Annotated in this window: 242 protein-coding genes, 2 tRNA genes, 1 other RNA gene, 2 pseudogenes and 2 riboswitches (2 of these 249 cut by a window edge); of the genes and pseudogenes, 205 read left to right on the top strand and 42 right to left on the bottom strand. The window is 39.6% G+C overall.

All coding sequences use genetic code 11. From position 1 onward, the window contains the following. A protein-coding gene (locus KHA97_RS10435) for a Gfo/Idh/MocA family protein (protein WP_213124688.1) crosses the window boundary here: on the bottom strand, positions 1 to 383 show its start. It extends 610 nt beyond the left edge of the window; the window shows 383 of its 993 coding nt (coding positions 1–383); it begins with the start codon at positions 381 to 383; its stop codon lies off the left edge, out of view. A gap of 302 nt (positions 384 to 685) precedes the next feature. Here KHA97_RS10435 and KHA97_RS10430 point away from each other — a divergent pair, with 302 nt between their 5' ends. Together KHA97_RS10430 and KHA97_RS10425 are read left to right on the top strand one after the other, a co-directional pair. Beyond that, the gene (locus tag KHA97_RS10430; RefSeq protein WP_213124687.1) at positions 686 to 1,210 is read left to right on the top strand and encodes a DoxX family protein; all 525 of its coding nucleotides are present in this window, start codon (positions 686 to 688) and stop codon (positions 1,208 to 1,210) included. A 129-nt stretch (positions 1,211 to 1,339) separates the two neighbouring features. Further along, on the top strand, positions 1,340 to 3,454 hold the full coding sequence (locus KHA97_RS10425; protein ID WP_213124686.1) for a sensor domain-containing phosphodiesterase: 2,115 nt from the start codon (positions 1,340 to 1,342) through the stop codon (positions 3,452 to 3,454). Positions 3,455 to 3,758: 304 nt separating this feature from the next. Here KHA97_RS10425 and KHA97_RS10420 read toward each other — a convergent pair whose 3' ends face one another. After that, positions 3,759 to 3,992, bottom strand: coding sequence for a hypothetical protein (locus KHA97_RS10420; protein ID WP_213125824.1), 234 nt, complete (start codon positions 3,990 to 3,992; stop codon positions 3,759 to 3,761). A gap of 302 nt (positions 3,993 to 4,294) precedes the next feature. Between KHA97_RS10420 and KHA97_RS10415 the strand changes: the two genes are divergently transcribed. The 14 genes from KHA97_RS10415 to cccB all read left to right on the top strand — a co-directional run bounded on the left by KHA97_RS10415 (position 4,295) and on the right by cccB (position 19,653). Continuing rightward, positions 4,295 to 4,840 (top strand): hypothetical protein, encoded by a 546-nt coding sequence (locus tag KHA97_RS10415; RefSeq protein ID WP_213124685.1) that lies wholly within the window; start codon positions 4,295 to 4,297, stop codon positions 4,838 to 4,840. Between the two features lie 154 nt (positions 4,841 to 4,994). After that, positions 4,995 to 5,357 (top strand): flagellar protein FlaG, encoded by a 363-nt coding sequence (gene flaG / locus KHA97_RS10410; RefSeq protein WP_213124684.1) that lies wholly within the window; start codon positions 4,995 to 4,997, stop codon positions 5,355 to 5,357. A 26-nt stretch (positions 5,358 to 5,383) separates the two neighbouring features. Then, the gene (fliD, locus tag KHA97_RS10405) at positions 5,384 to 7,528 is read left to right on the top strand and encodes a flagellar filament capping protein FliD (protein WP_213124683.1); all 2,145 of its coding nucleotides are present in this window, start codon (positions 5,384 to 5,386) and stop codon (positions 7,526 to 7,528) included. 57 nt (positions 7,529 to 7,585) lie between these two features. Then, entirely contained in the window at positions 7,586 to 7,990 is a 405-nt protein-coding gene (fliS, locus tag KHA97_RS10400) for a flagellar export chaperone FliS (RefSeq protein WP_213124682.1), read from the top strand. Beyond that, positions 7,987 to 8,337: a flagellar protein FliT gene (locus KHA97_RS10395; protein WP_213124681.1), complete on the top strand. Its 351-nt coding sequence runs from the start codon at positions 7,987 to 7,989 to the stop codon at positions 8,335 to 8,337. Before fliS ends, KHA97_RS10395 begins: the two co-directional genes overlap by 4 nt. Before the next feature lie 111 nt (positions 8,338 to 8,448). Then, a complete protein-coding gene (gene hpf / locus KHA97_RS10390; protein WP_213124680.1) occupies positions 8,449 to 9,003 on the top strand; it encodes a ribosome hibernation-promoting factor, HPF/YfiA family in 555 nt (184 codons plus the stop codon). Between the two features lie 192 nt (positions 9,004 to 9,195). After that, entirely contained in the window at positions 9,196 to 10,806 is a 1,611-nt protein-coding gene (ggt, locus tag KHA97_RS10385) for a gamma-glutamyltransferase (protein ID WP_213124679.1), read from the top strand. 122 nt (positions 10,807 to 10,928) lie between these two features. Then, the gene (ggt, locus tag KHA97_RS10380) at positions 10,929 to 12,542 is read left to right on the top strand and encodes a gamma-glutamyltransferase (protein WP_213124678.1); all 1,614 of its coding nucleotides are present in this window, start codon (positions 10,929 to 10,931) and stop codon (positions 12,540 to 12,542) included. A 222-nt stretch (positions 12,543 to 12,764) separates the two neighbouring features. Beyond that, positions 12,765 to 13,331, top strand: a complete 567-nt coding sequence (locus KHA97_RS10375) for a chromate transporter (protein WP_213124677.1) — start codon at positions 12,765 to 12,767, stop codon at positions 13,329 to 13,331. Further along, positions 13,328 to 13,861, top strand: a complete 534-nt coding sequence (locus tag KHA97_RS10370; RefSeq protein WP_213124676.1) for a chromate transporter — start codon at positions 13,328 to 13,330, stop codon at positions 13,859 to 13,861. The genes KHA97_RS10375 and KHA97_RS10370 overlap by 4 nt, the downstream gene beginning before the upstream one ends. A gap of 191 nt (positions 13,862 to 14,052) precedes the next feature. Further along, positions 14,053 to 16,566 (top strand): preprotein translocase subunit SecA, encoded by a 2,514-nt coding sequence (gene secA, locus KHA97_RS10365; protein WP_213124675.1) that lies wholly within the window; start codon positions 14,053 to 14,055, stop codon positions 16,564 to 16,566. A gap of 148 nt (positions 16,567 to 16,714) precedes the next feature. Further along, positions 16,715 to 17,813, top strand: a protein-coding gene (gene prfB / locus KHA97_RS10360) for a peptide chain release factor 2 (protein WP_213124674.1) whose coding sequence is annotated in 2 segments (ribosomal slippage) — positions 16,715 to 16,786 and positions 16,788 to 17,813 — 1,098 coding nt in all. Because the reading frame shifts where the segments join, the coding sequence is not laid out codon by codon here. 90 nt (positions 17,814 to 17,903) lie between these two features. Continuing rightward, positions 17,904 to 18,827, top strand: coding sequence for a nuclease-related domain-containing protein (locus KHA97_RS10355; RefSeq protein WP_213124673.1), 924 nt, complete (start codon positions 17,904 to 17,906; stop codon positions 18,825 to 18,827). A 490-nt stretch (positions 18,828 to 19,317) separates the two neighbouring features. After that, positions 19,318 to 19,653 carry a cytochrome c551 gene (gene cccB / locus KHA97_RS10350; protein ID WP_213124672.1) on the top strand — a complete coding sequence of 112 codons (336 nt, stop codon included), beginning with the start codon at positions 19,318 to 19,320 and terminating at the stop codon, positions 19,651 to 19,653. 215 nt (positions 19,654 to 19,868) lie between these two features. Here the strand turns inward: cccB and KHA97_RS10345 are convergent, their stop codons facing one another. Continuing rightward, positions 19,869 to 20,108 carry a hypothetical protein gene (locus KHA97_RS10345; protein ID WP_213124671.1) on the bottom strand — a complete coding sequence of 80 codons (240 nt, stop codon included), beginning with the start codon at positions 20,106 to 20,108 and terminating at the stop codon, positions 19,869 to 19,871. A gap of 72 nt (positions 20,109 to 20,180) precedes the next feature. Here KHA97_RS10345 and KHA97_RS10340 point away from each other — a divergent pair, with 72 nt between their 5' ends. From KHA97_RS10340 to KHA97_RS10300, 9 genes are all read left to right on the top strand, one after another. Then, positions 20,181 to 20,663: an Hsp20/alpha crystallin family protein gene (locus KHA97_RS10340; protein ID WP_213124670.1), complete on the top strand. Its 483-nt coding sequence runs from the start codon at positions 20,181 to 20,183 to the stop codon at positions 20,661 to 20,663. Between the two features lie 242 nt (positions 20,664 to 20,905). Beyond that, positions 20,906 to 21,694 (top strand): hypothetical protein, encoded by a 789-nt coding sequence (locus KHA97_RS10335; protein ID WP_213124669.1) that lies wholly within the window; start codon positions 20,906 to 20,908, stop codon positions 21,692 to 21,694. A gap of 380 nt (positions 21,695 to 22,074) precedes the next feature. Beyond that, on the top strand, positions 22,075 to 22,761 hold the full coding sequence (gene ftsE / locus KHA97_RS10330; protein ID WP_213124668.1) for a cell division ATP-binding protein FtsE: 687 nt from the start codon (positions 22,075 to 22,077) through the stop codon (positions 22,759 to 22,761). Beyond that, on the top strand, positions 22,751 to 23,638 hold the full coding sequence (gene ftsX / locus KHA97_RS10325) for a permease-like cell division protein FtsX (protein WP_213124667.1): 888 nt from the start codon (positions 22,751 to 22,753) through the stop codon (positions 23,636 to 23,638). Before ftsE ends, ftsX begins: the two co-directional genes overlap by 11 nt. Positions 23,639 to 23,706: 68 nt before the next feature. After that, complete coding sequence (locus tag KHA97_RS10320; RefSeq protein WP_233713440.1) at positions 23,707 to 25,053, top strand: murein hydrolase activator EnvC family protein; 1,347 nt, start codon at positions 23,707 to 23,709, stop codon at positions 25,051 to 25,053. Between the two features lie 129 nt (positions 25,054 to 25,182). Further along, positions 25,183 to 26,637 (top strand): cardiolipin synthase, encoded by a 1,455-nt coding sequence (gene cls, locus KHA97_RS10315; protein ID WP_213124665.1) that lies wholly within the window; start codon positions 25,183 to 25,185, stop codon positions 26,635 to 26,637. A gap of 23 nt (positions 26,638 to 26,660) precedes the next feature. Then, positions 26,661 to 27,275: a hypothetical protein gene (locus KHA97_RS10310; RefSeq protein ID WP_213124664.1), complete on the top strand. Its 615-nt coding sequence runs from the start codon at positions 26,661 to 26,663 to the stop codon at positions 27,273 to 27,275. After that, a complete protein-coding gene (locus KHA97_RS10305; protein WP_213124663.1) occupies positions 27,268 to 27,864 on the top strand; it encodes a redoxin domain-containing protein in 597 nt (198 codons plus the stop codon). Before KHA97_RS10310 ends, KHA97_RS10305 begins: the two co-directional genes overlap by 8 nt. An 89-nt stretch (positions 27,865 to 27,953) precedes the next feature. Beyond that, a riboswitch (SAM riboswitch) is annotated at positions 27,954 to 28,067 on the top strand. Positions 28,068 to 28,178: 111 nt separating this feature from the next. Further along, positions 28,179 to 29,477 (top strand): O-acetylhomoserine aminocarboxypropyltransferase/cysteine synthase family protein, encoded by a 1,299-nt coding sequence (locus KHA97_RS10300; protein WP_213124662.1) that lies wholly within the window; start codon positions 28,179 to 28,181, stop codon positions 29,475 to 29,477. A 159-nt stretch (positions 29,478 to 29,636) separates the two neighbouring features. On the opposite strand, the gene KHA97_RS10295 is transcribed toward KHA97_RS10300, so the two are convergent. After that, on the bottom strand, positions 29,637 to 31,880 hold the full coding sequence (locus KHA97_RS10295) for an outer membrane protein assembly factor BamB family protein (RefSeq protein ID WP_213124661.1): 2,244 nt from the start codon (positions 31,878 to 31,880) through the stop codon (positions 29,637 to 29,639). Between the two features lie 390 nt (positions 31,881 to 32,270). On the opposite strand from KHA97_RS10295, the gene KHA97_RS10290 reads away from it, so the two are divergent. Next, positions 32,271 to 33,722: a S41 family peptidase gene (locus tag KHA97_RS10290; protein ID WP_213124660.1), complete on the top strand. Its 1,452-nt coding sequence runs from the start codon at positions 32,271 to 32,273 to the stop codon at positions 33,720 to 33,722. Between the two features lie 166 nt (positions 33,723 to 33,888). After that, on the top strand, positions 33,889 to 35,088 hold the full coding sequence (locus KHA97_RS10285) for a PDZ domain-containing protein (protein WP_213124659.1): 1,200 nt from the start codon (positions 33,889 to 33,891) through the stop codon (positions 35,086 to 35,088). Between the two features lie 456 nt (positions 35,089 to 35,544). Here KHA97_RS10285 and KHA97_RS24610 read toward each other — a convergent pair whose 3' ends face one another. Continuing rightward, positions 35,545 to 35,616 (bottom strand): YjcZ family sporulation protein, encoded by a 72-nt coding sequence (locus KHA97_RS24610; protein WP_407658031.1) that lies wholly within the window; start codon positions 35,614 to 35,616, stop codon positions 35,545 to 35,547. A 161-nt stretch (positions 35,617 to 35,777) separates the two neighbouring features. Then, positions 35,778 to 35,861 (bottom strand): YjcZ family sporulation protein, encoded by an 84-nt coding sequence (locus tag KHA97_RS10275; RefSeq protein ID WP_213125733.1) that lies wholly within the window; start codon positions 35,859 to 35,861, stop codon positions 35,778 to 35,780. Positions 35,862 to 36,435: 574 nt separating this feature from the next. On the opposite strand from KHA97_RS10275, the gene KHA97_RS10270 reads away from it, so the two are divergent. Both KHA97_RS10270 and KHA97_RS10265 read left to right on the top strand, forming a co-directional pair. Then, the gene (locus KHA97_RS10270; protein WP_213124657.1) at positions 36,436 to 37,320 is read left to right on the top strand and encodes a cation diffusion facilitator family transporter; all 885 of its coding nucleotides are present in this window, start codon (positions 36,436 to 36,438) and stop codon (positions 37,318 to 37,320) included. Positions 37,321 to 37,388: 68 nt separating this feature from the next. Then, positions 37,389 to 37,607 (top strand): hypothetical protein, encoded by a 219-nt coding sequence (locus KHA97_RS10265; protein WP_213124656.1) that lies wholly within the window; start codon positions 37,389 to 37,391, stop codon positions 37,605 to 37,607. 166 nt (positions 37,608 to 37,773) lie between these two features. Here KHA97_RS10265 and KHA97_RS10260 read toward each other — a convergent pair whose 3' ends face one another. Then, positions 37,774 to 39,204 carry a PQQ-dependent sugar dehydrogenase gene (locus tag KHA97_RS10260; protein WP_213124655.1) on the bottom strand — a complete coding sequence of 477 codons (1,431 nt, stop codon included), beginning with the start codon at positions 39,202 to 39,204 and terminating at the stop codon, positions 37,774 to 37,776. 262 nt (positions 39,205 to 39,466) lie between these two features. Here KHA97_RS10260 and KHA97_RS10255 point away from each other — a divergent pair, with 262 nt between their 5' ends. Together KHA97_RS10255 and KHA97_RS10250 are read left to right on the top strand one after the other, a co-directional pair. Next, entirely contained in the window at positions 39,467 to 39,967 is a 501-nt protein-coding gene (locus KHA97_RS10255) for a hypothetical protein (RefSeq protein ID WP_213124654.1), read from the top strand. Between the two features lie 16 nt (positions 39,968 to 39,983). Then, positions 39,984 to 40,493 (top strand): hypothetical protein, encoded by a 510-nt coding sequence (locus KHA97_RS10250; RefSeq protein WP_213124653.1) that lies wholly within the window; start codon positions 39,984 to 39,986, stop codon positions 40,491 to 40,493. 44 nt (positions 40,494 to 40,537) lie between these two features. Here KHA97_RS10250 and KHA97_RS10245 read toward each other — a convergent pair whose 3' ends face one another. The 4 genes from KHA97_RS10245 to KHA97_RS10230 all read right to left on the bottom strand — a co-directional run bounded on the left by KHA97_RS10245 (position 40,538) and on the right by KHA97_RS10230 (position 46,505). Further along, complete coding sequence (locus KHA97_RS10245) at positions 40,538 to 42,559, bottom strand: S9 family peptidase (protein ID WP_213124652.1); 2,022 nt, start codon at positions 42,557 to 42,559, stop codon at positions 40,538 to 40,540. Between the two features lie 226 nt (positions 42,560 to 42,785). Further along, positions 42,786 to 43,910, bottom strand: coding sequence for a Ger(x)C family spore germination protein (locus KHA97_RS10240; protein ID WP_213124651.1), 1,125 nt, complete (start codon positions 43,908 to 43,910; stop codon positions 42,786 to 42,788). Then, a complete protein-coding gene (locus KHA97_RS10235) occupies positions 43,910 to 45,001 on the bottom strand; it encodes a GerAB/ArcD/ProY family transporter (protein ID WP_213124650.1) in 1,092 nt (363 codons plus the stop codon). The genes KHA97_RS10240 and KHA97_RS10235 overlap by 1 nt, the downstream gene beginning before the upstream one ends. After that, positions 44,991 to 46,505, bottom strand: a complete 1,515-nt coding sequence (locus tag KHA97_RS10230; protein ID WP_233713439.1) for a spore germination protein — start codon at positions 46,503 to 46,505, stop codon at positions 44,991 to 44,993. Before KHA97_RS10230 ends, KHA97_RS10235 begins: the two co-directional genes overlap by 11 nt. A gap of 159 nt (positions 46,506 to 46,664) precedes the next feature. On the opposite strand from KHA97_RS10230, the gene KHA97_RS10225 reads away from it, so the two are divergent. Continuing rightward, a complete protein-coding gene (locus tag KHA97_RS10225; RefSeq protein ID WP_213124649.1) occupies positions 46,665 to 47,336 on the top strand; it encodes a DsbA family protein in 672 nt (223 codons plus the stop codon). After that, positions 47,329 to 47,775, top strand: coding sequence for a disulfide oxidoreductase (locus KHA97_RS10220; protein WP_213124648.1), 447 nt, complete (start codon positions 47,329 to 47,331; stop codon positions 47,773 to 47,775). Before KHA97_RS10225 ends, KHA97_RS10220 begins: the two co-directional genes overlap by 8 nt. A 49-nt stretch (positions 47,776 to 47,824) precedes the next feature. Here KHA97_RS10220 and KHA97_RS10215 read toward each other — a convergent pair whose 3' ends face one another. Continuing rightward, on the bottom strand, positions 47,825 to 48,049 hold the full coding sequence (locus KHA97_RS10215) for a hypothetical protein (protein ID WP_213124647.1): 225 nt from the start codon (positions 48,047 to 48,049) through the stop codon (positions 47,825 to 47,827). A 152-nt stretch (positions 48,050 to 48,201) separates the two neighbouring features. Here KHA97_RS10215 and KHA97_RS10210 point away from each other — a divergent pair, with 152 nt between their 5' ends. The 3 genes from KHA97_RS10210 to KHA97_RS10200 all read left to right on the top strand — a co-directional run bounded on the left by KHA97_RS10210 (position 48,202) and on the right by KHA97_RS10200 (position 51,257). Next, positions 48,202 to 48,543 (top strand): metal-sensitive transcriptional regulator, encoded by a 342-nt coding sequence (locus KHA97_RS10210; protein ID WP_213124646.1) that lies wholly within the window; start codon positions 48,202 to 48,204, stop codon positions 48,541 to 48,543. A 14-nt stretch (positions 48,544 to 48,557) separates the two neighbouring features. Next, a complete protein-coding gene (gene copZ / locus KHA97_RS10205; RefSeq protein ID WP_213124645.1) occupies positions 48,558 to 48,767 on the top strand; it encodes a copper chaperone CopZ in 210 nt (69 codons plus the stop codon). Positions 48,768 to 48,839: 72 nt separating this feature from the next. After that, complete coding sequence (locus KHA97_RS10200) at positions 48,840 to 51,257, top strand: heavy metal translocating P-type ATPase (RefSeq protein ID WP_213124644.1); 2,418 nt, start codon at positions 48,840 to 48,842, stop codon at positions 51,255 to 51,257. A gap of 237 nt (positions 51,258 to 51,494) precedes the next feature. Here the strand turns inward: KHA97_RS10200 and KHA97_RS10195 are convergent, their stop codons facing one another. Next, positions 51,495 to 51,737 (bottom strand): indolepyruvate ferredoxin oxidoreductase subunit alpha, encoded by a 243-nt coding sequence (locus tag KHA97_RS10195; RefSeq protein ID WP_213124643.1) that lies wholly within the window; start codon positions 51,735 to 51,737, stop codon positions 51,495 to 51,497. 293 nt (positions 51,738 to 52,030) lie between these two features. Between KHA97_RS10195 and KHA97_RS10190 the strand changes: the two genes are divergently transcribed. The 28 genes from KHA97_RS10190 to KHA97_RS10055 all read left to right on the top strand — a co-directional run bounded on the left by KHA97_RS10190 (position 52,031) and on the right by KHA97_RS10055 (position 82,949). Beyond that, positions 52,031 to 52,783: a response regulator transcription factor gene (locus KHA97_RS10190; RefSeq protein WP_213124642.1), complete on the top strand. Its 753-nt coding sequence runs from the start codon at positions 52,031 to 52,033 to the stop codon at positions 52,781 to 52,783. Position 52,784: 1 nt separating this feature from the next. Beyond that, entirely contained in the window at positions 52,785 to 54,566 is a 1,782-nt protein-coding gene (pnpS, locus tag KHA97_RS10185; RefSeq protein ID WP_213124641.1) for a two-component system histidine kinase PnpS, read from the top strand. Positions 54,567 to 54,892: 326 nt separating this feature from the next. After that, on the top strand, positions 54,893 to 55,822 hold the full coding sequence (locus KHA97_RS10180) for a phosphate ABC transporter substrate-binding protein (RefSeq protein ID WP_213124640.1): 930 nt from the start codon (positions 54,893 to 54,895) through the stop codon (positions 55,820 to 55,822). Between the two features lie 224 nt (positions 55,823 to 56,046). Further along, on the top strand, positions 56,047 to 56,901 hold the full coding sequence (gene pstC, locus KHA97_RS10175) for a phosphate ABC transporter permease subunit PstC (RefSeq protein WP_213125731.1): 855 nt from the start codon (positions 56,047 to 56,049) through the stop codon (positions 56,899 to 56,901). Further along, positions 56,898 to 57,782 (top strand): phosphate ABC transporter permease PstA, encoded by an 885-nt coding sequence (gene pstA, locus KHA97_RS10170; RefSeq protein WP_213124639.1) that lies wholly within the window; start codon positions 56,898 to 56,900, stop codon positions 57,780 to 57,782. The genes pstC and pstA overlap by 4 nt, the downstream gene beginning before the upstream one ends. A 138-nt stretch (positions 57,783 to 57,920) precedes the next feature. Further along, a complete protein-coding gene (gene pstB / locus KHA97_RS10165) occupies positions 57,921 to 58,685 on the top strand; it encodes a phosphate ABC transporter ATP-binding protein PstB (RefSeq protein WP_233713519.1) in 765 nt (254 codons plus the stop codon). 15 nt (positions 58,686 to 58,700) lie between these two features. Continuing rightward, a complete protein-coding gene (gene pstB / locus KHA97_RS10160; protein WP_213124637.1) occupies positions 58,701 to 59,486 on the top strand; it encodes a phosphate ABC transporter ATP-binding protein PstB in 786 nt (261 codons plus the stop codon). 27 nt (positions 59,487 to 59,513) lie between these two features. Then, positions 59,514 to 60,170 carry a phosphate signaling complex protein PhoU gene (gene phoU / locus KHA97_RS10155; protein WP_213124636.1) on the top strand — a complete coding sequence of 219 codons (657 nt, stop codon included), beginning with the start codon at positions 59,514 to 59,516 and terminating at the stop codon, positions 60,168 to 60,170. A gap of 107 nt (positions 60,171 to 60,277) precedes the next feature. Further along, positions 60,278 to 60,679: a MarR family winged helix-turn-helix transcriptional regulator gene (locus KHA97_RS10150; protein ID WP_213124635.1), complete on the top strand. Its 402-nt coding sequence runs from the start codon at positions 60,278 to 60,280 to the stop codon at positions 60,677 to 60,679. Continuing rightward, the gene (locus KHA97_RS10145; protein ID WP_213124634.1) at positions 60,676 to 61,881 is read left to right on the top strand and encodes an MFS transporter; all 1,206 of its coding nucleotides are present in this window, start codon (positions 60,676 to 60,678) and stop codon (positions 61,879 to 61,881) included. The genes KHA97_RS10150 and KHA97_RS10145 overlap by 4 nt, the downstream gene beginning before the upstream one ends. 539 nt (positions 61,882 to 62,420) lie before the next feature. Then, on the top strand, positions 62,421 to 62,660 hold the full coding sequence (locus tag KHA97_RS10140) for a CsbA family protein (protein ID WP_213124633.1): 240 nt from the start codon (positions 62,421 to 62,423) through the stop codon (positions 62,658 to 62,660). A 195-nt stretch (positions 62,661 to 62,855) separates the two neighbouring features. Then, positions 62,856 to 63,092: a DUF2164 family protein gene (locus KHA97_RS10135; RefSeq protein WP_213125730.1), complete on the top strand. Its 237-nt coding sequence runs from the start codon at positions 62,856 to 62,858 to the stop codon at positions 63,090 to 63,092. Between the two features lie 213 nt (positions 63,093 to 63,305). Continuing rightward, positions 63,306 to 65,285, top strand: coding sequence for an excinuclease ABC subunit UvrB (uvrB, locus tag KHA97_RS10130; protein WP_213124632.1), 1,980 nt, complete (start codon positions 63,306 to 63,308; stop codon positions 65,283 to 65,285). 7 nt (positions 65,286 to 65,292) lie between these two features. After that, positions 65,293 to 68,178: an excinuclease ABC subunit UvrA gene (gene uvrA / locus KHA97_RS10125; protein ID WP_213124631.1), complete on the top strand. Its 2,886-nt coding sequence runs from the start codon at positions 65,293 to 65,295 to the stop codon at positions 68,176 to 68,178. Between the two features lie 193 nt (positions 68,179 to 68,371). Further along, positions 68,372 to 69,532, top strand: coding sequence for a DUF4097 family beta strand repeat-containing protein (locus KHA97_RS10120; RefSeq protein WP_213124630.1), 1,161 nt, complete (start codon positions 68,372 to 68,374; stop codon positions 69,530 to 69,532). Between the two features lie 22 nt (positions 69,533 to 69,554). Beyond that, a complete protein-coding gene (locus tag KHA97_RS10115) occupies positions 69,555 to 69,911 on the top strand; it encodes a phage holin family protein (protein ID WP_213124629.1) in 357 nt (118 codons plus the stop codon). 155 nt (positions 69,912 to 70,066) lie between these two features. Beyond that, complete coding sequence (hprK, locus tag KHA97_RS10110; RefSeq protein ID WP_213124628.1) at positions 70,067 to 71,002, top strand: HPr(Ser) kinase/phosphatase; 936 nt, start codon at positions 70,067 to 70,069, stop codon at positions 71,000 to 71,002. A gap of 43 nt (positions 71,003 to 71,045) precedes the next feature. Continuing rightward, positions 71,046 to 71,855 carry a prolipoprotein diacylglyceryl transferase gene (gene lgt / locus KHA97_RS10105; protein WP_213124627.1) on the top strand — a complete coding sequence of 270 codons (810 nt, stop codon included), beginning with the start codon at positions 71,046 to 71,048 and terminating at the stop codon, positions 71,853 to 71,855. Positions 71,856 to 71,869: 14 nt separating this feature from the next. Next, on the top strand, positions 71,870 to 72,808 hold the full coding sequence (locus KHA97_RS10100; protein ID WP_213124626.1) for a nucleoside recognition domain-containing protein: 939 nt from the start codon (positions 71,870 to 71,872) through the stop codon (positions 72,806 to 72,808). Continuing rightward, positions 72,808 to 73,461 (top strand): pyrophosphatase PpaX, encoded by a 654-nt coding sequence (gene ppaX / locus KHA97_RS10095; RefSeq protein ID WP_213124625.1) that lies wholly within the window; start codon positions 72,808 to 72,810, stop codon positions 73,459 to 73,461. Before KHA97_RS10100 ends, ppaX begins: the two co-directional genes overlap by 1 nt. Continuing rightward, a complete protein-coding gene (locus KHA97_RS10090) occupies positions 73,458 to 74,000 on the top strand; it encodes an acyltransferase (RefSeq protein WP_213124624.1) in 543 nt (180 codons plus the stop codon). Before ppaX ends, KHA97_RS10090 begins: the two co-directional genes overlap by 4 nt. A 974-nt stretch (positions 74,001 to 74,974) precedes the next feature. Further along, complete coding sequence (locus KHA97_RS10085; protein ID WP_213124623.1) at positions 74,975 to 76,486, top strand: tetratricopeptide repeat protein; 1,512 nt, start codon at positions 74,975 to 74,977, stop codon at positions 76,484 to 76,486. 91 nt (positions 76,487 to 76,577) lie between these two features. Next, positions 76,578 to 77,528, top strand: a complete 951-nt coding sequence (gene trxB / locus KHA97_RS10080) for a thioredoxin-disulfide reductase (RefSeq protein ID WP_213124622.1) — start codon at positions 76,578 to 76,580, stop codon at positions 77,526 to 77,528. 535 nt (positions 77,529 to 78,063) lie between these two features. Then, on the top strand, positions 78,064 to 78,960 hold the full coding sequence (rapZ, locus tag KHA97_RS10075; RefSeq protein WP_213124621.1) for an RNase adapter RapZ: 897 nt from the start codon (positions 78,064 to 78,066) through the stop codon (positions 78,958 to 78,960). Beyond that, the gene (locus KHA97_RS10070) at positions 78,957 to 79,925 is read left to right on the top strand and encodes a gluconeogenesis factor YvcK family protein (RefSeq protein WP_213124620.1); all 969 of its coding nucleotides are present in this window, start codon (positions 78,957 to 78,959) and stop codon (positions 79,923 to 79,925) included. Before rapZ ends, KHA97_RS10070 begins: the two co-directional genes overlap by 4 nt. A gap of 35 nt (positions 79,926 to 79,960) precedes the next feature. Continuing rightward, positions 79,961 to 80,896 carry a DNA-binding protein WhiA gene (gene whiA / locus KHA97_RS10065; RefSeq protein WP_213124619.1) on the top strand — a complete coding sequence of 312 codons (936 nt, stop codon included), beginning with the start codon at positions 79,961 to 79,963 and terminating at the stop codon, positions 80,894 to 80,896. Between the two features lie 23 nt (positions 80,897 to 80,919). Beyond that, positions 80,920 to 81,177: an HPr family phosphocarrier protein gene (locus KHA97_RS10060; RefSeq protein WP_213124618.1), complete on the top strand. Its 258-nt coding sequence runs from the start codon at positions 80,920 to 80,922 to the stop codon at positions 81,175 to 81,177. A gap of 53 nt (positions 81,178 to 81,230) precedes the next feature. Then, positions 81,231 to 82,949: an ABC transporter ATP-binding protein gene (locus KHA97_RS10055; RefSeq protein ID WP_213124617.1), complete on the top strand. Its 1,719-nt coding sequence runs from the start codon at positions 81,231 to 81,233 to the stop codon at positions 82,947 to 82,949. A gap of 2 nt (positions 82,950 to 82,951) precedes the next feature. On the opposite strand, the gene KHA97_RS10050 is transcribed toward KHA97_RS10055, so the two are convergent. After that, positions 82,952 to 83,653 carry a hypothetical protein gene (locus tag KHA97_RS10050; RefSeq protein ID WP_213124616.1) on the bottom strand — a complete coding sequence of 234 codons (702 nt, stop codon included), beginning with the start codon at positions 83,651 to 83,653 and terminating at the stop codon, positions 82,952 to 82,954. 124 nt (positions 83,654 to 83,777) lie between these two features. On the opposite strand from KHA97_RS10050, the gene KHA97_RS10045 reads away from it, so the two are divergent. Then, the gene (locus KHA97_RS10045) at positions 83,778 to 83,966 is read left to right on the top strand and encodes a hypothetical protein (RefSeq protein WP_213124615.1); all 189 of its coding nucleotides are present in this window, start codon (positions 83,778 to 83,780) and stop codon (positions 83,964 to 83,966) included. Next, positions 83,939 to 84,709 (top strand): magnesium transporter CorA family protein, encoded by a 771-nt coding sequence (locus KHA97_RS10040; protein ID WP_213124614.1) that lies wholly within the window; start codon positions 83,939 to 83,941, stop codon positions 84,707 to 84,709. Before KHA97_RS10045 ends, KHA97_RS10040 begins: the two co-directional genes overlap by 28 nt. A gap of 184 nt (positions 84,710 to 84,893) precedes the next feature. On the opposite strand, the gene clpP is transcribed toward KHA97_RS10040, so the two are convergent. Next, positions 84,894 to 85,496 (bottom strand): ATP-dependent Clp endopeptidase proteolytic subunit ClpP, encoded by a 603-nt coding sequence (gene clpP / locus KHA97_RS10035; RefSeq protein ID WP_325167467.1) that lies wholly within the window; start codon positions 85,494 to 85,496, stop codon positions 84,894 to 84,896. A gap of 305 nt (positions 85,497 to 85,801) precedes the next feature. Here clpP and KHA97_RS10030 point away from each other — a divergent pair. Together KHA97_RS10030 and KHA97_RS10025 are read left to right on the top strand one after the other, a co-directional pair. After that, positions 85,802 to 85,873: transfer RNA gene (locus KHA97_RS10030), tRNA-Arg, on the top strand. A gap of 169 nt (positions 85,874 to 86,042) precedes the next feature. Then, complete coding sequence (locus KHA97_RS10025) at positions 86,043 to 87,014, top strand: tyrosine-type recombinase/integrase (RefSeq protein ID WP_213124612.1); 972 nt, start codon at positions 86,043 to 86,045, stop codon at positions 87,012 to 87,014. Positions 87,015 to 87,052: 38 nt separating this feature from the next. On the opposite strand, the gene KHA97_RS10020 is transcribed toward KHA97_RS10025, so the two are convergent. Continuing rightward, positions 87,053 to 87,619, bottom strand: a complete 567-nt coding sequence (locus tag KHA97_RS10020) for a hypothetical protein (protein WP_213124611.1) — start codon at positions 87,617 to 87,619, stop codon at positions 87,053 to 87,055. A gap of 187 nt (positions 87,620 to 87,806) precedes the next feature. Between KHA97_RS10020 and KHA97_RS10015 the strand changes: the two genes are divergently transcribed. From KHA97_RS10015 to KHA97_RS09965, 11 genes are all read left to right on the top strand, one after another. Next, entirely contained in the window at positions 87,807 to 88,163 is a 357-nt protein-coding gene (locus KHA97_RS10015) for a hypothetical protein (RefSeq protein ID WP_213124610.1), read from the top strand. Positions 88,164 to 88,408: 245 nt separating this feature from the next. Beyond that, positions 88,409 to 88,750 carry a hypothetical protein gene (locus KHA97_RS10010; RefSeq protein WP_213124609.1) on the top strand — a complete coding sequence of 114 codons (342 nt, stop codon included), beginning with the start codon at positions 88,409 to 88,411 and terminating at the stop codon, positions 88,748 to 88,750. Positions 88,751 to 88,877: 127 nt separating this feature from the next. Further along, entirely contained in the window at positions 88,878 to 89,228 is a 351-nt protein-coding gene (locus KHA97_RS10005; protein WP_213124608.1) for a hypothetical protein, read from the top strand. After that, positions 89,221 to 89,640: a hypothetical protein gene (locus KHA97_RS10000; protein ID WP_233713438.1), complete on the top strand. Its 420-nt coding sequence runs from the start codon at positions 89,221 to 89,223 to the stop codon at positions 89,638 to 89,640. Before KHA97_RS10005 ends, KHA97_RS10000 begins: the two co-directional genes overlap by 8 nt. Before the next feature lie 25 nt (positions 89,641 to 89,665). Further along, positions 89,666 to 89,839 carry a hypothetical protein gene (locus KHA97_RS09995; RefSeq protein WP_213124607.1) on the top strand — a complete coding sequence of 58 codons (174 nt, stop codon included), beginning with the start codon at positions 89,666 to 89,668 and terminating at the stop codon, positions 89,837 to 89,839. Continuing rightward, entirely contained in the window at positions 89,812 to 90,609 is a 798-nt protein-coding gene (locus KHA97_RS24605; protein WP_233713437.1) for a P-loop NTPase family protein, read from the top strand. Before KHA97_RS09995 ends, KHA97_RS24605 begins: the two co-directional genes overlap by 28 nt. A gap of 1 nt (position 90,610) precedes the next feature. Next, entirely contained in the window at positions 90,611 to 91,102 is a 492-nt protein-coding gene (locus KHA97_RS09985) for a hypothetical protein (RefSeq protein WP_213124606.1), read from the top strand. A gap of 26 nt (positions 91,103 to 91,128) precedes the next feature. After that, complete coding sequence (locus KHA97_RS09980; RefSeq protein WP_213124605.1) at positions 91,129 to 91,272, top strand: hypothetical protein; 144 nt, start codon at positions 91,129 to 91,131, stop codon at positions 91,270 to 91,272. A 412-nt stretch (positions 91,273 to 91,684) separates the two neighbouring features. Continuing rightward, positions 91,685 to 92,827, top strand: a complete 1,143-nt coding sequence (locus KHA97_RS09975; protein ID WP_325167437.1) for an AAA family ATPase — start codon at positions 91,685 to 91,687, stop codon at positions 92,825 to 92,827. Positions 92,828 to 92,845: 18 nt separating this feature from the next. Beyond that, positions 92,846 to 93,082 (top strand): hypothetical protein, encoded by a 237-nt coding sequence (locus KHA97_RS09970; protein ID WP_213124603.1) that lies wholly within the window; start codon positions 92,846 to 92,848, stop codon positions 93,080 to 93,082. A gap of 60 nt (positions 93,083 to 93,142) precedes the next feature. Beyond that, positions 93,143 to 94,120 carry a toprim domain-containing protein gene (locus KHA97_RS09965; protein WP_213124602.1) on the top strand — a complete coding sequence of 326 codons (978 nt, stop codon included), beginning with the start codon at positions 93,143 to 93,145 and terminating at the stop codon, positions 94,118 to 94,120. Positions 94,121 to 94,149: 29 nt separating this feature from the next. Here the strand turns inward: KHA97_RS09965 and KHA97_RS09960 are convergent, their stop codons facing one another. Continuing rightward, positions 94,150 to 94,371: a helix-turn-helix transcriptional regulator gene (locus KHA97_RS09960; protein ID WP_213124601.1), complete on the bottom strand. Its 222-nt coding sequence runs from the start codon at positions 94,369 to 94,371 to the stop codon at positions 94,150 to 94,152. A 35-nt stretch (positions 94,372 to 94,406) separates the two neighbouring features. Next, positions 94,407 to 94,604, bottom strand: coding sequence for a helix-turn-helix domain-containing protein (locus KHA97_RS09955; protein WP_213124600.1), 198 nt, complete (start codon positions 94,602 to 94,604; stop codon positions 94,407 to 94,409). Between the two features lie 198 nt (positions 94,605 to 94,802). Here KHA97_RS09955 and KHA97_RS09950 point away from each other — a divergent pair, with 198 nt between their 5' ends. The 31 genes and pseudogenes from KHA97_RS09950 (at position 94,803) to dcm (ending at position 114,163) form a co-directional block, all read left to right on the top strand. Then, on the top strand, positions 94,803 to 95,357 hold the full coding sequence (locus KHA97_RS09950; protein ID WP_213124599.1) for a hypothetical protein: 555 nt from the start codon (positions 94,803 to 94,805) through the stop codon (positions 95,355 to 95,357). 164 nt (positions 95,358 to 95,521) lie between these two features. Beyond that, positions 95,522 to 95,671, top strand: coding sequence for a hypothetical protein (locus tag KHA97_RS09945; RefSeq protein ID WP_213124598.1), 150 nt, complete (start codon positions 95,522 to 95,524; stop codon positions 95,669 to 95,671). Then, on the top strand, positions 95,668 to 96,198 hold the full coding sequence (locus tag KHA97_RS09940; RefSeq protein WP_213124597.1) for a hypothetical protein: 531 nt from the start codon (positions 95,668 to 95,670) through the stop codon (positions 96,196 to 96,198). Before KHA97_RS09945 ends, KHA97_RS09940 begins: the two co-directional genes overlap by 4 nt. 376 nt (positions 96,199 to 96,574) lie before the next feature. Next, positions 96,575 to 97,321 (top strand): hypothetical protein, encoded by a 747-nt coding sequence (locus tag KHA97_RS09935; protein ID WP_213124596.1) that lies wholly within the window; start codon positions 96,575 to 96,577, stop codon positions 97,319 to 97,321. Between the two features lie 16 nt (positions 97,322 to 97,337). Then, positions 97,338 to 97,739 (top strand): group I intron-associated PD-(D/E)XK endonuclease, encoded by a 402-nt coding sequence (locus KHA97_RS24600; RefSeq protein ID WP_213125727.1) that lies wholly within the window; start codon positions 97,338 to 97,340, stop codon positions 97,737 to 97,739. Further along, the gene (locus tag KHA97_RS09925) at positions 97,736 to 98,479 is read left to right on the top strand and encodes a hypothetical protein (RefSeq protein ID WP_213124595.1); all 744 of its coding nucleotides are present in this window, start codon (positions 97,736 to 97,738) and stop codon (positions 98,477 to 98,479) included. The genes KHA97_RS24600 and KHA97_RS09925 overlap by 4 nt, the downstream gene beginning before the upstream one ends. Before the next feature lie 205 nt (positions 98,480 to 98,684). Then, on the top strand, positions 98,685 to 99,104 hold the full coding sequence (locus KHA97_RS09920) for a hypothetical protein (protein WP_213124594.1): 420 nt from the start codon (positions 98,685 to 98,687) through the stop codon (positions 99,102 to 99,104). Between the two features lie 71 nt (positions 99,105 to 99,175). After that, complete coding sequence (locus tag KHA97_RS09915; protein WP_213125726.1) at positions 99,176 to 99,853, top strand: DNA-methyltransferase; 678 nt, start codon at positions 99,176 to 99,178, stop codon at positions 99,851 to 99,853. Continuing rightward, positions 99,846 to 102,047: a DNA polymerase gene (locus KHA97_RS09910; RefSeq protein WP_233713436.1), complete on the top strand. Its 2,202-nt coding sequence runs from the start codon at positions 99,846 to 99,848 to the stop codon at positions 102,045 to 102,047. The genes KHA97_RS09915 and KHA97_RS09910 overlap by 8 nt, the downstream gene beginning before the upstream one ends. Next, the gene (locus KHA97_RS09905; RefSeq protein WP_213124593.1) at positions 102,022 to 102,507 is read left to right on the top strand and encodes an HNH endonuclease; all 486 of its coding nucleotides are present in this window, start codon (positions 102,022 to 102,024) and stop codon (positions 102,505 to 102,507) included. Before KHA97_RS09910 ends, KHA97_RS09905 begins: the two co-directional genes overlap by 26 nt. Beyond that, positions 102,507 to 102,698 (top strand): hypothetical protein, encoded by a 192-nt coding sequence (locus KHA97_RS09900; RefSeq protein ID WP_213124592.1) that lies wholly within the window; start codon positions 102,507 to 102,509, stop codon positions 102,696 to 102,698. The genes KHA97_RS09905 and KHA97_RS09900 overlap by 1 nt, the downstream gene beginning before the upstream one ends. Continuing rightward, the gene (locus KHA97_RS09895; RefSeq protein ID WP_213124591.1) at positions 102,695 to 102,883 is read left to right on the top strand and encodes a hypothetical protein; all 189 of its coding nucleotides are present in this window, start codon (positions 102,695 to 102,697) and stop codon (positions 102,881 to 102,883) included. The genes KHA97_RS09900 and KHA97_RS09895 overlap by 4 nt, the downstream gene beginning before the upstream one ends. 53 nt (positions 102,884 to 102,936) lie before the next feature. Beyond that, on the top strand, positions 102,937 to 103,890 hold the full coding sequence (locus KHA97_RS09890; protein ID WP_213124590.1) for a hypothetical protein: 954 nt from the start codon (positions 102,937 to 102,939) through the stop codon (positions 103,888 to 103,890). Then, positions 103,887 to 104,027 (top strand): hypothetical protein, encoded by a 141-nt coding sequence (locus KHA97_RS09885; protein ID WP_213124589.1) that lies wholly within the window; start codon positions 103,887 to 103,889, stop codon positions 104,025 to 104,027. The genes KHA97_RS09890 and KHA97_RS09885 overlap by 4 nt, the downstream gene beginning before the upstream one ends. Next, positions 104,024 to 104,536 (top strand): crossover junction endodeoxyribonuclease RuvC, encoded by a 513-nt coding sequence (locus KHA97_RS09880; protein WP_213124588.1) that lies wholly within the window; start codon positions 104,024 to 104,026, stop codon positions 104,534 to 104,536. The genes KHA97_RS09885 and KHA97_RS09880 overlap by 4 nt, the downstream gene beginning before the upstream one ends. After that, positions 104,526 to 104,717 carry a hypothetical protein gene (locus KHA97_RS09875; RefSeq protein WP_213124587.1) on the top strand — a complete coding sequence of 64 codons (192 nt, stop codon included), beginning with the start codon at positions 104,526 to 104,528 and terminating at the stop codon, positions 104,715 to 104,717. Before KHA97_RS09880 ends, KHA97_RS09875 begins: the two co-directional genes overlap by 11 nt. Continuing rightward, positions 104,714 to 104,863: a hypothetical protein gene (locus KHA97_RS09870; RefSeq protein ID WP_213124586.1), complete on the top strand. Its 150-nt coding sequence runs from the start codon at positions 104,714 to 104,716 to the stop codon at positions 104,861 to 104,863. The genes KHA97_RS09875 and KHA97_RS09870 overlap by 4 nt, the downstream gene beginning before the upstream one ends. Beyond that, a complete protein-coding gene (locus tag KHA97_RS09865) occupies positions 104,863 to 105,123 on the top strand; it encodes a hypothetical protein (RefSeq protein WP_213124585.1) in 261 nt (86 codons plus the stop codon). Before KHA97_RS09870 ends, KHA97_RS09865 begins: the two co-directional genes overlap by 1 nt. 176 nt (positions 105,124 to 105,299) lie before the next feature. Next, positions 105,300 to 105,599 (top strand): annotated as a pseudogene (locus KHA97_RS24415) (ribonucleoside-triphosphate reductase, adenosylcobalamin-dependent); the annotation flags it as partial. Continuing rightward, entirely contained in the window at positions 105,600 to 106,598 is a 999-nt protein-coding gene (locus tag KHA97_RS09860; RefSeq protein WP_325167476.1) for a glycyl radical enzyme family protein, read from the top strand. It abuts the pseudogene before it with no gap. A 75-nt stretch (positions 106,599 to 106,673) separates the two neighbouring features. Then, a complete protein-coding gene (locus KHA97_RS09855) occupies positions 106,674 to 107,318 on the top strand; it encodes an HNH endonuclease (RefSeq protein WP_233713435.1) in 645 nt (214 codons plus the stop codon). Positions 107,319 to 107,484: 166 nt separating this feature from the next. Beyond that, positions 107,485 to 108,567 (top strand): annotated as a pseudogene (locus KHA97_RS09850) (ribonucleoside-triphosphate reductase, adenosylcobalamin-dependent); the annotation flags it as partial. Between the two features lie 18 nt (positions 108,568 to 108,585). After that, entirely contained in the window at positions 108,586 to 109,326 is a 741-nt protein-coding gene (locus KHA97_RS09845; RefSeq protein WP_213124583.1) for a PhoH family protein, read from the top strand. Continuing rightward, on the top strand, positions 109,323 to 109,511 hold the full coding sequence (locus tag KHA97_RS09840) for a hypothetical protein (RefSeq protein WP_213124582.1): 189 nt from the start codon (positions 109,323 to 109,325) through the stop codon (positions 109,509 to 109,511). Before KHA97_RS09845 ends, KHA97_RS09840 begins: the two co-directional genes overlap by 4 nt. Beyond that, a complete protein-coding gene (locus KHA97_RS09835) occupies positions 109,508 to 109,828 on the top strand; it encodes a hypothetical protein (protein WP_213124581.1) in 321 nt (106 codons plus the stop codon). The genes KHA97_RS09840 and KHA97_RS09835 overlap by 4 nt, the downstream gene beginning before the upstream one ends. After that, a complete protein-coding gene (locus tag KHA97_RS09830; protein ID WP_213124580.1) occupies positions 109,813 to 110,208 on the top strand; it encodes a nucleoside triphosphate pyrophosphohydrolase family protein in 396 nt (131 codons plus the stop codon). Before KHA97_RS09835 ends, KHA97_RS09830 begins: the two co-directional genes overlap by 16 nt. Further along, positions 110,209 to 110,901 (top strand): FAD-dependent thymidylate synthase, encoded by a 693-nt coding sequence (gene thyX / locus KHA97_RS09825; RefSeq protein WP_233713434.1) that lies wholly within the window; start codon positions 110,209 to 110,211, stop codon positions 110,899 to 110,901. 1 nt (position 110,902) lies between these two features. Next, the gene (locus KHA97_RS09820) at positions 110,903 to 111,772 is read left to right on the top strand and encodes a hypothetical protein (protein WP_213125823.1); all 870 of its coding nucleotides are present in this window, start codon (positions 110,903 to 110,905) and stop codon (positions 111,770 to 111,772) included. Continuing rightward, complete coding sequence (locus tag KHA97_RS09815) at positions 111,765 to 112,328, top strand: deoxynucleotide monophosphate kinase family protein (RefSeq protein ID WP_213124579.1); 564 nt, start codon at positions 111,765 to 111,767, stop codon at positions 112,326 to 112,328. Before KHA97_RS09820 ends, KHA97_RS09815 begins: the two co-directional genes overlap by 8 nt. A gap of 1 nt (position 112,329) precedes the next feature. Further along, positions 112,330 to 112,761: an HNH endonuclease signature motif containing protein gene (locus tag KHA97_RS09810; protein ID WP_213124578.1), complete on the top strand. Its 432-nt coding sequence runs from the start codon at positions 112,330 to 112,332 to the stop codon at positions 112,759 to 112,761. Next, positions 112,748 to 114,163, top strand: coding sequence for a DNA (cytosine-5-)-methyltransferase (gene dcm, locus KHA97_RS09805; protein ID WP_233713433.1), 1,416 nt, complete (start codon positions 112,748 to 112,750; stop codon positions 114,161 to 114,163). The genes KHA97_RS09810 and dcm overlap by 14 nt, the downstream gene beginning before the upstream one ends. Before the next feature lie 16 nt (positions 114,164 to 114,179). Here dcm and KHA97_RS09800 read toward each other — a convergent pair whose 3' ends face one another. Next, the gene (locus KHA97_RS09800; protein WP_213124576.1) at positions 114,180 to 114,584 is read right to left on the bottom strand and encodes a hypothetical protein; all 405 of its coding nucleotides are present in this window, start codon (positions 114,582 to 114,584) and stop codon (positions 114,180 to 114,182) included. Between the two features lie 101 nt (positions 114,585 to 114,685). On the opposite strand from KHA97_RS09800, the gene KHA97_RS09795 reads away from it, so the two are divergent. The 37 genes from KHA97_RS09795 (at position 114,686) to KHA97_RS09615 (ending at position 141,399) form a co-directional block, all read left to right on the top strand. Beyond that, a complete protein-coding gene (locus KHA97_RS09795) occupies positions 114,686 to 116,227 on the top strand; it encodes a DUF4942 domain-containing protein (RefSeq protein WP_213124575.1) in 1,542 nt (513 codons plus the stop codon). Positions 116,228 to 116,245: 18 nt separating this feature from the next. Beyond that, positions 116,246 to 116,665: a hypothetical protein gene (locus KHA97_RS09790; RefSeq protein ID WP_213124573.1), complete on the top strand. Its 420-nt coding sequence runs from the start codon at positions 116,246 to 116,248 to the stop codon at positions 116,663 to 116,665. Then, positions 116,662 to 117,318: an RNA polymerase sigma factor gene (locus KHA97_RS23945; protein WP_233713432.1), complete on the top strand. Its 657-nt coding sequence runs from the start codon at positions 116,662 to 116,664 to the stop codon at positions 117,316 to 117,318. Before KHA97_RS09790 ends, KHA97_RS23945 begins: the two co-directional genes overlap by 4 nt. Before the next feature lie 62 nt (positions 117,319 to 117,380). After that, positions 117,381 to 117,704 carry a hypothetical protein gene (locus tag KHA97_RS09780; RefSeq protein WP_213124572.1) on the top strand — a complete coding sequence of 108 codons (324 nt, stop codon included), beginning with the start codon at positions 117,381 to 117,383 and terminating at the stop codon, positions 117,702 to 117,704. Next, positions 117,701 to 117,865, top strand: coding sequence for a hypothetical protein (locus KHA97_RS09775; protein ID WP_213124571.1), 165 nt, complete (start codon positions 117,701 to 117,703; stop codon positions 117,863 to 117,865). Before KHA97_RS09780 ends, KHA97_RS09775 begins: the two co-directional genes overlap by 4 nt. Positions 117,866 to 117,894: 29 nt before the next feature. Continuing rightward, a tRNA-Trp gene (locus tag KHA97_RS09770) sits at positions 117,895 to 117,967 on the top strand. 97 nt (positions 117,968 to 118,064) lie between these two features. Then, positions 118,065 to 118,409: a hypothetical protein gene (locus tag KHA97_RS09765; protein WP_213124570.1), complete on the top strand. Its 345-nt coding sequence runs from the start codon at positions 118,065 to 118,067 to the stop codon at positions 118,407 to 118,409. Further along, the gene (locus KHA97_RS09760) at positions 118,402 to 119,238 is read left to right on the top strand and encodes a hypothetical protein (protein WP_213124568.1); all 837 of its coding nucleotides are present in this window, start codon (positions 118,402 to 118,404) and stop codon (positions 119,236 to 119,238) included. The genes KHA97_RS09765 and KHA97_RS09760 overlap by 8 nt, the downstream gene beginning before the upstream one ends. A gap of 416 nt (positions 119,239 to 119,654) precedes the next feature. Next, positions 119,655 to 120,047, top strand: coding sequence for a phBC6A51 family helix-turn-helix protein (locus tag KHA97_RS09755; protein WP_213124567.1), 393 nt, complete (start codon positions 119,655 to 119,657; stop codon positions 120,045 to 120,047). A gap of 598 nt (positions 120,048 to 120,645) precedes the next feature. Further along, positions 120,646 to 122,412 (top strand): phage terminase large subunit, encoded by a 1,767-nt coding sequence (gene terL, locus KHA97_RS09750; protein WP_233713431.1) that lies wholly within the window; start codon positions 120,646 to 120,648, stop codon positions 122,410 to 122,412. A 21-nt stretch (positions 122,413 to 122,433) separates the two neighbouring features. Then, positions 122,434 to 123,999, top strand: a complete 1,566-nt coding sequence (locus tag KHA97_RS09745; protein ID WP_233713430.1) for a phage portal protein — start codon at positions 122,434 to 122,436, stop codon at positions 123,997 to 123,999. Between the two features lie 58 nt (positions 124,000 to 124,057). Then, positions 124,058 to 124,594 carry a DUF4355 domain-containing protein gene (locus KHA97_RS09740; protein ID WP_213124566.1) on the top strand — a complete coding sequence of 179 codons (537 nt, stop codon included), beginning with the start codon at positions 124,058 to 124,060 and terminating at the stop codon, positions 124,592 to 124,594. A gap of 34 nt (positions 124,595 to 124,628) precedes the next feature. After that, the gene (locus KHA97_RS09735) at positions 124,629 to 125,009 is read left to right on the top strand and encodes a hypothetical protein (RefSeq protein ID WP_213124565.1); all 381 of its coding nucleotides are present in this window, start codon (positions 124,629 to 124,631) and stop codon (positions 125,007 to 125,009) included. A gap of 84 nt (positions 125,010 to 125,093) precedes the next feature. After that, entirely contained in the window at positions 125,094 to 126,107 is a 1,014-nt protein-coding gene (locus tag KHA97_RS09730) for a major capsid protein (protein WP_213124564.1), read from the top strand. Then, positions 126,107 to 126,325, top strand: a complete 219-nt coding sequence (locus KHA97_RS09725; protein ID WP_213124563.1) for a hypothetical protein — start codon at positions 126,107 to 126,109, stop codon at positions 126,323 to 126,325. The genes KHA97_RS09730 and KHA97_RS09725 overlap by 1 nt, the downstream gene beginning before the upstream one ends. 14 nt (positions 126,326 to 126,339) lie before the next feature. Next, positions 126,340 to 126,762, top strand: a complete 423-nt coding sequence (locus KHA97_RS09720; RefSeq protein WP_213124562.1) for a hypothetical protein — start codon at positions 126,340 to 126,342, stop codon at positions 126,760 to 126,762. Next, complete coding sequence (locus KHA97_RS09715; RefSeq protein ID WP_213124561.1) at positions 126,759 to 127,574, top strand: hypothetical protein; 816 nt, start codon at positions 126,759 to 126,761, stop codon at positions 127,572 to 127,574. Before KHA97_RS09720 ends, KHA97_RS09715 begins: the two co-directional genes overlap by 4 nt. Before the next feature lies 1 nt (position 127,575). Continuing rightward, positions 127,576 to 127,971, top strand: coding sequence for a hypothetical protein (locus tag KHA97_RS09710; protein WP_213124560.1), 396 nt, complete (start codon positions 127,576 to 127,578; stop codon positions 127,969 to 127,971). Beyond that, entirely contained in the window at positions 127,968 to 128,318 is a 351-nt protein-coding gene (locus tag KHA97_RS09705) for a hypothetical protein (RefSeq protein ID WP_213124558.1), read from the top strand. The genes KHA97_RS09710 and KHA97_RS09705 overlap by 4 nt, the downstream gene beginning before the upstream one ends. Further along, positions 128,315 to 128,764, top strand: coding sequence for a hypothetical protein (locus KHA97_RS09700; protein WP_213124557.1), 450 nt, complete (start codon positions 128,315 to 128,317; stop codon positions 128,762 to 128,764). Before KHA97_RS09705 ends, KHA97_RS09700 begins: the two co-directional genes overlap by 4 nt. Next, positions 128,764 to 129,207: a phage major tail protein, TP901-1 family gene (locus tag KHA97_RS09695; RefSeq protein WP_213124556.1), complete on the top strand. Its 444-nt coding sequence runs from the start codon at positions 128,764 to 128,766 to the stop codon at positions 129,205 to 129,207. The genes KHA97_RS09700 and KHA97_RS09695 overlap by 1 nt, the downstream gene beginning before the upstream one ends. Before the next feature lie 64 nt (positions 129,208 to 129,271). Then, a complete protein-coding gene (locus KHA97_RS09690) occupies positions 129,272 to 129,637 on the top strand; it encodes a tail assembly chaperone (protein ID WP_213124555.1) in 366 nt (121 codons plus the stop codon). A gap of 44 nt (positions 129,638 to 129,681) precedes the next feature. Further along, positions 129,682 to 129,966, top strand: a complete 285-nt coding sequence (locus KHA97_RS09685) for a hypothetical protein (protein WP_213124554.1) — start codon at positions 129,682 to 129,684, stop codon at positions 129,964 to 129,966. Next, positions 129,959 to 132,034, top strand: a complete 2,076-nt coding sequence (locus KHA97_RS09680; RefSeq protein ID WP_213124553.1) for a tape measure protein — start codon at positions 129,959 to 129,961, stop codon at positions 132,032 to 132,034. Before KHA97_RS09685 ends, KHA97_RS09680 begins: the two co-directional genes overlap by 8 nt. Then, positions 132,031 to 132,909, top strand: a complete 879-nt coding sequence (locus KHA97_RS09675) for a phage tail family protein (RefSeq protein WP_213124552.1) — start codon at positions 132,031 to 132,033, stop codon at positions 132,907 to 132,909. Before KHA97_RS09680 ends, KHA97_RS09675 begins: the two co-directional genes overlap by 4 nt. Before the next feature lie 14 nt (positions 132,910 to 132,923). After that, a complete protein-coding gene (locus tag KHA97_RS09670) occupies positions 132,924 to 133,997 on the top strand; it encodes a hypothetical protein (protein WP_213124551.1) in 1,074 nt (357 codons plus the stop codon). Between the two features lie 2 nt (positions 133,998 to 133,999). After that, positions 134,000 to 135,151 (top strand): hypothetical protein, encoded by a 1,152-nt coding sequence (locus tag KHA97_RS09665; protein WP_213124550.1) that lies wholly within the window; start codon positions 134,000 to 134,002, stop codon positions 135,149 to 135,151. Between the two features lie 11 nt (positions 135,152 to 135,162). After that, on the top strand, positions 135,163 to 135,531 hold the full coding sequence (locus tag KHA97_RS09660) for a hypothetical protein (protein WP_213124549.1): 369 nt from the start codon (positions 135,163 to 135,165) through the stop codon (positions 135,529 to 135,531). Next, positions 135,531 to 135,671: an XkdX family protein gene (locus KHA97_RS09655; RefSeq protein WP_213124548.1), complete on the top strand. Its 141-nt coding sequence runs from the start codon at positions 135,531 to 135,533 to the stop codon at positions 135,669 to 135,671. The genes KHA97_RS09660 and KHA97_RS09655 overlap by 1 nt, the downstream gene beginning before the upstream one ends. A gap of 155 nt (positions 135,672 to 135,826) precedes the next feature. After that, positions 135,827 to 136,957 (top strand): siphovirus ReqiPepy6 Gp37-like family protein, encoded by a 1,131-nt coding sequence (locus tag KHA97_RS09650; RefSeq protein ID WP_213125720.1) that lies wholly within the window; start codon positions 135,827 to 135,829, stop codon positions 136,955 to 136,957. A gap of 96 nt (positions 136,958 to 137,053) precedes the next feature. Continuing rightward, positions 137,054 to 137,356 (top strand): hemolysin XhlA family protein, encoded by a 303-nt coding sequence (locus KHA97_RS09645; protein ID WP_213124547.1) that lies wholly within the window; start codon positions 137,054 to 137,056, stop codon positions 137,354 to 137,356. Positions 137,357 to 137,371: 15 nt separating this feature from the next. After that, entirely contained in the window at positions 137,372 to 137,635 is a 264-nt protein-coding gene (locus tag KHA97_RS09640; RefSeq protein WP_213124546.1) for a phage holin family protein, read from the top strand. A gap of 40 nt (positions 137,636 to 137,675) precedes the next feature. Next, positions 137,676 to 138,161, top strand: a complete 486-nt coding sequence (locus tag KHA97_RS09635; RefSeq protein ID WP_213124545.1) for an HNH endonuclease — start codon at positions 137,676 to 137,678, stop codon at positions 138,159 to 138,161. Next, on the top strand, positions 138,154 to 139,014 hold the full coding sequence (locus KHA97_RS09630) for an N-acetylmuramoyl-L-alanine amidase (RefSeq protein ID WP_213124544.1): 861 nt from the start codon (positions 138,154 to 138,156) through the stop codon (positions 139,012 to 139,014). The genes KHA97_RS09635 and KHA97_RS09630 overlap by 8 nt, the downstream gene beginning before the upstream one ends. Positions 139,015 to 139,048: 34 nt before the next feature. Further along, complete coding sequence (locus KHA97_RS09625; RefSeq protein WP_213124543.1) at positions 139,049 to 139,435, top strand: phage tail fiber protein; 387 nt, start codon at positions 139,049 to 139,051, stop codon at positions 139,433 to 139,435. Next, the gene (locus KHA97_RS09620; protein WP_213124542.1) at positions 139,435 to 139,674 is read left to right on the top strand and encodes a hypothetical protein; all 240 of its coding nucleotides are present in this window, start codon (positions 139,435 to 139,437) and stop codon (positions 139,672 to 139,674) included. Before KHA97_RS09625 ends, KHA97_RS09620 begins: the two co-directional genes overlap by 1 nt. Continuing rightward, a complete protein-coding gene (locus tag KHA97_RS09615; RefSeq protein WP_213124541.1) occupies positions 139,675 to 141,399 on the top strand; it encodes a hypothetical protein in 1,725 nt (574 codons plus the stop codon). A 42-nt stretch (positions 141,400 to 141,441) separates the two neighbouring features. Here the strand turns inward: KHA97_RS09615 and KHA97_RS09610 are convergent, their stop codons facing one another. From KHA97_RS09610 to KHA97_RS09590, 5 genes are all read right to left on the bottom strand, one after another. Next, the gene (locus KHA97_RS09610; RefSeq protein WP_213124540.1) at positions 141,442 to 141,975 is read right to left on the bottom strand and encodes a hypothetical protein; all 534 of its coding nucleotides are present in this window, start codon (positions 141,973 to 141,975) and stop codon (positions 141,442 to 141,444) included. A gap of 49 nt (positions 141,976 to 142,024) precedes the next feature. Further along, complete coding sequence (locus tag KHA97_RS09605) at positions 142,025 to 142,657, bottom strand: replication-relaxation family protein (protein ID WP_213124539.1); 633 nt, start codon at positions 142,655 to 142,657, stop codon at positions 142,025 to 142,027. Then, positions 142,644 to 143,750: an FtsK/SpoIIIE domain-containing protein gene (locus tag KHA97_RS09600; RefSeq protein WP_213124538.1), complete on the bottom strand. Its 1,107-nt coding sequence runs from the start codon at positions 143,748 to 143,750 to the stop codon at positions 142,644 to 142,646. The genes KHA97_RS09605 and KHA97_RS09600 overlap by 14 nt, the downstream gene beginning before the upstream one ends. Next, positions 143,747 to 143,935 (bottom strand): hypothetical protein, encoded by a 189-nt coding sequence (locus tag KHA97_RS09595; RefSeq protein WP_213124537.1) that lies wholly within the window; start codon positions 143,933 to 143,935, stop codon positions 143,747 to 143,749. The genes KHA97_RS09600 and KHA97_RS09595 overlap by 4 nt, the downstream gene beginning before the upstream one ends. Before the next feature lie 200 nt (positions 143,936 to 144,135). Continuing rightward, positions 144,136 to 144,360 carry a helix-turn-helix transcriptional regulator gene (locus tag KHA97_RS09590; RefSeq protein ID WP_213124536.1) on the bottom strand — a complete coding sequence of 75 codons (225 nt, stop codon included), beginning with the start codon at positions 144,358 to 144,360 and terminating at the stop codon, positions 144,136 to 144,138. A 700-nt stretch (positions 144,361 to 145,060) separates the two neighbouring features. Between KHA97_RS09590 and KHA97_RS09585 the strand changes: the two genes are divergently transcribed. The 25 genes from KHA97_RS09585 to KHA97_RS09465 all read left to right on the top strand — a co-directional run bounded on the left by KHA97_RS09585 (position 145,061) and on the right by KHA97_RS09465 (position 172,466). Beyond that, positions 145,061 to 145,201 carry a YrzI family small protein gene (locus tag KHA97_RS09585; RefSeq protein ID WP_213124535.1) on the top strand — a complete coding sequence of 47 codons (141 nt, stop codon included), beginning with the start codon at positions 145,061 to 145,063 and terminating at the stop codon, positions 145,199 to 145,201. A 175-nt stretch (positions 145,202 to 145,376) separates the two neighbouring features. Continuing rightward, positions 145,377 to 145,613, top strand: coding sequence for a glutaredoxin family protein (locus KHA97_RS09580; RefSeq protein WP_213124534.1), 237 nt, complete (start codon positions 145,377 to 145,379; stop codon positions 145,611 to 145,613). 129 nt (positions 145,614 to 145,742) lie between these two features. Further along, positions 145,743 to 146,774: a sugar-binding transcriptional regulator gene (locus tag KHA97_RS09575; protein ID WP_213124533.1), complete on the top strand. Its 1,032-nt coding sequence runs from the start codon at positions 145,743 to 145,745 to the stop codon at positions 146,772 to 146,774. Between the two features lie 89 nt (positions 146,775 to 146,863). Next, positions 146,864 to 147,871, top strand: a complete 1,008-nt coding sequence (gene gap / locus KHA97_RS09570; protein WP_213124532.1) for a type I glyceraldehyde-3-phosphate dehydrogenase — start codon at positions 146,864 to 146,866, stop codon at positions 147,869 to 147,871. 322 nt (positions 147,872 to 148,193) lie between these two features. Then, entirely contained in the window at positions 148,194 to 149,378 is a 1,185-nt protein-coding gene (locus KHA97_RS09565) for a phosphoglycerate kinase (RefSeq protein WP_213124531.1), read from the top strand. A 27-nt stretch (positions 149,379 to 149,405) separates the two neighbouring features. Next, on the top strand, positions 149,406 to 150,161 hold the full coding sequence (gene tpiA / locus KHA97_RS09560; RefSeq protein ID WP_213124530.1) for a triose-phosphate isomerase: 756 nt from the start codon (positions 149,406 to 149,408) through the stop codon (positions 150,159 to 150,161). Next, the gene (gene gpmI, locus KHA97_RS09555) at positions 150,161 to 151,699 is read left to right on the top strand and encodes a 2,3-bisphosphoglycerate-independent phosphoglycerate mutase (protein WP_213124529.1); all 1,539 of its coding nucleotides are present in this window, start codon (positions 150,161 to 150,163) and stop codon (positions 151,697 to 151,699) included. The genes tpiA and gpmI overlap by 1 nt, the downstream gene beginning before the upstream one ends. Before the next feature lie 42 nt (positions 151,700 to 151,741). Continuing rightward, on the top strand, positions 151,742 to 153,031 hold the full coding sequence (gene eno, locus KHA97_RS09550; protein ID WP_213124528.1) for a phosphopyruvate hydratase: 1,290 nt from the start codon (positions 151,742 to 151,744) through the stop codon (positions 153,029 to 153,031). A 120-nt stretch (positions 153,032 to 153,151) separates the two neighbouring features. Then, positions 153,152 to 153,385, top strand: a complete 234-nt coding sequence (gene secG / locus KHA97_RS09545; RefSeq protein WP_213112887.1) for a preprotein translocase subunit SecG — start codon at positions 153,152 to 153,154, stop codon at positions 153,383 to 153,385. A 398-nt stretch (positions 153,386 to 153,783) separates the two neighbouring features. Next, positions 153,784 to 154,530 (top strand): alpha/beta hydrolase, encoded by a 747-nt coding sequence (locus tag KHA97_RS09540; RefSeq protein ID WP_213124527.1) that lies wholly within the window; start codon positions 153,784 to 153,786, stop codon positions 154,528 to 154,530. Between the two features lie 21 nt (positions 154,531 to 154,551). After that, on the top strand, positions 154,552 to 156,876 hold the full coding sequence (rnr, locus tag KHA97_RS09535) for a ribonuclease R (protein ID WP_213124526.1): 2,325 nt from the start codon (positions 154,552 to 154,554) through the stop codon (positions 156,874 to 156,876). Between the two features lie 95 nt (positions 156,877 to 156,971). Next, positions 156,972 to 157,439 carry an SsrA-binding protein SmpB gene (smpB, locus tag KHA97_RS09530; RefSeq protein WP_213124525.1) on the top strand — a complete coding sequence of 156 codons (468 nt, stop codon included), beginning with the start codon at positions 156,972 to 156,974 and terminating at the stop codon, positions 157,437 to 157,439. Positions 157,440 to 157,944: 505 nt separating this feature from the next. Further along, complete coding sequence (locus KHA97_RS09525) at positions 157,945 to 158,808, top strand: ABC transporter permease (protein ID WP_233713514.1); 864 nt, start codon at positions 157,945 to 157,947, stop codon at positions 158,806 to 158,808. Between the two features lie 115 nt (positions 158,809 to 158,923). After that, the gene (locus tag KHA97_RS09520; RefSeq protein ID WP_213124523.1) at positions 158,924 to 159,820 is read left to right on the top strand and encodes a carbohydrate ABC transporter permease; all 897 of its coding nucleotides are present in this window, start codon (positions 158,924 to 158,926) and stop codon (positions 159,818 to 159,820) included. A gap of 57 nt (positions 159,821 to 159,877) precedes the next feature. Beyond that, positions 159,878 to 161,545: an extracellular solute-binding protein gene (locus tag KHA97_RS09515; RefSeq protein ID WP_213124522.1), complete on the top strand. Its 1,668-nt coding sequence runs from the start codon at positions 159,878 to 159,880 to the stop codon at positions 161,543 to 161,545. 403 nt (positions 161,546 to 161,948) lie between these two features. Continuing rightward, positions 161,949 to 163,604 carry an extracellular solute-binding protein gene (locus tag KHA97_RS09510; protein ID WP_213124521.1) on the top strand — a complete coding sequence of 552 codons (1,656 nt, stop codon included), beginning with the start codon at positions 161,949 to 161,951 and terminating at the stop codon, positions 163,602 to 163,604. A 126-nt stretch (positions 163,605 to 163,730) separates the two neighbouring features. Continuing rightward, positions 163,731 to 164,477 carry a YesL family protein gene (locus KHA97_RS09505; RefSeq protein ID WP_213124520.1) on the top strand — a complete coding sequence of 249 codons (747 nt, stop codon included), beginning with the start codon at positions 163,731 to 163,733 and terminating at the stop codon, positions 164,475 to 164,477. A gap of 130 nt (positions 164,478 to 164,607) precedes the next feature. Next, positions 164,608 to 164,973, top strand: a transfer-messenger RNA (tmRNA) gene (ssrA, locus tag KHA97_RS09500). 1,471 nt (positions 164,974 to 166,444) lie between these two features. Continuing rightward, entirely contained in the window at positions 166,445 to 167,209 is a 765-nt protein-coding gene (locus tag KHA97_RS09495) for a helix-turn-helix transcriptional regulator (RefSeq protein ID WP_213124519.1), read from the top strand. A gap of 64 nt (positions 167,210 to 167,273) precedes the next feature. Continuing rightward, positions 167,274 to 167,630 (top strand): VOC family protein, encoded by a 357-nt coding sequence (locus KHA97_RS09490; protein ID WP_213124518.1) that lies wholly within the window; start codon positions 167,274 to 167,276, stop codon positions 167,628 to 167,630. A gap of 1 nt (position 167,631) precedes the next feature. After that, the gene (locus KHA97_RS09485) at positions 167,632 to 168,078 is read left to right on the top strand and encodes an SRPBCC family protein (RefSeq protein WP_213124517.1); all 447 of its coding nucleotides are present in this window, start codon (positions 167,632 to 167,634) and stop codon (positions 168,076 to 168,078) included. Between the two features lie 25 nt (positions 168,079 to 168,103). Beyond that, the gene (locus KHA97_RS09480) at positions 168,104 to 168,499 is read left to right on the top strand and encodes a VOC family protein (protein WP_213124516.1); all 396 of its coding nucleotides are present in this window, start codon (positions 168,104 to 168,106) and stop codon (positions 168,497 to 168,499) included. 545 nt (positions 168,500 to 169,044) lie between these two features. After that, a complete protein-coding gene (locus KHA97_RS09475; RefSeq protein ID WP_213124515.1) occupies positions 169,045 to 170,493 on the top strand; it encodes an ABC transporter substrate-binding protein in 1,449 nt (482 codons plus the stop codon). Between the two features lie 146 nt (positions 170,494 to 170,639). After that, a complete protein-coding gene (locus tag KHA97_RS09470; protein ID WP_213124514.1) occupies positions 170,640 to 171,590 on the top strand; it encodes a carbohydrate ABC transporter permease in 951 nt (316 codons plus the stop codon). A 15-nt stretch (positions 171,591 to 171,605) separates the two neighbouring features. Further along, positions 171,606 to 172,466: a carbohydrate ABC transporter permease gene (locus KHA97_RS09465; RefSeq protein WP_213124513.1), complete on the top strand. Its 861-nt coding sequence runs from the start codon at positions 171,606 to 171,608 to the stop codon at positions 172,464 to 172,466. A gap of 38 nt (positions 172,467 to 172,504) precedes the next feature. Here KHA97_RS09465 and KHA97_RS09460 read toward each other — a convergent pair whose 3' ends face one another. After that, positions 172,505 to 173,737: an MFS transporter gene (locus KHA97_RS09460; RefSeq protein ID WP_213124512.1), complete on the bottom strand. Its 1,233-nt coding sequence runs from the start codon at positions 173,735 to 173,737 to the stop codon at positions 172,505 to 172,507. Positions 173,738 to 173,893: 156 nt separating this feature from the next. Between KHA97_RS09460 and KHA97_RS09455 the strand changes: the two genes are divergently transcribed. From KHA97_RS09455 to KHA97_RS09440, 4 genes are all read left to right on the top strand, one after another. Next, positions 173,894 to 174,997 (top strand): Gfo/Idh/MocA family protein, encoded by a 1,104-nt coding sequence (locus KHA97_RS09455; protein ID WP_213124511.1) that lies wholly within the window; start codon positions 173,894 to 173,896, stop codon positions 174,995 to 174,997. A gap of 289 nt (positions 174,998 to 175,286) precedes the next feature. Next, positions 175,287 to 176,450: an MFS transporter gene (locus KHA97_RS09450; RefSeq protein ID WP_213124510.1), complete on the top strand. Its 1,164-nt coding sequence runs from the start codon at positions 175,287 to 175,289 to the stop codon at positions 176,448 to 176,450. A 62-nt stretch (positions 176,451 to 176,512) separates the two neighbouring features. Continuing rightward, positions 176,513 to 177,859 carry a multi antimicrobial extrusion protein MatE gene (locus KHA97_RS09445; RefSeq protein ID WP_213124509.1) on the top strand — a complete coding sequence of 449 codons (1,347 nt, stop codon included), beginning with the start codon at positions 176,513 to 176,515 and terminating at the stop codon, positions 177,857 to 177,859. 99 nt (positions 177,860 to 177,958) lie between these two features. Continuing rightward, complete coding sequence (locus KHA97_RS09440) at positions 177,959 to 178,975, top strand: Gfo/Idh/MocA family protein (RefSeq protein WP_213124508.1); 1,017 nt, start codon at positions 177,959 to 177,961, stop codon at positions 178,973 to 178,975. A 168-nt stretch (positions 178,976 to 179,143) separates the two neighbouring features. Here the strand turns inward: KHA97_RS09440 and KHA97_RS09435 are convergent, their stop codons facing one another. After that, on the bottom strand, positions 179,144 to 180,037 hold the full coding sequence (locus KHA97_RS09435; protein WP_213124507.1) for an AraC family transcriptional regulator: 894 nt from the start codon (positions 180,035 to 180,037) through the stop codon (positions 179,144 to 179,146). A gap of 142 nt (positions 180,038 to 180,179) precedes the next feature. Between KHA97_RS09435 and melA the strand changes: the two genes are divergently transcribed. Further along, positions 180,180 to 181,478: an alpha-glucosidase/alpha-galactosidase gene (gene melA / locus KHA97_RS09430; RefSeq protein ID WP_213124506.1), complete on the top strand. Its 1,299-nt coding sequence runs from the start codon at positions 180,180 to 180,182 to the stop codon at positions 181,476 to 181,478. 252 nt (positions 181,479 to 181,730) lie between these two features. Here melA and KHA97_RS09425 read toward each other — a convergent pair whose 3' ends face one another. Next, positions 181,731 to 182,363, bottom strand: coding sequence for a YesL family protein (locus KHA97_RS09425; RefSeq protein WP_213124505.1), 633 nt, complete (start codon positions 182,361 to 182,363; stop codon positions 181,731 to 181,733). A gap of 235 nt (positions 182,364 to 182,598) precedes the next feature. Between KHA97_RS09425 and KHA97_RS09420 the strand changes: the two genes are divergently transcribed. The 8 genes from KHA97_RS09420 to KHA97_RS09385 all read left to right on the top strand — a co-directional run bounded on the left by KHA97_RS09420 (position 182,599) and on the right by KHA97_RS09385 (position 191,744). Beyond that, positions 182,599 to 183,588: a LacI family DNA-binding transcriptional regulator gene (locus KHA97_RS09420; RefSeq protein ID WP_213124504.1), complete on the top strand. Its 990-nt coding sequence runs from the start codon at positions 182,599 to 182,601 to the stop codon at positions 183,586 to 183,588. 22 nt (positions 183,589 to 183,610) lie between these two features. After that, the gene (locus tag KHA97_RS09415; protein WP_213124503.1) at positions 183,611 to 184,915 is read left to right on the top strand and encodes an ABC transporter substrate-binding protein; all 1,305 of its coding nucleotides are present in this window, start codon (positions 183,611 to 183,613) and stop codon (positions 184,913 to 184,915) included. Between the two features lie 73 nt (positions 184,916 to 184,988). Beyond that, the gene (locus KHA97_RS09410) at positions 184,989 to 185,858 is read left to right on the top strand and encodes a carbohydrate ABC transporter permease (protein WP_213124502.1); all 870 of its coding nucleotides are present in this window, start codon (positions 184,989 to 184,991) and stop codon (positions 185,856 to 185,858) included. 10 nt (positions 185,859 to 185,868) lie between these two features. Then, positions 185,869 to 186,729 (top strand): carbohydrate ABC transporter permease, encoded by an 861-nt coding sequence (locus KHA97_RS09405; protein ID WP_233713513.1) that lies wholly within the window; start codon positions 185,869 to 185,871, stop codon positions 186,727 to 186,729. Between the two features lie 182 nt (positions 186,730 to 186,911). After that, complete coding sequence (locus KHA97_RS09400) at positions 186,912 to 187,379, top strand: CarD family transcriptional regulator (RefSeq protein ID WP_213124500.1); 468 nt, start codon at positions 186,912 to 186,914, stop codon at positions 187,377 to 187,379. Between the two features lie 118 nt (positions 187,380 to 187,497). Next, positions 187,498 to 189,216, top strand: coding sequence for an ABC transporter ATP-binding protein (locus tag KHA97_RS09395; protein ID WP_213124499.1), 1,719 nt, complete (start codon positions 187,498 to 187,500; stop codon positions 189,214 to 189,216). A gap of 20 nt (positions 189,217 to 189,236) precedes the next feature. Continuing rightward, positions 189,237 to 191,057: an ABC transporter ATP-binding protein gene (locus tag KHA97_RS09390; protein ID WP_213125719.1), complete on the top strand. Its 1,821-nt coding sequence runs from the start codon at positions 189,237 to 189,239 to the stop codon at positions 191,055 to 191,057. A gap of 114 nt (positions 191,058 to 191,171) precedes the next feature. Further along, entirely contained in the window at positions 191,172 to 191,744 is a 573-nt protein-coding gene (locus KHA97_RS09385; RefSeq protein ID WP_213124498.1) for a DUF7010 family protein, read from the top strand. 40 nt (positions 191,745 to 191,784) lie between these two features. Here KHA97_RS09385 and opp4C read toward each other — a convergent pair whose 3' ends face one another. The 6 genes from opp4C to KHA97_RS09355 all read right to left on the bottom strand — a co-directional run bounded on the left by opp4C (position 191,785) and on the right by KHA97_RS09355 (position 198,164). After that, positions 191,785 to 192,684, bottom strand: a complete 900-nt coding sequence (gene opp4C / locus KHA97_RS09380) for an oligopeptide ABC transporter permease (RefSeq protein ID WP_213124497.1) — start codon at positions 192,682 to 192,684, stop codon at positions 191,785 to 191,787. A gap of 13 nt (positions 192,685 to 192,697) precedes the next feature. Then, complete coding sequence (locus tag KHA97_RS09375; RefSeq protein WP_213124496.1) at positions 192,698 to 193,648, bottom strand: ABC transporter permease; 951 nt, start codon at positions 193,646 to 193,648, stop codon at positions 192,698 to 192,700. Positions 193,649 to 193,779: 131 nt separating this feature from the next. Next, complete coding sequence (locus KHA97_RS09370) at positions 193,780 to 195,459, bottom strand: peptide-binding protein (RefSeq protein WP_213124495.1); 1,680 nt, start codon at positions 195,457 to 195,459, stop codon at positions 193,780 to 193,782. Between the two features lie 93 nt (positions 195,460 to 195,552). Continuing rightward, on the bottom strand, positions 195,553 to 196,581 hold the full coding sequence (locus KHA97_RS09365) for an ABC transporter ATP-binding protein (protein ID WP_213124494.1): 1,029 nt from the start codon (positions 196,579 to 196,581) through the stop codon (positions 195,553 to 195,555). Continuing rightward, positions 196,578 to 197,561, bottom strand: coding sequence for an ABC transporter ATP-binding protein (locus KHA97_RS09360; RefSeq protein WP_213124493.1), 984 nt, complete (start codon positions 197,559 to 197,561; stop codon positions 196,578 to 196,580). Before KHA97_RS09360 ends, KHA97_RS09365 begins: the two co-directional genes overlap by 4 nt. Positions 197,562 to 198,017: 456 nt before the next feature. Beyond that, positions 198,018 to 198,164: a lmo0937 family membrane protein gene (locus KHA97_RS09355; protein WP_213124492.1), complete on the bottom strand. Its 147-nt coding sequence runs from the start codon at positions 198,162 to 198,164 to the stop codon at positions 198,018 to 198,020. A 149-nt stretch (positions 198,165 to 198,313) separates the two neighbouring features. Between KHA97_RS09355 and KHA97_RS09350 the strand changes: the two genes are divergently transcribed. Then, entirely contained in the window at positions 198,314 to 198,919 is a 606-nt protein-coding gene (locus tag KHA97_RS09350; RefSeq protein WP_213124491.1) for a spore coat protein, read from the top strand. A 49-nt stretch (positions 198,920 to 198,968) separates the two neighbouring features. Here KHA97_RS09350 and KHA97_RS09345 read toward each other — a convergent pair whose 3' ends face one another. Continuing rightward, positions 198,969 to 199,286, bottom strand: coding sequence for a thioredoxin family protein (locus KHA97_RS09345; protein WP_213124490.1), 318 nt, complete (start codon positions 199,284 to 199,286; stop codon positions 198,969 to 198,971). A gap of 263 nt (positions 199,287 to 199,549) precedes the next feature. Here KHA97_RS09345 and rodA point away from each other — a divergent pair, with 263 nt between their 5' ends. Then, positions 199,550 to 200,740 (top strand): rod shape-determining protein RodA, encoded by a 1,191-nt coding sequence (rodA, locus tag KHA97_RS09340; RefSeq protein ID WP_213124489.1) that lies wholly within the window; start codon positions 199,550 to 199,552, stop codon positions 200,738 to 200,740. 158 nt (positions 200,741 to 200,898) lie between these two features. Here the strand turns inward: rodA and KHA97_RS09335 are convergent, their stop codons facing one another. The 5 genes from KHA97_RS09335 to KHA97_RS09315 all read right to left on the bottom strand — a co-directional run bounded on the left by KHA97_RS09335 (position 200,899) and on the right by KHA97_RS09315 (position 205,712). Next, complete coding sequence (locus tag KHA97_RS09335; RefSeq protein ID WP_213124488.1) at positions 200,899 to 201,960, bottom strand: Ger(x)C family spore germination protein; 1,062 nt, start codon at positions 201,958 to 201,960, stop codon at positions 200,899 to 200,901. Further along, on the bottom strand, positions 201,957 to 203,039 hold the full coding sequence (locus KHA97_RS09330; RefSeq protein WP_213124487.1) for a GerAB/ArcD/ProY family transporter: 1,083 nt from the start codon (positions 203,037 to 203,039) through the stop codon (positions 201,957 to 201,959). Before KHA97_RS09330 ends, KHA97_RS09335 begins: the two co-directional genes overlap by 4 nt. A 19-nt stretch (positions 203,040 to 203,058) precedes the next feature. Beyond that, positions 203,059 to 204,570 carry a spore germination protein gene (locus KHA97_RS09325; RefSeq protein ID WP_233713428.1) on the bottom strand — a complete coding sequence of 504 codons (1,512 nt, stop codon included), beginning with the start codon at positions 204,568 to 204,570 and terminating at the stop codon, positions 203,059 to 203,061. 126 nt (positions 204,571 to 204,696) lie between these two features. After that, a complete protein-coding gene (locus KHA97_RS09320) occupies positions 204,697 to 205,038 on the bottom strand; it encodes a spore coat protein (protein WP_213124486.1) in 342 nt (113 codons plus the stop codon). A gap of 374 nt (positions 205,039 to 205,412) precedes the next feature. After that, complete coding sequence (locus tag KHA97_RS09315; RefSeq protein WP_213124485.1) at positions 205,413 to 205,712, bottom strand: hypothetical protein; 300 nt, start codon at positions 205,710 to 205,712, stop codon at positions 205,413 to 205,415. A 123-nt stretch (positions 205,713 to 205,835) separates the two neighbouring features. Between KHA97_RS09315 and KHA97_RS09310 the strand changes: the two genes are divergently transcribed. From KHA97_RS09310 to sufB, 17 genes are all read left to right on the top strand, one after another. Then, entirely contained in the window at positions 205,836 to 206,753 is a 918-nt protein-coding gene (locus tag KHA97_RS09310) for a proline dehydrogenase family protein (RefSeq protein ID WP_213124484.1), read from the top strand. A 130-nt stretch (positions 206,754 to 206,883) separates the two neighbouring features. Continuing rightward, entirely contained in the window at positions 206,884 to 209,268 is a 2,385-nt protein-coding gene (locus KHA97_RS09305) for a 3-hydroxyacyl-CoA dehydrogenase/enoyl-CoA hydratase family protein (RefSeq protein WP_213124483.1), read from the top strand. Between the two features lie 10 nt (positions 209,269 to 209,278). After that, complete coding sequence (locus KHA97_RS09300) at positions 209,279 to 210,454, top strand: acetyl-CoA C-acetyltransferase (protein WP_213124482.1); 1,176 nt, start codon at positions 209,279 to 209,281, stop codon at positions 210,452 to 210,454. 22 nt (positions 210,455 to 210,476) lie between these two features. Beyond that, positions 210,477 to 212,261: an acyl-CoA dehydrogenase family protein gene (locus tag KHA97_RS09295; protein WP_213124481.1), complete on the top strand. Its 1,785-nt coding sequence runs from the start codon at positions 210,477 to 210,479 to the stop codon at positions 212,259 to 212,261. Between the two features lie 167 nt (positions 212,262 to 212,428). Next, positions 212,429 to 212,788 carry an arsenate reductase family protein gene (locus KHA97_RS09290; protein ID WP_213124480.1) on the top strand — a complete coding sequence of 120 codons (360 nt, stop codon included), beginning with the start codon at positions 212,429 to 212,431 and terminating at the stop codon, positions 212,786 to 212,788. 70 nt (positions 212,789 to 212,858) lie between these two features. Beyond that, a complete protein-coding gene (gene gcvH / locus KHA97_RS09285; protein ID WP_213124479.1) occupies positions 212,859 to 213,242 on the top strand; it encodes a glycine cleavage system protein GcvH in 384 nt (127 codons plus the stop codon). 191 nt (positions 213,243 to 213,433) lie between these two features. After that, positions 213,434 to 214,348 (top strand): nuclease-related domain-containing protein, encoded by a 915-nt coding sequence (locus tag KHA97_RS09280; RefSeq protein ID WP_213124478.1) that lies wholly within the window; start codon positions 213,434 to 213,436, stop codon positions 214,346 to 214,348. A 556-nt stretch (positions 214,349 to 214,904) separates the two neighbouring features. Continuing rightward, positions 214,905 to 215,213 carry a thioredoxin family protein gene (locus tag KHA97_RS09275; RefSeq protein WP_213124477.1) on the top strand — a complete coding sequence of 103 codons (309 nt, stop codon included), beginning with the start codon at positions 214,905 to 214,907 and terminating at the stop codon, positions 215,211 to 215,213. Between the two features lie 122 nt (positions 215,214 to 215,335). Then, positions 215,336 to 215,443: riboswitch (SAM riboswitch) on the top strand. Positions 215,444 to 215,546: 103 nt separating this feature from the next. Continuing rightward, on the top strand, positions 215,547 to 216,686 hold the full coding sequence (solA, locus tag KHA97_RS09270) for an N-methyl-L-tryptophan oxidase (RefSeq protein WP_213124476.1): 1,140 nt from the start codon (positions 215,547 to 215,549) through the stop codon (positions 216,684 to 216,686). Between the two features lie 29 nt (positions 216,687 to 216,715). Next, on the top strand, positions 216,716 to 217,543 hold the full coding sequence (locus tag KHA97_RS09265; RefSeq protein WP_213124475.1) for a MetQ/NlpA family ABC transporter substrate-binding protein: 828 nt from the start codon (positions 216,716 to 216,718) through the stop codon (positions 217,541 to 217,543). Positions 217,544 to 217,658: 115 nt separating this feature from the next. Then, entirely contained in the window at positions 217,659 to 218,687 is a 1,029-nt protein-coding gene (locus KHA97_RS09260; RefSeq protein ID WP_213124474.1) for a methionine ABC transporter ATP-binding protein, read from the top strand. Further along, positions 218,677 to 219,336, top strand: coding sequence for a methionine ABC transporter permease (locus KHA97_RS09255; RefSeq protein WP_213124473.1), 660 nt, complete (start codon positions 218,677 to 218,679; stop codon positions 219,334 to 219,336). Before KHA97_RS09260 ends, KHA97_RS09255 begins: the two co-directional genes overlap by 11 nt. Positions 219,337 to 219,959: 623 nt before the next feature. Further along, a complete protein-coding gene (gene sufC, locus KHA97_RS09250; protein WP_213125717.1) occupies positions 219,960 to 220,745 on the top strand; it encodes a Fe-S cluster assembly ATPase SufC in 786 nt (261 codons plus the stop codon). A gap of 17 nt (positions 220,746 to 220,762) precedes the next feature. Then, positions 220,763 to 222,073, top strand: coding sequence for a Fe-S cluster assembly protein SufD (sufD, locus tag KHA97_RS09245; RefSeq protein WP_213124472.1), 1,311 nt, complete (start codon positions 220,763 to 220,765; stop codon positions 222,071 to 222,073). Further along, the gene (locus KHA97_RS09240; protein WP_213124471.1) at positions 222,073 to 223,302 is read left to right on the top strand and encodes a cysteine desulfurase; all 1,230 of its coding nucleotides are present in this window, start codon (positions 222,073 to 222,075) and stop codon (positions 223,300 to 223,302) included. Before sufD ends, KHA97_RS09240 begins: the two co-directional genes overlap by 1 nt. Further along, positions 223,292 to 223,729, top strand: coding sequence for a Fe-S cluster assembly sulfur transfer protein SufU (gene sufU / locus KHA97_RS09235; RefSeq protein ID WP_213124470.1), 438 nt, complete (start codon positions 223,292 to 223,294; stop codon positions 223,727 to 223,729). The genes KHA97_RS09240 and sufU overlap by 11 nt, the downstream gene beginning before the upstream one ends. A 19-nt stretch (positions 223,730 to 223,748) precedes the next feature. Further along, positions 223,749 to 225,146 (top strand): Fe-S cluster assembly protein SufB, encoded by a 1,398-nt coding sequence (sufB, locus tag KHA97_RS09230; protein ID WP_213124469.1) that lies wholly within the window; start codon positions 223,749 to 223,751, stop codon positions 225,144 to 225,146. A 93-nt stretch (positions 225,147 to 225,239) separates the two neighbouring features. Here the strand turns inward: sufB and KHA97_RS09225 are convergent, their stop codons facing one another. Genes KHA97_RS09225 through KHA97_RS09215 form a run of 3 tightly spaced genes read right to left on the bottom strand, consistent with a single transcriptional unit; the run spans position 225,240 to position 227,874 of the window. Beyond that, positions 225,240 to 226,037, bottom strand: a complete 798-nt coding sequence (locus KHA97_RS09225) for an ABC transporter permease (RefSeq protein ID WP_213124468.1) — start codon at positions 226,035 to 226,037, stop codon at positions 225,240 to 225,242. A gap of 12 nt (positions 226,038 to 226,049) precedes the next feature. Then, on the bottom strand, positions 226,050 to 226,847 hold the full coding sequence (locus tag KHA97_RS09220) for an ABC transporter permease (protein WP_213124467.1): 798 nt from the start codon (positions 226,845 to 226,847) through the stop codon (positions 226,050 to 226,052). Then, positions 226,828 to 227,874 carry an ABC transporter ATP-binding protein gene (locus KHA97_RS09215; protein WP_213124466.1) on the bottom strand — a complete coding sequence of 349 codons (1,047 nt, stop codon included), beginning with the start codon at positions 227,872 to 227,874 and terminating at the stop codon, positions 226,828 to 226,830. The genes KHA97_RS09220 and KHA97_RS09215 overlap by 20 nt, the downstream gene beginning before the upstream one ends. Before the next feature lie 281 nt (positions 227,875 to 228,155). On the opposite strand from KHA97_RS09215, the gene KHA97_RS09210 reads away from it, so the two are divergent. Continuing rightward, positions 228,156 to 230,686 carry the 5' portion of a carbohydrate binding domain-containing protein gene (locus KHA97_RS09210; RefSeq protein ID WP_213124465.1) on the top strand. The gene runs 1,543 nt beyond the window's last position, so 2,531 of the gene's 4,074 nt are visible here — the first part of the coding sequence; it begins with the start codon at positions 228,156 to 228,158; the stop codon falls past the right edge of the window.

Below are 230,686 nucleotides of genomic sequence, written 5' to 3'. Positions count from 1 at the left end.
TACATGAAAGCTTCGGCAAGGACAACGCCAGCTTTTTCGCATGCTTCTACCATTTCTTTTGCTTCATCTTCATCTAGCGCAATCGGTTTTTCACATAAAATATGTTTTCCTGCTTCAGCAGCTTTGATCGTCCATTCCTTATGTAAATGATTCGGTAGAGGGATGTAAACGGCATCAATTTCAGGATCGTTTAATAATTCTTCATAGCTTCCGTACGCTTTAGCAATCCCTAATTCATTAGCAAAACTTTTAGCATTTTCCAAAGATCTGCTTGCTACTGCAACAACTTCGTTTCGTTCTGATTCTTGAATTCCCGGTATGACAGAACGTTTTCCAATACTTGCTGTACTCATTATTCCCCAGCGAACTTTCTTGTCTGACATCTTCTTAAATCGCCTCCTTATAAAAAGTAGTATAGCATAAACAATCATTGCCGCCATTCATTTGTCATCGTTTTTATCCCTTTTTTAAAAAATAAGATTGAAACCAATTATGTCCAATTTTTGAAATGTTGGAAATGTCCGTTGCATTATAATAATATCCATAGTATATTATAAGTGAAAAGAGATAGTGAAATAATTCACAAACTCAATCGCATAATACATTTAGCACTCATAAATTTTTTTAAACTAATATGTGAATAATTTCACAAATTGCTCTTTATCAAATATATGGAGTGAGAAAAATGAAAAAATTATTTGATGATCGAGTCATTGGCATCATATGGGCCGCGTTAAGAATATGGCTCGGGGTACAGTGGCTGCAGGCAGGATGGCACAAAGCATTCGGAGGATTTGATGCAACGGGATTTTTACACGGGGCAATTGCAAAAGCGGGAGGAGAGGCACCGATTGTTCAAGGCTGGTACGCAACATTTCTAGAAAATGTTGCTCTCCCAAATGTAAAATTATTCAACGTATTGATTGCATGGGGTGAAGTATTAGTTGGTATAGGTTTAATAATTGGAGCATTAACAATCCCAGCACTTATTGCAGCAGGATTTATGAATCTCAACTTCCTCATGGCAGGAACAATTGCTACAAACCCAATATTATTACTAGCAGCATTCGTACTCTTGATTGCTTGGAAAGGTGCAACATACTATGCAGTCGACCGATTCTTAATCCCAGCAGTAAAACAAGTTATTCAACATCGAAAAGATAATAGAACGAAGAAAACACCAAATCTACACGTCGGACAAAATGCTTAGTTGCTAGAGGAATCGCTCTCTTAGAAGAGCGATTCTTTTTTATGAAAAAATACATTTATCGCTACAATTCTTCTTATTTCTGCCGATAATTACAATACAAGTATATTCTTAACACAAGGACGTGTTTTAATGGAACTGCATCATGCTCCCTGTATACTGCTTTTTAATAAAGAAAAACAATCCTTTTCGCTCATTCATGATCCAAATAACCTTTTTGAGCAGCATCATTCGTCTTTTTCTACTGAGCTATTAAAAAAGGAGTTTGACAGTGGAAGAGTTCTGGAAATATTGGTTGGTGATTCGACTTTTGAAGTGACATCTACCAATCTTTCTAATAACGAAATCCTTTTTATTCTTTTGCCACATGTTGGGAAAGGATTTTTTGAAGCAGTTGAAATGGAAAAAATGTTAAGGGATCAACAACAAAGACTATTTGAATTAGCAAAAGCCAAAACCATTTCTAAGGCAGAAATCCAATCGATGCTCAGAGAAATATGTGAAACGATTTCAATTTTAATCAACTGTGATCGAGTGGGCATTTGGATTTTTAATGAAGATCAAACCATTCTAACATGTCGAAATTTATATGATAGGCAATCGCATAGGCATCTTTTAGGTGTGGAATTGCATGCTGAACAAATGCCTACATATTTTGAAGAAATAGTAAGAAGTAGATCTCTAGCGGTTACAGACACAGAAACTGATTTGCGTGTAAAGGATTTAAGTGGATATTTCCAGCAAATAGGCGGAGTTAAATCACTATTGGATGTTCCTATAATATTAAGTAAAGGTATAGGCGGAGTGCTATGCTGCGAATCTTTTTCGCAGAAAACGTGGTCGGAGTTAAACCAGACTATAGCAGGCATGCTGGCGGATATGGTCAGTTTCATATTCGAACGGTTAAATAGGATTGAAGTAGAAGGTAAAATGCTGGAGCTTGCTTATATTGATCCTTTGACTGGTCTTTCTAATCACCATGCTTTTCTTGAAGAAGTAAATGAAAAGATGAAAGCATTAAAACCCGGGGAAAAAAGATTGATGGTTTATTTGCAGCTTGACCAGTTTGATAGTATTCAAGACGTGCTTGGTTATAGCAGCGGCGATGAAGTCCTTATGACTACGGCAAAACGTCTACAAGAATCCATTCAATCAAAAGGGCTTGTCTCTAGAATTGGATTCGGTCATTTTGCTTTATTCTTGCCAGCGAATTCAGAAGGTGAAGTTAAATGTGTAAGCATGGAGGAAATTGCAAATAAATTACGTGCGCCTATGTTTATTCAAGGACAGGACGTATATGTTACGCATAGTTATGGAGTAAGTATATATCCTGATCATGGTCAAGATGCAAATAAATGTATTCAAATGGCACAAGTTGCTTTAAATGCTGCAAAGAAAAAGCACGCAAGATCTGTTCAGACGAGATTTACTGAAGATATGATTAATATTATTGAGGATGATCTCCTTGCCGAAATGAACTTGCGTAAAGGGCTTGATTTAAATGAATTTGAGCTTTTTTATCAGCCTAAAATAAACAGTTTTACAGGTGAAATTATTGGGTTCGAAGCGCTAATCAGATGGAATCATCCAGAAAAAGGGCTCATTCCTCCACTCAATTTTATTGGACTTGCGGAATCGACAGGACTCATTATTGCTATAGATGAGTGGGTGATTGAACAAGCATTTATACAACTTGAAAAGTGGAAAGAAGATGGGGAGCAAGATTATACACTTTCAATAAATATTTCCCCGAGGCATTTTTTACATTCTAGATTAAATCAATGTTTGAAAAATTGTCTCGAACAATACAAAATTAATCCACGCCAACTTGTCATTGAAATTACCGAGAATGTGGCGATGGAGGATTTCGATAAAGTCAAAAATAGAATTTCGGAATTGCAACAACTTGGTTTTTCAGTAAGCATCGATGATTTTGGAACTGGCTTTTCTGCATTTCATTATTTGCAACATTTCCCAATCCAAGAAATAAAGATTGATCGTCAATTTATACGGGATATTGCGAATAATGAAGTGAGTAAAGGGATCGCCAAAACGATTATCGACCTTGCGAACTTATTGAAATTGAATGTAGTCAGCGAAGGGGTTGAAACGATTGAACAGTGGAAGACGCTTAAAAAATTGGGCTGTCCACAATTGCAAGGTTTTTATTTTTCAAGACCTATGCCTATAGATGAACTTCAATTATGGCTGAATAAACACGAACAAGGAAGAGTTCCTTTGCATTAATACAAAAAGCCCCTATTTAGGGGCATTTTTGTTAGGAGATGTCTACTTAGTTTTGGAACCCATATTTTTAAATTGATTTTTCAGTTTGTTGCGGGATTTTTCATTTCGAAGTAAATAAGCAGCGCCAAGTGCAAGTGTGGTAAATAGAGCTTTGTTTTTCATAAATGGCATTCTCCTTTAAGTAGATTTCTCATATCTTCTTATTCCCTATTTCTTGCGGAATAAACGAGCACTCGATATTTCCCGGGAAATGTCGAAAAGGGTAAGCCATATTTTTTGTATGACAAGTCTAACTCACGTGATATTAAATGAAAAACGGAAATCCAAATCCGAATGGTGGGAATCCAAATCCAAACCCTGGGAACCCAAACCCAAATGGACGTCCAAAGCCAAATCCAAACGGTCTCCCAAATCCGAATGGTCGACCAAACCCAAACTGGCGATCCCAACTTCCTTCTTGATATTGCTCCATTGGAATATATTGATGATAATGTTCCATAGGAACGTGACCATAACCAATCTGATTATAATTATTCACGTGGCATCCTCATATTTATATATTTGGTAAGCTTCACTGCATCATATGCGGAGGATGGGAGTTTGGAGCAATATGGACAACTAAATGGGCACTTGTCTATAAAATAGAAAGGAGACTGGTTACATTACCAGTCTCCCTGACCCTTTAGGGGGTCTCCACTCCACGGTCCACTTTGCAACCATCAGCATCGTACTTCATAAGGAACCACTCCTTTGATGGAAAAGTGATATATGGAGTTGTACTAATCATTTTCCCGATTTCGTCAAAATAAAACATATTTTTTTAAAAAAGTAGGGATTTAATTGAAAAAAACTTTCTTCATTTCTTTGATTATTGCAATCGTAATGATAGGTTCTCTTACAGCACTGAATTTAGCATTGCCTACTGTATTTGCCATTACGTTTATATTTACTTTTTTAATAATTTTTATGCCACAACTATACTATATGTATTTTTCAAAAGACGTGAACAAAATTGAACGGTTTATGCAGAATAATATAAAACAACCGCTCATCGCTTTGTATTATGGTGTAGCAAATGAAGATGATCAGCTCGTTTCCGAATCAATAGAAAAGGTGTTGAAAAAGTATAAAAAGCCGCACCATAAAGCAATTTTTAAAACAATACATTCTCTGTATAAAAAAGATTTTTCCGAAATTAAAAAGTATGTTAGTGATATCAAACCCCTTCCATACCAATATTATTATGTAGGTGTTAATGCCATTAATGAAAGGAATTTTAGCAAAGCAGAAGAGATTGTAGGGAAAATAGAAATTGCATGTATGAAATATGAATTGAAGGCAGCGCTTGAAAGGGAAAGCGGATGCCACGAAAAAGCGGTATCGTAGGCGGAACGTGCACAAGAAAATGCAAAAGGTCTACAAAAATATATGATTTATAAACATCATATTCGAGAGTTTTCAAGGTGAATTAAACTATTGGTAATCTTTGCCGATATTAAAACTAGATTATGTTCAAACTGGGGCGAAGGGGAGAAGAAGGATGGTAGGACAGGTTGGAGGAGGTTTATCGGTAAATCTAACATTTAAAGAACCTGTAGTAAGCAAGGTGGAAGGAGCAAGTGTTGTCCAAGGACAGCCAACAGAAGTAGATAAGACTCCATCACCTATTGTTTATCCACTTGAACAAGTAGAAAAAGTGGTCAACAGCATGAACGACTTTTTGAAGGCATCTCCGAACACTCACTTAAAGTTTCAGTACCACGATAAACTGAACGAATACTACGTGACAATTGTCGATGAGGTATCACAAGAAGTTGTAAAAGAAATTCCAGCGAAAAGAATGCTAGATATTTTTGCAGCCATGACAGAATATTTAGGACTGATGGTTGATAAAAAAATCTAAACAGCTGGGAAATGGAGGTATAGTAGATGAGAATTGCAGGTCTTGCAAGTGGCATGGACATCGAAAAAATGGTCAAAGATTTAATGCGCGCAGAACGAATGCCACTTGATAAACTAAAACAAAAAAAGCAAATCCTCGAATGGCAGCGCGACGACTTCCGTGCTTTGAACACAAAACTGCTATCATTTCGAGACAAACTATCAAATTTGAAATTGACACCAAACTACCGTGCACGAACAGTAACATCTTCGAATGATGCGTTTGTTTCGGCTACGGTGACGAGTGGGGCCTCGCAGGCTTCGTATTCGATTTCGCAGGTGAAGCAGTTGGCGAGTGCTGCTGTTATGGTTAATTCTGGAGGGATTTCTTCAGGGGAAATTGATCCGGCTAAGAGTCTTAAGAGTCAAGATGGTGTACTGGGTACTTCAATTGTTTGGGATAAAGGTGTAGTTAGTAGCAAGACACTAGATGTAAATAAAGATAGTGTGCCTGATGAAAATGTCACTATTTTAGACCTGAAGCTTAAGGGGGATAAATTAAAGTTAGATATTTTATCTAAAAATGAACCCCCTGAATATAAAGAAAATCCTCAAATTAATGTAAAAGTAAATGGCAAATCATATGAAGTGGTTATGATGGGTGATGTCCAAGAGCTGAATGATAATCAAGTTGCTGTTGATGAAAACGGGAATCTAAAATTCGGAGTAAAACTACCTAAAGATGCCACTGTTAAAGTAGATTATGTGCTTCAGAGTAAAACAGAGAGAATTACTGTTACGGACGATGTTCCATTAAATGTTATTAATCTTGGAAAGCAAGTTAATAAAGAAGATGTAAAAATAAAGGTAACATTGGAAGATGGAACAAAAACATTTAATTTAACAGTTGGTGACCCAGTCCCAAATGCGGATGGTTTCTTTTATCTTATGGAAGGTAACAGAAAGCTGGGTAAAATAATTCCAGCTACAGGAGCTATCCATTTTGATGAAACGGATGATGGTTTTGAAATTGGTGAAGACAGCAAACCAATAGTTGGTGTGCCACCTGGAGCAAAAATTGAAATCAGTTATAAACAAAATTTCTCATCATTTGATATTAATACAGAGACATCGAAAGGCAAAGTTAACGAAAAAATCTTTTTTATCGAAACTGATACACTAAATAGCGTTATACGAAAAGTAAATGACTCCACTGCGGGCGTTACAATGTATTATGATTCTTTTAAAGATCAAGTTACCTTAACTAGAAAAGAAACTGGAAAATTTGGAACTGGGGATCAAATTACAGTCAGTGGACAATTTATAGAAGAAGTCTTGAAATTTGATGAAAAGAGAACATATACCGATGGACAAAACGCAGTTTTCACCATTAATGGTTTAGAAACTCAACGCTCCACCAACACCTTCGAAATGAGCGGAGTCACGTTTACACTTAAACAAACATTCTTGGAAAATGCTGTACAACCTGTCTCTATCTCAATAGGCAACGACACAAATCAAGTATTTGAAAATATAAAAGCGTTTGTTACACAATATAATGAATTAATTGCCGATATCAACGGGAAGTTAAATGAGAATCGATACCGCAGCTATAAGCCGTTAACGGATGATGAGAAGGAAGAATTATCCGAGAAGCAACAGGAAAAGTGGGAAGAGATGGCTAGAAGTGGTCTTCTTAAAGGCGACCCGATACTTTCCAGCGTTTTATCTGCAATGAGATTGGATATGTCCAGTGTCATTGAAACGAATGGGCTGTTTAAACAGCTTGCGAGTATTGGTATTAAAACGACGGCCAATTATATGGAAGGCGGAAAGCTGGAAATTGATGAGGCTAAGCTTAAGGAAGCCTTAGAGAAAGATCCGCAATCCGTTGAAAACTTATTCCGAGGCGACGGAACGACATCTGACCGAGGTGTCGTGCATAAACTATATGACACAGTTGATGCAGCGATGAAAAAGTTGCAGGAAAAAGCAGGGCGTGCCACTTCAACGAATCAACAGTTTACGATTGGTCGTGAATTATTGAGTGTGGGTAAAAGTATTGATAATTTTGAAACAAGATTGAAACTGACTGAGGATCGCTACTGGCGACAATTTACGGCAATGGAAAAAGCGATTCAACGTGCCAATGAACAATCCAATTATTTATGGCAGCAATTCGCGGGAAATTAAAAAAGCTTTATGAGATAATAGTAAGATACAAGTCCTTAACAACAAGGAGTGAATAAAATGGCAAGCGCTAATCCGTACCAGGCTTATCGTACAAACGCTGTAACGACTGCATCTCCTGGTGAACTTACATTGATGCTTTACAATGGTTGTTTAAAATTTATTAATTTGGCGAAAATTGCTATTGAATCAAAGGACATTGAAGTGAAAAATACGAATATCCAGAAGGCCCAAAATATCATTACTGAATTAATGGTTACCTTGAATATGGATATGGACATTTCTAAAAATATGATTGCTCTTTATGACTATGCAAATCGACGTCTAATCGAAGCAAATATCCATAATGATGTAAAAATCCTTCAAGAAGTGGAAGAACTTATTACGGAATTCCGTGATACATGGAAGCAAGCTATTCAAATGAATCGACAATTGCAGCATGCTGTTGGAGGCAGTGGGGTTTGATGAATGCTGTTGAAAAATGCGTGGAAGTCACTGAGGAAATCATAGCACTGGCTAAGTCAGTCTCCATGGATCGCGATGAGGTTATCGGTGAGATTGAGCGTTTGTTAGACCAGCGTTCAGAATGGGTATCTAAAATAATAAAGCCATTTTCTTCTGAAGACCAAATTAATGGAAAAAAACTGATTGCGTTAGATGAGGAAATGACGAATCAATTAATAAAAATCCAGATGGATATTCAACGCGATATGAAAGAATTGGAGCGAAGAAAGCTGTCTGCCGAAAGATACGCCAATCCTTATGCAGCTACGGAACAACTGGACGGAATTTTTTACGATAAAAGAAAATAAAAAATTCGTCAAATTTCACGTTTTCGACAAATAAATTATTCAAAACAGGGAGGATTTTTAAGTTGTATATAGAAGTATATATACATAGCATTTAAAAAGGAGGAGTTATATATGCTGAACTTCCAAATTCGTGGTGAAAACATCGAGGTCACAGAGGCAATTCGTGATCATGTAGAAAAGAAAGTTGGAAAACTTGAGCGTTACTTTAATGAAACTCCTAATGCAAATGTGCATGTAAACTTAAAGGTCTATCCTGATAAAACATCTAAAGTGGAAATTACCATTCTAATTCCACAATTAACGCTTCGTGCAGAAGAAGTAAATAACGATATGTATGCAGCGACAGATTTAATTGTTGATAAACTTGAAAGACAAATCCGTAAACATAAAACGAAAGTAAACCGTAAATTCCGTGAAAAAGGAAATATGAATGAATTTTTCAATACGAGTGTTAACGGAGCGGCAACTAATGAAGAAGATGATGATGAAATGACCATCGTCCGTACAAAACAATTTGACTTAAAGCCAATGGACAGTGAGGAAGCAGTTCTACAAATGAACATGCTTGGACATAGCTTCTTCATCTACACAGATGCCGAAACAAATGGAACAAACATCGTTTACCGTAGAAAAGACGGTAAATATGGATTAATCGAAACAAACTAATAAAGCTTAAAGCTAGCACGCGGTTTTAAAGGCCGCGTGCTTTTATGTATAAAAAATTTTGTGGAAATAATGAAACTATTAAATTAATATTAATCGTAAGGGCTTACAAATAAGGGCGAAAAAGGGGGGCCAGCACAATTATATTAAACTAGGGTATAAAAATAGAAAAAATTTTACTAGGGAGAATTTTATATGAAAACAGATCATCAGTATTATCCTTACTCTTCACAAAGAATGACGGTTCATGGTCAGAAGGGGATGGTGGCCACGACCCAACCGCTAGCGGCTCAAGCGGGTTTGAGAGTGATGCAGCAAGGGGGAAATGCGATTGATGCTGCGATTGCAACGGCAGCTTGTTTAACAGTCGTAGAACCGAATTCTACAAGTATTGGCGGAGATTCCTTTGTGCTTGTTTGGACGAAGGGAGAATTGCATGGACTAAATGCAAGTGGACCTGCTCCAAAAAGCATCTCAATTGATAAGGTAAAAGAGCTTGGACATGACCATATGCCTGGGATTGGAGTCTTGCCAATTACTGTTCCAGGGACGCCTGCTTCGTGGGTGGCGCTGTCGAAACGCTTTGGGAAACTTCCTTTAAAAGAAGTTCTTAAGCCTGCCATCGAGTATGCCCGCGACGGTTTTCCTGTATCGTCGGAAATCGGGAAGTTTTGGGATATTCGTTTTCATGAGTATACTGAGCAATATAAAGGTGAGGAATTTCAGGAATGGTTTAATGTGTATGCACCGAATGGAAGGGCTCCTGAAATCGGGGAGATTTGGAAGTCCCCAGATCACGCTCGTACATTAGAGGCGATTGCTGAAACGGATGGCGAGGCTTTTTACCGCGGCGAACTTGCGGAAAAGATTGCTCAATGTGTAGCGAAGCACAATGGATTTTTAACGAAGGAAGATCTTTCAGAGTATGAACCTGAATGGGTGCAGCCAATCAGTGTCAATTATAGAGGCTACGACATATGGGAAATTCCTCCGAATGGACAAGGGATAGTCGCTTTAATGGCTTTGCAGATTTTGAAAGATTTTGATTTCGTTGCAAAGGATTCCATCGATGCATACCATAAGCAAATTGAAGCGGTAAAATTGGCGTATATGGATGGATTAAAATATATTACCGACCCGAAAAGCATGATAGTGACGGAAAAAGAATTGCTTTCTGAACAATATGCTGCGGTAAGGCGTGCTCTTATAAATGATCAAGCAATCCTTCCTGAAGCGGGAGAACCGGTCCCAGGGGGTACAGTTTATCTGGCAACTGCTGACGGCGAAGGGAATATGGTTTCGTTTATACAAAGTCATGCGGGAGATTTCGGATCTGGTGTAGTTGTTCCTGGTACGGGGATTTGTTTACAAAATAGGGGCAGCGGATTTTCGCTGGATCCAAATCATCATAATGCATTAGAAGGCGGAAAGAAAACATTCCATACGATTATTCCTGGTTTCATTACGAAGGGAAATGAGCCGGTCGGACCTTTTGGCATTATGTGTGGAATGATTCAGCCGCAGGCCCATGTTCAGGTTGTCATGAACTTGGTTGATTTCGTGTTGAATCCGCAAGCCGCATTGGATGCGCCAAGATGGAGATGGATTAAGGAAAAAATCATCGAAGTTGAGCCGCAATTCCCAGATCATATCGCAAAAGCATTAGTCCGAAAAGGACATATCGTTCAACGGGCTGTCGATTCAGGAATGTTTGGCAGAGGCCAAATAATATGTAGGGATCAAGAAACCGGAATTTTGTCTGGTGGAACGGAACCAAGGGCTGACGGCAGTATCGCTGTTTGGTAAAAGTGAATATTTTAAAAATAAGGATAAAAGCGTTTGCTTTTATCCTTATTTCCTTTTCTATTGTATCTTTACATAGTAAAATTAACTTTGTGTCGATAAAAAAGAAAGAAGGCATTTAAAGCATGAATTTAGATCATTTATATCAACCATATACATCACAACGAACGACTGTATTTGCGAAAAATGGAATGGTGGCGACATCACAGCCATTAGCAGCTCAAGCTGGTTTGGATATTTTGAAAAAAGGCGGCAATGCGATTGATGCAGCGATTGCCACGGCAGCAGCACTTACGGTCGTTGAACCGACTTCAAACGGAATCGGCGGAGATGCATTTGCTCTCGTATGGACGAATGGAAAGCTTCACGGATTAAATGCAAGCGGACCTTCTCCAAAATCGATAAGTTTGGAAAAACTTAAATCACTAGGATATGAAAAAATGCCAGCACATGGAGTGATTCCCATTACGGTGCCTGGAGTCCCTTCGGCTTGGGCAGAGCTTTCGAACAAGTTTGGAAAACTATCATTAAATGAAACACTGGAATCGGCTATTCAGTATGCTGAAGAAGGATTTCCATTGACACCAGTTCTAGGAAAGTACTGGAAGCTTGCATATAATCGATTTTTGGATTTGTTTTCTACGAAAGAAGAATTTAAGCCATGGTTCGATACGTTTGCACCAAATGGGAGAGCTCCTGAAATTGGCGAAGTATGGCGTTCACCTGGTCATGCAGCAACATTACGGTCGATCGCTAATACGAACGCGGAGAGTTTTTACAGAGGAGAACTTGCTGAGAAAATGACTTCCTTTGTGGGTAAGCATGGTGGGTTTCTTTCTATGGAGGACTTAGCTACGTATCAAGCAGAATGGGTAGAGCCTGTTTCGGTCAATTATCGTGGCTATGATGTATGGGAAATTCCTCCGAATGGGCAAGGAATAATCACTCTCATGGCCTTAAATATAGCAAAAGGGTTTAATTTTATCGAAAAAGAAAGTGTAGAAACCTACCATAAACAAATAGAAGCAATGAAGCTGGCATTTATGGATGGCAAAGCGTTTATAACGGAACCTGCCCATATGCCGATCAGTTTCGAACATTTATTGTCTGAGGAATATGCGGAAAAGCGCCGACAAGAGATTGGAGTAGAGGCTTTAGAGCCGACCGCAATTGAACTGCCAAAAGGAGGAACTGTCTACTTGGCAACGGCCGATGGTGATGGCAATATGGTTTCTTTCATTCAAAGCAACTATATGGGTTTTGGCTCTGGAATTGTCGTTCCTGATACAGGGATTGCCTTACAAAACCGCGGACATGATTTTTCATTGGATGAAAGTCATCCGAATGCATTGCAACCTGGTAAGAGATGCTACAACACAATTATTCCGGGCTTTTTAACAAAAGACGGCGAGCCGGTCGGGCCTTTTGGAGTGATGGGTGGATATATGCAGCCGCAAGGTCACTTCCAAGTCGTTTCAAATACAATTGATTTCCATTTGAACCCACAAGCTGCACTCGACGCACCGCGCTGGCAATGGATAGAAGGGAAAAAAGTGCTGCTTGAGCCAAATTTCCCACTCCATATTGCACAGGCATTGGCGAGAAAAGGTCATCAAGTCCAATTAGCAGTTGATGGAGGAAGCTTCGGCCGCGGTCAAGCGATCTGGAGAAACAATGAAAATGGCGTTTTAATAGGAGGAACTGAGTCGCGTACGGATGGATCGATTGCGGCTTGGTGAGTTGGGAAAGGTGTTTTCTGAGTGAAAGTGGTACTTGATTTAGAGTAATACTACTTGTTAATTTTTATCCTTTTAATAAGGCTGCACACCTTATTTAAAAGGATTGATAATGATTAATAGGATGAATCTATCCATTAAAGGGTATATGACAAATGTCCGTAGACCTTATTGGGTTCATTGCAAAATTACACGTAGTGCTTCAGACAAAGGCGGTTTTACTTAATGAAACATAAAGATATATTCATAGCTTTTTTTCGATCGGGTATTCTCGGATTTGGAGGGGGGCCATCTGCCATTCCCCTCGTTCACAGAGAAGTTGTCCTCGTCTATAAATGGATGAATGACGAAGAGTTTTCAGATGTTTTAGCTCTTGCCAATGCATTGCCGGGACCGATTAATACAAAGATGGCAGGATACATCGGCTGGAGAGTGGGCGGATTTTGGGGGATGATGAACGCGTTATTCGCGACCGCCATACCTACCGTTATTCTGATGATTTTATTTTTAACTTTACTAGCGGCGCATAAGGATAAGCCTTGGGTGGCTGGCATGTCTAAAGCAGTTCTGCCTGTAGCTGGTGTGATGCTCGGGGTTTTAGCATGGGACTTTTTTATAAAATCAAAGAAATCATTAGGTTGGCTTTGGGGCATAATCCTTATTCTTGTTAGCGTCGTTGCATTAGAAATTCTTCATATCCATCCAGGTATTTTGATTGCTGTTCTTCTTATTGCCGCCCTAGCTTTAGGCAGTAAAAAGAAGGCTAAGCAAAAGGAGGGGGGCCAATTATGATTTACTGGCATATCTTTCTTGCCTTTTTCATTCCAGGAATTCTTGGATATGGGGGAGGGCCGTCCTCTATTCCTTTAATTGAAAATGAAGTTGTGGATAGGTACGGCTGGCTGACAGTTCATGAATTTAGTGAAATGCTGGCACTCGGAAATGCACTGCCTGGTCCGATTGCGACAAAGATGGCAGGATATATAGGCTATCAACAAGCAGGAGTCCTTGGTTCAGTAGTTGCCTTATTTGCAACGGTTGCTCCGTCGATGATTCTCATGATTGCGATGCTCGGAATTTTATTAAAATATAAACATTCAACACAAGTGAAAAAAATGACACAGCTCGTTAGACCTGCTATTGCCGTCCTTCTAGGCATCATGACAGTCAATTTTTTCGTCAACTCAGTTTCAACAGCAGGTTCAGGATATATTCACACAATTATTATTGGGATCGCTAGCTTATTACTACTGGAAAAATGGAAAATCCATCCTGCATATGTCATTGCGGGTGCACTTGTCTATGGAGCCATTTTCTTATAGAGAAATTGAACCTGTCCCTAAGGGGACTGTCCCCATAGGGACAGTCACCCAAAAATACAGTACGCTTGTTGTCATGAAAAGCCGATAGTGATAAGATTAGTAGTCAGGAGTAGTTATTTTAGGCTAGGTTTGTGAAACGTATCCTATCATTATTTTCGCCCGAATTTTATACGTAAGGGAGCGTTCTATATATGGTTGCTTTTTTAAATAAATTATTTGATCTAAATACACGGGAATTAAAACGTCTAGAAAAATTGGCCGATAGTATCCAAGCGTTAGAATCAGAAATGGAAAATAAATCGGATGATGAATTACGCGAAAAAACAGAAGAATTTAAGGAAAGATATCAAAAAGGGGAATCGCTTGAAAGTCTTTTAGTAGAGGCGTTCGCGGTTGTCCGTGAAGGTGCACGTCGTGTGTTGGGTCTTTATCCTTACCCAGTTCAGCTAATGGGGGGAGCTGCTCTTCACGAAGGTAATATTGCAGAAATGAAAACGGGGGAAGGTAAAACCCTTACTGCCACAATGCCCGTTTATTTAAATGCCATCACTGGAAAAGGTGTTCATGTCGTTACAGTAAACGAATATTTAGCGAACCGTGACGCAACTGAAATGGGAGAGTTATATCAATTTTTAGGACTGACTGTTGGGCTCAATTTAAACAGCATGTCCAAAGAAGAAAAACAAGAAGCGTATGCGGCTGATATCACATATGGTACGAACAATGAATTTGGCTTCGACTACCTACGTGATAATATGGTGCTATATGCAGAGCAAAGGGTTCAAAGACCGCTTCACTACGCGGTTATTGACGAAGTAGACTCCATTTTAATTGATGAAGCGAGAACGCCATTAATTATTTCAGGGCAAGCTCAAAAATCTACACAATTGTATATTCAAGCTAATTCATTCGTCAACATGCTGAAAAAAGATGAAGATTATACGTATGATGAAAAAACAAAAGGTGTTCAGCTGACAGAGGAAGGAATTAATAAAGCTGAACGCTCCTTTAAAATCGATAATCTATTCGATATTTCTCACGTAACGTTAAACCATCATATCAACCAAGCTTTAAAAGCTCATGCAAGTATGCACCTTGATGTAGATTATGTCGTCCAAGAAGGCGAAATCGTTATTGTTGACCAATTTACAGGGCGCCTTATGAAGGGACGTCGTTTTAGTGACGGACTCCATCAAGCAATTGAAGCAAAAGAAGGCGTTGAGATTCAAAATGAGTCTATGACGATGGCGACAATCACATTCCAGAACTATTTCCGGATGTATGAAAAACTTGCTGGTATGACTGGGACCGCTAAAACGGAAGAAGAAGAATTCCGGAACATTTATAATATGCGCGTTATTGCGATTCCTACTAATAAACCTATTACGAGGGACGACCGCCCTGATTTAATTTATGCATCGATGGACGGTAAATTCCGTGCAGTCGTTGAAGATATTGCAGAACGTCATAGAAACGGTCAACCTGTGCTTGTTGGTACTGTCGCAATTGAAACATCAGAGTTAATATCTTCTCTTTTACAAAAGAAGGGTGTAAAGCATAATGTATTAAATGCTAAAAATCACGGTCGTGAAGCGGAAATCATTGTGGAAGCTGGGCAAGCTGGCGCTGTCACAATTGCAACTAATATGGCCGGTCGTGGTACCGATATTAAACTCGGTGAAGGCGTAAAAGAATTAGGTGGATTAGCGGTTATAGGAACAGAGCGTCATGAATCGCGAAGGATTGATAATCAGCTAAGAGGACGTTCTGGACGTCAAGGGGATCCAGGTATTACTCAATTTTATTTGTCTATGGAAGACGAATTAATGAGAAGATTCGGATCGGATAATATGAAAAACATGATGCAAAGACTTGGCATGGATGATTCGCAGCCAATTCAAAGCAGAATGGTTTCCAAAGCAGTCGAATCTGCACAGAAACGCGTTGAAGGTAATAACTTTGATGCTCGGAAACAGCTTTTACAATACGATGATGTTTTACGTCAACAACGTGAAATCATTTATCAACAGCGAAATGATGTAATGGAATCAGAAAATCTTCGCGATATTGTAGAAAAAATGATTGTTTCAGTCATTGAGCGTGCAGTTTCTGCACATACTCCTTCACACGAAGAAGAAGAGCAATGGAACTTACAAGGCATCATTGATTATGTAAATGCCAATTTGCTTCCTGAAGGCGATATTACTGCGGAAGATTTGAGAAGAAAAGATCCAGAAGAAATGGTTGACCTTATTTTTGGTAAAGTAAAAATTCGCTATGATCAAAAAGAAGAATTTTTATCACCTGAGCAAATGCGCGAGTTTGAAAAAGTTATTTTACTCCGTTCTGTTGATTCTAAGTGGATTGATCATATCGATGCAATGGAACAGCTTAGACAAGGTATTCATTTACGTGCTTACGGTCAAATTGATCCGCTTAGAGAATATCAAGCTGAAGGTTTTGCGATGTTTGAAAGCATGGTCGTGGCAATCGAGGAAGATACTGCAAAATACGTCATGAAAGCGGAGATTCGCAATAATTTGGAACGTGAAGAAGTGGCAAAAGGCCAAGCCGTGAATCCGAAGGAAGAAGGCGGAGAAGTAAAAAGAAAGCCCGTCCGTAAAGAAGAGAGCATCGGACGTAATGCACCGTGCCCATGTGGAAGCGGGAAGAAATATAAGAATTGTCATGGAAGATTGGCCTAGGTCACTTCCTAAAACTAGAGGAATATGCCCGTCGAATAGCAGTTAACATCGCCGGGCATAGATTCTGTATATCATAAACGTTAATGAGCAAGGCATTTGTGCTTATACTTTGAACAGCAAGAAATCCGAATTTTTGAGGTGGTTGTAAATGGAATTATTTGAAGTAAGAACGGAACTTGAAAAAACAGCTAATCGACTAGCTGATTTTAGGGGGTCTCTTTGACTTAGATGAAAAAGAGACAAGAATAGCCGAACTAGATGAAAGAATGCTGGAACCGGGCTTTTGGGATGACCAGCAAGCGGCTCAAACCGTAATCAACGAGGCGAATAGTTTAAAAGATCTCGTCGGTGAATATAAAGAATTGCTTGAAACACAAGAAAATCTCGAACTGACTCACGAGCTCGTAAAAGAGGAAAATGATCCAGATTTAGAAAAAGAACTGGAATCCGAGTTGCAAGAGTTGATCACACGTTTAAACGATTTTGAACTGCAGCTTTTACTAAGCGAGCCTTATGATAAAAATAATGCCATTCTTGAGCTTCATCCAGGTGCTGGTGGTACAGAATCACAAGATTGGGGCTCCATTCTTTTGCGTATGTATACGCGCTGGGCGGAGAAGAAAGGTTTTAAAGTAGAAACACTTGATTATCTGCCTGGGGACGAAGCGGGAATTAAAAGCGTCACGTTATTAATTAAAGGGCATAATGCATACGGCTATTTGAAGGCAGAAAAAGGGGTTCACCGCCTCGTTAGAATTTCTCCTTTCGATTCATCCGGCCGCAGACATACTTCCTTCGTATCATGCGAAGTTATGCCTGAGTTTACGGATGATATTGAAATAGATATTCGCACTGAGGATTTGAAAATTGATACGTACCGTTCTAGTGGAGCCGGCGGTCAGCACGTTAATACAACCGATTCCGCCGTTCGGATTACACATATTCCAACCGGTACAGTTGTAACGTGTCAAAATGAAAGATCACAAATTAAAAACCGTGAAAAAGCGATGAATATGTTAAAAGCCAAATTGTATCAGCTTGAAATGGAACAAAAAGAAAAACAACTTGCCGAAATCCGAGGCGTCCAAAAGGAAATTGGCTGGGGAAGTCAAATTCGCTCTTACGTTTTCCACCCATATTCTATGGTAAAAGACCACCGTACGAATACAGAGGTTGGAAATGTTCAAGCTGTGACAGACGGAGATATCGATATTTTTATCAATTCATATTTGCGTTCTAGAATATAATGTAATGAAGCAGCCGTAAAGTTCGGCTGCTTTTCTTGTTGGAGCGGGCTTGCTACAATAAGGATAATTACTTTTTAAAGGATGTGGAAAATGATAATCAAAGCGCTAGTTGAAGGTAATGAGCTCAAAGGTTATAGGATGTTATGTAGTAGAAAGTTGTTATCATGTGAGGACAAACAGCAACTTAACAGACTTGAAAAAGGTTATTCTGGGGAAGTGCTTTTTAATGAGAGAGTGGATGGTCTTTCAAAGGAATGGCTTATCCTTAATGATTTACAGCTAGAAAGTAATAACAGTGAATTTCAAATTGATTCCCTAGTAATTTCCCGGAAGCTCCTATTACTGTTTGAAGTGAAAAATTACGAAGGAGATTATTATATAGAAGGTGAAAAATGGTATTACATAAATGGCAACTCTATCCAGAATCCAGTACATCAGTTAGAAAGAACGGAAGCCCTCTTACGTCGCTTACTACAGGACCAAGGCTATAACAACATCCCCATTGAATCTTATGTCATCTTCGTTAATCCTGATCTCCACTTATATAACGCCCCACGAAATCTACCCATCATTTTTCCAAACCAATTAAACCGCTTTTTCGAAAGGCTCAATAAAATTCCATCAAAAACAAATGATTACCATATGAGACTTGCCATGAAACTCCTTTCTCTTCATAAGAATACACCACCAAAATTACCGAATTATAGCTATGAAGAACTACGCAAAGGAGTAATCTGTCCTAATTGTTATTCATATAATTTGGATAGCAAAGGGTTTGTTTTTTTATGTGAAAGTTGTGGCACAATAGAAGAAATGCCTTCAGCGATTTTACGGAGCGTGGATGAATTTGCGTTTCTCTTTCCAGATAGAAAAATTACAACAAGGAGCATTTTTGAATGGTGTGATGGTGTAAAATCTGTAGACACGATTCGAAGAATATTATTAAAAAAATTTAACCTAAAGGGGAACGGAAAAGCTTCTTACTATGAAAGAGAAACTAAAAATTATCAATGAGAGAATCCTTTCTGAATGGTGAATTGAAATTAATACAAGTTAAATACAGGTTTTTCTATAGAACAGTCTTGTCAATTCAATAACTTGATCAATTGATATAAAACCGCCAAACAATACTTTATTCACCGAAAAATCTTGAGTTAGTCATCCTTCTGCCAAGCAACTCAATCAATCGCCGCACAATACCGGAAATATTCACTCTTCTGCTGTGTATTGCTTCCAATCACGGCACAACTCCGGAATTATTCAATCATCTGCCGTAAATGGTACTCATTCACTGCAAAACTTGGAGAAAGTCCAGCAATTTAAGCAATAACTATAGACCAAACAACAATTCACACATTAGCAACAAATCCACAAAACCTTACTACATATGAATTCTGAGTAATTTTTTCCAGTAATAGCGTTGTTTGTGTAGGGTTCAATTTGTTTTAAAAAATCATATTGTTGGTATACTAAAATTAGCTAGGCATGGAAAGGAGTATGAATCTTGAAGAAAAAAGTAATTGGATTATTTATGGGAATTTCGTTGGCTCTGGGCCTTGCTGCTTGTGGTGGCGGCGGAAATAATGCAAATAACAATAATAATAATGGTGGCGCCACTGCAACAAATGATGCAGAAACGATTGTACAGAAGAATTGTACTTCGTGTCATGGTGAGAATCTGGAAGGAAGAAATGGTCCAGAATTGGCCCACATCGGTTCTCAACTTTCAAAAGATGAAATTTTGAAAACAATTCAAGAAGGAAGACCAGGTATGCCAGGTAACTTAATTAAAGGCGATGACGCTGAAAAAGTGGCAACTTGGTTATCTGAGAAGAAATAATGTTAAAAAGGATGCGGTAAAACAATCGCATCCTTTTTCCTTTGCACAAAACATCACTTACTTTAATCCAAGTAATCAAATTGCGCAGCTAAAGTCTCCACCAAATCCTTGACTTTGTTAGTTGTCATTAGCTCCAAGGCTCAATGTTGCTCTGCGATCTAAAGTGCCCACTTTATTAAAAACAACCGGACTAAAAAAACACCACTTCTCACCTACTACCTTAGTAACGGTAATTTTTGAAATGAAGCTGGACTATCGATAAGATCCCGATCATCGACGGCGCTCTTAGTGCCGACAAACCCACAATCATCCCCTATATTTTGTCCCCATCCTTGTGTTTTCTTGTCATAATTATTCCAATCGGCCAACAAGTTTTGTCCTATATTTACTGCAGATGCATTTTCAAAGGAATTAATTTTAATTACATAAATATTAATGTTAATAGCACTAGACAATGGAGTCCACCTCCTCTTAACGAACTATATTCAAAATGCTTGATTTTATGAATCAAAAAGGAGGGATAACCCGTGGATTTTGAACAATTAAAGCAATGGATGGAGCTTGCACAAAAATACCAATCGGGTGATTTTTGGAGCAGTATGATGAATCAATCCTCCTTTGGCCAATTTATGAATGATACGGTGGGTCCTGATCCTTCTAAATCTGAAAATACAGTTCCTCCACAACAGAATCAGAATAAGACTTTTCCAAAAATCGATATTTATATGACGGACACGGAAGTGACTGTAATAGCCGAGCTAGCTGGTTACGAAAAAGAAAACATCCATATTTCCGTTTCGGGAAATAAGCTTTTATTAAAAGGAACGTCAACACCGGTCATTTTTGGCCATGTTGTCCAGCAAGAAAGATATGAAGGGCAATTTCAGAGAATTATTGAACTGCCAGAGCCTACCTATTCTAATCAAATAAAAGCTAAGCTTCATAACGGGCTTTTAACATTATCTTACAAGCGAAAATACTTTCAGGAAGAAAGGGTTCCAATTGATTAATTTTTTTCTAAATGTGTATCCTACCAATCTGAATCTTCAACTTTATACTCGGTGAATTGAAATTATTCCTCCGTCGCCACTATGGTTAACTAAAACCTTCTACCCGATGTTTCTCACATATGTTCGATTGTCATCATAGAACATGCCAATCTGTCGGAGCTGTACATGCTAACAATCAGGTAATTACACCTACATGTTCCTCCTATCTTTTTAGTAAAAAATAAAAAATGTGAGGATAGCAAATGCCTATAAAAGGATTATTCAACCAAAAACTAAATCATGAAAATATATTAGAAAAAATCGCCGAGCTTGAGAAAAAACAGAAAAGATTAAATGCACTTGAAGTGCATATAAAAAGGCTCTTGGCGTTGGAGGAAGAAATTTCTCCTTTGTTAAAATTAAAAGATATACCTCCTCAAAAAGTTCCTGAGAAAAAAACAGTTCGGAAGGAAAAACCCAAAAGTCATCATCGTGAAGAAGCTCTAATTATTGAGAGATCCATAATAAAAAAAGTTTCTCCCTTTATTAAAGCAGTCGAACATATGGACAAACAGTTCCAGGAACTAGAAAAAAATGTCCTGCAGATTCAACAATCACACTTAGAAATCACTAACCGAATCGAAGCAATCGAAAATCAGCTTTCCAGATTGCAGGAGGAAGAAACGAAAACTAAAGAAGAGAAGCACGGGCAGCAGCCGATGGTCATTAAAGAGATTAATATTGATAAATTTTATTTAGATAAGTACGAACAAAATAATAACTTTGCACAATTAGGAATTAAAGATTTAAGCGGTGCTCTTAACATTGGTGCAACATATGGCAGAGAAGTTATGCCTAAAGAACTATCAGACCAGCTAAAAGAGGATATGAAGGAATTTAAAGGGATGAAAAAAGAGTTTGGAAAAGGGGAGGAAGGGGAATCATCCAGCAGTAGCGAGGAAGAATCTTCGAGTAACGAAGAATTTACTTACGAAAATGAAACCTTTACAGAAATTCCGATTGAGGTCATTAATGAAAATGAGGATGAGTGAAAGCAAAGCATGAAGCAATTGTCATGTTTTGCTTTTTTTCTGTTTATTGCTATGGATATCAATACATAGAGCGCGATAGAACTTAATGCCTAGTATTATAAAACTATAAAACTGGTAAAGTTTTGTAGAAAATCGACAAATTTGAAATGAAACTGTAATATAAATATCCCTTAACATATTAATATCAGATGTTATAATAGGTTTGGGTTCAATTTTCGCCAGCAAGCGACAGAACGCATCAGCTTTTTTCGCATACATAAAATTTTGCGAGAAAACAGAAGTAACAACAAATATAGACCATCTTTTTTTTAGTTTTGGCAGTTTCCATATTTAGGACGAAATGGCTATTGGACAAGGTGGTTTAGGAACCGGGTGATAATATGATTGAAATGCAGGATGTAATAAAAAAGTATTCTAATGGCATTGTTGCCGCTAATGGATTGAACATCCGCATTAACCAAGGTGAATTTATATATGTCGTTGGCCCAAGCGGTGCGGGAAAATCTACCTTTATCAAGATGATGTATAGGGAAGAAAAGCCTACATCGGGAAAAATTATCGTAAATGGGATTGATTTAACGAAACTTAAAAATCGACAAGTCCCATATTTGCGTAGAAATATTGGTGTTGTATTCCAGGACTTTAGACTGCTTCCTACACTTACGGTGTTTGAAAATGTAGCCTTTGCTCTTGAAGTTATAGAACAGCGTCCTAAAGATATTAGAAAAAGAGTGATGGACGTTTTATCAATGGTTGGATTAAAACACAAAGTTCGTATGCTTCCAACAGAGCTTTCTGGTGGAGAGCAGCAACGCGTCTCAATTGCGAGATCAATTGTCAATAATCCAAAACTTGTTATTGCGGACGAGCCTACTGGTAACTTAGATCCGGATACTTCATGGGAGATTATGAGTCTATTAAAGGAAATTAACATGAAGGGCACAACGATTATTATGGCAACTCATAATAAAGAGATTGTAAATACAATTAAACATAGAGTTGTTGCAATAGAAAGCGGAAGAATTGTCCGCGATGAACAGCGGGGGGAATACGGATATGAAAGCTAGAACCCTCAGGCGGCATCTTAGAGAAAGCTTCAAAAGTCTCCGCCGAAATGGCTGGATGACGTTTGCCTCAGTAAGTGCTGTTACTGTTACGTTATTATTAGTTGGGGTTTTCTTCGTCATTTTGATGAATATGAATAAATTTGCTACTGATCTTGAAAAAGATGTGGAAATCAGAACTCATGTTGAGCTGACAGCATCTAAAGAAGATGAAGCAAAATTAAAACAAGATCTTGAAAAACTAGATTTAGTGGAATCCGTAAAATTTTCTTCGAAGGAAGATGAACTTAATCATTTAATTCAAACGATGGGGAAAGAATGGAACTTTATTGAAGAACAGGAAAATCCCCTCCACGATGTATTTATCGTAAAAACGAAGAAGCCTGCCGATACACCAATCGTTGCGGCGCAAATTCGTAAAATGGAATTTGTGAATTCCGCCGAATACGGTGAAAAGAAAGTAGAAAATTTGTTCAAAATATTAAAAACAAGTCGAAATGTCGGCTTAGTCCTTATTATTGGGCTATTGTTCACTGCAATGTTTTTAATTTCAAATACGATAAAAATTACGATTTTTGCTAGACGACGTGAAATTGGAATTATGAAACTAGTGGGGGCGACTAATTGGTTTATTCGTTGGCCATTCCTATTCGAAGGAATTTGGCTTGGAATACTAGGTTCCATTATCCCAATTGGGATTGTTGCTACAGGTTACCATTATGCCTATGACTTTATGGCGATGAGAATTCCACGACAATTGGTTCAGCCACTAGATTTTTCACCATTTGTTTATCAAGTGAGCTTACTCATGCTTCTAATCGGAATTATTATTGGCGGATGGGGAAGCTTCATTTCCGTAAGACGATTCTTGAAAGTGTGAAACTATTACCATTGTATAGCAGCTCTAATAGAGAGAGTGAATGCAAGAGGGAGAAAGGGGAACTATTGTTGAAAAGACGTTCGGTACTTTCGATTACGCTAGCAGTTTCTTTAGGGTTTGGTGGAATTTTAACGAATGTAGAAGGTGCTTCTGCTGCTACTCTAAAGGATTTACAAAATGAGCAATCAGATGTCATAAATAAAAGATCTAATATTAATGAGTCCATTGAGAAAAAAGATAACCAAATTTCCGATATCAGTGATCGCCAAAGCCAGCTCGAAGCGGAAATAAAAAAGCTTGAGAGTCAGATTGCTGACACAGATCAAAAGATTACTGAAAAGCAAAAGCAAATTGAAGACACAAAAGCGGAGATAGAGAGACTAAAGAAAGAAATAAATGATTTAAAGATTCGTATTGAAAAAAGAAATGATTTACTTCTTGAGCGTGCAAGAAATATACAACAGAATGGTGGATCCGTTAAGTTTATGGATGTGCTCCTAGGTGCTGAGAGTTTTGGTGACTTTATTGATAGGATTTCTGTTGTTTCAACTCTTGTGAATGCCGATAAGCAAATAATTGAAGAACAAAAGGCTGATCAAGCAAAGCTTGAAGAGAATCAGAAAAAAGTAGAGAAAGAGCTTGCTAGTTTAAATGGAATGCTCAAAGAATTAGAGAATTTAAAAGCAGATTTGAAAAATCAAAATGCTAAAAAAGCTCAACTAAATAAGGAATTAGCTTCTCAGAAGAAGCATCTTGAAAGTGAAAAGATGTCTCTAGAAGAAGAAGCGGAATTACTGAAAGCTCAAGAAGTTGCTCTTCAAAAAGCTATTAAGCTAGAAAAAGATAGAATTGCAGAAGCAGAGCGTAAAGCACGTGAAGAAGCAGCAAGAAAAGCTGAAGAGGAACGCAGGGCGCGAGAAGCTGCTAAGAATAAGAATAGTGGTACAAGCGGTCAAGTAAGTAATAATAATTCTTCTAATAATGCTTCTAACAATGTGTCAAAGCCGCCAGTTTCATCTGGATTATTCTCAAGACCAGCGGTTGGATATATTTCATCTGGTTTTGGAGGTCGTTGGGGTGCCTTCCACGCTGGAGTTGATATTGCAGCGTCAGGAGCTGTTCCGATTGTTGCTGCAGCTGATGGAGTTGTAAGCAGATCTTACAATTCTTCAAGTTATGGTAATGTAGTTTTTGTTGTGCATCATTTAAATGGACAAACATACGAGACCGTCTATGCTCATATGAGAAGTAGAAGTGTCAGCGAAGGACAAGTCGTTTCTAAAGGCCAGCAGTTAGGAGTAATGGGGAATACTGGACATTCATATGGACAGCATCTACATTTTGAACTGCATGTAGGTCTTTGGAATATGTCAAAATCAAATGCTGTTGATCCACGTAGATATATAAGTTTTTAATATTTAAAAATGCCGCATCCATTAGGGTGCGGTTTTTGTATGTTAACAAAGTCCATATAGTACTTTCATATTGGTAAATATGCTAAAATATAGGAAATTGACATAGATTACTGGATGCGAGGGGCTAATATGACGATTTCGTCAATCATGGCGGTTTTGTTAAGTATTTTTCTTCTTTTAAATATTGTTTTGGCTGGTTTTGTTGTATTTCTCGAAAGGCGAGATGCTGGAGCGACATGGGCATGGCTGCTCGTTCTTTTTTTCATTCCCGTCGCAGGCTTTGTTCTTTACTTAATTTTTGGGCAAAACTTAAGCCGAAAAAAGATTTTTGAATGGAAAGATACGAACAAGATTGGGATTATGGAGATTACTAAATATCAAATTGAGTTGCTGCAAAAAGGGGAGTTTGTGTTTAACGATAATAGGACATCCCGATATCAAGATTTGATCTATATGTTACTCGTCAATGATAGGGCGGTACTGACACAAGATAATCATGTTGAAATTTTTACGGACGGCGAACACAAATTTCAATCCTTATCAGATGATATTAAAACCGCGAAGGATCATATACATCTTGTTTATTATATAATTCGTAATGATAGGTTAGGAAAAGAATTACTGGACACTCTCACGAAAAAGGCGAAAGAAGGAGTAGAGGTAAAAGTTTTATATGATGCGATGGGGTCACGGCGTCTTCCGCGGAAATTTTTCCGGCCATTAATTGAAGCTGGAGGGAAAGTTAGTGCCTTTTTTCCAGCTATTTTGCCACATCTGAATTTGCAGGTTAATTACCGAAACCATCGGAAGCTCGCTATTATTGATGGGGAAATTGGTTATGTCGGCGGGTTTAATATAGGAGATGAATATTTAGGATTAAATAAAAGATTTGGTTATTGGCGCGACACTCATTTGAAGATTTGCGGCAAGGCCGTTTATGCGATGCAGACCCGGTTTATTTTAGATTGGAATCAAGCATCTTCTACAACAATTCGTTATGAAGATCGACTTTTTCCAGAGATCGAAGCTATTGGGGAAACGGATGTTCAAATTGTTTCAAGCGGACCAGATTCCGAGTGGGAACAGATTAAATATGGAATATTAAAACTGATTACATCCGCGAAGAAATACATTTATATTCAAACTCCATATTTTATTCCTGATACTAGTGTGCTTGATGCCATAAAAATCGCCGCACTCTCCGGAGTCGATGTTCGACTGATGATACCAAATAAACCAGATCACGCATTTGTTTACTGGGCAACCTTGTCAAACGTTGGTGAATTACTGAAGACGGGAGCAAAAGTATACATATACGAAAATGGATTTATTCATGCGAAAACGATGGTGGCAGACGGTAAAATTGCGACAGTCGGAACAGCAAACATCGATGTCCGCAGTTTTCGACTTAATTTTGAAGTCAATGCTTTTTTATATGATGAAATTTTAGTAAGGAAACTAGTAGATATTTATTATGATGATATGGAGCATTCTAGAGAATTGACTTTAGAAGAATATCAAAATCGACCGCTATTTATTCGGTTTAAAGAATCTCTTTCACGGCTGCTATCGCCAATATTGTAAATTTAGAAGTGAGTTGAATCAGTTTGACCTGGTATACGATTGGAACATTATCTTTCCCAGCCACTTGGATCTCGATATTAGCTGGATTTTTAGTGACAGGATTATTTTTATCTATACGAAAAATGAAAGAAACTTCTAATTGGTTTGGAAATGTCGCATTTATTTTTATTTTAACCTGGAAGTTAAGTGTTATCTTTTTTCAGTTCGAAATGGTTTTATCAAATCCGCTGTCTATTCTTTATTTTAACGGAGGATTAAAAGGATATTGGCTCGGAGTAATAGCTTCTATTGTTTATACATATTTTTATGTAAAAAAAAATAATGTAAGAATAGAAGAGTTTGTTCAAGCCTGGATTCTTTTCATTGTTATATATGAATTCATTTCATTAATTGTTTTACACGAATCTCTAATATGGGTATTCATTCAATTGATCCTTGGTTTCATAGTCATGATATTGTCCTTTTCTAGGGCTAAACAAACGGTTTGGCAGCTTCAAATCATGGTATTATATATTGGAGCTTTAGCCATCATCTACTCCTTTCAACATGAGCTGATATCATTGCCTATGGCAACATATGTTATAATCGCTCTAATATTAAGCATACTAGCCAAAATAAGGAGGCTGGACCATGACTAAAAAAATCTTTGGGTTATCTTTAGTTGCTATACTTGCAGGAATTTTAATCGTTAATCTTATTCAAGATGCTCGTGCAAAGAAAATTGATACCTTCGAGCAAGAGAAGTACGCTATTGATTCTACGAATGAGGTTGAAGGGTTAAATGAAGGATTGTCTCAAGGAGATATCCCGCCCGATTTTGAGCTCACGACGCTTGAAGGTGAAAAGGTAAGATTATCTGATTTTAATGGAAAAAAAGTCATTTTGAACTTCTGGGCAACGTGGTGTCCTCCATGTAGGGCGGAAATGCCGCATATGGAGAATTTTTATAAAAAACATGCAGAAAAAATGAATGTAGAAATCATTGCTGTAAATTTAACGGCTGAAGAACGAGGCGGGAATGGACCAGAAAAGGTAAAGAAATTTATTGAGGAGTATGGGATAACTTTTCGTGTTCCTTTAGATGAAGCAGGAGAAGTTGCCGATAAATATAGGATTATTCCGATTCCAACTAGTTATTTGATCGGCACGAATGGAGTGGTTCAGAAGAAGATTTTGGGACCTATGGATGAAGAAATGATGGTGAAGTTAGTAAAGGATTTAAAGTAAAAGAAAAAATGTGTTGACTTTTCGCTAACCCTTACTATATACTAGTTTTCAAGAGTTTAAAGAAAATTTAAAACCGTATAATAATATCACTCTTATCAAGAGCGGCGGAGGGAATAGGCCCTGCGATGCCCGGCAACCTTCAGATGATGATATCTGAAAAGGTGCTAATTCCTACAGATCAATTAAGATCTGGTAGATAAGGGGAGGAAACTGATTATAAGCCCTCTTCTTATTGAAGAGGGTTTTTAGTATTATAAGAGAACTTTTAAACCAAGTTTTCGAATCAACAATCTCAACATTAGGAGGAAGGAAAAATGAGTCAAGAAAATTACAAACAAGAAACGGTATTACTTCACGGAGGCCAAGTGCCTGATGAAACGGGAGCACGCGCAGTTCCAGTATATAGAACAACTTCTTATGTTTTTGAAAATACAGATCATGCGCAAAAATTATTTGGTTTAGAAGTAGCGGGTAATATTTATTCCCGTATTATGAACCCAACTGTAGATGTTTTCGAAAAACGTGTTGCAGAGCTCGAAGGAGGAACAGCTGCTGTTGCTTTATCTTCCGGAATGGCGGCAATTGCTTTTTCAATCTTAAATATTGCTCGCGCTGGAGACGAAATTGTTGCTGCAACTGACCTATACGGCGGTACTTTCAACTTGTTTGCTGTATCTCTTCCGAAATACGGAATCAATGTTAAATTCGTTGATCCGAAAGATCCGGAAAATTTTAGAAAAGCAATTACTCCTAAAACAAAAGCACTTTTCGCTGAAGTGATCGGTAACCCAAGTCTTCATATTTTAGATGTAGAAGCAGTTGCCAATATCGCTCATGAAAATGGTATTCCATTAATCGTTGATAGCACTTTTGCCACTCCTGTTTTAAGTAGACCAATTGAGTTTGGTGCAGATATTGTTGTCCATTCCGCTACAAAATGGATTGGTGGTCATGGTACTGCCATTGGTGGAGTTGTTGTTGATAGCGGAAAATTTGATTGGAATAATGAGAAATTCCCTGATTTTATTGAACCAGATCATACGTATCACGGTATCCGCTTTGGTATTGATGTTCCGGGAGCAGCTTTTGCTACAAAGCTAAGAGTTCAACTACTTCGTGACTTCGGGCCTTGCTTAAGTCCTGATAATGCTTTTATCTTCTTACAAGGGTTAGAAACATTGCACCTACGTATAGAAAGACATGTTGAAAATGCGAAAGCAGTAGCAAAATACTTACAAGAGCACGATGCAGTTGAGTGGGTGTCCTATCCAGGATTGGAAGACCATCCATCCTATGAGCTTTCTAAAAAATACTTCCCTAAAGGAGCAGGAGCAATCGTCGTATTCGGTATTAAAGGCGGACGTGAAGCTGGAAGAGCAACAATTGACAACGTGAAGCTATTCTCACATGTAGCAAACGTTGGGGATGCGAAATCATTAATTATCCACCCAGCTTCCACTACTCACCAACAACTTAGTGCCGAAGAATTGAAATTAACAGGCGTAACAGAAGAACTAATCCGCTTGGCGGTTGGTCTAGAAGCAATTGAAGATATTACTGGAGACCTTGAACAAGCTATTGAAAAAGCGGTCGCTGCAACATCTGTAAAATAAGTGAGTAAAAAAACTGAGGACATGTTCCTCAGTTTTTTTGTCTTTTTGATACTTAGTTTATAATGCTCATATTGGGGATAATGGAGACTATTCAATCAGTGTCTAAATATGAAATTGCCCTTCGTAATTGAAATCAGAAAGCGTAGTTTAACCTTAAATTTATTTTTTGCTAAGGCTTTTGACGTATTCCGCGACTGACTGAATCTCATCTTTGGATAATGTTTGTTCAAATGGTGGCATAGAGCCGCTTCCTTTATTAACTTGTTTTATGACGGCGTCCAGATCCATTTCTGTTTCTTGTAAGTTCGGTCCGTTGTGTCCTCCTGCTCCTTCTGCACCGTGGCAGGCGAGACAGTTGTTTTTATAAATGGTTTTTCCGTCATTGGCTGCAACTTTTTTATCAGGGCCTTTTTGGTCTTTTTCATTTTTCGCTGCTTTATGTTTGACCGGTGATGTATTAATTTGATCTTTCGGAATATCATCCAATGAACCGTATTTGCCTTCCAATGAGAATGTATAGATTTTATCTCCATGCTTCGTTCCTGCTAATGTATTCCCAGCAGCGTAGATAGAGATGTATTGCTTGCCGTCGATTTCGTAGGTAATTGGCGGGGCGTTTGCTCCAGCATCCATTTTAAAGTCCCATATCTCATCACCATTAGTCGCGTTATATGCAATGATCCGTCCGTCATTATGACCGGTAAAGACAAGATTGCCTTTTGTAGTCAAGATGCCGCTGTAGGCAATCGTATCCCAATTTTTCTGCCAGACGATTTTATTCGTTTTAATATCCATAGCGGTTACAGTTCCTCGGCTTGGCGATTTTTCAACCGGCTGCCAGACACTTCCTATATACTCTTTTCCTTCCTCGAATTTATCTTCTTCATCTTCTCCATAATGTGCATAGGCAAAGTAGTTATCATTTCCCAACACGTAGAAATATTCGGTGTTGGGATTATATGCGGATGGTGGCCAGTTTGCCCCTCCTTGAGGCGAAGGTTTTAGTGTAACTGGCTTGTCCCAGAACGGAGTAAAAATATCTCCGTATTCTCCTTTAAATTCTTTTGGTAAATCTCGTTTCACATCTTCATCGGTAACTGTTTGCGGTACAAAGGCATCCCCGATTGGAATCGGTTGGGTTGGTGATGTTTTTTGTTTTTCATTTTGTGGCACCGGCTTTTCTTCAATACCAATCAGCGGTTCCCCGTTGGTGCGGTCCAAAATATAAAGCCATCCTGTTTTTCCAGCTTGAACAATTCCTTTTCTCAACTTACCCTTCATTTCCACGTCGAATAAAACAACAGGGTTAGCAGGATCCAAGTCCCATATATCATGGTGTACTTCCTGGAAATGCCATTTATACTCCCCAGTATCGGCATCTAGCGCCATAACGGAGTTGGCATATAAATTATCTCCTTCCCGGTTACTACCGTCTAAATCTGGTGAAGTATTTCCAGTGGAAAAATAGATCATGTTCAATTCCGGATCAACGGCTGGTGTTTGCCAGACAGGAGCACCACCCCTTAGCATGTTATCGCTGTCCTTAGGCCATGTTTCGCTGCCTTTTTCGCCTTGTGCAGGCAAAGTAAACTTTCTCCAAACTTCCTTGCCGTGCCCGGAATCATAAGCAGCCAGATGTCCTTTAATTCCATATTCACCGCCAGCGACACCGGTGTATACTTTTCCATCGTAATAAAGGGGAGCACTAGTAATCGTATAGCCTTTTTCCCAATCGTCTACTCTTGTTTCCCATACGAGGTCACCAGTTTTTTGGTCAAGGGCGATTAATCTTGCATCCAATAATCCGACAAAAACCTTCCCATCCCCAAGTGCAACACCGCGGCTTGTCCATCCACAACAGACCGTATTCAGTTCTTCGGGAAGTTTTGCATTGTATTCCCAAATCATTTTTCCTGTTTTAGCGTCAAGTGCTTGGATGTGGTTTGCCCCCGTAATGGTAAACATCACCCCATCATAAACGATCGGAGTAGCTTCTCCAGAATATTTAAACTCAAAGCCGGAGCCAAGGCTTGTTACCCATTCGACTTTTAAATTTTTTACATTGGAAGTATTGATGGAATCCATGGGCGAATAGCGGCTATTGGAAAGATCGCCTCCATTTGTAAGCCAATCTCCTTCTGGATTTTTTGCAAGTTCATCAGCTGAAAACTTCGGTGCAGCCTTGGCCTTGTAATCCATATGATGAAAAGGACCGGTGTTTGCTCCGTCTGATTTGGTATCAGGCTTGGTAACTGTACTTTTTTCCTGAATATTTTCCTGCTTATTATTGCCCTGGATATTAGATTTTTCCTCATTTTGGTTGCTGCTCTTGTCCTGTGGAGTACAACTTGTAACGATCAGAAGCAATAATACAGCGATTAGACTCAAAAAATACCTTTTCATCCAATTATGCCCCTTTCAAATGTTGTTAACTTTCTCTACCCTTTTATCGTGAAAAAATAGCTAAAAAAATCAAAAAGGATAAGGGGGATTTTTGAAATGTATTTTTTTAAGGAGGTAGTTGGAAAAATCGATAGCTTAATAAAAAGAACTTTTAGACTTGAACTATGATAAATTTCAAATATATAATAGTAGACTTTGTTGTATAGCTTAAGGTACCCGCCACTCGATGTCAGAAACCTGTGAGACAAAAGTATAAAAGAACATTTGCAATCGGAGCCGAACAGGCGCCTTGCGCTATTATCAAAACAATGTTTCTTCTCATAACTTGTCCATTCACCGCATAGGATTATAGAAAACTCTTGAGGATTTGATCGGCGGAGGAGGAAAAACATGAAGAACAAGTGGCTTGTCATCATTTCAATCTGCTCCTTGTTATTGGGTGCGAGTGGTACATATGTAAGTTTATTATGGATATTGCCGCCGGGAACGATGGACTTTAGCAAAGAAAAAGTAGAATCCAATCATGAGGCAACGACTAAAGGTGAAAGAAATCCTGGTTTAGAAAAAGTGGAGGATGCGTTTGAATTGATTCAAAAATCGTATGTAGAGGATGTAAGTGATAGACAACTCATACAAGGGGCTATTCAAGGAATGATCGGAACTTTACAAGATCCGTACTCCGTTTATATGGACGAAGAGGCATCAGAGAGATTTAATGATAGTCTTGATTCCTCTTTTGATGGAATTGGGGCACAAATTGCGATTCAAGAAGGAAAGCTTATTATCGTTTCTCCTATTAAAAACTCTCCTGCTGAAAAAGCCGGGCTAAAAGCAAGAGATCAAATCATCAGCATTGATGGTATAACGGTTGAAGGGCTCGATTTATATGAAGCTTCAAAACAAATTCGTGGAAAAAAAGGCACAAATGTTAAACTGGAAATTGTTAGAAGTGGGCTGTCTAAACCACTAGAAGTAGAAATAACGAGAGATGAAGTACCTGTCTTAACGGTTTTTGCAAATATGAAAAAAAGCTCCGAAAAAAATATAGGATATATACAAATCACCTCTTTCGCACAAGGGACAGCAAAAGATTTTTCAAAAGAATTACGAAAGTTAGAGGAACAAAATCTATCTGGACTTATCATTGATGTACGTGGAAATCCAGGTGGTATGCTTTCGACTGTTGAGGCTATTTTGTACGAACTCGTAACCGAATCGAAGCCGTATGTACAAATTGAAGAACGTTCAGGAAAGAAAGTTCCATATTTTACAGCTCTTAAAGAGAAAAAACCTTATCCTATTACTGTTTTAATTGATGAAGGAAGTGCATCGGCTTCAGAAATATTGGCTGCAGCCTTATATGAAATTGAAGGATATTCGTTAGTTGGAAAGAAAACTTTTGGAAAAGGAACAGTCCAGCAGGCATTACCTTTAGATGATCGCAGTAATATTAAATTAACGATGTTTAAATGGCTTACTCCGGATGGAAATTGGATTCATGGAAAAGGGATAAAACCGACAATTGAAGTCGATCAGCCAGCTTATTTCCATGCTCACTCATTACAGCTAGAAGAAACGCTCGCACTTGATATGAATAATGAGAATGTAACGATTGCACAAGAAATGCTGCTAGCGTTAGGGTATGGAACTGGTAGACAAGACGGTTATTTTGACGAACAAACGGAAAAGGCGGTCAAAGCTTTCCAATCAATTAATAAAATTCCTGTTACTGGAAAAATAGATGTAAAAACAGCTATGAAACTAGAAGAACAAATCATCAGCGCCATCCAAGATGAAAAAAATGATCTGCAATTACAAGTAGCGTTAAAAACTATTCGGTAAAATAAAGATCTTGCAAATAAACTCCTGCCTATGATTTTAGGTTGGAGTTTATTTGTATTTTCCCAATTACTAAGGACCCACCATTTTTCTAATTTTTTTCCCTTTTTTCCCGAAAGTTCTGATAGAATAGTAGGTAAGTATTTTTCCGAAAGAAGGATGTGGCAGTATGGAGGAAATATGGTTACTTGAACTATTAAAAGGGATTGGCAGATTGTTTCTTCATCCAATTTTATATTTCTCGATGCTTCTCGCGGTGATGGCTGGATATCTCCGGGTCAAAAGAGAACGTCGTGATTTTCATGTACGGGTAAATAGTCTATTTCATGAACTGCGAAGCTTACTTCCGGCTGGTTTGATAGCTGGATTCGTCTTGTCTTTACTATTTATTTCAATTGGATTAACCATTCCTCTTCCTGTCATAGCAGTAATTGCGATCGTGACATTATTATTCGGGTTAGTTGGGAATGCAAGATTGCTATCTCCAGCTCTTACGATTGGACTGGCTTTATTATTTGTTTTTGCCGCCAACTATTTTAATTATGAAATTCCCTATTTTGAAAAATCATTTAAATCGATAGATTCTAGTTTCTTCATGGGAACCGCTATTTTACTGGGCACCCTTATCATTACTGAAGGAATACTCATGATAAAAAATGGTTTAAAGGACGTATCTCCTAAACTGAGAAAAAGCAGAAGGGGCTTAACAGTCGGAGCTCTCCAGACAAAGCGCCTCTGGCTATTGCCTGTCTTTCTTTTTCTACCGTTCGGTCCAATCAGTGCACCATTTGAATGGTGGCCAGTCCTTCATTTTGGAACAGAAAGTTATTCATTCATTTTAGTTCCATTTTTACTAGGCTTCCAGCAGCAAATTCAAACAACATTGCCAGGAAATGTAGTAAAAAGATTGGGAAAACAAGTGCTTACTCTTGGAATCCTTATTACTGTAATCAGTTCGGTAAGTTTTTTATTGCCTGATTATATTCCAGCAATAGCAGCTATATTAGCAGTACTCGGAAGATTTTTAATTGTATTCATGCATCGGGTACGTGAAGGCTCAGCTGTGTACTATTTCACTCCAAGAAATAGTGGAATTATGATATTGGATGTTCTTCCAGAATCACCAGCTGATAAAATGGGATTAAAAACCGGTGAGATTATCCAGACTTGCAACAATATAAAGGTACATAATAAGCAAAATTTATATGAAGCTTTACTAAAAAATCGTGCCTATTGCAAGCTTGAAGTTTTCGATAAAAATGGTGAGATTCGTCTTGTGCAACGGGCTCTATACGAAGGGGACCACCATGAACTTGGTATATTGTTTATTGAAAAAAGGGATATCCATAAACGAGAAAAAGCAGTTTAGTGTGATTTTTCCATTACATGTTATTTCCATTTGCAAATCCACTTATATTTTTTTGAAGGGGAAAGTAGCGGGATTTCGACTTCCTTAAAATAGGCTTGGTTCCTTGTGGTCTAGACAGAATTAAAGGTACTAAACCACAAGGACTGTTATTTATATCGTGTGGGATATCACTTATATTAGCATTTATTATTTGTTAAAATATACGTCTTCTTAGTCGGAATGAAAAGACGAAGGCGATTGCAAAAAAAGGGACGAATACTCTGTTAAATGGAGATACTATAAAAATTCCGCCAGGTGGTGGGTCTCCGTCTATCACGCCTCTATAAACTCTACCTTGATGATCCCTAACTTCAACGTGCTCGCCTCGATATCTCATTAATGGATGCATATTATCGCTCCCTTCCAATCCGGAGTAAATGGAAGGGCAGAATATTATCTGCCCCCTTGTGGCGCACATTAGTATCTCACGAAAGAAGTTCCTACGATAATCAATAAAATGAACAGTACAACGATTAATACAAAAGACATGCCTCCACCTGAGTACCCGGAACCATAACCGCCATAGCCACCATACCTATTACATCCCCATGACATATGAAATACACCTCCTTTATTCTTTAAGAGTTTCATTCTTAAAATAATCATTCAGAGTTTCATCCAAACACTATAGGGTCGAAGCACCAAAGGAATTAGTAAGCGTTTCCTACGAATGCAGTTCCTACAATAATAAGCAAAATAAACAAAACAACGATTAAAGCAAATGAAGTTCCCATTATTCAAACACCTCCAATGAAAGAGTAAGGGATACTATAAAGAGAATCCCTTAATATACAATATGTAGATATAAATAAGTGCTTGGACAAACGTACAAAATGAGAGGAAAATCATCACTTGTCTAATAGATTTTTAACTAATTAATTGAAAAGCGGAATAAAAGAGTCATTAGTATACATGGTGTTTTCATTATTTCCGTATTGTCATTTTGATGCTGCCACTAACGATGTTTCGATTTGCGATTCAGTAGCTGCAAAGACATGGATATATTTAGTCAAGTCCTAAAAAGGTTTACTACTTAAAACGGGTATAGGCATACAATAAATGTGTTTATTTGATAGTGGAAAAGTGGGGAAACATAAGCAAGGAGATGTTATTGGAGACCATAAAGGTTTTAAAGATAATGAAAATATTTTTTGTTGTAAATTAGTATGAATATCAACCTAAGTTGGCATTATGAAACAATATTTACAATGGTACATTTTTATAGAGCCTACTAAAAAGGTTGCCGTAGACCCACACAACTTGTATTTGTTAGCATGGTAATAAATACAAAACATCGAGGTAATTACAATGAATTCCGCAAAAGTAGCATTTCTTTCAGTCATTAGCAATTCTGTTATTGTGATTTTAAAAGTAATTGTAGGAATATTTACGGGATCAGTAGCAGTTTTATCAGAAGCAATTCATTCGTCTTTAGATTTAGTAGCTTCACTGATCGCTTTTTTCTCTGTTCGAATTTCAAACAAACCTGCTGACAAAAGTCACCGATATGGGCATGGAAAAATAGAGAATCTTTCTGGAACAATCGAAACACTGTTAATTTTTATAGCAGGGATTTGGATCATCTATGAATGTGTCCATAAACTCATCAACCCTGTACCAATAAAATTACCTTTCTTAGGGATACTTGTAATGCTATTTGGTGCAATAGTAAATTTCATCGTGTCTAAAATTATTAATAAGACTGCTGAAGAAACAAAATCAATGGCGATGAAATCTAATGCTCTACATTTACTGACAGATGTATACACTTCACTCGGCGTAGCAGTCAGTTTATTACTTGTAAGTATCACCGGTTGGCATTTTTTAGATCCTATTATTGGAATTGCCTTGGCTATTTATATCATTTTTGAGGCTAATAAATTATTGAGGGAATCTTTTCCGCCATTATTAGATGCAAGTCTATCGCGAGAAGAAGAGGAAGTAATAGTAAATATAATTCGTTCCTATAAAAAAGAGTTTATTGAATTCCATGATTTTCGAACAAGGCGTTCTGGTCCCAGTGAGTGGATTGATTTTCATCTTGTAGTCCCATCATCCTATAGCATTGAAAGAGCTCATGAGTTATGTGATAAAATTGAACAAGATATCATTCGCAAATTTCCCGATGCACAAGTATTAATTCATACTGAGCCTGAGAATGAACGCCAAATAAATATTAAAAAAGAAGATTAACCAGTGTATATAGAAATCATTTTTTAAAAAGAGAAAGGGAGAAACAGACTTCAAGGGGGGACGTCCATATGTGGAAATGGATAATTGTAGGAATGTTAGGTTCTTCCCTCTTCCTCCAAGGATGTGTTTCAAATGATTCGCAAGGATTGAAAGAACAAGAAAAGTTAAAGATAATAAGGGCCAAACTATTCACTGGAAATATACCTAAAATTGAAGTGATTGGTGATAAGGGAATGAGTTGTGGAACCAGTAAAATATTTAGTGAAAGGATGGACATTTATCCTTAGCCGAAACACTTATACTAATTAATTTAATCACAAGAACTAGTCTCATCACCATATTTATGTCTGTGAGGAAATTCAAAAGAATCAAGAGGTATTATCTTGGATATTAAGGATTTAATTATTTTAGATGTTTGATGCTAAAAAAGGGAGAACGAAACAAAGATACGAATTATGAAATAACTTCAAATACAGTACCTCGGTTAAAATCAGTCACATTCATAGAGCCATAAGCCCCTAAGTATAGTTTTGTTTGCTCCATATTCGTTCCCAAATTCACATAATAAGCTGACCCGGACCCAAAATTATAATCGGTTTCAATAACACTGAAATCATTTAGTTTACAATCTGCCCTTACCCTCGTATAAGCTAAAACTCCTCTAACCGGCTGTTGAGATTCTTTATCCCTGGCAATATCGGTGAATACAACGCTTCCCGTTAAATCTGGGATTCCAGTTCCCATATAGGCTTGCACTCCTGTAAGTGCAGTTCCTCCAAACTTATCTGGGCGAGGGTCTTTGTGAAAATAACTAGTTAAAGGCTGAAGACGTCTCACTGAAGTTTTTATTGCTTCATCGTAATAAGCAATTGTTTTCTCCTCTACAGTCGGATTTGCAGAGCAACCCCTTTTAAACGAAGTAGGAATAGCACCTTCCCACCCTCGCCAGCCCAAATTAATAAAACCTTCTTGGTCAGGTTCGGTGTTTCTTGAAGAAGCTTGAATAAGCTGAGTAACCGGTATTGGTTTATAATGAACGAATGAAAAAATCGACTCTACCAAATCCTGTCCGACATTTCCAACATATTTGATATACTGATTGTAAAGTTTTTGAAATGAAATGCCTGGTATATTGCGAACCCCTTTGGCAATGACAGTGAGCGTTTCCTGAATAGGTACGGGAAGTTCATTAAAACGTGTAACTGCAGGTGGATTATAAATAAATGTATTCTTGCTTACATCAATTTCAATTATTTTTCCGGCGATTTCCATATCGTCCTGGCTTAGATTAAATGGATCATAGCCTGCTCCACCATCTCCGGTTGTTAAAACAAGCTTTCCGGTTTCAGGTGAGAAGTTTAAGCTATTGACTCCATTATGATTAAAAAATGGTCTTCTTAAATTAAGTAATGTCCGTCTTTTTTGAGGTTGACTTTTTCGTTGTAAAATCCATTCTTCAACGGTATCAATATGATCATATTGAGTTTCTCTATTAATCCACCTTAGGTTTAAAGTTCTGGGATCACACGGGTTAGGCTTAAAATGTTCAGAAAGAGCACCTGGACCTTGTGTTCCAGCTACTGAATAATGAAGATAAAACAGACCGTTATAATAAAATTCTGGATGAAACGCCAGTCCTACCAATCCTCGTTCGTCATATCCACGACCAGAAACACCTGGTTCAGAAGTACCTAGTTTTATAATCCGCGAGCGAATATCTAAAAAAGTCCTTATAGCCCCGTTTCCTGTGTAAAAGATCTCGCCTACCTGGGTTGCAATAAATAATCTTTCAATAGAATCACCCGGAAGTATAGTTGTTTTCAAAACAGTTGGTAAATTTATCTTAGTTACAAGGGGACGTAAACTAACCTTTACTTTTATCAACTAACATTACACTCCTTTCAATTGTAGAAATTATAAGGACAACTTTTTTAAATAATTTTTGAATTAGTTCTATAAGATATTGACTATGCTAGGAAAAACCTTATCCGATTATTGTGCTGATTATTTAGCTCGAAAATCTTTCGCAGGAAGGCATAGAAATAAATTGGTGGGTAAGGTCACTTTGTGGTGTTAACTTATATATATTATAAGAAGCAGTGATACTTACCCATGCTTTGTTCAAATATGTTTAGGGGGCGATTAAATGAACTATTCTAGAGTGAACTACGAGCATCAAACTGCTTATCTTGATGCCATCTATGCTGCATTAGAAAAAGGGATGGCTGCCAAAGAAGTAGCTTGCTCTATTACAACGGGTTTTCGAACTATCCCATCTATGCGTGCTGCACCCGGACTTAATCCGTACCATGCATCCGTAGCAGATGTTGGTTATGGATTCGATTCGGTCCAAGGAACGATAAATCGGATCCGTCAAGGTGAATCCATTTCATTAGTAAAAGAGCTGCTTGTGTTCGAACTTGATACATTGGGAATTAGTGCACAACAATTAAGTCCTAATTTTGAACTGGCTGTAAAAAATGCAAGTCCTGATGTTTATCCTCTTGTAGAGCAAAGCCGTTATTTAAATCATCAAATGGAAGAAAGAATCAATGAAGCGATAAGTCTTGGTCAGGCCTTACTCGGACCTGAATGGGACATCATTCGTATGCGAATCGAGAATATACAAGCAATTCCACGGCTGTAATAAAAGGGGGAGAAAAATGCCAAATACACTGCCATTAACATTAAGTACAGAGGAGCAGGAACGTTTCTTGGATTGGTGGAAAACAATGGAATATGGGCATCAAATAGTGAAGCGTTTAACATCGTTAGTAAGTGAACTTCGGTTAAACAGGGAATCAAGTCATGCAGATGGAATGATTCTTTTTTATCGGGCGGTATCTGAAATTTCATATGGTTATGCAGGTGTTCGAGGAGGGGTCCGCCGTGCATTTACAAAAGAATATAGCAAAGCACTTCAGCTCAATATTGTCATGTGTCTTAGTTTCGTACCCAAATTTTCCGTTGATGCAAAAGTTCTTCTAGAACGTATAGCCGATGGTATTACTGGACCAAGCGCTCTTCAATTGATACAACGGATAAGAGAGACTTTAATGGAGAACGACCGAATAATAAATGAATTAGAGAAAAAAGCTCATAGCGTATTCGGAAAGGATAGCTTTATAAATTTTCAAGATAAAGTGATGCAAGACATGACTATGCCTATATAGTAGGCTATGATTGTTAGACATTAGCGAGGTGTCGGACGTTATTATTAATTATTTCCGGAAGGTTTAAGATGTTTCTGAAACCAGCTAATAATATGTTCCAATCGAAAAACCCGATGCCATGGGTTTCCAGAACGTGATAGTTCATGAGTATCGTTAATAAAGCGGAGCATACGCACATTACGTCCCTGAAACTTCAAGGCTGTATAAAATTGCTCTCCCTGTTCGATAGGAACACGAAAATCGTGAGTACTATGAATGATCAAGAGCGGGGTTCGTACACTGGCGACGTATTTGATTGGCGATTGCTCCATATATTCTTCAGGTAACTCCCATGGCGGCCCACCATAATTATCTGCCTGTAAAAATCCGCCGTCTGACGTGCCAAAGAAACTATACAGATTACTGATGCCTCTCATGGAAACAGCAGCTTTAAAACGTTGGGTTTGAGTAACGATCCAGTTTGTCATATATCCACCGTAGCTTCCGCCTGCAACACCAAGACGGTTAGGGTCAAGTGTTCCTATCGATAGAGCATTGTCCATTGCAGCCATCAAATCCGTATAATCAAGATTTCCCCAATCTCCTCGGATGGCTGCGACAAACTCTTGACCGTAGCCCATGCTCCCGCGTGGGTTGGTATAAACTACAGCAAAACCGTGTGAAGCTAGTAACTGAAACTCTAAGAAAAAAACGTAACCATACATGACCATTGGTCCACCATGGATTTCTAGAATCGCTGGAATTTGATTTTTCGAATTGCCCCAACGAGGTGGATATAGAATCCAACCTTCAACCTCTGGACCATTTTTTGAACTCGAGGTAAAACGAATCGGCTCAGAAATCTCGAGATTACTTAGAAAATCCTCGTTCACTCTTGTGAGACGATATTCGTTGGTAATCTTTTTCTTATAGATATCAGCAATCCAAATGTCATTTGGAAGAGTAGTTGTAGTTATAGCCATTGCTACCTGCAGAGTGTCAGGAGTAAAGTTAACATTGTAGATGACTAAATTTCCATCGGTCAATTGGATAGCCTGATTGTCTTTTAAGGAAAAGCGCCAAAGATGAACGGCTCCTTCTATACTCACGCATGTATATATACTGTTGCCATCTGGAGTCCATGTTAAGCTAATCGTAGGTTCCTTATGACCACGGATGTCCCCAATTGATTTATCACCAATAGGGTAGGGGAATCCTGCAGTAAATTCCCAAGGTCCACCACCAGCTACATGTACCATCCAAATGCCTGGGTTCGTATAACCACCATTTGACCTATCATGTCCAACATAAGCAATCGTTTGCCCGTCTGGAGACCATGCTGGATGATCGGCTGGCCCCTGACTTCGAGTTAGCTTTCGTAGCTCTCCTCCTTCGGCAGATAAAACCCAAATATCATTTATTAAAGCTAGGTCCAAACGTTCTGGTGTCTTGTTGCCGGCGATTGCTATGAATCGCCCATCAGGAGACCAAGATGGAGAAGAATAATCATAATTGCCAAACGTGAGTTGTCGGGAATTACCACGGTCCGGACCCACAACAGTGATAGTAAATAGTTGCCAGTGTTTCCCTACCAAATAACCAGTTGTATCCAATTTATACTCAAGGCGATCAATAACGAGCACATTTTTTGAAAAACGTTGTCTTGGCGTACTTGGATTCTCTTCTGGACCTTTTGGACCCACATGTATGACACATGCAATGGTTTGACTGTCCGGCGACCAAACAGGAGTACCACCAACGTATGGAATATGAGTAAGTAACTCGGCCTCTCCACCTGAACTAGACATGACCCAAAGCTGAGGATGTAGACGCCGTGTGGATACGAAAGCGAGCCATTTACCGTCCGGCGACCAACGGGGGGCATAATCAAGTCCGGGACCAGAAGTGAAAAGACGTGGTTCTCTTTCTCCTGAGGTGGAAACGATCCAGATACGGCTGTTATATGTATTGGTTATCGGATCCATTCTTGTTTCTACATAGACAATATTCTTCCCGTCTGGAGAAATTTGCGGATCACTAACGACTTTTAATTCAAAAAGATCCTCAGGAATTAATGATCTCTTCATGATAATTCATTCCTTATTGTTTCTGTTTTTATATTTTATTCTTTTTCTCTAAAGTTAGAAGATAGACACGAATTTTATTCCCGACAGTTTCAAAATCATTAGTGATATTTATAAATCACTGTTTTCTTTGGTACACAAAGTGATTTTTAATAATAAAAAATCCTAATTTAAAGGGTAAACATAATAGCCCTTTTCAAAATTAGGAATTTTTACAGAATATAATCGTCTAATTAATAATCCCATGCTGAATAATCTCAGAATCAAAATCGACTTCTACCGGGAGTTCTGGGTAGATTTTTTTCCAATCGAGTCTTTTCCATGTTTCAAGGTGATGTGCTTTTACTCTTTGCCCAATCCCAAGTGCATCACAATTAGCTTTCTGCATTTTATTCATTGTACTATCTGCAAGTTTGTTCAACCTCTTTCCGATTTTTTTGTTAAGTTCATCAATCTCCTTTTTCTCAAATAGATGATCCTTTGAATATTCCTCTATAGCAAGTTTTACTTTTACTTTTACATTTGCTGTAATCTTTCCGTCTTGAGTATTAATCTTAATTTTCCTTTTTATTCCTAAAACTTGAATACTAACAAAATTATCATCCTCTCTTTTTTCTGAATTACTGATTTTAAAGTTCAATGGAAGGTTTTTCTTTTTATTTTCTGATAGGATGAGAAACATGCTCGATTCCTTCAAGCCTAATGTCCCAGAAAATTTATCATCATCGAACATCGCTAATCCTATGACTTTTGCTTTTTCTTCTTCTTTTACTATTGTCAAATAGGGAACTACAAAATCTTTGCCTTCCGATAAGATGATTGGAAAGATAGCCTGTACATTTTCATTCTTCGTAATCCCTCCTTGTTCAGACGTATGGAGTAATTCCGAGTAATAATCACTTATCGTCATGGATTCACGTACATTAAGAGACAGTGCGTCATTGGCATTTTGCTTTGTAATAGCAATCTTTGCATTTAACGGCCCTCGTAAATCTCGGTATGTCGAATCCAAAATAGGAAAGATGCCTCGTGAAGCCAGCCCTTTTCCAATTAAGAGTACTTTCACTTTGGATATATCAAATTTCTCTGGAACTTTACGCTCCATATGAACTTCAGCATCTCGTGCCGTGTCACCTGATGAAGATAAAACCTCTGTCTCTCTAGGTGGTGCGCTCTGATTGGGTCCACCTGCTGAAGCGAGGGGGTGTGCAATCGTCGCCATTATTTTTCCACCCATTTGGTCATAACCGATTGCTAATATTAAACTGTTATCTTTTAATAAACGCTGATCCCAGCAACCAGCAAGTATTGTTGTAAAAATAATTATCCATATAAGGAGAAACCGATGATTCATTAACTGTCCCTCCGCTCTTTCTTTTTAAAAATGATGGATATTAGCAGGAAAATAATTGGAAAAGTGAATGCGAAGAAAATGACAAGCTGATTGTTGATCTTTCCTAATACTTCAAAATCAAATTTACCTTTCGGAATAAGTGCGATTAAGAAACTAGCGAATGCAGTAATATAGACAAAGTATTTATTACTTTTTGCTTTGATTACCGAAGAAAGGCCTAAAGAAGAAACAAACAAAAGGCTCATAAGAGTTGTGGCAACTAGAATAATCCACATGGATGTAAAAATTAAATCCGGTCTTTCAATGATTTTAAATGAAAATGATTTAATTAAATATAATACAGGCTCTGGAATAAGCTTTAATTCTTGTGGACTAAAAAAAAGTAAACACGTAAGAACGATAAAAGTGTACATAATCGTTACAAAAGCATTGGCAATCGTAGCTGCTTTTAGTACACTTTTTTGATTTGCTTGAACAAATGGAAATAATACCATTAATAATTCGAAGCCTTGAAAAGAAGGAAATCCCGCCCGTACTCCGTTTATGATTTTAAAAAACCCATGACTCCCAATCGGTAGAATATAAGTATAATTGGCAAATTTTAATGAGTATGCAGATAAAATGATGAACACTATTAATGTAATAGATGCGAGAAAAAAGAATCGGGCCAAAATTCTGAGGTTTTCTTTTACTATGTAAATGACTGTTAATATCATGAGTAGTAATACTAACCATTTTGGTGTTAATGGCAGCATCCATACTTTAATGACATATCCAAATTTCGCTAAAACCATTCCTGCCACTATAACAAAATAACAACAATATAATAGGGCAATGAATTTTCCAACAAACTTGCCAAAAAGTATTTGTAAGATCATAAACAAATTCTGTGTTGGAAATCGTCTCATTAAAACCCATATCAATAGGATCATAACTTGCAGAATGACTCCCGTGATTAAAACAGATATCCAGCTATCTCCATTAGCCTTATTAAACATTTCATACGGTAAAGAAACGATCCCTACCCCAATTTGGGCATGAATTAATACTAAGATTAGCTGAAATTGAGTAATTTGTTGCTTATTCTTCATTTTTGTCCCATTCCCTTGACGGAGTTTGCTTCCGAAGTTTCTGAGGTTTTATGTTTTTTGGTCGTTTATTTAACATCCATATAGGAAGACGGATGATAGAGTCCTTCAAATTTGGGACTTTTAAAGGTGCAAATGGTGCAAGATAAGGTGTTCCTAAAGACTCCAATTTACATAAATGGATGACGATAACCATTAGGCAAAAAACGATTCCAACGAACCCAAGTGTAGCTGCAGCTATCATGATTGGTAAAGTTAATAGGCGGACAGTATTACTCATCTCATACGAGGGAATCGTGAATGACATAATGGCAGTTAGGGCGATGACAATGACCATTATATTGGATACAAGACCCGCATTCACAACGGATTCCCCGATTATTAAGCCTCCCACAATACCAATTGTTTGTCCAATAGGCGTAGGGAGCCTTATTCCAGCCTCCCTAATGAGTTCAATCGTAACAGCCATAATTAATGCTTCGATGAAAGGTGGAAAAGGGATGTTTTCAATTGAGCCTTTTACAACGGTAATGACATCATTAGGAATGATTTCGAAATGAAAACTAACAATAGCAATATAGATGGATGGCAAAGTGATGGCTCCCCAAAAGCTAAAGAATCTTAGTAAACGGAAAATCGAACCTGAATAAAACCTAATATTAAAATCATCTGGGGTTTGAAAGAATGCAAAAAATGTAACTGGAACGATAGAGACATCAGATGTCCCTTCAGATAGAATAGCAATCCTTCCTTCCATTAAATGCGCTTCAACACGGTCGGGTCTTTCTGTATATAAAATTTGCTGAAAAGGGGAAAAAGGTTTATCTTCAATAAATTCTTCCAGATAACCAGGACTAAAAATCATATCGGATGAGATGGACTCAATCCTTTTTTTAAGTTCATTAATTAAGGATGGGTTTGCAATTTCTTCCATATAAACAAGTGCTACTCTTGTATTTGATTCCCAACCGAGCTGGTAGTATTCGATTTTTAATTGGCGATTTTGTATGCGTGATCTAATTAAATTTAAATTAATATTAAGTTTTCCGACAAACCCTTCATGGGATCCCCGAACGACTTTTTCGTTTTCAGGTTCTTCCGGAGAGCGAGGATGGATTTGTTGGGTTTTAAATACGTAAAATTCAGTCCCGTTTTGTAGGAAAAGTACACTATTTCCTTTTAGAAGTGCGGTTACAGCGATATTAACATAATTTGTTTTTGTCAATTCTGGGCTCGTAATAATATCCTCAATATTTTGAAATGGACTTACTTGTGAAAGTGGAATAAGAATCCCTCGCTGTAACTCCTCGGGATTGATCATCGTATCCAAGTAAATAATGATACCGGGAATCCCATTAAAAGTGATTTTTCTTGTTTTTAGGTCATTCGTTTCATATAAAGCATCCTTAATAAAATGAAGATTTTCATCAATGGTCGGAAATATAAGCGTTTCTTTATTGTCATCGTTAATTATGTTATTTTTACCATTATTTTTTAAAAAAGACATAGCCTTTCTCAACTCGTCTCGTTTAAGGTTATAGTAATTAAACAAAGTATCTGTCAAAAATTTCTTTCTTATTCAAAGACAGTCCTTATTCGTTTACATACCATAATGGGGTATGATACTATTATTGAAATTAAAGTTACTAACTCGGAGAGATGTTATATGAATAATAAAAAGATTGTTTTGTTAACTGTCGTAATTTTTGCCATCATTGTGGCACTTGTAATGTTTTTTTATCTAAGAGGAAATGATGAGAGTCAAAACAAATTCAGCATCAATAATTTAGAAAACCAACCAACATTGGGGGATGCGAATGCACCTGTCTCCATCGTGGAGTTTGGCGATTATAAATGCCCGTCTTGTAAGGCATGGGGGGAAAGTATTTTTCCAAGGTTGAAAGAAGATTATATTGATACTGGAAAAGCAAAGCTTACATATATAAATGTACTTTTTCATGGAAAAGAATCGCTCCTAGCAGCACTGGCGTCAGAATCTGTTTACAAGCAAGATCCTGATAACTTTTGGGCATTTCATCAAGGAATTTTTGATGCGCAACCATCTAATCAAACCCACGATGAAGTATGGGTAACGACAGATACGTTGGTAGAGATTGCAAAAGCGTATGCTCCTGATATCGACTTTGATCAATTCCAAAAAGATATTGACGAAGAAGGAATGCTTGATGAAGTGAAGGTTGATGACCAGCTTGTAAAAGACAATGAAATACAATTCACTCCATCGATCATTATTAATGGTGTCTTGATAGAAAAACCTTTTGATTATGAGGCAATTAAAGCCCAGATTGAAAAAGGCTTGGACAATAAAAATGAATAATTCTAAATCGTCTACATTTCAACAATTACTCCTTTATTTTGCCTGGGTTGTTTCAGTTGTCGCTACTTTAGGGAGTTTGTATTTTAGTAATATTAAAGGCTATATCCCATGTGAACTTTGTTGGTTTCAAAGAATTTTTATGTATCCACTGACCATCATTCTCGGCATTGCAGCCTTTTATAATGAAAGACATATTAAAAAGTATGTTCTGCCCTTATCCCTTATCGGCGGATTGATTTCACTGTACCATTATTTAGTTCAAAAAGTTCCTGGGTTTGCAGCAATAAAGCCATGTGTACAAGGCGTACCTTGCAATGTGCAATATATCAATTGGTTCGGGTTTATTACAATACCATTTTTGGCGTTAACAGCATTTACATTGATCAGCATATTTATGATCCTCATGATTCGACATGATCGGTTACATCATAAAAAATAACAACGGAAAGTGTTTTTTACCACTTTCCGTTTTCTATAATAGTATATGATTAGTTTTCTTTTTCTGCTTCATTTTCAGTTTGAGTTACTTCAGCTGCTTCTTCAGGAGGCCCCACTGGCCTTCCCCAGAAGAATCCCCATGGATCCCTCATAGGCGGTGCTTCCCTTTGAACTTCCCTTTCCCTATTATGCCCATCATCAACGAATTCAACATTTTGAGCATGGATAATTAAATTTTCAACATGTATTTCTTTTGGTTTCTTTTCGTTTGACATCTCTACCCTCCTAGCTGTAACAATAATATTCGTTTTATCTTATTCAAAAGTGATATATGTGTATAGGCGTTTCCGCAGTTCGTTTTTTTTTAATATATTTTCGTTGCATACGGTACGGGGGTATGCTATCATGAAGAAAAGGAGGGATGCTAATGGCGCAAAATCTTGGACCAGAATCGCTCCATGAAGAATCCTACTGTGACTCAACAGTAAATCGGAAAAGCCATCACTCTGAGGAAGTTAAAAAAAATTTAGTGACAAGGTTAAACCGAGTAGAAGGACAAATTCGTGGCATAAAAGGATTAATAGAAAAGGATACTTATTGTGATGATGTGATAACGCAAATTTCTGCTACTCAAGCAGCGTTAAACAGTGTAGCGAAAATTTTGCTTGAAGGTCATATGAAAAATTGTGTCGTTGAAAGAATCCAAGAAGGAGATATAGATGTCTTAGACGAATTTCTTATAACAATACAAAAACTAATGAAAAAATAAATGGAGTTGATCATATGGATAAAATTACGTTGCAAGTAGATGGAATGTCATGCGGTCATTGTGTAAAAGCGGTTGAAGGAAGCGTCGGCAAACTTCAAGGCGTTTCGGCTGTAAAAGTAAATTTAGAAGCTGCTACTGTAGATGTAGAATTTAACGATAAGGAAGTAACTTTGGATCAAATTAAAGAAACCATTGATGATCAAGGATATGATGTAAGATCGTAAGGAACGTGCTCTTAATGCACGATTTCTTTTTACTTAAAATATACCCCATATAGGTATAAGGAGATCTGGAAAATGAAAAATGAGAATGTTTCAGAAAACCAATTTCAAATTACTGGTATGACATGTGCCGCTTGCTCCAATCGAATTGAAAAAGGATTGAAGAAGCTTGATGGTGTACAGGAAGCTAATGTGAATCTTGCTTTGGAAAAGGCCAGAGTTCAATTTGATAAAGAAAAAATATCCTTTGAAGATATTCAGAAAAAAGTTCAAGACCTTGGTTATGATGTTGTCACAGAAAAAGCAGAATTCATGATTACAGGAATGACATGTGCTGCATGCGCCACTAGAATTGAAAAAGGCTTGAAAAAAATGTCTGGGTCTATCGAAGCAAACGTCAATCTGGCACTTGAAAAAGCTTCAGTTGAATATTATCCCTCTGTCCTATCGACAACAGATATCATTAGTCGAGTCGAAGAACTTGGTTATGGAGCGGTTATAAAAAATGATGATAGCGAGAAGGAAACGATTGATTATCGAGAAAAGGAAATTAAAAAACAGGAAAGAAAGTTCATTCTTTCTTTAATCCTTTCACTTCCGCTTCTTTGGACAATGGTATCTCATTTTAGCTTTACATCATTTATTTACGTTCCCAAATTCTTAATGAATCCTTGGGTGCAAATGGCTCTAGCTACTCCGGTGCAATTTTATATTGGTAAGCAATTTTATATAGGTGCCTATAAAGCTTTGCGAAATCAGAGTGCCAATATGGATGTACTTGTTGTTCTAGGTACTTCAGCCGCCTATTTTTATAGTACTTTTTTAGTGATTCGCTCAAGTATCACTGGTGCTCACTCCGTTGATCTATATTTTGAAACAAGTGCTATTTTGATTACATTAATTATTCTCGGAAAGCTATTCGAAGCAAAAGCAAAAGGAAGATCATCCCAAGCGATTAAAAAGCTAATGGGTCTCCAAGCGAAAACAGCAACAGTTGTGCGTCAAGATGCCATTATTAATATTCCGCTTGAAGAAGTAGTGAAAGGGGATATTTTACTCGTAAAACCTGGTGAAAAAGTTCCGGTAGACGGTATGATTATCGAGGGTGAATCCGCTTTTGATGAATCGATGATTACAGGAGAGAGCGTTCCAGTTGATAAAGCTACTGGGGATTCTGTCATTGGAGCAACAATCAATAAAAATGGTTTTATAAAAATGAAGGCTACTAAGGTTGGGAAAGAAACAGCTCTTGCACAAATCATCAAAGTTGTCGAGGAAGCGCAAGGGTCGAAAGCTCCAATTCAACGGTTGGCAGACCATATTTCTGGTATTTTTGTCCCGATTGTAGTAGGCATTGCGATTTTAACGTTTATCATCTGGTTTACGAGAGTGTCCCCTGGAAACTTTGCAGAGGCATTGGAAAATATGATAGCAGTGCTTGTTATAGCCTGTCCTTGTGCTCTTGGGTTGGCCACTCCTACATCCATTATGGCTGGATCAGGTAGGGCTGCTGAATACGGCATATTATTTAAAGGTGGCGAACACTTAGAATCTACTCATAAAATTGGTACCGTAATTTTAGATAAAACCGGGACTGTTACAAACGGCACACCAGTTTTAACAAATGTATTTACCCATCTTAACGAAACTGAGTTTTTATCATTAGTCGGATCAGCTGAGCAGCAATCAGAACATCCTTTGGCACAAGCAATTGTAGAAGGAATAAAAAAGAAAAGGATTCTTTTTAAGCAGCCTTCATCATTTGAAGCAATTCCAGGATTTGGTATTAAAGCTGTTATAGATGGAAAAGAAATTTTAGTTGGTACTAGACGACTGATGAAAGAAAATCATATCGCAATTCAAGATGCTTTAGCAAAAATGGAAAAGTATGAAAGTGAAGGAAAAACCGCAATGCTTGCAGCTTTTGATGGCGAATTTGCCGGGATTGTTGCAGTGGCAGATACAATTAAGGACACTTCTCGAGAAGCGATCGATCGTTTAAAAGCAATGAATATAGAGGTTATTATGATGACAGGCGATAATGCACGGACTGCTCAAGCAATTGCCAAAGAAGCTGGGATTAATCAAGTTATTGCGGAAGTGTTGCCAGAAGGAAAGGCAGAAGAAGTAAAAAAACTTCAAGCTGCAGGAAAAAAGGTTGCAATGGTAGGGGATGGAATCAATGATGCCCCAGCACTTGCGATGGCTGATATTGGAATGGCGATTGGAACGGGAACGGATGTAGCGATGGAAGCAGCTGATATAACGCTTATTCGTGGTGATTTAAATAGCATCGCTGATTCGATTTATATGAGTCACAAAACGATCCGCAATATTAAACAAAACTTGTTCTGGGCTTTTGCCTATAATACATTAGGAATTCCGATTGCCGCGATGGGCTTCCTCGCTCCTTGGCTGGCAGGAGCAGCGATGGCATTCAGCTCGGTGTCAGTTGTATTAAATGCATTGAGATTGCAGAGGGTGAAGCTTTAGATAAAGGTAAGATTCAATCCTTAAGTTGAATTCATTAGAGCGGAAGGGGTTAACATGCAGGATCTCCGAGGAGTGACATGCCAACCTTTAAATTCCTGAAGAACAAATCAACAGTGGGAAAAAAATAAAAAGACAGGGATGATTGCAAAAATGAACGGAAACCCCAATTGTAAATTGTGTTTAACAATTGGGGTTCCGTTCAAAATAACATTAAGCCTTGTCTTTTTTTATGTGAAATTATTCCTGAGAAGCGAAAAATTCTTTCGCTTTTTGGATGAACATTTCATCTTCAGGAAGCAAATCTTCCTCGTGATATATTGCTTCAACTGGGCAAACCGCTTGACAAGCACCACAGTCGATACATAGGTCAGGGTCGATAAAATACATATCTTCGCCTTCGAAAATACAATCAACAGGGCAAACCTCGACACATTCGCCAAACTTTTCACCCAAACATGGTGAAGTGATAACGTATGACATAAAAAAACCACCTTTAAATTGAAATCTTTATTATAATTTCCCCGCCTTCAACAGAGAAATCTTGGTCACACTCGTCCTAAATAAAGAACTGAAATAACAATTATTAGCTTAATCCAATCTTAATAATAGCAAAATCACAACCCTATTTCAATTGTACGAAAAAATGAACGAAAATACATTGTCAATTTTATGAAAATTGACAGTCCCCTCCGAAAAACGTACATTAAAACTAGATTGAACCTGTCTCTTTAGGGTCAGCCCTAAAAGGGACGGGGCTATTGGGGACAGGTCTAATGGGGACAGTCCCCTTTGAACCTGTCCCCCGAAAAGCGAAGGAGGGTTTGTTTTTGGAAAGAGTGCTGGTTGTTGATGATGAGCCATCGATTGTGACGCTTTTGCGTTTTAATTTGGAGAAGGCTGGATTTTCTGTTATGACGGCGGAGGATGGAAATACTGGCCTGGAAATGGCTATGAAAGAGAAGCCGGATTTTATTGTACTAGATTTGATGCTTCCAGGTATGGATGGTATGGATGTTTGCAAAAGATTAAGGCAAGAAAAAGTAAATACCCCTATTTTAATGCTGACAGCAAAGGATGATGAATTTGATAAAGTACTTGGTCTTGAACTTGGCGCGGATGATTATTTAACCAAACCTTTTAGTCCGCGAGAAGTTATTGCAAGAGTGAAGGCCATTTTAAGAAGGTCTAATATGAATGAAATTCCTGAACCTGTTACTAAAGATGAAGTGATTGAAATAGGACAGCTTACTGTCTTTCCTGAAAAGTATGAAGCTGTACTTTCAGGGGAAAAGTTGGAATTGACTCCGAAGGAATTTGAACTTTTATTATACCTAGCAAATAACCAAGGAAAAGTATTAAGCCGCCATCAATTATTAGATGCAGTTTGGAATTATGATTTTGCTGGTGATTCACGAATCGTGGATGTCCATATTAGTCATTTGCGGGAAAAGATTGAGGAAGATACGAAGCAGCCGGTTTATATTAAAACGATTCGCGGCTTCGGTTATAAATTGGAGAAACCATAATATGCACAAATTATGGGTTCGGATCACGTTTTCATTTTTATTATTAATGTCTTTATTGCTACTCGTTTCCGGTTTTTTTATAGCGGAATTGATGAAAAATACATATTATCAAATAAAGGAAAAGCAGTTGGCTCAAACTGCGCATTTAGTGTTAAATGCTGTAGAAATGGATAAAACGGGGTTGCAAGCTGAGGATCTGCAAAATAAAGTGATTGCCTTATCGTCTCAAGTACAATCACGGCTTACCGTTATTAATAAAAATGGTGAAGTTTTGGCAGATACAGAAGATGATCCCGCAAAAATGGAAAACCATGCTAAACGTCCGGAAATTCAGCAAGTGCTTAAAGAGCATTTATCATCGGGACTTTCCATTAGGTACAGTGATACTCTCGGTTATAGCATGATGTATGTGGCAATTCCCATTCATGAAAATAATCAACTTGCTGGTGTCATGAGAGTTTCGTTATCAATAGAAAATATCGAGCACGCGATTCAGAAGCTATGGATTAGCATAGCACTCGTACTGTTTGTTGCATTTCTTTTGACGGGTCTAATCGGAATGAGATTAGCGAAAGACATATCCGTCCCGATTGAAGAAATGATTATCGTATCAGAAAAACTTAAGGAAAAAGATTATTCGGCAAGAGTAAAAATGAAGTCTAAAGGTGAACTCGGCCAATTGGCCAATGCCATTAATGTCCTTGCCTCCAGTTTGAAAAACCAAATGGATAAACTCCATGAAAATGAACATCGACTTACAGGCGTTCTTGCGAATATGATGAGTGGAGTTTTGCTTGTCAATACTGAAGGGCAAATTTTATTGGCAAATCGAGCTATGGGGAAAATGCTCGGAGAGAATCCGAGAGCATTCTCGAATAAGCATCATATGGAGGTAGGAAGAAGTAAAGAACTCAGTAATTTGATTGATCATTGTCTAAAAACAGGTCATGAAAAAAGAAAAGAAGTACATTTTTACTATCCGAAAGAAAGAACGGTAGACGCTCATATAGCTCCATTTGTACGTGAAAATGGCGAAGTGAGCGGAATTATTGTCGTTCTCCATGATGTAACAGATATTCGCAGGCTTGAGAAAATGCGCAGTGATTTTGTCGCAAATGTCTCTCATGAATTAAAGACACCAATTACGTCATTAAAAGGTTTTGCCGAAACCTTACTTGACGGAGCAATGGAAGATGAAGAGTTATGCCGCAATTTTTTAACGATTATTTATAAAGAGAGTGATCGACTGCATCGACTTATAAAAGATATCCTCTATTTATCAAGCATCGAACACCACGGCATCCCGCTAACGATTGAAAAAGTAAATGTAGCGGAAGCTGTTTTGAGTACGGCCCAAACTATAAAAGAAGGCGCGGCCAAAAAGAATTTACATCTTAATCTTCCAGAAAAAAGTGATATTTGGATCGAAGGCGAAAAGGATCGAATTCAGCAAATTGTTTTAAATCTTCTTTCCAATGCAATCTCCTATACTCCGGAGGGTGGAGAAATTTCTGTAAACATCATAGAACAGGAAAAAGATGTTAAACTCCTTATTTCTGATACAGGGATAGGAATTGCTCAAAAGGAATTGCCGAGAATTTTCGAGCGCTTTTATCGAGTAGATAAGGCGCGATCGCGCAGTTCAGGAGGCACGGGATTAGGGCTTGCCATCGTAAAACACCTAGTTGATTCGCAAAATGGAAAAATAGAAGTTAAAAGTGTTGAAGGAGTAGGCACGACTTTTATTGTTACACTCCCTAAAAAACAACATAATGATATATGATACATGCATCCTTTTTTTGGATGCATTTTTTTATGCTTTCAGGGAACTATACATGTATAAAGATAGTTTCCGTCTAGCACGAGCAGCGTCAACTCCTTTCCATATTGTTTTCATTATCTCTGTCGAAGTCTAATGTGGCGGTATCAACGGAATGACATCCTATGGTCCAGTATGTAGATAAACAGGCGTTTAGATTTTGTTTTTTACAAAAAAAAATATCATCTTTACACAATCTTTACAATTCGTTCATACCAGATTAACTATAAAGATTTATATTATATTTGCAAGGCAATAGTAGATTACAAAAAATAAAGGTGGGTAAACTCATGAAGAAGAATGTATTTGCAATTTTTGCCTTAGTACTTATGTTTACATTAGCTTTGGCAGGATGCGGAAACAACGCACAACCAGAAACAAATGGAAACAATGAAACACCAGCTCCGGCTGAAAATAATAAGCAAGAAGAACAAAAAGAAACAGTATCTGGATCTATCACAGCAGTAGGTTCTAGTGCCATGCAACAATTAGTAGAAGCAGCTGCTCAACAATTTGCAGCTGAAAACCCTGGTGCAGTTATCAATGTACAAGGCGGCGGAAGTGGTACAGGCTTAAGCAAAGTTAGTGAAGGTGCAGTTGATATTGGGAACTCTGACGTTTTCGCTGAAGAAAAAGAAGGAATTCCAGCTGATAAAATCGTTGACCATAAAGTCGCTGTCGTAGGAATGGGACCAGTTGCTCATCCAGAGGTTGGCGTTAAAGAGCTTACTCAAGATCAGTTAATCGATATTTTTACAGGAAAAGTTACAAACTGGAAAGATGTTGGTGGAAAAGACCAAAAGATCCAAGTTATTAACCGTCCTAAAGGATCTGGAACACGTGCTACATTTGAGAAGTTCGGTCTTAAAGGTGCGGAGCCAATTGAAGCACTAGAACAAGAATCTTCTGGTACAGTTAGAAAAATGGTAAGTGAAACACCTGGTGCAATTAGCTATCTAGCATTCTCTTATTTCGATGATTCCATCCTAGCACTATCTGTTGATGGTAATGAGCCTACTCAAGAAAACGTTGAAACAGATACTTGGAAAATCTGGGCTTACCAACATATGTATACAAATGGTGAAGCAACAGGTTTAGCGAAAGCATTTATCGACTACATGCTATCAGATGAAGTTCAAACTACATTGCTTAAAGAAATGGACTTCCTTCCAGTGAGTGGAATGAAAGTCGAACGTGATCCTGAAGGAAACGTTAAGTAAGACTTGAAAATGTAGTTGGATAGCCATAAATACGTTTTGACAAACTTAATATAGAAAGTAAGGGTGGTTACTTGAAAAAAAATTCTAAGTGACCTCCCTTAAGTTCTTTTGTCTAAAAATGGGGATTTTAGAAAGGAGCTGCCATTTTGGAGAAAATTGCAGAAAATAACTCTGCTCAATTACTAAAACCGAATAAAAAAGTTAGAATTGAGCAAACCGGTAAAATGCTGACATTAGCAGCGGTCGGCTTAACTATCGGAATAGCATTTGCTATTCTCTTTCTTGTTTCATCTAAAGGTTTATCTACCTTCTATATAAATAAAGGCAGTGTGATTGATTTTTTAACAGGTCTAAAATGGAATCCTGGGGTAAAGAACGAATTAGGTAAACCAATTATTGGGGCTTTGCCTTTTATCTTTGGTTCCTTTGCAGTCACCTTTTTATCCGCTGCCATTTGTGCACCAGTGGCCATTGGCGCAGCTGTTTTTATGACAGAAATTTCACCGAAATTTGGAAAGAAAATTTTACAGCCTGTTATTGAACTGCTCGTCGGAATTCCATCCGTAGTATATGGATTTATCGGCTTATCCGTTGTTGTCCCTTTCATAAGGAACCATATTACTGGTAGCGGATTTGGTATTGCGGCTGGTACTATTGTGCTTTCCATCATGATTTTGCCTACTATTACAAGCTTATCCGCTGATGCGATTAGAGGAGTACCAAGGCAGCTTCGCGAAGCATCGCTCGCTCTAGGAGCAACTCGTTGGCAGACCATCTTTAGAGTTGTTTTGAAAACTGCTCGTCCAGGCTTACTGACAGCCGTCATATTTGGAATGGCAAGAGCCTTTGGTGAAGCACTCGCTGTCCAAATGGTTATCGGGAACTCATCAGTTATTCCGACATCCCTATTTGAACCTGCCGCAACATTAACAAGTGTTTTGACAATGGGAATGGGCTATACCGTCATGGGGCAAGCGGAAAATAATGCTCTATGGTCATTGGCACTCGTATTGTTAATTATGTCATTGATCTTTATTCTTGCTGTCAGAATGATTGGAAGGGGGAGAAAAGACGCATGAATGCAAAGCTTGCAGATCGTATAGCTACAATTACTTTTTATTTGATCGCCTTTATCATTGTTCTCATTCTTGCAAGTCTTTTAGGTTATGTTCTTTATCATGGTATACCAAAGCTGAGCTGGCATTTCATTTCATCCCCTCCGCAAATTTTTAAAGCCGGTGGTGGAGTTGGCCCGCAGCTGTTTAATTCATTTTATTTACTCGTGCTTACCATGCTGATTACAGTACCTCTGTCACTTGGAGCCGGGATTTATATGGCTGAATATGCAAAAAAGAATGCATTTACTGATTTTATTCGGACGATGATTGAAGTATTATCTTCACTTCCATCCATTGTCGTTGGATTATTCGGCTTTTTGTTTTTCGTTATTTATATGGGTTGGGGATTCTCAATTCTATCAGGTTCACTTGCTTTGACTGTTTTTAATCTACCCCTTATGGTGCGCGTAGTAGAGGAATCTATAAACAATATTCCAAGACAGCAAAGAGAAGCCGGGCTTGCACTTGGAGTTTCACGCTGGGAAACAATGACGACAATTATTTTACCAGCAGCACTTCCAGGAATTATTACGGGAGTCATCTTGGCTTCAGGAAGAGTGTTCGGAGAAGCAGCAGCATTAATTTATACAGCTGGTATGAGTACACCTAATTTAGATTTTACGAATTGGAACCCGTTATCCCCAACATCTCCTCTTAATCCGATGAGACCAGCGGAAACGTTAGCTGTTCATATTTGGAAAATCAACGGAGAAGGAATCATTCCTGATATTGAAGCAGTTTCAGATGGCGCAGCTGCTCTTCTTTTGCTAGCCATATTAATCTTTAATCTTGGAGCTCGCTTAATTGGCAGTCTTGTTTATAAAAAAATGACATCCTCCTAATGGGAAGGAAGTTTTATTGATTTTTTGTATATAGCTTTTATAAAAGGAGGCACTAGGATGGCCACCCAAACAGTGATTCATAAAAATAATGTTAAAACTGATAAATCTGGACGAATTGCCCAGTTAAAATCCAATCCAATGACTGAAAAAGAGATTGCGATGGAGACGGAAGGCTTATATGTCTACTATGGAAAAAAAGAGGCAATCAAAAATGTCTCATTAGCTTTTCCGAAAAATGGAGTAACAGCGTTAATTGGACCGTCTGGCTGCGGTAAGTCCACGTATTTGCGCAGCTTAAACCGTATGAATGATGAAATTGAAAACTGCAGAATTGAGGGCAGTATTTTATATAAAGGCGTCGATATTAACTCATCAATGGCAAATGTATTTGAAGTAAGAAAACAAATCGGTATGGTTTTCCAAAGACCGAATCCATTTGCTAAATCGATTTATAAAAATGTTGCTTATGGTCCGACTCATCACGGAGTAAGAAATAAAAATAAAATTGATAAAATTGTGGAAGATAGTTTGCGGAAAGCTGCTTTATGGGATGAAGTAAAAGATAAGCTTCATCAATCTGCACTATCCTTATCTGGAGGGCAGCAGCAGCGCTTGTGTATTGCTAGAGCGATTGCGATGAATCCTGAAGTGTTGCTTCTCGATGAACCAGCTTCTGCACTAGATCCCGTTTCAACTGGAAAAATTGAAGAGTTGATTGGTGAACTGAAAAAAGATTATTCGATTATTATCGTGACGCACAATATGCAGCAGGCGGCACGTATCTCAGACAATACAGCATTTTTCTACATGGGAGAAGTCGTGGAATATGGTGAGACTGAGCAAATTTTTACGAATCCCCACAATGAACAAACCGAACAATACATCTCCGGAAATTTTGGATAAGAGGTGGGAAATTTTATGGCAGTAACTCTTTTAAAAACTAAAAATGAGCAGACCGTAATCCGGACAGAACAGCTCCAATTTTACTACGGGAAAGCTCAGGCACTGAAAAATATCAATCTGGATATTAAAAAAAATCAAGTAACAGCTTTCATTGGTCCGTCAGGATGTGGAAAGTCTACATTCCTTCGTACATTGAATAGGATGAACGATTTAATTCCTGGAACCCGTACAGAGGGGAAAATTTTAATTGGCGATATGGATATCACGTCTCCTCAAATAGACACAGTGGAATTGCGTAAACAAGTCGGAATGGTTTTTCAACAGGCCAATCCGTTTCCAATGTCTATTTATGATAATATCGCTTATGGACCACGCATCCATGGATTGAAAAACAAGAAAAAGCTGGACGAAATTGTGGAGTCCAGTTTACGAGCTGCTGCTCTTTGGGATGAGGTAAAAGATAACCTTGGAAAAATTGCGACAGGTTTATCTGGAGGTCAGCAGCAGCGACTTGTATTGGCGAGAGTGCTAGCTGTGAAGCCAGAAATTATTTTAATGGATGAACCAACATCAGCGCTTGATCCTATTTCAACATCAAAGCTGGAACAATTAATTTTAGAATTGAAAAAAGAGTATACGATCATCATTGTCACCCACAACATGCAGCAGGCGGCTCGTGTTTCAGATGAAACAGCCTTTTTCCTTAATGGAGAAGTAATTGAGTTTGCCGATACGAATACCATTTTCACAAATCCTAAAATGAAACAAACGGAAGATTATATATCTGGCCGTTTTGGTTAAGAAAATCTATGAGGGGTGGAAATAAATATGGCTATAAGAAGTCAATTTGATGAAAAGTTGAATGAACTCCATCAACAGCTGCTGTCGATGGGAATGATGGTGGAAGAAGCAGTGTATAAAGCGGTTAAGTCGCTTATCGATAAAGATGTCCCTTTGGCAAAATCAGTAATAGACGGCGACAAGGATATTAATGAAGCGGAGATTGGAATTGAAAAGTCTTGCTTTTCTTTAATCGCATTACAACAGCCGGTAGGAAGCGATTTACGCAGAATTGCTACGACATTAAAGGTTGCAACCGATTTGGAACGAATGGCGGATCATGCTGTTAGCTTTTCCAAAACAACGATTAGCCTAAAAGATGAACAGTATGCTAAACCACTTATTGATATCCCGAAAATGGGAGAATTAGTTCAGAAAATTGTACGAGATGCATTAGGTGCGTATATTAAAATGGACCATAAAGCTGCTGTAGAAATTGCAAAGCAAGATGATGTTATTGATGAATATTTTAACAAAGTCTTTACTGATTTAATTGAGTTAATGGGAAAAGATAAAAATTTAATTCATCAAGGGTCTCATTTACTGCTTGCCGCACAATATTTAGAAAGAATCGGAGACTATGCTACGAATATTTGTGAATGGATCGTGTATATGTCGGAAGGTAAAATGGTGGAATTAAATTAACTTAGTGGACTTTCAGCTTTGTCTGAAGGTCCTCTTTTTAGTTTACAAATTTCATGATTAGATTTAAAATAAATACTTACCTAGGTAAATAATTTGAGGTGAAAATCATGAATCCGATATTCCATGAAATTTTTCAAAAGACCCGATATTTAAGTAAAGAATTGAATCATACGCTAAAGGAATATGATTTATACGCTGCTCAATGGAGCGTTTTGTATGTCGTTCATGAGAATGAGGAAATGACACTAACGCAAATATGGAAGTATTTAAATGTTGAGGCACCGACTATTTCTAGGACAGTTCAACGGTTAATTGAATTGGGCTGGTTGACCGAAAAGTTTGGCGAGGATCGCAGAGAAAAAATGGTACGGCTATCGGAAGACGCTGAAAAAAAGTTCAAAACAATAGAAGAGTCTGTCATAAATTTTGAAAATCAATTTTTACAGGAATTATCTTTAGAAGAACAAAATCAATTAGTTATTTTGCTAAAAAAACTGAAGAAAGGATGACCTCTTTGGAAAAAAAACAACCAATATGGACGAAAACATTCATTAGTCTGTTTTGTACCAATTTATCCGTTTTTACTGTGTTTTATGGTTTAGTCACCACTTTGCCGCTCTATGTGATTGAAAGCTTAAATAGAACGGATAAAGATGCGGGACTTCTCATGACGATTTTTCTTCTTTCAGCGATTTTAATGAGGCCTTTTACAGGGAAAATTTTAGATCTTTACGGCAAAAGAAAAATGCTTTGGATCAGTTTATTTTTTTATGTAGTTTGTACAATCCTTTATGCCCTTGTAAATCCTTTTTCAGGATTATTAATATTACGTTTTATTCAAGGAATTTGGTTTAGTATCGCCACGACTGCAAGCGGATCTCTTGCGGCTGATAACGTTCCAATGTCGAGACGTGGTGCCGGGTTAGGATATTTTACGATGTCTACCAATTTAGCAGTTGTCCTCGGACCGATCCTTTCACTTACAATTGTTCAAACCTTATCATTTAATGCCCTTTTCATTTTCATGAGTGTTTTTATGGTTATCGGTGCTTCTTTGTCTTTAACCATTCGAGCAGATAAAAAGTTTGAAAAAAGTACGGCCTCGAAACGATCTTTTTCCATCCATGACTTATTTGAAAAAAAATCTGTTCCTGTTGCCTTGCTCGCAAGCTTAGTTTCCTTCTCATATGCGAGCGTCCTATCATTCTTGTCAATCTATGCTCAGCAAAAACACCTGTTGCATTTAGCAACTGTTTTTTATTTAGTGTACGCATCCGCTATGCTTTTGACTCGTCCGTATACGGGAAGATGGTTTGATGAAAAAGGACCAAAATACGTATTAATCCCTGGCTTCATTAGCTTTTGCGGCGGACTCTTACTATTAGCCTTTATTAACTCATCGTTCTTATTTTTATTGTCTGGAATATTCATTGGATTTGGGTACGGCGCACTCGTTCCTAGTTTACAAACCCTTTCTGTACAAGCAACCACCCCGGAACGAAGTGGGTATGCCACTGCGACCTTCTTTACACTATTTGATATCGGAATTGCCGCAGGTTCCTACGCACTAGGGATTATAGCTGTTCATTTTGGCTATCAAAATATGTATGTGTTATCCGGAATATTAATCTTTATTGTTTTGGCGTTTTATTTGATGATCGACAGGAAAAAATCTGTCGCAAAAAATTCTTTTGCAGCAAAGGATATATAGATTGTTTGAGAAATCTAGATTCGTCCTCGAATAAGAATTTCTATAACTGAGTATAGTTTTGCCGTGATTGAGAGTGATACTCGGCAGAAGTGTGACAAACTTCCGTAGTTTTGCCGTGATTAAGGATGATACGCGGCAGAGGTGTGACAAATCTTTAGGTTTTGCCGTGATTGAGAGTGATGCGCGGCAATACTGTTACAATTCTTCAAAGTTCTGCCGCGAATGAGTACGATACGTAGTTAGAATTGTAACAGATTCTCTCAAAATTCAAACGTGGAAATGAATTAAGGTAAATTCCAGTTTTCGTTCTAGCAAAGTTGAAATAAAGGAACAAAAAAGACAAATAACTAATTTCATGTCACTATTGAGATCAATGAATTGTCACTTATACTCAATTTCGTTCCTTAATCTTGTTAATCGGAAATGATAAATTTCTTCATTAGATAAAGTTAAAAATTCTCTCTTTCTTAAAAAAATCCTTGCATTTTACTATGTTTTCAGAAAAACTGAACATATAGTCTGAAGTGAGGTGTTTTTTTATGATTGATAAAATAATATCTGCCATTTTTTTACCCGCAATCCTTATGATTTTTTTCACGAGGGTAACGTATAGCCGGACGGTAGGATTTGCGTTAACGATTGCTTTAATTATCGTATCAGCATATAAAGGGTATATTATGACATGGTGGTTAATTGTAATAGAGGCAGCCTCACTAACAGTAGGCTTGTATGTTACTAATCAAATGAAAAGGAAAAAAACTAAAAGTTCTTCTACGTAAATAAGGAGTCAGTCCTCCATCACGCATCACGATGGAAGTCTAACTCCATTTTTTCGTTTGTAAAAGGTCTTTCAACAACTTGCGGGAATAAGAGGTCAAATGACATACCTGAACCTCAAAGCACTAGAGCTCAAAGTGAACCCGCAGTACTGAATATAAATTTTCATTTTAAGAATAGGAGTGTTTAATATGTTAATGCCAAATTTGACAGCAGAAAAGAAGAGGGAAATGATCCGTGAAATACAACAGTTTTTTTGGGAAGAACGTGGTGAGGAAATTGGGGAAATTGCTGCAGAAGCGTTTTTTGAGTTCATAAAAGATCGTCTTGGTCCTGTTTTTTACAATGCTGCTATTCGCGATGCCCGTGAAATTGCTGAACAAAGAATGCAAACACTCGAAGAAGACTTATATGCACTAGAAAAACGTTTGTAAAATTAACCAAATATATGTTCGCTTTTTGCTGGTTTTTCTAATATTGCTTGTGGTAAAATATATAACATGATTAATTGTGTATAAGTGTTGTCAATAATGATAGTTATACTTTTTCATTTGGCTTTGTTAAAGATTAATTGAGGATAATTCCATGGAGTGGAAATCAATTTTAGCAATGTCTTCAGATTAAAAGTAGAGTAGGGGGCCGCCGTTTTGAAAAATCAATTTCAACTTGTTTCGAAATATCAGCCTGCCGGCGACCAGCCGCGGGCTATTGAGAGCCTTGTCGAGGGTCTTCGCAATGGGAAAAAATATCAGACCTTGCTGGGAGCAACAGGTACTGGGAAAACATTTACGGTCTCTAATGTCATCCAAGAAATCAACAAGCCAACGCTTGTTATTGCACATAATAAAACACTTGCGGGTCAATTGTACAGTGAGTTCAAAGAGTTTTTTCCGAACAATGCTGTTGAGTATTTTGTCAGTTATTATGACTATTATCAGCCAGAAGCATATGTACCGCAAACAGACACGTATATCGAAAAGGATGCCAGCATCAATGACGAAATTGATAAGCTTCGACACTCTGCCACTTCGTCTTTATTTGAACGAAAAGATGTTGTCATCATCGCCAGTGTGTCGTGTATTTACGGTCTCGGTTCTCCTGAAGAATATCGTGAGCATGTTCTTTCACTAAGAACAGGAATGGAGATTGAGAGAAACCAGCTTTTAAGAAGACTAGTTGATATTCAGTACGCACGAAATGATATTGATTTTCAACGTGGAACATTTCGGGTTCGCGGCGATGTTGTAGAAATTTTTCCGGTGTCTCGGGATGAACATTGTATCCGCGTCGAATTTTTCGGAGATGAAATTGATCGGATTAGGGAAGTAGATGCTCTTACTGGAGAAATTCTCGGAGATCGTGATCACTCCGCTATTTTTCCGGCTTCTCACTTCGTTACAGGAGAAGAAAAACTATCAATTGCCATTGAAAATATAGAAAAAGAACTGGAAGAGCAACTGGCGATTATGCGTGCGAACGATAAACTCTTAGAAGCGCAACGACTTGAACAAAGAACTCGTTATGACTTGGAAATGATGCGAGAAATGGGTTTCTGTTCCGGAATAGAAAACTATTCCCGTCATTTAACGTTGAGGCCGGCTGGAGCTACACCATATACACTATTAGACTATTTTCCAGACGATTTTCAAATTATTATCGACGAATCACATGTGACATTGCCGCAAATTCGAGGAATGTATAATGGTGACCAAGCAAGAAAACAAGTACTTGTCGATCACGGATTTAGATTGCCGTCTGCTCTTGATAACCGGCCGCTTAAATTTGAAGAATTCGAGAAACATATTCATCATGCTATCTTTGTTTCAGCAACTCCTGGACCATATGAGCTTGAACATACTCCTAAGATGGTCGAGCAAATTATTCGACCAACAGGATTACTAGATCCGAAGATTGAAGTTAGACCAATAGAAGGGCAGATTGACGATTTGCTTGGAGAAATTAATGATCGGGTCGCACGCAATGAGCGCGTACTCATTACAACGCTTACGAAAAAAATGTCCGAAGACTTGACCGATTACTTAAAAGAAATTGGGGTAAAGGTTCAATATTTACACTCTGAAGTAAAAACGCTTGAACGGATTGAAATTATACGAGAATTAAGGATGGGAACGTATGATGTCCTTGTAGGAATTAACTTGCTCAGAGAGGGACTGGACATTCCGGAAGTATCTCTCGTTGCCATTCTTGATGCAGACAAAGAAGGATTCCTTCGTTCTGAGCGCTCGCTTATTCAAACAATAGGACGTGCTGCTCGTAATTCAAACGGACATGTCATTATGTACGCTGATAAAATGACAGATTCGATGGAAAAAGCGATAACAGAAACGAAGCGCCGTCGTGCAGTACAAGAAGCTCATAATAAGAAATACAGCATTACACCGATGACCATTCAAAAAGGAATCCGAGATGTCATAAGAGCAACAGTTGCGGCAGAGGATACAGAAGAATATGCTGCAGCAGTAAAAACGAAGAAAATTACAAAGAAAGAAAGAGAAAAGCTTTTGGCTACGATGGAAAAGGAAATGAAAGAAGCAGCAAAAGCGCTTGATTTCGAACGGGCAGCCGAGCTTCGTGATGCAATATTGGAGTTAAAAGCGGAAGGATGAACACAATATGGCACAAGATAAAATAATTGTCCAGGGTGCAAGAGCCCATAATTTGAAAAATATAGATGTCACTATTCCAAGAGATAAACTGGTTGTATTAACTGGCTTATCAGGTTCCGGAAAATCGTCCCTTGCCTTTGACACCATTTACGCCGAGGGGCAACGGAGATATGTAGAGTCTCTATCTGCATATGCCCGCCAATTCCTCGGTCAAATGGATAAGCCAGATGTAGACGCCATTGAAGGTCTTTCACCTGCCATTTCAATTGACCAAAAAACAACAAGCAGAAATCCACGATCTACAGTCGGAACGGTTACCGAAATTTATGATTATTTGCGTTTGCTTTATGCACGAATCGGCAGACCGATTTGCCCTGTCCATGGGATTGAAATTACGTCACAAACGATTGAGCAAATGGTTGACAGGATTATGGTGTATCCAGAGCGAACAAAGCTCCAAGTTATGGCGCCGATCGTTTCAGGGAGGAAAGGGACACATGCCAAAGTGTTGGAGGATATTAAAAAGCAAGGCTTTGTTCGTGTCCGCGTAGATGGGGAAGTATATGATCTTGGCGACGAGATTGAGCTTGAAAAAAATAAAAAGCATTCCATTGATGTCATTGTCGACCGTATTGTCATAAAAGCAGGAGTTGAAACGAGACTGGCAGATTCATTGGAAACAGCACTGGGACTTGGTGAAGGAAAGGTCATTATCGATGTTATTGGAGAGGAAGAATTACTATTTAGCGAAAACCATGCATGTCCGGAATGTGGTTTTTCTATTGAAAAATTAGAGCCAAGAATGTTTTCCTTTAACAGTCCGTTCGGGGCATGCCCAGATTGTGATGGTCTTGGTTCTAAACTTGAAGTCGATCCTGAACTTGTTATTCCAGATTGGTCCAGAACTCTTAATGAAGATGCCATTGCGCCGTGGACACCAATCAGTTCGCAATATTATCCGCAGATGCTGAAAACAATCTGCAATCATTACGGAATAAACATGGATGTTCCAGTTCAAGATTTACCTAAAAAAGAAATTGATATTATTCTTTACGGTACAGGCGACTTGATTAAATTCCGTTATCAAAACGACTTTGGTCAAGTTCGTGAGAGTAATATTAGATTTGAAGGTGTCATCCGTAACGTAGAGCGCCGTTTTCAAGAAACAAGCTCAGATTATATTCGTGAACAAATGGAAAAATATATGGCACAGCAGCCATGTCCTCGCTGTAAAGGACATAGATTAAAAGAAGAGAGCCTTGCCGTTAAAATTAATGGCCACCATATTAGTGAAATTACGGGGCTTTCTGTCGTCGAAGCTGACCAATTTTTCTCCAGCTTAAGTTTATCAGAAAAAGAAATGCAGATTGCCAAACTTATTTTAAGAGAAATTGAAGAGCGATTAGGATTCCTCGTCAATGTAGGGCTTGATTATTTGACATTGAGCCGCGCCGCCGGAACATTATCGGGTGGAGAAGCACAGCGGATTCGATTGGCGACTCAAATTGGTTCAAGATTAACAGGAGTTCTTTATATATTGGATGAACCTTCAATCGGATTGCACCAAAGGGATAACGATCGTCTTATCAGTACATTAAAAAATATGAGGGATATTGGAAATACCCTCATCGTCGTTGAACATGATGAAGATACGATGCTTGCGGCAGATTATTTAATTGATATTGGTCCGGGAGCAGGTGTTCACGGTGGTGAAATTGTAGCAGCAGGAACACCTGATGAGGTGTCAAACAATAAAGCATCTCTTACAGGGCAATATTTATCAGGAGAAAAATTTATTCCGCTTCCTATTGAACGCAGGAAAGCAAATGGAAGGTATCTTGAAATTAAAGGTGCAAAGGAAAACAACTTGAAAAATGTGAATGTCAAGTTTCCATTAGGACTGTTTATTGCGGTTACAGGCGTTTCTGGTTCTGGAAAAAGTACTTTAATCAACGAAATCCTTCATAAGAGTCTTGCTCAAAAACTTCATAAAGCAAAGGCTAGACCAGGTGCACATAAGGAAATTAAAGGCATTGAAGAATTGGAAAAAGTAATCGATATTGACCAATCACCAATTGGCCGAACACCAAGATCAAATCCGGCTACTTATACGGGTGTGTTTGATGATATTCGAGACGTTTATGCATCTACAAATGAAGCAAAAGTTCGTGGTTATAAAAAAGGACGGTTTAGTTTTAACGTAAAAGGCGGCCGCTGTGAAGCATGCCGCGGAGACGGAATTATCAAAATCGAAATGCACTTTTTGCCAGATGTTTACGTACCATGTGAAGTATGCCATGGTAAGCGGTATAACCGAGAAACATTGGAAGTAAAATATAAAGGGAAAAATATTGCCGAAGTGCTCGATATGACGATTGAGGATGGACTTGAGTTTTTTGAAAACATACCTAAAATCAACCGGAAATTGCAAACGATCGTTGACGTTGGTCTTGGCTATATGAAGCTTGGCCAACCTGCTACAACATTGTCAGGCGGGGAAGCGCAACGTGTAAAGCTAGCTTCAGAATTGCATCGTCGTTCCAATGGTCGTTCATTCTATATATTGGACGAACCGACTACAGGACTTCATGTTGATGATATTGCAAGGCTTCTTACGGTGTTGCAAAGACTAGTTGATAATGGCGATACTGTTCTTGTCATTGAACATAATCTCGACGTTATAAAGACTGCTGATTATATTGTGGATCTTGGTCCTGAAGGCGGCGACAAAGGTGGAACGATCATCGCAAAAGGAACTCCGGAAAAAGTCGCTGAAAGTCTTGAGTCCTATACTGGAAAATATTTAAAACCGATATTGAAACGTGACAGAAATCGAATGAGGAAACGAATCTCCGAACAAGAGCAAGTTGAGGAATTGGTAGGGAAACATTAACCTTTGTATAAAAAAATCAACTGGAGCTTTTCTGCGGGAAAAACGGTACCTTTAGTCAGGAGGCGCCCGCAGGAAGCAAATTCCTGTTAGTGCAGGTAAAAAATCCTGTGACAAAACCAATTACCGATTATATGAAACTTATACTGCTTCGTAATCGTATTACCATGTATTACGAATAAGGAGGAAGTCGAAAATGAATCAAGAAAGAAAAAAAATACTTGAATTGGTGCAAAAAGGAAAACTTTCTGCACAAGAAGCGATTATCCTACTAGAAGCATTAGAAGAAGATGGAGAAAAGAATGCTCCAGTAAGCGAAACTTTAACAACTGAGCCGATACAATCTGAACATACATCATTTGAAGAAAAAGAGTTCGAATTTAAAACAGAAGAAAAGAAGCAGGAAGAAAAAACGAATAAGGAAGATTCCTTTTATACTCAATTGGAAAGTGCTGGGGAGAAAATTTTTGATTTTGTCAATAATGCATTGAATAAGATTAAGCATTTTGATTTTCAATTCAATCAATCCGTTGATGTTCCTCATACTTTCCAACAAGCTGTTACGGGAATCGAAAGAATCGAACTAGACGTGGCAAATGGTCCTGTTAGGCTTGTTACATGGGACCAGCCTGAAGTACGAATCGAATGTCAGGCTAAAGTATATCGATCAGAAGATAGGGAAGATGCAAGAAATTATTTTCTCGATAATACAGTATTTTCTGTGGAAAAAGAAATGCTCATTTTTGCTACTCAATCGAAATGGATGAGAGTAGAAACTGTCGCATACATTCCTAAGGAGAATTATAAAAAAATTTCCGTGAGAATTTTCAACGGCGGAATTACAGGTGAGCAGTTAGAGGCAAAATACTTAACGATAAAAACAACGAATGGGAAAGTTGAGCTTTCCAATATCGAAGGAGAAAAATTTGATATAGATACTGTAAACGGTCAAATCAAACTTTCAAATTCAAACGCTTTACAATTAGAAGCTGAAACGGTGAATGGAGCAATCGATGCGATAGGTGATTTTGAAAGTGTCGACCTTCAATCGTTTAACGGGAATATCTCATGCACGTTAACAGAAAACAATACGAATAAATTTGAGGCGAAGGCAGTAACTGGCAATATTAAATTGATTGTGCCCGGCAACTCAAGTGTGGATGGCGATGTTCGTTCAAATTTAGGAAATTATAAGCTTGAACTTGATGGCATCGATGTGTTGCACGAAAAGAAAGAAATTATTCAAAAGCAAGTGAAATTTAAACGGACTGGTTCGGATGATCATGTAATTCATGTACTTGCAGATACGAAGACAGGATCTGTGAATATAGGAGAAGCAAAGTCAACAGTCGTCTGAACATAGAGAGTGGGGATAATAGATGAAATGGATCATTGGCATTCTTATTAATGCTCTTTTGTTCCTCGCGTTTGCAGGATATTTCGAGGGCTTTCATGTAACAAGCTTCGGAGCGGCTGTGGGGGCCAGCATCGTTTTGTATATTATTAATATGCTTGTAAGACCACTCCTTATCGTCCTAACGTTACCTGTTACGATTCTTTCACTTGGTTTATTTTTATTCGTCATTAATGCTTGTACATTATTAATTACAGATGCCATAATGGGAGATAAATTTGACATATCAGGATTTGGACTCGCACTTCTTATTGCTATCATCATGTCCATCGTCAACTTAATCATTCATAAAACAATTTTGGAACCTAAAAAAAGGAAATAATTTTTAAGAAGTTTGCTCCACTTAACAAAAAGTGGGGCTTTTTATTTTTACTCCTATTTGAATAAAATAGTTCGAAGGGTAGAGATTCCAATTGAATAAGTGATAGAATAATAAAATGAGTGGAAGTTTTTCATTTTGCATTAGGAGTGATTGAGTTGGCGAAAGTCCGAACAGAAGACATAATAAAGCAATTTGACTTAGAATTGATTAGTGGAGAGGAAGGAATTCATAAACCAATCACCACTAGTGATATATCTCGTCCAGCCTTGGAATTAGCTGGTTTTTTCAATTATTATCCTGCTGAGCGGGTCCAGCTTCTTGGAAGAACGGAAATCGTTTTTAGTGAAGGGCTTGCACAACATGAAAGAAAAGAACGCATGGAAATGCTTTGTAATGATACAACTCCTGCAATTGTTGTATCGCGGGGGTTGGAAATACCAGATGAATTAATAGAGGCTTCGGAACGAAATAGCGTTCCTCTTATGCGTACTAATATGAAAACAACACGTTTTTCAAGCAAGCTAACGAATTATTTAGATGGAAAATTAGCTCCTACAACAGCAGTTCACGGAGTCCTTGTCGATATTTATGGCATTGGTGTTTTAATAACTGGCCAAAGCGGTGTAGGAAAAAGTGAAACTGCGCTGGCATTAATTAAAAGAGGTCATCAGCTAGTGGCGGATGATTGTGTTGAGATACGTCAAATAGAAGAAAATTTACTCGTCGGATCGCCTCCAGATTTACTGGAACAACTTTTGGAAATTCGTGGACTGGGCATCATTAATGTAATGACATTATTTGGAGCAGGCGCAGTACGACCAAGTAAAAAAATAACACTTACCGTTCACATGGAAACATGGGATGAAAATAAGCATTATGATCGAGTCGGGCTTGACGAAGAGACGATAAAAATAATAGATACGGAAATTACAAAACTCACGGTGCCTGTTAGACCTGGACGCAACTTAGCTGTAATTATTGAAGTGGCCGCCATGAACTTCCGTTTAAAACGCATGGGGGTAAATGCCGCTCAACAGTTTACAGAAAGACTTGCTCAAGTCATCCAAGGCGGCGAAGACGGTATCGTATAAGTAAATTCAACGTTATCAATCAAGCTAAAGAGGAGTTGAATATATGGGTATTGAGCCTATTAATCCGATAGCGATAAAACTTGGACCCATCCCTGTTCATTGGTATGGGATTATTATAGGGATAGGTATTGCTGTTGCATTATTGTTAGTTGTTCGTGAAAGTGAAAAGCGTGGACTACATAAAGATACTTTCCCTGATTTATTAATATGGGCTATTCCAATAGCGATTATTTGTGCACGTATTTACTACGTCCTATTTGAATGGGAACATTATTCGCAACATCCCGAGCAAATTATTCAAATTTGGGAAGGCGGAATTGCGATTCATGGGGCCCTGATTGGTTCCGTTTTAACAACAATTGTTTTTGCCAAACGAAAAGGGCTTTCGTTTTGGAAATTAGCTGATATTGCTGCACCAAGTATTATTATTGGACAAGCAATTGGACGCTGGGGGAACTTTATTAATCAGGAAGCTCACGGGGATGTCGTGTCTAGAACATTTCTAGAAAATTTACATCTTCCTCAATTTATTATTGATCAAATGTATATAAATGGTGAATATTATCATCCTACTTTTCTATATGAGTCGATTTGGGATTTCATCGGATTCATCATCTTAATTTTTTTAAGAAAAGTAAACCTTCGCAGGGGAGAAATGTTCTTAACGTATGTAATTTGGTATTCAATAGGGCGCTTTTTTATCGAAGGAATGCGTACTGACAGCTTAATGCTGACAAGTGGTTTAAGAATGGCGCAAGTGCTTTCTCTCGTATTGATTGTTGGTTCTATTGCTATTTGGATTTATCGAAGTAAGGCAGGGCTTGCTGATAAAAGATATCTAGACAAAGCCTAAAGGAGAAAAACAACATGTGGAAGTCTTCAATAAAAGATGGCGGTTTGATTGGATTAAAAACGACGTGGACGTTAGGAAAAGTTATTTTTCCCATTACATTAATAGTAGTGGTCCTTCAGCATACTCCAGTATTACCGTGGATTATTAAACTGATTGAGCCTCTCATGGGCATACTGGGTTTATCCGGGGATGCAGCGATTCCACTCGTATTAGGGAATTTTTTAAACTTATATGCTGGAATTGCCGGGATTCTATCCCTTGATTTAACTGTAAAAGAAGTTTTTATAATTGCCGTCATGATGTCCTTTTCACATAATCTAATTATTGAGTCTGCTGTAGCAACGAAAGTAGGAGTAAAAATATGGATCATGATTGCAGTCCGACTAGGCTTGGCGATATTTTCGGCCATCGTTATTAATCTTATGTGGAGTGGTGGACAAGAAATAGCACAGTATGGGATTATGCAAGTTCAAGAACAACAAGCTACTGGCATTTTCTCAATTGCAATGCTAGCACTTTCAAAAGCTTTTTATGGCGTCATTCAGTTGGCGATGATTGTTATTCCTCTAATGATCGGAATTCAATTATTAAAAGATTATAAATGGCTGAATGTTTTTTCAAAGTGGATGGCCCCCTTTACTAAATTATTAGGGATGAGGGAAAATACATCCACGACGATGGCAGCTGGGTTAATCTTTGGACTTGCGTATGGGGCAGGTGTGATGATCCAAGCCGTGAAGGAAGACGGGGTAAGCAAAAAGGATGTCACGCTGGCATTTATCTTTCTCGTTGGATGCCACGCGGTAATTGAAGATACACTGATTTTTCTTCCCCTTGGAATTCCTATTCTGCCACTCCTTTTCATCCGCTTAATAACTGCGGTGCTGTTGACCTTAATTGTGGCGGCTATATGGAAACATCTGGATGTAAAACGTGAAAGGGGATTTGCCTAATGGATAAAAAAATTACTACTTTATTATTCGATCTTGATGGAACGTTAATCGATACAAATGAGTTGATCATTTCCTCTTATCTACATACTCTTGAAAAATATTATCCCGGCAAGTTTGGAAGGGATGATGTTCTTCCATTTATGGGTCCGACTTTGGAGGATGTATTTATGGGAATAGATCCTGATAAAGCGGATGAGATGATAAAGGTTTACCGAACTTATAATATAGAGCAGCATGATCTTTTAGTAAAAGAGTTTAATGGTGTGTTCGAGACGATTCGTACTCTTCATGAAAATGGATTTAAGCTGGCGATTGTTTCCACAAAGGTAAGGGATGTTGTGTTAAAAGGACTCGTTCTTACAAATCTTGATCAATTTTTTGATGTTGTCATCTCGCTTGATGAAGTTGAACACGCAAAACCAGATCCTGAACCTCTAGAAAAAGCGTTGCAATTATTAGGCTCGTCCCCTGATGAAGCAATCATGATTGGGGATAATCACCATGATATTTTAGGTGGGAAAAATGCTGGTACATATACATGTGGGGTCTCCTGGTCTTTAAAGGGAAGAGAGTATTTGGAACAATTTGAACCTGACTATATACTTGATCAAATGTCTGATTTATTGGATATAGTCGGAGTCGGAATGAAATGAGAAGGACTGAACGATTTCCAGTTTCAGGAGCAAATTCACTTTGGCACGTATACAAAACAGTGCCTTTTTGGAAGGTTGTTCGTAATTTCATAGTCATCCAATTAGCAAGATATACCCCCTTTCTTGGGATGAAAAATTGGATGTATCGTCATTTATTGCGGATGAAAGTGGGTGAACATACTTCATTTGCTCTAATGGTCATGCTGGATATTATGTTTCCAGAAAAAATTTCTGTCGGCAGAAATACGGTCATCGGTTATAATACAACTATTTTAGCCCACGAATATTTAATCAAAGAATATCGTTTAGGAAATGTTGAAATCGGGGATGAAGTCATGATCGGCGCTAATTCGACAATCTTACCCGGCATAAAAATTGGCGATAACGCCATCGTATCGGCTGGCACACTTGTTCATAAAGATGTACCAGCTGGCACGTTCGTCGGAGGCAACCCGATGCAGGTTATTTACACAAAAGATGAACTTGCTAAAAGATGGAAAGATGATGAAATATATGGAATGGGGAAAACGGAAACCTGATGCATCAAAGCATCCGGTTTTTCGTTTTTTTACTACTTTACGAATGGAAAATATGGAAAAAGGAATAGATTTGTCGGGATTCTGAAACACAAATTATGTAACTGAGCTGTTTCCAACCTGATTAGGGGCTCAATTGAGACAGAAAATGTGAAACCGGGCTAGTTCAGTCCCAATTCCGGCTCAATCCAGACAGAAAATGTGTTTCCGGACTAGCTCAGTCCCGATTTGGCCTCAATCGAGACTAAAAATGTGTAGCCGAGCTAATTCAGTCCCGATTCGGCCTCAATCGAGACAGAAACTGTGTAACCGGGCTAGTTCAGTCCCGATTCGGCCTCAATCGAGACTGAAAATGTATGACCGAGCTAGTTCAGTCCCGATTCGGACTCAATCGAGACTGAAAATGTGTTTCCGGGCTAGTTCAGTCCCGATTCGGACTCAATCGAGACTGAAAATATGCAACCGAGCTAGTTCAGTCCCGATTCGTCCTCAATCGAGACAGAAAATGTATGACCCGGCTAGTTCAGTCCCGATTCCGGCTCAATTGAGACTGAATATGTGAAACCGGGCTAGTTCAGTCCCAATTCGAACTCAATTGAGACTGAAAATAGGCAATCGAGTTAGTTCAGTCCCAATTCCGGCTCAATCGAGACTGAAAATGTGTTTCCAGGCTAGTTCAGTCTCGATTCGGATTCATTCAGGAAAGAAATGGTTTTCATGGTATTTATGAGCTGTTTCCGTCGCACTTGTGACTCAAGCGAAACGGAAATTATGTATCCCCATATATAACGTTGTGATTCGAACTTAACCACAAGATGGAACTTGGTTATTTGTTCCACTAAATTTCGACGAATTTCAATGATTGCTATATTTTTTACATTTTTACGAATACTCCTGCTATGACGCTACTACAAACAATCTAGTCATTATGATATACTACAAAAAGCGACAAAGGAACTTAACAACGGAGGATTTAGATGAAAGACTCAAAGGCGCGATTTGAGAAAGCCAAAATATTCCCCTTCATCCCGACTGGTGAATATTATTATAATAAAGGTTTAAAGGCGTATGACCGTTTTGATATAAATAAAGCTAAGAAGTATTTAAAAAGAGCGTTGGAATTAGAACCGGGTGAAGCGATGATCGCTTGTCAACTTGCGATTGTGTATACAGATGCAGGAGAGTATTCCGAGTCTAATAAACTTTTATTTATGATACTAAATGAGTTAGATGAGGGCATGACAGAATGCCATTATTTTATCGCAAATAATTTTGCACACCTCGGTATGTTTACTGATGCTTTTAAGCATGCACAAATGTATCTTGAAGTAGACGAGATTGGCGAATTTTCTATTGAGGCGGAAGAATTAATGCATTTAATCGGCCTTGAAGATGATGATAATCTTGATAGTTTAGTAGAACAGGATGAAATGATTGATCAATTGGAAACCTCTAGATTATTACTGGAAAGAGGAGAATTTATTGAAGCTGTAAAAATGCTGGAAGACACAATCGAGGGTTATCCAGAATTTTGGCCTGCCTACAATAACTTAGCTCTAGCTTATTTTTATGAAGGTGATACAGGAAAAGCAGCAGGTATATTGGAAAAAGTATTGGAAAACAATCCAGGAAATTTACATGCCCTTTGTAATTTAGCTGTGTTTCTATATTACGAAAGAGAAACGGATCAATTAAACGAACTATTGACAGCATTAGATAAAGTACAGCCGATGTTATTTGAACATCGTTATAAGCTAGGTGCTACTTTTGCTTTAACAGGAAAAAATGAACAGGCGTATTTTTGGCTCCGCCAAATCCAAAAATATGGCTATGATGGAGATGAAGGATTCCATTATTGGTTAGCAAAAGCTGCTTATTTTACAGGGAATAATAAAGTGGCAAATCAAGCATGGGAAACACTGATTAAAATGAATCCAGAACAGGCCAAAATCGAGCCTTGGAATGTTAAGGACCATCCTGATCCAAGGAATTCAGAAGATGATGCAGCTGTCTTAAAAATGATTCGAAGCGAGAGGCTTGAGGAAAGACTTTATGGCATATTTCTAATGTCGTTGTCGACGCATATAAAGGAAATTCTCTCACATCCGGATTTTAAAAGATTAGAGGATTTTTCTTTTTCCGAAAAACTTTACCTCGCGCACATATTGAAGGATAGGTTAAAAGCTTCAATCCCTGAAGAGAAATTTATTGAAAAGTGTCATGAAGTGGCAATTATATTATACGAGAGATTTAAGGAAGCAGGACTCCATACACGTAATATACTATTGCAATGGTTTTCTTTTTATAAGCAAGGACTTGGAGAAAAAGTTCCTATGGAAAATGCAAATGCTCTTGCAGCTGCGACTGAGTATATTTGGCATAAACAGAGTCATAATAAAAAAACTCAAAAGATAATAGCCGAAGAATACGGAATATCACAGGCGACTTTGCGCAAATATATTAAGGTTGTTGAAGAGGTTTGGCAGTAAGCATATATTTGGACTTGACGATGATTGTTTTATACGATAGATGTAGGAAATTGAAGTAAAAATGTTTGGTTCACTGAAGGGGTGTACAACAATGTCAGAGGATAAAATATATGATGTTATTATAATTGGCGCGGGCCCAGCTGGAATGACAACAGCGGTCTATACATCTCGTGCTAATTTATCAACATTGATGATAGAACGTGGAGTTCCTGGAGGACAAATGGCAAACACGGAGGATGTGGAAAACTACCCTGGGTTTGACCATATACTCGGACCAGAGCTTTCTACAAAAATGTTTGATCATGCAAAAAAATTCGGTGCTGAATATGCTTATGGCGATATTAAAGAAGTCATCGATGGAAATCCATATAAAATTGTAAAAACAAGTTCGAAAGAATATAAAGCTCTCGCCGTTATTATCACAACAGGTGCAGAATACAGAAAAATGGGTGTTCCGGGTGAATCCGAATTAACTGGTCGCGGTGTTTCATATTGTGCAGTATGTGATGGGGCTTTCTTTAAGCAGAAAGATCTTGTTGTAGTTGGCGGCGGAGATTCTGCTGTTGAAGAAGGTGTTTATTTAACAAGATTTGCAAATAAAGTGACGATCGTTCATCGCCGTGATGAATTGCGTGCCCAAAAAATCTTGCAAGATCGCGCATTCGCCAACGAGAAAGTAGAATTTATTTGGAACCACACAGTCAAAGAAGTAAATGAAGAGAACGGAAAAGTCAGTTCAGTGAAGCTTGTTTCCACTAAAAATGGCGAAGAGCAGGATTTTAAAACAGACGGAGTATTTATCTATATTGGAATGGATCCTTTAACAGAGCCATTTGCAAAATTAGGTATTACAAACGCTGCTGGATATATTGATACAAATGAAAATATGGAAACAAAAATCCCAGGCATTTTTGCAGCTGGAGACGTCCGTGATAAATTATTGCGTCAAATTGTAACAGCTACTGGAGACGGAAGTATTGCGGCTCAAAGTGCACAAATTTATATTGAAAACGTAAAAGAACATTTAGCCGTTCAAAAATAATATCTATTGAAAAAATAGGGGGCAGAAATAAAAACAGCTCGTTGCTTGGAGAATTTCCTAAGTGTCACGCCAAACGCCAAGGAGTAGCGTATAGCCCGCGAAAAGCGAGCTATGACAGCGTAAAGCGACATATATGCCCAAAAACGTAATCACGACTTAATAAAACTGTAACAGTAGTGAAATGATTTTGAGGTAAAGTATAATCATGAGATATTGACCCCCTTTTTATACAATATCCCTTTCTTAGAGCATAGGCCTAGCCTGTGCTATTTTTTTTTGCTTAGAATGATGAATTTGAACTTAGCAACTTTCTAGTAAGCAAGTTTTTCGTTTAGGGCAGCCCCTATTTTTCTTTCGATTAGTTAAATGCGAAAATCGCTACATCATGTGGCCATGTACGTCGATAAACAAAAGCTTGCTCTTTATTTTTATTTGGAAATTTTACAATCACTATTATTTCGTAACTGTAAATAGTATAATAATATGAATGGAATCTACGAAAAAAACATTTGGTTCGAAACAGGAGTTGGGAAATATGAATCCAGCAAGTGCAACGGATGAAATACAGTTAGTCATAATTACAGGAATGTCTGGAGCGGGAAAAACTGTAGCAATTCACAGTTTTGAGGATCTAGGTTTCTTTTGTGTGGACAATTTGCCACCTGCGCTCATGCCAAAATTCCTAGAATTAATGAAGGAATCCGGAAATAAAATGAACAAAGTAGCCCTAGTGATGGATTTACGGGGCAGGGAGTTTTTTGACACATTGATTCGTGTATTGGATGAACTATCTGATTCCACTTGGGTTACGCCGCAAATTCTTTTTCTAGATGCGGATGATGCTGCATTAGTAAGGAGATATAAAGAAACTCGCAGATCCCATCCACTTGCTCCTTCAGGTTTACCATTAGAGGGCATCGAGCAGGAGCGAAATTTACTTGATGAGCTAAAAGGCCGAGCACAATTAATATATAATACTTCTACTATGAAACCGCTCGAGCTTCGGGAAAAAATTTCAGTTGAGTTTTCTGCAAATAAACAAACCATTTTTACAGTCAATGTCATGTCGTTCGGCTTTAAACATGGCATCCCAATAGATGCAGACCTTGTTTTTGATGTTCGCTTTTTGCCGAATCCCCATTATGTGGACCATATGAGGCCAAAAACGGGGCTTGAAGAAGAAGTATCAAGCTATGTATTAAAATGGAATGATACGCAAAAATTTCTTGCCAAAACAACAGATCTATTAACCTTTATGCTTCCACTATATAAACGTGAAGGAAAAAGCCAGCTTGTTATAGCTATAGGTTGTACAGGCGGGCAACACAGATCAGTGGCACTTGCCGAGTATATTGGAGCATATTATGAAAAGGATTATAAGGTCCAAGTGCTGCATCGAGATATACAAAAGAGAAAGGGAATAGCTAAATGAAGCAAAAATCAAAGCCCAAAGTTGTTGTAATAGGCGGCGGAACTGGGTTGTCTGTACTTTTACGCGGCCTGAAAAAAAGACCCGTCGATATTACAGCAATCGTTACAGTTGCCGATGATGGAGGAAGCTCGGGCAGAATTAGAAATGAGATGGATATTCCATCACCTGGCGATATAAGAAATGTGTTAGCTGCATTGTCAGATGTAGAACCACTTGTAGAGGAAATGTTTCAGCATCGGTTCAATACGACGAATGAGCTATCAGGACATTCTCTCGGCAATTTAATTCTCGCTGCTTTAACTTCCATTACAGGTGACTTTGTCCACGCGGTACAAGAAATAAGCCGGGTACTTAATGTTCATGGTAAAGTTTTGCCGGCCGCCAATCAAAGCGTTGTGCTGCATGCGGAAATGGAAGATGGTACGATTGTTAGTGGAGAATCTAAGATTCCATTTTCAGGTAAAAAAATTAACCGTGTTTTTCTAACACCGGAAGCTATCAAGCCTCTTCCAGAAACGATTAGATCCATTCGTGAAGCTGATTTGATTGTAATCGGACCTGGAAGTCTTTATACAAGTATTCTACCTAATTTACTCGTACCAGGCCTTGGTGAGGAAGTGTGCAACGCTAAAGCTAAAAAAGTATATATTTGCAACTTAATGACACAAGCGGGAGAAACTTTAGGATATACGGCCAGCGACCATGTCGAAGCTTTGTATAATCATATGAACTGTTCATTCATTGACCTTATGCTAGTAAATAATGAAGAAATTCCAGCTACTGTCCAAAACCGATACAAGGAAGAGTTAGCGCAACCTGTTCAATATGATGTAGATCGTCTAATTTCCCTGGGACTGGAAGTATTATTTGATGAATTTATCAGCTTTGAAAATGGATATATCCGACATAATACTGAAAAAGTGGCAAATATCATTTATTCGCTCTTAGACAAGAGCTCAGAATAATTGTTTTATAAAGTGTGGAAAAGGAGGTGGAAGGGGTGTCGTTTGCTTCTGAGACGAAGAAAGAATTAACGAATCTCGAAGTAAAGGATTGTTGTGCCAAAGCAGAGCTTTCAGCTCTCATTAAGATGAATGGTTCACTCTCCTTTTCTAACCGAATTTTGATTGTAAATGTTCAAACTGAAAATGCGGCAATAGCACGCCGAATTTATATGCTAGTAAAAAAGCTGTATGAAGCAGACGTCGAATTGCTTGTCAGGAAAAAAATGCGGTTGAAAAAAAATAATGTATATATTGTCCGCCTAAAAAATAAAGCAGAGTATATCCTTCGTAAATTGAAAATACTTGGGGACGGGCTCACTTTTATTCATGATATTGAGGAAGAGTTGGTTCGCAAAAAATGCTGTAAAAGATCGTATTTACGAGGTGCATTTCTTGCAGGGGGATCAGTCAATAACCCGGAAACGTCATCATATCACCTTGAAATCTTCTCGCTTTATAAGGAGCATAACGATTCTCTTTGTGAATTGATGAACGATTTTGGATTAAATAGTAAAACATTGGAAAGAAAGAATGGCTTTATTACGTATTTAAAAGAAGCTGAAAAAATTACGGAATTCCTTAATGTAATAGGTGCTCATAATGCGTTGCTTCGTTTTGAAGATGTTAGGATTGTGCGGGATATGCGTAATTCAGTTAATCGACTTGTAAACTGTGAGACTGCAAATTTGAATAAAACAATTGGTGCTGCCCTTAGGCAAGTTGAAAATATCCGTTATATTGAAGAAACAGTAGGATTGGATATTTTACCAGATAAGCTGAGGGAAATTGCAGTTCTTCGTGTTGAACATCAAGATGTTACGTTGAAGGAATTAGGAGAAATGGTTTCAAGTGGCACAATTAGTAAATCAGGTATTAATCATCGTTTGAGAAAAATTGATGCCATAGCGGAAAAACTTCGTAAAGGAGAATAAAATTTAATAAGGAGAGATGAATAATGGCTGTAAAAGAAGTGGAAGTAAAATTAAATACTGGGTTACAAGCACGTTCTGCCGCACAATTTGTACAAGAGGCTAGTCGGTTTTTATCAGATGTTTTTATTGAGAAAGATGGAAGAAAAGTAAATGCGAAAAGTATCATGGGTTTAATGAGCCTTGCCATTGGACCAGGTGCAACGATTAAGCTTCTTGCTGAAGGCAATGATGAAGAGGAAGCGTTAGATACATTATCAGCATTTGTACAAAGTGAGAGTTAAGTACATTTTTAGGCGGCTAATGCCGCCTATTGCTTTTAGAGGTGAGAATACTAATGTTAAAAAAGTTTTTTTCATATTATAAGCCACACAAGCGTTTGTTCATTATTGACTTTTCAAGCGCTGTTTTTGTAGCGATTCTTGAATTGGCTTTTCCGGTAGCGGTTCAATGGTTTATTGATAAACTTTTGCCTGGAGGAGATTGGAATAAGATTGTAACCGTTGGGTTTCTTCTATTGCTTGTCTATTTATTAAGTACCGTTTTGCAATATATCGTCAGTTATTTAGGTCATAAACTTGGGATCAATATCGAAACGGATATGAGGGAGCAATTGTTTACCCATGTCCAACGCCAATCTTTTCGCTTTTTTGATAATACGAAGACTGGGCATATTATGAGCCGAATTACAAATGATTTATTTGATATCGGTGAACTTGCGCATCACGGCCCAGAGGACTTTTTTATTGCGATAATGACGTTTGTCGGTGCATTTGTCATCATGTTTAATATAAATCCTGAACTGGCTGTTATCGCGATAATTATGATTCCTTTCCTTGTATGGCTTGTAACGTACTGCAACATAAAAATGAATAATGCATGGAAAAATATGTATAGCCGTATTGCCGATGTCAATGGAAGAGTAGAAGATAGTGTTTCAGGAGTACGTGTTGTCCAATCTTTTACGAATGAGGAATTTGAAATTAGCCGTTTCAAAAAAGATAATGGAAGTTTCCGTTTAGCTAAGTTGATCGCTTATAAAGTAATGGCTGTGACGCATTCTAGCATATTTATGATGACTCGTCTGGTTACACTGCTCGTTTTAGTAGTAGGCGCATGGTTTAGCTTCAACGGCAAACTAACCTACGGAGAACTTGTCAGCTTCGTATTGTACGTAAATGTTTTGATCAAACCAGTTGATAAAATCAGTGCATTACTTGAACTTTATCCTAAAGGTATGGCTGGATTTAAGAGATTCCTAGATTTAATTGAACAAGAACCAGAAATTAAGGATCGTCCGAACGCTGAAAATGTAAAGGGATTAATGGGAGATATTCAATTTAATGATGTTCATTTTCAGTATGACGATCATAAAGCTGTTCTAGAAGGCATTAATTTGAATATCCGCGCAGGAGAAACAATTGCTTTCGTGGGACCGTCTGGAGCGGGAAAAACAACGATCTGTTCCCTAATTCCTCGTTTTTATGATGTGAAATCGGGCTCCATCTCAATCGATGGGATTGATATTCGCGATATGACAAAGCATTCACTTCGTTCACAGATAGGAATCGTCCAGCAAGATGTCTTTTTATTTACGGGTACGATCCGTGAAAACATTGCCTACGGAAAAAGAAATGCGACTGAAGAGGAAATTCATGATGCAGCCCGTAAAGCCCATTTAGAAGATTTTATCGCTTCGCTTCCAGATGGATACGAAACGCAAATTGGGGAACGGGGATTGAAGCTTTCCGGAGGACAAAAACAACGTCTCGCCATCGCAAGAATGTTTTTGAAAAATCCACCAATCTTAATTTTGGACGAGGCCACTTCTGCACTCGATACAGAAACGGAAAAAATAATCCAACAAGCATTGAATGAACTAGCTGAAAATCGAACAACTTTAGTCATCGCCCACCGTCTAGCGACAATCCGTGATGCAAATAGGGTAGTCGTTGTGACGGAGGACGGCATAGCAGAAGATGGAACATATTCAGAATTAGTAAATCAAGGCGGAATATTCTCAAGGCTCCATAATATACAGTTTCAGGAAGTTTGATTTTAAGAAGAGATTTCGGTCTCTTCTTTTGATTTTTTCTCCTCCAACTCATTTTTGAATTTTTCATTAATAAGTTTTTTATTGCCATAAATATATAGCAAATCCCCTGATTTAATCTTTTCTTTTTCAATATGGTAACGAATATTATTCGTTCCTCTTTTTACAAATAGTATTCTAATATTTTCGTTATCTGATAGTAATGTAGAATAATTCTCATCTAAATAACTGGAAGCGGTATGAAAAGGGATATCAATTAATCCTTCGTCTTTATTTAAATATAACACTTCATTTAATGGAAGTTCGTCCAACTCATACGTATTTTCCAGTTCTTCATGAAGCCTTTTTTCTAGAAATGCCCTCACGAATTTTGTTTTTAGCAAGATGAAAAAAATAGCGGTAGAAACCATGACAATACTTATTTGTAATACATGTACATCATTGGCTAAGTAGGCACTAAGGATTGAAATAATGACAGCCAGTGAAAAGGCACCAAATAAAATTAAAAAGCTACTTAGTTTTCTTCTAATGGGATGATCAAGAATGAGTTTTGCTTCGTCTGTTGTAAAGCCGGTATTCGTTAGCATGGAAATAGCCTGATAACGTGCTATATGTTTGTCTAATCCAGTAAATACAAAAAAAGTTGCAGAAATTTCAACTACTAACCCAATAAAGACTAAATAAGCAAACATATATATAATTTCCATAACATCACCGCTTATTTTTTTTAAATCAATTCCACCAAAGCTAATTTATTAAACAGAATAGGAGTTTTTTTGAAATTAAAAGGGAATGTATACTTAATACCGAGAAAAATAGTGGAGTGGTGTTATGGAACAAAATGAAGATTTTTATACATTTTCCAATGGATGGACATGGGAGAAAATAACCTTAACTGATGACAATAAAATTAAAAAAATACTTGAAGATATACCCGCAGCTGATATATGGGTGAATAATCTAAAAATATCAAAACCAATTATTTACGCGTATTGCCTTCGAATAATGAATTTGTTTTAGTAGGTTCACTTAATTATTCAAGAGATCCAGAGAACCCGGAAAACTATAAACTAGTACATTATTATGTATCTGAAAGAATGTTACTAACGATTAATTTTGAAATAGAAGTGTTTTCCCGTATATCAAACGATGATATTATACGAAATTTAAATAGTTGTAAAAATGCGGTTGATGGATTTTTATTCATGCTTTCTGAACTCCTAAATACGTTTTTAGATGGAATCGATGATTTTGAAGAAAAATTAATTAAACTTGAAAAGAAAATTAGGTTTAATAATCAAATGAATTCATTGGAAGATATTTTTAAAAGTAGGTCTGAAATGCTTTTTTTCACACACTTAGTGCTTCCGATTGAAGAAATAATCATTGCGCTTCAAGAAGCTTATTTGGATTCTATTATAAAAGTTGATAACTATAATCGAACTCGATTTCGTCTTGAGCGAACAATGAAGTTACTTAATCATTTTGAACATCAAATCGAATCATTATTAAATCTTAATATGAATTTATATACTGTTCGAGGAAATGAAGTTATTAAAGCATTGACAGTATTTACGGTATTGGTCACGCCAATAACTGTTTTGGGAGCATTATGGGGAATGAATTTTAAATATATGCCTGAATTTGATTGGAAGTGGGGTTACATATTTGCATGGTTTGTAATTCTTCTAACGACAGGATTAATCTATGCGTGGCTTCATAAAAAAGGATGGACGGGAGATATTTTAAAAAGGAATAAATGAGATAAAGAATGAAAAGGCAGTTGCCCATATTCATTTTTCTAATGAATCAAACCGTTCAGGTATTAAGGTCTTAAAACTAAAAGCGCCGAGATTGTGGTCTTGAGTAACATTTGTGGTAATTGAAAATAAAAACAGGTGAAAAACAATTATGTTTTTCACCTGCTTAACGGATAAATCATATCATTTACTTTTTAGACAAATCAGCGTTGTGCTGAATAATTTGGTCAATTAAACCATATTCTTTTGCTCTTTCAGCTGTCATAAAATTATCACGATCAGTGTCGCGTTCGATCACTTCAATTGGTTGACCTGTACGCTCTGCAAGAATTTTATTTAATTTCTCGCGCATGTGAAGAATTCGTTTTGCGGCAATCTCAATTTCAGTTGCTTGACCTTGCGCTCCACCTAACGGCTGGTGAATCATTACTTCACTATTTGGAAGGGCAAAGCGTTTGCCTTTTGCTCCCGCTGCAAGTAAAAATGCACCCATTGATGCTGCCATACCAATACAGATGGTATGTACATTCGCTTTAATATATTGCATTGTGTCATAAATAGCCATACCAGCAGTAATACTTCCGCCTGGGCTATTAATGTAGAGATAAATATCTTTTTCAGGATTTTCCGCGTCCAAGAATAATAACTGAGCAACGATTGAGTTTGCTACATTATCATCAATAGCACTGCCGAGCATGATAATACGGTCTTTCAACAATCTGGAATAAATATCGTATGCACGTTCTCCGCGGTTTGTCTGTTCAATAACAGTTGGTATCAAATTCAATATGTTCTCCTCCTTTGATCGCCTATTGGCAATATTACATTATGTATTTCCATCATACATTGATGGTCAATAAAGGTCAAATAATATACCTTCATTAATATCTAGGCAAGCGCATATCGAATAGCAAACTTCTTGTCCTTTTTTATTGCATAAGTCAAAGGAACTGAAGATAGTATGTTCGATAAGCAAGGCGCTTACGCTTTTCTTTATATCATAATATATTGACCACTTCCAATAATAATAAACGTAAACTGCTTGCATTGGTTAGCATTTTATCATATAATTTTTTATCGTACGGTTAAAAATATGCCCTCGTGGTGTAACGGATAACACGCAAGATTCCGGTTCTTGTACTGGGGGTTCGATTCCCTCCGAGGGCGCTACGAAAACAGCGTTATATCAACGTTTATAGACGTTTTCACTACGCAGCTTATACGGTCACCTACGTGTTATTATTTGCCGAAAAATAACACGAAAGAATAACACGCAGGTCATATTTCGACACTTCCTCCGATTGATTTACGAAAAAATTATCGGAGGTTTTTTATTTTGGCGAGGAAAACGGTAAAGGCGGAATGGCTGTCGCAGATAAATAAGGCGGCGGGCCGTTCGATTTCGGAAAAAATAATTTCGTTTGACGGGGCGGTCGCGGACTATCTCGAACATGGCGAAATAAAAGGACTATCGGAATTTACGGTAAAGTCGTATCAAAAAGAACTGAAGGAACTCCGGCGAGTGTTCGTAAATAATAACGTAGACCTTTCGGATATTCGCGCGTTAAGTGAGCGTGACTTTGCCGCGTTTGTTAAATCGCAACTGGACGCGGGCTTTGCGCGAACTACGATTAACGTACGTTTAAGGACGGCTAAACTTTTCGGAAACTTCTGCGTCCGTAAGAAGTACACAGACGAGAATTTCGCGAGTAATGTATCGACGTTAAAAGTCCGGCATGAAATCGGCGCGACCTTTACGCGTGCGCAATTGAAACGGCTGCTCGATACTCCGGACATTACTACGTTCGAAGGCGTGCGCGATTTAACGATTATGCGGATGTTTGCGGACACAGGAATGCGATTGAGCGAACTTACTTCGATAAACTTACAGGACGTATCGATGGCGGATCGTTCGATTAACCTACAACGCACCAAAAACCGATATGCGCGTCGAATACCTCTTACCAAGCGTTTGTATTCCCTTCTATCGATATACCTTCGTATAAGGGGCGTAAACGGCTCTACGGACTCGTTATTTATTACGGCGGGCGATGAACCGATAAATAACCGAACAGTCCAGTATCAGATACGCGAACATGGCCGGCGGTCGGGCGTATTATCGGAAGTGCAATGCAGTCCGCATGTATTCCGGCGTACTTTCGCTAAGTTTAAAATACAGGCAGGCGTCGATATATTTACGTTGCAGGCGTTGATGGGACATAGTGACATCGGAGAGCTTCGTAATTATGTCGCGATATATTCGACCGACTTGGACGATGCTATCGAAAAAGGTGCGGAATATTCATAACGAAAAAGACCTCGCAAATGAGCGGGGTCCTTTTTTCGTTATTTAAGCGCGTTATGTTCCCAGTAATCCTCCGCAATGTCCGGCGCTTTATTATAGTCGACATTATCGAAATTAATTTCGGAGAATATCTCGCGTGGGAAATCGAGCGACATTACCTTGCCGTTTTCGGAATTGCCGAGCTTATCCGTTAGTGGAAGCATCCAAACGAACTGGTATCGGTTGACTTCGTCTAATTTCGCCAGTTCTTCGAGTGTCTTAAAAGTATCGCGCCACATACCTTTCTTCGTCATATTTGCGGAAAGGTTCTCGTCGGCGTTCATCCAAACGTTTACCACGTCCGTATACACTTCGATTTTATCGATACGCTTTTCCTTCGTATTCGTTTTCGCGCCGAGTGTATCATCTACGGCGGATTCAATCTTTTCCTCTAACGTTAGTTCCTTCGGCTTATCCGCCTTCGTCTCTTTCGATTTTGTCTCCGAGGTTGATGGCTTTTCTTCGGCTTCACTTGGGTCAACGATGTTTCCGATAACGCCAATCGCTAAAAATACGACGATTACTACGAACCACCATCGCTTATAGAACGGCTTGTTTTTCGTTTCCATTTCGTTCCTCCATTTCCTGTTTTCGTCTATTATAACAAATATTAAAATTTTTTGTGGTTTATGTCCTAAAAATTATAACATTCGCATCCTTCATTAGTAATAAGTAAAAATATTTTTTTTGTTTTTGGTGCAACTTCGGATTACCTTGTATCCTACGTAAATAAGAGGACAGAAAGGAGGCGGTTAATTGAGTTCGTTACTAATCGACGAGCATCCGTTAGTGGTACTACCATCGCTCGCCAAAGAAATCGGATTAAACGAGGCGATTATGCTACAGCAAATCCACTTTTGGATAAGTAAGCGGAAGCACTTCGAAGATGGGCGTTATTGGGTTTACAATTCCTACGATAGCTGGGCGGAGCAATTTCCGTTTTGGAGTAAGTCGACGATTATTCGGATATTAAAGCGCCTAGAAGATCGTGGATTGATTGAGTCCGGTAATTATAACCGACTTAAAATCGATAATACGAAATGGTACACGGTAAATTATGTGAAGGTGTCCGAACTACCTAGAAAGAACACTCCGAGTAGTCAAGTTGAATAGGCGGGCTTGTCAGTCTAAGTAGACCATTACCATAGACTAACTACAGAGAATAACTACAAAGACTAACAAAACATACCGGTCGAACAAGTTCTCCCGGAACGTATCTATTAATATCGGACTATATCGAAGAAAAAGACCTCCGATAATATAGGTACTATTCGAAGGAAAGAACTTCCAAAAAGAAAAATTAAAATAAAAAGAAAAAGCGGCGCCCAGCCCGCCAACTGCCCGAAGGAGGAAACGCAATGAATAAACCAACGCTAACGCACGAACAAGCTCGCGCAATCGACTTAGCGAAAATGTTCGCCTTTAATATCCCGACAATTATCGAAAATGTATCGAAGGGCAAGCCGTTCGCTAATCCGAAATATTCTGCGCTAGAAAGACTCGACATCTATACGATAATGTCCGCACTCGTCAACGGATACGAAATCGAAAAGTCGCCGGAGGAAAAGTTGCGCGAGTATTTTAACGAAGCTAACGTATTAATTCCGGTATCCAAAACGCATTATCAGCTCGGAGTTAGGGACGCTGTAAGAAAGACGGTAGATATTCTCGGAATCACTATCGAAGGCATTAACGAGTGACGTCGGCGTAGCCTAGAACGCATTTAAACGCCCGTAGGAGCGTCCTAATGTACGTCGGATAGTAAGGCTAGGGAACGGATTAAAAGCGCTAGAATCAAGCGATAACGCACGAAGGAGGAACGATAATATGACGAAGTTATCGAAGGAAGAAATCGAAACAATCCGCAAGCGTGCGGAGGCGGCTACGGAAGGTCCGTGGTTTCATACGAATTATCACGTAGCAACAAAGCCGGAAGTTCACGGAGGCTATCCGCCTAATTCAGCGAGCATCTGCGAAACATGCGACGGAGAATATATCGAAAACTATAACAAAGCAGACGCCGAATTTATCGCACACGCCCGCACCGACATTCCGAAACTATTGGCGGAGATTGAGCGATTGAGAAGTATAATCAAGGACATTCGCGAATGCAGCGACATTGAAACCGCGGTTAGCGAGTTAACGAAAGTGGCACTCGGAGATGATGACGATGACTAAACGATTACCGCCCGCCAAAGATTGGCAAGCGCGGAATATCGACGATTGGAATACGACGACTTTCCACGCATATCTATCGGACAAGCACGCGGAAATGTTCGGATGCGATTACGTACCATTTCGCGGCTGGACGGCGGAAAAGGGAATGATCGGTAATTTAATCGGAACAAGGACGAAGCCACGCACGGCCAGCAACGAAGATGTCAAACGCTTCATCGACGAAACCTTTGCGGAGTACCGACCTAGCGCACAATATCCCGGAACGAGCTTCGGTTTTATGTTTACGTATCGGAAAAACGTATGGCAACGGATACAGTTAGACGCGAAGCTGGAGGCTAAGCGGAAGGAACAAGCGCAAGCCAAGGCGGAAAAGCAGGCGGTAGATTTCGAAAAATTAGCGGATTGGTTATAAATAAAACGGAAGGAGTGACGCAATAATGCGCCGTGACCACGAGTTGACCGTCCCGGAATTAGTCGCCAAGATCGAGGAATTAGTCGGCTATATACGGATTAAATCTTACGGAGAAGGTTTCGAAGAAGGGCGGAAGTTCGAGCGTGAAGCATACGAAAAGGAGGCGGAAGATTGGACGGAAAAAGAAAGTGTATCCTAGACGAAAGACGGAGAGGCGGTTGCGCAAGCTGTCCGGCTACTTGCCCGCATTACATCGCACTTTACGGACTTAGCGGAACGGGCGGACGGGTAGGAGCGACAGGGTTACCCGAAGATTATCGGTATGTAACGCTAAAGAATAGTCCAGCACGCGCGAGCCAGTCGAAAGTATATGCAATGCTTGACGCTTATGTGGCGACGTTTGAACGGCAATTTGACACGTCGGCAGACCGCATAAAATCGTTGTACCTATACTCGGAATCGCCCGGAACAGGCAAAACAACGTCGGCGGCGGCGCTCATTAACGCATGGCTCGTCGAACATTACCTCGGAAGCCTGCGGAGGAATAGGCAACCTTCGCAGCAACCGGCGTACTTCCTCGACGTTAACGAATGGCAGACGGAATACAACAACTTTAATCGCCCGAAAGTACCGGACAGAATCGCAGAGCCGGCGGCAACGCGTTATTATTCCGCAATGGAACGAGCCAAGCGAGCGCCCTTCGCAGTTCTCGACGATATTGGCGTAAGGAGCGTCGTGTCAGACGGATTCAGAGGCGACTTGCACGCGATTATTAACCATCGGGTAACGAGCGCAATGCCGACGATATACACGAGCAACCTTCCGTTGATTTACGCGAAAGAGAAGATAGAAACGTTCAAGCCTTACGACTTAATCGATGTATTCGGAGAAAAACGACTTGTCGACCGTATGGGCGATATGTGTGCAACGCTACACTTTAGCGGAGAATCACGGAGAGGCAGGCGATAACTTGGCGCAACATAACGAAATCACATTCGGCGATTTAATCTTGGTCGAAGGTTACGGAGACGAGCCGTTCTTCGTCGATAGTTGGTCGGTAGAGACGCATTACACGCCCGACGAAACGTGGACCGAAACTTGGTACGATGTCGTCTCCGCGCACACTGGCGCTTATTCTATGGCGGAGCTTAACGATATAACGCGGATATGTGGCGCGGAAGCAGCCGACGATTACCTCAAGAGCCACGCGGATATACCTATCGAAAATATAACGAAGGAGGTCGGAAGTATGTTCGGATATGAGCCGAAGAATAGGAAGCCGTCGCGCAATCCGGAATTAGATAGACAGCGGGCTAAGGCGAAGAAAGATTCGGAAATCGATCGGTTGCTTACGGAGTTGGGCGATTATATGGCGTTGTATCGTACGTTTGGTGATGCGGAGTACGGGCGGAAGGTGGACGAGGTTAAACGAAAACTGGCGGAGGTTGCTTCGGCAGAGTAGACACAAATTGCGAAGGAGGGATGGTCATGAATTTAAAAGATTTACCTGATGAAATCAAAGTAAGAGCGTTTAATTTAATTGTAGAGAAATATGGGAAGGACAGTAATTTAAGCGAATTTGGGAAAGAAGTGCAAGCTATTTTAATTAGCCTTAAAGAGTTATTTAAGTAATGTTGCACTTCGAATCAATGACCAATATTTCGACATAAGAAAGAGGTTCTTCGACCTGCCTAGTTTTGCGTCCAGCTATAATTTCAGCCTACCTAGCAGGGAACGTCCAGCCACTTCGAACCTCAATAATAAATTTATCCAAATAAATAAATTTAATACGCACTTCGAATAAAATCCGCAATAAACGGAAGGAGGAACGCCATTGGAATACGCTAAATTATTCTTATCGAAGGTAATAGACGCTAACGATCCGTCCGCCCTCGCACGCTTCAACATCGCAGAATCCGATTTCCCAACGGACGCCGAACGGAAGGCTTACCGATTCATTGTCGACTATGCGCAAGCTAATCGAAATAATGCGCCGAGCTATGCGACCGTGGCTGCGGAGGTTCCCGAGTTCGGCGCAGAATATGTGCCGGGCGTGACGGACTCTTACGAATACTTGGCGCGTGAAATTAAGGACCATAGTGCGAAGCTATTACTTGCCGAGTACTTGCCGAAACTTGTCGAAAAATTTAACGAGGGAGAACGCGGTGAAAAGTTGCTCGATGACTTGCGAAAAAATTACGAACGTATTACAATAGGAACAAGTGTTCGGGAAAAAGTGGGAACGGACATAAAACTCGACGGTCAATCGTTCATCGACGAATACCTCGATCGTAAGGCGGGCAAGTCGTTTAAACTATGGCGGAGCAAGTTTCCGACCATTAACGAACAGATAGGCGGATATTTTTCCGGAAATATGTATACGTGGTACGGGCGTTCGGGTCGAGGTAAGTCCGTCTTTACGATGGAGGAAATCATCGAAGCTGCGTTTCAGGGCGCTAACGTTCTCGTATGGGCGATGGAAATGTCTCGCTTCGAATGGATGGCGCGAGCATATTCGACCATAAGCGGAAGAAAAGGTTATGTTAGCGCTCAAATCAACGGAATTGACTACGACGCTGGATTTGAGAACCGCGCATTATTGTCCGGTAAGCTATCGGAAGAATTTGAGGCAGGACTGCGCGTATTCGTTACGATGCTCGAAGAAGGCGAAATAATGGCGGGCAATATTACCTTACGTGCAGCCGATGACGCCGACTTCGTTACGCGGGATATTAGACAGCTTGAAGCGGACATTATTGCCACGAAAGCGGACATCGTACTCGTCGATCCAATTTACCTAATGGACTTCGAAAACAATACGTCAAGAACGGCTGGCGGTGATGTCGCTAATACATCGAAGAAGATTCGTAGAATGGCGGGAACATATAAAGCGGTAATACACGTTGTCACTCAAGCCGAAGAAGTAAAGGACGATACAGACGACGAAGGAAATCGCGAATTAAGACCGCCAAAGCGTGCCGAAATAAAGAAAACGAAAGCAGTCCTCGAAGATGCGGCGAACACTTTCGGAATCGATTCACTCGACGGCGAAGGTATTATCGAAATAGGTAAAGGAAGAAACGGCGGAGAAGGATCGCAGATAAGCGTTTTGTACTTGCCGAATTACGGAATTGTTCGAGAGTTTCCGAAAGGCGAGGAAGCAGTTGCGGGACAGTTCGACTTTTGAACGTAAGGAGTATTAACGATGGAATCTTGTCTATATTGCGGAAAAAGAACGAAATTATTTCCGGTTAAAATGTGGAATAAAGACATTTACCGATACTATTGCGATGAACATTACGGAGAAGCATTCCAGTTTGAGAAAGAAGAACGCCGTAGGTTTATCGAATATTATTCCGTACCGGAACGGCGTAAATGGCTATCGAAAGAATCGCTCGAATTATGGGAGAAGTTAAAAACGTCGTCCGACATTGGAATATGACGCAAGACCTATGTATTAATACCATATTATTCCGATAAGAAAACTAAGGAGGCGTTTATATTGCCGGATATTAAAATACGCGTTCAAACCGTCGACATCGACATCGAAGGCGAACTACGCGAATATGACTGGACGCGTCCGCGCTGGACTTCCGATAAATTGCTCGCAGCATCACCGTTCAGATACGATAGCCATCCGTCCTTCTTCGTAAACCTCGAAGGCGAATACGCCGGCACCTGGGGCGATAGCGGCTATTATGACGAAGATTGGGCGTCGGGCAATTTCGTTAAGTTGCTCGCATTCCTGCGGCAAGAGACGTACGAAGAAGCGGAAGAATACTTATTATCGACGTATGGCTATCCGGTCGGCGAAACGCTCAAATTACGCTTGCCTACGATTAGATTGCCGGAACCTTTCGAACCATTGCCCGAATCGATAGTTACGACGGCTTACAGCCGATATCTCGCGTCGAGGGGCATAAGCGAAGAAACGCAAGCAATGTACGGAATAGGATACGGAAGGCAGAAGGGATTTACGGCGTTACCTTGGCGCTTGCCTGACGGTCAATTAGCCAACGTTATGTATCGTGCGACACGCGGAAAGGTATTCTTCTACGAAAAAGGCGGAATGCCTAGGCGGAAATTACTATACGGTATCGACGTAGTACACCGCGTAAGCGCGCGGACAGTAGCGCTAGCCGAAGCGCCGATAGATGCGTTAAGTTGGACGGAGGCGAGCAACGGGGAAATTATCGGAATAGCCGCGGGCGGCGTTACATTATCGGACGAACAGGCGGATTTAATCAAGCGGTCAAGTATCGAAGAATTAATATTAGCGGGCGATAACGACAAGGCGGGCGAGAAATTCAATGTCGAAGTTTTTCGGAAATTAAACGGTCACGCGCGGTTAAAGCAAGCAAATTACGGGGTATACAAGGATATGAACGAATTTTTGTTAAAAAATGGCGGGGAATTGCCGGAAATTGGCGATAAAGTACTTTCATTTCCAACGATACGGGCGTATAATAAAAACGTGTAGAAAAAGCAACCCACGCGCGCGAAGTCGAATCAGACCTCGCCCGCAGACGTTACATAATCGTATAGATCATCGAGAGTACAGCCGAGAACAGCAGCGAATCTAGCCATCGTAATAACGTTCATATACGCTTCATTATTTTCATACTTCGAAATATTGCCGCGATTAATGCCGACTATTTCCGCTAATTGCTTCTGACTGTATCCTTTGCTTTCCCGTAGTCTGCGGAGATTACAACGTAATGTAACCTCCATACGTTAGCCTCCGCATATGTATTTAATTACCTTAATTAACGTTTGATTTCTACGACCTTTTCGATAGGTACGTCGAGAAATTCGCAGATGCGCGCGATCGTATCTAAAGTAGTAGACTCGCCTTTGCGGAATTTCGCCGTAGTTACCGAACTTAATCCAATTTCTTTTTCGACTTTAAATAACGATAAGCCTTTTTCTTCTAGCGTTTTAAACAAAGGTTCGTACGAAATCACAAAAAAACCTCCAATTTCACCTTTACATTTTCAAAGGTAAGTAGTAACATAGAAAGCAAGATTTACCATTTTTTACTCTTTTAATATAACATACGGTAAAAAATTAAAAAAGTTTCAAAAAGTGGTGCAACTAAATAGCAGCTTGTATCCTACATAAGTAGATAAGGAAAAATGCAAAATTAAAGGAGGAAAAAGACGTTGAAGAAAGACAATTTAATATTTATCGAAGAAGCCATGAGATTCCCGGAAGTAATTCGATTAGTTAGCGAGGCTTCGGACAGGCTATGGTTCAAGGTTAATGATGTAACTTCCTTTGAACATACTTGTTACAGAAATATCGGACTAGCCCTCGTTAATGAAAAAGTTAGATCGGTAGCTGGAATCGCTACAAGGATAATTTCTAGGGCGGAAGCATGGCACGTAAAGAATCGGGGCAAAGAAGCTATTATGTCGTTGGAATCTTTGGCGGGTTACGATGATGAAGGAAGTTTGCTAGTTTACGAGATTGTAGACGCAATGGCGAACACTGAAAGGCAAGTAGTAAGTGAAATTAGACAAAAAGAAATCGCCACCTTTTTGGCGGAAGGCGACGATTTCAAAGTAGCAATCCTGAACGCATGGGCTGATGGTTATGAAAACGAATCTGAACTATCCCGAGTTTTGGCGAACTCCTTCGGTGGGAAAAGTTCTTATATCAGACGACAAATCCAGCGTTTCAGGAAAGAGTGTAAAAAGCGGTTAATAGCCGCTTAAAGCACTCCGTAAGTAATTATAGCACAGTTTTCACGATTAGGCATTTCGCAAAAACAGCGGTGGTGTTCGTTATATAACACTATGTAATATCCGTATTTAATATACCACCGCGACCCCATTTTGTAAACACTTAATTTCATTAATATAGCGGAGGTAACGAAAATATGACTAAAGTACGATTAGATGATAGGAATTTAGACCTATTTGATATAACGAAATACACTAACGACCCTAACGTTTACTATTACGGACGAAGCGACGACGAAAAGTTGGCGAAGGTAATTGGCACTATAAAGGCGGTGAGGTTGGCGTGAAAATGTATCGCGTTACAAAGCACGCAATCGATCGCGCAGTAGAACGATTAGGAGTATCGGCTGAATATGCGACTAACCATCTGATTCAGCTTATGCAAACCGCGTATTATAACGGAAGCACACCGCATCCAAACGGTAAAAGACATAAGGTATTCGACCACTACAAAACGCGAACTCGCGTAATTGTTAGCGAAGATGATTCGATTATTACGGTTTATAAATTACCGGAAGAAAACGCGTTAACTATACCGAGCTTCCTTCGTCCAGTAGTAGAACGAGAGTTCCGCAGAGTCAGACGAGAAGTAACGAGACTCACACGCAGACACGAAGAAGCTATCGGAAAGTTGACCGTCGAAATGGGCGAAAGAATTTGGGCGCGTGCTAGGGCGAAGAATCCGAATACACGCGAAATGATACAGGCTGAAATAGACGAAATTCAAGCGAAGATTAACGGACATTTGGCGGCGATTGAACGCGAGCAAATGCGTATAGAAGATTTCGAAAAAGTTACGGGGGTTTACGCATGAGTATTTCGACGATATATCTACTCGTACTTATGACGGTAATACTTACGTCGATGATTTACGGAGTTATAAAGGAATAAGCCGATTCTTGCGTCGGCTAACGTATATATCGGTTGCATGCAGGTTGGTTAATCCGACTGGCGGCGTAAAAGAAGGCGCCCTTTCCGATATGTACGTTAGCGGGCGCGGGAGGTAAATCCGCCGTGTCTTTACCGAGTAGGTCCCGCTACCATTTGCAGGACGCGAAAAGTAAAGGCGTCGCGAACGGCGGTATAGGAATCGATATCTACGGTGTATGAGCGATAGCCTTCCCGTAAGGTGCGCACCGATTCCGAAATATCCGGCACTCGAACATTATAAACGATAAGGAGACGGTGTAATGACGAAGTATCAAGCAGGGGCGGAAGCCTTAGACGCTTTAAATTCGACGAATGACGGCGGAGGAAACAAGGTAGAATTTTCGAGTTTCAAATCCGGCAGTACGTACAAAGTAAAAGTCCTCGGAACTTCCGACTTGATTTCGTTCTTCTCGTACGGTATCTACAAGCAAGTCAATTCATTCGTCGCGAAGAATCCTTCGAAAAAGTCCGCGGCAGGCTATCCGGTCGAAAATCTCACGCCTTGGGACGCCGCCTGGAAATTTCACAAGGATTTATCGAAGGATTTCAACGATCAACACGGACAAGAGGCGGGCAAGTATCGCGCCAAGCAACGATTCGCGATGGGATTCTTCGACTTAGAGGCGGGAGAGCCTATCATTATCGACGTATCGAAGAATCAAGCGCAAGCCATTCACGGCGCCATTAAGAAGTACGAAAAGAAACTCGGCAAGCTGGCGTTCGAATTATCGAAGGAAGGCAGCGGAACGAATACGTCGGTCAGCTTAACGCCAGTTCTCGATATGGACGAGGACTTAACGGACAAGGAGCGCGCTAACTTCGATAAGGCACCGGACAAATTCGATATGTCGCTATTCGACGGTATCTTATACGAAGCAGACGAAGCGGAGCAAATCGAACTTCTCGTAAAAGCGGGCTTCGATGTTAGCTTGATCGGATTGGAAGTTCCGAAGGCTAAGCCGTCAACAGACGCAGGCACATCCGAAGATAAACAATACGATTTCTAAATAACGAAAGGGGACGATTCACATAGCGCATGAAACGGTCACAAAAGGAAGGCATTCGGAATTACTCGCACAAACAGCGCTACTTGCTAACGGTTGGTCGGTCGCGGAGCCTATCGCTCCCGAACCGTTCGACCTCGTAGCAAAGGCGCCGGGCACGGCGGACTGGCTTCGCATTCAGATAAAGAGCGCGCGGGTCCGCGACGACAGGAACGGCGAGGTCGTATGTTACGCTCGGAAAAATAGCGGTAAGCCTTACGATAAAGACGACTGCGACTTATTTATCGCGGTATTGAACGGCGAAGTATTCTTATTCGAGAATCGAGAAATCAGCGAGTATTGGGTCGGTGCTGACTCGATAGATGCGAAGTGGACGCGTTTATCGACGGGCATAGAATCGTTAAAGGGGGCGGTAGTATGAAGTTAATTTACGACGGAACTACACTCGAAGGCACGCCGGAAGAAATTAAGGAAATGATGACGCTAATGGGCGCGGAGTTTGCGGTAAATGAGACAGAGAAGGTCGAGGAAGAAACTCCGACATTCAAGGAAGGCGACCGCGTTAAGGCGTTAGTCGTCGGAGAGTTCCGCGATATTAAGGCGGGCGAGGTCGGTACTATCGACTATATTTCCGAAAAAGCTCGTAAGGACGGCGATCCGTTTTATATCGCAGTAGAAACCGACGACGATTTCGACTATTTCCGTCCGCAAGACCTCGAACTGGTGACGCCCAAGCCAACGACAATCAAACGCAAGGCACGCGTAGGCGAGCGCATTTTGATTACTAAGCCGTTTATAGCGTGCGATAAGTATAAAGAAGGCGATCAATTTACGGTTACTAAGGCGTATAAAGAAATACCTGGCATGAACGGCCATGTTACCGTCGAAGGAATCGGTTTAGTTATTCTCGACAGCGAATACGAAGTCATCGTCGAAGAAAAAGAAGACTCAAAACGCAAGCCCGGCGAGTTCAAGAAAGGCGATATTGTGCGCGTTAAGTGGATTTTAGGTAAAGGTAACGTAGATGTGATCGCGGAGATATATGAGGGACCGGAGGGCGATGGAGCTGGCGGAAACTATTATTTAAATGACGGCGAAGAAATCACTCTCGGCAATGATTGCGAACTAATCGCGCCAGTAGAAGCGAGGCTCGACGTATGAATCCGCGCATACCCGACCCGCAAGCAAGTCCGCCAACGTGTGCGCAATGTAACCGAGCGATAGCCGACGGCTTATACGATGACCGCGCGGAGCAATACTACTGCGATACGGCGTGCTTTAACGATTGGGCGGACGCGAATCACGAAGATGTCGTATTATTCTACGCGGATATGAACGTTAATTAAAAACGAGGGGAAGCGATGTTATGTCGAATTTAAAAATATTAGGCGCTCAACGAGTGAAAGCATTGACGGCAATTCTCGAAAAGCAACGCGACGATAAGATTAAGGAAGCGCGCAAAAAGGCATTAACGTTAGAGACTCGCGAAGAAATGGCTCGAAAGCACTTTAAGGTTAACGGAATATATTCGAAAATAATGGAAAAGAAAGCTGAAATCGAGGCTTTAAGCGAGGAATACCGCGCAAAAACAGGCTACTACTTTACGGTAAATAGAAACTACGATTACAGGAATCCGGAATGGGATAAGTTTAATACTTTCGCCAATAAAATCAACGATCCTGTTGACGAAGAAATCGCTAAAATTAAGCAAGAGTATGCGGAAAAGGCGAACAGCCTGTGGCTTTGCGAAACCCTCGAAGAAGCAAAAGCAATCGTAGGAATTTAATAAAGAACGGAGGCGATAATTTGGCGGAGGATTTATTGAATCGGATAACGCAAGGCGATTGCCTCGAAATTATGAAGCGAATACCCGACGGCTATATCGATATGATACTATGCGACCTTCCGTATGGTAGGACGCGAAATAAATGGGATTCAATTATCCCATTAGACGAATTATGGACGCAATACGAACGAATTATTAAAGATAACGGAGCGATCGTTCTTACCTGCAGTCAGCCGTTCACTACATCGCTAAACGCTTCGAATATTTCGTTATATAGATACGAATGGGTGTGGGTTAAAAATAATTCGACGGGTTTTCAATTAGCTAACAAACGACCTCTAAAAAAGCATGAAAATATCAGCGTATTTTATAAGCGACAACCGACGTATAATCCACAAGGATTAGAGCCGTATGGCAAAACTAATAAGCGGGGAAGAACCGGCGAAAATTGGTCTGAAATGAAAAACGATAGTTACGTTCAAGAGTGGACTAATTATCCGACTCAATTACTGGATTTTCCGTACGATTCCGAAAAATATCATCCAACGCAAAAGCCCGTCGCATTATTCGAGTATTTGATCCGAACGTATACGAATGAAGGCGATATAGACCTCGATAATTGTATCGGAAGTGGTACGACGGCAGTAGCGGCTATTAACACAGGGCGTCAATTCATCGGCATCGAAAAGGAACCGGAATACGTCGAAATAGGCAATCGACGTATAGCGGAGGTGACTGCGGTTGGATAAACCGAAACTTACGCTAAACTTGCGCAGTCCTACGGCAAAGGACGATAAGGCGAATACGGCTGTTAAAGCCGCGGCTAAACGGAAGCAGGCGATGTCGGAGACACTAGAGGACGCGTGGCAACGGATTCTAGCGATGAAAAATAGCGAGGCGGATCAACGCAAGCTAATCGAAGTTAAGGCGGCAATGGCGGAAGGTCTTATAGGCAGAGAACCTTCTTCCGCCGCCAAGCGTTTTAGCAAAGCGGAGGCGTTACGCTTGCACAAACAGCTCGCCGATAGACAGCGTGAAAGCAAGTTAGCGGAACTTGTAGCGAATACACCTTCGAATTATATACTGGCGGACACGATAGATAAATTAGCGAAAATGGCGGACGACATTCGGGCAAGCGATTTAATAGCGTTCGACTTAGAGACATTCGGAAAGGACGGAGGCGCGCTTGACCCGTGGAAAGGCGAAATCGCAGGCTTTTCCGTTACTACCCAACGCGCCAATTATTATGTACCGATAGCACACGTCGAAGAAACGGACTTAAACGCGTATATGACGTTTGATGTAATCGGCATGGTTGCGTCGGCATTAATGGCGTCTAAAATCGTTATGCACAACGCACCTTTCGACTGTAAATGGTTCTACGTTAAATACGGTGTAAACCTTATCGATAGTTTGCACGCTGATACTCGCATAATGGCGATGTCACTCGACGAAAACCGTTCGCACCGTTTAAAAGACTTGCTTACAGACTGGCTAAAAGAGCCGAGTGATAACTTCGATGAACTATTCCCGAATACGCAATTTAACGAAGTGCCGTTAGACGTGGCGCTAGTATACGCGGCAGGCGATACCGAAAAGACGCTTAAACTTTACGAATGGATTTCGAAATGGTACGACAGCAGGCCGGATTTACGAGAGATTAAGCGATTGTTTTACGACGTTGAAATGCCTGTGGCTCGGCAATTCATATGGTCGGACATTCGCGGAATTAAATTCGATAGTGAAGGCGCACTCGCATTAGACGAAAAGCTGGCGAAAGAGGAAGCGGAGTTACAGAGTAAGATATACGAAACGATCGGTAAGGAAATAAATCTGAACTCACCCGCGCAAGTTAGCGAAGTATTATTCGAAGAATTAAAGTTGACCGACCTTGGCAATGGTTCAACGAATCAACGCTTCCTAAATCGGATAAAAGGCGAACATAAAGCGGTCGAATTGCTACTTGAATATAAAGAAATCGGAAAACTTCGCTCGTCTTTTACGCAAAAACTACCGCGCGAGGTTAAGTCAGACGGACGTATTCATCCGTGGCATAATACGTGGGGCGCTGCGACCGGAAGGTTTACATGTTCGGACCCTAATACGCAACAGATTCCTGCAAAGCGTCCGGAAGTCCGTCATTTATTCCTCGCTAACGGTAATGATCGTATCCTTGTTTCGATGGACTATTCGCAGATTGAACTTCGGGTACTGGCGCACATGGCGAACGAAAAGGTATTAATCGACGCCTTCGAACATGGGCGCGATATTCACTCGACAACTGCGGCTCTTATCAGTAACGGTAAATACTCTTACGAGGACATCGAAACAGAAAAGGATACGGACGGACACGAGTGCCAAAAGTTACGTAAGAGAGCGAAGATTGTAAACTTCGGAATTGTCTACGGAATGGGCGCGGGTAAGTTAGCTGATACTCTCGAAGTATCGAAAGCAGAAGCGCAGAAGATTATCGACGATTATTTCCGAGGCTATCCCGGAATTAAGCGTTACATGGACGAGCAACATCGTTTAGTCGAAAAGCAAGGATTTGTTACGGATATATTCGGAAGGAAAAGACGATTACACGACGATATAAAGGCGAGCAAGAAGGATCGCTGGCGGTTATTTTCAGCGCAAAGGCAGGCGGGGAATTTTCCGATACAAGCGAGTGCTGGCTCGATATTGAAAAAGGCGGTCGTCGACTTGCAAGCGGTACTTCCGAAATATGATACGCACATCATTTTACAGGTGCATGACGAATTAAACTTCGATTGTCCGCGCGATATAAGCCGAGAAGCGTTACACGAAATTAGAGCCGTATTGGAAAACGCGGTTAAATTACACGTACCTGTCCGTTGTGACATCGAGATATATCCGTATAAATGGGCGGAGAAAATCGACGAAAAGGAGTGGTTTAGTGACGAGAGAAATCCCGTTAACTAAAGGGAAAGTCGCAATTGTCGATGATGTCGATTATGAACGTTTCGGAGAATTTAAGTGGCATTGTGTAGGCGGAAAATACGCTGCTCGGTCAGTAGGCGGACGTAAGAATAAGCGAATGGTTTATTTACACCGAGAAGTATTAGAAGCCGAAGAAGGTCAAATTGTTGACCATATTAACGGTGATAAACTCGATAATCGGAAAAGTAATCTTCGAATAGTTACAAGCGCGGAGAACCTATATAATACGTCAATCAGATCGGATAACACTTCCGGATATAAAGGCGTTGTTTACGTCGAGGATTGTAACGAAAAGTGGGAAGCGAGAATCCATAAAGACGGTAAAAAGATAATACTAGGACGTTTCGAAACTCCCGAGGAAGCTGCCTGCGCATATAACGAAAAGGCACTAGAACTGTTCGGAGAATACGCGAGATTAAACGAAATAAAGGAGTCGGTCTAATGTACCGCCTAATACTAATCGGAGTAACCGCAGTCATCGTAAAAGTCGGCCTAACGACGTTCGGCGTCGAGCTTACGTGGTTGCAAGCGATAGTCGCGACGATACTTGCGCAAATGTTTGCGTTTATGTTCAGCGGATTACAGCCGGTAAATATCGGAGTTATTAGAACGAAGGAGGATGACGTGGAATGAGCGAAAAAGAGCCGAGCTTAGTCTTTATTCAACGTAAGCCGGGCGACGATTTTACGGTATTGATGGACGGAAAAGAAGTTAGAGGATTACGCAGAATTACGATTCACGCAGAAGTCGGTGAGGTCACTACGCATGAAATCGAATATTTAACCGGAGTAACCGCAGAAAAGAAAGGGAGCGATTAATCATTACGAATTATATAGATATTTCCGCACAAATAGAAGGCGACTTTATCGCGATGCTCGACGAATGGCATTCGCTTCCCGAAACGTGGGACAACGCACTGGACGCCCAAATAGCGAAGTGGTATTCGAATCCGCCGCAAGTTTGGCCGGAAAGAGGCGCGCCGTATTTCAGTCCGTCGGCAGCTACGAAATGTCCGCGCGAACTTTACATGAAGGCGATGCGCGCGAAGAGGGACGTTAAAACGGTACAGCCGCACCAATCACGCTGGCAGAAACTCGGTACCGCATTCGGAAGCGTCATACAACGGGAGATATTAGCAATCGAGCGCAACTTCGAACGATTGACGGGCAATAAGCCGCGCTTCACTTTCGAAAAGAATCCGGACGGCACGCCGCGCTTCGAGGAATTTGCCAAGACGAATAAGCTCGTCGAACATAACGGAGAAAAGTTCTATCTATACGGAGCGCCGGACGGAATCATGCGCTATCTAACTGACGACGGCGAAGTTATCCGCGTAGGACTCGAAATTAAATCGAAGCAACAGTCACCTTCGAAAACGTCCACTAAGTCGCTGACTAAGGCGCAGGAATCGCACGAAGCGCAGACGGCACTTTATGCATATATGTACGACTGCGATTACTATATCGTTTTGTACGTCAACGGCGCGAAGCGTGCGTGGGATATGAGCGCGGAGGAATACGCAGACTTTCCGGACATTCGAGCGTTTTGCAGAAGGATTACGGACGCGGATCGTAAGCCACTTTTCGATAAGTTCGCAATGATTACGAAGGCTATTCGAGAAAATAATCCGCCGAGCGTGGATTTAGACGGATGGAAGTTTAACGAGTATAAGACGGCGATAGCCGAAAGTATGTCGGACAGCGAGTACGAATACCTAAAGAATCACTTAAAGCTCGTACTAAAGTCGGGCTTGCCGGATTGGAAAAAGCAAGCGTATTACGATGCGTTCGAGTTTATTAAAAGCGTAAGGGAGGCGAAGGCTTGAAAATTATAACGATGATACTAATATTCTTCGTACTATATTTCGTTATTTTTCCGTCAATAGGATATTCACCCGATCTTTTTACCGCGTTACTACTCGGAATAGTAGTCGGATTGATAACGGCGGTGATTGACGATTGAAGATTCTTGCGTTAGACATCAGCGCAAGCCCGGGCGTAGCTGTCATCGAAATCAAACGCAATCGTCCGAAACTACTCTACGTCGATTCCGTGAAAACTGACACGAAGTTCAGCGATAGCCAGCGATACAGTTATATCGAAGCCTTCGCAATAAAGGCGATACACGAATACGGACCTTTCGACGCAGTAGTCCGCGAAAAGTATACCGGCACTTCACGATCAAAACGCGCCAAGCAACTCGTATACGGCGCGTGGGCTGCGATAGATATGGCGCTCGGCAAGTACGGATACAGTATCGACGAAAAGGACGAGATAGTTGCGTCGGCAATCAAGAAGGCAGTTAGCGGTAAAGGTACCGCAGATAAGGAGGAAGTCGCGGACGGTGTAAGGCGAATACTGGGCGAGGACATCGAGTTTAAATCCGATGATGCTAGTGACGCGGTAGCCGTCGCGCTGACTTACGCATTATTAAACGGATTAATTAAGGAGGAATCGGAGAATGGGCGGTAAAGTATTATTTTGGCTTTCCGTAGTTGCTATCGTAGCCTATCTCGGAAATGTCGTAATGTTAGCGGTTGGTCATACGTTCGAGGACGCTGCAATCGCCTTATCGTTCTTAACTAACGCAGTATTCTACGGAATGCTGGCTTACGGCATTTATCACACGATTAAGAAGGAGGAAAAGGAATGATTAAATCACGCAGAGAAAGACGCGAAGAAGCGCGCAATAATAAGACGAAATTTGAGCCGATTTATAACGGAAAGCCTCCGGTCATGCGGACGGATTATGAACGATTCAATAATAAATTCGTAACTATTAAGGAGGAATCGGAATAATGACAGCGATAATCATTGCGGTAATTTTAGCGTTTGTTTTGCAACTTGCAATATGGGAAGGAGCAATCCTTGGTATTGCGTGGATTATCGGTAAGATTGCGGACATTAGCGTTAATTATCCGTTAATCGGCGGAATAGTTCTCGGACTATGGGCGCTGATTCTCGCGGTAAAAGTTCTATTCGTAATCGGTACGTATCGCGAACAACAACGAGCGAGCAAGGAGTTCGACGAAATGAGGAAGCGAATGTTCCGACGATGAACATACCAAAAGAATTACGCAAGCTCGCCACGTCACTCGAAGCGAATCTCGTTGACAATGGGCGCGACATTGATGCGGTCGAGTTACGCTTAAAGGAATTGGCTGAGGAACGGCGGACTATTATACGAGGACTTGAAGGAATAAAGGCGGAATTAAAACGGTTGGAGGGCGATTGAATGAAGCAACTTTTAACGGATGAATTTATCGAACAATACCCGGACTTCCCGGCGCACATGAACGCGCTAGGACAGTTCGTTTACTATCGGACATATTCGCGTTACTTGCCAGCGGAAGGCAGACGCGAGACTTGGAAGGAAACATGCCGAAGGGCTACGGAATATAACGTAGGGCTTGGCGTGAAACACGTAGAGAAGATCGGTTACGAAGTTGATTACGCGAAGTACCGCAAGGAAGCCGAGGAATTTTTCGATAGTATGTTTAATTTACGCCAGTTTCTATCGGGTCGAACGCTTTGGGTGGGCGGTAGCGATCAAGGAGTAGCGGAGAAATTTCCACTTGCGAATTTTAACTGTTCATTCCTTAATATCCGAAGCTGGGACGACTTAGGCGACTTATTCTACTTATTACTCGTAGGCACTGGCGTTGGCTTTAAGTGTACGAAAGCATTCGCGCAGGAACTCGCGCCAATACGTACAAACGTCGAAGTAATCCACGAACCATATACGCAGCGCTATCCACTCGTTAAAGAGGCGAATACGTCTTTATACGTTATCAACGAAGGCACGAAAGCCGTAATCCACGTCGGCGATTCAAAGGAAGGATGGGTCGAATCATTACGCGTTTTCCTTCGCTTACTTACCGAAAAGGAATACGAATCCGTTCAAACTATCGGAATCTATTACGACTATATAAGACCGCAAGGCTCGCGACTTCATACTTTCGGTGGTACGGCGTCAGGCTACGAGCCATTAAAGGAAATGTTCGAAGGTATCGTCAAGGTACTACGAAATGAACTCGATCCGTCGCTAGCTCCGTTAGAATGCGTTTATAACACGCAATTTAAGCGAGTACGTCCGATTCATATTCTCGACATCGGAAACCTTATCGGAAATAACGTAGTTGTCGGAGGCGTGCGCAGGACTGCCGAAATTTTCCTTATGGATGCGGACGATTACGAATGTATCTTCGCAAAATACGGAATTAACGGAATATGGAACGTTGAACAACACGAAAAGGTCGTCGGCTTAGTCGAAGAACTCGGCATGAACGAATTGGCGAATAAGCTCGCGGCGATTGAGCCGATGAATCCGAATGCGCGACCGTTACATCATCGCCGTATGTCTAATAACTCTATCGCGTTTGAATCGAAGCCAAGTCGCGAACAGTTAAACTTAATCTTCGAAATGATGAAGGCGGAAGGCGAACCTAAGAAATTGGGCTTCGTATCGGAAACGGTACGTCGAAACTCCTCTAAATGCTGGGACACCCTAAAGCCAACGGTACGCATTGCGTAAAAATCCGAAGGATGGAACAATGGGCAATCAGCAGGTAAGCAAGTGTCCGCAATATCTCTGAAAGGGTGATGCGGAATGAATCCTAGACATCAGTTTATCGTTGAAAACTACTCGAAAATGACTAATGAAGAAATTGCGGATATTTTAGGGATGAAAGAAGGTAGCGTGAGAACGATCGCAAGTAGGTTAGGGGTAAATAAATATTACGATACGCGAGATTTAGATGGTGAGATATGGAGAACGCATGAAGATTTTCCGCAATACTTAATCAGTAACAAGGGAAGGATTAAATCGAAGTTGCGTAATAAATTAATATACAAAAGAGTCCATAACGGCTATTACGATTGCCGGATAGATGATAAGTACGGAATTAAAAAGAGTCCACGAATACATCGTTTGGTCGCGGAAGTATTCGTGGAGAAAGACGAAGGAAAAGACTTAGTCAATCACATCGACGGTAACAAGTTAAATAATAACGCAAATAACCTTGAATGGTCAACCCCGACCGAAAATGCACAACACGCTATTGAATTAGGTTTAGCGAATTACAGAACCGATACGCTCCAAGAAAATGAAGTTCATGACATATGTAAATTAATAGAGCGCGGTCAATCCCAATCTGAAATTATGTCATTAAGTGATCGATATACAAGGTCGAGAGTAGAGAAGATTCGACAAAGAGTTAGATGGACGGATATTAGCGCGGAATATAAATGGTAAAAAGCGCGGACACTTGAAACCTCAACGACTAGGCGAAAGCCGTAGGATGCAAGCGATTGGCATTCGAAACGGGGAGCACCCTTCGTGGGTGTTGATATAGTCTCGTCTTACGGGAAACCGTAAGCAGCCTTTAAAGGCGGTATAGGTGTAGCGATCCTATACGAAGGAAACGGGTTTTGTAAATCTCGAAGAAGCGCGCAGACGCAGACCGAACGCGGAAGGACTAAATCCATGTGTCGAAATTATCCTCGATAGTTACGGCGTATGTAATCTGACGACGGTAAACCTCGTTCAGTTCGTAAAAGACGGTCGCTTAGACTTAGTTAGATTACTGAATGCACAACGTCGGTCAGCTCGCGCGGGATTACGAATGACTTTAGCAGAACTAGAGTTACCGCACTGGAATGCGGTTCAGCAACGCGATCGATTGTTGGGAACTTCATTAACCGGCGTTAAGGATGCTTTAGCGCTAATTAAAGTCGGCGATGATTCTTACGCAGTTGATATTAATGGCACACACGAGAAAATATTCGAAGATGCCTTATTGCACATGTTAGGTAATGTAGCACGCGAAGAAGCCGACATATATGCGAAAGAACTACGTGTATCATCGCCTCTACTCGTAACGACGGTTAAGCCGGAAGGCACGATTTCGCAAGTAGCTGGCGGAGTATCAAGCGGACTTCACTGGTCGCACTCACCGTACTATATTCGACGCATCCGTATAAACGCTGCCGATCCTTTAGCGAAGGCGGTCAAAGACATAGGCTGGCGCGTTCATGCCGAAGTAGGTACGGAAGGCTATTCGGACGTTGAAAACCTTGCACGTCCGGAAGTTATCGAAAAAGCCCGCACGCTCGTCATCGACTTCCCTGTCGCAAGTGGCGCAAGCAAGACGAAAGACGACGTACACGTTGCGGAGCAATTCGACACTTACTTCCGATTCCAGCGCAATTATACCGAGCATAACTCTTCGAATACAATACACGTCAGACCGGATGAATGGAGCGAAGCCGAATCGATAGTTTACGAGAATTGGGACGATTTCGTAGGCGTATCATTCCTCGCGTATGACGGAGGTTCTTACGTACTTGCGCCATATGAAGCTATTTCGAAGGAAGAATATGAGGAACTAAGCGCAGGACTTACGAAACTTGATCCGGTTATCCTACAACAATACGAAACTGGCGCAGACAGCGATTTAGACGGAATGGACGGTTGCGAAGGCGGTATTTGTCCAATCCGATAAAATAACGGAGGCGATTAAATGGCATTCTTCGGAATAACATCGAACAATAACGCACAAAAGGCGCTCATGCAGGCGCTAATCAACGATAAGCCATTTACGTTCATTACCGGACCCGCCGGCTGTGGAAAAACCTTAATCGCGCAGGCGGTCGGCTTAGAACGCGTTATCGAAGAACAGCATTTCCGCAAGCTAATTTATACGAGGATGCAGACGCAGGTAGGCGAGAACTTGGGCGCCCTACCCGGCGACATTAACGAAAAAACGTATCCATTCGTCGCGCCTTTCATGGACAACCTCGACGTTATGAGCGATATGTCGGCGTTTATTCGCCGGTATATCCTCGAAGGAGACGAGGACAAGCGTAAGGTATTCTTCGACCCTATACAGACGGTGCGTGGTCGTTCGCTGAATCATACGTTTTTATTATCGGATGAATCGCAGAACCTCGACGTTAATACGATTTCAGCGCTCGCCACGCGTCCGGGCATTAACGCCAAGTTCGTATTTACCGGCAACTTTTCGCAGATTGATAGTCCGAAGCTACGTTCGCCAGCAACCAACGGACTCTATCAGTTATTAAACGGATTCTACGAACATGACGCGCATGAATACTTCGATCATATTAATCTAACGGAAACGCAACGCCATCCAGTCGTAACTTTAGTCGAAAAGATACTACGGAATCACGATATACCGAAGGAGTTTATCGCACTAGAACAGCGCGGAAATATCGAAGAAATTGGGAGGATGATAATATGACGCCAATCAAAAACTCACGCATCAAACGCGACTTCAAACGCCTGCTCGCGATCATTGCCGACGCGCGCGAGCCGGACTATTCCGAAGTAGAAAATATCGCAAATAGACACGGACTTTATTTCGATGAAAATGGCGCGGTAAAAGAAACGAAAGATACTGTCAAATGGTCGGAGGTGCGCCGATGAATCTTCCGAAAACAATCCGAGTAGGCGCTATCGACTATTCGGTCGAGAAGATAGGCGGACTTTCAGCGAATGAATCGATGTGGGGTCGAATTTTATACGGCTCCACCGTAATCGAGTTAGAGGGCGCCCTAAATGATACGAAATTACGTGACGTATTCGCGCACGAACTGGCGCACGCGCTCCTTTTCGAAGCAGGTTACGAGGATCATGAAGAAGAACAGGCGAACAGGGTCGGAAAAGTTTTAGCGATGATGCTACGCGATAATGACTTTTCGTTTATGCGTGATAAGGAGGGCGGAGAATGGGCGAAGAATTAGACGAACTATTATCGAAGATTACACCGGAAAACAGGCACGAGGAGATTGATTACGCGCTCACACTTAACGAATACCAACGAATATCGACGCGGAGTGCAAATCCGCATAAGCACGAATTAATAAACTACGGACTAGGTATCGCTGGTGAGGCGGGCGAGGTTGCGGATTTAATAAAGAAATCGATGTTCCACGGACATAACGTCGACAAAGACGAAATTAAGAAGGAACTCGGCGACGTTATGTGGTACTTAAGTCAAATCGCTAGACTTGCAGGCTTAACACTCGAAGAAATTGCGGAAGCAAATATCGAAAAGTTAAAGAAGCGTTATCCGGACGGATTCAGTACGGAAGCAAGTATTAATCGAAAGGCGGGCGAATAATTGACGAAGATAATCGATGTTTTAGATAAAGGCTACGTAATCCTACACGATGTAATGGGCGACGACTTATCGGTCGCGAACAGCGCACGCGTCTCTTACGATAAGAAATCGACGGAATTGACCGAAAAGGACGAGCGCCTTATCCGTTTCTTAGCGCGGGAAAAACATACGTCGCCATTCCGTCACGCAACGTTACAATTCGAAGTATATGCGCCGTTAATGGTCGCGCGCCAACATTGGAAATACGTAGTCGGCTCCGATCATACGATGGACGCGTGGAACGAAAGCTCGCGACGATATATTACCGAAGAACCTGCGTTTTATATTCCGGACGTTTGGCGTAGTGCGCCGGAAAATAGTAAGCAAGGCAGTGGCGAACCTGTCGACGGTAAAGACGGAAAGTACTTAACGGCTACGTTGATGAATTATATCGAAGAAGGGGAAATGCGGTATGCCGACGCTTTAAGGCGTGGAGTATGCGCTGAACAAGCCCGCCTTTTCCTGCCAGCCTACGGAATGTATGTGCGTTATTACTGGACGGCTTCGCTTCAATCAGTCGCGCATTTCTTAAAACAACGCCTAGCCAACGATAGCCAAGTCGAAATACAAGTATACGCGAAAGCTGTCCGTCAATTAGCCGAGCCAAAGTTTCCGGTAAGTTTGGGCGAATTATTAAACGAAGGAGGACGATAGTATGACGCAAAAGATACACGTACTAGCTGACGAATCATTGGGCAGAGTTAAGCGTGAATATGTCGAGGTAGAGCGTAAGGCGGAGGTCGGCGAGAAGGTATTGGTATTCGAACATGACCACGCGTATGCAAACGGAGTTAAGACGGTAGACAGGGTAGAATTTAACGGCCATATTTACTACGGCAACTATGGTAGGCTACCGTACGGATATTACGTATTAGAACCGACCGACATCGTACACATAGACGAAAATGGAAACGGAGGACGCTATCGTCTAGTCGACCGAAAAGCAGAAGTAGGCGACTACGTTATTATTACGAACGCGACAGCGACTAACAGTAAGTATAAAAAAGGTGATACCGTATACGCAGAGGAAGTCAACGAATCCGGTATTTTTAATAAAAGTGTCGCTAGTTCGACGTCTAAATGTCATAATCCTAACGGTTACATCGATGAATCTGAATACGCTGTACTCGAACCGGTCGAATCCGAGCAATCTCCGAAGAACTACGACGACATTATCGCCAACCTCGTAAAGCGTGTCGCTGAACTAGAACGCCGTGAAGAAGCACAGCGCAGGCTAAACGGAGTATTATCGCAAAGAATCAACGCCGCGCAATGCGACATCGAAACATGGGCGCAGGAAGTCGAAAAGACGAAGCGCGAAATAAAAACGAAGGAAGAACGGATTAGCGACCGAGTGTTTCCGAAAATTCATACGTACTCGTCCGAAGAATTAAACGGCAAGACACTTCGAATATTGGTCGGCATGGATACGGCTGACGGCGTAACGGCGAAGATGGTTTCCGGCATAGACGAAGAAACCGGTAAGATATACGTACTCAATTCGGAGGTGAACGTTAATGGCTGACGTAATCAAAATCGCCCTAACTGGACGCCTTCGTTCCGGTAAGGATTCCGTAGCCGAGAGCCTATGGTTCGACCACGGCTTTGAACCGCCTATCGCGTTCGGCAGCGCGCTAAAATACTACGCGGATAAGATATACGCGCACACTCCGCGCGAATTAGACGGCAAACAGCGTCGCATGTATCAAGTTTTCGGACAAGCCGTGCGCGAGTACGATCCGGACGTATGGATAAGGCATGCGGAATTTAGCGTCGAACAGTCGTTAAATAAGCGCGATACGGTCGGCGTAGTCGTTTCGGATTTAAGACAGCCGAATGAATACGAATGGTGCCGTAAGAATGGCTTTATTATCGTACGCGTAAATGCGCCACTCGAAGCGCGGGTCAAGCGTGCCGAAATCGCCGGCGATGCGTTCGAGCTTGCGGACTTGGAGCATGATACGGAAAGCTACGTTGATAAGTTCGAAGTAGATTACGAGATTGTAAATGAAGGTAGCTTGGCGGAATTGCATGCGGATGTCGACGAAATGATGACGAAGATTACGGAAGGGAGTCGGTAAATTGGCTAAAAACGACCTTTACAGCGAGATGTATGACGTTTATTGCGAAGGCTACTCGTTAGCGGAGGTTGGAAAGAAATACGGAATGACTCGCCAGTCTGTTTATATCGGATTTAAACGACGTGGTTACGAGTTAAGAGCGAAAAACTACCAACCGTATCAAATATTAGACGGAATAAAATTTACTCTTAGAAATCACGGATATTTAGCTGCGACCACCGGAGAACGTCAATTAATGCATCGATATGTTTGGGAAAAGCATTACGGAAAAATACCTCCTGACCACGATATACACCACGTAGATAGAAATCGAAGAAATAACGATATTAGTAATCTCGAACTCTACTCTAATAGCGATCATGCTCGTTTATTTAGTACCGGAAGCAATCAGTACGTCAAAAAACCGTTTAAGGAGCGTGTTGTTAATGAGTAAATTTACGTATATCGAATTATTTGCCGGTATAGGCGGTTTTCGCCAGGCACTCGATAAATTAGGCGGTGAGTGCGTATTTGCTTCCGAAATTGATAAATTCGCAAAGCAGTCTTATACAGCGCTATATGGAGACGCACATTTACACGGAGATATAACGAAGATAAACGAAACAGACATACCGGATCATGACTTAATTGTGGCGGGAATACCTTGTCAGGCTTTCAGCGTAGCCGGTAAACGATTAGGGTTTGAGGATACGAGAGGAACACTATTTTTCGACGTTGCTAGAATCGCGAAAGAAAAACGACCGAAGGCGATTTGGATTGAAAACGTAAAAGGACTCGTCGGACACGATAAAGGTCGCACACTCGACGCGATTGTTCAAACGTTGAATGACATCGGCTATACGGTCGATTTCGAGGTACTTAATTCGAAGTATTTCGGAGTGCCGCAGAACCGCGAGCGCATCTTTATTATTGCGATACGTGACGATTTGGTGACGCAAGAGCCGTGGATTATCGAAGGAAATACGATTGTACCGAAAGGAAAGCGAAGGATTAGCGCATATGAAGGCGTCAAGACGTTCAATTTCGATTGGCCGGAACAGACGGAAGTTGCGACGAGACTCCGCGATATTCTCGAAACAGAAGTCGACGAAAAGTATTACCTCGACGAGGAAAAGACCGCGAAACTGGTGGCGCAGTTGGACGGCATTGCTTACGAAAAGGACGAAGTTAAATCGCAACAAGGCTTCGGGACAACTCCTGACGAAGTTTCCTACTGTTTAACGACGCGGTACGATAACGGGTTTCTTCCGTCTATGTTCAAAAGGCGAGAACGCACCGCGGTTATTGAGCCTCTTATGCTCGGCCACATCGATCTGAAAGGGCATGACGCAATCAAGCGCGTTTATAGCGCGGAGGGCGTTTCGCCAACTCTTACGACTATGGGCGGAGGACATCGTGAGCCGAAAATTGCAGAGCAACAATCGTATACGCAAGAATGTCCGCAATGTGAAAAACTGCTAGATTTCAATATATTTAACGGAGTAGAATGCGATTGCGGTGAATTCGTAGAATATGAAGAAATCCGCCCTGTTCTTACGCCTGACCGCATGGAAAAGCGTCAGAATGGGCGTAGATTCAAAGAAAACGACGAAGAATCCTTTACGTTAACGTCGCAAGATAGGCACGGCGTAGCAATCGGACAGGCACCGCGCTACCGCATCCGTAAACTATCGCCACTCGAATGTTTCCGTCTCCAGGGATTTAGCGACGAAGCGCACGAAACGGTAAAGGCGGCAGGCATAAGCGATAGCCAACGTTATAAGCAATCCGGAAATGCCGTCACGGTAAACGTAATAAGCGCAATAGGGAAACGACTACTGCCGTATCTGAAATAAGCGTTTATTACCGTACCTATAAGTCCGTCCCAGCTCCGTCGAGTTCCGCTTCGAACACATACGAGCCTGCCGGATAAGCGCCCTTCGCCGCGGTAATATGCTCGATAAAACGGAAATTAATCGGCAAATCATTCGCATCTAGCCCGAGCTTATCGACGAACTTGCGCGCACTCATATAAAAGCGCTTGTCCACGTTAAACGGCGCAATATTGGCTGCGCGAACGATTTCGGGCTTGGCGAGTATGAGGCGCTTATTAGCCGGATCGTAGCCGATAAGCCACGATTGATGCGGAGTGACGCCGAGCAGAGTGCGGGTGCCCGCGTTAAAGTAAATCCGACGCTGATTATCGACGGTCAAGAACGGTTGGTCGTCGACGTTCGAAATCCATTCGAAAGATGGTGCGATTGTAGGCGTTGACATACGTAATACCTCCGATACAGTTCAGTAGTTATAGCGATTATATACGTATTATAGACGAAATGCAAGCGAAATATACGCAGTAAACGAAAAGGGGCGATTAATTGTTTACGGATAATAAAGACTTTTACCCGACGCCGAAAGAACTGTTTTATAAGTTGATGAACGGTAAGCGATATTTAGCCGGACGTATTCTCGAACCTTCCGCGGGCAAAGGCGATTTAATTAAGTATATACGCGAATTACCGCGCCATAATAAGTCTCGCATTGACGCAATCGAAAAAGACGAAAGGCTCGCAGGCTTATTAATGAGCGAAGGCATTACCGTCGTATGGGACGATTTCCTTACGTATCAGACGTATAAAGAATACGACTATATTATCATGAATCCGCCATTTTCGAACGGAGTCGACCACGTATTAAAGGCGCTAGAACTCGCGGAAAATCAGCTAGGCTACTGCGAAATATACGCGATACTCAATAAAGAAACGATCAATAACGCCTTTAGCGCGAAGCGTCAGGAATTACTCCGCAAACTGGACGAACACGGCGCGGAAATCCGTTATGTAAAAGACGGATTTATCGATGCTGAACGAAAGACAGACGTAGAAGTGGCGCTCATAACCGCAAAAATACAGAAGCGCGGCGCGGGCAAGTCGATTTACGATAAAATACCGTTCAATACAACGCAGGCAAATACGGACGAGCTATCGACCGCACTTTCAACCTACGTTAAGCAATCCGAAGTACAGGCGAAATTGAACGACATCGAGCGCCTAGTCCTCGAATATGAAACAGCGTGCGAACTTGCTCGAAAAACATTCGAAGCCATACGCGACAAAGAATCGTTCTTTTCGTACATTGGGACGGTGAATAAGCGCGATGGCGAAGTAGGTTCACCGTTCTCTTACGTTGTATCGAATAACTTTACAGTGGCGGATTTGAGCGAGGAAATAGACCGATTAAGACGCGGCTACTGGCAACTAATCCTCGATACGGACGAATTTAAAAAGATGCTTACGAACGAGGCTATACAGGAATTGAATAAGCGGTTGGGAGCCGCGGAACAAATGGAAATAAACCTACCGAATATCCGCATGTTATTAATGGCGATTAGTTTTAATAAGCGCGATATGCTCGTCGAAAGCGTCGTATCGATATTCAAGAAAATAACGCAGTATCATCAGAATCAATACTCGACGAATATCCACTATTACAACGGATGGAAAACGAATGACGCGTACAAAATCAATAAGAAAATCGTTATTCCGATAAAATGGAGTAACTTCGATCCGGCGTGGGATTTCGATAAAGATTTCGGACGAATCAATCGCGACGCCCGCGACTTTATTCTCGACTTAATCAAGGCGTTGCAACTAATCGAACCGTCCGTCAGCGAAGAATTTAAGACTATCAGCGAGCAAGAGTTCGAAAATGATACGCTCCGATTCCGCATGTTCAAAAACGGCAATATACACGTATGGTTCAAAGACTTAACGCTACTATCGCAACTGAACTATTTATGCGGAAGTCATTTCGATTGGTTGCCGTCGGAGGAAGAATTAAAGACGGACAGGAAGGCGCGCGAATACGTCGTAAAAGAGTTCGGAGAGGATGCGATGAAGGTTACGTTAATAGGCGCATAAACGAAAAGGGGCGAAACATTGAGCGAAATTACCGAACTACAAGCAAAATATCTCGAAGGCGTCGAAACGATGTCCGAAGAAGATGCTCGCCGATTCCACGAAATATTAGTCGCTGATGAAAAAGCATCTTTCCGCGCTGTTAGGCTGATGAAACTCGAACGACACCTCGAAAATATCGAAGCTACGAAACGAGCTTCGGACGCACGGGAAAGACGTTGGCAGGCGGAAGCAAACGAATATAAGACGCTGACTAATCAATGGCTTGCATTAGGAGCGCGCTGGCGTCCGATTGGTACGGCGTTAACCGTTTGGGAATACGAAGGTGAGCGTTTCTATCAGTGGTGGTCGCGGACGTTGATTACGGACAATATCGAAGAAGCGCGTAAGGCTGACGCCAAGTTAGCGGAAATAATATCGAGAAAGCAGGCGAATAAATGACGAAAGATTATAACGCAAAATTAAACGAAGATTATACGGAAATCAAACGCAAGGTCGAGTCGGGCATGCTTCCGTTAGTAGCCCGCAATCCGGCTATCGATAAGGCTACGACTGCATACGCGGAAGCGCAGGCGGAACATCACGCCAGCCTCCACAATCCTCCGATTAGTTTGCGCGATAGTGCCGTGCTCGATAAGTATGCCGACCTCGTACTATACGAAGAATTGAAGTGGTCGCATCCGGATAAAATGACGATTGTCGATTATCCGATAATGAGCGAAAGCCAATCGGAGGAACGCGAAGAAAAGTACGAGCCGAAAGCGGATATTAAGTACGGCGATAGACGCCACTTAGGACGCAAGCTAACGCACTTTACCGACGATTATGGCGCGCCGCAAGTCCGCAATAGCAAGCTAGGCGACGATAGAAACTACGAATTGGACGACGTAGAATTAAGCGCCGATATGCGTAAGGCGTTAGAACACGCAGGCTTGACGGATAGGCAGCGTCAGGCGATTAATCTAGTATTCTTCGAAAATATGACGCAGGAAGCGACTGCCGAAGCAATGGACGTAAGCGACAGGGCAGTCCGCTATTTTCTACGCGATGGATTAACGAAATTAAGACGATATTTAATGAAATATACTTCCTAAAGTATCCGTTTAGTTGGCTATATAAACGCCGAGAGGCATTATTACGAAAAGGGGACGAAAGTATGACGAACATGGCGGATAATAAGTCGCGCGAAGTAGGCTCGTTACACGTGAAGGTAAACGTAGACGTATCCGAAGCACTTACCGGACTAAAGGCGCTGACAAGAGAGGCGCGGGAAGCTACGAAGGCACTGCGGGAGTTGGAGGCAGCGCAGAAACGTTCGGGATCGAGCGTTATCGTTTCGCCACTTACAGTCGGAGAGCCTACGTTAAAAGTCGGAAGTGGTTACGGAGTTTCATCGTCAACTGGCGTTATATCTCAGTCGAAATCGTACTGCGAATCTACGCAATCCATTACGGATGATATTCGGAGGTGCTACGAATGATTACCGGAGATGCTTACGAGGGCAAAAACGAAGAATATGACGAGGAATACGATGATTACATCGATGATACGGTAATTTGCGTTATATGCGGGAATTATTACTGCAAATGTTGCGGATGTAATTGCTGGATGGAAGATTACGAAGAAGATGACGAAGGATAAGGCGTCCTAATGGGCGCTTATTTTTATTTAAGGGCGCATGTTCCAAGGCAGGCGTTGTGGTCTCCAAAACCGCGAGGGAAGGTTCGATTCCTTTCGCCCTTGTTAAAACGGAACTAGGTTCGCTACCGAAAAGCGGAATCCCTACCGCCTGTTCCGTATTTTATTTATTAGGGAAAAATCGAAAGGGAGCGATTACTTAATGGAGAAATTGGAAACGGCAAGGATTTTAGCGGATAATCTACGGAGTATTTATGGTAAATTTCGCGGAATCGATAATATCTTAGGAGTGGATATAGGCGAGGGTTTTTCCGAATTGGACAACCTTCTATATTTATTAACCGAATTACTATATGTACCTCCGTGGGAATGTGATCGGGAAATCGTATGGAATTACGTTTTTAAGGATTCCGAAGATTCATGGGAGGATGTCTTACGTAAGGTAGAATTGGCAAGAGAAAAGTTTAATCCGGACGACTATGAGAAGTTCTGCGAAGAATATGAAAGATTCTACGGAAGTCATCCCGAAGGTGGTGCCTATGAATAATAAAATATCCGAACTTATTAGCGGAGCGCCTCGTCGCACACTTACGTATAAAGGTAATGGTCACGCAGTCGACGAAACCGGTAAGCCTTATCACGTTGAATCCGTAGAACAGCGCGAGACTAGACGCCGAATATTAGCGCAAGGTGCAAGCGGACGCAAGCGCTCCTTCGTATGGAATCGACTTGAAGGACTTCCTTACGTCATAAGCTCGCTCACGACCGCGCAGTGCGGTTATTTGCTCGTTCTATCTAGTCACGTTGATTACGAAGGTTTACTTGTTAAAAGCGAGAACAACAAGGAACCGATGTCAACGGATGATATGCGGAAAGCACTCCGCGCAAGTAAGTCGACGTTCTACGATTTCCTAGACGCCTGTATTAACTACGGTATTATTACCGAGGTTGATGGGCGTTTTTATATTGCGCAACATTTTCATTTTCGAGGAAAAACCGCTGGCGACCGCGTTGTTAAAACGTACATACGTAAATTACGCGAAATGTATAAGGAAGTTAGCGCACATGACATCGGTTTGTTATATCGCATGTTACCGTATATTCACGTCGAAACGAATATGCTTTGCGCCAATCCTGACGAGCCTATTCCGAAGAATATACGAAAGTTTAATCGTAGAGAATTAGCGGAAGCTGTTGGCGTCAATCCTGTGATTATTAGTCGCGCGATAGGACGTATGACATTCGAAGGAAATTCAGTATTCGCGAAGATTACGACGGCTACGGAAGGCACGTTCTACATGCTGAATCCGGATATTTTTGAACGGAAAGCCGTCGAATATGATCCGTCGGTAAAGGCGATATTTGGCCTCGATTAAAAAGTGTGACTCTATTCGGACTAAATCGCCAAAAGTGTGACTTTGCTCGGACTGGTAACGGAAAGGACGATAACACAATATGTGGTGTATTAACGTTGGTAATTCGCTATTTATACGCTATATGTTGCGTTTGTGACTACGAAAAATGACGAGGAAAGCGTTAATTATATCTATATCTAGAGAGAACGCAAAGAACTAAACATACCGCCTCAAGGACTTAAAAACGTGTCCTTTCGGCGGACGTGTCTTTTATTAAATACTTTTCGAAAAAGGTATTGATTGACTCCGACAGTAAGCCCGTTAGGGCGAAACTGGCGGTATGTTTTAAGGTCTTATAATACGAGGACATTATCGGGGAATGTATACGTTGATATTTACATATCGAAGGACATTCCTACGGAAAGGAGGACGCAATTATGGCGAAAAGATTATCGGAATTACAATACGCAGCTATCGCAATATTAGCCATGCCGAAGCGTGGCGGAATGACATACGATCAAGTAGCGGAAAAGGTAGGCGTAAGCAGGCAGACGTTATACGAATGGCGCAATCAAGACGCCTTTAACGACGAAATGAAGAAGCAGGTATTGCGGAATGCTATCGAACATTTGCCGGATATGTACGCGTCAATACCACAGCACGTTATACAGGAAGGTAATGCGGCATTATTCCGTACGTACCTGCAATCGCTCGGAATGTTAACGGAAAAAGTAGAGGTCGATAATAAGAGCGGAAATGGTAGCGCAGATATAGACGCAATGAAGGCGGAAATAGAACGTATGAAAGGCAAACGTAAGGAAGGCGAATAATCTACGCATATAGTAGTAGGTATTTTTCGGAGTGGTTGACGAAGGCTTACGAAGGGTGTCCGTTTCATCAGGCGAGGCGACTTTCCGCGTGGCCCTCCGAACACTTTCGGAATAGCGGACATATTCGGATGCATTCCGTTTATGCAAGAAATACGGGAAATAATCGGAGAGTACGCGCCACAAAGTGCGGTATATCAACGATGTATAAAACGTTGCATACTGTAAAAGAAGTCATAATCGGAGAATGGCGTAGTATCAACGGTTGGGACGTAAGCTAGTTAACATAAGATATATTATAAAAAGCTACGATGTATTATTTATACAACGTTATTCAAGTAATAAACGGAATAAACCGCCGTATTAAAATAGGGGCGGGGTAGTCAGAATTGTCAGACAATTCCCAAGCGTATCTTACTCGCGGAAATTAAAATTTCACTTTGACTTTTCGGAGTCCAGACGAACTATAGCGATTTTAAACGCAATATAAACGCCGCACAAGCGTTTTAACGACGCACTAATACAAAACCATTCAACGCAATCTAAAACGCCTAGAATCGAACGCTAGGGCGCTTTAAATCGATTTTAAGGAGGCGATGCTTTGGCGTGGATTGATAATCGATGGATTGGACGCAATGAACGCGCCGAAGTAATCGATACTTACCGCGAATACTTGGCGATGCTAGACGAACAATACCCGGACATCGACGTTATGCCCGGCGATATACTTGCGGACTATTTCGATAAGGCGCGCGAACTAGAACGTCTCGAACGGATTCATCGATGCGAAAACGATGCGTACGAGTTCGCCCTCGAATATTTTTCTGACGCGCGCAATCCGGGCAATGACGGAAATTGGGATGGCTTCGACATCGAATCGAAAGCGGACGCGCCGGACTTTCATTTAGAAATGACGGAAATAATCGACGATGTTTCGGAAGTTAATACTAATGCAAAAGTCGCGATAGCCGCGCCGCGTTCGCATGCAAAGTCGACTTGGTTTACGAAAGATGCGCCTATTAAAGAAGTATGCTATCGGAAGCGTCGATATATCATCATTATTTCGGAAACGCCTTCGGTAGCGACTGCGAATATGGAGTGGATACGGAATCAGCTTAAATTTAATCGCAAATTACGCGAGGATTTCGGTCCATTGCTTTCGCCGAAAGACCAGTCGAACATTAAGGACAACGGCGAAGAATTTATCGCATGGCATCCGGAAGAAGGCGGAGGAAAGAAACAGCTTGCGCTCGTACAGGCGGCGTCTACCGGACAAGCACTCCGCGGACGTAACTGGAACGGTACGCGGCCGGACTTAATCATATGTGACGACTTGGAGGACGCGCGGCCGGGCGGTAACGCAAGCACATCGGAGCAACGTTCGAAATTGCTTTCGTGGTTCGCTCAAACGGTAATGCCACTCGGCGATCCGAAAGGTAGACGGACGGCTTTCGTAGTCGTGGGAACAACGGTACACCGCGAATCGCTTTTAATGAATCTCCTGCATAAGCGTTCGGATTTTAAGTCGCTAATTTATCGGGCTATTATCGAACAGCCTCGCCGACAAGACCTTTGGGAGAAATGTCGGCTTATTTATATTGACCGGGATAATCCGAATCGTGCGGAAGATGCGCGCCGATTCTACGAAACTAATTACGAATCTATGAATGAAGGTAGCCACGTCTTATGGCCGGAAGTTCAGCCGTTATGGAAGCTCATGACGTGGAAATGGGATAACGGAAGCCTCGCCTTTAATACGGAGTATATGAACAACCCTATCGACGAAGAATCGATGGTCTTTAATCCGGAGTTATTTACGTACTATGACCGACCAATCGATTACCTTAACGGAAATTATGACGTTTCAATGGGCGTTGACTTTGCGCTCGGAAAGCAGAGGGGCGACTATTCGGCGATAGTTGTCGTAGCAAAAGAACGTTCAACAGGAGTTAAATACGTTATTGAAGCGTGGGGCGACCGGATAAAGCCTGACGAGTTTATGAAAGTAATAGTCGAAAAGGTACTCGAATATCAGCCGACGGTTATCGCGGCAGAATCGCAAGCAGCACAGGAATTTTTCGTCGACGAACTTAAAAAGGCGCTTACTCGCGTAGGTTATCCGGCGGGAACGCGCGTTAAGAAGATTTACCAAAGATCGCGGAAAGAACTACGGATTGAGGCAATGTTGCCTGCGATAGAAAGTAAGGAACTGCAATTTAATCGGAATCACGCGCTTTTACTCGAACAATTCGAACAGTACGGTACGGGCGCACATGATGACGTCATTGACGGGCTAGAAATGGCTGTTAGCGCGGTTAGTGAAAGTGACGTCGTTGTCCGAACCGTCCGCGTACAAAACCGTAGATAATTTAAGGAGGTGAGCGAATAATTGGCGGATTACAACATACTTACGCCGCAGGATATGGACGATTTATTATTTAGTCCGTTTCAGCAGGCGCTAGGCAAGCAGACATTTGAGCGTATGCAAACGCAATTATCGAATTACTCGTATTACGAAGGAAAACAGCACGTCGACCCGCGGACGGGCCAACTCGTCAAGGCTTCGGAACTTGAACGGCCAGCCGGACTCGATTACGACCCGACGCGCTATGCGACTAACTATTTTAAAGCGATTGTCGACCGTAAAGCGCGCTGGCAAATGGGCGGTAAGCACGGTATTTCCGTTCCGCGCCGTCAAGTAGACGATATTATGGCGACGCTTGCCGAAGGCTATGAACCAAGCACGGCGCAACAAGCCGAGAACATTCGCGCGGAACAATTCGAGCGTCTTTTATATCGCTTATGGGACGAAAACAAAATGCGGGCGCGACTGATACAAGCGGCGCGCGACCGTTTAATTGCGGATCGAGTCGTCTGCAAAATCGTATTCAATCAAGCGACGGGCAAGATTCGATGGATATTCCGACCTGACTACGAATTTATACCGGTCTTTAGTGACGATGACTTTGCGGACTTAATCGGAGCGCATTTCGTTAAACAACGCAAATGGACGGTAAGCGGCGAAGAAATCGACGCAATACAAAAGCAGACGTACCGGTTAGAAGGCGGAGAATGTTATTTCGAGGACGCAATTTACCGCGAATCCGATTTAAACCGAATCGCGACGATAACCGAGCGCGCCTCGATGGGGCTAGACTTCCTGCCCGTCGTCATGTTTCCGGTCAATGAACTGCTTGCGGAATCTATCGGCGAATCCGAAATAAGCGACTTACGCGAGCAAAACGACGTGCTGAATCAGATGAACGAGGACGCAATCGACTCGTTAAAATTCGAAATGTTCTCGATGACTGTTATTACTGACGCTACCGAGGGCGCTGCTTCTAAAGTACAAATAGCTCCGGGAGCCGTCGCGGAACTGCGCGGACATTCAGACGGAAAATCTCCGGATATGAAGAAGGTAGAAGGCGGATTTCGTTGGAAAGAGGCGTTTAAGGATCAGTACATGCGCGTCAAAGGCGCCATGCACGAAATCAGCGGACTTCCGCAAATTGTACCGCAAGAACTTAATTTCGGCGGATTGAACGGCGAAGCGCTCCAAGTACTATTCCACGACATAATTACGGACACCGAAGAACATTGGCTATCGTGGCAGTACGCTTTATCCGAATTACATGAAAAAACAATTCGCTATTTACAGGCGCGCTTAGACGCGCAGGTTTTCGCATATGACAAGCAAGTCGTCCGCAACATCGGCGATAATTACGACAATGAAATGCGTTTCGTATTGCCGTTGCCGGATAATCGCAAGGAACTCGTCGAACTACTCGGCGAAGAAATGGCGAACGGATTAGAATCGCAAAAAGGCGCGTTAGAACGTCTAGGCGTCGAGAACGTGCAAGCGAAGAAGCAGGAAATCGAAGGCGAGCGTAGTAGACAGCGCGCAAACCTCGACCCGTACAACGCGGGTAACGTTGGCGAAACAGACGAAGTATAACGAAATCGACCGAACGTAATGTCGTTAAACTATCCGGATAATTAAGGAGGAATAACGAATGAGTATCGAAAATCAAAACGTAAACGAAAACCCTACGGTTGAGGAACCGGAAAAGACGGAATCGCCGTCTAATAAACCCGAAGAAAAGACGTTTACACAGGCGGAACTCGATAAAATCATCGCCGACCGTTTAGCGCGCGAACAAAAGAAACGGGACGAGGCGATACAAAAAGAGCGCGATGAAGCGGAGCGCAAGCGTTTGGAAGAAGCGCAACAATATAAGGAGTTGGCGGAGAAATACCGCGAAGAACTCGAATCGCAAAAAGCAGACGTGCTTAAAGCGAAAAAGGACGCAATGCTCGCAAAAGCCGGCTACACAGACGAGCAAATCGGAGTCTTACGAAATACTATCGCAGGCGAAACAGACGAAGAACTGACGCAAGCTATCGAAGGGTTAAAGGCGGTCATTGCACCGAAGCCGAAATACGTGGACCCGTCGCCTATGAATGGCGAACGAGGCAAGCCGGAGCCAGTTGACGGTACGGAACTCGGCAAATCAATGTACGCAAAAATTAAGCACAAAATACGCGGATAAGTCCGCGGAATAAAAAATAGGAGGAATTTTAATAATGCCACTTTACACACCGAAATTTTCAGATTCCGGCTTTAAAGGCGGAAAGAATATCTTAGCAAGCGAACACTTGCAGTTTATCGAAGGAGGCGCGACATTAGACGCGACTAAATTCGCGACAGGTTTCCACGATGTAGGTAAATTAATCGCGCGTAATACTTCGACAGGTAAGTACGAGCCAGTAGCAGGCAAGACGGATATGACGGGCTTTGATAACGCGGGAATCCTTAATGTTGACTTCGAAAACGACGGAGAAAACGACCTAGTTGCAGGCGAAGTGATCGTACGCGGGAGCGTTTACGAAGCTAAACTTGCCGATACAGTACCGCAGTTCTTTAAGGATGCTAATCCACAAATCCGTTACGTTTCACACATCTAATTCAGACGCTTTCTAATCGGAGGCGTCTTTTTGATTGCAAAGAATTAACGAAACCAAAACGAAATCTTAGGAGGAATTTATAAAATGGCAGGTATTTCTTATTTACAGGAGTTTCAAGAGCCGGCATTACGCGGTCTTGTAACGGAAATCGAGAATGACAAGGCGCCTTCATTGGCGGATAGATTTTTACCGAACGGTCAAACGTTCAGCACTACTTTCGCGTACGACATCGTTAAGAAGTCGAATCATATTGCGGCTTACATCGGATATGGCGCAGAGCCTCCGGTAATTGACCGTGACGCAGTTGCGCACAAAATGGGCGAAGTTGCGAAGCTAGGTCTTAAATACATCGCGACAGAGGAAGAATTGCTTGCGTTAAATCAAGCGCGTTCAAACGCTGAAAAGAGCGCAATGATCGAGCAATTAACGGTTAAAGCTGCGGACTTGGTAAACGCATTAAATAAGCGCGTAGACGTATCGAAGCTAGAAGCGTTATTGAAAGGTACTTTCTCGTACAACAAGAACGGTGTAAAAATCAACGTTAACTACGGAATCGGAGCGCCGGCTGTCAAGGCAGGTGCGGAAGCATGGACGGCTTCAACTGCGAAACCTTTGTCCGACCTTATCGCTTGGCACGATGCCTATGTCGAAAAGAACGGTAAAGCTGCGGACGCAATCATTATGTCACGCGAGGCACTAGCGTTATTGCAGACAAACGACGAAATCATCACGGAAGCTCGCGGAACTAGCGGCACATTCTCGCGCGTTTCTATGAACGAAGTTAACGATGTGCTTGCGGGCTACGGCTTGCCTAACGTTGAAGTACAAGCGCAACGCTCAATCACGGTTAAAGACGTTTACACTGGCAACGACGAAGTTATCGAGTTCTTGCCGAAGTACCGCGTAGTATTCGCATCCGTAGGCGCAGGTCAGTTTCTATTCGGTCCTACGGTCGAAAACAACTATCAGCCGGGAATCGACCTTCGTGCTTACGACAAGTTCGAACCGATTCAATCCGTTATTCGCGTAGCTGCTGCGGGTGTACCGGTTATCGAAAATCCTGACTTAATCTTCCACGCTGACGTAGCTGCGGAATAATGGCTAACGTAAAAGTTAAGACGGTAGGCGCGATCGTTAACGGTCAGCCTATCGGCTCAACAGTGGAAATGACGAAAGCCGAGGCGGAGCATTACGAAAAACTCGGCTACGTCGAAGTCGTAAAGACTACGCCTAAATCGGATGAAAAAGGCAAGTCAGCGCCGAAAAAGTCCGAAACTAAGGCGGAGTCTAAACCGAAAACTAAGGACGATAAATAAGGAGGGTTACGCCGATGGCGACGAACCTCGAACTTGCGGAGCGCCTAGTCAGACGATTTAAAGGCGTACCTAATTTCGACATAACAGACGCGCAGGAACTCGTCGACGATTCGCTACAAGTTCACGAACTAGACCCGTCGGCGGACGTTCCTAACGATAAAACAAACCTCGTATTACTTTACGCGCAAGCCGAAGGCGCTTGGCAAATTGCGCTTTCCACTGCGCATTATTTCCAGTATCAAGACGGAGAAGAATCCGTCGACAAGTCGATGATAAGCGAACAGTATCGTAAGCTCGCGAAAGACCTCCGCGCAGATTATGACCGCGCAAAATCCGTTAATACGGGCGCAGGCTTTCATACTGCGGCGCGCATTGACCGTCCGCATACGACGCCGCCAACCGGAGGTAATCGTCGTCGACGGTGGATTACCGGATGAATAACCAAGCGCGCCTAGACGCGATATTCGAACGGCTCGCGCAACAATACGGTAAGCTAAACGAAAAGCAACAGGCGTATGCAATCCGTGAAATCGGACGTATTCGTGGAGAACTAGCGGATTTGCTCGCCGACTATGCGGATTCGGACGGAAACATCAAACGTACGCGGATTAATCGGCTTATGCGCGATTTAGACGACATCGAAAAGCAAATCCGCAAATACGGCACGGTAGCACTCGACGAAATCATCAAGGATAGCGCGGCATGGACGACAACGAAGGTAAACGGCGCACTCAATTCGATAGTAGGCGCGACAGTTACGGCTTCAACGTTCGACCGCATTAACCGCGATGTATTTCGTTATGTCGTCAATCGTTACGGCGATGACGGATTGGTGCTTTCCGACCGTATTTGGTCTATATCTGCGGATATTCGCGAAGAAATATCAGCGGTACTCCGTTCGGGCATTATTCGAGGCGAAGGCGTTTCAACGATGATTCCGAAAGTACGGCGCGTACACGATAACGAAACGTGGAAGATTCGGCGCTTAGTACAGACGGAAGGCTCGACGGCTTATCGTACGGCTACGGCTTATAATGCGGAACGAAGCGACGTTGTCCAGTGGGTACAGATTAACGACAGACCCGGTATGCACCGGAATCACGATAAGCACCGTTGCTTTATTCTCGCGAATGAAGATCGATACAGAGAAGGTCCCGGAATCTTCAAGCCGACGGACTCCGAAATCTACTCGCCGCATCCGAATTGTACTAGCTTTATCACGTACGTATTAGACGAAAGGTGGTTATGACGTGCTAACAGACGCAGACATCGATTTTATGCGTAACACACGCGAAGAAATAACGAAAAAGCGCGAGCGCCTTGTTACGTTGACTTATGCCGATGGTACAGTCGACGAGTATACGGGCGAGATAGTCGACGGTAGACCGATTGAGCGAACAGTTAGCTCCGTCGTAACCGAATTATCTTCGTCATCAAGCGCGGGCGCTGAACGGTATATGGAAAACGGAATCCAGTACGAAAAGGGCGATATTTGGCTATCGGTAGCCATCGATTTTATATGGGATATTGCGGATAAAATGACGCACGTTTCGCATGACGGCAAGGATTATACGATACTAGCGGCGGACAAGAAAGGTATCGGAAAGCGCAATCGATACGAAATTTTAGGGCGGTTAGTCTCATGAATATTAACGTTAAAGCATTCGGCGTAGAAGAAGTCGCTAGAATGTTCGAGAAAAAAGGCGTAGAAGCGGTCGCCGTTGCCGATAAAGTGACGGAGACATATACGCGTAAGATGGCGAATGACGCTGCGGCTAATGCGCCAGTCAAAGACAACATACTCGCGCCTGCGCTCGCGGCAAGTCCGGAAAAGCTCGAAGATGGCTTATGGCAATTCGGCAACAATGGCGTTGAATATACGCGTCGCCAAGAGTATGAGCATCCGACGAAGAAAGGCTTCATCCGTAAATCCGTATGGAATAACCGCGAACCTTACCGCGAAGCCCTTAGACGCGAGGTGACGAAGAAATGAGCGAATTTCATCAGCACGGCTTACAACATTCGATTATATCGCACCTGAGAAATAAACTTGGCATACGTGTCGATTGGGTGTTCGACGGATATAAAAAACCTACGGAAAAGCCGTTTATTACCGTCGAACAAATGCAGAATAATAACGACATCCTAGCGAAACAACGCGAAGCCGTTCGGACTATCTACCGATTTCAAGTCGGATTACATGCCCAGTCGTCTACGGATAGAGCGCGATTACAAGAACGAATTAAACGGATATTTTTATTCGATGAAATAACGTTTTTAGATACGGACAAGTCGCCGGCACAAGCCAGCGGCTTTTTTATGTGCGAATTAATGGCGGAGGTTCCGATGCCCGCCGGCGATGTCAGTAATATATCGGACTATCATACCGTCTATTTCGATATTGAAGTATCGGCGGAACATTATAAGGAGGCTAAATAATGACGAAGATTTTACGCGGTGGCGATAAAGTATTCGCTATTAGGTTTATGGGCGAACTAGACGAAGAACAAACGTTGCGTGTCCTTTACCAAACGGATGGCGGACGTACTATCAGTGCAGATGAAACCGAAATTAACACGAAGGACATCGATGGAGTTGACTATGGCGCCGTAACAGAAGAAATAAGTTTCGAAGGCTTTGTCGGCATTGACGATCCGGCACTAGATCGCATTAAAACAGATTTACGCGGAAAGAAGTTCGTAGAGATTCTTGAAATCGACATTAACACTCTTAAAGCAGATGTCGGAAATTATATGATTAATAACCTCGAATTTAGTTATCCGGATAAAGAGTCGGCTACGTACTCGTTTTCTGCGAAATTGTCCGGAAACTTGAAGGAAGAAACATTAACTGACGTGCCGGCAGGTGCTACGGAAATTTAATTGCGGCGGGCGAAAGCTCGCTTTTTATTTTTGAAAATATCGCTAAAAGGGAGCGTATTTATAAATGGCTACATTCGAAATTAACGGTAAGGAATACGAATTAAAAATTACTTACGCGGCAGTGAAACGCCTAAACAACGTACACGAAGGCGGCTCATTCGAACTTATCGGAAAGGCGATAGCTGGAGACTTCGAAACTTTTCCGCATATTGTTCACGCTGGTTTATTGCATACGGGCGAAAATTTTTCTTTCGCGACTATTGAAACGGCTATCGAGGAAGCTATCGAAAATGAAAAATTATCCTTAGACGATGTAATGCGGATTAGCAACGAGGTGGTTACGCAAAGTTTTTTCTACAAACCGACGGTCGACAAACTGACGAAGAAAAATCCGGAAATGAAGAAGGCGCTAGAGGAACTCTTGAATTAAGCGAAGTCGAACAGGCTATTTTCGACGGTTGGCGTTACCTCGAATTGCCGGCTGAACGCATCTTATCGTACACACCGCGCGAGTTTATGATTATGATGCAGGCGAATGTTGAGCGACACTATGACGAATATGAACGAATGGCAATCGAAGCAATCATGCGTGAAGGTGCGCACCGTGCGAAAAAACCGAAGGCTACCGATTTATTCAAGCGACCGAAGGAAGGCATAAGTAATCGTAATAATCTAGCGGAAATGAAGGAAGAAACGGAGAGGCTTAACGATTGGTTGGCGAGAATCACGCCAGCTAGAAAGGAGGATGCGAATGGCTAACGATATACTCGTAAAGGTCGGCGCGGACATATCTGATTTTGCTAGGGGTATGAAGGATTCACAAGATAAACTTTCGACATTCAGTAAGGCCACTAAGACAAACGAATTAACCGTCGGTAAACTTGCGGCGGCTGTCGGCATAACTACGCTGGCATTCAAAGCCTTCGGAATGGTTAAGGATTCCGTAAATAAAGCCTTCGCCCGTATCGATACGATGGAGCAATTCGAGCGTGTTATGACGACTATGACAGGCTCGTCAAATAAAGCAAAAGAAGTGCTTGCCGATGTAAACGAAACAGTAAAGGGAACGGCATACGGACTTGACGTCGGAGCAAAAGCGGTTCAGAGTTTCGTTACATCTAATATGGACGTAGACAAAGCGACTGCTACGTTTAAATCATGGGGAGACGCTGTTGCTTTCTATGGTGACGGAACAAACGCTACTCTCGGAAGTGTGACTGACGCTTTAGCCAAGGCAACCGCAAAAGGGAAAATCCAAATGGATACGATGAACAGACTTGCCGAAGCTGGGATTCCTGCCATGCAGATTTATGCAGATGCTACAGGTAAATCAGTCGAAGAAGTCGCGACTCAAATGCAAAAAGGGCAAATAAAGGCAGACGAATTTATAGACGTAATGAACGACGCCATGAAGAACGGCACAAAAAACTTTGCCTCAATTAACGGAGCAGCAAAAGAGGCAGGAGCATCTTGGACTGGAACGTTCGATAACATGAAGGCGGCGGTTGCACGTGGAACTATCTCCATTATTCAGAAAATCGACGAAATGCTTAAAACTAACGGATTGCCGGATATGCGTGCGTTGATTGCTGACTTTGGTAAGAAGTTCGAGGAAGTTCTGAAAAAGATCGCAGAAGCTATTCCGCCGACAGTAGAAAAGTTAATGGCGCTAAAAGATGCAATCGAGCCGTGGCTTCCGATTATTACGCCGATTGCGGCAGCATTCGGTATTTTCATCGGATATGTGGCCGGATTAAATACAGTCGTTAAAATCGCAGAAGGAGTTTGGACTGCGTTTAATTTCGTCTTAGGCGCAAATCCTTATGTACTTATTGTTGCTGGTTTATTACTTATTGCTACCGGACTTATTATGGCGTATAAAAAGGTCGAGTGGTTCCGTGATATGGTCGACGCAGCTTGGGCGAAGATAAAGGACGTATTTTTAAAGTCGTTAGAATGGATTAAAAATAACGTAGTCATTCCGATTATTAACCAAGTAGCTTCGTTCATTAACGAAAATCTCACGAAAATAAAAGATTTTTGGGCGAAGAACGGCGAGCAAATTTTAGCGTTGGTTACACTTAATTTTAAAAATATATGGGAAAACATCAAGATGGTCATGGGGCTTATAAAAGGTATTTTCGAAATGGTATGGCCAATTATTTCCGGAATAGTACAAATTGCCTGGGGTTTAATAAAAACATTTGTTCGTAATGGAATTGACTTAATATTCGGAATAATCGATACCGTCATGGCGCTAATCCGTGGAGATTGGGAAGGCGCATGGAATTCTATAAAAGACACGGCGCAAAAAATTTGGAAAAATATCGTTAAATTTTTCGAAGAAGTCGACCTTGTACAAATCGGTAAGGACATCATCCAAGGTCTTATCAACGGAATTGGTTCGATGGGTAACGCGGTGTGGAAGGCGGCAGAGAACATCGCTAAAAACGTTAAAGATGCGATAATGTCGTTCCTCGGCGTCCATTCGCCAGCACGCGAACTAATTAAAATTGGTAAATATACCGGACAAGGTTTCGCAATCGGTATCGAAAATATGACCGGCTTGGTCCAAAAAGCTTCCGAAAAGCTCGCAGACGCGGCGATACCGAATACGCAACAGATTTCGATGTCTTACGCAACGCCACGCGGTACGAACTCTTTAAGCAGTGCGCTGAAAGGTACGATTAACGTCGAATCGGAAAAGCCGGGCGGAATAGTTCAGAATTTAACGATTATATCACCGAAGCATTTGTCGCCCGCGGAAACTGCCCGCCTAAATAAACGAGAATCACAACGACTTGCAATGGAGGTGAGGATGCGATGACGAACCGTTTAGACGAACAAATCGAGTTCGAAAGTCCGGCCGGAATCGTCCGATTTGACGGTATAAAATTCGGTCTTGTATCGGTCGATGGTTTAGGAGGCGTATCCGCGGATATTCAATCGCAAACCTCACCATTTCAAGACGGAGTAACGTTTATCGACGCAGTATTAGCGGCGCGCCACGTCGACGTCGAGTTTATTGTGCGTGGCAAGGACTATGCCGAGGTAAAGAAGCGTCGAGCCGAGTTAGCGCGTATAACTAATCCGAAACTAGGTGTCGGCACATTACGGTATATTTCCGGAGACATTATAAGGGAAATTGGAGCGATTGCGGACGGAGTGCCATTCTTTCCTGACGGCGATAATCGAGGCGAGCGATGGCAACGCGGTACAATTACTTTCGAATGTCCGTCGCCTTATTGGCAGTCACCAACAACTACAGAAGAACCGGCATTTGAGCCGAGATTTAGATTCCCTATTCCATTTTACGATAATCCCGGTAAATTCATCATGGGAATACAGCGGGATCAACGAATTATTAATAATGATGGAGATGCTCCAGCACCATTACAAATCGAGTTTTTTGGTCCTGCATTGAATCCTAAAATCATCAACAACACAACCGGTGAGTTTATTAAGGTTAACCAAGAACTGCTAGAAGGCGAACGCATGCTGATTGATACAACAGACGGACAAAAGTCTGTCTTTTTTGTGTCTGAAAGTGGAGAGCGCAGAAATGTATTCAATTGGATTGACTTAGAGAGTACATTTTTCAAGTTACAAGTAGGCGAAAACGACATTGAGTATACAGCTGATAGCGATATACAAGGTGCTATCGTCAATATTAGCTACAGCAAGCTATACACAGCAGTATAGAAAGGAGTGGTAATGTGGCTGAAATAAGTAAGTTTTTCAATGCTGTATTAGTTGACGGGAAATATGACAGAGAATACTTTGCGAGTGATTTTGCAGAGTATTTTGGTGATGTTTTGTCGTCAGGACTTTTACTTGACGAAAATGAGCAGTACGGACTACAAGTTACCACAGGAACGGGTCTACAAACTGTAGTAGCAAATGGAAAGGCGCTTATAAAAGGATATAGTTATAAAAACACTACGCCAAAAGAATTAGTGCATAGTTTACCTGAGGCGACGAATGACCGCATTGATAGAATTGTGTTGCGTTGGGACTCACGAAATCAAGGTCGAGAAATAAAAACCCTTGTTAAAGAGGGTATGCCGAGTGCTACGCCAGAAGTTCCTGCATTGCAACGCGATAAATATATTTACGAGTTAGGATTGGCGCAGGTTATAGTTAGGGCAAATACGGCGAGTATCGATGCAAATGACATTACAGACGAGAGGGCATTAGAAGATGTGTGTGGTATCGTGCAATCGTTAATCACGGTGCCTACAAGCGTATTCCAACAACAATTTGATGCTTGGTTTAATAGCCGTAAAGATTACTATGAATCTATTATGTCTGATTGGCAAACGCAGGAGCAAGCAGATTTTGATGCATGGTTTCAGTCGATTAAGGATGTATTAGACGGTGATATTGCTACAAACTTAGCTTCAAGAATCACTGCCGTTGAACAAGACCTTATGACGCATAAGGCGGAAAAAGGGACGCTCGAACAAGAAGGGCATGTGCAACTCTCCAATGATCTTTCTAGCGTAAATGACACAATGGCGGTAACGCCAAACGGAGCGAGAAAAAGAGTCGAGCAAACGGATTTCAAAGTTTACAAGAGTGGAAAAGATGCCAATGGAATTTTTACAACCATTGAATATAAGCGTCAAGATAACACACTTGCAATCAAGTCTGTTTTAAGTGGTGGAATATCACCAAAATACACAAAACGCACCATAACTTATTATGGAACAGATGGAACAACAGTTGAAAAAACGACAACAAGGACAGTGTCATACGATGCGGATGATGTTTGGATAAGTGAGGTGTAAACATGATTGATATTAGAGAACATGGAGGAAATTTTGGCGGAGGTGGAGGCGTTCAACTTCCTGTTAATTACGGAAAAACGATAAAACAAATAATAGGCGCGTTGCCATTTACAAACTCATCAACTAATCCGTATTTGTATTTTTTTAAAGAAACCAAAAACTATATTTGGTGGTACACATCTATTGGAGGCAACTATTACTTATATTCGGCTAGAAAAAACGACCTAACCACACTCAAAATTCGCGAATTGGGTTCCAGTATTCAAATCAATATGATGATTCCACTGTACGACATTGATAAGATTGTGTGTTTTAGAGCCGGTTCCAGTATCGCTGTGTATGATGAGGATTTTAACATTCTGAAAGATTTATATCATCCGAAAGACATTGATTTGAACGGCAACTTTATCACTTACTTCTTCGATGCAGGAAGAAACATTCTACTCTTATGCTTTGCTTATTCTGCTACACATAGAATAACGGCATTGGATTTCTCAAATCTAAACAACATTTCTGTCATTTATTCAAAAGCCATATTCACATTAGGTGGACAAACCAACGTATGGGCGGTATGGGGATTTGAGCCGGAAAATGATGCATTTAGAGCGATTGCTTTGGAAACGGCTAGACCAACCAAATTTCGTTATAAGATAACAACAGGTGAACTAATATCAACGATCAATGAAGGTGGATTCGGCCTGAACAATGTTGGGTTAAAGCCGGCATACGGTACGGATAAAAACACTATGATATGCATATTCGGAAATGAGTTATTCATGTACAACCTTAATACCGGCGCTTGGTTGCAAAAACTTTCAAGAGCCAATCTCGAAAATCAAATTTTAACACTCTATAACAAACCAAAAGGCTCTATCCTTAGCATTGCCAATAAAATCATCAAGTTAAAAAATGGAATATACGTAGGGGCCGGCAGTTACCAATATGATAATGTTGGGTTTTCCCCTCGCGAAACATTTTTCTTTGGGTTTGATGACCGACTAACCGTCTTATGGGTAGAGTCCGATTTATCGAATATGGGTTTTGACAGCAACTTAATTTTAGGCACACTGAATGAACTAGAAAGAACTCAATTCAAACAGCTAAATGGAGCCAGTGGAAGTCCTATTGCGGGTCTTACACTTATATATAACTAGGAGGAAATATCATGATTTATTTTGAGGTAAATCGAAACAACGATGTGACATATATCCACAATATGCCATTTGACGAGAAATATGGATTGGGAAAAACAGAGCAAGAATTACGAAAAACAGGGATTTTAGTTGAAAGCATCCCGGAGGCGGAACAAGTTACCGGAAAAGTACCTGTTTTAAAATATGATGGCGAAAACCTTTATTATGATTATATTGATGCACCAATAAGCGAAGATGAACGATTTAACCAACTACAAAACGAATTGGGAAACATCCTTTTTGAAAGTGCAAAGGATAAGGCAAGAATTAATGATTTAGAAATGCAGCAAGGCAATTTATTAATGGAAATAGCATTATTAAAAATGGGAGGTAATGCATAATGTGGTTTGATACAATTAAACGTTATTATGATAATGGTCACCCCTCTTACACTGACGAGAGCTTAAAGGTTTTTGTTCAAGCGAAAATGATAACAGCAGATGAATACAAGCAGATCACAGGCGTACCTTACACAGCGTAAAGGTATTTTTTTATGCCGTTTTAGGATGATATTGTGCAATAGTGAAAATTTAAAAGTGGATCATATTGCGCATCAAAAAGAACGTCTAATCGGGCGTTCTTTTTTTATTTCGTAATTTTTAACGAAAGGAGGCGTTTACGGCGAAACCACTACGAATTATTACGCAGTCTTTCGAACTTGTCACGGAAATCGACAATTACGCCTCGATACATCTTACGAGAAAATGGCACGGTATCGACGAACTGGACATCGAAGTCAATCGACATATACGAGGCGCTAACGAGCTATTACGCGGACGTATAGTTATCGTAGGCTCGGCGCTACACAAGGCGTTTTTAATACGTCATCGCGAAATTGCGCTAGATGAAAACGGCAAGCAGTCGGAAAATTGGCGAATACGCGCACTCGGCTTAAAGTCGCTTATGGCGCAGTTACTAACGATTCCGCCCGCGGGATTTTCGCAAGACTCCGTTAAAACTAACGCCGAAACTGCTTTAAAGCACTACGTTGACGTAAACGCAATTAATCCGATTGATACGTCGCGCGCACTCGGTAATATCGTGATTGCTCCGAATTTAGGGCGCGGTCCTATCGTCGAATGGCAGTCGCGCAATAAAAACCTCGCCGATGAATTAGAGGCTATTTCGAAGCTAACCGGAATCGGTTGGAATATATGGGTTGATTACGATAATAAAACGTGCGTATTCGACGTGGCAGAAGGACGCGACTTACGTTCAACACAAACGGAAAACCCGCCTGTCATATTTGCGCCTCATTTCAATTCCATATTGTCGATGGAATACGTAGAATCTGACGTTAATTACCGTTCATTTGCCGTTGTAGCTGGCGCAGGAGAAGGCGCTGACCGCCGCATAGTAACTGTTGGCGGAGGCTCCGGATGGAATAGGCATGAAGTATTCATCGATGCGCGCGATATTCAGGAGGAAGATGACGACGGTATTCCGATACCCGAAGCGCAAGTCATCGCTAAACTAACGGAACGCGGGCATCAAAAGTTAGCGGAGTATCAAGCGGAGCAATACTTAACATCGCAGATATTGACGAAATCCCCGTTTATATACGAGCGTGATTACGATTTAGGAGATATAGTGACGATACGAAACGAGGATTGGGGTATCGCAATGGACTCGCGCATCACGGAAATTACGGAATCTTACAGTAAGGAAGGCGTTGAATTATCGGCGACTTTCGGATTTGCTCGCCCAACTTTCGAGGATATTTATCGTCAGGACTTCGCAGAAATAAATACGGAGTTACGTAAATAAAAAAGCGGGACTGATTGCGCCAGTCCCTAGCCGTCAGCATCGGGGATGCCGGCGGTTATTTCGATTATACCACAAAATCGGGGGAGGTAAACCATCATGCCGAAGGAGGATAGCGATATGCAGGAGTGGCAGAATCGCGTACAACAGGATATTACGGATTTAAAAGGCGAACAATCGCGCCTATCCAGCGAACAACAGACGATGAAGGACGCAATCCGCGACTTACAATTTTCGGACAAACTCCAAGACCAAGAAATAAAGACGCTCAAAGAGACGCTCACCGAAATCAAGTCGGACACCCAATGGATTAGGCGCAAGATAACCGGCGCCATTATCACCGCAATCATTACGGCAATTGTCGGAGGCATTATCGCAGTAGCCATCGGAAAATTATTCTAAGGAGGAATTTCGAAGATGAACTTAAAAGTACGATTTAAAAATCCGGTATTCGTAGCGCAACTATTACTCGCAATTCTCACGCCGATACTCGCTTACTTCGGATTAACGACGCAGGATTTAACGACTTGGGTCGGACTAGGAAACCTATTAATCGACGCGCTATCTAATCCGTATGTAGTCGGACTTATCGGAGTCAGCGTATGGAATGCGCTCAACGATCCGACGACGAAGGGTATAGCGGACAGCGTACGCGCTAAAATGTACGATTCACCGCGCTAAGAAGCGGATTTTTAAAATAAACGAAAGTGAGACGAACTATTTGGTAGAGCGCGAATGTTTACAATGCGGAGAAGTTTTCGAAGTTTATCCTTCCCTAATAAAGAAGGGACGCGGAAAATTTTGTTCAATATCTTGCGGAACTACTTTTAGGAATATAAATAATAATCCTACCAAGTGCCCGGAAGTTCGTAAGAAGATAAGTGAAAACCATGCGGATGTTAGTGGTAAAAATAACCCTATGTACGGTATGAAAGGAAAACTTGCTCCGAATTTTAAAGGTGTAGAAACTTATAGAGATAAGGCGTTTAAGGTGTACGGTGAAGTTTGCAATAGGTGTGAAGGAACAACTAACTTAGAAGTTCATCACAAAGACAGAAATCGTAAGAATAACGATATAAATAACTTAGAAGTTCTATGTAAGATTTGTCATGTGAATGAACATTTGGACGAGTTAAGATTACAGGCGGAATTAAGACGTTGTAAAATTAGCGGAAGATTTTTAAAGGAGGCGGAAATTGTTGGTTAACTTAAAAGTAATTATAGACGCAGGGCATTCGAACAATACGCCCGGCAAACGAGCGCCCGACGATTCAATGCGCGAGCATCATTTTAACGCGGCAGTCACGCGCTATTTAGACGCTGAACTAACGAACTACGAAGGCGTATCGACTAAGTTTACGCATGATCCGACCGGAAAGAATGACGTAGCATTGAAGGCGCGCACGGACGCGGCTAACTCTTGGAAAGCCGACGTATTCGTTTCGATTCACGCAAACGCACTCGCAGGCAAATGGCATACGGGCGGCGGAATTGAAACGTTCGTCTATAAGACTAATCCGAAAGAGGCGCGTGCACTTGCGACAAAGGTACAGGCCGAGCTTATCGAGTTAACTGGCTTACGTAATCGAGGCGTAAAGACTGCGGACTTTCACGTACTGCGCGAATCGAAAATGACGGCAATCCTTGTTGAGTGCGGCTTTATGGATAACCGCGAAGAACTTGCGTTATTAAAATCGGATGATTATCGACGAAAATGCGCGCAAGCCATCGCGAATGGGCTAATCGCTCAATACGGATTAAAGCGGAAAAAGGTAGTCGTAACTCCGACGAAGCCAGCGCCAGTTAAGCCGCAATCAACTGCGCCAAAGCCAACGCCGGCTAAACCTACGAAATTGTACCGCGTTCAAATCGGAGCCTATTCGAAAAAGGCGAACGCTGACGCCGAAGCAGCGAAGGCAAAGCGCGCAGGATATACGCCTTATATCGCTGTCGAAGGCGGATTATATAAGGTGCAAATCGGAGCGTATTCCGTTAAAGCTAACGCCGATAAGGTGGCGGCGGAATTGAAGAAAAAAGGATTTAGCGTATTTATTGCGTAAACTAAAAATTACAATGTGGGGAGAAAATTAAAAAATGAACTTAACGACTTTCTTAGCGAATAAGTTAGTCGACCACACACTTAGAAAAACAGCATGGACTTCACCGACAAACGTGTACGTCGGCTTGCACACAGCTAATCCAACAAAAGCAGGTAACGTAGGAGAATTAACCACGGCACAAATGCCGGGATATGCGCGCAAAGCATTAACTCTAGGTGCGCCGACAAACGGAACAGGTGCTAGTACAGCGGATTTAAATTGGGATATTACGGCGAGCGCAACTATTACGCATGCTACTATATGGGATGCAGCAACGGGAGGAAATCCGTTATTCCAAGGTCCACTAGGCGAAAGTAAAACCGTAGCAAACGGTGATATTTTAAGAATACCTAGTGGAAGTTTATCAGTAGGTTTTGATTGATGTTTTATTACTTGATTAATAAGGTCGGGGACGGTACGAGAAATAATCCGTATCGTCCTGACTTTGACGGTGCGTATGTATGGAATCCGGATCATATATGCAATACGTGTGGAACTTATATAATAGCGACGAGTGAACAGAAAGAACATTTACAAGAAGTCACCGATATAGAACAGGCTTGCGAGGTAAGAGGTTTAAAACAAGAGGAAGTGATTAATTGGTTTGTAGGTGATAGTTAGATGACTACTATTTTGAATGATAGTTTTAATAGAGCTAATACCACTATATCTACAACAGGTTTAGGAAGGGCGGACACAGGGCAAACGTGGCAGTCATTTAATAGTGGTAGGGGCAGGATAACAAATAATACAGCAGAAGTTAATTTAGACCCGGATGATGCAGGATTAGTAATAAATTCAGGTTTAAGTAACTTTATTTTACAGGTTAAGTTTTTAACTCCGAACGGTTATTTACAAATAATTTTAAAGGCAGATACTTCACGTGGAGATTACTTATTTATAGAAGGCAACAGTAGTGGAGTTTGGGGAATTACTTCATATGGTAGTGGCAATTGGCAATCATTAGCTCGCTATAATGGTACGGTTGGCGAAAGAGCAAGCGGAACAATAAAAGCTGTTGTTAATAACAATTTAATAGATGTGTTTTTAAATGATAAAAACATAATGTCAGCAACTACAACTTTTTTGCAAGGCAATACGTATCAAGGTTTAGCAACAGGGCAAGGTAGCCAAGTTTACGATGATTATAGTGTTTCAGAATTCACAGTACCAGAAACGCATAATTCTAGTTTAAATGTCAAAGGCACCGGCAAAATTAATGTAAATGCAACAGTAGAAAAGAAACAAATAATACACAATACAACATTAAGTATAAATAGTATTAATGTTTTAAATGCAATTCCTAAACGAGAACAATCAATCAATTTTAATGTAACTGGTAAAGGTTTAATAGTCGCAAATACAAATAGAATTAAATCTGCTGTATTAGATATTACGATTAGTAGTAATTTAATATTAACAGTGCAAAAACTAATTCAAGTAATTATTGAAACATATGGTAAGGGATTATTAAGCGTAAATGGACAAATAACTAAATCAACTAATTTTAATGTACTTGGTAAAAGTACGATATTTGTAAATAGTGGAAATACAAAAGTAGCCACAACTACATTGCAATTAAATACAGAATCGAAATTAAACTTACAATTTATTAAAATCATAAACAGTAATGCGGATTTTAAGAGTAATGGAAATGTATTTATCTTTGCAGGAGATAGCAAATCGATATTTGTAACTATGAGTTTTATTAGTAAAAGTGGTTTAGCTGTAAATACAAAAAGAACTGCAAATGTGAGACTTAATACAATCACAAAAGGATTATTTACTACTAATTCTCAAAAACTATTACTTTCGGATTTATCCCCAAAAAGTACAAGCCTATTCGATTTACAACCATCAGTCATTAGATTAGCACAGGTATTATTCGAAGCATCTGGAATATTTAACATACACGATGGCGAGCCAATTATCGGGATTATTAATTTAAATGCAAAACGTGAGTTATACGTTTATTTAGTTGCGCAGCAATCGTTAGAGATTTATGTAAAAGCAAAGCGTAATTTATTCGTCCAATTAAGAGGTGACGTTAATGTGACAATGGAAAATCAGAATTTCACGATGTACTCCGGAGATACGAAATATATTCGCTTTCCAATCGAAGGAATTTCCGACCTATCCGGTTTGAGCGTTTCATGGTTTATTCGTAATACTCCGTTGACCAAACGAACGAATGACGGTATAACGATCGTGAATAACGAGGTACAAATCAAGCTAGACCCGGAAGATACCACGAAACTGTCCGGCCCATACTACCACGAATGTTCCGTAACGGACAATTTCGGAAATCATTCGAAAGTCCTTACCGGATACATTTCGATTAAATAACGCGAAACGCGACCTATCCATTGCGGACGGGTCGCGGTTTTATTATTTTATTTTCCATCCGCCCAACATTTTCGGATCAGCAAGACGGTTGCCGTCCTCGTACTTAAAAAATACGCTAGGAGAATTATCTTTATTGCCTTTATATAGCCAAACGTTTGTAAGATTAGTAATCGATTTTCCCCATTCGTCTACTAGATATTGTTTTTCATTGTCCGTAAGCATTTTAACTTCATTTACAACTGTCGCGTAAACCACGTCGTAGTTATCGTCATTTAGAGGCTTGATGTCGAGTAATAATCCTTCTTGTTCGCTGGCGTATCGCAAGTAATCCTCTAATAATAACTTTTCATCTTCTTCGCTATATGACGGCTTTTCTTCCGACTTTGGTTTAGCTTCATCCTTCGTCTTTGTTTCCGGTTTAGTCGCTTTTTCTTTCGCTTTAACTTCTATTTTTGCCTCAACTACTTCTTTATCTTCATCAGGCATAAAGCTACCGATGATTCCTAGTCCGATAAATATTGCTATAACAATAAACCACCAACGCTTATAAAATGGCTTCTTCTCCTTTTCCTTCAACGTTATTTCACTCCTTTTACCTTAATTTTACTATTTTTCCATCGCTTGTTCAACTAATCTTCATACGGATACCTTCGATCTTTGGTTTCACTTTCGGAATTAATTCGCCTATATCCGCAACTTGAACGAACCTCACCGTCTTACTTTCGATAGCATACCGCGTTTCCGTTAGCATAATTACCGCGGGCATAACCGTCTTTCCTTTCGGCTGCCATGCTTCCTTTTCGATAACCCCCGAACGCGCCAACGCCTCATATCGCGCAACCTTATCCGCAATCTGTCTCTCCGAATATATCGACCGTTGTACTTCGATAAAGAACGGCGATCCTCGCCATATAACGAACGCGTCCGGCTCTGCGTATCCCTTACCGTATTTCGGTTCGACATTGAAGCGTTTTAGTCCGCCGAGTTTCCGCATACGTATATAAACGTCCGCAATAGCGAGGAAATGGCGTAATTTCGCACTATCCTTCCGCAGAGTTCCGTCCGCGGGAAAGTAAACGTATTGCTTATAATCTGCGGTCCTTTCGACGTATCCTTGGCGATATAATCGAAGCATGACCGCGTTAGCGTTGGCGACGGGATTCCGTAAATCTCCGAAGTGTATATCGATAATCTGATTACGCGTAAGCGCACGGAAACGTACTAAGTCGTCGAGTATCGCTTTATCACGCTTCCGCATCGAAATCACCTCCGTCTAACACTCCGAATAGTGGCGTTTCTTCGACGAGTGTTTCTATCGCCTTATCGCTTGACTCTGACGGTTTTACGCGCAAGTGGGTTAATATGTCTCGCGCGTCCTTATAAGCGAGCCACGGCGCTTGAAAACGCCTATAAACGCCGTCTATATCGATTAACATTCGTCCGCGTTCCGTCTGCTTAATCCGTTCAGCGCCCGGCAAGCCTGCGACATTTGCGTTCGTCTTATTCGACTGTCTGCCGGAAATGCGTACGGTCAAATTATTTTTGAGGCGTCCTTCGAGTACCTTCGAATCCGGTCGCTGCATCGATAGGATTAATAAGACGCCCAAACTCCGCCCTATACTCGAAATATCCTCGATTATTTCCATTATGCGCCTTTCCTTCCGCAATAAGGCGACTTCATCGATTGCTACGATATAGTACGGTAACTTTTCGGAAAGCTCGCTAATATGCGTCGCGCCGGTTTCGTCGAGCAAGTTTCCGCGCCGTTCCATTTCGACTTTAATTAACTTAAGCTCGCGTTCTAATTGCGTCTTATCAACGCATACCGCGTCGACGTGCGCCAAGTTGCGGAATAATCCGAACTCGCTCCGTTTTAAGTCGCCAAGCAATAAACGGACTTCCTCCGGTTCCTTCGATAATAACAACGTCGTAATAATCGCACGCAGTAACGACGACTTGCCGGAGCCAGTTTCGCCAGAAATAAGCAAGTGCGGACGTTCTGCTAAGTCGTAATACAGTCGTCGACCTAGCGCATTGATTCCGCATATTATCGGAAGTGCCAACTCGCTTATATCTTCGCGCCATTCTTCGAAATTGTACGCCAGCTTTGCGGGCAATGGGCGCGCGGGAATCGTCAAGTCGAACCGTTTTAAATCGCCGACAAGTTCGCAATCCTCGCCGAATACTTGCCGGAATACGTACGCCTTTTCGTGCAATGAAGCCGGATCAATGCCGTGCGGTATAGCGAATATGAGTTTCGTATCGCTTACGTGATAAATCTTCGGCTCGGTATCGGCTGCGAGGCGTACGGCTTTGACGAGCTTACGGCGCAGATTTAAGTTTCGAATCATCGAAGAAACACCTCCGCAATAATATCGAGAAAATATAGGCCCGTTCCGTAAGCCGCGACTGTTAAGCCGATTTTTAATAACGTGCCAATCCATCGAAATCCATATTCGCCGGCAAGCCGTTCAATAAGCGCCATGCCGACGATGCTAGATGCGCCCGCGACGAATAACCAGTCAATCGCAATCATTTCGTTTTCCTCCTTTGGTTTTCCTTCCCCTCGCCCTCCCCATCCTTTCCTTCCGTTCGCTATCGCTCACTAAACATATTTTTAAAACTGCGTCATATATGCGTCGAACGTCGAAATACTTGGGTAGCGCTACTTAAGTAGGTACTTATCATATACCTATGTAGTTACCGCAGTATAAATGCCTGTACCTACAAAAGTATTTACTCGGAAGCAGGCGGCCCATCCGAATCTGTAAAGTAGAATATTTCGTTAACGGACACGCCTAAACGTTCGGATATTCGGAGAGCGATTTCGAGAACAGGCTGGCGCTTGTTTCGTTCATATCGGTTATATTGATCGGAGGCAATTCCGAGGTAATCGGCAAACTCCGTCTGATTCATTTCGTATTTATGGCGGAAAGATTTCAAGCGGTTTATCACACGCATATAAAAATCACCTCGCATTTTATATTCGACGATGCCCGTTTATTATCCTTTTATACGACGGCATTTGACGGATAAATTACGGTGTGCTACTCTAACCTTACGTAAATCATTCGGAGTAACACGAAGCACTACGGTAGCTTATGCGATCACCTAGCGTCATTACTGCGTTTGTAGGCGATTTTATCAGCAGTGGTGTAACGGATAACACGCAAGATTCCGGTTCTTGTACTGGGGGTTCGATTCCCTCCGAGGGCGCTACTAGTTATTGATCTAGGTTTTCATAGATTCAAAATATTTTTTTACCCACCATTTAAATGGTGGGTTATTTATTTATGAAAATATTTTTTGAAAAACTGTTTACAAATATATTTTAATTGGATATACTTACCAAGGTAGGTAAAAAATTCTCAAAGGAGGTCGGATAAAAAATGAAAGCAGTTAAATTATTAAATCAAGTGCAATTAAATATGTTTACAAATTCGACCTACGGGGAATGGACTGCTTAATTTCTAAACAACCATAAAATATCCAAGCCGCAGGGAGAATGTATTTTCCTGCGGCTTTTCTATGCCCTTTTAAGCCGCAGAAGGAGTGTCTTCTTGCGGCTTTTTTCGTGTGCATATGCCGCAGAAGCCAGTCTTCATGCGGTTTTTTTGTGCCGATTTTGGATATAAATGACTTTTAAAGGAGGTGAATCAAAATGACACTAAATATTATTTTTTTTACAATTACAATTAAAAGGCGCCATATCTCAGTTCAAGAAGCGCTTCATCATCAAAAAATGGAGAAAATGTATGATGAAATTAAAGATCGTCAAATTTCCATGTATCGTCCATACTAATTTTTTTCAAAAAATAATGAAAGGTGGTTTTTAATATGATTATATTAATTCAAAGTCGTCAATCAATTTATGAGGTTTATACAGACAGTACCTAGTAAATCCTCCTCACTTAGAGGGGGATTTTTCCCTTTAGACTGTTATAATAAAAGAAACAATTGCAAAGGAATGTGATCATATGGAAGTTATTTTTTACACCCGTAATCGTTGTCCTTTATGTGTAGACGCAAAATTGATCCTTCAGCACCTTCAGAAAGAACATTCATTTCAAATTATCGAAAGGGATATTGAGACGAGTGACGAATGGACTGAAAAATATGGATTAATGATACCTGTCGTGGAGATTAACGGTGAAGTTGTGCAATATGGCATGATTGACCCTTTAACAATTGAGGAAAAATTAAATCATTTATGATTTGAAATATATATAACCGAGTGCTAAAATAAGAAATAGCTATTAAATCATTTTTTTTTGTTGGTGATGGGACGCAATATGTCTTACTGGGACATAATTTGACCCTGCGATTTAGAAGGAGCCAATCTTATGCACTCATTATTAAAAATTCAGTCTCAAATCGTGCCTGATATGCTTTCTGTTATGCAGAAACGCTATCAAATTCTTCGCTCAATCCGTTTAACGGAGCCGGTCGGACGAAGGACACTAGCAGATATGCTCGGCATGACTGAACGAGTTCTACGCAGTGAAGCCGAATTCCTAAAAGCCCGCAAGCTCATCAGTATTAAAACGGCGGGGATGATGGTTACTCCAATAGGGATGAAACTGCTGTTGGAACTGGATGAAATGATGAGAGAAATCACCGGTATTAGTGAAATGGAGAATAGCTTAAAAAGAATACTTGGCGTTAGTAAAGTTGTTATCGTTCCTGGGGATAGCGATGAAACACCACTCGTTAAAGAGGAAATCGGAAAAGCGACTGCGGATATATTAAGCAGCTGTCTTGATAAGGATAATATTATCGCTGTAACAGGTGGAACGACAATGGCGTGCACGGCTGAAATGCTTTCGAGTGATATTGGAGAGGGAAGAAACCTCATTTTCGTTCCGGCTCGCGGAGGAATTGGGGAGGATGTAAAAAACCAAGCCAATGTCATCTGCGCCACAATGGCAGAAAAAACAGGCGGCTTACATCGTGTTTTATATGTACCTGATGAGGTTGGTCTTGAAGTGTATTATTCATTGCTTAAAGAACCAGCTATTACAGAAGTTTTAGACATGATTAAGTCGGCAAACATTGTTCTTCATGGGATAGGCGATGCCTTGACGATGGCTGGAAGAAGAAGGACGAGTAAAACAGCCATGAAAAAAATAATAGAAGAAAATGCAGTTGGTGAAGCATTTGGCTATTATTTTAACGAAAATGGGGAAATAGTACATAAAGTACCCACTATTGGCATGCAGATTTCCGACTTGGAGGAAAAGCCTTGTGTCATTGCAGCAGCTGGGGGAAAATCAAAAGCAAAAGCAATAAAGGCCTATATGAAAGGTGCGCCGAAAACGACAATACTTATTACGGATGAAGGCGCCGCATCAGAGTTTTTAAAGGGGCATCCGTAGAGGAAAGTCGATAATCATTTTCCTATGGCTTTCTTGATGGATCCTTTTTAATATAAAAATAATGTTTTAAATTAAAGGAGGATATTATCATGGCAGTAAAAGTTGGAATTAACGGCTTCGGTAGAATTGGAAGAAATGTTTTCCGTGCAGCACTCAATAATCCAGAAGTGGAAATTGTAGCAGTAAACGATTTGACAGATGCGAATATGCTTGCTCACTTATTGCAATATGACACTGTTCACGGAAAATTAGAAGAAAAAGTATCTGTTGACGGTGACACAATCGTTGTAGGCGATCATCGCATTAAAGTTCTAGCTGAACGTGACCCTGCTCAACTTGGCTGGGGTGACCTAGGTGTTGATATCGTTGTTGAGTCAACTGGTCGTTTTACAGATCGCGATAATGCTGCAAAACATCTTGAAGCAGGTGCGAAAAAAGTTATTATTTCTGCACCAGCAAGCGGCGAAGACATTACAATTGTTATGGGTGTAAACGAAGATAAATATGATGCAGCAAACCATCATGTACTTTCTAACGCATCATGTACAACTAACTGTCTTGCTCCATTTGCAAAAGTATTAAATGATAAATTTGGTATTGTACGTGGTATGATGACGACTGTTCATGCTTATACAAATGACCAACAAATTCTTGACTTGCCACATAAAGACTATCGTCGTGCACGTGCGGCAGCTGAAAATATTATCCCAACTTCAACAGGAGCTGCTAAAGCTGTTGCGCTAGTACTACCTGAGTTAAAAGGTAAACTTAACGGTATGGCAATGCGTGTTCCTACACCAAATGTATCAGTTGTAGACCTTGTTGCAGAACTTGAAAAATCAGTAACAGTTGAAGAAGTAAATGCAGCTCTTAAAGAAGCAGCTGAAGGCGATTTAAAAGGTATTTTGGCATACACTGAAGAGCCGCTTGTATCAACAGACTACAATGGCGACGCTCATTCTTCTACAATCGATGCATTGTCTACAATGGTAATGGAAGGAAACATGGTAAAAGTACTTTCATGGTATGACAATGAAACTGGATATTCTAACCGTGTTGTTGACCTAGCAGCATATATTGCAAAACAAGGTTTGTAATAAACACACGAATAATTGGAAATCTTCGGTGCGCGATTTATAATGGACAATGGGGAGAGGGATACAATCCCCTCCTTTTTTCATATTATTTTTATGTCTAGCTCCAACGCCTATCGACTAGCAAACTTCTTGTCCTTTTCCCTACGATAAGTCAACATCGACTCGTTCCTCGTCGTGTTTCCTATATCTCAGTCAAAGGCTTTTGAAGGAACGTCGACTAAAAACGCCACATCCTGTGGCAAAGTCGACGGACCCGCATCCTGCGGGCCTGTACGTCGATGAGCAAGGCGCTTACGCATTTCAATTAAGGGAGGCTTGCGTGATGGATAAAAAATCAATTAAAGATATTGACGTAAAAGGAAAACGTGTATTTTGCCGAGTAGACTTCAACGTTCCGATGAGTGAAGGAAAAGTAACGGATGATACACGGATTAAAGCGGCTTTGCCTACTATCCAATATCTATCGGAGCAAGGCGCTATCGTCATATTGGCGAGTCACCTAGGAAGACCTAAGGGTGAAGTGAAGGAAGAGCTACGACTTACACCAGTTGCTGAACGTCTTTCCGAATTATTAAATAAAAAAGTTGGAAAAGCTGATGAAGCCTACGGAGAAAATGTAAAAGAACAAATCTCCAGCCTAAAAGAAGGGGACGTCATTTTACTAGAAAATGTTCGTTTTTATCCAGGCGAAGAAAAAAATGATCCTGAACTAGCAAAAGCATTTGCTGAGCTAGCTGATGTATACGTCAATGATGCTTTTGGTGCTGCACATCGCGCTCATGCATCCACAGAAGGAATTGCAAAGTTTCTTCCATCAGCTGCAGGCTTTTTAATGGATAAGGAATTAGAAGTGCTTGGCAAAGCTCTTTCCAATCCAGAACGTCCATTTACAGCAATTATCGGTGGGGCTAAAGTAAAGGATAAAATTGGCGTTATCGACAATTTGCTCGATAAAGTTGATAACCTTATTATCGGCGGAGGACTTGCGTATACGTTCATTAAAGCGCAAGGTCACGAAGTGGGTAAGTCTTTATTAGAAGAAGATAAGCTTGATTTAGCAAATTCTTTTATTGCAAAAGCGAAAGAAAAAGGTGTTAACTTCTACATGCCAGAAGATGTTGTCATTGCTGATGACTTTTCTGTAAATGCCAATACTCAAATCGTATCAATTAAAGAAATTCCTTCAGACTGGGAAGCATTGGATATCGGTCCGAAAACTCGGGAACTTTATAAAAAAGTGATTCAAGATTCTAAGCTTGTTATTTGGAATGGACCAATGGGTGTGTTCGAGATGGAGCCATTTGCAAATGGAACAAAAGCCATTGCTGAAGCACTTGCAGATGCGAAAGATACATACTCCGTCATTGGTGGCGGTGACTCAGCAGCAGCAGTGGAGCAATTTGGACTTGCAGATCAAATGAGTCATATTTCTACAGGTGGCGGTGCTTCTCTTGAATTCATGGAAGGAAAAGTATTGCCTGGTGTCGCTGCTTTGGATGATAAATAGAAAAACGGTTTTGAAAGGATGAAAAAAATGCGAAAACCAATCATTGCCGGTAACTGGAAAATGAATAAAACGTTGCAGGAAGCACTCGATTTTGCAAATGAGGTAAAAGATAAAGTACCTGCAAAAAATCAAGTAGATTCTGTTGTTTGTTCACCTGCATTGTTCCTTGGCCAATTAGTAGATGTGCTTAGAGGTACACAGGTTGAAGTTGGCGCACAAAATATGCATTTTGAAAAAAGTGGTGCTTTTACCGGGGAAATCAGTCCAGTCGCTTTAAAAGATCTCGGCGTTTCATATGTAATTCTTGGCCACTCAGAAAGAAGAGAAATGTTTGCTGAAACGGACGAAACCGTTAATCAAAAAACACATGCTGCGTTTAATCATAACTTGATCCCAATCGTTTGTGTTGGAGAAACGTTAGAGCAAAGAGAAAACAATGAAACAAAAGAGCTTGTTGAAAAACAAGTAGAAAAGGCATTACAAGGGTTGTCCGAAGAACAAGTAAAAGAAACAGTTATTGCATATGAACCAATTTGGGCAATTGGAACTGGGAAATCATCTACAGCAGAAGATGCGAATGAAGTTTGTGCACACATTCGCCAAGTAGTGAAAAAGAATTTTTCAAAATCTGCAGCTGATGCAATTAGAATCCAATACGGCGGCAGCGTAAAACCTGAAAATATTAAAGAATATATGAATCAACCAGATATTGATGGTGCGCTCGTAGGCGGTGCAAGCTTAGAGGCGGGCTCATTCCTACAGCTATTGGAGGCGGCAATCTAATGAGTAAGAAAGCACCTGTTGCACTCATCATCCTAGACGGATTCGGCTGTCGTAAAGAAACAATGGGAAATGCTGTTGCTCAAGCGAAAAAGCCTAATTTTGACCGCTATTGGAATACGTATCCGCATAACCAGCTTACAGCCTGTGGTGAAGCAGTTGGACTACCAGAAGGTCAAATGGGGAATTCTGAAGTAGGGCATTTAAATATTGGTGCAGGGAGAATTGTGTATCAAAGCTTAACCCGTGTTAATATCGCTATTCGCAATGGCGAGTTTGAAAAAAATGATACTTTTCTTCAAGCAATAGAACATGTAAAGAAAACGGGAAAGAAGCTGCATCTTTTCGGATTGCTTTCTGATGGAGGAGTCCATAGTCATATCAGTCATTTATGGGCTCTATTAAAGCTAGCTGCTGACGAAGGTGTCAAAGATGTTTATATTCATGCAATCCTTGACGGTCGTGACGTTGGTCCACAAACGGCGGAAAAATACATTAAAGAAACACAAGAAAAAATAAAGGAATATGGAGTAGGCCAATTTGCTACTATTTCTGGACGTTTCTATTCAATGGATAGAGATAAACGCTGGGATCGTGTAGAAAAAGCTTACCGTGCGATGGCATATGGAGAAGGTCCGGTATATTCGGATCCATTGGAATTAGTGGAAGACTCATATACTCACGGAATCTTTGATGAATTCGTCATACCTTCTGTGATGGTTGATGAAAACGGAAAACCGATTGCAACTGTGGAAGATGAGGATACAGTCATTTTTTACAATTTCCGTCCGGATCGTGCCATTCAGATTTCCAACGTTTTTACAAACGAAGAGTTCACAGCTTTTAATCGCGGTGAAAATCGTCCAAAGCATCTTTACTTTGTTTGTATGACTCATTTTTCTGAAACAGTTGACGGATATGTTGCCTTTAAATCTGTTAATTTAGATCAAACAGTTGGCCAAGTGATTTCTGATAATGGGTTAGCACAGCTTAGAATAGCTGAGACGGAAAAATATCCACATGTTACCTTTTTTATGAATGGTGGAAGAGAAGAGCCATTCCCAGGTGAGCAAAGAATTTTAATCAATTCACCGAAAGTCGCTACTTATGACTTAAAGCCAGAAATGAGCGCATATGAAGTGACTGAGGCTTTATGTGAACAAATCGAAGACGATCGTTTTGATGCCATACTCTTGAACTTTGCTAATCCAGATATGGTTGGTCACTCTGGGATGCTTGAACCCACTATAAAAGCTATTGAGGCAGTTGATGAATGCCTTGGCAAAGTCGTAGATTTGATTCTTTCTAAAGGTGGATCAGCGATTATTACAGCGGATCACGGAAATTCAGATGAAGTTGTCACGCTTGAAGGCACTCCAATGACAGCTCACACAACAAATCCTGTTCCAGTTATTATTACTAAAAATGGTATAAAAGTGAGAGATGGTGGGATTCTTGCTGATCTTGCTCCAACTATGCTTGATTTATTGAATTTAGATCAGCCAAAAGAAATGACAGGATCCACACTTATTGAGGAATAATAAAATTTGTTTTAAAAAAATTATTAACAAGGAGAGATTTTCATGCCATTCATTACTCAAGTTTATGCTCGCGAAGTACTAGACTCCCGCGGTAATCCAACAATTGAAGTTGAAGTTTACACAGAATCAGGAGCGTTCGGACGCGCACTAGTTCCAAGTGGTGCTTCAACAGGTGAATATGAAGCAGTTGAGCTCCGTGACGGAGACAAAGGCCGCTACCTTGGCAAAGGTGTAGAAAAGGCTGTTAATAATGTAAATGATATTATTGCTGAAGAAATCATCGGTTTTGATGTTACAGATCAAGTTGGCATTGATAAAACAATGATTGAACTTGATGGAACAGATAATAAAGGAAAACTTGGTGCAAATGCTATTCTAGGTGTATCCATGGCAGTAGCTCGTGCGGCAGCAGACTTCTTAGGTCTTGAATTATATCAATACCTCGGAGGATTCAATGCTAAACAACTTCCTGTACCAATGATGAATATTGTAAACGGCGGCGAGCACGCAGACAATAACGTTGATATTCAAGAATTCATGATTATGCCTGTAGGTGCTCCTACTTTTAAAGAGGCATTACGTATGGGTGCGGAAATTTTCCACAGCCTAAAATCCGTATTAAAAGATAAAGGTCTTAATACAGCTGTTGGTGACGAAGGTGGATTTGCTCCAAACTTAAAATCCAACGAAGAAGCTCTTGAAACAATTATGGAAGCCATCCAAAAAGCTGGCTACAAACCAGGTGAAGAAGTGAAATTAGCGATGGACGTAGCATCTTCTGAACTTTACAGCAAAGAAGATGGAAAATACCACTTAAGTGGAGAAGGCATCGTGAGAACTTCTGAAGAAATGGTTGACTGGTATGAGGAGCTTGTTGGCAAGTATCCAATCGTATCCATTGAAGATGGTTTAGATGAAAATGACTGGGCTGGTCACAAACTTTTAACAGAGCGCATCGGTAAAAAAGTTCAACTCGTTGGGGACGATCTGTTTGTAACGAATACAGAAAAACTTTCTCGCGGAATTGAAGAAGGAGTAGGAAACTCTATTCTGATTAAAGTTAACCAAATCGGTACATTGACAGAAACGTTTGATGCGATCGAAATGGCTAAGCGTGCAGGCTATACAGCCGTTATCTCCCATCGTTCTGGTGAAACAGAAGACAGCACAATCGCTGACATTGCAGTTGCAACTAACGCGGGACAAATTAAAACAGGTGCTCCTTCCCGTACAGATCGCGTAGCGAAATACAACCAACTTCTTCGTATTGAAGATCAATTGGCAGATACTGCACAATACTTAGGCGCAAAAACTTTCTATAACATTAGGTAAGATGAGAAGGGTCAGTTTTCGAACTGGCTCTTTCTTTTTTAACTCTTGTACAATTGTATATATTTGTGATACATTTAATGTATCTTCTTATGTTCGTTTCAGGGGGTGTACGTTAAGATGTTGCATACATTAGCAATCACTTTATTAATTATTGTTTCTATTGGACTTATTGGTGTTGTCTTATTACAATCAGGAAAAAGCGCTGGACTTTCCGGAGCGATTTCCGGTGGAGCCGAGCAGCTATTTGGAAAGCAAAAAGCGCGCGGAATGGACCTTATCCTCCATCGTATAACGGTCGTATTGTCAGTACTGTTTTTCCTATTAACAATTGCCGTTTCATTTCTTTCAGTATAAAGAGAGTAACCTGGTCTCATGTGGCCAGGTTTTTCTTTTTTATGGGCAACTTAAGAATTTTGTTCTTCGTTTGGCTCAACTTGAATAGAGTTCTGACTTTATTCAGTCTCTTATTAAATAAGCACAGAGATTCAAGACCAATCGAACAAGAACTGTGACAAACACCGGAAGTTCTTGTGCGATCCAAGACTAATCGAACTATTAGTGTGACAAACGCCAGAGTTCTTGTACGATTCAAGATCAATAGAACAATATTTGTGACAATCCCGATTTTTTACTTGAAACGGTCGAAAAAAAGAACCGGGAAACAATACAATAAAATCATATTTCTGGATTGTTTCTACGCTCTTTGATAAAAATAAACTATATTGATTAACAGAATAGCAGGTGTTTACATAATGAAAATAAAACCACCCCAGCCGTTTACGTTTGAAGCGGGGAAAAGAGCAGTACTTTTATTACATGGATTTACAGGGAATAGCGCTGATGTAAGACAGCTTGGTCGTTATCTTGAAAAAAATGGATATACAAGTCACGCCCCACAATATAAAGGCCACGGAGTTCCCCCAGAGCAATTAGTTCATACCGGTCCCGATGATTGGTGGAAAGATGTTATGGAAGGATACCAATTTTTAAAAGAAAAAGGTTTTGATGAAATCGCAGTTGCGGGTCTATCGTTAGGTGGGGTATTTTCTTTGAAACTAGGTTACACTGTACCAGTAAAGGGAATAATTCCAATGTGTGCTCCTATGTATATTAAAAGTGAAGAAGTTATGTACGCAGGAATCTTAGATTATGCCAAAGAATATAAACAGTTCGAGGGAAAATCAGAGAAACAAATATCGCAAGAAATGGAAGATTTCCAAAAGACGCCAATGGAAACATTAAAAGCACTTCAAGGTTTAATTGCTGATGTTCGCGATAACGTTGATATGACATATGCTCCTCTTTTCGTTGTTCAAGCGCGTAACGATAAAATGATCAACGAAAACAGTGCAAATATTATTTACGAAGAAGCAGAATCCGTACATAAAAATATTAAATGGTACGAGCACTCTGGACATGTCATCACACTTGGCCCTGAAAAAGAGATGCTCCATGATGATATATTACATTTTCTAAATGGGCTTGATTGGTCAGTGTAGACCTACAAGGAGGTTGGAAGGATGGAAGAACTGGATTTCGAAAAGGTCTTATCATATATGAAAGAAGAGGCTTATAAACCTCTTACCGTACAAGAATTGGAAGAAGCATTTGAAATTAAAGATGCTGCCGAATTTAAAAATCTTGTTAAAGCTCTTGTGCAAATGGAGGAAAAAGGACTCGTCGTAAGGACGAGAAGTAATCGTTACGGCCTCCCTGAAAAAATGAATCTTGTAAGGGGAACGCTATCAGGACATGCGAAAGGATTTGCTTTCCTTATTCCAGACGAATCAGGTCTAGATGACATTTTCATTCCGCCGCATGAAAAAAATGGCGCGATGCATGGAGATAGTGTTTTAGTAAGGGTGACCGGAGAGTCATCTGGATCCCGCCGTGAAGGTACTGTTATTCGAATCCTCAAGCGCGGCTCTGAAGAAGTTGTAGGAACATATGTTGAAAGTCGCCATTTCGGTTTTGTCATTCCAGATGATAAAAAAATTGCAGATGATATTTTTATTCCGAAAAATGCAAGTATGGGTGCGATTGAAGGTCATAAAGTAGTTGTTAAAATTACAGCATTTCCTGAAGATCGAAAAAATGCGGAAGGCGAAATCATTCAAATCTTAGGACATAAAAATGATCCGGGTGTCGATATTTTATCCATCATCCATCAGCACGGACTTCCACTTGCTTTTCCAGATGAAGTGTTAGAACAAGCTAATAGTATCCCTGATACAGTAGATGAAAATGATATACCGAAACGTCGCGATTTACGTGATGAAGTCATTGTGACAATCGATGGAGCTGATGCAAAAGATTTAGACGATGCTGTGACGCTGACTAAATTAGATAATGGAAACTACAAACTCGGTGTTCATATAGCAGATGTGAGCCATTATGTAAAAGAAGGATCACCTATTGATCAAGAAGCCTTTGAACGGGGAACGAGTGTTTATTTAGTTGATCGTGTCATTCCAATGATTCCTCACCGCTTATCTAATGGCATTTGTTCACTCAATCCAAAAGTTGACCGCTTTACTCTTTCCTGTGAAATGGAACTAAACAAACATGGAGAAGTGGTCAATCATGAGATTTTCCAAAGCGTCATCAAAACAACAGAGCGGATGACATACTCCGACGTCAATCATATTTTGATTGATAAAGATGAGGAGTTAAGGTCGAAATACGAACCACTTGTGCCAATGTTTGAACTAATGGAGGAACTGCAAGGAATTTTACAAAATAAACGCATGAAGCGCGGCGCAATTGATTTTGACTTTAAAGAAGCGAAAGTCATTGTGGACGATGAAGGAAAGCCAACGGATGTTGTTATAAGAGAGAGATCCATTGGGGAGAGAATCATAGAAGAATTCATGCTTGTTGCGAATGAAACGATTGCTGAGCATTTTCACTGGCTTGATGTTCCATTTATTTACCGTATTCATGAAGATCCGAAAGAAGAAAAATTACAGAGATTCTTTGAATTTATCACAAACTTTGGCCTAGTTGTCCGTGGAACAGCAAATTCTGTCCATCCTAGAGCGTTGCAAGAAATCATTGAGACGGTACAAGGCAAACCCGAAGAAATGGTCATTTCAACTGTCATGTTGCGTTCGATGCAGCAAGCAAAGTATGATCCCGAAAGTATTGGGCACTTTGGATTGTCTACAAAATTCTATACTCATTTTACATCCCCAATCCGCAGATATCCGGATTTAATTGTACATCGGTTAATTCGTACATATTTAATCGAGGGGAAATTGGATGAGGCTACGCGGGCAAAGTGGCACGCTCAGCTTTCTGAGATAGCAGACCATTCTTCAAAACGCGAACGCCGTGCGGTTGATGCGGAACGAGATACAGATGAAATGAAAAAGGCCGAATATATGGAAGATAAGATCGGAGAAGAGTTTGATGGAATTATTAGCTCTGTAACGAATTTCGGTATGTTTGTTGAACTTCCTAACACGATTGAAGGTCTTGTCCATGTTAGTTATATGACCGATGACTACTATCGTTATGATGAACGTCATTTAGCGATGATTGGCGAGAGAACCGGTAATGTTTATAGGATTGGTGATGAGATAACAGTTCGAGTCATTAAGGTAAATAAAGAGGAACATGATATAGATTTTGAAATTGTTGGAATGAAAAGTAACCGCAAGCGCAACGATGAAAATCGACAGACGAAAGTCGTAAAACTCAAATCTGGGAAAAAAGAGAAAGGCCCTCAAGGCTCAACAGAAGATGAGGAATGGTCCACAAGGCCTCCAAGAAAGAAAAAGAAAAAAACATACGAAAATTCACCTGCTAAAAATAGCAAAAAGCGAAGTAGAGGAAAACGCTGATTCTTGTACGAAAAGGTTGGAGGTCTTGCTTCTAACCTTTTTAAATTTCATGTATAATATGAAGACGAGTTCAGTTTGCCGAGGGGGGAAGACGAATGCCAAAAGGAGAAGGAAAATTAATTGCCCAAAATAAAAAGGCCAGCCATGACTATTTTATTGAAGATACGTACGAAGCAGGAATTGTCCTTCAAGGTACTGAAATCAAATCTATTAGAGCAGGCAGAGTAAATTTAAGAGATTCTTTTGCAAGAGTGCAAAACGGAGAACTATTTTTACATAATGCTCATATTAGTCCTTATGAACAAGGAAATCGATATAATCATGACCCGCTTCGAACAAGAAAATTATTATTACATCGTAAAGAAATAAACAAGCTTATAGGTGAATCGAAAGAGCAGGGATATTCTATCATTCCTTTAAAAATATACTTGAAAAATGGATTTGCAAAAATATTAATCGGGCTCGGAAAAGGAAAGAAAAAATACGACAAACGTGAAGATTTAAAACAAAAAGAAGCTAAGCGTGATATAGAAAGGGCATTCCGGGAACGGCAAAAAATGTAGAAAAAATAGGGCTTTTGACACATTATTGTGTTAATCGAGTCCTTATTTTTTTTCTATTAATATTTGCAAATTTTAAAAACCTTATTGACTATTTGTTACATCATGTTTAAAATGATTATAACAATTACGAGTTTATTACTTGATTCTTGTAAAAAAACTGGAAAATATTATCGCAGACTAGGTAATAAGTCTTTCGTAGCGGATGAATGAAAGGGATTTCATGTAAAAACTATGAAACTATGAATATTCTTACGTTTTAATGGAAGCGCTATAATCTTATCAAATTTTGTCGAAGGGAGTAAAGAGAGAGTTTTCTTTTATTTTTACAATAATAAGTAAGCGTTTTAAAGATTGAATCTTTTAAAGAGTAACAAGATATAAAAAACATCAAGAAATGTTCGGGGGAGACGATATGGAAAAGGTAGTTGCAAATAAAGATGTTTTGATAGTGCCAAAGAAGAAATCAGTCTTCTTTAGACTGCTGAATCAATGGGAACTCCAATTGATGGTTATTCCAGCGATCATCTTCATCTTTATTTTTAGTTACATTCCGATGTACGGAATTATCATGGCATTCAAGGATTACAACATTTTTAAGGGGATTGCGGAAAGTCCTTGGGCTGGTATGAAACATTTCAATATGTTTTTTTCAGCTCCAGAATTTACGCAAATAATGAGAAATACGCTAGTGATCAGCTTTCTGAAGTTCTTTATTGGATTTCCGGCACCGATCATTTTGGCCTTAATGTTGAACGAAGTCAGACATATGTTCTTTAAACGTGTTGTCCAAACAGTGAGTTATTTACCTCACTTCTTATCTTGGGTTATCGTGTCAGGTTTTGTCATGTCCCTATTATCGACAGATAATGGTAGCCTTAATATCGCCTTGGAAAAGATTGGAGCGGTTAACGAACCAATCAGTTTCCTAAGCATTCCTAAATATTTTTGGGCAATCTTAGTTACGACGAATGTATGGAAAGATATTGGGTTTGGATCGATCGTTTACCTAGCTGCTATTGCGGGTGTCGATCAGCAGCTTTATGAAGCCGCAGCCCTTGACGGTGCAAGCAGATTCAAACAAATATATTTGATCACCATTCCTTCCATCTTGCCAGTTATCTTGATTTTCATGATTTTAGCGATTGGAAACCTATTGAACGCTGGTTTTGAGGACATTCTCCTTTTAGGTTCTAACCCAGTTGTAAGGGATGTAGCGGACGTCTTGGATACGTATGTATATCGTAGAGGTATTCAGCACTCACTATTTTCTTATGCAACCGCTGTCGGACTATTTAAAGCCATCATCAGCGTAGGCTTGCTCACATTGGCAAACTTCTTATCAAGAAGAGCTGGTTCAAGTCTATGGTAATAAGCGAAAGGGAAAGCCTTGATCATCGACAAACAGACTTAAGATGCTGCTTTTACTTAGATGTTTACTTATCAAGTCGATAGGCGCCTAAGCTAGACAAAGAGGAGGATATAACATGTTAAAAATGACAACTGGCGATCGAGTCATGTCGATTACTATATACATCATGCTTACATTATTAGCTTTTGTCACCTTTTATCCATTCTGGAATGCATTGGTCATCTCGTTTAACAGTGGAGTCGATACGATGAAAGGTGGAGTCACCTTTTGGCCAAGGGTATTCTCTTTGGACAATTATGGTGTCGTCTTCCAGGATTCTCGTCTCCTGAATGGATTTTTAATCTCTATTCTTCGTACCGTAATCGGAACAGCCACAGCTGTTATGTTTACTGCAATTTTCGCATACGGGATGTCGAGAAGAGAATTGATTGGTAGAAACTACTATATGATTTTCTGTGTCATCACGATGTTTTTCAGTGGTGGTTTGATTCCTACTTTCTTATTGATTAGAGGGTTAGGACTTTTCAATACATTTTGGGTCATGATTATTCCAGGCTTAATCAGCGTATGGAACATGATCATCTTCCGGACCTTCTTCCAAGGCTTGCCTTCAGGGCTGGAAGAATCCGCTAAAATTGATGGATGTGGATATTGGGGAACGTTCTTCCGAATTGTCCTTCCGCTATCCGGTCCAGTCATCGCAACCTTGTCGTTATTTACAGCTGTCTATCATTGGAATGATTGGTTCTCTCCAAGCATCTATATTTCAGATCAAAAATTATTGCCAATCCAAACGATGTTACAGCAAATTCTTAGCTCCAATATCATGACGGAGCAAATGGCACAGGCTGATTCAACAGCAGCGTCTCATATGCAGAAATTAAAGTCAGTCTCTACAAAATCCCTATCGATGGCGACCATGATGGTTGCAACGATACCAATTATTTGTGTGTACCCATTCGTTCAGAAATACTTCGTTAAAGGGGTATTAGTTGGATCTTTGAAAGGGTAATTAACTTGGTTTAAAGCGCGAGCTTTAAATATATAAAAAAATCAAGGGGGAAAAGTAATGAGAAACAAAACGAAGTTTTTGACTTTATCTTTAGTTGCTCTGCTTATGGCCTTTAGTGTCCTGTCCGGCTGTTCCAAAGACAGTGCTGGTGGCGACAGCAAAGGCGAAGACAAAGGCGGATCAAAAGATTCTGGTAACAAAAGTGAAAGCGGCTTCGTTCTTGGAGAGGACGAGCTAGAATACACAATGTACGGTCACTATGACTGGTACACAATGCCGCCATGGGGCGAAGACGAAGCAACAAAATGGGTTAAAGAAAACAAAAAAGTTAATGTAAAACCTATTAGCTCTGGTGGTAATGCTGCACAAAAATTCAACACGATGATCGTTGGTAACGACCTTCCAGACGTTATTTGGTTAGACCGTAACGCAGATTTGGATAGACTTCGTGAAGCAGATATGCTCGTTCCACTTGATGAGTATATTGACAAATATCCAAACATTAAAGAATGGGTTGGTGAGTCCACTCTTAACATGCTTCGTGCTGAAGATGGACATGTATATGCAATCCCTAACTGGTATACAACACAGCCAAATGGAAATACAGGTTATGTCGTAAATGAAAAAATATATAAAGAACTCGGTTCTCCAAAATTGGAAACTACAGATGATCTTTATGCGTACTTGAAGCAAGTGAAACAAAAATATCCAGATGTAGTGCCTTTTGAAGCAGGACAAGGTGGGGGACTTGATGTTCTATACTCTGCCTTTGGAGAAGAACATCCAAACATGTACATGAGTGGTCATTTTGTTCCAAATGGTGATAAACTATCTTCAATCTTTACAGATCCAGTATTTAGAGAATCAATGGTTTATATGAATAAACTTTACAGTGAAAGATTAATATCACAAGATACATTGACTCAAACAACTGAGCAAGTAAAAGAAAAAATTGTTACTGGTAAATTTGCAGTATATGCAGATAGCTCACCAACTGAAAATGCAAGCTTTGCCCATACACAATTAACAGCACAGGATCCAGATGCAAGTCTTAAAATGATTTGGCCAATCCATAAAGAAGGATTGAACAAAGAAAAAATCACTCCTGGAACATGGAATCAGCTTGGCTGGAACGTAAGTGTCATTACGAAAGCTGCTAAAAATCCTGAAGCGATCTTTGCTTTCCTTGATTGGATGGTAGGTCCAGAAGGTCAACGTACTATTTTCTGGGGACCAGAAGGCTTATATTGGGAAGGAACACAAGCTGTTGAAGGTATCGCAGAAGCTCCTGTATTTACTGAGAAATATTTAACAGATGTTGAAAACCTTTCCAAATTGATGAATACAACGAACAGCTTCCAATGGGTTGGTAACACAGTTTATATTGATAAATCCAAAACTGCATTTGAAATGACGTTGCCAGAAGATCAACAAAACTGGGAAACTAGATATCAAATGAGTATTACTTGGCAAACACAAGGTAATAGTACTGAGTTCTCTAACCTCTCTCCACTACCAGAAACGGAAGAAGGTATGACTGAGCAACGTGTCAACGAAATCTATGACGAAGCTCGAGCGAAAGCCCTTCATGCTAAGAGCGAAGAAGAAGTTCTAAAAATCCTCGATCAAGCTGAAAAAGATGCTCAAGCAGTCGGATATGACAAAATGTTAGAGTTCAAAACGAAAAAATGGCAAGACAACAAAGCCAAAATGGCTGGTAATTAATAGCTAATAAAATAGAAGGTCACTTCAGATTTCTGAAGTGGCCTTTTAATTTGGCAAAATTCTGGTTTTTTTCTACAAAATTCTACAAATCTTTCAAAATCATATTGACTATTTGTTACACCAAGTTTAGAATGATTGTAACAACATCGGATTTTCTCGTAACATATTTCCATTGTAATATCAAAATGTATTGAATGTTTTGAAAAGGATTACAAAGATTATATTAATATATTTTAGTAGAAACACCAAGCGATGGTGATTTTTATTTCTTAATTAAGTAAGCGTTTTATAGAAAAACTTTTTAGAATTTTAGAAAGAGATACAATTTTTTTGGATGGGTAATCAATTTGGTTTAAGGCGAATGCTTTAAATATATATTTTAAGACATCTAGGGGGAGAAATAATGAGAAACAAGATGAAGTTCTTGACTTTATCTCTAGTCGCTCTACTTATGGCCTTCAGTATATTGTCTGGCTGTTCTAAAGATAGTTCAGGCGATAGCAAAGGTAATAGTAATGGTGGAAAAGACTCCGGCAAGGGCGAAGGCTTCGTTCTTGGTCAAGACGAGCTAGAATACACGATGTACGGTCATTATGATTGGTACACAATGCCGACATGGGGCGAAGATATCGCTTCAAAATGGATTAAAGAAAATAAAAAAGTTAACGTAAAATCCATCAGCTCTGGTGGTAACGCAGCTCAAAAGTTCAATACGATGATTGTTGCTAATGAACTTCCTGACGTTATCTGGATGGACCGTGGACCAGATGTAGATAAGCTTCGTGACGCTGGAATGCTAGTGCCGCTTGACGAGTACATTGAAAAGTATCCAAACCTTAAGCAATGGGCAGGGGAGTCTACTCTTAATATGCTCCGTGCTGATGATGGACATATTTACCAGTTTCCTAACTGGTACACATCACAACCAAATGGTAACTCTGGTTATGTTGTTAACGAAAAAATCTATAAAGAATTAGGTTCTCCTAAATTAGAAACAACAGATGATCTCTATTCTTTCTTAAAACAAGTAAAAGAAAAGTATCCTGACATTGTTCCTTATGAGCCAGGCCAAGGAGACGGTCTTGATATCCTTTATTCTGCTTTTGGTGAAGATCACACAACTGCATTTGTTGGAATGCGTGCAGTTCCGCAAGGAGATAAATTGACTTCTATTTTTGCGGATCCTGTATACAGAGAATCTATGCTATATGTAAGCAAGCTTTTCCGTGAAAAACTTATTACACAAGATGCTTTAACACAAACGGCAGACCAAGTTAAAGAAAAAGTGATGACTGGAAAATTTGCAGTTTATGCAGGAAGCAGTCCAACTGTAAACTCTAACTTAGCTGACTCTTTATTAAGAGCAGAAGATCCTGATGCTGGTCTATTCATGGTTTGGCCTTTCCATAAAGAAGGCTTAGATAAAAACAAAATTTGGACAGGAAGCTGGTCACAGCTTGGCTGGAACGTAAGTGTTATTACGAAAGCTGCGAAAAATCCTGAAGCCATCTTTGCTTTCCTAGACTGGTATACAGGTCCAGAAGGTCAACGTAATATTTTCTGGGGACCTGAAGGCTTATATTGGGAAGGAACTCACGCTGTGGATGGTATAGAAGAAGCTCCTGTATTCACTGACAAATTCGTTACAGATGTAAAAGAACGTGACGAATTAATGCAAAAAACGGACCCTCTTCAATGGGCTGGAAACACTGTTTATATTGATAAATCCAAATCTGCATTTGAGATGACATTGCCTGAAGATCAACAAAACTGGGCAACTAGATACCAATCACAAATAACTTGGAAAACACAATATAATACAACAGAATTCGTTAATCTTTCTCCAATGCCAGATTCTGATGAAGGTTTAATTGAACAACGAGTAAACGATATTTATGATGAAGCTCGTGCGAAAGCAGTACATGCGAAGAGCGACGATGAAGTGATCAAAATCCTAGAACAAGCAGATAAAGATGCTAAAGCAGTAGGATATGAAAAGTTATTAGAGTTCAAAACTAAAAAATGGCAAGAAAATAAAGCTAAAATGGCTGGTAATTAATTAGCCAAAATAATAGGGCCACTTCGGACCGTATAGAGTGTCAAATAATTGACACTCTATACACGTGCCGAGGTAAGGCCCTTATGTTATTCTAATAAAAAGAAATATGTATGCAAGGGGGACATCATGGGATATACAGGTTTTTCGAGGATACTTCTCGTTGTTTCCGAATGGATTATGAAGTTTGTTCTCACGAATATTGTATGGCTAGTTTTTAATTTGCCGATTGTTTATTTTGTGCTCATTTTATTATATGCAGATACCATCGAAAAACTTCAATTAATTATTGTGACAATTGCAGTTTTAGCACCGTTTTTCTTTTTTCCTGCAACAACGGCAATGTTTGGAGTTGTAAGAGACTGGATTTTAGGAAAAAATTCCATACCGCTTATTCCTTCGTATTGGAAATATTATAAAGAGAATTATGTTAGAAGCTTGTTGGGAGGAATCATTATTGTTCCAATATGGTCTGCATGGCTTTATAACTTTTTAACTTCTGGTGTAAAATTTGCTTCAATTTCATTTTATTTTTATGTAGCGATTACTATATTGCTTTTTACTTTTACTGTTCACTTTTTTTCAGATACAGTTCATTTTCAAGTTAAATTAAAGGATTCTTTAATAAAATCAATTTTACTGGCGATTGGAAATCCGCATTACACTATTGGAATCGCTGCATTAAGTGGAATGTTCGTTTATATGTTATTTAAATATATTCCTGTTTTCATTCCATTCTGTATGGGTTCTATCATTGCCTATTTATCTTTTTACGCTTATTATCGAATCTTTTTAAAAATGACATCATTAGTAGAAAAACTTGAAGGTTCAGTTGATAATACAGAACAAAATACCGAAGAAAGTCCGGAAAAATAAAGATAGTCACTTGGTGCTTATTGGAATTGAAGCAGGGAATCTTGAATTTTTGCGAACGTATGTTATAATAATCAATGTAACACCTCAGATGTTTTGATAAGGGAAATCCTGAAAAACATCTTTTTATCTTGGGGACGTTACGGATTCGACAGGGATAGTTCGAGCTTTGGTTGCGAGTCGAGGGGATCGTCCTCGTAAAAACGTCAAAGCCAATAATAACTGGCAAAGAAAACAACAACTTCGCTTTCGCTGCTTAATAACAGTCGAAGCGGTTCCTCCCTCCATCGCCCATGTGGTAGGGTAAGGGACTCACTCTAAGTGGGCTACGCCGGAAGTCCTCCGCCTGAGGACCATGGAAGAGACCAATCAGGCTAGCGCTTCGGATGCCCGTCGATAGGCGAAAGAAGACGCGAAACCATTAATATATCGACTACACTCGTAGACGCTTAAGTGGCGATATCTTTGGACGTGGGTTCGACTCCCACCGTCTCCACCAAATACATAATTTGGTGGTTTTTATTTTATGTGTGACTTAACCTATAAATTTGCGGTCTAGGCAACATTATACTTCAATTAACTTTGGAGATGTTAAGCATTCTGTTGATTTGAAATGAAATTTTAAAATTTACAAAGAATTCTGGTTATTACTAATGGAGAATGATAAATATCGATTGGGGAACAAAGGGCAATCGGTTTTTCTAGGCAGATTCGGATTGTCTTAAATATAAATAATGAAACCCAGCTAATCTTCTCAAGGAAAGATAGCTGGGTTTTTTAATGTTTGAATGTGTAAAATATTTCCTTAAATGACACCTGTTACGGATAACTTTTTTGGGAATTTAGAAAAAGAAAGCTTTTCTTATTTCATTTTTATAATGTAGCCTTAGTATCCAAATTAATTTAAATAACCTCACCTAAATATAGGATGTCCGATTTAGTATGATCCTTATTACTGCCAAAAGATAGTAAGGATTGTTTTGTATAATGCAAAAACTATTAAGAGGGAATTCTAAAAGTGGAGCTAATATAATAAAGGAGAGCTAAAAAGATCTAGATTTCTTATAAAAGTAGCGATAAAAGATTCAGATAGATCAAAACAGAAATTTCTCATTTCACCCGAGGTCGATTGCAAGGAAGAATAATGCCCTGTTGACAGTATTGAAGACCCAGGAATGAAAATTTCATATATGACCATCATCCTGTTTGGAAGAAAACTCCAGACATGTTATCAGAATAATGATATAATTAAAAAATCAATAGAATAAGTTTTCTCAAGGGTGGTCAGCATACCTCTATAGAAAGGGGGAGTGCTTGTGTCGGTCTTTGAAGCGTTGATTTTAGCGTGTACCTTTGCAGGCTTACTCGTTGCAATGCTACAAACGGGCCAAAAAAAATAACCCACCCTTGAGCCTCCAAGCATAAAGGGTGAGTTGAATTCCTTCACATAGCCGATTGCCCAAGGAGGGAACCTTCTATTGTATGGACCGCGTAGTGCTTCAACGTAAGCATAGTGTTCCAGCACCAGCGGTCTGTTTTTAAAATATGCTTCTTTATACTTTTATAATACCCGAAATTATTTATGGTGACCAATGAAATGGTAATCGATTATACATAATAGTAAATCGCGAGGTGGAATAAATTGAGAGAAGACGCTGTTTCCAACACCATCCACCTGTTCAAAAAATATATAAAATGATGCTTCAAGCCCATGATTTTCTATAATGGTTGAAGAACACTTACACTTACGATTCAAATTCCCACCGTCAGTAATAGGAGCAACTTAAACGCGGATGAATTTGCTTGTTCGGTTATGCAACAGCAAAAGAAAGGTATAAATTGTAAAAAATCTACCGCTTCAACATAGGGTAAAAGTTTAGGACACTGTGAAAATATTAATTATTAGTATTGTTTGGAATATTACATGAATAGTTTTTTACTTATGGAAATAGAGTTATAGGATGATAAGAATGGAAATGGATATTTTAAATGCTGTTGAAAAATCAATTGAATACATGAAAAATCATTTGGAAGAAGACATTACTTCTGAGGAGCTGGCTGCTGAATTTGGGTATAGCACTTCTCATTTTTTAAGGTCTTTTAAGGAAGCGACAGGAGTAACACCGAGACATTATTTATCAGCTCTACGGATTGAGGCAAGCAAGGAGATATTATCGAAACCTTCAAATACGATTCTCAAATCTTTGTTAAATGTCGGATATAAAAGTATTGGTTCTTTTAGTTCTCGGTTTAAACAATTTGTAGGTCTATCTCCTCAACAATTTAAAGTCAAATCTGATCTTTTATACCAATATTTTAATTTATATAAAGACAAGAATAGTTTTCCAGCTCCAATGTCATCACCTTCATCAATAACATGTCATATACAAGCACCTTCTACATTTAAAGGCTTGGTTTTTGTTGGGCTTTTTCCACGTCCAATCCCCGACCAAAGGCCGATTATGGGAGCCGTGCTGCACAATGAAGGAACGTATACTTTTTCACAAGTTCCAGAAGGTATCTTTTATATATTAGTAGCTGCCATAAAGTGGAGCAAAAACCCAAAAGATTATTTCATACTGGATAAATCATTAAGGGGAAAAGTTGACCATCCAATAAAAGTTAGTAAAGAAACTATTTCAGAAGTGACAATCAAATTAAGAGAACCTATGCCTTTTGACCCTCCTATATTAATTAATTTGCCTATGCTTCTATTTGAAAATGAAAAAAATTAGCAATCTAGAAGAAATTAATTAATTTGTTTTTTGTAAAATAAGGGTTAAAGAAGGAGGAGTTTATATGTTAAATAAAGTTTGTGTGCTAACCGTTCGTGTGAAAGATCTTAAAGAATCCATTGATTTTTATTGTAATGTTTTAGGTTTCAAGCTTTCAAAGTATTATGGTAATAAGATTGTAAGTCTAGAACATAATGAAATACCGATTGTGTTGGAGGAAGACGATAATACGTTCGTTCATCCGAAGCAAAACGTATTTTTAGGTATACTGTCTGAAGATCTTGCTAAGGATATCGCTCATTTTAAATCTAAAAGTGTGAAAATTTTATTTGATGAACCAAAACCATGCCCGCCTGGCCGTTACACAATTATAGAAGATCCAACAGGTAATCAAATAGAAATTGTGGAATTCTCTAATTAAAATGAAAATTAATCATCAAATTTACATAAAAGCACCATCTGAAAAGGTCTATAAAACGTTAACCACTGCAGAGGGTTGGAATGCATGGTTCACTGATCATACAGTTTTATATATGGATGAGAACGGCGGAGGAAAAATAAATTTATGTTGGTCTAATTACGGTAGCAAAAAAGAAAATATCAAAGACGGTGGTGCTATTTTGGCTGCTGTTCCGAATAAGTCATTTATTTTTCAATGGTCTCCCGGTGAAAATCCAACAACTGTACAGTTTGAGCTGCGCCCGTACAAGGATGGGACACTTTTGCTGTTAGATGAATCAGGCTATGCCTCTTCTCCAAAGGATATTTCTGCTTGCATTGGGTGTGCAGTTGGATGGGGAGAAGCATTGGCATTGCTAAAGATATTTATTGAATATGGAATTATATGCAAAGAGGATTATAGATTTTAGTTTTTCTAATATAGGAGGCTCATTAGTGGTATTTGAAGTAACAATTCAAATTCGGGTTAGTGATTTTAAAAAAGGGCAATCATGGTACCAAACATTGCTAAAAAGGAAGCCTGATTTCACTCCTCATAAAGGTTTTGCAGAATGGGAGGTTATTCCTGGCTGTTGGCTACAAGTAGCAGAAGGAATTCCATCGGAAGGAAGCGGACCAATCCGATTTGGCGTTTCGAATTTAGAGCAAGAGAGAGACAGGTTATTTAAAGAATTAAGCCTAGAAAAATTTGAGATATTTGAAAGGGAAGGCGTCCCTGCAAAATGGGGTACTTTTAAAGATCCGTGGGGAAACCAGTTAGGCTTTTTCGAATATTCGGATGAGAATAAGAAACAAGAAAAGATTTGCAATGGTCATCAAACATCGTGTTGATGACCTTGTTTTATGTTTTGTTAAATAATCTCTGTATCGTATATTTGAAAAAAAATAAGTGAAAAATCATTCTTATCACTATGAAACATCAAGTAATAGGGTCCATTCTTTATTTGATACTCATTCCGATCATTTATGTAAAATTCATCATTACCATTGCAAAAGTTGTCCCTCATTACCAATTACCTATTGCTTTTGATATTTAGAAAATGGCATAATTCCTTCAACATATTCATATTTCTCCTTAAGGACATAATTATTTTTTTGCCTTAAAAATTATTTCGAATCTCAAAAACTATTGGATAACAAAATTTTTTCATTCAGAAAATGAGAAGAAAAGCTGATTTTCGCGCATTTCCTCTACAAGATTTTACTATTAAAAAAATAATCTTCCATTTCCGGTAAACATATGATAATATTTATGAAAAATAAACTGAATCTTTAATTGATTGAGAATTGTAATCGCTTCCTAGTTATTTCCGTCTTGTAAAAACGGGAAATTTAGGAAAAAAGTATTATTTTTTTTAAAACTGAGGGAGGTGGTTTTGCTCAAAATCATTCAGTTGGCAATTGAAAATGTTGTAACAAAAGGAACAATAATAAAGGGGGTAATTGGATTGAAGAAAGTGTCAAGTATCTACAAGATTTTCATGATGATGTTAATTTTAGTTATATCCGCCGCTTTGACTGGTTGTGGAGGCTCTGAGTCATCAGGTGGCAGCAGTGGCGGCAGCGGCGGCGGAGGTGGAAAAGGCGGTAAAAAAGTAGAAATTACTTGGCTTGTTAGAACAGATGCCAACATGATTGAGTGGGAAAAACAAACAATCAAAGATTTTGAAGCAAAAAACCCAAATATTAAGGTAAAATTGGAAACGATTCCACAGGACGATATCGATCAACGTTTAACAACGATGATTTCAAGTAAAACAGTACCTGACGTTTGGTCTTCTAACTGGGCTAACTCTGGTTTTGCGACATATCGTGGAATGGATGCATTACTTGATTTAACTCCTTACGTTGAAAATGACGCCCAACAGCTAAGTGGAATTCCTGAAAACTTAATGGATATTTATAAAGTAGATGGAAAAATTTATGGAATTCCTATGCTAGGGATTGGAAGTTTCTTATTCTACAACAAAGATTTATTAGATGAGGCCGGATTGGAATATCCGCCAACGGATTGGGATGACACTTCCTGGAACTGGGATAAGGCTCTTGATTATGCGAAAAAGCTAACGAAGGATACAGGAAAGAGTGAAGATAAAGTTTACGGTCTCCTATATAGCAGTGCAGCTAACCTTAAAACTTGGGACTTCGGTGGTGATTTCTTTAGACCTGAAGCATATACAACAGGTGTCATGGGAGAACCTACTATTCTTGATAACCCAAAAAACGAACAGGCCATTCAATTTGGCGCTGATTTAATTCTCAAACACAAGGTTTCACCTAATCCTGCAGCATTAGATGCTGTTTCACAACTTGGCGATCCGTTTATGACTGGAAAAATTGCCATGGTCGTTAATGGTGGTTGGGGATTCTGGGCGTATAAGCCAGCTGAATTTAACTGGGGAGTTGCTCCAATTCCTTATGCAGATGGTCGTCAGCCAACTTTATACGTAGACCCATGGAATATTAGTAAAGATAGTAAACACCCAGATGAGGCTTGGGAATTCGTAAAGTTTTTAGCTGATCCAAATGGAGCTGCAAAATCTTTTATGCAAGCAACATCGGCTACGCCTGCTGATGCTTCGTTAATGGAAGATTGGGCTAAGCAAATGTCTGAAATTACTGGTATGAGTGTTGAAGATGTAAAACAAGTTAATGAGGGAGCCTTCAAATATGGACGTGAATCAGATAACCATCTAATTATGAAGTTCTCCACAATTTCAACAACGATTAACCAAACAATGAATGCTATTAACGAAGGTAAAAAATCTGTAAAAGAAGGGTTAGAGGAAATAGATAAGAACCTCCGTTCACTAAAATTAGATTGATAGTTTTTCAGCTAAGTATATGAATAAGAGGGTGTCCAGCAAACGCCTGGCATCCTCTGACACTAAAAACATGCAGTGCAGTTATGGTGTTGGGGATATCGGGCGTAACACACCCCCTTTTAACAAAAACGGAGGGAATTATAAAAATGGATCAAAAGACTAGTATTTCTTCAAATTCTAATATTGTCGTTCATAAGAAGAGGAAACTTTCCGATGAGGCTAGAAAAGAAGAAAGAGCATTTTGGATATTTATTTCCCCTTGGGTTATCGGATTTTTACTTTTTACAGGTGGCCCAATTATCGCTTCTTTAGCTTTGAGTCTTACAGAATATAATGTCATTGATTCACCTAAGTTTGTCGGACTACAAAATTTTTCAGGGCTATTTGCAGATAAGCTATTTTATAAATCATTGACCGTTACTGCCTATTACGTTGTTCTAGCTGTACCGTTCAGTATTATAATCGGACTTGCATTAGCTGTTTTACTAAATCAAAAGGTTAAAGGACAGGCTTTTTTTAGGACGATGTTCTATGCTCCATCTATTATCTCAGGGGTTTCGGTAGCATTTCTATGGTCGTGGTTATTGAACCCGGATTTTGGAATTATAAATGGTCTATTACATGATCTATTTGGCATTGAAGGTCCAGGATGGTTTACAAGTACTAGAGCTGTTATTCCTTCAATGGTTCTTATGCAATTAACGGCTGTTGGCGGGACGATGGTTATTTTCCTAGCGAGCTTACAGTCATTGCCGCAAGATTTGTATGAGGCAGCAGCTATAGATGGTGCAAGTAGATTGAAGCAATTTTTCAAAATTACAGTTCCACTTATTTCGCCGGTTATTTTATTTAATACCATTATGGGTATTATTTCATCTTTTCAGATTTTTACTCAGGCCTTTATCATTACAAAAGGTGGCCCCGATTGGATGTCATATTTTTATGTACTCTATTTATTTGATACGGCTTTTGGTCAATTTAGAATGGGATATGCTTCTGCCCAAGCGTGGATATTATTCATTATCATATTTACTTTCACCATGCTGTCCTTATGGGCTTCTAAGAGACTAGTACACTATGAATATGAGTCGAAATAGGAGGGGGCAATCTAAATGGAACTAGCAGCAAGGAAAAAGACGTTTAAGTATGGAGAACTAAGTGTAACTGGTAAAGTTTTCGTTTATATTCTATTATTATTAGGTTTATGTTTATTTGGGTTTCCTGTGTATTGGATGATCTCTACGTCCCTTCAAACATTGGGACAGGTACATCAGCAGCTAATGTTTCCAAAAACATTTCAGTGGGATAACTATAAGGAGGTTTTCGGTACACATCCAATGGGGATGTATTTATGGAATACATCTTGGTATACATTCCTAAGTATGTTTGGAGCAGCGTTTTCTTCGTCACTTGTAGCATTTGCGTTTGCAAGGTTAAGAGCACGCGGAAGTACTGTTTTATTCGCCCTTATTTTAAGTACGATGATGATACCTGGTCAAGTAACAATGATTCCACAATATTTAATATTTAATAAGCTTGGCTGGATTGATTCCTATTTACCGTTAATTATCCCATCATTTGGAGCTAGTGCGTTCCTCATTTTCCTTCTAAGACAATTTTACTTAGGTATCCCGAAGGAATTAGATGAAGCGGTTAAAATAGATGGCGGCGGATATTTTACAATGTATTTCCGGATTATACTACCTTTATCTATTCCAGCGATTGCTACTGCAGGGATTATGGAATTTATGTATCGTTGGAATGACCTAATGGGACCATTAATCTATTTAAGCACACAAACGAAATATCCACTTTCATTAGGACTTGCAGCCTTTAGAGGTGCATATGGAACAACCCCGTGGAACTTATTAATGGCTGCATCTTTTGTAGCAGTAATACCACCATTAACATTATTTTTCTTTGCGCAGAAATACTTTATTCAAGGAATCGTCATTTCGGCTACAAAAGGATAATAGTCCGAAAATAAGAGACTGCCATAACGGTAGTCTCTTTAAACTTTTAATAGTTTATTTTTCCTTGAAAATGGTTTCGCTAAGTATAGTAAGATAGCAATATTAATTATTAATGAACACACCATGATGATAAATGGTAATCGCGGATCCATTTTATAAGCTAATCCTGCTATGACCCCTGCTGGTGAGATAAATAATAATAGGAACACTTGTAAAATGGAGTACATATTTGCGCGATTTGCGTCTTCGATTGAATTAGCGACCGCAGATTCCAAATATGGATTAGAGATGAGTACACCTGCAGCAGATAAAATTAAGCTAATAATGATAGGTGTTAAGCTGCTTCCCTTTGTTATGATTAAAATGACGTTTGCGATGATAGATAGCGAAAATCCAATCATCATATAATAATAATTAAGTTCCTCTTTAAATCTAGGAATGACAAAAAAGAGGAGGAAGAGCATACAAACGGATGATATGGCAGGGAATATGGAAATAGTTGATTCTGATACCGATAATGCTTCAACTATATATACATAAAGGTAAGTGTTCTGCATAACCATTTGGAAGTTGAAAAATATATAAACGGCAAAGATTAGTAATAAGCCGTTATTTCTAATGATTTTTTTCATGATACTTCCGTATTCAACTAATATGTCCTTTAAAGGTACGTTTTTTGATTCCTTTTGTTTTAACATCCCTATTTCTGTTTCATGAGTCATAAAATGCCGAGAGATAATCATGATTAGCATACATGTACCAGCGATAGCATACATGATTCGAACTGCAGGTATTAATGTCAATTTACTTACTAATAATCCTCCGAGCGGGGCAAATAATCCTCCGACTACACCAATGACTTGCAAAATAGTAAAAACAATCGATCGGTCTTTTGGTTTTGTGTCTTCTACTAGAAGACAAGTCCAAGCCGTTTGAGGAATTTTAAGAAATCCATTGAATATAGCAGCAAAAATAAAGAACCAAATATTTTGTGAGACTGCCCAAATATATACTGCCAGTGGCCAGCTAATAAAATCATAAATTAATAGAGCTTTTTTTCTTCCTAAACGATCTGTTAAAAAGCCGCTAATAAAGGAAGTGAAAATTTGAACGATTAAACCTAGACTTGCAATCATTCCAACTTGCGTTTTTCCAACACCTAGAGCAAGCATGTACACGGATACATATGGCAAGTACATACTGTAAGGAATAATGAATAATGGTTCTACAACCAAACAGGCTCGAGCATTTCCGGTAATTCTTTTGAACATAAAAAATCCTCATTTCAGTTAGCGTCAGAACTTCATAAAACTAGTATAGAGCATTTTCAAAAATAGTATAGATATTTTTTTAGTCATTAAAATAATGAAAATTAAATATGTTTTGTTTATACTATAAACAAATAGAAAGAGACTAAGGAGGAAAATATGAAAAGTGTAAAAGTAGGGATTATTGGATGCGGAAATATTAGTAGTATTTATTGCCAGGCCGGTCAAAAATTTGACGTGCTTGATATTGTCGCATGTGCGGACCTGGATTACGAACGTGCGAAAGCAAGAGCGGAAGAATACGGAATTCCTAAAGCATATACAGTTGATGAATTATTGGCTGATCCTGAGATTGAAATTGTTATTAATTTAACCATTCCGAAAGCGCATGCAGACGTTTGCATCGCGGCGCTTGAGGCAGGAAAACATGTGTATGTTGAAAAACCTCTAGCTGTTACACGCGAAGACGGACAAAGAATCCTAGATATTGCTAGGGAAAATGGCCTTTTAGTCGGCGGGGCACCAGATACATTTTTAGGCGGCGGGATTCAAACGTGTCGAAAGTTAATTGATGACGGTGTGATTGGCGAAGTAGTGGGTGCTACTGGATTTATGATGAGTCCAGGACATGAAAGCTGGCATCCAGACCCTGAATTTTATTATCAGGTTGGTGGAGGACCAATGTTTGATATGGGTCCATATTACATAACGGCTTTTATTAATTTACTAGGTCCTATTCGCAGGGTGACAGGATCTGTAAGAATCAGTTTTCCGGAAAGAACGATAACTAGTAAACCTAAACATGGACAAAAAATACACGTAGAAGTGCCTACTCATATTACAGGAATACTAGATTTTGAGAATGGTGCGATTGCAACCTTAATTACGAGTTTTGATGTTGCTGGTTCAAAGCTTCCAAATTTTGAAGTGTATGGTTCAAAGGGAACGATTCTTGTCCCAGATCCTAATACATTTGGCGGACCAGTATTTGTTCGTAAGCATGGCACTCAGGAATGGGAAGAAGTTCCTTTAACTCACGGATATGCTGATAACAGTAGAGGCGTCGGCGTTGCGGATATGGCATATGCTCTTAGGAGTGGCAGAAAACATCGTGCAAGTGGTGATTTAGCTTTCCATGTATTGGACGTTATGCATGGAATTCATGATGCTTCAACTAGTGGAACTCATTATGAGCTTGCGAGCACTTGTGAACAACCAAAGCCATTGCCAGTCGGGTTAAAAGAATACACATTAGATGACTAACAGAATAGTGAGGTAAGGAAGCGTTCCAATTTCGGAGTCCGCTTTCTTCTTTTTTTCAAAGTAAAGAAAATATAACTTTTTTATAGGCCAAAATTTTGAACTTAGACCATTATTGTCTAGCTCCAGCGCCTATCGACTAGCAAACTTCATGTCCTTCTTCCTACGATAAGTCAACATCGATTCACCTTAAAGGCTCATCGTGTTTCCTTTATCTCAGTCGAAGGCCTTGAAGTTTGTACGTCGATGGGCAAGGCGCTTGCGCTTTTCTTAATGAACGGGGAGTATGAATATGAAATCAAAAGGAAGAATATTATTTTATTTCGTCACGATGATGTATTGGTTTTCCATGTATACATATGTACCAATTCTTTCTCCTTATGTAGAACATTTAGGAGGCTCCATTTTTATGATTGGTCTTGTAGTTGGGAGTTATGGATTTACCCAATTGCTTGTCCGCATTCCATTAGGAATTTGGTCAGATCGCATTGGAAAACGAAAACTATTTATTATTGCCGGGATAGCTTGTGCTGTTTTGAGTAGCGTCGGACTTGCGATGACGACAAATGTTTGGGCGATTTTTGGATTTCGTTCTCTCGCTGGAGTAGCTGCCGCTAGCTGGGTAGCCTTTACCGTATTATTTGCAAGTTATTTTGAACCAGAGGAAGCCCCGAAAGCGATGGGGCTCATTAGTTTTTACACGAGTATTGGGCAAATGGCTGCTACGACACTAGGTGGATTTTTAGCAGAATATATTAGTTGGACAGCACCTTTTTATGCAGGTGCATTTGTCGGATTAATTGGATTGTTTTTAGCGCTTAAAATTGTTGAGATGCCTGCCCTTGATAGAAAGCCTGTTGAAATAAAAGAGTTAGTCAAAATGGGCGGAGAAAAATTATTATTATTTGTTTCATTAATGGCGGTTATCGTTCAGTGTATTACGTTTACAACGATGTTTGGATTCACTCCTCTTCATGCGGTCAGTTTAGGAGCCTCCAATGGTGATTTAAGTATATTGACGCTTTTATCGACATTGCCGAATGCGATTGCAGGCTATATGAGCGGGACTTTTTTTGTGAAAAAATATGGAGAAAAAAGAACGATTTTAATCGGTTTTTTGGCTGCGGGTATATGTACGATCTTGTTGCCATTTACAAATAGCTTATTACTATTGATCATCACGCAAGCTTTCAATGGCTTCGCTCAAGGCTTGATGTTCCCAGTATTAATGGGATTGGCCATACAATCTGTATCGGAAGAACGCAGAGCATCAGCAATGGGTTTTTTCCAAGCTATTTATTCACTTGGAATGTTCGGTGGGCCGTTTATAGCAGGTTGGATTGGTGAGGTGGCTAGTCTTTCAACCGGATTTATCATGATTGGTTGCTTAAGTTTTGCTGGTGCACTCGTAACGATCAAATGGATGCCTAGGAAAAAATTAAAAATGGTAGAATAAGATTTAAAGTGTTTTTGCATTTCTTGTATAAAATATTTAACAATTCAAAAGAAGGAACTCATATGGACACACAACAATCTACTAAAAGGAAAAAAGTCTCTTTTTGGACATTGTTTAACTTTTTTATTCCGTTAGGCATTTCTGCAAGTCTCGTTACGATATCACATGTCATCATTAATAGTACTCTCGCTCGTGCTGCTGATCCGGCAGTCGTCATTGCCAGTTATTCCGTTGCGATGAGTTTATTTGCCGTCTTTGAACGATGCGCCGTTATTTTACGGCAAACTTGTGCTACTCTCGTTCGAGATAGGCATTCCTTTAAATTAGTTTCACAGCTTACTATTTTTATATTATCCGCGATTTTGATATTAAGCTTTATTATCGCGTATTCGCCTATTGGAGAACTGTTTTTTTCGCGTGTTATGGGCGTAAAAGATCATATGCTTGCTCCAACTTTATCTGTTTATAAAGTTTTAATGTTCGTGACCATATTTTCCGGGATCCGTTGTCTCTTTCAAGGAGTCATCATTTCTAATTTACGTACGAAATGGTTAACGATTGGAATGGTTATCCGTTTAGTAGTAATGGCGGGTCTTTCGTGGGTCATCATACAGAATAACTGGGTAAATCATGGATATATTGGTGCGTATATATTTTTGGCAGGAATGGTCATTGAAGCACTTGTGAGCTTTATAGAAGGTCGCCAGCTCGTTAAAAAAATGCCTGCAAAAAAAGAGGATCATCATATCGTTAACCATATCCAAGTGAGAAAGTTTTATTCACCATTACTCATGGCTTCGCTGATAGCCGTTATTATTGCTCCAGCTACAAATGCTGTGTTAGGGGCAAGTGGGAAAGCGGAAATTGCGGTTGCATCTTATGCAGTAGCAGCCTCGGTTCTAAATTTATTGCTTAGTTTCTCTACTTATTTTCATCAAATCGTCATTAATTTTTATGACCAAGATACGAAAATGGTTATACGTTTTTCATTTATTTTTAGTTTTGTTCCTAGTCTTCTATTAATCGCGATTGCATTTTCTCCAGTAGGAGTCTGGGGATTACAACATATTATGGGTGTTTCTGGTGAACTACTAGATCAAAGCTTAATAGCGTTAAAATTTTTCATCATTTTCGCTTTGTGTTTTCCTTGGCTTGATTTTGTAAATGGAGTGTTGATGTTAAAAGGGCAAACAAAAGTATTGCAATTTTCACAGGCAGGAAATGTTTTCGTGACAATCGTAGTGCTACTATCTCTTCTATTCATAATGCCAAATGGCGGGGGAGTCATTGGGGCATTGGCACAATCAATAGGTGTTATGACTGAAGTGATTATTGCTTATATTTTTATGAGGAAATTTTTACATCAACCAATCATTGGAATCCGAATGAAAAAGCGTAGTCATGGATGACACACTATTGAGGTTGTTAGAAAGCTACAATAATATGAATGACAATAATTGTCCGATTCAACATTCAGAGATATCTAATTTTTGGGAAGGGGTTCGTATATGACTCAATTTAGAATTGTCATAGCTGGTTGTGGAGGAATGTCGCATCAATGGATTGAATACGCACTAACAAGAAATGATGCAGAAATTGTAGCTCTCGTTGATCTATATGAGGAAGCGGCAAAAAATACTGCGAGAAAATATTCTTTGGATTGCCATACATATACGGATGTAAGCACGGCCATTAGGGAAACGGATGCCAATATCGTTTTTGATGTTACGATTCCGGCTAGTCACAAAAATATTACAATTACTTCTTTATCGTTGGGATGCCATGTTTTCGGGGAAAAGCCGATGGGGGAGTCGATGCAGGACGCGATTGCCATGCAAAAGGCAGCTAAGGAATCAGGCAAAAGCTATGTAGTTATGCAGAATAGACGCTTCAATAAACAAATTAGAGCTTTTCGTGAATTAGTACAATCCGGTAAGATTGGGGATCAAGGTTTTATTAGTGCGGATTTTTTTCTCGGTCCACATTTTGGAGGATTTCGGGATGAAATGGATAATCCATTGATTCTCGATATGGCCATCCATTCATTTGATCAGGCAAGATTCATTTCGGGTGCCAATCCTGTTTCTGTTTACTGTCATGAATTTAATCCAGGAGGTTCATGGTACAAAGGGAACGCTTCTGCCATTTGTATTTTTGAAATGGATAATGGTGCTGTCTTTAATTATCGCGGATCGTGGAGTGCGGAAGGGGCGCCAACATCATGGGAATCCTCATGGCGTGTCGTAGGAAGTAAAGGGACTGCAATATGGGACGGAGTACTTTCTCCATATGCAGAAGTTCCAATACCAACCCATGAACACAAATTTTTACACGACTATCAAAAAGTTGAAGCAGCTCTGTCTTACACTGGGAAGGATGGTCATTTCGGCTGCCTAGATGAAATGTTTGCTTCCATAATAGAAGGTCGAAAAGCAGAGACAGACTGCACAGACAATATTCATAGTGTGTCAATGGTATATAAAGCAATCGAAAGCGCACGGACAGGTAAAAAAGTGTTTTTCTAAAGTTTCGTAAATAATTCTCAGATACGATTTCTGATTTCACAAGCAGAAATCGGGACTGAGAATTTTATTTGTATTCGAAAAAGAATAGGAATCTGTCCAATACACAGTCATATTGGACCAATTTTCAAAATCTGATTAAGCCCTGTCCAATATCTAAGACCAAAATTTTTAATCTATCACTATATGATTTACCGGGACCGTATATTTACTTTGACGAAATTGTCCGGGGGTCATGCCAACTTTTTTATGAAAAACTTTGCTAAAATAATTTCCGTTTGAGTAGCCTACTTGACTCGCAATTTCTTCAATAGGTAAATCGGATTGGCGAAGTAATTCAATCGCTTTATCCATTCGAATTTTCGTTAAATATTTTAGTGGTGTCATGCTGATGGTCCCATGGAACAATCTCGTAAAATGGTATTTGGAAAGACCTGATGCTTCTACCATATCATCTAAACCAATCGGATTATTATAGTGTTTTTGCGCAAATAATACAGCCTTGGATATCGATTCCGGCCATTTTTCGGCTGGAGAACCGATATTTTGAACAAATCGATTTAGTTCCATTAAGAATGAATATCCAAATGCAGACGCCTGATAAGCGTCTGTTATTTTTTGGTCTACCGCCGATTCAAAAATCTTTAATAATAATTTGATAGGTTCCGATTCAGGTGAAAAGGTAATAATATAGCCAATATTTTCATTAATAAAATCAAATGTTTTTTGTGCTTCGTTCCCGTAAAGCGTAATGTGGATGAATTCCCATCGCTCACTGTTAGTAGGAAAAAAATAGCGATGTTTACTAGGGATTTTCACTAAAAAAGCTTGCCCGGCTGACAAAGAATATTCTTTGGGTCCTACTTGAATCATCCCTTGCCCTGATAAAGTATATTGAAATACACATTTTCCAACTTCACTTCTTTTTAAACCGTCCCAGTCATAAGATGGGGAGGTAACTTCTTCCCATCCTATCGAGTGGATGCCTACAATCTTTTTTTGATGCTCTCCTTTAAAACGAAAACCGAAAGATTCATAGTTTTTATGTTGATGATTTATGAGCAATATTTTACCCTTCTTTCATATGTTTTTACCATTGTAAGTGAGTAATATTACTTCTATGATGAATATATCAAGCATTTTAACATATTGCTATAGAAAATATATATAGCAATAAGTTACATTTTATAAAAATGGAGGCTTTGACATGTCAAAAATTACTTTTCTAGGTGCAGGAAGTACAGTTTTTGCAAAGAATGTTCTTGGAGACTGTATGCTTGTTCCAAGTATGCAAGGTTTTGAATTTGCTTTATTCGATATTGATCATGAGAGATTAAAAGACTCAGAAAATATGTTGAATAATTTAAAAGAGTCGTCAAAATCGACGGTAACTGTAAAGGCTTACACTGACCGCAAAGAAGCTTTGCGCGGTGCGAAGTATGTAATCAATGCAATTCAGGTAGGAGGATACGATCCTTGTACGATTACAGACTTTGAAATTCCTAAAAAATACGGTTTACGCCAAACGATTGCTGATACACTTGGGATTGGTGGGATTTTTAGAAACTTAAGAACGATTCCAGTTATGTTGGATTTTGCAAAAGATATGCAAGAAGTGTGTCCAGATGCATGGTTCTTAAACTATACAAACCCAATGGCAGTACTTACGGGTACAATGATTCGCTATGGCGGCATTAAAACCGTCGGACTCTGTCATAGTGTACAAGTATGTGCAGATCATTTGCTTAAATCTCTTGATATGCCGACAGATAACTTGCATTGGAAAATTGCTGGTATTAACCATATGGCTTGGTTATTGGAAATTGAGCGAAATGGTGAAGACTTATATCCGGAAATTAAAAGACGTGCTGAAGAAAAACAAAAAACAAAGCATGATGATATGGTTCGCTTTGAATTAATGAGGAAGTTTGGTTACTATGTAACGGAATCTTCTGAGCATAATGCTGAATATCATCCGTATTTCATTAAGAGCCGCTATCCAGAACTAATTGATCAGCTTAATATTCCTCTTGATGAATATCCGCGTCGCTGTATTAACCAGATTGAAGGCTGGAAAAAGATGCGCGCTGACTTAGTTAATAATAAAAACCTTGAGCATACTCGCTCACATGAATATGGTTCTTATATCATTGAGGCAATGGAAACAAACGTGCCATATAAAATTGGCGGAAACGTATTAAATACTGGCCTCATTACGAACCTTCCAGAGAAGGCAGTAGTTGAGGTGCCATGTCTTGTGGACAGCAGCGGTGTTACTCCAACATATGTTGGTGATCTTCCAGAACAACTTGCAGCATTAAACCGTACAAACATCAATACACAGCTTTTAACGATTGAAGCTGCAATTACAAGGAAAAAAGAGCATATTTATCATGCAGCCATGTTAGATCCACATACTGCAGCAGAATTATCGCTTGATGATATCGTTGCACTATGTGATGATCTCATTGAAGCTCATGGCGACTGGTTGCCAAAGTTTAATTAATAATCAGGCGATTGAAACTTGTAGTAGGATATAAAAACAATAGGCTACCCAAAAATGTGGGTAGCCTAAGTTTGTACACAAATCAATTTTTAACTACATTCAGACTAGTTAAAAACGTTTGTCTTTCAAGGCGTAGAGCCTTCTGAGGAGCGGTGTTTCCATATTTAGGAAATGGCCAGCAAGAAGGTGAGCAACGAAGAAAGCAAGCGTTTGTCAACAGTCTGAGGCTACCCTAAATGGGTAGCCTACTTATTAACTAGCTTCTTGAGTTTCTTGATTTAATTGAATTAATGACTCAATTCTATGAAAGGATCTATGGCATAAAGCATAGATTAGATAGAAACCAACGCTCCAAATAATGATAGTCGACATAGGGATAACGTAGCTGATGAAAGCGGTTAAAAGAAAGATTATCCCGCAAAGAAGTGTCACCCAGAGCTGACTAATAGAAAAAAAGAATGAATTTTTTACTAGTGTTAAGAAACGAGTCTTATAGTGTACCATGATAGGAAGCAGGAAAACGGACGTCATTAAGAAAATTAAACAAATGAACGATAACGCGGATACCATAATTACCTTTACTGTTCCTGACATTTGCAAGGTAATCATAAAGTTAAAATAGAACATAAGGGCGAATAGAAACCAGACAAGTCCTAACAGGAAACTTTGTAAGAAATTTTCTTTAAATAAAGTAAAGAAAGGTTTGAATACTCCCGTATCTTTTTTCTGAACCCATTGCCTGACTACTCCAAACATTGCGGCTGTGGCAGGGAATATCGTAATGATCGGAATGCACATAATAAACCACAACAAATTTAAAAAGAAAAAATTAGTGAGTTTTTCCAAAAAACGATATAAACCGCCATCGATACTAAAAATATTCATTTTCCACACCCTTTAGTTTAATAGTCTCTGTAATACAAAAATAACACGATTATTTTATAAAGGCAATGAGTAGGAAAGTGAAAAATTGGAACTTTTTCTTTTAAAAAAATTCTATTTATCTATTGATTAATTTAAAAGCCTAGATTATTATGAAAATTGTAACCGTTATCTGAAATCGATTTCAGTTTTAATATTTCAGATAATTGTTCAGTTTATACTTGCAGGGAGGAGGAATATGCCGACAATCTCCGACGTAGCTCGATTAGCAGGACTATCGAGGGCGACTGTATCTAGAGTAATTAATCATCATCCCTACGTTTCAGAAGAAAAAAAGGAATCAGTTTTGAAAGCAATGCGGGATTTGGGATACATACCAAATTCTGCCGCACAGAATTTAAGGAAACAGAAAACCAATATTATAGCCGTTTTGGTTCCAAGACTGACAAATCCGTTTTTTGCTTATTTAGTCGAAAGTTTAGAGGAAAAAGCCGCAGAAAACGGACTGCAAATTTTAATATGCAATACGAAGTATGATAAGCAACGAGAATTGGATTTTTTAAGATATTTAAAATCGAAGCAAGTTGATGGCGTCATTATGGCGTCGATTGAAAACAGATGGGATGTAATTGAAGGAATCACCTTAAGCGGCCCCATTGTTCTTTGTAATGAGTACAGCCCGGAAGCGAAAGTGCCTTCTGTACGCTTAAATCAATATCAAGGAGGGTATATGGGAACCTCTTATTTGGTTAAGCAAGGATACACAAAAATCGGTTATTGTTGGGGTGGAATCCTCAGCGGTCTAGCTCACGACCGGTATCACGGCTATGAAAAAGCCATGGGAGAAAAAGGTTTGCCGATAAATAGAAACTGGTTATTTGAAAAAGCCTTCTGTATCGAAGATGGCAGGAGGATCATGAATAAAATAGCTAGTATGGCAAATAAACCCGAAGCATTATTTACTGGTAGTGATGAAGTCGCTGCTGGAGTTATTGCCGAAGCAAAGAAATTAGGATTAAGAGTGCCGGAAGATATAGCAGTCATTGGTTTTGACGATCAGTCTATAGCTGAAGTGATCGAGCCGGGCCTCACAACCATTCGTCAGCCTATTGCAGAGATAGGTGCGAAAACAATGGAAGTCATAATCAACCTACTAACAGATGAACAGATACCTACTAAAAAAATTTACGAACTTCCGTTAGAACTAATTGTAAGGGAATCAAGCTAAAAAAATGAGGGGGAATTACTGAATGAAAAAGAAATGGTCATTATTAAAAGTTATTCCAGTTTTTCTTATTCTATTATTAGTAGTTTCAGGCTGTGGTGGCAGTAAATCAGGCGGCGGCTCAGGAAAAAAGGTTGAATTAACAATGGCCGCTTGGGGAAATCCAGCAGAGATTAAAGTGTATCAAAAAGGTGTGGATGCATATATGAAGGAGCATCCAAACGTAAAGATCAAATTAGTCCCTGTACCAGGTGATAACTATGAGGAAAAATTGTTAACAGAGTTATCAGGTGGTAAGTCACATGATGTTTTCTATGTTGGTGACAATACGATGCCAAAACTAGTTGAAACTGGTAAAATTGCAGATTTAACGGATTTCCTAGATAGTTCTGCAAGCTATGTAAAAGCAAGTGATTTTGCAGACGGTTTATGGGGAGCAGCTAGAAAAGATGGTAGAATATACGGTGTTTCCGTTGACAATAATCCATTAGTCATGTACTACAACAAAAAGGTTCTTGCAGATGCAGGCATAGATAAATCTCCACAAGAGCTTTATGATGCAGGCGAATGGAATTGGCAGGCATTTGAAGACATGACATCTAAAATCAATGCAGCTGGAAACAAAGGTTTTGTTGCGGACGGTTGGACTGCACACTTATTTTCTTGGATATGGTCCAATGGCGGACAAATTTACGATGATGAAGGAAATATGATTTTAGAAGAAAATGAAAAAGCGCAGGAAGCATTTAAATTCCTTGAAAGAAACATTAAAAATGGTAATTTCACTTATTCAGGCTCCCTACCAAAAGGACAAGGTGCAGACGCGATGTTTATGTCAAACCAAGTTGGATTTGCAGCGGCAGGTCGTTGGTGGACTCCAATGTTCAGCGAAAACAAATCATTGGAATTTGACTATATTCCATGGCCAACGAATACTGGCAACAAAATGGAGCCTGCAGCAATTGCAATCGCTTATATGTCCGTTGCCAAAGATTCCAAAAATGTTGAAGAAGCAATGAAGTTCATGTCATTTTATACATCAGCAGAAGGACAAAAAGCTCGTCTTGAAGGAAATGGAAACGCGGTTCCGTCTGTAAATGGTGTTGACGAATTGATCACAGATGATGCGGTTCCAGAGCATGCAAAATATTTAATAGACGCTCGTGAAATTGGTGTCGTTGAAGATAAGCAAGTTCAAGTTCCAGGTTTAGAACAAGAACTCCGCGATATAATGGAATTAATGTATCTCGGAAAACAAGATGCAGACAAAACTATTGCAGATTTTTCTAAAAAGGCAAAAGAGAAGATCGCTGAGCATAAAGCAAAGTAATCAACATCAAGAACAATAATTGAAAGAAAGGGAGAGTTAGCCCTTTCTTTCAATAGTTTGAGAGGATGAGTTCATGAGGAAGCATAATAATTTATGGGGTTATTTCTTTTTAACTCCGCAATTAATAGGACTTCTTGCATTTTCTGTTATTCCACTAGGCTTTGCACTTGTTTTAAGTTTTATGAAATGGGATGGATTTGGAGCTAAAACATTTGTGGGATTAGGTAATTTTATTGGACAGTTTCAAAATCCAGTGTTTTGGAAAGCTTTATGGAATACAACACTATATACAATCCTTACGGTTCCAGTTGGTGTAGCATTATCACTCTTGCTTGCTCTTGCTTTAAATAGAATTAAAGGTAAGGAATTGTATCGGGTTTTCTTCTTTATGCCAGTTGTCACAAGTTCCGTTTCAATTGGTGTCATTTGGATGTGGATATTAAATGGTGACTTTGGAATTTTAAATCAATTTCTCGGTTATATTGGAATTGAAGGGCCACAATGGCTGACAGATACAAGAATAGTCATGATTTCAATTGCAATGCTAAGTATTTGGTGGCAGGTTGGTTATAATATGGTCATTTTTCTTGCGGGACTACAAGGGGTTTCAAACAGCTACTATGAAGCAGCAGAAATTGATGGAGCCTCTAAGTTTCAAAAGTTTAAAAATATTACGTTACCGCTTATTTCACCTACTACGTTTTTCGTTTCAATTATGTCCATTATTGGATCGTTCCAGGTCTTTGACCAAGCCTTCGTTATGACAAGTGGGGGCCCTGCGAAAGCGAGCTACACTCTCGTATATCATGTTTACCAAACCGGCTTTCAGAATTTTAAATGGGGAGAAAGCACTGCGGTAGCGATGATATTATTTGTCATCATCTTAATCTTTACACTCATTCAATTTAGAGTTTCTAAAAGGTGGGTTCACTATGAAGGCTAGTACAGTTGAAATGAATACACGTCCAGTGGTGGTTCAGAAAAAGAAATTCAAATTTAAGTTTTCCACTCTTCTTGCTCATGTAGGCTTAATAATTGCTTCCGCTATTATGGTTTTTCCTTTCTTGTGGACAATTAGCAGCTCGTTAAAAGATATATCACAAATATTCATTGTTCCTCCAGAGTTCATTCCAAAGCCGTTCGTTTGGTCGAATTACCCAGCATCATTACAGGCAATGCCATTTGGACTGGCCTATTGGAATAGTTTCTATATTACTATTTTAGTAGTAGGTTTCCAGTTATTTACTGGATCCATGGCTGCTTATGCATTTGCAAAAATTCGCTTCAGGGGATCGAATTTGCTTTTCATGTTCTTTTTGGCAACGATGATGATTCCGAAGCAAGTTACGATGATACCTACATTTATGATTATGGATTCAATTGGCTGGCTCGATACACACTTGCCGCTAATTGTGCCGGGCGCATTGTTTAATGCTTTTGCTGTATTTTTATTAAGACAATTTATTATGGGGATTCCAAATGAATTGGAAGAAGCAGCAGTGATGGATGGGGCGAATCCTTTAAGAATTTATTGGAGTGTTATACTTCCATTAGTTAAACCAGCCCTGGCTGCCGTTGGAATTTTCATTTTTATGGGATCGTGGAATAACTTCTTGGAGCCATTGATTTATTTAACTACACCAGAGCTCTTTACTGTTCCTTTACTATTAAACTACTTTAAAGGACTTTACGTAACTGACTGGGCATTAATGATGGCTGGTTCAACGATTTCCATTATCCCTGTCTTGCTTATATACATTATTGCGCAGAAACAAATCATTGAAGGGGTAGCGTTGACTGGTATAAAAGGATAATTTTTTCCTAAAGAACCTTGGTACTATACCGAGGTTCTTTTTTTATGATTTTTTTAAAAAAAATCTTAAAATTTTATCAAAAATATATTGACTGTGCATTGTTAAGTGTGATATATTTTTATATTTGACTAATTTAAGGTTAAGTGATATCCTAAATATATAGAAAATTTAGGAGTGATGAATTGTTTCAAATTGGTGATAAAGTTTTTTATCCTATGCATGGAGCAGGTGTCATCAAAGCCATTGAAGAAAAAGAAATACTTGGGGAACGACGTCAGTATTATGTAATATCTATTCCTATCAGTAATATGAATGTTATGATTCCGATGCAATCAATCGGAATGGCAGGATTAAGATTAGTGGTTGATAATAAGACGATGAAAAACATTCTTTTTGATTTCCATAATGAAGAACCGACTTGTAGTCTTCCTTGGAAGGAAAGATACAAACAAAATATGGAGAAATTAAAGACAGGAGATATGACCAATAGTGCTGAGGTTGTTCGGGATTTATTATATCTCCAAAAAGATAAAGTGCTCAATACGAGTGAAAAACAAATGCTAAATGATGCTTCCAAAATATTAATTAGTGAAATAAGCATGATCAAAGACATAAGCGAGACACAGGCTGCAGATTTGTTAGTCATTTAGAATGAAAAATGGATTCTCTTGAGAGAGAATCCATTTTTTATTTTTCTTTTGATTGACTCATAGGTGTACAAACAATAGGATAGAATTAACCTAGATTTTTAAGGAAGTGGTTGTTAACATGCTAAAGACATTAAAGCCCTATAGATGGCAAATAGGTGCTGTCATTTTATTAACACTGGCTGGAATTTTACTAGAGTTATTATTACCAACCTTGATGGCGAATGTTGTTGACATTGGAATTGTAAACGGTGACATCCCATACATAATAAAGACTGGAGTTTATATGATCCTTAGTGCGTTAGCTGCTGTTTTTCTGACTGTGGGAGTGTCCTTTTTTGCCTCTCGAGTGGCACTTGGGTTTGGGAAAGATGTAAGAAGGAGCTTATTTGTACATGTTGAAAGCTTTTCTTTACAAGCATTTGAAAAAATCGGAACAGCATCTTTAATTACAAGAACGACAAATGATATTAAGCAAGTGCAGGATGTTTTGAATATGGTTTTGCGTATGATGACCCGTGCACCTTTAATGCTGGTTGGTGGTATTATTCTTGCAGTCACAAGGGATCCAGGCCTATCACTCATCTTTTTGGCTGCCTTGCCGATTCTGGCATTGCTTATTTTTGTTATTTCAAGAAAAGCTATCCCATTGTTTGTGTCTTTACAAAAAAAGACGGATCGTCTAAATCTTATCGTTAGGGAGAATCTTACTGGAATACGTGTCGTTCGCGCTTTTAACAAAGTAAATTTCGAAAAAAATCGTTTTAATACTGCGAATGAGGATTTCCGTGATACAGGGATTAAAGTCAACAAGCTAATGGCACTTATCTTTCCAGTCATGATGATTGTCATGAATTTTACGAGCATTGCCATCGTTTGGTTTGGCGCTATCCGTATTGATAATGGTTTATTGCAAGTTGGAAATTTAATGGCTTTTCTACAATATGCGATGATGATATTATTTTCTTTAATCATGCTATCGATGGGATTTATTATGATCCCTCGCGCCCAAGCATCAGTAAAAAGGATTAATGAAGTATTAAACATGGAAGCGGAAATAGTTGATCCGGAAAATCCAAGGGAAATAGCGAATATGAGAGGGTATGTTGAATTCAAAAATGTTTCATTTCGCTATGAAGGTGCTGAAAAACCAGTACTTGAAAATATTACGTTTAAGGCACAGCCAGGGGAAACAACGGCCATTATAGGTAGTACTGGATCTGGAAAATCAACTCTCATTAAATTGATTTCCCGTTTTTATGATGTCGAAGACGGAGCTGTATTTATTGATGGGGTAAATGTAAATGAAATGACGCAGCAAGCCCTCAGAAACAAAATTGGTTATGTACCACAACAAGCTTCTTTATTTAGTGGGACAATTACGGATAATCTTCAATATGGAAAAGAAGATGCGAATGATGAAGAGATTATGGATGCTCTTGAAACTGCGCAGGCAATCGATTTTGTTATGGAAAAAGAAGAGGGGATACATGCAAAAATAGAACAAGCTGGAGCTAATTTGTCAGGTGGGCAAAAACAACGTCTTTCAATAGCACGAGCACTTATTCGGAAGCCGGAAATTTATCTCTTTGATGACAGCTTTTCTGCTTTGGATTATAAGACCGATGCAAAATTAAGAGCGGCATTAAAGCAGATTACAGAGCATGCGACAATCATTTTAGTTGCTCAGCGTGTCAGCACAGCAATCAATGCGGATCAAATTATTGTCCTAAATGAAGGTAAGATAGCAGGAATTGGGACACATCGTGAATTACTTGCAGATAATAAAATTTATCAAGAAATTGTTTCATCCCAACGTACAGAGGAGGAGGGCGCATGAGTAACGATAATCAAAGAAGAATGGCACCTCCTAGAAGACATGGTGGCGGTCCACCGTATATGATGCCAGGTGAAAAACCAAAGGAATTTAAAAAGACGTTAAAGCGGTTAGTAGGATACTTGAAGCCAAGAAAATATCAGTTAATTTTAGTGGCGATTGCAGCTATATTTTCTACATTATTTAATGTAATAAGCCCAAAATTACTCGGAAATGCAACAACGTCTATATTTTCGAGTATTACAAAAGGAATTGGAATCGATTTTCCATTTTTAAGCAAGTTACTATTAATATTAATTGGGCTATACGCATTATCTGCTCTATTTGCCTATTTGCAGCAATACATTATGGCGGGCGTATCACAAAAGACAACTGCTGAACTTCGTCAAGCTGTGAATGAGAAGTTGACGAAACTACCTTTGCGTTATTATGATCAGCATCCACACGGGGACGTACTCAGCAGAGTTATTAATGATATCGATAATATTAATAACTCCATTCAACAAGCATTATCACAATTAATTACATCGGCAATCATGATCATTGGAACGATAATCATGATGCTTGTGATTAGTCCTTTATTAACGTTGGTGGCGCTTGTGACCTTGCCTTTAAGTGCGTTTGCTATTCGCTTTATAGCTTCGTTCTCTCAAAAGCATTTTGTAAACCAGCAAAAGGAACTAGGTAATGTCAATGGCCATATAGAAGAAATGTTTTCGGGTCATCAAGTTGTAAAGGCTTTTGGCAAGGAGAAAGCATCGATTGAAAAATTTGACGAAATGAATGAAAGATTATATGAGTCAGGATGGAAAGCTCAGTTTATTAGTGGAATAATGATGCCGCTAATGACGTTTGTTGGAAATATCGGGTATGTTTTTGTCAGTATTGCTGGGGGAATTCTAGTATTAAATCGAAGTATCTTTTTAGGGGATGTCCAAGCATTTATTCAGTATACACAACAATTATCACAGCCGATGGCACAGGCTGCCGGAATTGCCAATATGATTCAAACAGCTCTTGCTTCAGCGGAGAGGGTGTTTGCATTATTGGATGAGGAAGAAGAGAGGGTAGAAGAACCTGCAGCAGTTAACTTGGATCAACTCGAAGGAAAAATATCCTTTGATCATGTTCGATTTGGGTATGACCCAGAAAAGCCAGTTATTAAGGATTTGTCTTTAGAAGTAAAATCTGGGCAAACGATCGCTATTGTCGGACCTACTGGAGCCGGAAAAACGACAATTATCAATTTGCTTATGAAATTTTACGAGATTGATAACGGTAATATAATGATTGATCATATTAGTATTCGAGAATTGACACGAGAGCAAGTAAGGTCAATGTTTGCCATGGTGTTACAGGATACATGGCTTTACAATGGAACGATTCGCGATAATATTGCGTATGGTCGTGATCAAGCAACGGATGAAGAGATTATCAAAGCGGCAAAAAGCGCATATGCAGACGACTTTATTCGAACATTGCCTGATGGGTATAAAACGGTTCTAACAGAGGATGCTTCTAATATATCTCAAGGGCAGCGTCAATTATTAACGATTGCAAGAGCCATTTTAGCGAATCCTAAAATTCTTATTTTAGATGAAGCGACAAGTAGTGTCGATACGAGAACAGAAATGAATATTCAACTTGCGATGAACGAACTTATGGTTGGACGAACGAGCTTTGTTATTGCTCACAGACTTTCTACTATTCGCGATGCCGATATTATTTTAGTAATGAATGAAGGAGATATTATAGAGAAGGGTTCTCATGAAGAGTTACTTAGCCAGAATGGATTTTATGCAGATCTATATAGGAGTCAATTTTCAGAGACGAGTGCAGGTTAGAAGTAAAATAGATACAACCCATTGAATTATTTCAATGGGTTGTTTTATGTAAAAATTCTAATAATTCATCCTAGTATTTAGTATAATAAATAAAAAAGGTTGGTGGGGGTACATATGGACTACAAAAATATGACTTTAGAAGAATTGAAGAATGATTTAATAAGCGAAGCGCAAAAGGGGCATCCATTTTTTCTTGCTGGAGCTCTTTATTGGTTAGCTATGGGGATTATAGGCTTTTGGCTAGAAGGCCAACAACTGGCCATGATTTACTTAATTGGAACATGCAGTATTTTTCCATTGGCGATATTGTTTGGAAATATACAAAAGATTAACATTCTATCAAAAAATCCATTAGGCGTACTAGGTGGAATCATTGGAGGAATTCAGGCATTTTATTTGCCAATCTGGGTTGTCGTGTATATGGAACACTATGAATGGCTTCCAATGGCGATAGGAGTATTAGGAGCATCGCATTTCCTGCCATATTTATGGATATACAAAAGCAGAGCGTATTTGCTTTTTACGATTTCCATGGCACTAGTTTCCTTTATTTTTGGTTATGTACTAATTGATCAAGCATTTCTATCATTACCGTTTATACTGATGGGATTATACCTATTAATGGTATTAGTATTAATAATGGAGACAAAAGATTTTAAGAGCAAGACGTCGATAAATATATCATAAATAACAAAAGCCAGGATAAAAATCCTGGCTTTTGTTAATATCAGTCCCCTTTAGGGTCTAACGCATCACGTAATCCATCTCCAACAAAGTTAAAGCATAAAACAGTTAGTAAGATGAGTAAACCTGGAAATGCAGGGTACCATGGAGCTTTTAAAAGTACGGTATAGTTCTGTGCATCTTGAAGCATGTTGCCCCAGCTTGGAGTTGGGGGTTGAACTCCTAATCCAAGGTAGCTCAAAGCTGCTTCAGAAAGAATAACTCCACCGACCAATAATGTAGCTGCTACAATAATTGGTCCCATTGCATTCGGTAGAATGTGACTAAAGATTATTTTGGATGCCCGTGTTCCTATCGTTCTAGAGGCAAGCACGAATTCTCTAGACCTTAACGAAAGGAATTCCCCACGAACCAATCTGGCTGTACTTGTCCACGATGTTAAGGCAAAGATGATAATCAACTTATCCCAACCTGGTTGAAAAATCGTTACGATTGTAATAAGCAAAAATAAACTTGGAATAGAGATAACGATATCTACAAATCTCATTAGAATCGCATCAATAAGACCACCGTAATAGCCAGCAAGGGCACCAATTGATGTCCCTATGATAAGGGCACCAGCAACAGATCCAAAGGCAACTAGCAAGGAGATTCTTCCACCGAAAAGTAAACGAGAGAAAATATCACGTCCAAAGCGGTCGGTACCAAGCCAATATTCATCACTTGGCGGTTTTAACTTTGCTTTCATATTAACAGCTTCATGGTCATAAGGAGCAATTAATGGTGCAAGTACGGATAGCAGAATAATAATAATTAGAATAATCGCACCAATGACCGCTAACTTATTTTTGAAAAATTTACGGAAAAATATTCTTGTTAATGTTTCCGGTTTTTGTTGTTGGGGATTTAATTCGAGTTGATCTGTAGCAGAATTTGTTGACATATTAAATCCCTCCCTAATATTCAATACGCGGATCAAATATTGCATATAAAATATCCGCTACTAAATTTCCGATTACAACAAAAACTGCAGAAATGACGGTAAGCGCCATAATGACTGGATAATCACGAGTAAATGCCGATTCAATGAATAAACGACCAAGTCCCGGCCAGCTAAATACGTTCTCAGTAATAGCCGCTCCACTTATAAAAGATGGAATCATTAGGCCGAAAATCGTAATGATTGGGATTAACCCATTTCGAAGACCGTGTTTTAAAACGACCTTATTTTCTTTAAAACCTTTAGATTTTGCAGTTCTGATATAATCTTGTTGCAGTACATCAAGCATACTAGAACGTGTATAACGTGTTAAAGCAGCCATATCAGCAGCAGCCAATACAAATGCCGGCATGATTAGATGGTGAATTCGATCCCATATACTAAATGGAGCATTAAGTGTTGCTACTCCACCAGTTGGAAACCATTTAAGTTGTAATCCAAAAAAGATAATCATCATTAATCCAAGCCAAAAGTTTGGAGTAGCTACACCAAGAAATGAACCGACCGTGACGGTGTAATCTCGTATGGTATAAGGCCGCATGGCAGAAAATATACCCAAAGGTACGGCAATGAGGATTGCTAGTATAGTGGAAACACCCATTAGTAATAAAGTATTTGGCAAACGAGCCATAATCATTTCACTGACAGGAACACCGCGTTCAATGATGGAAGTGCCAAAATCGCCTTGCGCCATTTTTCCAAGCCATACTACGTATTGTTTTGGAATAGGATCGTCTAAGCCGTATTTTTCCCTGAATTTGGCTTGGTCCGCAGGTTTTAAAGTTGGATCCATCATTAATGTTGTAGGGTCTCCTGGTGCTAATTGAATAATGGCAAATGATAAGATCGAGATACCGAGCAATAACGGAATGGCCATCAGCGTTCGACGAATAATATAGGTAATCATTGCCTATTCTCCTTCCAATTGAATCATCTATCTAATATATACAGCTATAGACCCGTATATTAGCTTTCGATTTTATAATCACAGAAAAAAGGGGAAGCGGACAATCCTTTCCCCCTTTTTTTCAAAACTTCTTATTTCTTTAACCACCATTTATGTGGATGGTAGATAAAGTTTTTAGCATGGAACTCATAACCTTGAAGGTTAGCTGGCATAGCACGATACTCTTCTGGATAGTAAAGGAAGCTATATGGTTGATCCTCTGCAATACCTGCTTGGATTTTTCCAATTTCTTCTTTACGTTTTTCTTTATCTCTTTGTTGTAATTGTCCATCCATTAATTTATCTAGCTCTGGGTTAGAGTAACCAGCAAAGTTTAATCCTTCAGCAATTTCTTTCGTATGGAAAATACCACTTGGGTCTGGATCTGTTGCAAGGCTCCAACCTAGAACGATTGCATCAAAATTCCATACACCTGGATCGATATCAGCGATTAATGAGCTGAATTCTACGATCATTGGTTTAACTTCGATACCAACTTCTTTTAATTGAGCTTGAAGAAGAACTGTGATATCTTCACGAACTTTGTTACCTTGGTTTGTTTTTACTTCAAATGAGAAACGTTTTCCATCTTTTTCAAGGATGCCGTCAGCACCTGGTTTCCAACCTGCGTCAGCAAGCATTTTCTTAGCTTTTTCAGGATCGTATTCAAACTTAGGTACATCAGGATTGTAAGCCCAGCTTAATGGACTTTCTGGAACGTCAGCAACTTCACCTTTTCCGTCCATAATCTCATCAACAATTTGCTCACGGTCGATTGCATGAGTAATCGCTTGACGAACTTCTTTATCTTTGAATAGGTCATTACGTAGGTTATAACCTAAGAAAGTGTAAGAAAGTGCAAGACCATGCTCAAGTTTGATTCCAATGGAATCTGCAAAGCTTTCAACTGTTTCAACATCGGATTGAGGTACTCCAGCCCAGAAATCAATGTCTCCGTTTTGAAGTTGAGTTAACATTGCGTTTGCATCTGGAACTATTTTCATTGTAATAGTATCCAAATGTGGGCGACCTTGATAGAAGTCGTCAAATGCTTCTACTTTTACATATTCACCTGGTTTATTTTCAACGAATTTAAATGGACCAGATCCAATAGGATTTTTTGTATTAAATTCATTCGTTCCTAGGTCAGCAATTGGAACATCTTTAAGGATATGCTCAGGAAGAATTCCGAAGCTTAATCCAACAGATGGGAATTGTACATCAACTTGTTTAAGGTTGAATTTTACAGTTAAGTCATCCACTTTCTCAACGCTTTCCAAAGATTCAAAATAAGATTTACGAGGACCATCATAGTCGTCGCTTAATGGAATATTGTAAGTGAATACAACGTCATCTGCAGTTAAAGGTTCACCGTCATGGAATTTAATTCCGTCACGAAGTTTAACTGTATAAGTAAGGCCGTCTTCAGATTCTTCTACACTTTCAGCCATAGCATCATCAGTAGTAGGATTGAACTCTAAGTCTGAGCCGATTAGGCTGTCAAAGATAAGAGTTTCTACGTCAGAGCTGACGCTGTCGTTTGAATAAAGCGGGTTAAATAAAGTAGGTTTACCACTTGACCCGATAATTAAATCTCCGCCATCAACTGGCTTATCGTCTTCTGGTGCTTTTTCTTCAGTTTTTCCACCGCTAGAACCATTTTCACTTCCCTTGTTGTCGTCGCTTGGCGCAGCATTATTGCCACCACAAGCAGCCAAAAACATGGAAAGTACAAGCATCATGCTTATTAAAAGCCATGCAGGTTTTTTCATTGTTTTCCCCCCGTAAAAATATTAATTTCATAGTCATGCATACAACAGCTAGAATGTTTTAAATGCATCTCCCCCTTTCAAGTGTCAGTTTCATTACTTATCTTGATATAAATGACAAGCAACGAAATGTTCAGGTTTTACTTCTTGAAAATTAGGGGCTACTTTTCTACAAATGTCCATAGCCATCGGGCAGCGTGTATGGAATACACAACCAGAAGGCGGATTTGCTGGACTAGGTAGCTCTCCTTTTAAAACAATTCTTTCGCGTGTCGGAACACCTTTTTTTCGAGGTACTGGCACAGCGGAAAGAAGTGCTTGCGTATAAGGATGCAAAGGTTCTCCATATAAATCAGCTTTTGGAGCCATTTCCATCATTTTCCCTAGATACATAACGCCAACACGGTCACTAATATGACGGACGACACTTAAGTCATGGGAAATGAATATATAAGTAAGACCAAATTCATCTTGTAAATCTTCCATCAAGTTAATGATTTGGGCTTGAATGGAAACGTCAAGTGCGGATACTGCCTCGTCTGCAATAATTAGATCAGGATTTAAGGTCAATGCGCGAGCAATACCTATTCTTTGGCGTTGACCACCAGAGAATTCATGTGGATATCGGTTAATAAATGATGGGTTAAAACCAACACGATCAAGCAATTCCGCTATCTTTTCTTCGCGACCTTTACGATTATACATTTTATGCGTAATCATTGGTTCGCTTAAAATAGATTTCAATGTTTTCCTTGGATTCATCGAAGCGTAAGGGTCTTGGAAAATCATTTGAATGTTTTGGCGAACGGAACGGCGTAATTCATTCTCTGACATTTTGGAAATATCTTGGTTGTTAAAAATGATATTCCCTTCAGTCGGTTCGTACAACCGGATAAGTGTTCGACCTGCAGTTGATTTTCCACAGCCTGACTCACCAACAAGGCCAAGTGTTTCTCCTTTTTTTACATAAAGAGATATCCCATCTACTGCTTTTACATGTCCAACTGTCCGTTGGAGGACGCCAGCTTTAATAGGAAAGTGTTTTTTTAAATTATTTACCTCTAACAAATATTCTGAATCTTTACTATTAGAGAGGCTTTGTTTGTTCTCAACAAGTGTTGTCATACGTTTGCCTCCTCCTTATCGTATAAAAAGCAGCGAACTGATCGTTTTCCATCAATAGACATTAAGCTTGGAACTTCTTGGAGGCAACGATCGAAAGCATGTGGACATCGCGGTGCAAATCGGCAACCTTTAGGGAAGTTATCTGGTGAAGGTACATTACCTTGAATAGGGATTAAACGTTCCGTATCTCCATCAAGTGAAGGGATAGATTCCATTAATCCTACTGAATATGGGTGAAGCGGCTCATCAAATAGTTCTTCTACAGGTGCTTCTTCTACTACTTGACCACAATACATAACAAGTACTTTATCGGCGATATCTGAAACAACGCCTAAATCGTGAGTTATAATTAATATAGAAGTATTTGTTTTTTCACTTAATTCTTTCATTAGATCTAGAATTTGAGCTTGAATCGTAACGTCAAGTGCGGTAGTAGGCTCGTCCGCAATCAGTAATTTGGGATTACAGCTCATCGCAATTGCTATCATTACACGCTGTCTCATCCCACCGGATAAACGATGTGGGTAGTCATGAATAATTTCTTCGGCACGAGAAAATCCTACCATTTTTAATAAGTCTATTGCTTTTCGCGTAGCTTCTTTTTTAGACATTTTTTTATGGTAAATGAGAACTTCGGTAATTTGTTCACCGATTGTTAATACAGGATTTAACGATGTCATTGGCTCTTGGAATATCATAGAGATATCATTTCCTCGAACTTTGCACATTTCGTTTTCCGATAATTTTGCTAAGTCAGTTCCGTTAAATAAAATTTCTCCATCTACAATCTTTCCAGGAGGACTTGGAATTAATCTCATAATAGAGAGGGAGGTAATACTTTTTCCTGATCCCGACTCACCAACTAGAGCTACTGTTTCACCTTCGTTAATTTTTATATCAACGCCATCAACAGCGGGGATAACTTTTTTTCTATTGAAAAAATGTGTCTTTAAATTTTTGACTTCCAACAATGTAGTCAATTTAAAAGTCACCTTCCTTGTTCTAAGACTATTTAACTATAAATCGCGATATTAATAGATTGTATAATAGATATATAAATTGCTCAATAAAATAAATCGTTTTCACTAAAAAAACTATTATTCCAATATATTAAAGTTTTCAGTAAAATCATATTGCTCATATGTATATTATTACAGATTAATTACGAATACAATAACTTTTTGAAATTTAATAATGTTATACGTTTCACTAATTTATTATCTTTTTATTAAACATTCATCCTTATTTAGTACAAACTAAGGGATTCGTATGTCCCAATTATCAACGTATGTCATCTGCTGATGGCTACTATAAAATAGCTTTTCATAATTTTGTATAATAGGAAGAATAGGAAAATAATTTTAATATATCTTTACATATTTATGCAAGGTAGCCAAAAATATTAAAAGCCGTTCCTGATTAGAGGAACGGCTTTTCTAACTTGCTCTTTTACCTGATATAAGGTTAAAAATGAAAAGTACGACAGCGACAATAAGCAGAATATGAATGAGCGCTCCACCTATTTTAGCTATAAATCCTAATAACCATAGAACGACTAATATTCCGATAATAGTCCAAAGCATAGATCAAAATCCTTTCATTTTCTGTATTTTGAAACTTATGTTTAAATTACCCAAAGTTATTCATATTAAAACGTGATAAGAGAGTAGCGAATTATGTAAGTATAAAAAAAGTTTATTGTTGGAGAATAATGTGTGGAGGTGAAAATATCATGCAACTAGCATCACATGAACTTAATGAATTGAGTGAACTGATTGCAAGTTGTTTTAATACTGTCACTTGCATGGGGACATTTATTAATCAGGCTCAGGATCCTCAATTGAAAGCTTTGCTTGAACGGCACTATCCGAAGCATATTGAAGATTATAATTTGAAAGTCGAGTTTGTTCAAAATGCATCAACACCTGATATTTCAAAATTCCAACCAGATCCTTTAACACCAAAGCTCAATAATTACACACAGACACCATCAAATTTAGCTCAATCAACTGCTCCTCGCACGAATGCACAGACTCACAATGATCGTGAAATTGCAACGGCTTATTTATTGAATCAAAAAGCCGCAGCTAAAAATTACGCAGCTGCTACACTAGAATGTGCAAATCCTGCATTAAGGACGTTTTTAGAAAATGCATTTTTGAATAGTAGCTGCCACAGTTATGAAATTTGGGAATATATGATGGAAAAGGGCTATTATCCTTTAACGCCAGCGACAAGTGAGGCAATCCAAACAGTTGGAAGCCTATATCAGCCAGTACAGCAATTCCCTTATATGGGGGACTCTTCTACAATGCCACAACAACAGCAATTGCAATAATTAAATTAAAGCCAGGTCTTCCTATAAGGATCCTGGCTTTAAAAATGATTTATTTTACACTTTCAAGAAATTCATTTACTTGTTCTGGTGATTTTGCGTTTGCGCTGTGCAAATGGGCTGTTTTTTCGCCATTTTGGAAAATGAGCAAGCTAGGTATTCCCATGACAGAATATTTTTCTGCAACTTCTGGAAAGTTATCCCGGTCCATTTCATACCATGTGTATTGTTGATTTGCTTCTACAATTTCCCCAATAAACATGTCCATCCGTTTACAATCAGGGCACCAATCAGCTTCAAACTTTACAATCACTGGCTCGTTGCTGGAAATAACTTCTTCAAATTGGTCTTTACTTTTAATTTCTTCCATTTATAGTACACCTCCTTATTGTTATCTTAAGATGTTGAAACGAGCAATTCAATTTTCAAGCTTTCGGTCAATATTGTGAAAACAATAAATTGCTTCTTTTTATATTTAGTTTCATTCAGTATAATGATAAGATGACTAAGGGTATTTTTTATTAAAACTGTCCAGGCAGCTAATGTTCTCTTGGAGGATTTTAGTGTCTCCCGTGGCTCCATTCAATTATAGCGGTAAAAATATCAAGCTTACTAAAAAGAGGAGACGAAGTGATGACTTCTCAGAAGAAACCAATTCCAAAAATTGATTACGGTATTATTTTATCATTAATGTTATTAACGTTTGTTAGTTTAATTACTATATATAGTGCCCAAAAAACAGGACAATATGGGTCGACGAATTTTGTTTTGCAACAAGTTGTCTGGTATATAATCAGTACAATTGCCATTATTGTTATTATCCAGTTTGATTCAGATCAGATGAAAAAAATTTCATGGTATGCATATGGAGTTTGTTTACTCTTACTAATCGGTTTAATATTGCTCCCTGAAACAAAATATACTCCAATTAGAAATGGTGCACAAAGCTGGTATGAAATTCCTAAATTTGGAGCGATACAACCATCGGAGTTTATGAAAGTTTTTACGATTATTGTTCTGGCAAAAATAACTGCTAGCCATAACCTAAAATTTATCAACAAGAATGTGAAAACAGATTTATGGCTTTTATTTAAGCTCGGAGTTATTACGATGATTCCAGCTGCTTTAGTTTTAAAACAACCAGACTTAGGAACCGCTCTTGTATTTGGTTGCATTTTATTGGCGATTATTCTTGTGTCCGGGATATCATGGAAACTTTTATTACCTCTTTTTTCTACCGCGACAGTAGTAATCGGAGGAGTGTTGTACGTTGCGATCTTTCAGCACGAACTTTTAAAGGGGATATTGGCAGACCATCAATATAAACGAATATATTCCTGGCTGGACCCTTATTCGTATAGATCGGATGAAGCCTTTCAATTAGTTAAATCACTACTAGCTGTCGGGTCAGGGCAAACAACAGGAAAAGGGTATAAAAGTGGAGAAGTATACATGCCAGAAGCCCATTCTGACTTTATTTTCAGTACAATAGGGGAAGAATTCGGCTTTATTGGCGGAAGTATTGTAATCAGTTTATTTTTTATGCTTATCTATCAAATTACTAAAACAGGTATTGAAACAAAAAATCCTTTCTATTCATATATTTGCGCCGGTGTTGTTGCCATGCTTGCGTTCCACGTATTTGAAAATATAGGAATGACGATTGGTCTAGTGCCAATCACTGGAATTCCATTGCCATTTATTAGCTATGGAGGAAGTGCGTTGCTTGGTAATATGATGGCGGTGGGCATAATCCTTTCAATTCGCTACCATTATAAAAAATATATGTTTTCTGATGATCAAGAAGGCAGTCTCTATGACTAGCCTTCTTTCTTTATTTTGAAAAAATATGAAAAGCTAGGATCTCAGTCTTAATTCTCGTTCAGCAATGGCTGAAACTCCGAAAGCTTAATGGGTTGCGTTTCGATTAAGGGCTAAATTTCGAAGGAAACGAGAAAGCTTAAAACATGCAATCATACTTCTTATTCAAGAGTCCCTGATTCGGAAATCGTAACATTCGAATGGACTTTGAATGTAATGTTTTTATAATTTTCTTCCCATAGTTGGTGGTTAAAATTTCTGTGTTGTTGGATGAATTTTCGTTCGAATCCAATAGGGTCTATGCCTTTTCTTTGAAAGTCAGTAAGTAGTTTCAAAATCTTTTTCTCAATTTTATCTTCAGCGTTTTTACTAATCTCTTCGATAAGGTTAGACTTCAATTTTCTCCCTGTATATTTAGTTATTATGCCAGTCATGTTATACCTAATATCGACTGTCATTGTTTCCATATCAGTTCTAATGGTAGAGCGTGATCTGATATTTTGAATGGTAGCCCCTTTATCATGTATTTTTACATCTAAACTGCCTCTGTTATGTTGATCGACCAATAATTTAAAGTAAAACATTTCGTCTACAGGAACTTTATATACCATTTTATCTTTAGAAAAAATGGCAAGGCCATCTATTATTAGTTTTGTGTCTGATACTTTTTTTAAGATAGGGAGATACGCTCCTTTAGCTTTTTGAAAAAAGTCGGAAGCAAACATATGTAAGTTTGTTCTAGGAATGTCACGGTGTTTAATATTCGTTTCAATCATAGTAGAAATGAATTTTGCGTTTCCTTCAGAACCGTATGTACCTAGCAGCAACTCATTAGCGGAACCTTCGGAAACGGCAAGGTAAAGACGTGAGCCTACACTCGGCTCTCTTTGTAAAGTGTCGATAATAGGATATATTCCTCTTTTTGCTGTTTTCATATCAATCCCTAGAAAATCGAGATCTCCAATTAATACTGGTGAAGTGGCTTCCCTCGATAAATGTTCTATTATTCCTGCATTATGATGCATTGTCATTGTAATATTTTTGTCTTCAGCTTTTTTTTGTTCATCGTAAATGGTGAATAACGCAGTGACTTTAATTTTATTACCATCCACATAATCAATACCTCCAGCATTAACTAACGTTAAATTATCAATAACTTTTGTCTGAACACATCCCGATAATAATGGAATTATTAATAGGAAAAGGGTGACGAACTTTTTCACTTCTTCACCTTCTTTATAATAAGTAAAATCAATAATAAAAGTGGAATATAAACGAAATTTAGGTACATACCTGCTTTATTAATGAAAGAAAGTAAATTATTAATTTGTTGACGTGTTTGCAAAAGAGGTACTATACATAAGATCAGTGCTGATATCCAGATTAATGCGCTGCGCTGTTTCATTTTAAATGTTTTTTTCATGATTCTGCTGGCACACCAAAGCGGGATGCAAATGTTGGGAATGATGACGAAAAACCAAGTAGCGATTCCGATATATTCAAATCTCCACATAAAAGAAAGTTTGACTATTTTCCAGATTGACAATGTTGCCCAAATAATATGTTGAAGCTGAGGTTCGCTGTAATAGCCAAAAGAAATGAACGTTATAAATAGATAAATGAAACATGTAAAAATTAATCCTAGATGGGCCCATTTCTTTGATTTCTCAGGATTCTGGATAAAAGGGTAGTAAAATAGCAGGGTTTCATATCCTAGATAGCTAATTGTCAATTGCCAAGTTGCTTTAAAAATATCTTTAAATGAATGGTGAAGAATCGGTAGAAAGTCACTATAGTCTGAAAATGGTACAGCTAAAAGAAAAGCAAAATATAAATAAAAAGGGATGACCACACTATAAAAAGCAATTCCTGTAACGGTTCTTATACCACCATTCACAATATAAATGGATAGAAGTAAAAAGCTGAAAGTAAACCAAAATACGCTTAAGTCTTGGAAGAGCCAAATTTGCAAAATTTCAATATAAGATCGGATTACCCCGATAATGATAGTGATGAAGTAAAAAGCAAAAACAAGATTGAAAAATCCTCCTACTATTCTTCCGAATGCGTAGGAATGTGTATCATTCAAATCTCCTTTCCCAATCTCGGCAATTTTATAAAAAATATAAAGGAAAACATGTGAAAATACACATGCAATAAGGACTGAAATCCATGTATCATACCCAGCGGTTTTGGATATTTGCCTTTGGAATCCGAGGACGCCGATACCAATTTGCATTGAATGGACTAGAAAAAAAACGAGATATGGAGAAAGTTGTGCCCCCTTTGCGGTGCTGCTCATTCATACGTCCTCCCATTGTTCATTCATCGATATCTTTCTTTTGATTCTCCTTTTTGGTTTGAAAACGGACAGGCTTTTGACTATGCAAATAACCTGGTCGCAACGTCTCACGGAGAAAAGGAAACCTGATAAAAGAGTCTTTCAAATCGTTAAGTCTTGGAGGATAGACTGGTTCTAAATAAGGTCTTCCAAGTGATTTTAATTGAATAAGATGGGTTAATAAGATGCAGACAGTGAAAGCAATTCCTAAAAATCCCCATAATTGAGCAAATAACAAAAAAGGAAAACGGACCAGCCGAATGGTGGTGCTTATTTTATAAACTGGGGTAGTAAAGGATGCCAAAGCTGCGATTGCAACAAGAATTAACAATACATTACTGGTCAGACTGGCTTCTACGGAAGCAGTACCAAGAACGATTCCACCAACAATGCCGATCGTTTGTCCAACTTTTGTAGGGAGTCTTGCCCCAGCTTCACGCAGCAGTTCAATCGTAATCTCAAGGAACATCGCTTCTACAAAAGGTGGAAAAGGTACATGTTTTCTTGAACTAATAAGCGATGCCATTAAATCTTTAGGAATAATTTCAGGATGATACGTTAAAATGGCAACGTACATTGGAGTTGCAAATACGGAAGCTATAACACCAATAATTCTTAATATACGGATACTGGATGCAACTGCCCAGTTCATTAAATAGTCTTCTGCGGAAACGAAAAATGACATAACAGAAGAAGGCCCCATAATTGCAAAAGGGGAACCGTCTACGACGACAGCTACCTTTCCTTCGACAAGTGATGAAATGACTTTTAAAGGTCTTTCGCTGTTTAAAAGCTGAGGAAAAGGAGAGTTTTTATTGTCGGCGATCATTTCTTCAATGTAGGCACTGTCTTGAATTTGATCGAAATTAATGTCTTTAATTCTTTGCGTCATGGTCTTTACATCTTCTGTATTTGTTAGACCATCGATATAAATAATGGCCACTCTTGTTTTTGTCAATGTTCCGACCATTACTTCGTCTATTACGAGTTCTTTTATAGGCAATCTTTTTCTAATTAAATTTAAGTTTTTTTCAATTGACTCTACAAAGCTTTCTTTTGGCCCGCCTACTGTAAATTCCACTTCAGAAGGGGAGACTTCCCGGCCGACTTCAGCCGTTGCAGGTAATAAGGCGACAGTCATGTCATTCGGATCAAGTTTGATCATGATGCATCCAATCATAATTTTTTCTTCAATCTCTGCAGGATCTGATGTAATGTAACAATCACGAGAAGGAATCAAAAATTTTAAATCTGTTAGATTTTGAAATTTACCATATAATAAGTAAGGCATTAAATCTTTTTGGATGATTTTGTCATCAATTAAAGTGGAAATAAATGAAACTTGAAATGAAGTGCCAGTCTGTTCATTAATAGCCATTGATTGTTTAAAATCTTTTGATTTCGATAATTGCTCAATGATTTCTGGAAGGGATTTAATTGGGGATACGATATTTTCTTCACTTTCTTTTTGATTTTTTGAGAATAAAGCCATCTTCATCACTTCCAAAATATGTGTTTCCTTTATTTGTGCCCTATTACACTTCAAATATGCTTGATAGACGTCTCCGTTCTAAGTAAAAAAGATGCAAACATTAAGGTTGTTTGCATCTTCAGACTGTTATTGTATTTGACTATCGTATGGAAATTGATTAGTATAACCGGAATGCTGCTGATATGATTGCTGGATCTTTTGAGTATCTTGGGCCTCCATCTTATACCAGCCTTTTTGGAACATAAGATTATAAAGATCTCGTTGCATTTTTTGCGTTTCATTGAAAATTAATAAAATATCATCGTATAAATGTTGGTGGCTTGCTTCGTGAAGTGCGGTTGTATACGCTTGAGTCATATATTTTTCTGTGGAAAGCATGTCATTCAAAAAATCACGATCATTCATTTGCGGTGTTTTTGGAACTTGTGTGGACGGATTTTGGATTTTATTTTGATTTTGATTTTGCATTGTAGGTCTCCTCCTTATTGTCTAGCTCCAGCGCCTATTGACTAGGAGCTTACGCTTTTCTTATTGTTAATGAAAGTATAAATTTTTACTCAGAATTATTACGGGACGGGTGGCTGTCCTGTCTAGCTCCAGGCGCCCAGCGACTAGCAAACTTTCAGCTTCTTACTACGATAAGTCAACATCGGCTCGTTTTGTCTAGCTCTAGGCGCCAGCCCCTCGAGGTCAAATAACCTGAGTCAATAAAAGTCAAAGACCAGACTTTTTGACTCAGAACATTTGCTTGTCGGAGGCACGCAGGACGCGGGTCAGGAAGGCGGTGCAACAGGACGTTGCGCCTTTGGCCTTCCTTCCCCTGCAGGCGCCTTCCGCTTTTCTTATTGCATGATGGAATTGTTCATTTGTTTTTCCTCGAAATGATAGAGCAGTTTCATATAGTGGCGCTGATGCATTTGTCCGCAAGCATCAAGTTGGGTTTTAATTTGTTGATCTTGACATTGAGTTGCCGCGAAGTGCGCTTTTTTCATGACGAGGAGATTCCAGGCCAACATATCATTGATATAGTTAAAATCCTTCATCGTAATGACGTGCGGCGGCTGTTGCATATATTGTTGTTGATTCTGCTGCATCATGTTTTGCTGATTTTGCATTTGTTGATTCATTTCTTGATTCTGCATATCAGATGCCTCCTTATTTTTCTTACTCCTTTTATCATGCCTGACCAATTTCTTTTTATGTACGAAAAAAAATGATAAAATGAAAGCGAATACAACAGAGAACTTTGAGGGAGAAATGAGAATATGGAGAAATTGATGCGAGCATTCTTTTTATTTTTATCAAAAAACAGATTCCTAACTAAAATGGCAAAAAAGTATGGACTTCGTTTTGGTGCATCCAAGTTTGTAGCCGGTGAGACAATAGAAGAAGCTGTTAAAGTGATAAAAGAATTAAATCAACAAGGATTATCTGTCACAATTGATTACTTAGGTGAATTTGTAGATAGTGAAAAAGAAGCGACTGAAATGGCTGATAATTCGATTAAGGCCATTCAGGCAATTCAAAGAGAAGGACTTAATTCACAATTATCTTTGAAACTCACGTCCATGGGGCTTGATATATCCGATAAGCTTGTTCTTCAAAATATGAGAAGAATTATGGAGGCTGCAGTCGAAAATAATGTGTTTGTTACGATTGACATGGAAGACTACACTCGTTGCGAAAAGACGCTAGATATTTTTAAAAAACTTAAGTCAGAATACGCAAATATTGGAACAGTATTACAAGCTTACTTGTATCGCACTGAACAAGACTTGCAGCATCTTGATGAGTATTCGCCAAATTTACGGCTTGTAAAAGGTGCCTATAAAGAATCTGCCGAGGTTGCTTATCCACTAAAAGCAGATGTTGATGAAAACTTTAAAAAACTGATTTCTTCACATATATTAAATGGGCATTTTACAGCTGTAGCGACTCACGATGATACAATCATTGAATATATGAAACAATTTGTTTCGGAGCATGAACTTGACCGCGATTTATTTGAATTTCAAATGCTTTATGGAATCAGGTCGGATAGACAGCTTGAGCTTGTGAAAGAAGGATACAATATGAGAGTATATGTGCCATATGGAACGGACTGGTATGGATACTTCATGCGAAGATTGGCAGAAAGACCGGCAAATGTTGCATTTGTATTAAAAGGAATTTTCAAAAAATAAATAGATTAAAAGATTGCACATAAAGAATATTTTCGATATATTAATAATAATTATATACTCATTCGTGAGTAATTTTTTTACTAAAAAAATGAATGAGTATTCATTCAAAATATTAGAGGGGGAGTTACTTTTGGCATTCAGCATCAAAAAAGCTGCTGTACTTGGCTCTGGAGTCATGGGTTCGGGAATTGCAGCACATCTTGCAAATGTTGGCATTCCAGTTTTATTGCTTGATATTGTTCCTAAAGAATTAACTAAGGAAGAAAGTGCAAAAGGGCTGTCATTGGAAGATAAGGCAGTACGAAATCGCATGGCAAATTCAGCGCTTGCTAGACTGTTGAAACAAAAGCCGGCACCTCTTACACATAAAGATCGCTTATCGTATATCAGTATTGGAAACCTGGAAGATGATCTAGAAAAATTATCAGAAGTCGATTGGATCATTGAAGTAGTCGTTGAAAACCTCGATGTAAAAAAGAAAATGTTTGAACAGGTTGATCAATATCGAAAGAAAGGATCAATTGTCAGTTCCAATACATCGGGAATATCTGTTAATGCAATGGCGGAAGGAAGATCAGAAGATTTCCAAAAACACTTTTTAGGGACGCATTTTTTTAATCCTCCTCGTTATTTAAAGTTGTTGGAAATCATCCCGACTGAAAAAACGAATGCAGAAGTGCTAACTAATATGAAACAATATAGCGAGGATGTATTAGGAAAAGGCGTCGTCATCGCAAAGGATACACCGAATTTCATTGCAAACCGAATCGGAACGTACGGGTTGCTTGTGACGGTACGTGAGATGTTAAAAGGCGGATACAGCATTGGTGAAGTGGACTCCATTACCGGTACGTTAATTGGCCGACCGAAAAGTGCCACTTTCCGTACATTAGATGTCGTTGGGCTCGATACATTTATACATGTTGCCAATAATGTTTACGATCAAGTTGATGGCGAGGAAAAACAAGTATTTGAAGTGCCGGAATTCATGAGGAAAATGCATGAAAATGGTTGGCTGGGCAGCAAATCTGGCCAAGGGTTTTATTTGAAAAAAGGAAAAGACATTTTAGAGTTAAATCCAGAAACGTTTGAATATGGACCAAGGAAAAGCTTGAAAACACCAGGGATCGAAATGGCAAAACAAGTAAAAGGCACTGCTCAAAAAATGAAAGCGCTTGTATACTCAGAAGATAAAGCTGGAAAACTTCTTTGGGATATTATGGCTCCTGTGCTTGCTATTTCTGCGGAACTTTTAGGTGGAATCGCAGATGACATTGTGTCCATTGATAATGCGATGAAATGGGGATTTGGCTGGAGATTAGGGCCATTTGAAACTTGGGATGCCATAGGTGTCGAGAAGTCAGTACAGAAAATGGAAGAGCAAGGCATTCAAGTTCCTTCACGGGTAAAAGAGATGCTGGAAGCGGGGAACAATTCTTTTTATAAAGAAATTGACGGAAAGAGATGTTATTTTTCAAATGGTGAATATATAGAAATCATAAGAAATCCGAAAGTAATTGATTTACAGCAATTAAAAAAGGAAGGAAAAGTACTTAAAAAAAATAGTGGAGCCAATTTAATAGATTTGGGAGATGGTGTTCTTTTACTAGAGTTCCAGTCACCGAATAATGCAATTGGTTTTGATATTATCCAAATGATTAATTATGCGATAGATGAAACGGAAAAAAACTATAAAGGTCTTGTCATTGGGAATCAGGGCAAAAATTTCTGTGTTGGAGCCAACCTTGCCATGATCTTGATGGCCGCTCAAGACGATGATGCTTTTGAAATTAATATGGTAGTCCGCCAGTTCCAGCAGGCCATGATGAGAATTAAATATAGTGAAAAACCGGTTGTAGCAGCACCTTTTGGCATGACTCTCGGCGGCGGAGCTGAAGTTTGCCTTCCTTGCGCACATATTCAAGCATCGATGGAAACGTATATCGGACTTGTTGAAACTGGCGTCGGACTTATTCCAGGCGGTGGTGGAAACAAAGAGCTTTTTTTGAAGCTGTTGAACGACATTCCAAATGGCATGGAGCTTGATTTGCAAAAGATTGCCAATCGTGTATTTGAAACAATTGCCATGGCGAAGGTGTCTACTTCTGCAGAAGAAGGAAGGGAAAATCATTTTCTAAATGATCGTGACGGCATAAGTGTGAATGGAGATCATTTATTATATGATGCAAAACAAGCTGTCCTTACATTGCACGACCAAGGGTATAAACCTCCAGTGCGTCGGAAAATCCCAGTTACAGGGGAAACTGGCTATGCAACCTTATTGCTTGGAGCTGAAGCGATGCATTTATCAGGCTATATATCCGATCATGATATGAAAATAGCGAAAAAACTAGCTTATGTCATTGCAGGGGGAAAACTCCCTTTTGGAACAGAAGTAGATGAACAATATTTACTAGATTTAGAGCGTGAAGCATTTTTAAGTTTAATAGCTGAGCCAAAATCTCAACAACGTATGCAGCATATGCTTATGAAAGGAAAACCACTAAGAAACTAGGGGGGATACCATGAGAGAAGCGGTACTTGTCGCTGGAGCAAGGACACCTGTAGGAAGAGCAAAAAAAGGAACACTCGCCCATATGCGCCCAGATGATTTAGGGGCAATTGCGGTTAAAGAAACATTGAAACGTGCAGGCGACTATGAAGGAAATATTGATGATTTAATTATTGGTTGTGCTATGCCAGAAGCAGAACAAGGGATGAACATGGCGAGGTATATTGGAGTGCTTGCCGGGCTTCCGAATACTGTGCCTGCTATTACGATTAATCGTTATTGTTCGTCAGGATTGCAGTCAATCGCTTATGCAGCAGAGCGAATTATGCTAGGGAATGCAGACACTGTCATCGCCGGTGGAGCGGAATCGATGAGTCTCGTTCCAATGATGGGCCATGTGGTGCGACCAAACGTTAAAATTGCTGAAGGCATACCGGAATATTATATGGGTATGGGGCATACGGCAGAGGAAGTGGCAAAACGCTTTAATATTTCACGTGAAGATCAAGATGCGTTTGCAGTGAGAAGTCATCAAAAGGCGGCGCGTGCCATTGCTGAAGGGAAATTCGATGAAGAAATCGTTCCGGTGAATGTTGTATCTCGCTCCGTAAATGCGGACAACAAGCTCGTGGAAAAGAACATAGAATTTAAGATGGACGAAGGTGTTCGTCCTGATACCAATATGGAAGTTCTATCAACCCTTCGACCAGCTTTTTCAGTAAAGGGTACAGTTACTGCAGGGAATGCCTCTCAGACGAGTGATGGTGCAGCAGCCGTAATGGTCATGGATCGTGAAAAAGCGAATTCTTTAGGACTCTCTCCAATGGTAAAATTCCGGTCATTTGCAGTTGCCGGCGTTGCGCCTGAAATTATGGGAGTTGGTCCAGTTGAAGCTGTTCCGAAGGCATTAAAGATGGCAGGACTTGAACTTTCCGATATCGGTCTTTTTGAGTTAAATGAAGCCTTCGCTTCTCAATCGATACAAGTAATCCGCCAATTGGGGTTAGATGAGGAAATCGTTAATGTTAACGGCGGTGCGATTGCTCTTGGACACCCACTTGGCTGTACGGGAACGAAATTAACACTTTCACTAGCACATGAAATGAAACGCAGAAATGCACAATTTGGAGTAGTGACGATGTGTATTGGTGGAGGAATGGGTGCAGCTGGCGTTTTTGAATTGATTTAGATAAAACGGGAGGAAAAAATCGATGGAAAATAAAACGGAAAAGCTGATTAAAGGTGGAGTTTTTTTAATCGAAGATATTTCTGCTGACCAGATGTTTACACCTGAAGATTACACAGATGAACAAAAAATGATCTATAAGACAAGTGAAGAGTTCGTCGTCAACGAAGTTTTACCTATCGTTGATAAATTAGAGAATCAAGAATTTGAGCATTCAGTAGATCTATTAAAACAAGCTGGTGAACTAGGGTTACTAGGAGCGGATGTTCCTGAAGAGTATGGTGGATTAGGACTTGATAAAGTGAGTTCTTCTCTTATTTCAGAAGCGATGTCTAGAGCAGGTGGATTTTCCATTTCCCATGGGGCGCACGTAGGGATTGGCTCTCTGCCAATTGTTCTCTTCGGTAACGAAGAACAAAAGCAAAAGTATTTGCCGGCCCTTGCTACAGGTGAAAAATTAGCCGCTTATGCCTTAACCGAACCTGGATCTGGGTCAGACGCACTTGGAGCAAAAACGAATGCCAAGCTAAATGAAGCAGGAACGCATTATATTTTAAATGGAGAAAAACAGTGGATTACGAACTCTGCATTTGCTGATGTCTTTATCGTGTACGCAAAAATTGATGGAGAACATTTTTCCGCTTTTATTGTAGAACGTGATTTTCCAGGGGTTTCAACTGGAGCCGAAGAAAAGAAGATGGGAATTAAAAGTTCATCTACAAGGACATTGATTTTAGAAGATGCAGAAGTTCCTGTTGAAAATCTTTTAGGCGAAGCTGGGAAAGGGCACCGAATTGCCTTCAATATTTTAAATATTGGTCGCTACAAACTAGGAGTGGGTGCAGTAGGTGGTTCAAAACGAGCGTTTGAAATCACTCTTCAATACGCGAATCAACGGAAGCAATTTAAAACGCCTATTTCGCAGTTTAATTTAACAAAGGAAAAATTCGGAACGCTGGGCGCGGAATTGTACGCGGCAGAAAGCTCAGTTTATCGAACAGTAGGCTTATTTGAAGAGCGGATGAGCCAATTGACTGAAGAACAAATTAACAATGGAACTGAAGTAGCGAGTTCCATTGCGGAATATGCGATTGAATGTTCATTGAATAAAGTGTTTGCATCTGAAGTCCTCGACCACGTTGTCGATGAAGGAGTGCAAATCCACGGCGGATACGGGTATATGCAAGAATATGAGATTGAAAGAGCCTATCGTGATTCTCGTATTAATCGTATTTTTGAAGGGACAAATGAAATTAATCGCTTGCTCGTTCCTGGAACTTTCTTGAGAAAAGCTTTTAAAGGCGAGCTGCCATTGTTGGAAAAGGCACAAACATTACAGGAAGAATTAATGATGTTAATGCCGGAGGAACCAGGGGATGCCCCACTTGAACAAGAAAAGTATTTAATTAAAGGAACGAAAAAAGTCGCTCTTATGATTGCAGGACTCGCTGCGCAAAAATACGGTCAGGCGCTCGAGAAGGAGCAAGAAATTTTAGCAAAGCTTGCGGACATCGTATCTTTCGCATATGCAATGGAATCTGCCATGCTTCGAACTGAAAAATCCATTTCGAAAGTCGGAATAGAAAAAAGTGCACAAAAAATACTTTATACCCAAATCTTCTGCCAAGACTCCATCGTAAAGGTTGAGCAGCTGGCTAGAGAATGTCTGGCAGCGGTAGAAGAAGGCGATATGTTCAGAATGATGAATTCTGCTCTAAGGAAGTTGATTCGCCATACACCAATCAATGTAATTGCAAAGAAGAGAGAAGCGGCTGAAAGGTTAATTGAAGTTGAAAGATTTGTAGTATAAATCGGATACTTAATTGTAAAGCCAAATCTTTAAAGTATAAGCAGGTATAATGTTGGGGAGTATCGATAATGTTCGATGCTCTCTTTCTTTTGGGAGAAGTTCGCCTTATATTAAAATCATTTTTATGTTATAGTAAGTACAATGAATTTTCAGGAGGGATAAGAAGATTGGCTTTAAGTTTTTATTGGTATCCAAAATGCGGGACATGCCGTAAAGCTAAAAAATGGTTGGATGACCATCAAGTAGATTATAAAGACATACATATTGTTGAAAATCCTCCAACAAGTGAGGAACTAGAAGCAATTTACAAAAACAGTCAGGTGGAACTGAAGAAATTTTTCAATACGAGTGGAAATAAATATCGGGAGCTTGGATTGAAAGATAAAATAGGATCGTTAACAGAAAAAGAACAATTAAATATACTTGCCAGTGACGGCATGCTTATAAAGCGTCCATTAATAACGGATGGACATAAAGTAACTTTTGGATTTAAAGAGGACGAATATGAAAAGACATGGCTAAAATAAAGAATGAATTCTTGATTTAGCCCATACGTTTTTGTACATTAATAATAGATGAAATGATGGAGGGATCTAGATGAACACACCAAAAGAATTGCGATATTCAGAAGAACATGAGTGGGTAAAAGAAGAAGATGGAAAAGTTCGAATTGGAATTACTGATTTTGCACAATCCGAGTTAGGAGATATCGTCTTTGTCGAACTTCCAGAAGTCGGCGATGAAGTGACAGCGGACGAGCCATTTGGAAGCGTAGAATCGGTTAAAACTGTTTCTGAACTTTATGCACCACTAAGCGGTAAAGTTGTAGCCGTAAACGAAGATCTTGACGACAGCCCAGAATTCGTTAACGAATCCCCATACGAAAAAGCTTGGATGATCGTAATCGAGCCATCAGATTTAAGCGAAATGGACAATCTAATGTCTGCAGAAGAATACGAACAAATGACAAGTGAAGAATAATTATTGAATGCACCTAGGCCTAAGGCTGAGGTGTATTTTTTTATCGCTTATCGGGAAAATTTTCGTCTAGCTCCAGAAACTGATATTTTTGCCACGTCTATAAACAGGCAATTACGCTTTTGTTGTTTATCTTGAACAGATGTTAAATATTTCTTACAATTAAGATAATTACAATGATAAGGATGTGGAAAATGGTAATTAAAACGCGTGTTGAAAGTAGAGAGTTGATGGTTTATAGAATTTTAAATTCTAGGAAAGTGTTGCCTTTTAAGGATGCGTTACATCTAGCAAACCTTGAAAAAGGTTATGAAGGAGAACGATTGTTTGATGAACGTTTAAGAAAAATAAAGAATGATTGGCTCGTACTTAATGATTTACAGTTGGAAAGCAACAATAATAACCTTCAAATCGATTCACTGCTAATATCTGAAAAAATGATTTTGATGTTTGAGATCAAAAGTTATGAAGGAGATTGCTATATTGAAGAGGATAATTGGTATTACACTAGCGGTACAGAAATACAAAATCCAGTATTACAACTGGAAAGAAGTGAATTTTTGCTTCGAAGGCTGCTCAGGGACCTCAGTTATAACATCCCCATAAAAACCTATCTCATCTTCATTAATCCCGATTTCCACTTATACAACGCCCCTCGAAATTTACCAATAATATATCCAACCCAACTAAACCGATTTTTCGATAATCTAGATAATATGCAAACCATAATAAATGAACACCATCAGAAATTAGCACACATTCTTATTTCTCTACACAAAAAAGATTTTCCTTTGAATAAAATTCCGAAATATACATATGAGGAACTTCGAAAAGGAGTAATTTGTGCGGCTTGTTCTTCATTTAATTTAGAAAGTAAAAAGTCCTTTGTAGTATGTGAAAATTGTGGGAATTTAGAAAAAATTGAGTCGGCAGTTTTACGGAATGTAGATGAATTTAGACTTCTTTTTCCGGAAAAGAAAATTACAACAACTGAGATCTTTGAATGGAGTAAAGGAATAAAAACTACGGAAACAATTCAAAAGATCCTATTAAAAGAATTTGTTCAAATTGGAAGTACGAAATCATCATATTACGTAAAAAAGAAGTAAGGTAAAAAAATCTCTTATTGTATTTTCTTTTCTTTCGGCCATTCGAGACATTATATAAGGATATTCTCATTTGAATTTGAATCTGGCCATGGTTCTTGATAATAAAATCAAAATACCGATTTGGTTGATAATTTGAGGTTATTCTCGATGAAGAGAATGGAAATATAGATTTGATCGATAATTAGTGCTTAATTCTCGATGAAAAGAGAAGAAATATAGATTTGGTCGATAATTCGGTGTTAATTCTCGATGAAAAGAAGGAAATATAGATTTGGTCGATAATTCGGTGTTAATTCTCAATGAAAAGAATTAAAATACACGATTAGTCGAGAACCAGCATCATTTCACTACGAAAAGAGCAAAATTATGAATAATTTCGAATCCTATCGTAACCTTTTATTTCAATCAAGAATAGGAGGCTTCATTTAATAATAATGGATTCAACATATCTCCCATCAAATTATTGAAATTCCATTAAACAATATTTACTATTGTAATGTAAGGAGAAACAGAGATATTCAACAATGAATATCCCAAAAAGGATGAACTCACCTCAATGAACCAATTAACTAAAGACGTCATCATGGAAATGATTGAACAACAAGAAACATCCATACTTTATTTTTACACTCCACTTTGTGGTACCTGTCAAGTGGCAGGGAAGATGCTATCAGTTGTGGAGCAAATGTTTCCCAAGCTTTCTTTTGGAAAAGCTGATTTAAATTATGTGCCAGAAATGTCCGAATTATTTGCGATAGAAAGTGTTCCTTGTTTGATAATTTTAAAAGAAGGAAAGGTCCAAGAAAAAATTTATGCTTTTCAATCAGTACCATATTTGCATGAACTTATATCAAGGTACTACTGACTTTTGAACTATAAAATACAAAATTTCGATATATTTCCTAGGAAATTTTTCATTTATCCCGTTGACTCGTATAAAAGTCTATGATAATATGACTTTCATACCTTACAACTTTATATCTGAAACTCTTATCAAGAGAGGTGGAGGGATGTGCCCGATGAAGCCCGGCAACCGTCACATTATGTGAAATGGTGCCAATTCACACAAAGCGTAGTTGCTTTGAAAGATGAGGGAAGGATTTTTAATTATTTATGCCTTTCTGCTCATTTTTGCAGGAAGGCATTTTATTTTGAAAATAAACCTTCTCCAAACCTATTTTTACAGCGAGGTGAGATCATGACAAAAGAGTTGGATTGGGATGTTGCGGTAGTTGGCTTAGGTTCTATGGGGAGCTTTGCTTTTTGGCAATTGGCTCGAATGGGAGTCAATGTTGTGGGCTTTGACCGTTATAGACCTGGTCATGACAAAGGCGCCGGACATGGTGAAACAAGGATTTTTCGTACAGCCTATGGCGAAGGTGTTGAATATGTTCCTTTACTAAAAGAAGCGAGATTGCTTTGGAGGGAACTAGAGGGAGAAACAGGTGTAGAGTTATATACCGAAAATGGCGGAACGATGTTTGGTCCAAAAGGTGATATTTTTATGAAAAATGTTGAGGCTAGTGTTAACGAATTTAGCCTACCTCACAAAAAGTACACAGGATCTGAGGCGAAAAAAGTTTATCCGCAAATTAATTTTAAAGAAAATCATGTAGCGATCTATGAAGAATTTGCTGGTTTCCTTAGACCTGAGCTTTCCATTGAAACAGCGGTTAAACGCGGAGAAGAATTAGGCGGAAACATCTTTACCGAAAGTCCGGTTGAAAAGATTGAAGCGGATGAAAATGGGGTAACGATTATTTGCGAAGATAGACAGTTTAGAGTTAAAAAGGTGATCGTCTCCTCCGGAGGGTGGACGTCCCAAATTCTTCCAGAACTCAAATTGCCGCTTTCACTCGAACGTCAAGTTTTAGTGTGGTATGATGCAAAAAATCCTGAGCAATTCACACCAGAAAAATTCCCGATATTTTCACGAATGAAAGATGGAATTGGATTTTACGGATTTCCTACTGTAGATGGGAAGACAGTCAAAGTTGCCCTTCATCACGGTGGCCAAATTGTCAATCATCCTGATGAAGTTGATAGGGAAATCCACGAGTCAGACCTAGAACCTGTCACTGAAAAAGTAAAAGAGTATTTTCCTGATTTAATTCCTGTTCCGGTAAAAGCAAAAACATGTTTTTACACGAATACACCAGACGAACATTTTATCCTAGGACCTGCGCCTGGATTGCCAAATGTTACTCTTCTCGGACCAATGGCCGGGCATGGATTTAAGTTTGCTCCCATAATGGGGAAAATTGCAGCAGAATTAGCGACTGATAAAACACCGACACTAGAGATAGGCATGTTTGACCCAAGTCGTTTTAATCAATAAAAACAAAAAATAGAATGAGGGATATTATAATGAAGAAATTATTTGCTGTTATATTGTTAGGATTAATTTTAGTATTATCTGCATGTGGCTCTAAAGGCAAATCAGATGTTATTAAAGTAGGTACAACTACTTCAGAAGTTCCAACTTGGAATCTTGTAAAAGAACTAGCTGAAAAACAAGACATTAAAATTGAAATTGTAAAATTTGATGACTATGTTCAACCAAACCTTGCTGTAGATAGCGGAGAAATTGATATTAATGCATTCCAAACGGTTGTATATTTCGATAGTTTTAAAAAGGATCGTAAACTAGATTTAGCTGCGATTGGAACAACAAACATTTGGCCAATGGGAATTTATTCTAAAAAAATCAAAGATATTAATGAACTAAAAGATGGAGATCAAATCGTTATCCCGAAAGACCCAACAAACTTAGGAAGAGCTCTTTTATTACTGCAAAAAGCTGGCGTTATTACATTGAAAGATGGATTTGATGGTACTGGCGGAGTAGAAAATATTGTCGAAAATCCTAAAAATCTAAAGATTACTACTGTAGATGCTGGACAAACAGCTCGCGGTCTTGACGATGCTACTGCTTCTATCATTAACTCTGACATGGCGATTAATGCTGGTCTAAACCCTACAAATGATCCAGTATTTAGAGAAGATGCGAGCAATAAAGCGTATGTAAATATTATTGCAGCTCAAACAAAACGCAAAGATGACGAAACATTAAAGAAAATCGTAGACATCTATCATACAGATGAAGTAAAAAGCTTCATTGAAAAAGAATTTAGCGGTGCTGCTGTTCCAGTTAGAGAACCTATTTCATTCTTAGATGATTATAAACAAAACTAATCTTTTACCATTAGCCTGTTTTCTATAAAACAGGCTAATGGTTTATATATTTTCTGATATAATGTAAAATCGTATTGCTTGATGAAAATTTTTAAACGGATTAAGGAGAAAGCATATGCTTGTATTACAGGATGTTCATAAAGTGTATGGGAAAAATAAAGAGAAACAAGTTGCAGCTTTACAAGGGATAAATCTCTCTGTCGATAAAGGTGAAATATTTGGAGTAGTAGGTTTTAGTGGTGCTGGTAAAAGTACGCTGATTCGATGTGTCAATTTATTGGAACGCCCTACTTCCGGAAAAGTTTTGATCAATGGTGTTGATTTGCTTACTTTGTCCGCTAAGCAATTACGGGAACAAAGAAAGAAAATTGGCATGATTTTTCAAAACTATAATTTATTGCACTCGAAAACTATTTTTCAAAATGTGGCGATGCCGCTCACTTTGGAAGGGAAACCTAAGGAATTCATTAAGGATAAAGTAACGGAATTGTTATCGTTTGTTGGATTGGAAGATAGAATGAATCATTATCCCGAACAGCTATCAGGCGGTCAGAAGCAAAGGGTGGGCATCGCGCGTGCACTTGCGACAGATCCTGATATCCTTTTATGTGATGAAGCAACTTCTGCACTTGACCCAAGTACAACGGAATCGGTTCTAGAGTTATTACGCAAGGTTAGAGAAGAATTTGGTGTCACCATTTTAATGATTACCCATGAAATGAATGTCATTAGAGATGTGTGCGATAAAGTTGCTGTTATTGAAGGTGGAAAAATTGTCGAGCAAGGTTCTGTCATCGATGTGTTCACCGAGCCTCAAACAGAGATTGCAAGAAGTTTTGTTAGAACAGTATTAAATGATGATACTCCTAATTCTATTAAAGAGTTAATTAAAGCAAATTCCGGAAAAACGTATCGGATTATCTTCAAAGGAATTTCTACAAGTGCTCCGCTTTTATCTGATACCGCAAAAAAATTCTCAGTAGATCTGAATGTATTTCATGGAATGCTTACTGAATTACAAGGAATTCCGTTCGGAAATTTGTTAGTAAATATACAAGGAGATTCGGAAGAAATAGCACGTGCTGTTCAGTATATGAGAGATCAAGAGGCAACTGTAAGGGAGGTAACTCAAGATGCACTTTGAGCCTTGGTTTTGGCCTGAGTTTTTTAAGGCTTTGAATGAAACGTTTTATATGGTTGGGATTGGTCTTATTATATCTGTAATTATTGGAATACCAATCGGTGTTATATTAGTCATTACAAGAGAAAATGGAATTTTAGAAAATAAAGTAGTCTTTAATATCCTGAATGTAATTATTAATATATTTCGTTCAATTCCGTTTATCATTCTCCTCGTGGCTGTTACACCATTTACACGTTTGATTGTGGGGACAGCGATAGGAACGACGGCGGCAATTGTGCCACTTGTACTCTATACAGCTTTTTATATTGGTCGTTTAGTTGAGAATTCGCTACTCGAGGTGGATAGCGGAACAATCGAGTTAGCAAAAGCGATGGGAGCTACTCCTTGGCAAACCATTTGGCGCTTTTTACTTCCAGAAGCACTAAGTTCAATTGTTTTAGCTTTAACGATTGCAACAATTGGTCTTATCGGTGCATCGGCAATGGCGGGGGCAGTTGGTGCTGGTGGGATCGGTGATATGGCCATTACGTACGGTTATAATCAATTTAAAACAGAAGTTACAATCGTTACGGTCATAGCGCTTATCTTATTGGTTCAAATCGTTCAATCGCTTGGAAACATGATGGCGAAAAAAATAAGAAGAAATTAATTCATTCCGGGCATAATTGCTCGGAATTTTTTAGTACTATTTTATCAAAAAATAATATAGTCGTTATTGCACACATGCATACTCAAACCCACTCCCAGTCTAAATTTGTTCACTTTTTTCTTCAAAATTTTTATTTTCATCGAAGTTTTTTTCCTATATAATTGGGAATGTGATAAAGGTAGCGAAATAAGGACACCTAGGTTCCTGACAAATGAAAGGATTGGTTTTTTATTAATACCTTAGATATACAATACACAAACGGTATGGAAAAAGCGATGTATGGTGCACATGGAGTGGGATATGAAACGTATAAGCGCCAACATCAGGTAAGAGTTTTAATTGAGAAAAAACGTGAAAAAGAGTATGTTCTTTCTCAAAGATTAAGATCGGATTTGGAACGGAAAATACATTCTTGATTTCTATATATAATGAAGGAATGCGTTAATTCCAAAGGGCGGGCGTAATTTGCGTCGGCCCTTTTAAAATTGCGATGATTTGTATGCTCGAATTGAAATTCCCTCCTAGTTGATAATAATTTTAATATGATATAAGATAAGGATTGAGAATAAATTGAGAATGAACTCATCAAAATAAGAAAATCACTTTGTTTATACGGAGGTATGATCATGGCTTCAACGTTAACAATTAAGGATCTTCATGTCGAAATTGAAGATAAAGAAATATTAAAAGGTGTAAACCTAGAAATAAAAGGTGGAGAAATCCATGCTATCATGGGTCCGAATGGTACTGGTAAATCAACTTTATCTTCTGCCATTATGGGACATCCAAAATATGAAGTAACAAGTGGTTCTATTACACTTGATGGCGAAGATGTATTAGAAATGGAAGTAGATGAGCGCGCTCGAGCAGGCTTGTTCCTTGCGATGCAATATCCAAGCGAAATCAGCGGAGTGACAAATTCTGACTTTCTTCGTACATCCATCAATGCACGCAGAGAAGAAGGACAAGAAATTTCATTAATGAAATTTATCCGTGAAATGGATAAAACAATGGAATTACTTGAAATGGATCCGAATATGGCACAGCGCTATTTAAATGAAGGTTTCTCGGGTGGAGAGAAGAAGCGTAATGAAATTCTACAATTGATGATGCTTCAACCGCAAATCGCGATTTTGGATGAAATTGACTCCGGCCTTGATATAGACGCTCTAAAAGTTGTATCTAAAGGTATTAACGAAATGCGTTCAAGTGACTTTGGCTGCTTAATTATTACCCACTATCAACGCCTTCTTAACTATATTACTCCTGACTATGTCCATGTAATGATGCAAGGACGTATTGTAAAATCAGGCGGTCCAGAACTTGCTCAACGATTGGAAGCAGAAGGCTATGACTGGATCAAAGCTGAATTAGGGATTGAAGACGAAACAGTTGGTCAGGAAGCATAAGTGTAAGGAGGATCATAATGACAATCGATACAAAAATGAATATAGATCAGGATTATATCCGTTCTTTTTCATCTCAAAAAAGCGAACCGGAATGGCTTACTGAGTTAAGAGTAAATGCGCTCGCTTTAGCTTATGAAAAAGCTTTGCCGAAACCAGATAAAACAAGAATCAATAAATGGAATTTTACTGAATTTACAAAGCATCAATCTGAAGGAAACAAATTCCAATCGCTAGATGAATTACCTGAGGCAGCAAAATCATTTGTAAATATAGATACAGCAAATCAAAATCTATATATTCAACATAATCAAACAGCCGCCTATCTATCTCTTTCGGAAGAATTAAAGAAACAAGGTGTTATATTTACGGATATTTTTACTGCCGCAAAAGAACACCCTGAACTTGTTCAAAAGTACTTCATGAAAGATGCTGTAAAAGTCGATGAGCATAAGCTTACTGCTTTACATGCAGCTTTGCTAAATGGCGGTGCGTTCCTCTATATTCCGAAGAACGTAGAAGTAAAAGACCCGGTACAATCCGTTTTTATTTTTGATGATAAAGAAGCAGCGATGTTTAACCATGTACTTGTTGTAGCCGATGATAATAGTTCCGTCACATATGTGGAAAACTATATCTCAACGAATGAAGAAGTAAATGGAGTTGTAAATATTGTAGCAGAAGTCATCGCTAACAATAATGCGAAAATCGTTTTCGGTGCTGTCGACACATTAGCAAAAGGTTCTACCATCTATGTAAATCGCCGTGGTGTAACAGGAAGAGATGCTACGGTTGATTGGGCACTTGGTATGATGAACGATGGCAATACGATCTTTGAAAATATTACAAACTTAATCGGCGATGGTTCTAGCAGTGATGCCAAAACGGTTGTTGTTGGTAGAGGAGAACAAACACAGAACTTTACGACAAGTATTGTCCACTTTGGAAAAAATTCAACTGGACATATTTTGAAGCACGGTGTTATGAAAGAAGCTGCCTCTTCTATTTTTAATGGAATTGGTAAAATTGAAAAAGGTGCTTCAGGAGCAAATGCTGAACAAGAATCTCGTGTATTGATGCTTAGTGATAAAGCTCGTGGAGATGCAAACCCAATTTTACTAATCGATGAAGACGATGTAGTTGCAGGGCACGCAGCTTCTGTAGGACGTATTGATGAGATTCAGCTCTACTATTTAATGAGTCGTGGAATTACACGAGCTGAAGCGGAAGTGTTAATTATTCACGGTTTCTTGGCTCCAGTAGTAGAAAATCTTCCAATAGAAGCTGTAAAAAAACAGCTTACAGACATTATCGAAAGGAAATTAAGATAATGAACAATTATGAGGTTCGCAAACTTTTTCCAATTCTTGACCAGGAAGTAAACGGGCATCCACTCGTATATCTGGACAGCGCTGCGACCTCACAAAAGCCTGTTCAGGTAATAGAAGTGTTAGATGAATACTATCGTGAATATAATTCTAACGTTCACCGTGGGGTTCATACTCTAGGAACGAGGGCAACCGATAGGTACGAGGCGGCTCGTGAAAAGGTTAGAAAGTTCATCAATGCTTCTTCAATAGAAGAAATTATATTTACTAGAGGGACAACGACTGCACTCAATACAGTTGCAGTTAGTTACGGAATGGAAAATCTCAAAGAAGATGATGAGATTGTCATTTCTTATATGGAACACCATAGTAATATTATCCCTTGGCAGCAGTTAGCGAAACGGACAGGTGCCAAGCTTAAATATATCCCACTTCTAGAAGATGGTTCAATTAGTCTTGAGGACGCTCGCGAAACCATCACGCCCAAAACGAAGATTGTTTCCATCATGTATGTGTCAAATGTCCTTGGAGTCATCAACCCAATCAAAGACTTAGCCGCAATTGCTCATGAAAATGGTGCCGTAATGGTTGTGGACGGTGCACAAGCTGCCCCTCATATGCAAGTAGATGTACGGGATTTAAATTGTGACTTCTTTGCTTTCTCCGGACATAAAATGTGTGGTCCAACAGGGATTGGCGTTTTATACGGAAAAAGAGAACATTTAGAGAAGATGGAGCCAATTGAATTTGGTGGCGAAATGATTGATTTTGTCGGCCTGCAAGAATCAACATGGAAAGAACTTCCGTGGAAATTCGAAGCCGGGACCCCAATTATTGCAGGAGCAATCGGCCTCGGTGCAGCGATTGATTTTTTAGAGAAAATAGGCACAGACAATATTTTAGAGCATGAACATCGTCTAGCAGCATATGCGCTCGAAAAAATGTCATCTATTGAAGGTCTCACTATTTACGGACCAAAAGAGGCTGAAAAAAGAGCCGGCGTTATTACGTTTAATCTAGAAGATGTCCATCCACATGATGTAGCAACTGTTCTAGACTCTGAAGGAATTGCGATTCGAGCAGGACATCATTGTGCCCAGCCGCTGATGAAGTGGTTAAATGTTTCTTCAACGGCAAGAGCAAGCTTTTATTTATACAACACGGAACAAGACATTGATATGCTTGTTGATGGGCTTGTCAAAACAAAGGAGTATTTCACGAATGTCTTTTAATAACCTAGATGCACTCTACCGACAAGTGATTATGGATCATTATAAAAACCCGCGCAATAAAGGCAGCCTGGGTGATGGGAACCTGACTGTCGATATGAATAATCCGACATGTGGAGACCGGATCCATCTTACAATGAAGGTGGAGGACGGAAAGGTAACAGATGCAAAGTTTGAAGGTGAAGGATGCTCCATCTCGATGGCATCTGCATCGATGATGACACAAACGATTATTGGGCAAGATGTTGAGACAGCCACAAAACTTTCGCATATTTTCTCCGACATGATTCAAGGTAAAGACTATGATGAAGAAGACCTAGACTTAGGTGATATTGAAGCGTTGCAGGGTGTTTCAAAGTTTCCTGCACGTATCAAATGTGCAACTCTTGCATGGAAAGCGATGGAAAAAGGATTACATGACCATCATTAAAGGAATGGAGGAATGAAGAATGGCTAAAAAAGCACCAGAAATCGGTGATTACAAATATGGCTTCCGAGATCGTGACGTCTCCATTTTCCGTTCTGAACGGGGATTGACGAGAGAAATCGTCGAGGAAATATCAAGAATGAAGGAAGAACCTCAATGGATGCTTGATTTCCGTTTAAAATCTCTCGAGCACTTTTATAAAATGCCAATGCCTCAATGGGGTGGAGATTTAAATTCATTGAACTTTGACGAAATTACGTATTACGTAAAACCATCTGAGCAAACTGAGCGTACATGGGATGAGGTTCCTGAAGAAATCAAGCAAACATTTGATAAATTAGGTATTCCAGAGGCAGAACAGAAATATCTAGCAGGGGTATCTGCTCAGTATGAATCTGAAGTTGTGTATCATAACATGAAGCAAGACCTTGAAGATATGGGGATTGTTTTTAAAGATACAGATTCTGCATTGAAAGAAAATGAGGATATTTTCCGTGAGCATTGGGCAACGGTTATCCCGCCAACTGACAATAAGTTCGCAGCATTGAACTCAGCGGTATGGTCAGGTGGATCATTTATTTATGTTCCTCCTGGCGTGAAAGTAGATACACCACTTCAAGCATATTTCCGAATCAACTCAGAAAATATGGGGCAATTCGAGCGTACACTTATTATCGTTGATGAAGGAGCTTCTGTTCACTATGTAGAAGGATGTACAGCACCTGTATATACAACAAACTCTCTTCATAGTGCGGTTGTTGAAATCATCATTAAAAAAGATGCGTATTGCCGATATACAACAATCCAAAACTGGGCGAATAACGTGTACAATCTTGTTACAAAACGTGCGGTTTGTGAAGCGAATGCGACAATGGAATGGGTTGATGGAAACATCGGTTCTAAACTAACGATGAAATATCCAGCCGTCTTGTTAAAAGGTGAAGGTGCACGTGGAATGACTTTATCCATTGCACTTGCAGGAAAAGGTCAACACCAAGATGCAGGAGCAAAAATGATGCACCTTGCACCAAATACATCATCAAGTATCGTATCAAAATCAATTTCACAACATGGTGGAAAAGTAACATACCGTGGAATCGTTCATTTTGGACGTAAAGCGGACGGTGCTAAATCTACAATTGAGTGCGATACTATTATTCTTGATAATAAATCTACTTCCGATACAATCCCATACAACGAGATTATGAACGATAACATCTCATTAGAGCACGAAGCGAGAGTATCGAAAGTATCTGAAGAACAGCTCTTCTATTTAATGAGCCGTGGAATCGGTGAGCAAGAAGCGACAGAAATGATCGTTATGGGCTTCATCGAGCCATTCACAAAAGAACTTCCAATGGAATATGCGGTTGAAATGAACCGACTTATTAAGTTCGAAATGGAAGGTTCTATAGGTTAATATAACAAAAACCCCGTCACATCAATGTTAGTGACGGGGTATTATTTTGCCCAAATCTCGAAATATACATATTTGAGGATGTTTTTAATGTGTTCAATTCCCCGCGCTTTCATATCTCCGCAATCCACGATTGAAAATAAATGTTGCCATTCCCGCACAGTATATCGCAACCAAAGGTGTTAAATATCCAAAGATGCTCCAATCAGTTTTTCCAAATAATAACGCTGCCGGAAAAAAGCTAATGAAAGCATATGGCACTATCACTGCGACGAGTGCTTGGACCCCTAATGAATAGATTGTAATCGGATATTTTGCAAAATCGCTCACGGTGTGGACCATGTTTCCAAAGGCGTTCCCCGGACTGTGCGTCCAAAAGACGGATGAACAAGCGGCCATGTATATAGAAACTCTAATAATGATAGCCGAAATTAATAGAATAATTGCTATTATGACCAATCCTACTGACCAATTAATAGTGATATGACGGAGTGCTTGAGAAATGATAACTGCACCAATAAAGATGTTTCCAACACCATTCATTCCGACGGCAGATCCTAATACTTGCAAAATAGGAGGTACCGGCCTGACAAGAAGGCGATCCATTTCTCCGCGATTTACAAATCTGCTAATAGACCATATCCCGTCGAAAAATAAGGAAGCAAACCCTTCAGTAAAAAAGATCATTGCGTAAATAAAAGCAACCTCCCAAAAACTCCAGCCATTAATCTCGGGAATTTGTTGATATACGACCCATAGAAAAATAAAGCCAAGAATTTGAGTTAACATGGCGGCAACTAGTGTAATTAAAAAATCTTCCTGGTATTCCAAAATCGCTTTTAAATGCTGATTAATAAGGCGGAAATAAATAAATAATGATTTTTTTAGTCTCATTGAATCTCCTCCTTACCCGCCGTGAATCGTCACTTGACGGACGGCCCAATTCCACATGATTTTTCCTACTATCCATAAGACAAACACCCAAAATAGTTGTAAACATAGCATTTGTACAGCTTCAACACCTTGTATTTTTCCTAAATAAATCGAAGCCGGTATATAGACGATACCTTGAAAAGGTAAAATGCTCGCCAAAGCTTTCAACCAATCAGGAAAAAACGTTAATGGGATAAGGGCACCAGAAAATAGATTCGTAATAGCCGCACGTGACCAAGCAATCCCAACTGCACTCGTCGTCCAAAAACATAGTAATGAAAAAATATAGACGATGCTAAATTTTAAAACGAGAGAAATGACCAAACTGATAGCGAAAAGCACAATTGTAAAAGCATTGTCCGGTACTAGTACTCCAGCAAAAAGAATAACAAAAATGGTAACAAAAATAGCGCCAATTAATCCTTCTACTATACTGGAGCCCAATGTTTCCGCTAAACGTGCTTTTTGAAAGTTTAGAGGCTTTAGGAGATCCATTGCCACGCTGCCATCTAGTATTTTCCGAGAGATTCCTGTTTCTGAATACCATGAAACTAAGGAATTCGTTAGGAATGTAATAAATAGGTATGCTTTCATTTGATCCCATGTAAAACCAGCTAACTCTGTTCTTCCTGCGTAAATCGATTTCCATAAATAAAACATCGCTAAAATAAAGATTAAGCTGGAAATTAAACTAATAAAATAGTTAAAGCGATAAGCCATCGTATTTTGCATCGTAATCATAGCTATCGACCTATACTTTTTCTGGAACAAGACGAGTTTCCTCCTCCTGGCCACTGTTTAAATCGAGCTTCCCGTCATACACTTTTCTAATGACTTGTTCGATTTTAGGCTCATCAATGCGAAAGTCGATTACTTCGCCATGCTGCATAACATAAGAAGCAATTTCTCCGGCAGAAATATCAAAACGATTAAAGCGGACAGAGAATTGCTGTCCTGAAACATTTTCTAATATTACTCCCGGCAATCCATCTATTAAAGAAGTTAAAGAAGGGATTGCCTCCTTCATTTGAAAATGAATCGTTCTTTCTTTTACAAAAGCATCTTTTACAGCCTGAAGCTCACCATCATAAATAACGCGTCCCTGATCAATAATGACGAGTCTCTCACAAATATCTTCTATATCGTCCAAATCATGGGTCGTTAAAATAATGGTCGTTCCTTTTTCACGGTTGATTTCTTTTATAAATGTACGAATTCGTTCTTTTACGGCGATATCTAAACCAATTGTTGGTTCATCTAAATAAACAATTTTCGGATTATGTAACAATGCCGCAGCAAGATCCGCTCTCATCCTTTGACCTAAAGATATTTTTCTTGCTGAAAGGTGGAGAAATTCATCGAGCCCGAGCAAATCTTTAAAGCGATTAAGATTTTCTTGATAAATATCATCTGGAATTTCATAAATATCTTTTAATAGAGAAAAAGATTCTATGACGGGAAGGTCCCACCACAACTGTGTGCGTTGCCCAAACACAACACCTATTTTTTGGGCGTTTTCCATCCTATTTTTGTAAGGAGTAAGCCCATCTACAGTAATGGTTCCCGAAGTTGGGACAAGAATTCCTGTCAGCATCTTGATTGTCGTAGATTTCCCAGCACCATTCGGACCTACATAGGCAATTGCTTCACCTTCTTTGACCGATAGATTGATATCGTTGACCGCAAGCTTTTCAGCATATTTTTGTGTAAATAAATGCTTAATGGCTCCTTTTAGACCAGGATCTTTAATAGGGTGACGAAATTGTTTCGTTAATCCCTTTACCTCGATTAAATTCATGTTAGAAAGTCCCTCCATATTACAAATTTCACCAAAAAATACTATATTTAGTAATCTTCTATAAAAATACGAAAAACCCTCTTATTTTATATAGTTAAAAATAACTATGCTATTAGACTCATTTTCAGAAAGTTAGGAGGATTCTATTAACTTCCGCTGAATAAATGAATGAGAGATATCTACTTTTTTGGTTTCAACACATTTAAAAAGAAGGAGGAGTTAAGTCATAGTTTCCATTCTCGGTTTGGCAATTTAACTATTTTTGTAATGGAGGTAGACGAATGTCGAAAAAGTGGTGGAGTCTAACGATGGTATTTCTATTGTTTTTTTCGAACTTTTTTAGTTTTAGTGTCAAAGCAAATGAAAAAAGTGAAGAACCTCCTAGTGAAGATTCCGATTGGACATTAGTTTGGGAGGATAATTTCGATGGTGACGAGTTAGACACTTCTAAATGGTCGATTGATATTGGAAATGGATTTGAAAATCCCGACGGTTCTTGGAATCCGGGTTGGGGAAACAACGAGCTCCAATATTACCATGAAAATAATGTAAAAGTTGAAAATGGAAAATTAATTTTAGAAGGTCGGAAAGAAACCGTTTCTGATAATAGAGGTACGTATCAATATACATCTGGAAAAATCCTTTCGCGAGGCAAGTTTAGCAAAAAGTACGGAAAAATTGAAGCAAGGATGAAATTGCCGAAAGGAAAAGGATTCTGGCCAGCATTTTGGATGATGCCAGAAAAAGATGTGTATGGTGGTTGGGCGGCTTCAGGTGAGATTGATATTATGGAAGGGAAAGGTAGTAAATTGCATAATGTTGGCGGTGCAATCCACTATGGAGGAGGCTGGCCAAACAATACGTATACAGCAAAAGATTATGAATTTAAAGACGGAAGGGATATTACTGACTTTAACGTATATAGTTTGGAATGGGAGCCTGGAGAACTCCGTTGGTATGTAAATGGAGAGCTTTATCAAAAGCTTAATAATTGGAGCTCAACTGGTACTGGAAATGCTGCGAAATACTCGTATCCAGCTCCATTTGATCAAGACTTTTTTATCATCCTAAATCTAGCGATCGGTGGCCATTTTGATGGAAATCCCGATGGAAGCACTGTATTTCCAGGTCAAGTCGAGGTTGATTATGTAAGGGCTTACGAACTGACAGGAAGAGATTATTTAGAGCCGGCTGAGCCTGGGTTTGATGTGGAGGAATTGCCGGATAATGCGAAAAAAGCTGTTGATGGGAACTATATATACGACAATGCTTATGAAAAAGGTTTTACTACCATTACGAACAGTTCTGATTTAGATAATAAGTGGGACTATACGAATTGGAATCTAGTTTATATGAATGATTTTAACGGAAATGCAAATGTGAATGTTGAAAACCTTGACGGAACACCTTTTGCGAAAGTGAACATCAATCAGCCTGGAAACCAATCGTATTCTGTTCAGCTCATTCAAAATATTACTCTAGGAAAAGGTCGATGGTATAAGTTAAGTTTTGATGCTAAATCGAACGCGGATCGAAAAGTAAATGTAAAATTCGGCGGTGGTCCAGAAAGAGGTTATACTGCATACTCGCCAACTCCAGACTTTGCCTTAACGAATAGTGTTCAATCGTATGAAATGAAATTTCAAATGCAGCATGATACAGATCCAGCTGCAAGACTTGAGTTTAATATGGGACTTAATGCAAATCCAGTTTGGATTGGAAATGTCGTTCTTGAAGAAATCGATCCTGTAGATCCGTATAACGAGGATTCTCCGAAAAAACCATTAAGTAATGGGAACCATGTATACAATGGAACATTTGATCAAGGCAGAATGGATCGGATGACGTATTGGAACTTCTATGCAGATGGTGCTAATGCGAAAGCTTCCGTCGATCCTGATAAAAGAGAATTAGAGGTAGCCATTATAGATGGTGGCAGCAGTGAGCAAGCAGTTAAGGTAGGGCAAAAAGGTATAAATCTACTAAGTAATGATGAGTACGAATTGACTTTTAAAGCTAGAACCAATTCTCCAAGAGACATAAAAGTTGCATTCTTAAGTGAGGATGGAACAGTAAATTTTTCTGGAAACCAGACAATAGCTTTAACGACTGCAATGCAAGAGAAAACGATTCGTTTTACAATGCCAGATGTCACTGATGTTAAAGGTCAGCTTGTATTCTATCTTGGCGGAAACAATAATAATGTTTATCTGGACGATGTAAAACTTATTCGCTTAACAAATAAGAATGATCAATTAACATTAAATGATATTTTTCCATTGAAAAATGGAGACTTTTCAAATGGGTTAGAACATTGGACGAAGCATATTCAAGGGGATTATGATGGTCACGGTTCATCAGGAACTCTTCAAGTGGAAGATGGTCAAGCGAAATTCTCCATTCGAAATGTTGGCTACAATCCTTGGGATATCATGCTAATTCAAGAAACAATGAATCTTAAAAAAGGGAACACATATGTAGTTCAATTTGATGCGAAATCGACGGTTGACAGAACGATGGAAGTGGTAGTTGAAAACTCATCCTATACTAGATTTTTTAACGAAAAAATAGAATTGAACAATACGATGAAAACATTCCAATTTGAATTCAAAATGAATACAGATCAAGCGGTCGGCCTAAAATATTTACTAGGAAATATTGCAGGAGGTCCAGCCATAAACGGAGCGCATGATGTGTTCATTGACAATGTACGTTTCGAAATAAAAGGGGAAAGAGAAAAGCACTTCCCACTTAAAAATGGCGATTTTTCAAATGGTTTATCGAGTTGGAATCGACATGTTCAAGGGGATTA

The sequence above is a fragment of the Lederbergia citri genome (assembly GCF_018343625.1).
Taxonomy (GTDB): Bacteria; Bacillota; Bacilli; order Bacillales; family Bacillaceae_C; genus Lederbergia; species Lederbergia citri.
The sequence above is the reverse complement of the archived record's forward strand: the minus strand, read 5'-3'. Positions and strand labels throughout refer to the sequence as shown.

Bases quoted from the DNA above. Each gene is read 5' to 3' on its own strand.
- KHA97_RS10430 (WP_213124687.1), top strand. From the start codon at position 686: ATGAAAAAATTATTTGATGATCGAGTCATTGGCATCATATGGGCCGCG.
- KHA97_RS10425 (WP_213124686.1), top strand. From the start codon at position 1,340: ATGGAACTGCATCATGCTCCCTGTATACTGCTTTTTAATAAAGAAAAA.
- flaG (WP_213124684.1), top strand. From the start codon at position 4,995: ATGGTAGGACAGGTTGGAGGAGGTTTATCGGTAAATCTAACATTTAAA.
- fliD (WP_213124683.1), top strand. From the start codon at position 5,384: ATGAGAATTGCAGGTCTTGCAAGTGGCATGGACATCGAAAAAATGGTC.
- fliS (WP_213124682.1), top strand. From the start codon at position 7,586: ATGGCAAGCGCTAATCCGTACCAGGCTTATCGTACAAACGCTGTAACG.
- hpf (WP_213124680.1), top strand. From the start codon at position 8,449: ATGCTGAACTTCCAAATTCGTGGTGAAAACATCGAGGTCACAGAGGCA.
- ggt (WP_213124679.1), top strand. From the start codon at position 9,196: ATGAAAACAGATCATCAGTATTATCCTTACTCTTCACAAAGAATGACG.
- ggt (WP_213124678.1), top strand. From the start codon at position 10,929: ATGAATTTAGATCATTTATATCAACCATATACATCACAACGAACGACT.
- KHA97_RS10375 (WP_213124677.1), top strand. From the start codon at position 12,765: ATGAAACATAAAGATATATTCATAGCTTTTTTTCGATCGGGTATTCTC.
- KHA97_RS10370 (WP_213124676.1), top strand. From the start codon at position 13,328: ATGATTTACTGGCATATCTTTCTTGCCTTTTTCATTCCAGGAATTCTT.
- secA (WP_213124675.1), top strand. From the start codon at position 14,053: ATGGTTGCTTTTTTAAATAAATTATTTGATCTAAATACACGGGAATTA.
- KHA97_RS10355 (WP_213124673.1), top strand. From the start codon at position 17,904: ATGATAATCAAAGCGCTAGTTGAAGGTAATGAGCTCAAAGGTTATAGG.
- KHA97_RS10335 (WP_213124669.1), top strand. From the start codon at position 20,906: ATGCCTATAAAAGGATTATTCAACCAAAAACTAAATCATGAAAATATA.
- ftsE (WP_213124668.1), top strand. From the start codon at position 22,075: ATGATTGAAATGCAGGATGTAATAAAAAAGTATTCTAATGGCATTGTT.
- ftsX (WP_213124667.1), top strand. From the start codon at position 22,751: ATGAAAGCTAGAACCCTCAGGCGGCATCTTAGAGAAAGCTTCAAAAGT.
- cls (WP_213124665.1), top strand. From the start codon at position 25,183: ATGACGATTTCGTCAATCATGGCGGTTTTGTTAAGTATTTTTCTTCTT.
- KHA97_RS10305 (WP_213124663.1), top strand. From the start codon at position 27,268: ATGACTAAAAAAATCTTTGGGTTATCTTTAGTTGCTATACTTGCAGGA.
- KHA97_RS10300 (WP_213124662.1), top strand. From the start codon at position 28,179: ATGAGTCAAGAAAATTACAAACAAGAAACGGTATTACTTCACGGAGGC.
- KHA97_RS10295 (WP_213124661.1), bottom strand. From the start codon at position 31,880: ATGAAAAGGTATTTTTTGAGTCTAATCGCTGTATTATTGCTTCTGATC.
- KHA97_RS10290 (WP_213124660.1), top strand. From the start codon at position 32,271: ATGAAGAACAAGTGGCTTGTCATCATTTCAATCTGCTCCTTGTTATTG.
- KHA97_RS10285 (WP_213124659.1), top strand. From the start codon at position 33,889: ATGGAGGAAATATGGTTACTTGAACTATTAAAAGGGATTGGCAGATTG.
- KHA97_RS10275 (WP_213125733.1), bottom strand. From the start codon at position 35,861: ATGGGAACTTCATTTGCTTTAATCGTTGTTTTGTTTATTTTGCTTATT.
- KHA97_RS10270 (WP_213124657.1), top strand. From the start codon at position 36,436: ATGAATTCCGCAAAAGTAGCATTTCTTTCAGTCATTAGCAATTCTGTT.
- KHA97_RS10265 (WP_213124656.1), top strand. From the start codon at position 37,389: ATGTGGAAATGGATAATTGTAGGAATGTTAGGTTCTTCCCTCTTCCTC.
- KHA97_RS10255 (WP_213124654.1), top strand. From the start codon at position 39,467: ATGAACTATTCTAGAGTGAACTACGAGCATCAAACTGCTTATCTTGAT.
- KHA97_RS10250 (WP_213124653.1), top strand. From the start codon at position 39,984: ATGCCAAATACACTGCCATTAACATTAAGTACAGAGGAGCAGGAACGT.
- KHA97_RS10245 (WP_213124652.1), bottom strand. From the start codon at position 42,559: ATGAAGAGATCATTAATTCCTGAGGATCTTTTTGAATTAAAAGTCGTT.
- KHA97_RS10240 (WP_213124651.1), bottom strand. From the start codon at position 43,910: ATGAATCATCGGTTTCTCCTTATATGGATAATTATTTTTACAACAATA.
- KHA97_RS10235 (WP_213124650.1), bottom strand. From the start codon at position 45,001: ATGAAGAATAAGCAACAAATTACTCAATTTCAGCTAATCTTAGTATTA.
- KHA97_RS10230 (WP_233713439.1), bottom strand. From the start codon at position 46,505: ATGTCTTTTTTAAAAAATAATGGTAAAAATAACATAATTAACGATGAC.
- KHA97_RS10225 (WP_213124649.1), top strand. From the start codon at position 46,665: ATGAATAATAAAAAGATTGTTTTGTTAACTGTCGTAATTTTTGCCATC.
- KHA97_RS10220 (WP_213124648.1), top strand. From the start codon at position 47,329: ATGAATAATTCTAAATCGTCTACATTTCAACAATTACTCCTTTATTTT.
- KHA97_RS10215 (WP_213124647.1), bottom strand. From the start codon at position 48,049: ATGTCAAACGAAAAGAAACCAAAAGAAATACATGTTGAAAATTTAATT.
- KHA97_RS10210 (WP_213124646.1), top strand. From the start codon at position 48,202: ATGGCGCAAAATCTTGGACCAGAATCGCTCCATGAAGAATCCTACTGT.
- copZ (WP_213124645.1), top strand. From the start codon at position 48,558: ATGGATAAAATTACGTTGCAAGTAGATGGAATGTCATGCGGTCATTGT.
- KHA97_RS10200 (WP_213124644.1), top strand. From the start codon at position 48,840: ATGAAAAATGAGAATGTTTCAGAAAACCAATTTCAAATTACTGGTATG.
- KHA97_RS10195 (WP_213124643.1), bottom strand. From the start codon at position 51,737: ATGTCATACGTTATCACTTCACCATGTTTGGGTGAAAAGTTTGGCGAA.
- KHA97_RS10190 (WP_213124642.1), top strand. From the start codon at position 52,031: ATGGGGACAGTCCCCTTTGAACCTGTCCCCCGAAAAGCGAAGGAGGGT.
- pnpS (WP_213124641.1), top strand. From the start codon at position 52,785: ATGCACAAATTATGGGTTCGGATCACGTTTTCATTTTTATTATTAATG.
- KHA97_RS10180 (WP_213124640.1), top strand. From the start codon at position 54,893: ATGAAGAAGAATGTATTTGCAATTTTTGCCTTAGTACTTATGTTTACA.
- pstC (WP_213125731.1), top strand. From the start codon at position 56,047: ATGCTGACATTAGCAGCGGTCGGCTTAACTATCGGAATAGCATTTGCT.
- pstA (WP_213124639.1), top strand. From the start codon at position 56,898: ATGAATGCAAAGCTTGCAGATCGTATAGCTACAATTACTTTTTATTTG.
- pstB (WP_233713519.1), top strand. From the start codon at position 57,921: ATGACTGAAAAAGAGATTGCGATGGAGACGGAAGGCTTATATGTCTAC.
- pstB (WP_213124637.1), top strand. From the start codon at position 58,701: ATGGCAGTAACTCTTTTAAAAACTAAAAATGAGCAGACCGTAATCCGG.
- phoU (WP_213124636.1), top strand. From the start codon at position 59,514: ATGGCTATAAGAAGTCAATTTGATGAAAAGTTGAATGAACTCCATCAA.
- KHA97_RS10150 (WP_213124635.1), top strand. From the start codon at position 60,278: ATGAATCCGATATTCCATGAAATTTTTCAAAAGACCCGATATTTAAGT.
- KHA97_RS10145 (WP_213124634.1), top strand. From the start codon at position 60,676: ATGACCTCTTTGGAAAAAAAACAACCAATATGGACGAAAACATTCATT.
- KHA97_RS10140 (WP_213124633.1), top strand. From the start codon at position 62,421: ATGATTGATAAAATAATATCTGCCATTTTTTTACCCGCAATCCTTATG.
- KHA97_RS10135 (WP_213125730.1), top strand. From the start codon at position 62,856: ATGCCAAATTTGACAGCAGAAAAGAAGAGGGAAATGATCCGTGAAATA.
- uvrA (WP_213124631.1), top strand. From the start codon at position 65,293: ATGGCACAAGATAAAATAATTGTCCAGGGTGCAAGAGCCCATAATTTG.
- KHA97_RS10120 (WP_213124630.1), top strand. From the start codon at position 68,372: ATGAATCAAGAAAGAAAAAAAATACTTGAATTGGTGCAAAAAGGAAAA.
- KHA97_RS10115 (WP_213124629.1), top strand. From the start codon at position 69,555: ATGAAATGGATCATTGGCATTCTTATTAATGCTCTTTTGTTCCTCGCG.
- lgt (WP_213124627.1), top strand. From the start codon at position 71,046: ATGGGTATTGAGCCTATTAATCCGATAGCGATAAAACTTGGACCCATC.
- KHA97_RS10100 (WP_213124626.1), top strand. From the start codon at position 71,870: ATGTGGAAGTCTTCAATAAAAGATGGCGGTTTGATTGGATTAAAAACG.
- ppaX (WP_213124625.1), top strand. From the start codon at position 72,808: ATGGATAAAAAAATTACTACTTTATTATTCGATCTTGATGGAACGTTA.
- KHA97_RS10090 (WP_213124624.1), top strand. From the start codon at position 73,458: ATGAGAAGGACTGAACGATTTCCAGTTTCAGGAGCAAATTCACTTTGG.
- KHA97_RS10085 (WP_213124623.1), top strand. From the start codon at position 74,975: ATGAAAGACTCAAAGGCGCGATTTGAGAAAGCCAAAATATTCCCCTTC.
- trxB (WP_213124622.1), top strand. From the start codon at position 76,578: ATGTCAGAGGATAAAATATATGATGTTATTATAATTGGCGCGGGCCCA.
- rapZ (WP_213124621.1), top strand. From the start codon at position 78,064: ATGAATCCAGCAAGTGCAACGGATGAAATACAGTTAGTCATAATTACA.
- KHA97_RS10070 (WP_213124620.1), top strand. From the start codon at position 78,957: ATGAAGCAAAAATCAAAGCCCAAAGTTGTTGTAATAGGCGGCGGAACT.
- KHA97_RS10060 (WP_213124618.1), top strand. From the start codon at position 80,920: ATGGCTGTAAAAGAAGTGGAAGTAAAATTAAATACTGGGTTACAAGCA.
- KHA97_RS10055 (WP_213124617.1), top strand. From the start codon at position 81,231: ATGTTAAAAAAGTTTTTTTCATATTATAAGCCACACAAGCGTTTGTTC.
- KHA97_RS10050 (WP_213124616.1), bottom strand. From the start codon at position 83,653: ATGGAAATTATATATATGTTTGCTTATTTAGTCTTTATTGGGTTAGTA.
- KHA97_RS10045 (WP_213124615.1), top strand. From the start codon at position 83,778: ATGGAACAAAATGAAGATTTTTATACATTTTCCAATGGATGGACATGG.
- KHA97_RS10020 (WP_213124611.1), bottom strand. From the start codon at position 87,619: ATGGAAACGAAAAACAAGCCGTTCTATAAGCGATGGTGGTTCGTAGTA.
- KHA97_RS10010 (WP_213124609.1), top strand. From the start codon at position 88,409: ATGAATAAACCAACGCTAACGCACGAACAAGCTCGCGCAATCGACTTA.
- KHA97_RS10005 (WP_213124608.1), top strand. From the start codon at position 88,878: ATGACGAAGTTATCGAAGGAAGAAATCGAAACAATCCGCAAGCGTGCG.
- KHA97_RS10000 (WP_233713438.1), top strand. From the start codon at position 89,221: ATGACTAAACGATTACCGCCCGCCAAAGATTGGCAAGCGCGGAATATC.
- KHA97_RS09995 (WP_213124607.1), top strand. From the start codon at position 89,666: ATGCGCCGTGACCACGAGTTGACCGTCCCGGAATTAGTCGCCAAGATC.
- KHA97_RS09980 (WP_213124605.1), top strand. From the start codon at position 91,129: ATGAATTTAAAAGATTTACCTGATGAAATCAAAGTAAGAGCGTTTAAT.
- KHA97_RS09970 (WP_213124603.1), top strand. From the start codon at position 92,846: ATGGAATCTTGTCTATATTGCGGAAAAAGAACGAAATTATTTCCGGTT.
- KHA97_RS09960 (WP_213124601.1), bottom strand. From the start codon at position 94,371: ATGGAGGTTACATTACGTTGTAATCTCCGCAGACTACGGGAAAGCAAA.
- KHA97_RS09945 (WP_213124598.1), top strand. From the start codon at position 95,522: ATGACTAAAGTACGATTAGATGATAGGAATTTAGACCTATTTGATATA.
- KHA97_RS09935 (WP_213124596.1), top strand. From the start codon at position 96,575: ATGACGAAGTATCAAGCAGGGGCGGAAGCCTTAGACGCTTTAAATTCG.
- KHA97_RS09925 (WP_213124595.1), top strand. From the start codon at position 97,736: ATGAAGTTAATTTACGACGGAACTACACTCGAAGGCACGCCGGAAGAA.
- KHA97_RS09920 (WP_213124594.1), top strand. From the start codon at position 98,685: ATGTCGAATTTAAAAATATTAGGCGCTCAACGAGTGAAAGCATTGACG.
- KHA97_RS09915 (WP_213125726.1), top strand. From the start codon at position 99,176: ATGAAGCGAATACCCGACGGCTATATCGATATGATACTATGCGACCTT.
- KHA97_RS09900 (WP_213124592.1), top strand. From the start codon at position 102,507: ATGTACCGCCTAATACTAATCGGAGTAACCGCAGTCATCGTAAAAGTC.
- KHA97_RS09895 (WP_213124591.1), top strand. From the start codon at position 102,695: ATGAGCGAAAAAGAGCCGAGCTTAGTCTTTATTCAACGTAAGCCGGGC.
- KHA97_RS09890 (WP_213124590.1), top strand. From the start codon at position 102,937: ATGCTCGACGAATGGCATTCGCTTCCCGAAACGTGGGACAACGCACTG.
- KHA97_RS09875 (WP_213124587.1), top strand. From the start codon at position 104,526: ATGGGCGGTAAAGTATTATTTTGGCTTTCCGTAGTTGCTATCGTAGCC.
- KHA97_RS09870 (WP_213124586.1), top strand. From the start codon at position 104,714: ATGATTAAATCACGCAGAGAAAGACGCGAAGAAGCGCGCAATAATAAG.
- KHA97_RS09865 (WP_213124585.1), top strand. From the start codon at position 104,863: ATGACAGCGATAATCATTGCGGTAATTTTAGCGTTTGTTTTGCAACTT.
- KHA97_RS09855 (WP_233713435.1), top strand. From the start codon at position 106,674: ATGAATCCTAGACATCAGTTTATCGTTGAAAACTACTCGAAAATGACT.
- KHA97_RS09845 (WP_213124583.1), top strand. From the start codon at position 108,586: ATGGCATTCTTCGGAATAACATCGAACAATAACGCACAAAAGGCGCTC.
- KHA97_RS09840 (WP_213124582.1), top strand. From the start codon at position 109,323: ATGACGCCAATCAAAAACTCACGCATCAAACGCGACTTCAAACGCCTG.
- KHA97_RS09835 (WP_213124581.1), top strand. From the start codon at position 109,508: ATGAATCTTCCGAAAACAATCCGAGTAGGCGCTATCGACTATTCGGTC.
- KHA97_RS09830 (WP_213124580.1), top strand. From the start codon at position 109,813: ATGGGCGAAGAATTAGACGAACTATTATCGAAGATTACACCGGAAAAC.
- KHA97_RS09820 (WP_213125823.1), top strand. From the start codon at position 110,903: ATGACGCAAAAGATACACGTACTAGCTGACGAATCATTGGGCAGAGTT.
- KHA97_RS09815 (WP_213124579.1), top strand. From the start codon at position 111,765: ATGGCTGACGTAATCAAAATCGCCCTAACTGGACGCCTTCGTTCCGGT.
- KHA97_RS09800 (WP_213124576.1), bottom strand. From the start codon at position 114,584: ATGTCAACGCCTACAATCGCACCATCTTTCGAATGGATTTCGAACGTC.
- KHA97_RS23945 (WP_233713432.1), top strand. From the start codon at position 116,662: ATGACGAAAGATTATAACGCAAAATTAAACGAAGATTATACGGAAATC.
- KHA97_RS09780 (WP_213124572.1), top strand. From the start codon at position 117,381: ATGACGAACATGGCGGATAATAAGTCGCGCGAAGTAGGCTCGTTACAC.
- KHA97_RS09775 (WP_213124571.1), top strand. From the start codon at position 117,701: ATGATTACCGGAGATGCTTACGAGGGCAAAAACGAAGAATATGACGAG.
- KHA97_RS09765 (WP_213124570.1), top strand. From the start codon at position 118,065: ATGGAGAAATTGGAAACGGCAAGGATTTTAGCGGATAATCTACGGAGT.
- KHA97_RS09760 (WP_213124568.1), top strand. From the start codon at position 118,402: ATGAATAATAAAATATCCGAACTTATTAGCGGAGCGCCTCGTCGCACA.
- KHA97_RS09755 (WP_213124567.1), top strand. From the start codon at position 119,655: ATGGCGAAAAGATTATCGGAATTACAATACGCAGCTATCGCAATATTA.
- KHA97_RS09740 (WP_213124566.1), top strand. From the start codon at position 124,058: ATGAGTATCGAAAATCAAAACGTAAACGAAAACCCTACGGTTGAGGAA.
- KHA97_RS09735 (WP_213124565.1), top strand. From the start codon at position 124,629: ATGCCACTTTACACACCGAAATTTTCAGATTCCGGCTTTAAAGGCGGA.
- KHA97_RS09730 (WP_213124564.1), top strand. From the start codon at position 125,094: ATGGCAGGTATTTCTTATTTACAGGAGTTTCAAGAGCCGGCATTACGC.
- KHA97_RS09725 (WP_213124563.1), top strand. From the start codon at position 126,107: ATGGCTAACGTAAAAGTTAAGACGGTAGGCGCGATCGTTAACGGTCAG.
- KHA97_RS09720 (WP_213124562.1), top strand. From the start codon at position 126,340: ATGGCGACGAACCTCGAACTTGCGGAGCGCCTAGTCAGACGATTTAAA.
- KHA97_RS09715 (WP_213124561.1), top strand. From the start codon at position 126,759: ATGAATAACCAAGCGCGCCTAGACGCGATATTCGAACGGCTCGCGCAA.
- KHA97_RS09705 (WP_213124558.1), top strand. From the start codon at position 127,968: ATGAATATTAACGTTAAAGCATTCGGCGTAGAAGAAGTCGCTAGAATG.
- KHA97_RS09700 (WP_213124557.1), top strand. From the start codon at position 128,315: ATGAGCGAATTTCATCAGCACGGCTTACAACATTCGATTATATCGCAC.
- KHA97_RS09695 (WP_213124556.1), top strand. From the start codon at position 128,764: ATGACGAAGATTTTACGCGGTGGCGATAAAGTATTCGCTATTAGGTTT.
- KHA97_RS09690 (WP_213124555.1), top strand. From the start codon at position 129,272: ATGGCTACATTCGAAATTAACGGTAAGGAATACGAATTAAAAATTACT.
- KHA97_RS09680 (WP_213124553.1), top strand. From the start codon at position 129,959: ATGGCTAACGATATACTCGTAAAGGTCGGCGCGGACATATCTGATTTT.
- KHA97_RS09675 (WP_213124552.1), top strand. From the start codon at position 132,031: ATGACGAACCGTTTAGACGAACAAATCGAGTTCGAAAGTCCGGCCGGA.
- KHA97_RS09665 (WP_213124550.1), top strand. From the start codon at position 134,000: ATGATTGATATTAGAGAACATGGAGGAAATTTTGGCGGAGGTGGAGGC.
- KHA97_RS09660 (WP_213124549.1), top strand. From the start codon at position 135,163: ATGATTTATTTTGAGGTAAATCGAAACAACGATGTGACATATATCCAC.
- KHA97_RS09655 (WP_213124548.1), top strand. From the start codon at position 135,531: ATGTGGTTTGATACAATTAAACGTTATTATGATAATGGTCACCCCTCT.
- KHA97_RS09645 (WP_213124547.1), top strand. From the start codon at position 137,054: ATGCCGAAGGAGGATAGCGATATGCAGGAGTGGCAGAATCGCGTACAA.
- KHA97_RS09640 (WP_213124546.1), top strand. From the start codon at position 137,372: ATGAACTTAAAAGTACGATTTAAAAATCCGGTATTCGTAGCGCAACTA.
- KHA97_RS09625 (WP_213124543.1), top strand. From the start codon at position 139,049: ATGAACTTAACGACTTTCTTAGCGAATAAGTTAGTCGACCACACACTT.
- KHA97_RS09620 (WP_213124542.1), top strand. From the start codon at position 139,435: ATGTTTTATTACTTGATTAATAAGGTCGGGGACGGTACGAGAAATAAT.
- KHA97_RS09615 (WP_213124541.1), top strand. From the start codon at position 139,675: ATGACTACTATTTTGAATGATAGTTTTAATAGAGCTAATACCACTATA.
- KHA97_RS09605 (WP_213124539.1), bottom strand. From the start codon at position 142,657: ATGCGGAAGCGTGATAAAGCGATACTCGACGACTTAGTACGTTTCCGT.
- KHA97_RS09600 (WP_213124538.1), bottom strand. From the start codon at position 143,750: ATGATTCGAAACTTAAATCTGCGCCGTAAGCTCGTCAAAGCCGTACGC.
- KHA97_RS09595 (WP_213124537.1), bottom strand. From the start codon at position 143,935: ATGATTGCGATTGACTGGTTATTCGTCGCGGGCGCATCTAGCATCGTC.
- KHA97_RS09590 (WP_213124536.1), bottom strand. From the start codon at position 144,360: ATGCGTGTGATAAACCGCTTGAAATCTTTCCGCCATAAATACGAAATG.
- KHA97_RS09585 (WP_213124535.1), top strand. From the start codon at position 145,061: ATGACACTAAATATTATTTTTTTTACAATTACAATTAAAAGGCGCCAT.
- KHA97_RS09580 (WP_213124534.1), top strand. From the start codon at position 145,377: ATGGAAGTTATTTTTTACACCCGTAATCGTTGTCCTTTATGTGTAGAC.
- KHA97_RS09575 (WP_213124533.1), top strand. From the start codon at position 145,743: ATGCACTCATTATTAAAAATTCAGTCTCAAATCGTGCCTGATATGCTT.
- gap (WP_213124532.1), top strand. From the start codon at position 146,864: ATGGCAGTAAAAGTTGGAATTAACGGCTTCGGTAGAATTGGAAGAAAT.
- KHA97_RS09565 (WP_213124531.1), top strand. From the start codon at position 148,194: ATGGATAAAAAATCAATTAAAGATATTGACGTAAAAGGAAAACGTGTA.
- tpiA (WP_213124530.1), top strand. From the start codon at position 149,406: ATGCGAAAACCAATCATTGCCGGTAACTGGAAAATGAATAAAACGTTG.
- gpmI (WP_213124529.1), top strand. From the start codon at position 150,161: ATGAGTAAGAAAGCACCTGTTGCACTCATCATCCTAGACGGATTCGGC.
- eno (WP_213124528.1), top strand. From the start codon at position 151,742: ATGCCATTCATTACTCAAGTTTATGCTCGCGAAGTACTAGACTCCCGC.
- KHA97_RS09540 (WP_213124527.1), top strand. From the start codon at position 153,784: ATGAAAATAAAACCACCCCAGCCGTTTACGTTTGAAGCGGGGAAAAGA.
- rnr (WP_213124526.1), top strand. From the start codon at position 154,552: ATGGAAGAACTGGATTTCGAAAAGGTCTTATCATATATGAAAGAAGAG.
- smpB (WP_213124525.1), top strand. From the start codon at position 156,972: ATGCCAAAAGGAGAAGGAAAATTAATTGCCCAAAATAAAAAGGCCAGC.
- KHA97_RS09525 (WP_233713514.1), top strand. From the start codon at position 157,945: ATGGTTATTCCAGCGATCATCTTCATCTTTATTTTTAGTTACATTCCG.
- KHA97_RS09520 (WP_213124523.1), top strand. From the start codon at position 158,924: ATGTTAAAAATGACAACTGGCGATCGAGTCATGTCGATTACTATATAC.
- KHA97_RS09515 (WP_213124522.1), top strand. From the start codon at position 159,878: ATGAGAAACAAAACGAAGTTTTTGACTTTATCTTTAGTTGCTCTGCTT.
- KHA97_RS09510 (WP_213124521.1), top strand. From the start codon at position 161,949: ATGAGAAACAAGATGAAGTTCTTGACTTTATCTCTAGTCGCTCTACTT.
- KHA97_RS09505 (WP_213124520.1), top strand. From the start codon at position 163,731: ATGGGATATACAGGTTTTTCGAGGATACTTCTCGTTGTTTCCGAATGG.
- KHA97_RS09495 (WP_213124519.1), top strand. From the start codon at position 166,445: ATGGAAATGGATATTTTAAATGCTGTTGAAAAATCAATTGAATACATG.
- KHA97_RS09490 (WP_213124518.1), top strand. From the start codon at position 167,274: ATGTTAAATAAAGTTTGTGTGCTAACCGTTCGTGTGAAAGATCTTAAA.
- KHA97_RS09485 (WP_213124517.1), top strand. From the start codon at position 167,632: ATGAAAATTAATCATCAAATTTACATAAAAGCACCATCTGAAAAGGTC.
- KHA97_RS09470 (WP_213124514.1), top strand. From the start codon at position 170,640: ATGGATCAAAAGACTAGTATTTCTTCAAATTCTAATATTGTCGTTCAT.
- KHA97_RS09465 (WP_213124513.1), top strand. From the start codon at position 171,606: ATGGAACTAGCAGCAAGGAAAAAGACGTTTAAGTATGGAGAACTAAGT.
- KHA97_RS09460 (WP_213124512.1), bottom strand. From the start codon at position 173,737: ATGTTCAAAAGAATTACCGGAAATGCTCGAGCCTGTTTGGTTGTAGAA.
- KHA97_RS09455 (WP_213124511.1), top strand. From the start codon at position 173,894: ATGAAAAGTGTAAAAGTAGGGATTATTGGATGCGGAAATATTAGTAGT.
- KHA97_RS09450 (WP_213124510.1), top strand. From the start codon at position 175,287: ATGAAATCAAAAGGAAGAATATTATTTTATTTCGTCACGATGATGTAT.
- KHA97_RS09445 (WP_213124509.1), top strand. From the start codon at position 176,513: ATGGACACACAACAATCTACTAAAAGGAAAAAAGTCTCTTTTTGGACA.
- KHA97_RS09440 (WP_213124508.1), top strand. From the start codon at position 177,959: ATGACTCAATTTAGAATTGTCATAGCTGGTTGTGGAGGAATGTCGCAT.
- melA (WP_213124506.1), top strand. From the start codon at position 180,180: ATGTCAAAAATTACTTTTCTAGGTGCAGGAAGTACAGTTTTTGCAAAG.
- KHA97_RS09425 (WP_213124505.1), bottom strand. From the start codon at position 182,363: ATGAATATTTTTAGTATCGATGGCGGTTTATATCGTTTTTTGGAAAAA.
- KHA97_RS09420 (WP_213124504.1), top strand. From the start codon at position 182,599: ATGCCGACAATCTCCGACGTAGCTCGATTAGCAGGACTATCGAGGGCG.
- KHA97_RS09415 (WP_213124503.1), top strand. From the start codon at position 183,611: ATGAAAAAGAAATGGTCATTATTAAAAGTTATTCCAGTTTTTCTTATT.
- KHA97_RS09410 (WP_213124502.1), top strand. From the start codon at position 184,989: ATGAGGAAGCATAATAATTTATGGGGTTATTTCTTTTTAACTCCGCAA.
- KHA97_RS09405 (WP_233713513.1), top strand. From the start codon at position 185,869: ATGAATACACGTCCAGTGGTGGTTCAGAAAAAGAAATTCAAATTTAAG.
- KHA97_RS09395 (WP_213124499.1), top strand. From the start codon at position 187,498: ATGCTAAAGACATTAAAGCCCTATAGATGGCAAATAGGTGCTGTCATT.
- KHA97_RS09390 (WP_213125719.1), top strand. From the start codon at position 189,237: ATGGCACCTCCTAGAAGACATGGTGGCGGTCCACCGTATATGATGCCA.
- KHA97_RS09385 (WP_213124498.1), top strand. From the start codon at position 191,172: ATGGACTACAAAAATATGACTTTAGAAGAATTGAAGAATGATTTAATA.
- opp4C (WP_213124497.1), bottom strand. From the start codon at position 192,684: ATGTCAACAAATTCTGCTACAGATCAACTCGAATTAAATCCCCAACAA.
- KHA97_RS09375 (WP_213124496.1), bottom strand. From the start codon at position 193,648: ATGATTACCTATATTATTCGTCGAACGCTGATGGCCATTCCGTTATTG.
- KHA97_RS09370 (WP_213124495.1), bottom strand. From the start codon at position 195,459: ATGAAAAAACCTGCATGGCTTTTAATAAGCATGATGCTTGTACTTTCC.
- KHA97_RS09365 (WP_213124494.1), bottom strand. From the start codon at position 196,581: ATGACAACACTTGTTGAGAACAAACAAAGCCTCTCTAATAGTAAAGAT.
- KHA97_RS09355 (WP_213124492.1), bottom strand. From the start codon at position 198,164: ATGCTTTGGACTATTATCGGAATATTAGTCGTTCTATGGTTATTAGGA.
- KHA97_RS09350 (WP_213124491.1), top strand. From the start codon at position 198,314: ATGCAACTAGCATCACATGAACTTAATGAATTGAGTGAACTGATTGCA.
- KHA97_RS09345 (WP_213124490.1), bottom strand. From the start codon at position 199,286: ATGGAAGAAATTAAAAGTAAAGACCAATTTGAAGAAGTTATTTCCAGC.
- rodA (WP_213124489.1), top strand. From the start codon at position 199,550: ATGACTTCTCAGAAGAAACCAATTCCAAAAATTGATTACGGTATTATT.
- KHA97_RS09330 (WP_213124487.1), bottom strand. From the start codon at position 203,039: ATGAGCAGCACCGCAAAGGGGGCACAACTTTCTCCATATCTCGTTTTT.
- KHA97_RS09325 (WP_233713428.1), bottom strand. From the start codon at position 204,570: ATGGCTTTATTCTCAAAAAATCAAAAAGAAAGTGAAGAAAATATCGTA.
- KHA97_RS09320 (WP_213124486.1), bottom strand. From the start codon at position 205,038: ATGCAAAATCAAAATCAAAATAAAATCCAAAATCCGTCCACACAAGTT.
- KHA97_RS09315 (WP_213124485.1), bottom strand. From the start codon at position 205,712: ATGCAGAATCAAGAAATGAATCAACAAATGCAAAATCAGCAAAACATG.
- KHA97_RS09310 (WP_213124484.1), top strand. From the start codon at position 205,836: ATGGAGAAATTGATGCGAGCATTCTTTTTATTTTTATCAAAAAACAGA.
- KHA97_RS09300 (WP_213124482.1), top strand. From the start codon at position 209,279: ATGAGAGAAGCGGTACTTGTCGCTGGAGCAAGGACACCTGTAGGAAGA.
- KHA97_RS09295 (WP_213124481.1), top strand. From the start codon at position 210,477: ATGGAAAATAAAACGGAAAAGCTGATTAAAGGTGGAGTTTTTTTAATC.
- gcvH (WP_213124479.1), top strand. From the start codon at position 212,859: ATGAACACACCAAAAGAATTGCGATATTCAGAAGAACATGAGTGGGTA.
- KHA97_RS09280 (WP_213124478.1), top strand. From the start codon at position 213,434: ATGGTAATTAAAACGCGTGTTGAAAGTAGAGAGTTGATGGTTTATAGA.
- KHA97_RS09275 (WP_213124477.1), top strand. From the start codon at position 214,905: ATGAACCAATTAACTAAAGACGTCATCATGGAAATGATTGAACAACAA.
- solA (WP_213124476.1), top strand. From the start codon at position 215,547: ATGACAAAAGAGTTGGATTGGGATGTTGCGGTAGTTGGCTTAGGTTCT.
- KHA97_RS09265 (WP_213124475.1), top strand. From the start codon at position 216,716: ATGAAGAAATTATTTGCTGTTATATTGTTAGGATTAATTTTAGTATTA.
- KHA97_RS09260 (WP_213124474.1), top strand. From the start codon at position 217,659: ATGCTTGTATTACAGGATGTTCATAAAGTGTATGGGAAAAATAAAGAG.
- KHA97_RS09255 (WP_213124473.1), top strand. From the start codon at position 218,677: ATGCACTTTGAGCCTTGGTTTTGGCCTGAGTTTTTTAAGGCTTTGAAT.
- sufD (WP_213124472.1), top strand. From the start codon at position 220,763: ATGACAATCGATACAAAAATGAATATAGATCAGGATTATATCCGTTCT.
- KHA97_RS09240 (WP_213124471.1), top strand. From the start codon at position 222,073: ATGAACAATTATGAGGTTCGCAAACTTTTTCCAATTCTTGACCAGGAA.
- sufU (WP_213124470.1), top strand. From the start codon at position 223,292: ATGTCTTTTAATAACCTAGATGCACTCTACCGACAAGTGATTATGGAT.
- sufB (WP_213124469.1), top strand. From the start codon at position 223,749: ATGGCTAAAAAAGCACCAGAAATCGGTGATTACAAATATGGCTTCCGA.
- KHA97_RS09225 (WP_213124468.1), bottom strand. From the start codon at position 226,037: ATGAGACTAAAAAAATCATTATTTATTTATTTCCGCCTTATTAATCAG.
- KHA97_RS09215 (WP_213124466.1), bottom strand. From the start codon at position 227,874: ATGAATTTAATCGAGGTAAAGGGATTAACGAAACAATTTCGTCACCCT.